Origin of the sequence: Citrobacter sp. B72 (assembly GCF_016894305.1) — a bacterium.
GTDB classification, from domain to species: domain Bacteria; phylum Pseudomonadota; class Gammaproteobacteria; order Enterobacterales; family Enterobacteriaceae; genus Citrobacter; species Citrobacter portucalensis.
Genome location: NZ_CP069801.1, coordinates 4598512 through 4829197 on the forward strand (window position 1 = coordinate 4598512; position 230686 = coordinate 4829197).

Sequence of the window (230686 nt, forward strand, 5' to 3'; positions counted from 1 at the left end):
AAGCAGTCGGCTCCCAGTTTGGGATGAGTATATATTTATCAGAAGGGTGAATATAGGTTCCCGAGAAAATCCTGAAGGAAGCAAATCTTCCATCAATTAACTCTTTGTGAATATTTTTTTTACCATCGTGATACCAAAGTGCGCCCTCACAATTATAACCTTTTAACTCCAGATAACGATTATCGTCATAACGATAAATAACCTGTGAGGGTGTTTTTTTTGTACAGCCAGAGATAGCACATAGCGAAATAGTTCCGATTATTATTTTTAACGCACTTCCCTTATTCATAATTCATCCTTAAACATTAAGCGGCTTAGGCATATCCCATTGCAGATTATTTCCCTGCATCCATATCGCAGTGCATCCGGGTCCAGCCCTTATAGCCCACCACCTCCGGCTCTTTGTCCGGCAGGTTTTGATAGTTGGCCTTATAACCTTCCGTTAAATGGGCTAAAGATGCTTTCATAAATACCACCGTTCCCCAGGCATCACCTGGAGATTCAGGTCTTATATGGCCGTTCACATACTCGCCACCGGATTTATGCCTGCCAGGTCTGTAGAGATAATAGGTGTCATCAAAGTATTGATAGTCTATACCTGGACCACCCGGCGCCAGACGCGGGTCGTCAAAAGGGTATGAGCTCAGATATAAATGCCCCTTCGCCGTGGTAATAAATGCCTGATTATTAACTACCACCACTCTTTTTATTTCTTTTCCTTCAGGTCTATCTACCATATTCCCATCAGAATTTTTCTCTTGCCCCTGAGATGGGGACATATACGTTGCGACCTGCCACGTTTGTCCATAGTCTTTAGATATTGTGTATGCACCTGGCTCCCATCGCGGTATCAGAATATACTTATCTGACGAATGAATATATACTCCGGAAAATATCCGATACGTTGAATAAATGCCATTTACTAATTCTTTATGTATATTCCGCCTGATATCATGATACCAAAGCGCTCCCTCACAATTATAGCCTTTTAATTCCAGATATCGGTTATCATCATAGCGATAAATAATCTGTGAGGGTGTTTTTTTCGTACAGCCAGCGATAGCACATAGCGAAATAGTTCCGATTATTATTTTTAACGCACTTCCCTTATTCATAATTCATCCTTAAACATTAAGCGGTTTTGGCATATCCCATTGCAGATTGGGTGTCTCGGTATTATATATTTCATTATGTCTGGCAGGTTTAACCGTTGTTGAATGGCAATATTCGTTAACCACGCCAAACGCTCCTGTTGGTAAAATATCATCTGGCCTATTCATGAAATTTTTAGTATGGTCTTCGTTCAACTTTCCAGTACTATAATAATCAATAGCTTCCTGAAAACCATTACGCTTCATACGCCAGTCTCCGCGCAGGAGTAGCTCGGTCCAGAATTCTCCACAGCGGTGATCAAATGCCCTGCATATTCCCACCGCCAGATCGAAGGCCATCGCTTTCGCGGGGGCATCTCTCGACATAACAATAGAGGAATGCTGGCTGTAACCAATCCGCTCTGATTGCAGCCATTCTTTTTGCAGCTCATCCGGCGTTTTTTCATAAATCAACTGAACGGTCTTATTGTATCCCCCGCCCAGAACAACGCCTTTGGTATAAGGCTTACCATATTTTTTGGAGAACATCGCAAGTTCAGTTGGCGTTAATTCCTGGCCCGGCTGTAAAGAATCAAAACCGGCCCCGCTCAGCGTTCTGGTGTCGGTTTCAGTGCGCGCAATAACCGTGGCTTTTGCAGAAAATGAGATGTCCTGATCGGGTGAACCCGGCGCTATCGAATATTTATACTGACTTCCCGCGCCCTGTAACTGGTGTCTGAAGGTGACGGGGAGCTGCTCACCATTCACAACAACATCCGCAAATGTATATTGTCTGGTCGCCAGCGTATCCTGATCAAAACAACCTTTTTTTAACGCCGGCATTTCAAAAGGCACGCTCAGTGGGCTGCCGCCTATTTCCGGACCATTTTCACAGAAAACCCTCTGGCGCAGATTATCTATGCCGCTGGCAATGTTATGGGGGACTCCCCGCCAGCCCAATCCCTGGACGTTAAGTAATGAAACTACACTGTCATTGGGGCAAAAATAGTTATATACCTTGCCAAAGTTATTACGGGTATAAAGTTTATTCTTGCGCCATTGAGAATTGGTTTTACTCAGGCACAGCGCGCCTTCTAATTCATCGATCTCGGTTTGCGTGTGATATTCCCCTTTTCCATATCTGGCGTTGGTCGCCATCAACTGGCAGAAATTGCGGAACGTCTGCTGCCGGGCGCGATCCGTCTGGTGGTGTCCGGGCGTCATACCTTCAGCAGCCGTTTTTTCCAGTGCGTAGGGAGAATGGTTGAGAATCACGCAATCGGCGGGATCGGCACCAGTTGCTTTTACCAGCATATTGGCCAGCATGGTAATTATCGTTCCCTGGGAGTGCGCAATGATATTAATGGGGTCGTTTTCAGTAGGTTTATTATTTCGAATCATCAGGATTAAATCAGCCAGCCGCTGCGCGGCAAAAAACTGATAAATACGGTGCGGGTTATCATAAATAGGGTGCGTAAAATCCCCACCATTCAGATGAAATGAAGCAAATCCTGCCGTAGCGTTCGCTGGACCACCGGAGCCAGGGCCTAACATATCCGGAATAGTGGTTGTCGCATTGGCAAAGGTACCCCCGCCTTTGGCATACACATCGTCCAGCACGTTGCCGAAATTATCATTCTGATATTTCAAGGTGGTTTGGGGAATATGCCCCAGCTTTTCCAGCTTTGTGTTGTCATCTTCCTGATAGGCGTTGTAAGGCAGTTTTGCGGCGTCTCCTGATTTAGCCCGTTCTTCGCGATAACGCCGCTGGTCTTCTATATACGTCGCATGATCGACGGGTTTATATCCCCAATAAAATGGAATTACCGGGCTGCGTCCGGGCATTTTTACATTCTGCTGCTCGCCATCGCCCATATCCATTTTGTACTGCTGCCATTCATGCGGATACATATCCGTGCGGCCCATACGTTCATTCAGGCCAGCGATAATACCCTGCTCCTGATTCTGATAGGCCTCGCCCACATCGTTGACGCCGTGCACAAGGATCACAATGCAGGGCATGGAATACTTAACGGGCACGTCGCAGACAGCCATTTTTCCGCCCGTTGATTTAGGCACGCCCTGTACACCTGTCGCCACCACCCGTGGATTAAAGGGACTGTTACTCATTTGGCAAAATCTCCATTTTCATTTCGTCCATTTCAGTCATATCCAATAACGGCGTCATTCCTTCATCGTCAGTGACGCCTTCAATGGTTTCGCCTGATGCCTTAGTCAGTCTGAATTTTGTATTCTTCAGAACATCGTCTGGGTTGCCAGAGCCATGTAATTTAATGCGGCGATGAAACTGCTCCTCCTGAAAGACAGGGGTTTTATCTTTCGCCGACTCCGGTCCGCTCCAGTCAAGAGAGGTGCCTTTCAACTGCACTTTTGCGGGAGAGAATATTTTTACAGAGCCGTCTTCATTTATTCTGATACCGCCACCACCGCACAAAAGCTGGATATTCTTCCTGGCGCTGATGGTTACGTTGCCGTTCATACTCTGAATATGAAAATGCTTATCAGAAAGCAGGCCCATTTCGCCGCGCTGCGCCTGGACGGAAATATCATCTTTTGCGGCGATGATTTTGATTCCGATAGCTCTGCTGAAAAGTGACAGGCCCTGTCCAACGGCCATTGAGAGTTTTTTAAAGACGTTAAAACTGCCGTTGCTGGCGGCGTTTAGCGACAAATCTTTGTCTGCTGATAATGCCATCGTTTGTGGTGTCAGCAGGGCCATACCGTGATCGGCGTAGGCCACCAGTCCCGAACGGGTAAGCTGTTCAAGCGCAGCGTTAAGCTGCTGCTGCGGCCCCAATTCGACATTTAACGCCTGCGCCGTCAGCGCGCTTTGCTGAAGTGACGTTGCCAGCGTAAGCGCGTCCTGAAGCTGCTGAACCACTGCGCTCATATCAAGCTGCTTGCCCTGGGCTTTTGGCTGCGCCTCGGTCGTGAGTAATATCCCCTTTGCCGCCCTCAGGACCGCGCGGTCATCGGTGCGCAGTTCTGCGCCTTCGCCGCGCGGTTTACCGCCAGCATCAACCAGATGGCCCATGTTCAATTGCGTTTTGCCGTACTCGGTACTCAGTTTGACGTGTTCCTGCCCGCGCCGATCCTCCATTCGCAGCTTATTCAGACCCGCAGTACGGATGACGTTGCGGGTATTGTTGCGGCTGGTGACGGGGTCTGGCTTTGGAGCATGATGCAGGGCATGCGCAATGAAAGGTCTTTCCGGATCGCCGCCTTCAAACGCAATGGCAACCTCTGTGCCCTGGATGAGCGGAAAGTGATGACCATAAGTATCGCCGGCATAAACCCGCGCCAGACGAACGGGCATGCTTTCATAACCTTGCCTGTGCTGGTCGAGGTCAAAATCAAACTTCACCCAATATCGACCCTGCACATCGATATGAGCATATTTGTCATTGTCTATTGATGATGAAACGATCGCGGGAACAGTACCCGCAATACGTGGCCGGGGTAGCGGCTGAGGTCGAAAACAAACGTTCTGGTTGTAGGGAATACCGATAAGCCGGGACTGGAGCGCTGCATCTCGCCTCCCCGTCACCCGCATTGCCGTTACCACAAATCCAGAGTCGAAAGCATGTGGAATGGTACCGTCGATTTCCAGCACCATCCCCGGCACGATCGACGGACTGGTGGTCACACCGTTTAAAATGGACTGATTATTAAGAATAATTTCGTGATGCAGTTTGGCATAGAACCAGCTGGATTCACCTGGCTGCACCTCGGCAAATTGCGATCCCGGCTGATGATGGATATCCGCATAGCGATACTCTGTGCCATATGTCGTAGCCCTTTCCGCAGACACATCGGCGTCAGCATTTAGCATCAGCGAGTTTGCCAGCCTGTAATCAAAGTTCTTCGCCCTAACGTCTGCCGAGACAACATTGTGCTTTGATACCAGCTTATCGATCGAATAATCATTTGATGTCAGCCCAGCGTGGGATGAGTGCATAATCTTTTGATCAAAAATGTACTGGCATTGTGAATCACTGAAGATAACCACCATAATGTGCGAAACAGCATGATGATTTGCGATCCTGAACCAGATCCCAACTTCTGACAGGATGCGGCTGATAAACGCTAAATCCGACTCCTCCCACTGGACGATCATTTCCCGGTTGGGATAGATACAAACAAGATTATCAAAGTCGATTTCATAATCGGCAAAAGCATGTTCTTTGAGGATCTGCGTGACCAGTTTCGGCACATTTATGTTCAGGTAAATAGCCGAACGCTTGCGTCGTGAGAGTAATGCCAGCTTATGCTCCAGCCTGATTTCATACAGTGATTCATCCGCTGATGTACTAATAAGCGAAAATGACGTAATGACGCCTTCAATTTGCCGTTCATATAGCCACATCTCAGAACCTTGAATATATTTATTCCAGCTATGATTAGGTGCTCTGATTTTCAGCGAGCCTTCAATGTTAAGAAGTGAGTCAGGAGGGATGCTTTTTTGTTTTGATGTGAATGTAATTTTATAACTGTATGGTTTACTTAACTTTTCATGACCTTCAATTGTTTCAACATCCAGCAACCCTAACTTACTCTCGCCCCTTACGGAGAATAAATACTTATTGATACTCTCCTCTGAAACTATACCTTCAAGATTATAGAAACCCGAACCCTTTTTCATTATCGCATCCCTTGCAAAAAGAAAGTAATACATAAGAAATAAAGTCCAGTCAGCATATCAACAATAATAAAAAAAGGTTGTTTTTTTACTGAAAAAATCTGGAAAGTAAATTAATTATTATTAGTCAAACACGTAATATAATTACGACATATAAATAAACGATTAACTGACGCGATTTTAGATTCAATGAAATAATTTTTTAACAAAACGATTTATATAACGCCGCATTCGTTTTTCACCGTGAGGCAACGATCAAGCAGTCACATCCAAATGGTTCCAAAAACTGAGAGGGAACTAAAAAAACAAAACATTAACCCAATGATTTACAATAAAATTTATAGAAGCATTCTTTTTATTTATTTTTTTATTGAATAAATCACATCCTCCCATAAAAAAACACAATAAAATATAACTATTCCCTATTCTGCTGTGAGGGGAGAGGTAACTGGATTATGCCCATGTGTTCCTAAGGAAAGATTTTGGTTTTCTCCCTCTCCCTTTGAGAGAGGGCCGCATAAAGGTCATCTTATCAGCCACAGGAGAATCAATGAAACGCTCCGCAATAAACGAGATCCTTGGCCACACGCGCCAGTTTTTCTCTCAGCACGACGTGCATCTCCCCCCTTTTGCCAGCTTCCCCCCGACCCAATGGCGCAAGCTTGATGCCACAGCCTGGAGCGAAGTGTTCGACCTTAAGCTCGGTTGGGATGTCACCGCATTTGGCGGCAACAATTTCGCCGCGCAAGGGTTAACGCTGTTCACTCTGCGTAATGGCTCGCCGAAAGGAATGCCTTACGAGAAATGCTACGCCGAGAAAATCATGCATGTTCGCGATGCGCAGGTCACGCCGATGCATTTTCACTGGCGCAAACGCGAAGACATTATCAATCGCGGCGGCGGCAATTTAATTGTGGAACTGTGGAATGCGGGGATCCGGGAACAAACGGAGGAGACCGACGTGAGCGTAGTGATTGACGGCTGTCGGCAAACCCATGCAGCGGGCAGTCAGTTACGCCTGACGCCGGGTGAAAGCATCTGCCTGCCGCCGGGCCTGTATCACAGCTTCTGGGCGGAAGAAGGTTTTGGCGACGTGTTGGTCGGCGAGGTTTCTTCTGTTAATGACGACGACCACGATAACCACTTTCTGCAACCGATCGCCCGCTATAACGACATTGAAGAAGACGAGCCGGCGCAGCTGGTGCTGTGTAACGAATATCGCCTGTTCCGCTAACCAAGGAGCGCATTATGCCGTTGATATCTCTCGCTGATGGCCTTGCACATGCCCGTGAGCATCGCTATGCCTTAGGGGCATTTAATGTTCTGGATTCACACTTCCTGCGCGCGCTGTTTGCCGCGGCAAAGCAGGAACGTTCGCCGTTTATCATCAATATCGCCGAAGTACATTTTAAATATATCTCGCTGGATTCTCTGGTCGAGGCGGTCAAGTTCGAAGCCGCGCGGCATGACATTCCGGTGGTGCTAAACCTTGACCACGGCCTGCACTTTGAGTCGGTAGTTCGGGCACTACGCTTAGGGTTCAGTTCAGTGATGTTCGATGGCTCCACGCTGGAGTATGAAGAAAATATCCGCCAGACCCGCGAAGTGGTGAAAATGTGCCATGCCGTCGGCGTGTCGGTGGAAGCCGAACTGGGTGCGGTGGGCGGTGATGAGGGCGGCGCGCTGTACGGTCATGCCGACGAGTCGCTGTTTACCGACCCAATGATGGCGCGTGATTTCGTCGACAGAACCGGGATTGACGCGCTGGCGGTCGCCATTGGCAATGCCCACGGCAAATACAAAGGCGAACCGCTGCTCGACTTCCCGCGTCTGGACGCCATTCGCCAGCAGGCGGCAATCCCGCTGGTACTGCACGGCGGCTCCGGCATCAGCGACGACGATTTCAAGCGCGCGATTGAACTCGGCATTCACAAAATCAACTTCTATACCGGCATGTCGCAGGCGGCGCTGTCGGCGGTAGAAACACGGATGGCGAATCGCCAGCCGCTGTACGACGAATTCGCCGAACTGCTGCTCGGCATTGAAGAGGCCATTACCGATACCGTTTCGGAACAGATGCGCATTTTTGGCAGCGCGGGACGGGTCTGATGGAACGCAAAGGCGTTATCGCCGCAGGCAACATGCTGGTCGATCACGTGCATCAAATTGTGCAGTGGCCGGAACGTGGCTGGCTGGCGGAAATCACCCGTAGCGAACGCGCCACGGGCGGTGCGCCGCTTAATGTGCTGCTGACGCTGGCAAAAATGCACACTGGGCTGCCGTTGCAGGCGGTGGGGTTAATCGGTCAGGACAGCGACGGCGACTACATCATGGCGATGCTGGAGCAGTATCACGTTAATCGCCAACACGTGCAGCGCACCACATTCGCCCCCACGTCGATGTCGCAGGTGATGACCGATCCCAGCGGTCAGCGCACCTTTTTCCACTCGCCCGGTGCCAATCGGCTACTCGATCTGCCTGCGTTTGAGCAACTGGATACCTCGATGAAAATCTTCCATCTGGGATATCTGCTGCTGCTCGACAGTCTGGACATGCCGGATGAGGAGTTCGGGACGCGTAGCGCACGGCTGCTGGCGCAAATGCGCGACAACGGCTTTGAAACGTCGCTGGATCTGGTCTCACGCAAGGGCGACCCGCGCTATCAACCGCTGGTGATGCCAGCCCTGCGCCATCTAGACTATCTGGTGATTAACGAGCTGGAAGCCGGGGAGTTCAGCGGGCTGGAGATCCGCCAGCCCAACGGCGAACTGCATATTGCGCACATCGCCACCGCCGCACGCGAATTATTGGATGCAGGTGTACGCCAGCGGGTGGTGATCCACTGTCCGGAAGGTGCCTGGGGTGAAGCGCCGGATCTGCCGGGCGTCTGGATCCCGTCGCAGTACCTGGCGCAGGAGGAGATCGTTGGCAGCGTCGGGGCGGGAGATGCGTTTTGCGCTGGATTTTTGTATGGCTGTCATGAGCGCTGGTCGCTGACGGACAGCGTCAGGTTGGCACACGCCTGTGCGCGGGCAAGCTTGCTGTGCGCGAATGCGATAGATGGCGCGAAGACGCTGGCAGAGTTGAAAGCAGAAATGGCTGACGCCTGATGCGCTACGCTTATCAGGCCTACGGAGTTGTTATCGCTTTTGTAGGCCGGATAAGGCGTTTACGCCGCATCCGGCAACTGCACACGTTCACGCCGCCTTATCGTGATGTTGCACGTCGGCGGCAAACACATAACCCAGCCCGCGCAGGGTTTTGATCAACATTGGCTGGTGCGGGTTGTTCTCTATTTTTCGCCGCAGCCGCATGATTAACACGTCAATAGTGCGGTCAAACACCTCAACGCTGTCGCTGCGCGTCAGCTCCAGCAGTTGTTCCCGGCTCAGCACCCGCCGGGCATTTTGGGCCAGCGCCAACAGCAGGCTGTATTCCCCTTGCGTCAACTCCACCTTCAACTGCTGGGGATTATGTAACTGGCAACCGGCGGTATCGAGATGCCAGCCATTAAAAGAAAGCCCCGTGGTCTGTGGGCCGCCGCTTTCTGCCGTTAACACGCCAACGCGTCTGAGCACCGCCTTTACCCGCGCCACCAGCACCCGCGCATTGAACGGCTTACCGATATAGTCGTCAGCCCCCATTTCCAGCCCGACAACCACATCCGACTCGCTGCCTAAGCCCGTCAGCATGACTACCGGTAATCCGGGCCTCATCTTCTGCACCTGTTGTAGCACCATCAGACCGTTAATATCGGGCAACATCATATCCAGTAATACCAGAGCGATATCCGGCTGAGTCTCAATGCAGCGCAGCGCCTCCTGCCCGGTGTGACAGGCGGTCACCGTAAAGACGTGTTCGCTCAGCACATCCTGTAAAAGCGTGCAGACAGCGATGTCATCATCCACAACCAGTATGGCTGGCTTCATTGTTTTTCCCCATTTCTGGCCAACTTAAATGAGTGTGATTGATTCTGCACAGAGTGACAGCGATAAGGCACAAGGATGTGCGGGAAACATAACCTCGGTCACACTGCCGGGGCGTCACGTATTGGAGATTCGTCACGTCAAATATGACGACAGCCTGTTTTTCGTCAGGGTTTTGCGCAAAATTCGCCCGTAATATCGACTAATGCCCCTGATAAAAACATGGCATAAAAGATGCATAACAAAAACGACAAGCGCGTATGCGCGATTTGATTAACTGGAGCGAGACCGATGAAAAAAGTCGTCACGGTTTGCCCATATTGCGCATCAGGTTGCAAAATCAACCTGGTGGTCGATAACGGCAAAATCGTCCGGGCTGAAGCGGCGCAGGGGAAAACCAACCAGGGTACCCTGTGTCTGAAGGGCTACTATGGCTGGGATTTTATCAATGATACCCAGATCCTGACCCCTCGTCTGAAAACCCCTATGATCCGTCGCCAGCGTGGCGGCAAACTGGAATCTGTTTCCTGGGATGAAGCGCTGAATTACGTCGCCGATCGCCTGAGCGCCATCAAAGCGAAGTACGGCCCGGACGCTATTCAGACGACCGGTTCATCTCGCGGTACAGGTAACGAAACCAACTATGTAATGCAAAAATTCGCGCGCGCCGTTATTGGTACCAATAACGTTGACTGCTGCGCTCGCGTCTGACACGGCCCATCGGTTGCAGGTCTGCACCAATCGGTCGGTAACGGCGCAATGAGTAATGCTATCAATGAAATTGATAACACGGATTTAGTGTTCATCTTCGGGTATAACCCGGCGGATTCCCACCCGATCGTGGCGAATCACGTGATTAATGCTAAACGTAACGGGGCGAAAATCATCGTCTGCGATCCGCGCAAAATTGAAACCGCGCGTATTGCCGACATGCACATCGCGTTGAAAAACGGCTCGAACATCGCGCTGCTCAACGCCATGGGGCATGTCATCATCGAAGAAAAACTGTACGACCAGGCGTTCGTCGCCTCCCGTACGGAAGGATTCGAAGAGTACAGCAAGATCGTCGAAGGCTATACGCCGGAGTCTGTCGAAGATATCACGGGCGTTAGCGCGCAGGATATTCGTCAGGCTGCACGTATGTATGCCACGGCGAAAAGCGCGGCAATCCTGTGGGGCATGGGTGTTACCCAGTTCTATCAGGGCGTGGAAACCGTGCGTTCACTGACCAGCCTCGCAATGCTGACCGGCAACCTCGGTAAGCCGAGCGTGGGCGTTAACCCGGTTCGTGGGCAGAACAACGTTCAGGGCGCATGTGACATGGGCGCGCTGCCGGATACCTATCCGGGCTATCAGTATGTGAAAGATCCGGCTAACCGCGAGAAGTTCGCTAAAGCCTGGGGCGTGGAAAGTCTGCCTGCTCATACCGGTTATCGCATCAGCGAACTGCCGCACCGTGCAGCGCATGGCGAAGTCCGCGCGGCGTACATCATGGGTGAAGATCCATTACAAACCGATGCTGAACTCTCCGCAGTGCGCAAAGGCTTTGAGGATCTGGAACTGGTTATCGTGCAGGATATCTTCATGACCAAAACTGCCGCTGCCGCAGACGTTATTTTACCGTCTACGTCATGGGGTGAGCATGAAGGCGTATTCTCCGCAGCTGACCGTGGCTTCCAGCGCTTCTTTAAAGCCGTTGAGCCGAAGTGGGATCTGAAAACGGACTGGCAGATTATCAGTGAAATCGCCACCCGTATGGGCTATCCGATGCACTACAACAACACCCAGGAAATCTGGGACGAGTTGCGTCATCTGTGCCCGGATTTCTATGGTGCCACTTACGAGAAAATGGGCGAACTGGGTTATATCCAGTGGCCTTGCCGCGAGACCTCAGAAGCCGACCAGGGTACGTCTTATCTCTTCAAAGAGAAGTTCGACACCCCGAACGGCCTGGCGCAGTTCTTCACCTGCGACTGGGTAGCGCCAATCGACAAACTCACTGAGGAGTACCCGATGGTACTGTCTACAGTGCGTGAAGTCGGCCACTACTCTTGCCGTTCGATGACCGGTAACTGTGCGGCGTTGGCCGCGCTGGCGGATGAACCGGGCTATGCCCAGATCAACACCGCCGACGCAGAACGCCTGGGCATCCAGGATGAAGAGCTGGTGTGGGTGAACTCGCGTAAAGGCCGGGTCATTACCCGTGCGGCAGTCAGCGATCGTCCAAACAAAGGCGCGATTTACATGACCTACCAGTGGTGGATTGGTGCATGTAATGAACTGGTAACCGAGAACTTAAGTCCGATTACCAAAACGCCGGAGTACAAGTACTGTGCTGTAAACGTTGAACGCATTGCCGATCAGCGCGCTGCCGAGCAGTATGTCATTGATGAGTACACCAAGCTGAAAGCCAGCCTGCGCGAAAGCGCGATGGGTTAAGCTTCCCCTGACGGCCTCCATTCGGAGGCCGTTTTTTTATGCACATAATCTCTCTATACTGTTCATTCCCTACACTAAATCTAAATATAAGATGAAACGACTTTTCGCCTTGATGGTGTTAATGACATGCTTTGTCCATGCCGAAGAGCCCGGTAGTCAGTTTTTGAAAGCCGCCGAGTCCGGGGACCGACGTGCACAATATTTCCTCGCTGATACCTGGTTTAGCTCAGGCGATTTGGGTAAAGCGGAATATTGGGCGCAAAAAGCCGCCGACAATGGTGATGCCGATGCTTACGCATTGCTGGCACAGATTAAGATTACCAATCCGGTCAGTCTGGATTACCCCCAGGCCAAAACGCTGGCGGAAAAAGCGACCCAGGCAGGCAGTAAAACCGGGGAAATTACGCTGGCGCGTATTCTGGTCAACACTCAGGCTGGACACACCGATTACCCCAAAGCCATTACCTTGCTGCAAAACGCCTCCGAGGACCTGGAAAACGACTCCGCCGTCGACGCGCAAATGCTGCTTGGGCTGATTTACGCCAACGGCGTGGGTATTCCCGCAGACGATGAGAAAGCGACGTGGTATTTCAAACGTAGCTCAGCCATCTCCCGCACCGGTTATTCCGAATACTGGGCCGGGATGATGTTCTTAAACGGTGAGCAGGGTTTTATCGTGAAGAATAAACAGAAGGCATTGCACTGGCTGAATCTGAGCTGTACGGAAGGATTCGATACCGGCTGCGAAGAGTTTGAAAAGTTAACCAACGGGTAGTCGTTGTAGGCCTGATAAGCGTAGCGCCATCAGGCAACCCGGAGCAGGTTGCCGGATGGCGGCGTTGCCTTATCTGGCCTACAAGGCGGTTTTATCAAATTTACCTAATACTTCGCGCTCATAGGCCAGCGCTTTTTTGCGGTCAAATTTGTGCTCCCACTTGGAGATAACCAGCACCGCCAGTGCGTTACCCACCACGTTCAGCGCGGTACGCGCCATGTCGAGGATACGGTCAACACCAGCAATAAACGCCAGGCCTTCCAGCGGGATCCCCACGCTGCCCAGCGTTGCCAGCAGCACCACGAATGATACGCCCGGCACGCCCGCAATCCCTTTCGAGGTCACCATCAACGTCAACACCAGCACGATTTCCTGCCACAGCGACAGGTCGATACCGTACAGCTGTGCAATAAAGATCGCAGCAATACTCTGGTACAGCGTTGAACCATCAAGGTTGAATGAGTAGCCGGTCGGCACCACAAAGCTGGTGATTGAAGCTGGCGCGCCATAGGCTTCCATCTTCTCGATAATACGCGGCAGTACGCTCTCGGAGCTGGCGGTAGAGTAAGCCAGAATCAACTCGTCTTTCAGAATGCGGATCAGGATCCAGATGCTCAAACCGCAGATACGCGCGACAATCCCCAGCACCACCAGCGCGAAGAACAGGATGGCAAAGTGCACCAACAGCACCAGCTTCGCCAGCGGCCACAGAGAGGCAAAACCGAAGTTCGCGACGGTAACGGCAATCAGCGCGAAAACGCCGACTGGCGCATAGCGCATAACCATGTGGGTCACTTTAAACATGGTTTCGGAAATAGAGCGGAACACGGTAACCAGCGGCTCGCGGTGAGTTGCCGGCAGGGAAGACAAGCCTAAACCGAACAGCACCGAGAAGAAGATAATCGGCAGCATATCGCCTTTTGCCATTGAGGCGACGATATTGGTCGGCACCAGTGACAAAATTGTCCCCATCAAACCATGCGCGTGGCTCTGTACTTCTGCAGTCGTGCTTTGATATTTCGAAATATCCACGGTCGCCAGTTGCGACATATCAATCCCGGAACCCGGCTGGAACACATTAGCCAGCGTGATCCCAAGGATAATCGCCACGGTGGTGATCACTTCGAAATAGAGAATAGTTTTGGCGCCAATGCGGCCCAGCTGTTTTGCATCACCGACTCCGGCAATACCGACAACCAGCGTAGAGATGACAATGGGCACAACGATCATTTTGATCAGATGGATAAAGATATCGCCCGCCGGTGACAGCAGGTTTACAACCAGCCATTCACGGCTGTCGCTATGGTAATGCAGGTAACTCCCTAGCAGAATGCCCAGCACCATGGCGATTAGAATCTGCCATGCCAGGCTGACTTTCAAATTTTTCATAACAACGGACTTCCTCGATGGAGCGCTATTCCACATGCGGTGCGTGGGAATAGTACATACTGAAAGGGTATGAATTGTGTTGCGTTCGTTTATGGAGTTTTTTAACGCTTATTATCATTATCATCTGCATGGCATTCCGCGCAACCCTCTAAGAACAGGGCTTTTGGCTGATTTTATGCATAAAAATGCAATTTTATCGCGGTATTGATGAATAACTTTTTGTTATAAAAGAATTTTAATATGTTCAAAAATGAAGAAGTCATGGTGTGAGTTTTTTTCGCCCATTTGTTCGTTTGCCTGTTTTTTAAACAGGCCAAATGATACAAATCACAAAAAAAACAAATTTATTTTTGCCGATTCTGCAATAACTTCGCCATATTAATAGAGTCAACGAGCTGTGCCCGGTTCACCCTAGGCGAATTTAAATCCATAACCTTTTGCCACACTGAAATAGCCTGGGCGTAGTCTGCCTGCATAAACGCATCTGAGGCTAACAGCATCAGCGCGGTGACCTCTGCCGGGTCCAGCGCCAGAGCCTTATCAATCATCTCGCGAGTGGGCGGCGTCATATGTTGTCCGGCCTGGTAATACAATACCGTTGCCATCGCTGAATAGATCTCAGCATTTTCACCGCCGACACGCAGCGCCTGTTCGTAGGCCAGCAGCGCATTATGATACGCATTTTGCCAAAGATAGTACTCCCCGAGTTGCGCCCATTTCACGCCGTCCTGGGGATTAGCGCGAATCTGCGATTGCAGCAAAAGCAACTGTTTTTCCTGAACATTTTCATCGGAGAAAGCATGTAAAGGGTCTGCCAGTCTCGTTTGCTCCTGACGAACCGCCTGCCATTTTGGCGTCAACAAGTAGCCTCCAATGCAGGCCACAACCATCAGCACCGCCGCAGCGGTCAGCCGCTTCACAGGCATTGGGCGTAACAGCGGTTCGGACTGGTTCATTGTTCACCTTCCTCCGTATGCTGACGTCTTCTCACTCGCCAGACCACCACGCCTACCAGCAATAACAACAGGCACGGTAACGCCCACAGCAGCAGCGTTTGCTCATTCAGCGGCGGATTATAACGAACGAAGTCACCGTAACGCTCGGTCATCCATGTCGTGATCTCGGCTTCGCTTTTCCCCTCCGCCACCATGCTATAAACCTGATGGCGCATACTGACCGCTACCGGCGCATTGGATTCCAGTAGGTTTTGGTTCTGACACTGTGGGCAGCGAAGCTGGCTGGCAATGGACAGCGCTTGTTCCTGCTGTTGCGGATTTTCAAAGCGCCAGGTATCCACAACCTGGGCATGTGTAGCGAAAGTGATGAAAAACAGGACGAGCGTTAAGAGTAAAAACTTTTTGCCGGATGGCGCTGCGCTTATCCGGCCTACGGTTCGCGCTACCTGTAGGCCGGATAAGGCGTTTACGCCGCCATCCGGCAACGTTGTAATTAATTTACGCATCGCGCTTTCTCCCTCGCCATCCGCTCAGCAGCGCGCCAAAGACCATTAATAGTCCCCCACCCCAAATCCAGCGCACGCCGGTCTGCACGTACAAACGCATGGCATAGCGGTCAGGTCCGGTTTTTTCACCCATTACCGCATACCAGTCATGCATCAGGTTCCAGCGGATCCCCGGCTCCATCATCTGTTGACGGCGCGCGGCATAGAAGCGCCTTTCAGGTTGCAGGCTGCCAATACGTTTCTCATTGTGCCACAGCGTGATCTGCGCTTTTTCACTGGTGTAGTTACCTTTGGCTTCCAGGTCGAGACGCTCAAAACGGAATCTATGGTCACTCCCGTTTTTGCAACACCGATTTTGACGACAAGTTGGCTTGCTTGAATCTATCCGGCGTCTGAATGGGATTTTATTCCCGCGCCTTGATGAGTTCCGCGCCTGATGAACCTCCAGAAAATATACGGCTTCAATGAGCCTTTCCGTTTTACAGGTTCCTCAACAGGCCGGTGGGCCGTTAGTATCATCAATATCAGTATTCGCAAAACCAGATCAGTAATTCTTTAAACCGGTGTATTTCTGCCGTTATGCTACATAAGTTTGCTGTCGTGCCGTTAGGGCCCAGGCTATTCTGGCCAGCTTGTTTGCCAGAGCACAAGTGACGACAAAGTTGCTTTTCCGGCACAGTAAATCCCTGACCCAATCGGCCAATTTGCCAGACTGGTGTTCCAGTTTTTGTATGAATACCCTGGCACATTGAACCAACAAAGTTCGGATCTTTTTATTACCTCGCTTACTAATTCCCAGCAATGTCGTCCTACCTCCCGTGCTGTACTGCCGAGGTACAAGCCCTGTTGCCGCCGCAAAGTCACGGCTGCTGGCGTACTGCTTCCCGTCGCCAATCTCAGTTGAAATAGTACTCGCTGTCAGTGTTCCGACGCAGGGAATGCTCAGCAAGCGCTGTCCAACCTCATCTTCGTCCAACTTTCGTTTCAACTGGGATTCCAAATCTTTAATCTGCTCAACAAGATAGTGATAATGCTGTTGTAATTTCAGCAATAACTGGCTGAGGTAAAGAGGCAAACTATTATCCTCAAGAATGGTACTCAGTCGGCTAATAACGGCAGCTCCTCGGGGAACGCTAATGCCAAATTCCAGCAGAAAAGCATGCATTTGATTGGTTGTTTTTACCTTATCCTGAACCAGGGATTCACGGACACGATGCAGAGCCCGCATTGCCTGCTGAGATTCCGTTCTGGGCTGCACAAAACGCATAGACGGACGCGATGCAGCTTCACAAATAGCTTCGGCGTCGACAAAGTCGTTTTTATTGCTTTTAACGAACGGGCGGACAAATTGTGGTGATATCAGCTTTGGGGAATGCCCCAACTCTTCCAACTTGCGTGCCATAAAGTGAGAACCGCCACAGGCTTCCATTGCGATGGTTGTAGCGGGGCATGTCGCCAAAAATTCGATCAACTTTGGCCGGGTAAATTTTTTACGGTAAACAGCCTTCCCGCGACGATCCTGGCAATGAATATGGAAAGAGTTTTTACCCAGATCGATACCAATGAGCGCAATGTTTTCCATGATAGTTCTCCGAATGAAAGCCTGTCCTCAGCATAGTACCGGGAAGGAGGGAGTGACCATCTCATTAAATGTAACCCGCCAGTTCAACCTGCTGCCCAGGGCTCAGGTTCAGGCTTATCTCCTGACGGCTACCGCTGGAAAAGACGATCCCCGCCGCAAACACCAGCACCCCGGCATGCGCCAGCAGTGCCGGAAGCTGGATGCGGAAAGACACGTTGCGGCTTCTGACCGTTGCCAGCACGATAACCAGCAGCATCAGCAGGCCAAAGGGCAGCGTAGCGCGGTTAAAGTACGGTGCGCCTACGGAGAGCCGTCCCCAGCCGAACAGCCCGTAAATCATCGGGTAGAGCGTGCCAATCAACACAATCAGCAGCACCGCATTAAAGAGCAGCAGCGCAACCAGAATCAGCATCTCGCGTGACCAACCGCCAAAACGCGCATTCTGCCGGACTTGCTGGCCCCGCCAGGCGTACAGCCCGAGCGACGCCAGACTCAACACGGTAAACAGCGCAAACAGCGGCGCGGCGCGGACGTTATCCAACGCGAAAGCATGCACCGAAACGAGAATGCCGGAACGTACAATCAGCGTCCCAAGCAGCGATAAAATCAGCGTGACGATCGCCAGTAGCAGGGACCAGTGGCGGAAGATTCCGCGCTGGCGCGTGATATACAGGCTATGCAGCAGCGCGCTGGCGGAAAGCCAGGGCAATAAGGAGGCATTTTCAACCGGGTCCCAGAACCACCAGCCGCCCCAGCCCAGCTCGCAATAGGCCCACCAGGAGCCGAGGATAATCCCCAGCGTCAGCGCGCACCAGCCGGGCAGCGCCCAGCGCCAGCACACCCAGGCGCTCTGCGCATTAAAGTCACCACGTAGCAGCGAGGCCAGCGCCACGCCTGCCGCCACCATCAAACCACCGTAACCCAGATACAGCAGAGGTGGATGGAGGATTAACCCGAGATGTTGCAGCATCGGGTTAAGGTCGCGCCCTTCAATGGCTGGCGGGAAGATGCGCACGAACGGATCGGACCATACCACCACAAACAGCAGCAGCAGGGCCGTTATCATTGAAAGGACGCTGAGCGTCAGCGGAAACAGCGCGTCGGTATCACGCCGATAGCGTAAAGCGAACAGCGCGCTCCAGCCGGAAAGAAACAGCACCCACAGCAGCAGCGATCCTTCATGACCGCCCCACACCGCCGCCAGTTTTAATCCCCACGGCAGCAGGCTGTAGCTGTGCTGAGCAACGTAGACCACCGAAAAGTCGCTGGTCAAAAAGCAGAATACCAGAATGGCAAAAGCCAGCAGTAGCAGGGTAAATTGCGCCCACACGCCCACCGTTGCAAGCCGCATCACCCCTTGCCAGCGCTGGCGGACACCCACCAGCACGGCAAGCGGGGTCAACACGTTGACCCCAAGGCTTAATAACAGCGCCAGAAAACCGGCTTCAGGAAGGAGAACGTCCAGATATCACCTTACGCAACGGTTAGCTGACCCGCATAGAGTATAAAAAATCGCAGCAGCAGTACGCCGGTCAGGCTGGCGCCGCAGACTGCCAGCACGCCATGAAATGTCGAACTGCGGTTGGCCCAGGGTTTTAGCAGCATCGGCAGTATCAGCCCAAGCCCAGCCACGCCAAACCAGAACCACCAGGTCCAGAATCCACCGCCCAGTGCCGCCGCCAGCGCGCGCATTTTGCCGTCATCGCCCAGCGCCAGACCAACAAAGAACGCCGCCAGCAGGAAGATCTCCAGCCATACCACCGGGACTTCCATACGATGCACAAAGTGCGCTTCGGTGTTGTGCGGGTTGCTACGATGGCGTAACGCCATGGCGATCAGCGCCACCGCGGCGCCGGAGGAGATCCCAGAGAACAGGAACAGCACCGGCAGGATCGGGTTATTCAGGAACGGGTAAGATTTCAGCGCCGACAGCAGAAAGCCGGTGTACGCCCCGAGCAGGACCGCCAGCACCAGCATTAACGTCTCAAGCGCACGATGGAAAGGCCCGATCAGCGTCAATACTTTCTGCACGATCCCTAACCGCGGCAGCCAACGCTGTTGCAGGGCAATCACTTCTTTTTCAAAGATTTTTGCCAGCCACAGCACTAACACCACCATGTACAACTGGAACAGCATGACCCCCATCGACATCACCGAAGTGAAGCTGTAGTGGAACATCAGTTTCCAGAAAGTCCATGGCCGCGTCAGGTGGAACACCAGAATCAACAGACCGAGGATAATCGCCCCCGGCCCTAACACCAGCGTAGTGCGCAGCAGCGTGCTGTCCGAACCGCCCGCCTCCGGATGGAAGCGACGCAGCAGAATCGCCAGCGTGACCAGTCCGGCAGAGATACCTATCAGGAACAGATAGATGGCAATGGGCCAGTCCCACACCAGTGATTCAAAATGAAATGCAGAAGCGGATGTCATTGGCTCACCTCCCCAAATTTAAAGGGAACGCGGTAGACCTTCGGTTTTGTACCCAACGCCAGCTTGTAACGGTAGGTCGTTTTCTGCTGCAACAAACGGGAGATATCGCTGTTGGGATCGTCCAGATTACCAAACGTCAGCGCCTTCGTCGGACATGACTCAACGCAGGCGGGCTGTTTGCCCGCTTTCAGGTTGGTTTTCCGACAGAAATCGCATTTATCCGCCGTTTTGCTCACCGGATGGATAAAGCGCACGCGATAAGGACACGCGGCAATGCAGTACTGGCAGCCAACGCAAAGGTCCGGGTTCACATCCACAATGCCGCTGGCGGCATCGCGATACGATGCCCCCGTCGGGCAGACGTCAACGCAGGGAGCGTGGTCGCAGTGCTGGCACGAATGACGGAAGAAGCGATACTTCACATCAGGAAACGTTCCTTGCGGCTCACTGCGAATAATCGTCAGACGCGATACGCCTTCCGGCACGTTGTTGACTTCGCGACAAGCATCCATACAGGCCGTACAGCCGATGCATAATGACTCATCATGTACCATACCGTAACGCACGCCGTTGATGTTCAGCGTCTTCGCCACAACGCGCCCCGCCGTCCCGCTCACTGCCACCAGCGCGCCGACGCCGGTGATAAACTGGCGACGAGAGCAACTCATGGATGCTCCTTAAGCAACGGAATCGACGCCGGGTTAAAGTTCGGATTGTTACGCTGATCGCTGTGGCAATCGACGCAAATCTTGATCCGTCCTTTATCGCTCAGCGTTTGCATCGTGTCTTGCTTCGGATGCAGTGAGTGACAGCTGGCACACGCCACTTTGGTTACGTGGACATCGTGCGGCCAGAACGCTTTTTGCAGCTGCTCAGGCAGGTGACAGGACATACAGACGCTGTTCTGCTGCTCCACGTTGTACATCGGCTCATTAAAGCGCATCACATCTTTCACCCCTTCACGGTGGTTCGGTGATGGCTGGCCGTGACAGTTAGTGCAGGTGACCGGCAGTTTGTTATTCGGGTTGATGACTTCCGCATGCTTACCATGCATGCCTTCGGTATCCGGCTTGTGACAGTCCAGACAGGCAGCATCCGGATTACGCTGTTGGGTAACCGTCCAGCGTTGATCCGACTCCTGCGGCGTTGGCGTGGCAGTGATTCCACTCAGGCTCCATAACAAGCCTGACGCCAGCACCCCAGCAGTTAATAACGAACGTAATACGCTCATATTCACTCCGTTGAGTTATCCGCCCCTTGCGGGGCGAAATGGGGTTATTGGCTTAACAGACCGTTTTTACGCGCCTGATCTTCCCACTGCGGAATCACCGTTTTGATGAAGTCCTGCTTCTCAGCATTGATTTGCTGCATGTTCAGACCAATCGCCGCCTGGGCTTTCTCTTTGGTCGAGATATCCGGCAACGGAATTTCATGCGTGATGCCTTTGGTCGCCAGCAGACGGACCAGTTTGGTACGCGCGTCGGCGGCTTTATCCATTGCGCTACCCAGCATCCGCAGACCTTCTTCCGGGGCGTGCATATGAATACCGTGTGAGGCGATAGACAGGTCCCAGCGCCATTGTGCGTGACGGATATCTTCCAGAATCGGCTTCATTTCCGCTTCAGTCGCGCCCGCATCCCATGCGGCTTTCGCTTCGAAGTGCGCACGAACCAGCTGATCTTCAACTTTGATTTTCAGGTCATGAATGGCCTGTTTACGCTCGGCGACCACTTTTTGCAGGGACGCTTTGTCCTGGGTGTGGCAGTTCGCGCAGGTCTGAGGGAAGTTATCGAACGGGTTACCAATCTTATGGTCGGTGTAGATCTTGCCTTCCGCGTTTTGCACTTTCGGCATGTGGCAGTCGATACAGGTCACGTTGTTCTTGCCGTGAATGCCCGCGCTCCAGGTTTCATACTCCGGGTGCTGCGCTTTCAGCATCGGCGTTTTAGACAGAGAGTTGGTCCAGTCAGAGAAAGCAATGTTGTCGTAGTATTTCTCCATGTTCTCGACTTTCATGCCGTCGTCCCACGGGAACTTAACGGCTTTGTTTTTACCGTCGAAGTAGTATTCCACGTGGCACTGGCCGCAGACCATGGATTGCTGGTCAAAGCGACCGGCTTTCTCAAACGGTTTACCGATGGCTTCCATCGCGCGTTCTGCATAAGGACGCGACAGGGTCAGTTCTGGCTTGCCTTTGGCGAAGTCTGGTGACGCGGTATTATGGCAATCCGCACAACCGAGGTTGTTAACAATTTCCGGACCGCCGCGCGCCCATTTACCGTGGAAGTAGCCATCTTCACCGTCTTTCTGGATAAGACGCGCTACGTCCGGGCTTTTACAGCTCCAGCAGGCCATCGGCAACGGACCATCTTCTGCCGTTTTTGGTGCGCCGGTACGTAAGGTTTCACGGACATCGGTCACGGCATACGCGTGTCCCCGCGGTTTGTTGTAATCGCGCGAGAATGGGTATCCCGCCCACAGGATCACCAGACGCGGATCTTCTGCCAGTGCATCTTCACGGGCTGATTGCTCAGACGTGGCTTTCCAGGAGAGATATTGATCGGGATGCTGAGGTGCGAAGGTTTCATTCTTCGCTTCAACGGTGACGGTTTTTGCAGGTACAGAAGTTTGTTCAGCGTGAACAGCAGAAATAAATAATAAAGGTAATAACAGGCTGAAGAAACGGCGTACGCGTGATTTTATCCTTGCCATAGGGGTCTCATCCAGATGACGCCATTATCTGCAATGGCGGTTCTTTTATTGTTTTCCACAACAGCAACCACACGAATACTGTCATGACATTGCTCCACCCTATTTGTAACAAGAAACCACACTGAAAATGTTGTTTTTAATCAATTGTAAGTGTATGTAAAATACCACTTTAGAGTTATAACACCCCTCTAATCTCTCACTCTTTTGTCTAATTCAGAGACAGATCACCTTTTCAACAATCCTTTAGATAACTGCATGTTATCGCGAGATTTAATCAATTTTTGCTAGTTCCCTTCAAAATTCAGTTTGTCGCTAATTTGCACAATTCGTTTATTGCGTGATCTGCCGCGCAAATACTAAACAAAACTCTCAAAGCCCCTACATTTAACGTTTATGAGACATATTATTAACATCCTACAAGGAGAACAAAAGCCATGAGCCAAATACATAAACACGCTATTCCCGCAAACATTGCGGATCGTTGCCTGATAAATCCGGAGCAGTACGCAGAGAAATACCAGCAATCCGTTAACGAACCCGACACATTTTGGGGCGAGCAGGGAAAGATTCTTGATTGGATCAAGCCGTACAGCCAGGTGAAGAACACCTCCTTCGCACCAGGCAACGTGTCTATTAAATGGTACGAAGACGGCACCCTGAACCTGGCCGCAAACTGCCTTGACCGTCATCTGCAGGCAAACGGCGATCGTACCGCCATTATCTGGGAGGGCGATGACGCTACCCAAAGCAAAAACATTACCTATCGCGAGTTGCATCGCGATGTCTGCCGTTTCGCCAATACGCTACTGGATTTAGGCATTAAAAAAGGTGACGTGGTGGCCATTTATATGCCGATGGTGCCAGAGGCTGCGGTTGCCATGCTGGCCTGTGCCCGCATAGGGGCCGTGCATTCTGTCATCTTCGGTGGTTTCTCACCGGAAGCCGTCGCCGGACGTATCATCGACTCTAATTCACGCCTGGTGATCACCGCCGATGAAGGCGTACGCGCCGGACGCGCTATCCCGTTGAAAAAGAACGTCGATGATGCGCTGAAAAACCCGAACGTGAAAACCGTTGAACATGTGGTCGTCCTCAAACGTACCGGTGGTAAAACGGAGTGGCAGGAAGGCCGTGACCTGTGGTGGTCCGATCTTATCGAGAAAGCCAGCTCAGAACACCAACCGGAAGAGATGAACGCGGAAGATCCGCTGTTTATCCTGTATACCTCCGGTTCAACCGGCAAGCCGAAAGGCGTGCTGCACACTACCGGCGGGTATCTGGTCTACGCTGCAACCACCTTTAAGTACGTGTTTGATTACCATCAAGGCGATATCTATTGGTGCACCGCTGACGTGGGTTGGGTAACCGGACACAGCTACCTGCTGTACGGTCCGCTGGCCTGCGGCGCAACCACGCTGATGTTCGAAGGCGTACCAAACTGGCCAACGCCTGCGCGTATGTCACAGGTTGTGGACAAGCACCAGGTCAATATTCTGTATACCGCACCGACCGCCATTCGCGCACTGATGGCAGAAGGCGACAAAGCGATTGAAGGTACTGACCGTTCGTCGCTGCGTATCCTGGGTTCCGTTGGCGAGCCGATCAACCCGGAAGCGTGGGAGTGGTACTGGAAGAAGATCGGCAACGAAAAATGTCCGGTCGTCGATACCTGGTGGCAGACCGAAACCGGGGGATTCATGATCACCCCACTGCCGGGCGCTACCGAGCTGAAAGCCGGTTCTGCAACCCGTCCATTCTTTGGCGTACAGCCTGCGATTGTCGATAACGAAGGTAATCCACTGGAAGGCGCGACGGAAGGTAACCTGGTGATTACCGACTCGTGGCCAGGCCAGGCGAGAACGCTGTTTGGCGATCACGAACGCTTTGAGCAAACCTACTTCTCTACCTTCAAGAATATGTACTTCAGCGGCGACGGCGCGCGCCGTGACGAAGATGGCTATTACTGGATTACCGGACGTGTGGACGATGTGCTGAACGTCTCTGGCCACCGTCTGGGAACGGCTGAAATCGAATCGGCGCTGGTGTCGCATCCGAAGATTGCCGAAGCCGCGGTGGTGGGAATTCCGCATAATATTAAAGGCCAGGCGATCTACGCCTACGTCACGCTGAATCACGGTGAAGAGCCGTCACCTGAGTTGTACGCCGAGGTTCGCAACTGGGTGCGTAAAGAAATTGGTCCGTTGGCAACGCCAGACGTGCTGCACTGGACCGACTCACTGCCGAAAACCCGCTCCGGCAAAATCATGCGCCGCATCCTGCGCAAAATCGCGGCGGGCGATACCAGCAATCTGGGCGATACCTCGACCCTCGCCGATCCTGGCGTCGTGGAGAAACTGCTCGAAGAGAAGCAGGCCATCGCGATGCCATCATAACAAAGTCCTGAAAATGCCGGATGGCGACGCGAAAGCGTCTTATCCGGCCTACAAATCTGACCCTACCCTCTCTTCACCGGGAGGGAAATATAAAAAACCTCCCCCAAAGGATTTCGTGTTACAGGAAGGCGGCAAGCGAGCACATCCCCAAGAGCATAGTTCACTATGTGACTGGGGTGGGCGAGTGCGGCCAACGAACCTGTAGCACGAAAGACGCAGGGGGACCTCTGGAGAGCTCTGTGATGAATGACCAAATTTATCAGCGGATAGAAGACAGTGCGCGTTTCAGGGAGTTAGTAGAAAAACGGCAACGGTTTGCCACCATTCTGTCCATCATCATGCTGGCAGTTTATATCAGCTTTATATTATTGATTGCCTTTGCGCCGGGCTGGCTGGGTACTCCGCTACACGCGGGAACCAGCGTCACCCGCGGTATTCCGATTGGGGTCGGTGTGATCCTTATCTCCTTCATCCTGACCGGGATCTACATCTGGCGGGCAAACGGTGAATTCGATCGCCTGAACAATGCGGTTTTGCACGAGGTTAAAGCATCATGAAGAGAGTCCTGACGGCGCTTGCCGCCACGCTGCCCTTCGCCGCAAACGCGGCGGATGCTATTAGCGGTGCAGTCCAACGCCAGCCAACCAACTGGCAGGCGATTATTATGTTCCTGATTTTCGTCATCTTTACGCTCGGCATTACCTACTGGGCGTCAAAGCGCGTACGTTCGCGCAATGACTATTACACCGCTGGCGGTAACATCACCGGTTTCCAGAACGGGCTGGCGATTGCGGGCGACTATATGTCGGCGGCATCGTTCCTCGGGATTTCCGCGCTGGTCTTTACCTCCGGTTATGACGGGCTGATCTATTCACTCGGCTTCCTGGTCGGCTGGCCAATTATCCTGTTCCTGATTGCTGAGCGTTTGCGTAACCTGGGTCGTTACACCTTTGCAGACGTTGCGTCTTATCGTCTGAAGCAAGGGCCAATCCGTATTCTGTCCGCCTGTGGTTCCCTGGTGGTGGTTGCGCTGTATCTGATCGCGCAGATGGTTGGTGCAGGTAAGCTGATTGAGCTGCTGTTTGGTCTGAACTATCACATCGCTGTCGTACTGGTTGGCGTGCTGATGATGATGTACGTTTTGTTTGGCGGCATGTTGGCGACCACCTGGGTACAGATCATCAAAGCCGTACTGTTGCTGTTCGGTGCCAGCTTTATGGCCTTTATGGTGATGAAGCACGTCGGCTTTAGCTTCAATAATCTGTTCACCGAAGCGATGGCGGTACACCCGAAAGGTTCAGCCATTATGAGCCCGGGCGGGTTGGTAAAAGACCCAATCTCCGCACTGTCGTTAGGTCTCGGCCTGATGTTTGGTACGGCGGGCTTGCCGCACATCCTGATGCGCTTCTTCACGGTTAGCGATGCCCGTGAAGCACGTAAGAGCGTGTTCTACGCCACCGGTTTTATGGGTTATTTCTATATCCTGACCTTTATCATCGGCTTTGGCGCAATCATGCTGGTAGGTGCAAATCCGGCGTACAAAGATGCTGCGGGCGCGCTGATTGGCGGTAATAACATGGCGGCGGTTCACCTGGCGAATGCGGTGGGCGGTAACCTGTTCCTCGGCTTCATCTCAGCCGTGGCGTTTGCCACCATTCTGGCGGTGGTTGCCGGTCTGACGCTGGCGGGCGCATCGGCAGTGTCTCACGACCTGTACGCCAACGTGTTCCGCAAAGGCGCCACCGAACGTGAAGAGCTGCGGGTTTCGAAAATCACCGTGCTGGTGCTGGGCGTGATTGCCATCGTGCTCGGCGTGCTGTTCGAAAACCAGAACATCGCCTTCATGGTCGGCCTGGCGTTCGCCATCGCGGCGAGCTGTAACTTCCCCATCATTCTGCTCTCTATGTACTGGTCGAAACTGACCACGCGTGGCGCAATGTTGGGTGGCTGGTTAGGCCTGCTGACGGCAGTGGTGCTGATGATTCTTGGTCCAACGATTTGGGTCCAGATCCTCGGTCACGAAAAAGCCATTTTCCCGTATGAGTATCCGGCGCTGTTCTCCATCAGCGTAGCATTCCTCGGGATCTGGTTCTTCTCTGCCACCGACAACTCAGAAGAAGGCAACCGCGAACGCGAGCAGTTCCGTGCTCAGTTCATCCGTTCCCAGACCGGGTACGGCGTAGAACAAGGTCGCGCGCACTAACTTCCCTTCTCCTCCGGCTTTCGGGCCGGAGGATTACATCCTTTCTCAGAACATCAGCCTCGCCACCAGCGGTGCCACCAGCACCATTACCACGCCGGAAAGCATCATCACCAGGCTGGCAACGACCCCTTCCTGCTGACCGAGTTCATAAGAGCGTGCCGTGCCTGCGCCGTGCGATGCTGCGCCAAATCCTGCGCCTTTCGCCATCCCTTCACGAATGGAAAGCCGTAAAAACAGCACATCGCCGACCGCCATACCAAATACGCCGGTCACCACCACGAACAATGCCACCAGGTCCGGCTGCCCGCCCAACGGTTCTGCCGCCGCCAGCGCAAACGGTGTGGTGACGGAGCGCACCGCCAGACTGCGTTGGATCTCATCAGGCAACATAAACAGGCGCGCCAGCCATACGGAACTGGTGACGGCCACCAGCGTTGCCGTTACCACGCCCGCCGTCAGCGACATCCAGTGACGCTTAATCACGGCAAGGTTGTCATACACCGGAACGGCAAAGGCGATGGTCGCCGGGCCTAACAGCCACAACAACCAGTGCGATTCACCAATATAGTTTTGCCATGAGATATGGCCGAAAACCAACATCAGCACCAGCAGGGCCGGGGTGAGAACTAATGGCATCAGGGGTAATTTACGAAAACGGCGATACAGGCGCTTATTGGCAAAGTAGATACCCAGCGTAATCACCAGACACAACACGCTTAACTGGAAATTACTCACGGTTTAGCCTGCGCATTTCATAGCGATACACTTTATCCACCACCCACGCCGTTGCGCCGAGCACCATCAGCGTACTGATCGCAATCACGGCAAATATACGCCAGCCATCAACCAGCAACAGCTGCGTGTAGTTCACAACGGCGACCACCGCCGGGACAAAAAACAGCAGCATTTCAGCCAGTAACCAGCGAGCACCTGCGCGAATCCAGTTCAGCGGGATAACCCGACAGACAATTAACGCCAGCATCAGCACCATCCCGACCAGGTTGGCGGGAAGCGGCAGATGCAGCCAGGAGACAAGATATTGAGCAAATACAAAAAGACCTGCGTACAACAGAACCTGAACAGGAATCTGGAGTCGATGAATAACGGCAGGCGTCACGCGGCTTATCGCCACAGCCATGAGGGTATGTCCTTAAAAAATAGAGAGCGCCAGTATAGAGAGCCCCCTTCCAGGACTGAAATGAATTAAACTCATTGCAGGCATAGTCTTAAGGAATAATCATGGATATCAGAACGCTGCGATATTTTGTTGAAGTGGTTCGTCAGCAGAGCTTTACCCGCGCAGCGGAGAAGCTTTTTGTCACCCAGCCCACCATCAGCAAGATGTTGAAGAACCTTGAAGACGAGCTTAACTGCACGCTGTTAATCCGCGATGGTCGGCGACTGCTGTTAACCGACACCGGGCAGGTCGTTTTCGAACGCGGCCTGGCGATCCTTGCCGAGTTTCGCCAGCTTGAAGCGGAACTCAGTGACATAAATCACCTCAACAAGGGCGTGCTGCGCCTCGGTATCCCGCCCATGGTGGGGATGTTAATGGCTGGGCCGATCGGCCTGTTTCGCCAGCGCTATCCCGGCGTTGAGCTGAAGGTCTCTGAATTTGGCGGCTTAACCGTTCAGCAGGCGGTAATGAACGGTGACCTGGATGTCGCGATGACTGCGCTGCCAGTTGAAGAAGAGAGCGGTCTGGCAACCTTACCGCTTTTTAGCCATCCACTCTGTGTGTTGGTTCCTCGCTCCGGTCAGTGGACAACGTGCGAATCCATTTCCCCCGAGGCGCTGGCGGAACATCCGCTGCTTATCTACAACGAAGATTTCGCGTTGAGCCGCCAATTGCTTGAGCTGTTTAGCCAACACAACGTCAAACCCCGCATCGCGGTGCGCAGCGGGCAGTGGGATTTTCTGGCGGCAATGGTACAAGCCGGGGTCGGGATTGCCATTTTACCGGAGCCGATTTGCCAGCGGCTGGATAAGCAAACGTTGCGCTGGATCCCTCTGGAGAGTGACTTACGCTGGCAGTTGGGCATGATTTGGCGCGAAGGCGTGTATCTGTCGCACAGCGCCCAGGCGTGGCTCAAATGCTGTGAAGGGTTTTGGCTACCGCAAGCGTCGTAAAATGCCGGATGCGGCTAACGCCTTATCCGGCCTACATCGGTATGCCGGTGTTGTAGGCCTGATAAGCGTAGCGCATCAGGCACGTTCACCCGCATTAAAATCCATGATTTCACCTGCCCAATCTTGCGGGTACAAACCGTGCCTCACATCACGATGAAATGTTGAAAAAGGCCAAGCCTGTACCTGCTTTACCCAACCGTGCTTCACTGGGTTAATGTAAATATAATCAACATGCTGGCGATAATCATGTTCATCACGGATGGTGTGCTCCCAAAAGCGAGATTGCCAGATATGTCGGGAAGACAATGAGTGGGTGAAATGCTTCTTAATTTCCCGCCAGCGAGAGGAATAATCCGCATCATTGCCAGGTAACGTCCATATACAATGCATATGCTCGGGTAAAACGACCCACGCATTGATGCGAAAAGGCCTAACCTTTTTGACCGCAGCGATTGCACACCGAAGCGCGTGAATGTTGGCAGTCAGAAGATGGCTTCGACGGTCCTGCAGATTTACCGTAAAAAACCAGGTTCCCCCATTGATGTAATTTCGTCGATAGTTGGACATGTTTCCCCCTTTTCTCAACCGTATGGAGAAAAGAGGGAATCGACAAGACAAGCAGATCAGTTCAGGAAAGCGGCTCGCAAATTACATGATGGATAATTTTTTGTAGGCCTGATAAGCGCAGCGCCATCAGGCACATCTTTCGCCGGATGCGGCGCGAACGCCTTATCCGGCCTACATCGTGCTACCGTTTATTGGTTCTCAATCAACAGCGCTTCCAGCAAATCCAGGTCGTGCAGTAGTTTTTGCAGCGTTTCATTGCTGATTTCACGCGTGGCGCGCAGGTGATAAAGCTCCGCGCGTTCTGAACGCAGCGCTGCCAGGCGGAAACGTCGCTCGAGGTTTTCTTCCTGCATCGAGCTTTCCACATCGTTGCGCCCGTCGGCGCGTCGGCGCAGGTTACCAATCACGCGTGAACTCACCTCGGTGAGCAACTGGTTATCGATGTTCTCTTCGGTGTCTGCGGCCAGTCGCTCCTCCATTTTCTGGATCGCGACAATCGCCACTTCTGCCGTGGCGGCGCGGGCAATACGTTCCTCTTTCTGCTGCTGCGAGTGGTCTGCCACTTCCAGATGTTGTAGCAGAATCGGCAGCATCACCACGCCGACAAACAGCGAAAACAGGATCACGCCTGCGGCAAGGAAGATCAGCTCATATCGCGCCGGGAAGCCGCTACCATCCGGTAACAACAGTGGAATGGAGAGCACACCGGCGAGGGTAATTGCCCCGCGTACACCGGCAAAAGAGGCGATCATGATTTCACGCGTCGTCCAGGATCCAAACTCCATCGGTTTTTTCTTCAGGAAGCGCAGACTGAACTTTTTCATGGTCCACAGCCAGCCAAAACGTACCAGCATTAGCGCCACGTAAATCAGCACGACATCGGTAAACAGCATCCAGATTTCAACATTCGGATCGGCCTCGGCCGCCGCCAAAGAAGACTCCAGAATTCCCGGTAACTGTAGCCCTAACAGCAAGAAGACCATGCCGTTAAACACAAACTCCAGCATCGCCCAGGTACTGTTAGCACGTAAACGCATCGCCAGCGGCGCGCGGCGCATCACCCCGGAACGGGTGATCGTCATCCCGGCAGCGACCGCCGCGAGGATACCGGAAACGCCGATATGTTCCGCAATCAGGTAAGACGCAAACGGCAGCAGGAACAGCAGGACGATTTGCGTTGCCGGCTCGTCACCGCCCCAGCGGCTGAGGAAGCGCAGGGAGCGGCCGTACAGCCAACTGACGACAAAACCAGCCAGGATGCCGCCAATCGCCACTTTGAAGAACTCAAGCGTTGCGCCACCAACGGTAAACACCATCGTCCCCATCGCCACGGCGACGGCAAACTTCAGAGAGACCAGACCGGAGGCGTCGTTCATCAACGCTTCGCCCTGCAGGATACCCATGATTTTCTTCGGTATACGTCCCTCTCCCACAATGCCGGAAAGTGCGACGGCATCGGTTGGCGATAGCACAGCAGCCAGAGCAAAGGCTGGGATGAGAGGGATCCCCGGCACCAGCCAGTAAATCATAAATCCAATGCCGACCACCGTGACCAGCACCAGCGCCAACGCCAGGCCGAAAATCTCTCGCCCGTGCTCGAGAAACTCACGCGTTGGCGTCTTCCAGCCATCGGCAAAGAGCAGCGGCGGGATGAACAGAACCAGGAACAGCTCAGGATCGAATTCCACATGCAAACCAAACGTCGGCCACGCCAGCAAGGCGCCGATGGCGATCTGCATAAGGGGTAAAGGAAGTTGGAAGGGCAATACGCGAGTAAATACCCCCGACAGCGAGACCACAAGGGTCATGATAAGTATGGTGAAAAAGATTTCCATGCGTTCCCTGTTTGCGATGTTTCTTATGATTGCTAATGAGAGGCGTCGTGCCTCAATTCTATCTAATTGAGAGTAACGCAAAAGACAACGAGTGTGTTCTGAAAATGAAAACGGGCGGCCAAAGCCACCCGTTTTTAGGATCTTCAGGAAATCAGAATCAGATAGCCCAACCGCCGGCGTAGAAGGCCACCAGCGCGATGGCGATCACCACGGTGCCGATGTTCAGTTTGCGCCATTCACCAGAAACGATGCGGCCAATTACCAGGGTAGCAAAGCCAATCATGATGCCGGTAACGATGTTACAGGTCAGCACGATAAATACGGCCGTAACCAGTCCTGCCATTGCGTCGACAAAGTCAGCGAAATCGATTTTCGCAACATTGCTCAGCATCAACAGACCCACATACATCAGCGCAGGTGCCGTTGCGTACACAGGTACAAGATAAGAGAGCGGAGAGAGGAACAGAATCAGAAGGAACAACACGCCAACGGTGATCGCTGTCAGGCCAGTTTTACCGCCTGCCGCCGTACCCGCTGCGGATTCAATGTAAACCGCCGCCGGAGCTGCACCCACCAGACCAGAGAACACACTGCTCAGGGAGTCAGTGGTCAGCGCCTTGCCACCGTCGATAATCTGTCCGTCTTTATCCAGCAGATTCGCCTGTCCGGCTACCGCGCGGATGGTTCCGGTTGCATCGAAGACAGCGGTCATGACCAGCGCCAACACGCTCGGCAGGACAATCGGGTTCAGTGCCCCCATGATATCCAGGCTGCCGATCAGCGAATTGCCGTTTTCATCACTCAGAGACGGCATGGCAAAAATGCCGGAGAAATGCACGGCCGGGTCGAAAATCAGACCAACCACGGAAATACCGATAATGGTCAGCAGAATGCCACCCGGTACTTTCAGTTTTTCGAGGCCAATAATCACCGCCAGACCAATCAACGACATAATGACCGGGAAGGTATCGAAGTCACCCAGCGCAACCGGCAGGCCGTCCAGCGGGTTCTTAATTACCAGACCGACACCGTTTGCCGCAATCAGCAGCAGGAACAGGCCGATACCAATCCCCGTACCATGCGCAACGCCCTGCGGCAGATTGCGCAGGATCCAGCTACGGATACCGGTCGCGGAAATGATGGTAAACAGGACACCCATCAGGAACACCGCACCCAGCGCAACGGGCACGCTAATATGTTGGCCCAGCACCAGGCTGAATGCGGTAAATGCGGTCAGAGAAATGGCGCAACCAATTGCCAGCGGCAGGTTTGCCCACAGGCCCATCACAATAGAACCGACGCCCGCGACCAGACAGGTCGCCACAAATACAGCAGCAGGTGGGAACCCGGCTTTACCCAGCATCCCCGGAACCACGATAACGGAGTAGACCATGGCCAGGAAGGTCGTTAATCCGGCAACGACTTCCTGACGAACGGTACTGCCGCGGAGCGAAATTTTAAACCAGGCGTCGAGTGAACCGCCGGTACGCGCTGAAGGCGTAGACATAGAAAACATCCCCTGAGAGTTTATTTTTTCGTCATTATGCGTGCTGGACAATCCACTGCCTGCTAAACGTTTTCTCCATGTGCCAGGTTTGCGTCAATAGGGGTGTCGCAAAAAAGCAAACGTTTAGCTCCGCGCATAAAAAACGGGTGGTAAAAAAAAGCAAACGATTATCCAGCGATCATACGCTGGTTTTCAACTGAACTTTGCCGCTTTTTACTCATTTCTTCTTATAACGCGCAAGAAATAACCAGTCGATGCGCAAACGTTATCGTCAATGCGCAATTTGGCAACAAATTTCGCGGAGTTATTACAACATCGGCGTGTTTATTTCACGCAACTCGCGCAAGAAAACAGGTGAAGATGCGTAAAATTTTTTGGCTAAAAAATCACCATTTCACTGGCAAATGGAGGGAGGTGGCTTACACTTACATTATCAACACAGGCCGGAACCTCCCCTAATGTGCTCGACTGAGGGGTGTTGATGTCGGGGGAAACCCTCCCGTGAACCAGCGGGATAGAGTGAAAGACAAAGACCGGAACCAAACTAAAGCGCCCTCTGTGGCGCTTTAGTTTTATATCCTTCATACCCGTCACATATTTTAAACCAATTAATCATCTTCCAGCAGGCGCGCTCCGGTCCCCTGCTCGCCAAGCTGATCGCCAGGGTTACGCAACGGGCAATCGCTACGTGACAAGCATCCGCAACCAATACACCCATCCAGCTCATCGCGTAGCGCCACCAAAGTATGGATGCGTCGGTCCAGTTCTTCACGCCATTGCGAAGAGAGCTGCTTCCACTCTTTGGCACTAAGCGAATGCCCCTCAGGTAATACCCCTAACGCGTCACCGATCGTGGCCAGCGGGATCCCGATGCGTTGAGCAATCTTGATTATCGCGACGTAACGCAACACATCACGTTTGTATCGGCGCTGATTGCCGCTGTTGCGCATGCTACTGATTAACCCTTTGCTTTCATAGAAATGCAGGGTCGATACCGCCACGCCGCTACGTTTGGCGACTTCACCTGGTGTGAGCAGCGCTTTTATCCGGGGTAATTTCTTTTCCATAAATCGCTTTACCTCAAGTTAACTTGAGGAATTATACTCGCCCACAGACAAAACGACGAATCGAATACTGAGAAAGAGGCAGCCCTATGTCCCATCAGCAGATTATTCAGACCCTTATTGAATGGATTGATGAACATATCGATCAACCGCTGAACATTGAGGCGGTGGCGAAAAAATCAGGTTACTCGAAGTGGTATTTACAAAGAATGTTCCGCACGGTGACGCGCCAGACCTTGGGTGACTACATCCGCCAGCGTCGGCTTTTGCTGGCCGCCGTTGAACTGCGGACAACTGAGCGACCTATTTTTGATATCGCGATGGATCTTGGTTATGTGTCGCAACAAACCTTCTCGCGTGTGTTTCGCCGCGAATTTGATCGTACTCCCAGCGACTACCGCCATCGTCTGTAAGATTATTGCCCGCTCTGCGTCAGTATGGCGGGCGACCGTTGTATCCAGTGCATGAACTCCTGCGGCGGCAGCGCCTTCGCAAAATACCAGCCCTGACAATACTGTACGCCGCGTTCAAGCAGCCATTCGATTTGCTCCTTCGTTTCCACCCCTTCCGCAATCGTCTTCAGGTGTAAGCTTTGTGCCATCTCAATAATATGTTCGGCAATCAAGTGACTGGTGCTGTTAGTGGACAACGTGCTAATAAACGATTTGTCGATCTTCAGGATATCGACATTCAGCGCTGACAAATTATGCAGATTGGAATATCCCGTGCCAAAATCATCAAATGCCACTTCATAACCCGCTTTGCGGAACGCCTGGATTACGGGGGTCATTTTATGTACATCTATGAACCCACGCTCGGTCACTTCGACTTTAATTTGCTGGGCCGCCACGGAGTACTCACGATTTTTGTCGTTAATCAGAGCAATCAATCGGGATGAATGAAAGTCAGAAGCGGAAAGGTTAATCGATATAGAAAGCTGAGGATGCGCCGAAAGAAAATACCCCAAATCGTTGAACACCTCTTCAACGACATAATCCGTGATCCGCTCAATCATTCCCTCTTTTTCAGCCAGCGGAATAAACTCCGTCGGGCTCATCACCTCACCTTTACAGCCCGGCCAGCGCAGCAGAGCTTCAGCACCAACACATTGCCCATTCTTAATATCAATAATCGGCTGGTAATGCAGGCAAAGCTGACGTTTTTTGATCGCGCGTTTTAGCAAACGCCGAGGGGATAAGTATTCCTGGCGCGTGCGCCACCACATTAGCAATATCAGGATGCTGCAGATAATCCCGAAGGGGATGGTTAATACCGCCTCGTGATAGAAAATCTGACTTACGCGGTTGTCTGAGGTCGACACAATAATCGCAATTGGACGTTTTTCTGAATGCACGATGGTGTAGAAGCGATCGTCTTGTTGAAAGGTCGAGGCTTCACCGCGTATGAGCGGCGCGAATTGCGCAATATTTGCCGCTTCGCTGGCAGAGAAAAACGTATCTGTTACTGTGTCATACACGCCCCAGGAGAGATCCGGATCATCTGACATGACTTCGCTGTAGGACAATGGATTGATGACTGCGACGTAGTTCCCGCGTTGCATGTACGTCATTCTGTAGCCAGCGAAAAAAGGGGTATCGCGGTAGTAATAGATGGCGATATCCGGCGTACGTTTATAGTCAGGTGTCGGCATAATATAAGTAACAGGCGGCGCCATAGACGTAGAGCACAAAAAATGATCGCCCTGCGCATAAATTAGCTCACTGATATATAAACGACCGCGAATAATATTTAGCATACTTTTCTGATGTGCCGGGGTACACATCTTACCCTGATACAACTGGGCCATATCACGCGCCAAATCAGCTTGTAGGATCACCAATTCTGTTTTATTTAACACCAGTTGAGCAAAAGAGCGGAGTTGGCTATGTGTTTCGGTCATCGCCCGGATGTGCGCAAACCATATCGCCAGCACCACGGGGAACAATACCACCATGAATGTTCCCAGGAACTTCAGCATCTTGCGTCGCGCACTGTGATTCATGTCAGCCCTATTTCCCTGTTTCGTATATGCCAGAACCCATCAAGGCAGGATGCTATAAACACCGACTGATTAAGTTGCATGAATCTATCAGTATTAGCAACAGACTTCTCTATGTAAAAGTCTGATAATAGTTGATGATGATATTATTTTTCCGTAAGGCAAACTTAAAGTTATGCTTATTTCATAACGTTATTATCCCCACGGAGTAATTTTTTATGAGCATTATCCTGGCTGCATTTAAGAAATTCATTAAATTTTTTTAACGTTTAATTTAGGATAAATATAACAAGTAGATTAAATGTATGTTTAAAAGATGGTTATTTATTATCAACTCTTCATTAAACAAAACCACACATTTAGAGTGGTTATAAGCCTACAAAAATAACGGCCAATACTGGTGAACAAACGACCAGATGTGATATAGTTCACAAAAATCATGTAACAGAAACAATGTTTCATTCATGTTATTGCCCGTCGATAGCCAGAGTATCACACCCTCGGTGAACACCCCCGCGCTGTCCTGGGCATCCAGACTTTCTGAGGACGTTTTTCATGGCGACAATAACAACTGGCGTGGTTCTTCTGCGGTGGCAACTACTCAGCGCGGTGCTGATGTTTTTAGCCAGTACGCTCAATATCCGTTTTCGTAAATCAGATTATATTGGCCTGGCCGTCATTAGCAGCGGTTTGGGGCTGGTTTTTGCCTGCTGGTTTGCGACTGGATTGCTCGGCATAACCCTGGTGGATATGTCCGCTATCTGGAAGAACATTGAAACCGTAATGGTTGACGTGATGAGCCACACACCGCCAGATTGGCCTATGGTGTTGAACTGATAACAAAATTGCATATGGCTACCCCAGTCTTGAGGTAGCCATTATTTTCAGCGTAGCGCAGTGGGATTAGAACGGAATATCGTCGTCGAAATCCATCGGCGGCTCATTAGACGGTGCTGCCGGCGCTGACTGTTGCGGGCGAGACTGTGCGCCGCCGCTGAACTGGTTGCCACCCTGCGGCTGCTGAGGTTGACCCCAACCGCCCTGCTGCTGACCGCCACCTGCCGGAGCACCACCACCCTGACGACCACCCAGCATTTGCATGGTGCCGCCAACGTTAACCACAACTTCTGTGGTGTACTTTTCTACGCCGGACTGATCGGTCCATTTGCGGGTACGCAGCTGACCTTCGATATAGACCTGAGAACCTTTACGCAGATATTCGCTGGCCACTTCCGCCAGTTTGCCGAACAACACAACACGGTGCCATTCAGTCTGCTCTTTCATTTCACCGGTCGCTTTATCACGCCAGGATTCGGAAGTAGCCAGCGTAATGTTGGCAACTGCGCCACCATTCGGCATATAGCGTACTTCCGGGTCCTGGCCCAGATTACCGACGAGAATCACCTTGTTTACGCCTCTGCTGGCCATGATCGTGTCTCCTGAAAAACGTTACTGAATAAGTGTAAGCGCGGGATTGTAGCATTTCCAATAGCGCTTTTACTACGTTGCGAAGTTGATTCCAGTAAACAACCCCAGCCAGACATTGTTGCACAGACGTCTGCGTTTTGCATTCCAATACTGTATATCCATTCAGGTCAGGTTGTGTCATAATTAACCGTTTGTGATCGCCGGTAGCACCATGCAGCCAGGCAAAAAAGCGTTTAATCCGGGAAAGATGAATGGATAAGATCGAAGTTCGGGGCGCCCGCACCCATAATCTCAAAAACATCAACCTCGTCATCCCGCGCGACAAGCTGATTGTCGTCACCGGGCTTTCGGGCTCAGGCAAATCTTCGCTCGCTTTCGACACCTTATATGCCGAAGGGCAGCGTCGTTACGTTGAATCCCTTTCCGCGTACGCGCGTCAATTTCTGTCGCTGATGGAAAAACCGGACGTCGACCACATTGAGGGGCTCTCTCCTGCCATCTCAATTGAACAAAAATCGACGTCCCATAACCCGCGATCCACGGTAGGTACAATTACCGAAATTCACGACTATCTGCGTCTGCTGTTTGCCCGCGTTGGCGAGCCGCGCTGTCCGGATCACGACGTCCCCCTGGCAGCGCAGACCGTAAGCCAGATGGTGGATAACGTCCTGTCGCAGCCGGAAGGTAAGCGTCTGATGCTGCTGGCGCCGGTGATCAAAGAGCGTAAAGGCGAGCACACCAAAACGCTGGAAAACCTGGCAGGCCAGGGCTATATCCGCGCCCGTATCGACGGTGAAGTCTGTGACCTTTCCGATCCGCCCAAGCTTGAGCTGCAAAAGAAACACACCATTGAAGTGGTGATTGACCGCTTTAAAGTCCGTGACGATCTCACCCAACGACTGGCGGAATCCTTTGAAACCGCGCTGGAACTGTCCGGCGGTACGGCGGTCGTTGCCGATATGGACGACCCGAAAGCGGAGGAGCTGCTGTTCTCCGCCAACTTCGCCTGCCCTATCTGCGGCTATAGCATGCGCGAACTGGAACCGCGGCTGTTCTCGTTTAACAACCCGGCGGGCGCGTGTCCAACCTGTGACGGTCTCGGCGTGCAGCAATATTTCGATCCTGATCGGGTGATACAAAACCCGGAACTGTCGCTGGCCGGTGGTGCTATCCGCGGTTGGGATCGCCGTAACTTCTATTACTTCCAGATGCTTAAGTCTCTGGCGGAACACTATAAATTCGACGTTGAAGCCCCGTGGGCCAGCCTGAACCCTGCTGTGCATAAAGTGGTACTGTACGGTTCCGGTAAAGAGAATATCGAATTTAAATACATGAACGATCGCGGTGATACGTCCGTACGTCGCCATCCGTTCGAAGGCGTATTGCACAATATGGAGCGCCGCTATAAAGAGACGGAATCCAGCGCAGTACGTGAAGAATTAGCCAAGTTCATCAGTAACCGTCCTTGCGCCAGCTGTGAAGGGACGCGTTTACGCCGGGAAGCCCGTCACGTATTTGTTGAAAATACGCCGCTGCCTGCGATTTCTGACATGAGCATCGGTCATGCAATGGATTTCTTCAACAATCTGAAGCTCGCAGGTCAGCGGGCGAAGATTGCCGAGAAAATTCTTAAAGAGATTGGCGATCGTCTGAAGTTCCTGGTCAACGTCGGCCTCAACTACCTGACGCTATCGCGGTCGGCGGAAACACTCTCCGGCGGTGAGGCCCAGCGTATTCGCCTGGCAAGCCAGATCGGCGCGGGTCTGGTCGGTGTAATGTACGTACTGGATGAGCCGTCTATTGGCCTGCACCAGCGCGATAACGAACGTCTGCTGGGTACGCTTATCCACCTGCGTAATCTGGGTAATACCGTTATTGTGGTCGAGCACGATGAAGACGCGATTCGCGCCGCTGACCACGTTATCGATATCGGCCCGGGCGCGGGAGTTCACGGCGGTCAGGTCGTCGCCGAAGGGACGCTTGACGACATCATGGCAGTGCCTGAGTCGCTGACCGGCCAGTACATGAGCGGTAAACGCAAGATTGAAGTGCCTAAACAGCGCGTTGCGGCTGACCCAGAGAAAGTGCTGAAACTCACCGGCGCACGCGGTAACAACCTGAAAGATGTCACCCTGACGCTGCCGGTAGGTTTATTTACCTGCATTACCGGTGTTTCCGGTTCGGGTAAATCGACACTGATTAACGACACACTGTTCCCGATTGCACAGACGGCGCTGAACGGTGCGACGCTGGCTGAACCTGCGCCGTATCGCGACGTTCAGGGCCTGGAGCATTTCGACAAAGTGATCGACATTGACCAAAGCCCGATTGGCCGTACGCCGCGCTCTAACCCGGCAACCTACACCGGCGTATTTACGCCAGTGCGCGAACTGTTTGCCGGTGTACCGGAGTCACGCGCACGCGGTTACACGCCGGGGCGTTTCAGCTTTAACGTCCGTGGCGGACGCTGTGAAGCCTGTCAGGGCGACGGCGTGATCAAAGTCGAAATGCACTTCCTGCCGGATATCTACGTTCCGTGCGATCAGTGCAAAGGCAAGCGCTATAACCGCGAAACGTTAGAAATTAAGTACAAAGGCAAGACTATCCACGAAGTGCTGGATATGACGATTGAAGAAGCACGTGAGTTCTTCGATGCCGTTCCGGCGCTGGCGCGTAAGCTGCAAACGCTGATGGACGTTGGCCTGACGTACATTCGACTGGGCCAGTCCGCTACCACGCTCTCGGGCGGTGAAGCACAGCGCGTGAAGCTGGCGCGCGAACTGTCCAAACGCGGTACCGGGCAAACGCTGTATATTCTCGATGAGCCGACCACCGGTTTGCATTTTGCGGATATTCAGCAACTGTTGGACGTGCTGCATCAACTCCGGGATCAGGGCAACACCATCGTAGTGATTGAGCACAATCTGGACGTGATTAAGACCGCAGACTGGATTGTCGATCTCGGTCCGGAAGGCGGCAGCGGCGGCGGCGAAATCCTTGTCTCCGGCACACCAGAAACGGTCGCTGAGTGTGAAGCCTCACACACGGCCCGCTTCCTCAAACCGCTGTTGTAATTACGCAACACTTGTCTGGCCTACAGAATATGCATAAAGCTTGTAGGCCGGATAAGGCGCTTGCGCCGCATCCGGCAACCGTTGTGCCTGATGGCGCTGCGCTTATCAGGCCTACGAAACTACAGACCAGGTATAAAGCTTGTAGGCCGGATAAGGCGCTTACACCGCATCCGGCTACGGTTGTGCCTGATGGCGCTACGCTTATCAGGCCTACGAAACTACAGACCAGGCATAAAGCTTGTCGGCCGGATAAGGCACTTGCGCCGCATCCGGCAACCGTTGTGCCTGATGGCGCTACGCTTATCAGGCCTACGAAACTACAGATCAGGTATAAAGCTTGTAGGCCGGATAAGGTGCTTGCGCCGCATCCGGCAACCGTTGTGTCTGATGGCGCTACGCTTATCAGGCCTACGAAACTACAGATCAGGTATAAAGCTTGTAGGCCGGATAAGGCGCTTGCGCCGCATCCGGCAACCGTTGTGCCTGATGGCGCTGCGCTTATCAGGCCTACGAAACTACAGACCGGGTATAAAGCCTGTAGGCCGGATAAGGCGCTTGCGCCGCATCCGGCAACAGTTGTGCCTGATGGCGCTACGCTTATCAGGCCTACGAAACTACAGACCGGGCATAAAGCCTGTAGGCCGGATAAGGCGCTTGCGCCGCATCCGGCAACAGTTGTGCCTGATGGCGCTGCGCTTATCAGGCCTACGAAACTACAGAATACGCATAAAGTCTGTAGGCCGGATAAGGCGCTTGCGCCGCATCCGGCAACCGTTGTGCCTGATGGCGCTGCGCTTATCAGCGCCTACGAAACTACAGAATATGCATAAAAGCTGTAGGCCGGATAAGGCGCTTGCGCCGCATCCGGCAACCGTTGTGCCTGATGGCGCTGCGCTTATCAGGCCTACGAAACTACAGAATATGCATAAAACCTGTAGGCCGGATAAGGCGCTTGCGCCGCATCCGGCAACCGTTGTGCCTGATGGCGCTACGCTTATCAGGCCTACGAAACTACAGACCGGGCATAAAGCCTGTAGGCCGGATAAGGCGCTTGCGCCGCATCCGGCTACGGTTATGCCTGATGGCGCTGCGCTTATCAGGCCTACGAAACTACAGACCAGGCATAAAGCCTGTAGGGCGGATAAAGCACTTGCGCCGCATCCGGCAAGCGTTGTGCCTGATGGCGCTACGCTTATCAGGCCTACGAAACTACAGACCAGGTATAAAGCCTGTAGGCCGGATAAGGCGCTTGCGCCGCATCCGGCGAAACGGATCAGGGCTGCGTCAGTATCCGGCGTTTATCTTCCGGCAACGTATTCACAGCCTGCTGATAAGAGGCGTCGACCAGATAATAAATCTGTGAATCCGGCAGCGAGCCGTCCAGATACACCGTACTCCAGTGCGCCTTATTGAGATGCCTGCTTGGCCGAACATCGCTATGCTGCTGGCGCAACAGTTCTGCCAGTTCAGGGCTGGTTTTCAGAGACACCGCCGGGCGTTCTTCCACCTCTTTTACCATGGCAAAAAGCACATCTTCGACTTTGATTTGCGTGGCCTTCCAGTCACTGTGAACGCTCTGCTCCGCGCCCGTTTTTGCCATGCAGTATTGCAGCAACTCCGAATTCGTCATCTTTATTCCCCTTACCAGCATATTGCCTCATGAGAACATCTTTTATTCAGTGTGCAGCAAGTCCGCAAAAGGTAAAAGCCAGCAATGTAAATTTGTTTAAAAAAACAGCAATCCGCAGCCAGCGTCCTCAATATTCCGAGTTGACGATCACCTCTTCACCAAACGCACCGGCCTGTGGCAGCGGCTTATAAGTGGAGTTAGAGGCGCGCAAAATGCGAATACCGCGAATACCCACGTCGCGAGCGGCAGTGATGTCATTATCGGAGTCACCGTAGAACATGCGGATATTTTTATCCTGCAGCCACTGCGTTTTGGTGTTCTGACCCGGCTTGTCGCCGGCAAAAATGACCGGATTCATATTTCCAGCTGGGATGTGAAAGTTATCAGACAACGTTTTCGACACCGTTTCAGTCTTCGTCTGGCTACGCCCGGTCACGAAAAAGATGCTGTCACCGCGACGCACGTGCATATCAATCAGTTGGCGCGCGACTTCTTTTGGAATACTGAACTCGTCCCAGCCATTGTTCATTTTTTCCCAGAAGGCCGGATTCTTCAGGTAATCCTCACTGTCCGGAGAATACGTTTTTTTACCGCGCCAGAAGCCTGGGCTGGAAAAGAGGACAGTGTCATCGATATCAAACCCGACGGCCATCGGCGGACGTCCGGTCAGGCTGTTTTCAATTTGTGCCACGGAGACCCAGTGAATGGGAGCCTGCTCAGCGAGCTTTGCAACGTTAGTGCCTGGATTGAGCTGAGAGGGAGAAGAAACGAGTGCCTGGGCTGGCTGATTTAGCGTGAACAATAAACAAACGGCACTCAGTGCCAACGTAAACTTGCGCATATTTTTCCCTAAGTAGTCAGTTAGTTATCATTTTTTTATTAACAACTGGTCAAAAAACTATCTGACCTTACCCCTTAGGGGGAGGGAAAGGAAGGATTTTCTCTGGTTTTGTCCTGGAAAAGGAGCACGATCACATTGGAAAACAGGCCTGATGGCGCGACGCTTATCAGGCCTGCAAAGTCGGTTACATGACGGCGGCAAAGGCCTTCGCCACGCGCTGCACGTTACCGTGATTCAACCCGGCCACGCACATGCGACCGCTGGCGATCAGGTATACACCGAACTCATCGCGCAGACGATCAACCTGGGCTGCGCTAAGCCCGGTATAGCTGAACATCCCGCGCTGTTGCAGCAGGTAGTCAAAGTTACGGCCTGGGATCTCCGTATTCAATACGTTAACCAACTCCTGGCGCATCGCCAGAATGCGGGTACGCATCTCTTCAACTTCCGCCAGCCAATTGGCTTTCAGCGCGTCATCACCCAGTACCGCGGCAACTACCTGCGCACCAAAGTTTGGCGGGCTGGAGTAGTTTCGACGCACCGTCGCTTTTAGCTGCCCCAGCACGCGGCTGGCGGTATCAGCGTCTTCACATACCACTGACAGTCCGCCGACACGCTCGCCGTACAAGGAGAAAATCTTCGAGAATGAGTTGCTGACAAGAGCGGGCAATCCGGCGCTGGCAATGGCGCGAATCGCATAGGCGTCATCTTCCATTCCACCACCAAAGCCCTGGTAAGCAATATCCAGGAACGGGATCAGATCGCGTGCTTTCAGGATCTCAATAACGCTATCCCACTGCGTAGGCCTTAAATCCGCCCCTGTCGGGTTATGGCAGCACGGATGTAGCAGCACGATGCTGCGCGCCGGTAGGGTATTCAGCGTTGCCAGCAGGTCGTTGAAACGCACGCCGTTGGTCGTGTCGTCATACCATGGGTAAGTGCTTACTTCGAATCCGGCACCTTCAAAAATCGCGATATGGTTTTCCCAGGTCGGATCGCTGACCCACACGCCAGAATCAGGGAAATAACGTTTCAGGAAGTCTGCGCCAACCTTTAACGCACCGGAGCCGCCCAGCGTCTGAATGGTTGCGACGCGCTGCTGCTGGAGAACCGGATGTTCTGCGCCAAACAGCAGCGGCGCAATAGTATGGCGATACGTGTTCAGACCTTCCATCGGCAGATACAGCGAAGCGCCATGCGGTTTGGCATTGAGGCGGGCTTCCGCTTCCGCCACAGCTTTAAGCTGAGGAATAATGCCGTCTTCGTTGTAATACAGGCCGATGCTGAGATTCACTTTGTCGCTACGTGAATCTTCTTTGAAGCGCTCCATGAGCGATAAAATCGGGTCGCCGGCGTAGGCGTCAACTTTTTGAAACACGTGTGGTTCTCCGGGTTTACAGGCAGGGGTTAAGAACACAATAAACCGGAAGTGGGAGAAGATCGAGAGGATGTTGAGAGGAATATTGCCGGAAGGCGGCGTAACCACCTGTCCGGCACATCATGCTGCTAATCGATATACTTCATCGCTACCCTTGAGGTCAGGCGCGTAATAAGTTCGTAAGCACTTACCTTCGTCATTTCAGCAATGCGTTCAACGGGCAAGCCCTCGCCCCACAGAATCACCGAATCGCCGGCTTTATCCTGCGCTTCGGGGCCTAAATCGACGCAAATCATATCCATCGCGACGCGACCGACGATCGGCACTTCACGGCCGTTGACCAGAACCGGCGTCCCCGAAGGCGCTGCGCGCGGATAACCATCGCCATAGCCCATCGCCACCACGCCAAGACGCGTGTCGCGCTCGCTCAGCCAGGTTCCTCCATAACCAACCGGCTCGCCCGCTTTGTGCTCACGCACCGCAATCAGACTTGAGGTCAGCGACATTACCGGCTGGCAGCCAAAATCAGCGCCGATGGAGTGATTTTCCAGTGGCGATACGCCATACAGAATCAGCCCCGGACGCGCCCAGTCGAAGTGAGACTGCGGCCACAGCAAAATACCACCCGATGCGGCAATCGAACGCTGCCCCGGTTTGCCTTCACAAAAACTGTTGAAGATATCGAGCTGTTTTTCGGTCGCGCCACACTCAGGCTCATCCGCACGAGCAAAGTGGCTGACGATATTGACCGGCTGGCGCACGTTTTCACACTGTGTTAAGCGCTGATAAAACGCCTCGGCCTGCTCAGGGCGTACGCCCAGGCGATGCATACCGGTATCGAGCTTCATCCAGACGGTAACGGGTTCAGCCAGTTTAGCGGCTTCCAGAGCTTCGAGCTGCTCCTGGTTGTGGACGGCAGTATGCAGGCGCTGCGCGGAAATAGTCGGCAGATCGGAGGCATCAAAAAATCCCTCCAGCAGCAGGATGGGCTGCGTGATCCCTCCCGCTCGCAAGCGCAGGGCTTCTTCAAGACGAGCGACACCAAAAGCGTCCGCATCGGGGAGCGTTCGCGCGGTCTCTAACAGACCATGGCCGTAGGCGTTCGCTTTCACGACCGCAACCAGTTTGCTGGCTGGAGCCAGTTCACGCAGACGTTGCAGGTTGTGTCGCAGAGCGCGGCGGTTAATGACTACAGTTGCCGCTTGCATTTGTATTCCTTAATAAAAGAATTTCCTAAATCATTCGTGTTGCAGGACAAAAACGCTTTGGCGTTTTTGAACAGCGCCTGCGCTGGCCCCGAAGGGGCGAGGACGCAGTCCGAGTCACGCGACAAGCCAGAGAATCCCCGGGAGCTTAGTAAACTAAGTGACTGGGGTGAACGGGCGTAGTCAACGCATCTGCAGCATGAAGGATGACGGAGATTTATTCGTCGTCGTATTGTGGGCCCGCATAGTTATCGAAGCGCGACCACTGACCGTTAAACGTCAGGCGCACCGTACCGATCGGGCCGTTACGTTGCTTACCAATAATGATTTCTGCGATCCCTTTCAGGTCGCTGTTTTCGTGATAAACCTCATCACGATAGATAAACATGATTAAGTCGGCATCCTGCTCGATGGAGCCAGACTCACGCAGATCCGAGTTGACCGGACGCTTGTCGGCACGTTGTTCCAGAGAGCGGTTAAGCTGCGACAGCGCCACCACCGGTACATGCAGTTCTTTCGCTAACGCTTTCAGCGAGCGGGAAATTTCAGCAATTTCCAGCGTACGGTTGTCGGAAAGCGACGGCACGCGCATCAGCTGCAGGTAGTCGATCATGATAAGTCCGATACCGCCGTGTTCACGGGCGATACGACGGGCACGCGAACGCACTTCCGTTGGCGTCAGGCCGGAAGAGTCATCAATATAGATGTTTCGTTTCTCCAGCAAAATACCCATTGTTCCGGAAATTCGCGCCCAGTCCTCATCATCCAGTTGACCGGTACGGATTTTAGTTTGGTCTACGCGTGAGAGCGAGGCCAGGGAACGCATCATGATCTGTTCTGATGGCATTTCAAGACTAAAGATAAGAACCGGCTTATCCTGCAGCATCGCCGCATTTTCGACGAGGTTCATTGCAAATGTCGTTTTACCCATCGACGGACGCGCGGCGACAATAATTAAGTCTGACGGCTGCAAACCAGCCGTCTTTTTATTGAGGTCGTCATAACCGGTGTTCACCCCGGTGACGCCGTCGTGCGGTTGCTGGAACAGCTGCTCGATACGCGCAACGGTGGCGTCGAGCACATCGGTGATGTTTTTCGGGCCTTCGTCTTTATTGGCACGGCTTTCAGCGATTTTAAAGACGCGGGATTCCGCGAGATCCAGCAGGTCTTCACTGGAACGTCCCTGCGGATCAAACCCGGCTTCCGCGATTTCGTTAGCCACCGAAATCATGTCACGGACAACGGCACGTTCGCGGACGATATCCGCATAGGCGCTAATGTTGGCCGCACTTGGCGTGTTTTTAGACAACTCAGCCAGGTAAGCAAAACCGCCGACGCTGTCCAGTTGTCCCTGAACTTCCAGCGACTCTGCCAGCGTGATCAGATCGATGGGTTTTCCCATCTCCTGCAGGCGATGCATTTCCGTGAAGATATGCCGGTGCGGACGGGTATAAAAATCTTCCGCCACCACACGCTCGGCGACATCGTCCCAGCGTTCGTTATCCAGCATTAAACCGCCCAACACCGACTGTTCCGCTTCAATCGAGTGCGGCGGTACTTTCAGCCCGGCGACCTGGGGATCGCGCTCACGAGCATCAGTCTGTTGTTTGTTGAAGGGTTTATTTCCTGCCATAGTGAATGGAGTTACCGAGATAATGATTGGGTCGAAAGATTACCACATTTCTTTTGGAGGAAGCATGGCAACACGTATTGAATTTCACAAGCATGGTGGCCCTGATGTACTCAAGGCGGTGGAGTTTACGCCCGTAGACCCGGCGGAAAACGAAATCCAGGTCGAGAACAAAGCGATTGGGATCAACTATATCGACACCTACATCCGCAGTGGTCTTTATCCGCCGCCATCTCTGCCCAGCGGTCTGGGTACCGAAGCTGCCGGCGTAGTCAGCAAAGTTGGCAGCAAAGTAACACACATTAAAGCTGGCGATCGCGTGGTGTACGCCCAGTCTGCTCTTGGCGCCTACAGTTCAGTGCATAACGTTCCGGCCGATAAAGCCGCCATCCTGCCTAACGCTATCTCGTTTGAACAAGCTGCCGCCTCGTTTCTTAAAGGGCTAACCGTTTTTTATCTGTTACGTAAAACCTATGAAATTCAACCTGATGAGCCGTTTTTGTTCCATGCGGCTGCGGGGGGCGTCGGCATGATTGCCTGCCAGTGGGCAAAAGCATTGGGTGCGAAGCTGATTGGTACCGTCGGCAGTGCGCAAAAAGCGCAAATTGCGCTGCAGGCTGGCGCATGGCAGGTCATCAACTATCGTGAAGAGAGCATTGTTGAGCGAGTGAAAGAGGTAACTGGCGGTAAAAAAGTGCGGGTGGTGTATGACTCGGTGGGGAAAGATACATGGGAAGCCTCGCTGGATTGTTTGCAGCGCCGGGGACTAATGGTCAGCTTTGGTAATGCTTCCGGGCCGGTTACTGGCGTGAACTTAGGCATTCTGAACCAGAAAGGTTCGCTCTACGTGACCCGTCCTTCTCTACAGGGTTACATCACCAACCACCGCGAATTAACCGAAGCCAGCAATGAGCTTTTCTCGCTGATTGCCAGCGGAGTGATCAAAGTGGATGTCGCGCCTGGTCAAACGTTCGCACTGCACGATGCACAGCGTGCTCATGAAGTACTGGAAAGCCGTGCCACGCAGGGATCGAGTTTGCTAATTCCTTAAGATGACGGGGAAAGAAAGAATTAGGGCTTCCCGCAGGAAGCCCTTTCTTTTTTTAGTTCGGCTGTATGTAGGGTACAGCTCGATGAATTCGTTAACCTGGCAATAGTGACAGATTTGATAATCAATTCCTATTTGGTTCTAAAGGCAATGTTGCAGGTTGTGACGTACCGCTCAATACCTTAGTAAAACCGGCGGTTATTGCGCTGATACTGTGGGACTTTTGGCGCTTTTATCGTCTTGATCACCCACACCACGGCAACAGCCAGTAGCAGCCAGGGCAACAGTTTAATCATCAAGGCAAATAGTCCGCCCAGAAACATCACGGCGGTGGCTACGACCAATGCGGCCAGAACGCCCAGCAAAGATACGCCGGTGACCATCAGCATGATAAAAAATCCAATCACAAAAAGTAGTTCCAGCATGGCTCTCTCCCGAAATGAAATTCTCTCCATTGCTTTACAAGAAACATGCCAAAAATAATGCGTTGATTTATAAAGAAAACGCCCCGCGACAAAGCGCAGGGCGTGGTGAAATTAACTAACTTTTGGTGAAAACTTAACGTTTGTCTGCCACCAGCTTCAGCGCGTGCTCCAGAACGTTAATATCTGCCCCGGCTTTATGTGCATTCTCGCTCAGGTAACGACGCCACTGGCGCGCACCGGGAATACCCTGAAACAGCCCCAACATATGGCGTGTCACATGTCCCAAATAGGTTCCCTTACTCAGTTCACGCTCAATATACGGGTACATGGCACGCACCACGGCGACTGGATCGGAATCTTTGGTGGTAGCTGCAAAAATCTCGCGGTCAACGGACGCCAGAATGCCTGGGTTTTGATACGCCTCACGCCCCACCATCACGCCATCCATATGTTGCAGATGAATTTTCGCTTCTTCCAACGATTTAATGCCGCCGTTGATCGACATCGTCAGATGCGGAAAATCGCGCTTTAACTGATAAACACGGTCATAATCCAGCGGTGGAATTTCGCGGTTTTCTTTCGGGCTTAACCCGGACAGCCAGGCCTTGCGGGCGTGAATGATAAACATCTCACATTCGCCTTTGCCAGATACCGTGTTGATGAAATCGCAGAGGAATTCGTAGCTGTCCTGGTCATCAATGCCGATACGAGTTTTCACCGTAACCGGAATCGACACCACGTCGCGCATTGCTTTGACGCAATCGGCGACCAGCTGCGCATTCCCCATCAGGCAGGCGCCAAACATGCCGTTCTGTACGCGGTCGGAAGGACAACCCACGTTGAGGTTAATTTCGTCGTAGCCCCGCTGTTCAGCGAGCTTAGCACACTGCGCCAGCGCCGCAGGATCGCTCCCGCCCAGTTGCAATGCGACCGGATGTTCTTCTTCGCTATACGCCAGATAATCGCCTTTACCATGAATGATTGCCCCAGTGGTTACCATCTCCGTATAGAGCAGCGTCTGGCTGGACAGTAAGCGCAAAAAGTAGCGGCAGTGTCTGTCCGTCCAGTCGAGCATCGGCGCGATAGAAAAACGATGAGCGGGAAAAGCGGTAGACTGAGATTCAGGCAGCATGGCGAATATTCAAGCATCCGGTTAAAAAAGGGGCGCTACTATAGCATAGACCGTTACGATAGTGAGCCACATCCTCGCGGCTCACTCCCCCTGACCCTAAACAAAAGCTATTTACGCCCCGGTTTTCCGTCGTGAGATCCAAAAAACTGTGGCGGATGGTCGACCCAGCGATCCTCACGTGTAGCGGCGTAGACCGGGTTAAGCGGATAATAAATGCGGTTGTATTTTTTGTTCGCCTCACCCACGACTAACAGGCGCACCTCTTCACTGGTGTTATTGATAAAGGTATGGCACACGCCTGTACCTGCCGGGAAACCGACGCTGTCGCCCGGTTCCAGCTTCCATAAATACCCGTTAATCCAGGCCTCAGGATAACCTTCCAGCACGTAGATAAATTCTTCTTCATCGCTTTCAGCGTGCGGGTACGACGTGCGCCGACCCGGCGGCAGGCGTTCATGATGAATACCGAGTCGTCCTAACCCCAACTTGCGGGCAAGCGGCGCACCAATAGCAAATAGCTCATCGCTGTCAGGATAAGTGGAGTCATCAGCCCCCTCAACCTCACGCCAGTGGCGAATACAATCGGGTCTTTTCATGGTTATTTTCCAGTATTGCGATGCGTCAGGTATAGCACACCACGGTGGATCTCGGCGTTTTAAGCAGAACATGTTAAAGTAAGGGATTAACCTTCCACGCAAATCGAGGCGCCAAATGGACAAAACCACTACGCAAGAGTTATTGGCTCAAGCTGAAAAACTCTGCGCGCAACGCAACGTGCGGCTTACGCCACAACGCCTCGAAGTACTGCGCCTGATGAGCCTGCAGGAAGGTGCGATCAGCGCCTATGACCTGCTCGACCTGTTGCGGGAAACTGAGCCACAGGCTAAACCACCTACCGTATATCGTGCGCTCGATTTTCTGCTGGAACAAGGTTTCGTGCACAAGGTGGAATCCACCAACAGCTATGTACTTTGTCATCTGTTCGATCAGCCAACCCACAGTTCCGCAATGTTCATTTGCGACCGCTGTGGCGTGGTAAAAGAAGAGTGTGCGGAAGGCGTGGAAGACATTATGCATACGCTGGCGGCAAAAATGGGCTTTGCACTGCGGCATAACGTTATTGAAGCCCACGGGCTGTGTCCGGCCTGTGTGGAAGTTGAATCTTGCCGCCATCCTGGCGAGTGCCAGCATGACCATACGATTCAGGTGAAGAAGAAAGTTGGGCGCTAGGTAAGCGGGAGAGCGTACATCCTTGTACTCTCAGGAGGGAAGGGTTAATTACCAGCGGTAATCATTACGTTTTTCCCAATCGTTAACTTCTTTCTCCGCCTGATCTTTCGCGTAACCGTAACGCTCCTGGACTTTACCGACCAGTTGGTCACGTTTACCTTCAATGACCGTCATATCATCATCGGTCAGTTTGCCCCATTGCTCTTTCACTTTACCTTTAAACTGCTTCCAGTTGCCGCCGACTTCGTCTTTATTCATCATCAAGTCCTCATCGTTAGGTTGTGAATAGCGAGAGTGCCATGTCCAGACACATGCTGTTTTTGCTGGACGTGAGAATAAGTGTAGTCAGTGATTCTGGGTTTTATTTACTATTCGGAATTTTTAACCATCCCGCTCAGGCAAACCAGGTTCCATTACGCCAGTGACGTCGCCAGATAAAGGCCAGTGAAAGCCCGCGCAACGCCAGGAAAACGGTTAACGCCAACCACAAGCCATGGTTTCCCAGCCACGGCAAAGTCAGTAGCGTTAATGCGAATCCTGTGGCAGCAACGGCCATACTGTTGCGCATTTCTGCCGCGCGCGTCGCGCCAATAAACATTCCGTCGAGCAGATAACACCAGACACCCACCAGCGGTAACACCACCTGCCAGAAAAGATAGCGATCGGCCAGCTGTTGGATCTGCGGCAGCGAGGTCAGCAGCGCAACAATCTGCTCGCCAAACAGGGCATAAACCAGCGAAAACAAAATAGCCACAATACCGGACTGTCGGCAGGCCGCCCGCCAGACGTCCAGCAACTGGCTACCGTCTCGCGCCCCATAGGCCTGGCCCGAATGCGCTTCCACGGCATAGGCAAATCCATCCAGCGCGTAGGCGGTAAAGGTTAACAGGGTCATCAGAACGGCATTAACCGCAATGATATCGCCTCCCAGACGCGCACCCAGCACCGTGATTGCGCCAAAACAGAGCTGCAGCAGTAGCGAGCGCAACATGATGTCACGGTTAAGCGCCAGCAAACGGCGGAAGTTGCCACGCCACGCCTGCTTCAGCATTGCCAGCGAAATTCCGCGCATATGCAGGACTTTGCGCACCATCATCAGGCCGATCAGCAAGGTGGCATATTCAGCAATCACCGTTGCCAGTGCCGCACCCTGCACGTTCATATGCAGGCCCATCACCAGCCATATATCGAGCACAATGTTGAGAATATTACCGACAATCAACAAGATAACCGGCGCACGCGCATACTGAACGCCAAGCAGCCAGCCGAGCAGCACCAGATTCGCCAGCGAGGCGGGTGCGCTTAACCAGCGAATTTCGAGGAAACGTCGGGCCTGCTCCAGTACCGCTTCACTTCCGCCAACAATGTGCAGAGCCAGATCGATAATCGGCGTACGAAAAAGTGCGATAAGCAACCCTGCTCCCAGCGCCAGCATGAGCGGCTGCACCAGTGCGCGCGCCAGCGCCTGCGGATTTTTCGCACCAAATGCCTGGGCGGTAAGACCGGTGGTGCTCATGCGCAAAAAAAGCAGCAGCATAAAAAGAAAACTGGTTGCCGTAGCACCAACCGCAACACCGCCAAGATAGACCGGACTATCCAGATGACCAATCACCGCGGTATCCACCAGTCCCAGCAGGGGAACGGTGATATTGGAAAAGATCATGGGTAAGGCGAGGTGCCAGAGTGCTTTATCAGAAGAGGTAAAGAAAGGCATACAGGAGGGCCTGAGAAGAAGTTAGACGTACTGGATAATGTGATGCAGGCCCGGCAAGCGCAGCGCTACCGGGCACGTTGCCGGATGGCGACGTCATCGTCTTATCCGGCCTACAGGGATTCAACAGAAAATTACAGCCATTCACCGTTACGGATGACGCCTACTGCCAGCCCTTCAATAGTGAAGTTTTGTTCGCGCAGGTCGACAACGATAGGTTTGAATTCGCTGTTTTCTGGCAGGAGTTCAACCTTGTTTCCCTGCTTTTTCAGGCGCTTAACCGTAACTTCGTCATCAATACGAGCAACAACAACCTGGCCGTTACGCACGTCCTGGGTTTTATGCACAGCGAGTAAATCACCGTCCATAATCCCGATATCTTTCATCGACATACCGCTAACGCGCAGAAGAAAATCGGCGTTCGGTTTGAACAGTGAAGGATCGACTTGATAGTGGCCTTCGATGTGCTGCTGCGCCAGAAGTGGCTCACCGGCTGCCACGCGCCCCACAAGCGGTAACCCTTCTTCTTCTTCCTGCAACAGTCGAATACCGCGCGATGCGCCGGATACAATTTCCAGCACACCTTTACGCGCCAGCGCTTTCAGGTGTTCTTCAGCTGCGTTTGGGGAACGGAACCCCAAACGCTGCGCGATCTCCGCACGCGTCGGTGGCATACCTGTCTGGCTGATGTGATCTCTAATGAGATCAAACACCTCTTGTTGCCTGGCCGTTAACGCTTTCATTCCGCCCCCTGGGTGTATATACAGTTATGCTGTGAGTATATACAGCTAAAGGCGATTTTGGAACCGCAAACTGCACAAAAAACAGGAGATTTATGCAGTTGTGGAAGCCTTATCGCAAATGCGACCACAACAGGATGCCCCAGGTGATTAGAGCGACAAAAATAGACAGCAATACCGCCGCCGACCCCATATCTTTCGCCCGACCGGAAAGTTCGTGGTACTCAGAACCAATACGATCAACCACCGCTTCAATCGCACTGTTGAGGATTTCAACGATCATCACCAGCATCACAGAACCAATCAACAACACGCGGGTAATTGCATCAACATCCAGCCAGCAGGCGATGGCGACGCCCAGCAGGACAGCAACACTTTCCTGACGGAATGCCGCCTCATTAATCCATGCGGCGCGAAAACCTTTCCAGGAATAACCTGCAGCTTTGATAATTCGGGTGAATCCAGTGGTATTATTGGCCATCAAAAAGAACCTTTTTACATTATTAGCGTCAATGTCATTGTAACGTTACCCCGTTTGTTCAGGGTGTGGCAAAGCAGCGCGAAGTATGACCGGATACCACAGAAATTCACTAAACTTTCTGATATCCTTGCAGCGCATTTGCATTATTAACCAGAGGCTTTACATCGTTTATGTCCGGCTGGCCACGAATTTACTACAAATTACTGAATTTACCATTAAGCGTCCTGGTAAAAAGCAAGTCTATTCCAGCAGAACCTGCTCCGGAATTGGGACTCGATACTTCGCGTCCCATTATGTACGTCCTACCGTACAATTCGAAAGCTGACTTGCTGACGCTGCGTGCCCAATGTCTGGTGCACGACCTCCCCGATCCCCTGGAACCACTAGAGATAGACGGAACGCTGTTACCGCGCTACGTGTTTATTCACGGCGGTCCGCGTGTATTCACCTATTACACGCCGAAAGAAGAGTCCATCAAGCTGTTCCACAACTATCTCGACTTGCATCGCAGCAATCCAGATCTGGATGTGCAGATGGTGCCGGTTTCGGTGATGTTTGGCCGTGCGCCGGGGCGTGAAAAAGGCGAGGTCAATCCGCCGTTACGTATGCTAAACGGCGTACAGAAATTCTTTGCGGTGTCCTGGCTGGGTCGCGACAGTTTTGTCCGCTTCTCTCCGTCGGTCTCTCTGCGCCGTATGGCGGATGAACATGGTACGGATAAGATCATCGCTCAGAAGCTGGCACGCGTGGCGCGTATGCACTTTGCTCGCCAGCGCCTGGCCGCTGTCGGCCCGCGCCTCCCTGCCCGCCAGGATCTGTTTAATAAGCTGTTAGCTTCAAAAGCGATCGCTCGTGCGGTAGAAGATGAAGCGCGCAGTAAAAAAATCTCCCACGAAAAAGCGCAGCAAAATGCCATTGCGCTGATGGAAGAGATTGCCGCCAACTTCTCCTACGAAATGATTCGTTTGACGGACCGTATTCTGGGCTTTACCTGGAACCGTCTGTATCAGGGGATTAACGTTCACAATGCTGAACGTGTACGCCAGTTGGCGCACGATGGGCATGAAATCGTGTACGTTCCGTGCCACCGCAGCCATATGGACTATATGCTGCTGTCGTACGTTCTGTACCACCAGGGTCTGGTGCCGCCGCACATCGCAGCCGGTATCAACCTGAACTTCTGGCCAGCGGGTCCGATTTTCCGCCGTCTGGGCGCGTTCTTTATTCGTCGTACCTTCAAGGGCAACAAGCTCTATTCCACCGTATTCCGTGAATACCTGGGCGAGCTGTTCAGCCGCGGTTACTCGGTTGAGTACTTTGTCGAAGGGGGCCGTTCACGTACCGGTCGTCTGCTCGACCCGAAAACCGGCACGCTGTCGATGACTATTCAGGCGATGCTGCGCGGCGGTACGCGCCCGATTACCCTCGTTCCTATTTACATCGGCTATGAGCACGTTATGGAAGTGGGCACCTACGCGAAAGAGCTGCGTGGCGCGACGAAAGAGAAAGAAAGCCTGCCGCAAATGCTGCGTGGCTTAAGCAAGCTGCGTAACCTGGGTCAGGGCTACGTCAACTTTGGTGAACCAATGCCATTGATGACTTACCTCAACCAGCATGTGCCGGAGTGGCGTGAATCTATCGACCCTATCGAGTCTATCCGCCCGGCCTGGCTGACGCCGACGGTGAATAACATTGCCGCCGATTTGATGGTGCGCATTAACAACGCAGGCGCGGCCAACGCCATGAACCTGTGCTGTACTGCTTTACTGGCCTCCCGCCAGCGCTCTCTGACCCGTGAACAGCTGACTGAACAACTCGACTGCTACCTGAGCCTGCTGCGCAACGTGCCGTATGCTGCGGATTCGACGGTGCCGGCACAGAGCGCCAGTGAACTGATCGACCACGCCTTGCAGATGAACAAGTTTGAGGTCGAGAAAGACACTATCGGTGACATCATTATTCTGCCGCGCGAGCAGGCGGTATTGATGACCTACTACCGCAATAACATTGCGCATATGCTGGTTCTGCCTTCGTTGATGGCAGCCATTGTGACTCAGCATCGTCGTATTTCACGCGCCGCGTTGCAGCAGCATATTGATGCGCTGTACCCGATGTTAAAAGCGGAGCTGTTCTTACGCTGGGAGCGTGATGAGCTTGCCGGGGTGATTGACGAACTGGCCAGCGAAATGCAGCGCCAGGGACTCATCACCCTGACCGATGACGAACTGCATATCAATCCAGCCCGCTCCCGCACGCTACAGCTGCTGGCCGCAGGTGCTCGCGAGACGTTGCAGCGCTACGCCATTACCTTCTGGCTGCTGAGCGCGAACCCGTCCATCAACCGTGGCACGCTGGAGAAAGAAAGCCGCACCGTGGCGCAACGCCTCTCAGTGCTGCACGGCATTAACGCGCCGGAATTCTTCGATAAAGCCGTGTTCAGCTCTCTGGTGCTGACGCTGCGTGACGAGGGATTCATCAGCGATACCGGAGATGCCGAACCGGAAGAGACGATGAAGATCTATCAGATGCTGGCCGAACTGGTCACGTCAGATGTGCGTCTGACCATCGAGAGCGCCACTCAGGGCGAGTAAGCATAAAAAAACCGGTCGGAATGACCGGTTTTTTATTTTGCAGGCTAAGCCAAAATCAAAAATGCCAGTAGCTCATTGCCAGGCCTAAGAACAGCACCAGACCGACGTAGTTATTGTTCATAAACGCTTTAAAGCAGGCATCACGTTCACGGTTGACGATCAGTTTCTGCTGATAGACAAACAGTGCGCCCGCCACCAGCAGAGACCAGTAATAGCCCAGTCCCAACCCGTTTAGCCAGCCCACCAGCGCCATCAGCACCAGCACGCCTACCTGCAAAATACCAATAATCAGCTTGTCGTTCTGACCGAACAGGATCGCGGTCGATTTAATGCCGATCTTCAGGTCATCATCCCGGTCAACCATGGCATACTGCGTATCATAAGCCACCGCCCAGAGAATATTCGCAAGGAACATCAGCCAGCAGCTCAGCGGTACGGATTCACTCACGGCGGCGAACGCCATCGGGATCGACCAGCCAAACGCCGCCCCCAGCACCACCTGCGGCAGATGCGTATAGCGCTTCATAAACGGGTAAACCCACGCTAATGCTAATGCCGCAACGGACAACAAAATGGTCATCGTGTTGAGGGTCAAAACCAGCAGGAAGGCCAGCAGCACCAGTACCACAAACAGCGTTCGGGCTTCTTTCTCGGTGACAGCCCCACTCGGCAGCGGTCGATTCGCGGTGCGTTTGACGTGCCCGTCAAATTTCCTGTCGGCATAATCATTCACCACGCATCCGGCGGCGCGCATTAACCAAACGCCAGCGACAAAAACCGCCAGAATCCACAGTTGCGGCATGCCTGGGGTCGCCACCCACAGAGCCCACAGCGTAGGCCAGAGCAGCAGTAAGGCGCCGATTGGCTTATCCGTACGCATCAAGCGGTGAAACGCCAGCAGCTTATTCTGCGTCAGACTCCACTCCATCTTTATTTTCCTCTCAGTACAACGGCGACGCAGGCAGAAAAAGCTCGGTAAGCATCAGTGGCTTACCGCTCAGCCGCAGGCGGGAACGACGCCCCCACAGCGCTGCATCGCGGCCAATCTCAATAAAATCTCGGGTCAATGTCGATGACGTAAACAGGTAGCGTCCGAGCGGGGTTTTCCCCAGGTTCTGTAAGGCCAGTTCAGGGCCGCACAAGGTTGATTCAGGCACCACGGTACGCCCGGCAAGCCAGGGTTCACCATCCGCGCATAACAGGATTTCGCGTAACCAATAGCGGGACTCTTTGGGCAGCAGAGTCAGTTCTTCAGCCACCTCATTTTGCCCAACGAACGCTTCGCGAATCAACGTGACGGTGACTTCTTTGCCCTGCTGCTCAAAACGTTTGGTCATGGAATCTTCCAGTAACAACCAGTCGAGCAGTTGGGCGTCCAGCGCCGGAATCGCATCAAAATAACGCAGCGCACGCAGTTGCGTTAACGCAGGGTGTGGCATGCCTTACTCTCCGATTTATAACCTAAAGGCATTGTATCGCAGAAAAGGCATTACGGGGTGAGCAAACACGATTAAGTGATCGGTAGGGCAACATAAGTGTAACAATTCGCACCGAAGGATAAAAAAAGGTGCGCCAGGAGACGCACCAGTTGTTGCAAAATCAACAATGTGGGGAGATGTTTACCCCTTGCCTTTTACACTGCTGATAAAGGTGGATCGGGCAGATTTGGATCCCAGACGTTCCGCTTCATCAAGCAGCTTCAGCGCTTTATCAACATCGCCTTTTGCAACTGCATCCTTAATCGCCTGATTAAAATAGCTTTCCGTGTCGTTCAGCATTGGCTCGCTTTTCTTCACCGGCTGCGGCGCTGGAGCGGCAACGGCTGCCGCCGGAGCCGCATAAGTCACTGCAGGCGCGGCGGTATTACCAACCGTAACAGGGCCAGGGCCGGAAGAACCGAACAGCGGCCCGACCAGCACGCTGGAGGAGGAGCTGGTTTTGACTTTCAGTTTCAGCAGACCATCGGTGGTGTGGCGGGCAATCGGGTCCGGAATATCCGGAACAGCGTTACCGACGCCCTTGGCATAAGCTTTCGCCGGGTCGAGCAGGGTCGTGGTCTGCTGGAGATCTTTATCTGTGGTAAAGACCAGAACATACAGTTTTTGCTGGCCCAGCGCTGGCGTCAGACGCATTACGCCTTCCAGACGATCGGCACTCATCACGCCGGGCTCCTGGTAGGTGAAATAGCTGCTGGGGAAGAACGCAGATGGCGTCATGTTTTGGTCAAGAATTAAGACGTTTGGCGCAAATACGCTGGTTTGTTTGTTGACTTCACTGGACAGCGTCAGGGTCAGTTCGCCAATGTTCGCCGGTACGCTATAGGCCGCGACCGGGCCAGTAATACCAGCAACATCTAAAGGCTGACCTGCATTGGCAAGCTGTGTGGACTGAGTTTTAGATTGATCAACCGGCGTCCAGGTTAACTGTTGCAGCGCAGCAGTGGGGATTGTTGGGGCCGCGGTGGTGTTCTGCGGAACAATATTTACATCGGCCAGGCTGATGCCAGGCGCGCTGGCAAATAACCCTGCAGATAAACAAAGTGCAACGAGACTTTTCTTCATTTTCATTGTTATCACCTCAGATAGCATGGGTTCAGCGGTGGCCAGGCAATAGCGCGCTAAACCGTAATCAAGAGGGGCTTGCGCCCCTCTTTCGGTCTTTACGTCAGGTTAGTGCTGAATTACCACCAGATCTCCATCTGAGCACCGAAGGACCACTCATCGCTGTCGCCACGGCTGGTTGTGCTGATACCAGAGTTCGTTGCAGCTGCGTATTTAGATACGTTGTTACCATTTTTGATGTAACCCCACTCTTCATCCCATTTTGCATAGGTTGCGAAGACACGGATTGCCGGACGAGACCAGATGCTGTCGCCAGCCTGCCATTGTTGCGCCAGGGTGATTTTGTATTGGCTGTTGCGATCGCCAGTCTGTTGAGATTTGACGTTGTCGTAGCCGACTTCCATCAGGGTGCTCATGATTGGTGTCCATTTGTACATCGGACGAATACCCACGGTGTACCATTCAGTACCCAGGTCGTTATCCATGTCGATATTCTGATACATACCGACGTACATCAGGTCCCACTTGTCGCCCAGAGAGATAGCACCGTGGTCAAGTACGCGCACCAGGCTACCGTTGTTATTGATGTTGTTGTTTACATGATGGATAACGGGATCATTTGGTGTTGCCTGGGTATCGAAGGTTGAACCGTAAGTACCCTGCGAGCCACCTTTACCCTGCGTGGTCATCGCATCAGTTGCATACTGAACCACGAACTTGTTATAGCCCTTCAGCATGCTCTGAGTATGTTCTGCAGTGAACATCCAGCCATCTTTAGAAGCGCTATCCGCGTAGCTATAACCGTCAGTTTTATTCGCACGACCGTAGTCAACACCCAGTTCCAGCATGCCGTCCGGGTTAATGGCCATCTGCGCTAAACGCATGTCGAATACGTCGTTCGCAGTATCTTTGGATGTGTCGTAGATATTCTGGCTACTGAAGGTGTAAGAACCACCCGCTTCCTGAGAACGGGTTGCGGCCAGAGACAGTTTACCGAAGCCCAGATCGATGTTTTCAATACCGGCACCAGGACCTGAAATATCCCAGTAGTAGAAGTCGATCATGTGGACGTCATGACGCTGATAGAAACGTTTACCGGCCCAGATGGTGGAACCCGGCAGCCATTCAATCAGGTTTTTACCCTGCACGTTGGCTTCGCGGAAAGCAGGATCGGTCGCTTCCCAGTCATTTTGCTGTGCAACGGAGTAGGCAACGTTAGTGTCGAAGTAGAAGCTCTTATCGCCCTCTTTCCACACTTCCTGACCTAATTTAATTTCCGCATAGGTTTCACATTCGTTACCAAGACGGTATTTACTTTGTGCACCTGTTGCCTGGAAACATTGTTGTTCACCGCCGCTACCTGTCCAGCCAATGCCGGAACGAGCATAACCATGGAAATCCACAGCCATTGCCTGAACAGACATAATGCCTGCTGCTACAGCAACCGCCAGAGGGAGTTTGCGCAGAGTAATCATCGTTCTATCTCCTGAGATCATTGCTTTTCTTTGAACGCTTCACCTTGACGGATTTGCGTTTTTTTTAATGGGACACCTTAAACGCCCGGCTCTTGGTGCAACCGACGACATGCAGTGCCATCCTCACGGAACAGATGGCAACGCTCTGGCGGCAGGCCGATAGCGAATGTGGCACCCTCTTCTACCAACACCACGTCGTTCTGGCGGTAAACCAGGTTTTGACGGATGGCGGGGATCTGGATATGAATTTGTGTTTCGTGACCAAGCTGCTCGACCACCTGCACTTCACCTTCGAGGGTGACATCGGCGATATCGCTGGGCAGCAGATGTTCCGGGCGGATACCTAAAGACATGTTGGCACCAACCTGTACCGCATGGCTGTCTACCGGGAGCCAGACTTGCTGGCGGTTTGGTAATTCAACCTGCACCTGATCAATCGCCGTTGCGGTAACTTTCACCGGCAGGAAGTTCATTTTTGGCGAACCGATAAAGCCCGCGACAAAGCGGTCAGCCGGGTAGTGATACAGTTCCAGAGGCTTACCAACCTGCGCGACGCGACCGGCATCCAGCACCACAATTTTGTCGGCCAGCGTCATCGCTTCGACCTGATCGTGGGTGACGTAAATCATCGTGCGGCCGAGACGTTTATGCAGGCGGGATATTTCAATACGCATCTGCACGCGCAGAGCAGCGTCGAGGTTCGACAGTGGTTCGTCCAGCAGGAATACGCGCGGTTCGGCGACCAGCGTACGGCCAATCGCCACACGCTGACGTTGTCCGCCGGAAAGCGCTTTCGGTTTACGCTCCAGCAGGTGCGCCAGTTGCAGAACTTCCGCAACCTGATTCACGCGCTGGTTCATCACCTCTTTTTTCGCCCCGGCCAGTTTGAGGCCGAACGACATGTTCTCCGCGACAGACAAATGGGGATACAACGCGTAGGACTGAAAGACCATGCCCACGCCGCGTTCGGCGGGCGGAATGTCGTTCATCCGGGTCTCCCCGATAAACAGGTCACCACTGGTGATGGTTTCAAGTCCGGCGATCATACGCAGCAAGGTCGACTTACCGCAGCCTGACGGTCCGACAAACACCACGAATTCCCCTTCGTGAATGTCGAGATTGATATCTTTCGATACCACCACGTCACCCCAGGCTTTCGTTACATTTCGTAGCTGTACGCTCGCCATGCCCTTCTCCCTTCGTTACAACCTGTCATCGACAGCAACATTCATGATGGGCTGACTATGCGCGATCCCTTGACTGCGTGAATCCTCCACCCCCCGGCTTTTTTATGGGGGAGGAGGCGGGAGGATGAGAGAGCAGCGTCTGAGACCCGGGCCACCAGCCTCAGAGGAATTTCGTGATGCAGCCTGCAAAAATCGGTGGGTTTTTATGTGCGCCAGTACGCAATACTCACATTTATGTAACACAGATCACATAAAGAGCGGGTGGGGCGTAGGGGTAAGGAGGATGGAAAGAGGTTGTCGTATAAAGAAACTAGTAACCGTTAAGCCACCTCTGCAAAATCACCAAACAGGATGGGAACTATGAAAATCAAAACTGGCGCACGCATCCTCGCATTGTCTGCATTAACGACGATGATGTTTTCCGCCTCGGCTCTCGCCAAGATTGAAGAAGGTAAGCTGGTTATCTGGATTAACGGCGACAAAGGCTATAACGGCCTCGCTGAAGTGGGCAAAAAATTCGAGAAAGACACCGGGATCAAAGTCACTATTGAGCACCCTGACAAACTGGAAGAGAAATTCCCGCAGGTTGCCGCGACTGGCGACGGTCCGGACATCATCTTCTGGGCACATGACCGTTTTGGAGGCTACGCTCAGTCTGGCCTGCTGGCTGAAATCACGCCTGACAAAGCGTTCCAGGACAAGCTCTATCCGTTCACCTGGGATGCCGTACGCTATAACGGCAAACTGATTGCCTACCCGATCGCCGTGGAAGCGCTGTCGCTGATTTACAACAAAGACCTCGTTCCAAATCCACCGAAAACCTGGGAAGAAATTCCTGCACTGAATAAAGAGCTGAAGGCGAAAGGTAAATCCGCGCTGATGTTCAACCTGCAAGAACCGTACTTCACCTGGCCGCTGATTGCCGCCGACGGCGGTTACGCGTTCAAGTTTGAAAACGGCAAGTACGACGTGAAAGATGTTGGCGTGGATAGCGCTGGCGCGAAAGCGGGTCTGACCTTCCTGGTTGATCTGATCAAGAACAAACACATGAACGCGGATACCGATTACTCCATCGCCGAAGCGGCCTTTAACAAAGGCGATACCGCGATGACCATCAACGGTCCGTGGGCGTGGTCCAACATCGATAAGAGCAAAATCAACTACGGCGTCACGCTACTGCCAACCTTCAAAGGCAAAGCGTCTAAACCGTTTGTTGGCGTTCTGAGCGCCGGTATCAACGCCGCCAGCCCGAACAAAGAACTGGCGAAAGAGTTCCTCGAAAACTACCTGCTGACCGATCAAGGTCTGGATGAAGTGAACAAGGACAAACCGCTGGGCGCCGTTGCGCTGAAATCCTTCCAGGATCAGTTAGCGAAAGACCCACGTATCGCCGCCACCATGGATAACGCCCAGAAAGGCGAAATCATGCCGAACATCCCACAGATGTCCGCATTCTGGTATGCCGTTCGTACCGCAGTGATCAACGCAGCCAGCGGCCGTCAGACCGTCGATGCCGCACTGAAGGACGCGCAGGGTCGTATCACCAAGTAATGCAGTTGTGAACGTGCCGGATGGCGGCATAAATGCCTTATCCGGCCTACAGGGTATGTAGGCCTGATAAGCGCAGCGCCATCAGGCACGCTGACCAACAGGTTTTCATTGTTGTTGAGGATTGAACCCCATGGATGTCATTAAAAAGAAACACTGGTGGCAAAGCGACACGCTGAAATGGTCAGTGATGGGTCTGCTTGGGCTGCTGGTCGGTTACCTTGTTGTTTTGATGTACGCTCAGGGGGAGTACCTGTTTGCCATCATGACGCTGATTTTAAGCTCTGCTGGCCTGTATATTTTCGCTAACCGTAAAGCCTATGCCTGGCGCTATGTTTACCCGGGCGTTGCCGGTATGGGGCTGTTTGTCCTGTTTCCGCTGGTTTGTACGATCGCCATTGCTTTTACCAACTACAGCAGTACCAACCAGCTGACATTTGAACGTGCTCAGGAAGTCCTGATGGATCGTTCGTACCAGGCTGGCAAAACCTACAACTTTGGCCTGTATCCGGCGGGTGATGAGTGGCAACTGGCCCTCACCGACGGTGAAACCGGCAAGAATTACCTTTCTGACGCCTTTAAATTTGGCGGCGAGCAGAAACTGCAACTGAAAGAAGCCGAGGCGCTACCGGCAGGCGAACGTGCAACGCTGCGTATCATCACGCAGAATCGCCAGGCGCTTACCCAATTGACCGCCATCCTGCCGGATGAAAGCAAAGTTACCATGAGTTCGCTGCGCCAGTTTTCCGGCACGCAGCCACTTTATACACTCACTGAAGACGGCACTCTCACCAACAGCCAGAGCGGCGTAAAATACCGCGCCAACAACGATATTGGTTATTATCAGGCGATTAACGCTGACGGTAGCTGGGGTAGCGAAAAACTCAGCCCGGGCTACACCGTTGCCATCGGCTGGGATAACTTCACCCGCGTGTTTACCGACGAAGGCATCCAGAAACCATTCTTCGCCATCTTCGTCTGGACGGTGGTCTTCTCGGTACTGACCGTTATTTTGACCGTTGCCGTGGGCATGGTGCTGGCCTGTCTCGTACAGTGGGAGTCTCTCAAAGGCAAAGCGATTTACCGCGTCCTGCTGATTCTTCCGTATGCCGTACCGTCGTTTATCTCGATTCTGATTTTCAAGGGCTTATTCAACCAGAGCTTTGGTGAAATCAACATGATGCTGAGCGCGCTGTTTGGCATCAAACCGGCCTGGTTCAGCGACCCAACCACCGCGCGTTCGATGATTATTATCGTCAACACCTGGCTCGGTTATCCATACATGATGATCCTGTGCATGGGTCTGCTGAAAGCGATTCCTGACGACCTATATGAAGCCTCGGCGATGGATGGCGCAGGTCCGTTCCAGAACTTCTTTAAGATTACGCTACCGCTGCTGATTAAGCCGCTGACGCCGCTGATGATCGCCAGCTTCGCCTTTAACTTTAACAACTTCGTGCTGATTCAGCTGTTGACCAACGGTGGTCCGGACCGTCTTGGTACCACCACACCAGCCGGTTATACCGACCTGCTCGTGAGCTACACCTACCGTATCGCCTTTGAAGGCGGCGGTGGTCAGGACTTCGGTCTGGCGGCGGCGATTGCCACGCTGATCTTCCTGCTGGTTGGTGCGCTGGCGATTGTGAACCTGAAAGCCACACGTATGAAGTTTGATTAAGGGAGATAACGACAATGGCTATGGTCCAACCGAAATCACAAAAGTTACGTTTATTCGCAACGCACTTAGGGCTGCTGATTTTTATCGCGGCGATCATGTTCCCGCTGCTGATGGTTATCGCTATCTCGCTGCGCGAAGGTAACTTTGCCACCGGCAGCCTGATCCCGGAAAACATCTCCTGGGAACACTGGAAACTGGCGCTGGGCTTTAGCGTTGAACACGCGGATGGCCGCGTGACGCCACCGCCGTTCCCGGTACTGTTATGGCTGTGGAACTCGGTGAAAGTGGCCAGCATTACCGCGATCGGTATCGTGACGCTTTCCACTACCTGTGCTTACGCCTTTGCTCGTATGCGTTTCCCGGGCAAAGCAACCCTGCTGAAAGGGATGCTGATTTTCCAGATGTTCCCGGCGGTGCTGTCTCTGGTCGCGTTGTATGCTTTGTTTGATCGCCTGGGCCAGTACATTCCGTTTATCGGCCTGAACACGCACGGCGGCGTGATCTTCGCCTACCTCGGCGGTATTGCGCTGCATGTATGGACGATAAAGGGCTATTTCGAAACTATCGATGGTTCACTGGAAGAAGCGGCCGCGCTGGATGGCGCTACGCCATGGCAGGCATTCCGCCTGGTGCTGCTGCCGCTTTCCGTTCCGATTCTGGCGGTCGTGTTTATTCTGTCTTTCATTGCCGCTATTACCGAAGTACCGGTCGCGTCACTGCTGCTGCGTGATGTGAACAGCTACACCCTTGCGGTAGGTATGCAGCAGTACCTCAATCCACAGAACTATTTGTGGGGCGACTTTGCCGCCGCGGCTGTACTTTCCGCTATTCCGATCACTCTGGTGTTCTTGCTGGCGCAGCGCTGGCTAGTCAACGGTCTGACCGCGGGTGGTGTGAAAGGTTAAGTTTTACCGAAGTACCTGCCCGGCAACGGGCAATGCCACTGCAACCCTCAACTTATGTTATCCCAACCTGTGACTGTTATTCGGCGCTCTACGGAGCGCCCTTTTTTTATGTTATTTTGCATCACTGTTACGATTATTTCCTTTCGTGCTCTCCATCACTGCAATTCTATTTCCTGTCTGAATATAGATAAATTAAACAGAATTAAGATCACAGAAAAGACAAAACGTAATTGCAATGTAAAAAATGATAATTGTCTTCCCTGCCTGTTAAATTCACCATCACGACACTGATCAAAAGAGCTGTATCCTCTAAGGCAGGTCTGAATGAACTCTCAATATAATTCCAGTTATATTTTTTCGATTACATTAGTGGCAACGTTAGGAGGGCTATTATTCGGCTACGACACTGCGGTCATATCCGGAACGGTAGAATCCCTGAATACTGTGTTTGTCGCGCCACAACATTTAAGTGAATCCGCCGCCAACTCGCTGTTGGGCTTTTGCGTCGCCAGTGCGTTGATAGGCTGCATCATCGGCGGTGCACTGGGCGGCTATTGCAGTAACCGGTTTGGCCGCCGGGACTCGCTGAAAATTGCGGCTCTGCTGTTCTTTATTTCCGGTATTGGTTCCGCCTGGCCGGAATTAGGCTTTACGACGATTAATCCTGATAATTCCGTACCTGTTTATTTGGCCGGATACGTTCCCGAATTTGTTATTTATCGTATCATTGGTGGTATTGGCGTAGGTTTAGCCTCAATGCTCTCACCAATGTATATTGCTGAACTGGCACCCGCACATATTCGTGGAAAACTGGTGTCATTTAACCAATTCGCCATTATTTTTGGTCAACTGTTGGTGTATTGCGTTAACTATTTTATCGCCCGTTCTGGCGACGCTAACTGGTTGAATACCGATGGCTGGCGCTATATGTTTGCGTCCGAAAGTATTCCCGCCCTGCTGTTTTTACTGCTGCTGTACACCGTGCCAGAAAGCCCGCGCTGGCTAATGGCGCGTGGCAGACACGAGCAGGCGGAAGGTATTCTGCGCAAAATTATGGGCAGCACCCTCGCCACCCAGGCCATGCAGGAGATCAATCAGTCTCTGGACCATGGTCGTAAAACCGGTGGTCGCCTGCTGATGTTTGGCGCAGGCGTTATCGTCATCGGCGTAATGCTGTCTATCTTCCAGCAATTCGTCGGTATTAACGTCGTGCTCTACTACGCCCCAGAGGTGTTTAAAACGCTGGGAGCCAGCACCGATGTGGCGCTGTTACAGACCATCATTGTTGGCGTGATCAACCTGAGCTTTACCGTGCTGGCGATTATGACGGTGGATAAATTTGGTCGCAAACCGCTGCAGATTATTGGCGCTCTGGGCATGGCCATCGGTATGTTCAGCCTCGGTACCGCGTTTTATACCCAGGCTTCCGGGCTGGTTGCACTGCTGTCGATGCTGTTTTACGTCGCCGCATTCGCCATGTCCTGGGGACCGGTTTGCTGGGTGCTGCTGGCAGAAATCTTCCCCAATGCGATTCGCGGCAAAGCGCTCGCCATTGCGGTGGCCGCACAATGGCTGGCGAACTATTTCGTCTCCTGGACCTTCCCGATGATGGACAAAAATTCGTGGCTGGTTTCCCATTTTCACAACGGTTTCTCCTACTGGATTTACGGTTGTATGGGTATTCTGGCGGCGCTGTTTATGTGGAAGTTTGTACCGGAAACCAAAGGCAAAACGCTGGAAGAACTTGAAGAACTGTGGGAACCCGCCGCAGAGAAAACCCAGCCTGCCTCTGCGCAGTAATCCTGACCTGCAACACGCCGCAGCCCGATTGCGGCGTGTTGTCTTTTACTCTCGCTTCAGCCGTTTTGAATTACACAGCCACAAGGTGATCACCAGCAGCAGGATCGCCGCGGAATAGATCAGCACATCCATCGGTGCTTTATGATCGACAATGATCAACCGCACAATCGCGGTGATCCCGATATAAACAAAATAGCGCAACGGAAAGTGAAACCCCGACTGAAAGTACTTCACAATCAGCGCGATAAATTCAAAATAGAGGAAGTAAACCACCAGCCCTTCCACCAGCTCATACTTGCTGGTTTGTTCCGGCGCGAACAGCACATCCGCCAGATGCAGCGTTTCTTTCCCGAGGAATACAACCAGGATCAGGCCCAGACTCAGCAGTCCCAGATTCAACACGGTCTGTAAGATGGTGGAGATAAACTCCACTCGCGGACGAGATAGCGACGTCATAACAGCACCTCTTACTCAGTGGCGAGGTTCATGTATAACGCAAAAATGTGACAGAGATCTACATTTTTTGTTTATGTTTTGTGCAAGAAAGGTCAGCGGGGAATGATGAATGTCACGACACATTTCACAGGATGAAGTATGCAGCTAAGACAATCCGCTGTCCGCAACGTGACCTACGGTGAGAACGTGGTAATTTATGAACCCGCAAATCTCTACAATTGCACATTGGGTGACAACGTTTTTGTCGGGCCATTTGTTGAAATCCAGGGTAATACGCAAATTGGCGCAGACAGCAAAATTCAGTCGCACACCTTCATCTGCGAATATGTCACCCTGGGTGCCCGCTGTTTTATCGGTCATGGCGTGATGTTCGCCAACGATATGTTTCGCGAAGGAAAACCCAACGCCGACCGCAACAGTTGGGGAAGAATTTCGATTGGCAACGATGTCTCAATCGGCAGTGGAGCGACCATTCTGGCGGTCACCATCTGCGATGGCGCGGTCATCGGTGCGGGGAGCGTGGTGACCAAATCGATCACCGAGAAAGGCGTGTATGCAGGAAACCCGGCAAAATTATTGCGTCGCCTGTAACTTGCCAGTTGACGGCGTAAACGCCTTATCCGGCCTGCAGTACAGGCAGGATAAGCGTAGCGTCATCCGGCTGGCAAACGGCTCGATTAACGGAAGTTCTCACTTCTGTCGCTGGTCATGTCGTACAGACCAAACTTACGTCCAAGCTGCTGGCCGCCATCACGCGTTAACGGCGTCCAGCCAATCGCCGCACGGCTGCGGGTCGGACCTGACGAGAACAGATCCAGCGGCACGGATACGTACACCCCTTTGGTAAAATCACCCTCTCCGTACTCATCCGGCGAGGCGTCGGTGATGGTCGCATAGCCGCCTACCACAACGCCGCTGTCAAAGCGCTTCGCCACTTCCAGCGTTCCGCCCTTATCTCCCGCCAGATACTGGCCCACGCTGGCTTTCACCAGTACATCCTGAGCGAATGACGGATTCCAGTACGCCGTCAAATGCCCGGTCTTCACGCTGTAGTCGGTGAATTTCATCATGTCCTGCGCGCTACGCCAGTCACGCTGTTTCACGTAGTTGGCATCAACACCAAACGCCCAGTTGCTGTCTAACGGACGATACAACACTTCTGCCCCCGCTCCGCCGTACATGGTTTCCAGATAACCAGCGTAAACCTGTCCGTAGAACCCGTTTCCGAGTGACTGGAAGTAGTTGGCCTGTAGGTTATTCACGTAGACATCGTTTTGCACATACTCGCGCACATGGGTACGCACTCGTGGCAAATGCGAATCCTGCGGCGGGTTGGTGTAGTTAAATTTGTCATAGTTATTGGCGAGGTTGGCGAACAAACTCCCGGTGGTCAGCAGGTGATCGGTAACCCACCAATCCGCCGTTCCCATCACGCCCAACTGATACATATAGAAGTTTTCCGGGCCGCCCACCGACTGGTTAAGCACCGGATCGATGTGGAAATCGAAGCGTGACTTATCGATATACCAGCCCTGCTCGGTCTTTTTCGGCACCACGGGCTCAACACGTTTTTGCGCCAGCTGGGTTTCATGGCCCAACGGTTCACCTTCCAGATGACGCTTGAGGCTGGAAACCTCCGTTTCGGTCGTCACCTGCGGCAAGTTAAGACGATTTTCCGTAATACGGATCGTGCGGATCCCGTCGGGAAGATCGTTCATCACGATCCGGTTGGCACGTTCGATCCCTTCGCGCGAATCACGGTATTTCACCTGTTCACCGGTCACATACAGCGTATCGCCCTGCACCTGAATTTTAGGATCGGCCAGTCCGGCGTTATATTTCAGCAGCGTTAGCTGATTCGCCACCACCGAATGTTGCAGGATGGCATCCTGCGGCTGTGGCTGATATTTCGGGCGGGCGTTGTCGTTATAGTTTGGTCGCAGATCGTTGAAGTTAGTCCGCAGCGTGACCCCAAACATAAAGGTGTTCCCGCGCTCATAGCTGAGGTTAACGTCGGCCCAATCGGTGACGCGATAAATAGCGCCGACGTTAAACTTGCTCTTCTGATCCAGCTTGCCCGCAAAATCCTGCTGGTAATTGTTTCCCTCATACTCCAGTTTCAGACGCAACGGCTGCCAGGGCGTCTGATACTCGACGCCGCCAAACAGTGATGCCGGGCCGTGGAACATCTGGCTGCCGTCAATAGAACCGGCCTGCTTGTAGCTGTTATCGCGATAGCAGAATTTATCGCTGTATGAGCAAAACGGATTGCTGACGTTACCGCTGGTCCCGAGATATCCCCAGCCCAGGCCAAGCGAGAAATCAAACGGCCCCCAGGCTTTATTCGCCACAATATACTCCGCATCGAACAGGCCAGTTCCGCCAATATCTCGCGCGCCAACCGCCACCTGCGGCATCCAGTAGCTCTCTTCCCACAGCCGTAGTTTGAGATCAAAAGCTTTATCCTTGTAAGTCTGATCGCCAGAAAACGACTCCACGCTACTGTATTTTTTGGTACGCACATCGGTGTAGCGCAGCGTGGTTTCCAACCACGGGAAGAGCTGCACCGACGCAGAGTAGTAGCGGTACTGATCGTTATCGCGGTAATTGAGGCTCATTTCGCCCTCACGTGCCATGCGTGCGGTTGGGGTTTGCAGCAGCCCCACGCCGCCAAAATCGGACTGCGAAGGTCCAATGGGCGCGGGCCAGGTTTCACCGTGGCAGGCAACGCTTACGCCCAGCGCCAGTAAGCTGAGCAGGTTAGTTTTTCTCATTATTCGGGTATCCGCTGGGTCAGGGTGCGAAGAATGTCGGCATTAATTTCATCCGGGGTGCTGCTCCAGACAGCATCAGAGAGTCCGACATAAATGATGCTGCCGGGCATCGGCTCAACGTGACGTTTGTTCCAGTAAGCGACCGGTACTTTTTGCGTGCGCCCGTCAGGATAGATAACCCAGGCGAAGCTACGATCCGCGCCGCTGAGCCGACTTTGCCCATCGAGATAACTGGCAACATCACGCCCGGGCATAAACGGTTGTTTACCCGGATGGCTTAGCATGCCAAACAGCGTGATATGCGTTGGCTGCGCTCCGACCCACAGCGTGTAATTGCCCTGCAACGGCGGGTTGCCTCGCTCGCTGACGCGCACCACATCCGGGTCAAGGTTAATTTTCTGTCTGCCGGTCACCTTCAGCGCCTGAATTTGCTGGCGTAAGGTGTTGATAGCCTCGGCATCGTCACCGCTTTCTTCAGCACTCAGCGCTGCCAGACGAGCCAGTAATGCCTGCTGCTGACGTCCCGCCTCCATCGTTGCCCGCTCTTCGCTGATAACCGCGCCTGGCCACCAGCTATTGCTCAACCGCGGCTGTCCAACCAGGTCGAGCAGATGTTCGGCCCCGGTCAGCGTTTTTGGCTCTTCGCTGGCGGAGGTAAAGACCTTAACGCTGCCCGCAGCAAAAACAGACGCTGCGCTCAGGCTCAACAGCAGCGCCATAACGACTCGTTTGATCATGATTTTGCCGCCTTAATCAGCGTGGTTTTCACCGGGAAGTAATGCGCGCCAAGATACTGTTCCGACTGGCGAATCTGCCCTTCACTGTCGATCCAGTAGCGGTTATGCCAGCGCGTTTGATCGGTAGTTATCTCTTCATCGAGGATCCGTACCGGGGTGTCATCGCTGCCGACCTTGATGGTGTCTGCGCCATCCCATTTGAAAACCGATCGCGCGGTGGCATAGCGTACCTGCTGATGTTCAGTCCAGCCCATTGTGCGGGTCCACGTTGCGCCATCGACTATCTGATTGGGTTTGATGAGTGGGTCTTCCGCCAGATTATTCACCTCAATTAGGTTGTCCCCGCCGAGATGCGTTTTCACAATGCGCCCATGCTGCGTGACGAGAATAGCCCGATCCTGAGTCACCCATTTCTGCTGTCCGTTTTCCGCAAATGCGAGTACCACAAACAGTTGGGGACCGCCGTTTAGCTGCATATACTGGCTGGCGTAGGGCATATTTTGGATTTCATCGTCCGTCATCTGTACGCCGGGAGTACCAAACACGCTATCCCACAGCGAATGCCCCAACCCTTCGGTGGTGGCTGAGCACGCCTGCAGTAACAGGCAAACCATTATGAGCGCTGGTCGCTTCACGACGTTTCTCCGCATTATTGCCGGGTGGCGCAACGCTTATCCGGCCTACAAATCCCACATACTTTTAGCAATTCAAAATAACCACACCGAAGTGTGGTTAGAATTAAACGTACCTTTATTACTGGGTACTGGTGGTTGTGGTGGTTGTGGTTCCGGTATTAGAACCATCGCCGCCACCGGTCGCCGCCAGGGCGACCCCCACTGCAGAACTTACGGTGCTCACGCTGGTTGCGGAGGAACTTCCTGCCGAAACCGACGCGGCAGCCGACCCTGCTGCCTCACCCACCTGAACGGGGGCGGCATAGACAGAAGTCGCCGCAAGCGCAGATATAGCCCACAGGCCATACAGAACTTTTTTCATCACAAATTCCCTTCATTGTATGAATGGAGATTTACCCAAAAGAATTTCGGGCGAGATCGAGTATACACAAGCCAAAGTGTGCAAATTACGCCACGCGGGAATTTAGGATAATTAGATAACGAAAGGAAAAATGATTAAAAAATACAACAAAAACAATTAAATCAATAAATTAAAATATAAAAATTAAAATGCAATATCCGGTAAATCCGAAAACATCAGAAATTGAATAACATTAATAAAATTATTTTAGGATTAAGCTCAATTAAGGTATGAAGTTAGAACGTAGATATCCTGGAGCATTCTTATAAAAAAGCCGATATTAATATCGGCTTTTTATTTCATTAATGCCGGATGCGGCTAAACGCCTTATCCGGCCTACAAGTGTGTGCTATCAGGCACGCCAGGACTTATAACGGTTAATCAAACCGTTGGTAGAACTGTCGTGGCTGCTCACTTCGGAACCATCTTTCAGCTCTGGCAGAATGCGGTTCGCCAGCTGTTTGCCCAGCTCAACGCCCCACTGGTCAAAGGTGAAGATGTTCAGGATAGCGCCCTGAGTGAAGATTTTGTGTTCGTACAGTGCAATCAGCGCACCCAGGCTGAACGGCGTGATTTCGCGCAGCAGGATGGAGTTCGTTGGGCGGTTACCTTCGAACACTTTGAACGGCACAACGTGGTCCAACGTTGCCGGATCTTTACCCTGGTCGCGGTATTCCTGCTCAACCACTTCACGAGATTTACCGAATGCCAGTGCTTCGGTTTGCGCGAAGAAGTTAGACAGCAGTTTCGGATGGTGATCCGACAGCGGGTTGTGGGTGATGGCCGGCGCGATGAAATCGCATGGAACCATTTTGGTGCCCTGGTGGATCAGCTGGTAGAACGCATGCTGGCCGTTAGTACCCGGCTCACCCCAGATGATTGGGCCAGTCTGGTAATCCACCGCATTGCCGTTACGGTCAACGTATTTACCGTTGGATTCCATGTTACCCTGCTGGAAGTAAGCCGCGAAACGGTGCATATACTGGTCATACGGCAGAATCGCTTCGGTTTCGGCACCGAAGAAGTTGTTGTACCAGATACCGATCAGCGCCAGCAGCACCGGCAGGTTTTTCTCAGCCGGAGTGGTGGAGAAGTGTTTGTCCATCGCATGCGCGCCGGAGAGCAGCTCAACAAAGTTGTCGAAGCCTACGGACAGGATGATGGACAGACCGATTGCAGACCACAGGGAGTAACGACCGCCAACCCAGTCCCAGAACTCGAACATATTGGCAGTATCAATTCCGAACTCGCCAACCGCTTTACCGTTAGTGGAGAGCGCAGCGAAGTGTTTGGCAACGTGCTTGTTGTCGCCTGCGGTCGCCAGGAACCAATCACGCGCGCTGTGGGCGTTGGTCATGGTTTCCTGGGTGGTGAAGGTTTTGGAAGCGACCAGGAACAGCGTGGTTTCCGGGTTCACTTTCTTCAGCACTTCGGCAATGTGCGTACCATCGACGTTAGACACAAAGTGCATGTTCAGGTGATTTTTGTAAGGACGCAGCGCTTCAGTCACCATGAACGGGCCGAGGTCAGAACCGCCGATACCGATGTTTACTACATCAGTGATGGCTTTACCGGTATAGCCTTTCCAGCTTCCGGAGATGATCGCTTCAGAGAAGGATTTCATCTTCTCCAGCACAGCATTCACTTCCGGCATGACATCTTTGCCGTCAACGATGATAGGCGTATTGCTACGGTTGCGTAGCGCCACGTGCAGCACGGCACGGTCTTCAGTGCGGTTGATTTTCTCACCGGAGAACATGGACTTGATGGCACCCGCCAAATCGGTTTCTTTCGCCAGATCCTGCAGTTTAGCCAGCGTCTCTTCAGTGATGCGGTTTTTGGAGAAATCCACCAGCATCAAATCGTCAAACGTCGCGGAAAACTTAGTGAAACGATCGCTATCTTTCGCGAAAAGATCCGCGATAGTAACGTCTTTCATTTCTTCAAAGTGTTTTTGTAGTGCCTGCCAGGCTGAGGTCTGCGTTGGATTGATGTTTTTCATTAGCAATACTCTTCTGATTTTGAGAATTGTGACTGAGATCGATTGTAACGCCAGTCACAGAAAAGTGTGATTGTTTTAATGCCATTGCCAGGGCATCCGCCAAACGTGGCTAAAAAGTATAGCGGTTATCAGCGTTGTTATTAGTACCGTTACTCAACGCAGTTGCAGCATGAAAAATCCGCATAATCCCAGCGTTGACAGTGCAAGCTACACATTTTATTTATAAATACGGTATTTGCATTTGCGCCTGCACCGGTTTCTGTTCTGCCTTATGTGCCATGGTCGCTCTATTCATTCCCTGACACGAGGTAGTTATGACTGATGTAGTTGTCTCCAAATTTGGCGGTACCAGCGTGGCGGATTTTGATGCCATGAATCGCAGCGCTGATGTAGTACTTTCTGATGCTAACGTCCGTGTAGTGGTACTTTCCGCTTCTGCGGGAATCACCAACCTGCTGGTCGCACTGGCTGAAGGGCTGGAGCCAACCGCGCGCTTCGAAAAACTCGATGCCATTCGTCAAATTCAGTTCAATATTCTGGAACGCCTGCGTTATCCAAACGTGATACGTGAAGAGATCGACCGTCTGCTGGAAAACATCACCACGCTGGCAGAAGCAGCGTCACTGGCGACCTCAACCGCGCTGACCGACGAACTGGTTAGCCACGGTGAACTGATGTCTACCCTGCTGTTCGTCGAGATCCTGCGTGAACGCAACGTGCAGGCGCAGTGGTTTGACGTACGTAAAGTGATGCGCACCAACGATCGTTTTGGCCGCGCAGAACCTGACGTCGCGGCGCTGGCCGAACTGGCAACGCTCCAGTTGGCCCCGCGTCTGAGCGAAGGTCTGGTGATTACTCAGGGCTTTATCGGCAGTGAAGGTAAAGGCCGCACCACCACGTTGGGGCGCGGCGGGAGCGATTATACGGCTGCCCTGCTGGCCGAAGCGCTGCACGCCACGCGCGTCGATATCTGGACCGATGTTCCTGGCATTTACACGACCGATCCCCGCGTTGTTCCGGCGGCGCAGCGTATTGATGAAATCGCCTTTGAAGAGGCCGCAGAAATGGCGACCTTTGGCGCGAAAGTGCTGCACCCGGCAACGTTGTTACCTGCCGTACGTAGCGACATCCCGGTGTTTGTTGGCTCCAGTAAGGATCCAAAAGCAGGCGGTACGCTGGTATGCAATAAAACCGCGAATCCACCGCTGTTCCGGGCGCTGGCACTGCGTCGTAAGCAAACGCTGCTGACGCTGCATAGCCTGAATATGCTGCACTCTCGCGGCTTTTTGGCGGAAGTGTTCGGCATCCTGGCGCGCCACAACATCTCGGTAGATTTAATTACCACATCCGAAGTCAGCGTGGCGCTGACGCTGGATACCACCGGTTCGACCTCCACCGGCGATACACTGTTAACACAGTCTCTGCTGATGGAACTGTCTGCCCTGTGTCGGGTTGAAGTGGAAGAAGGCCTGGCGCTGGTGGCACTGATTGGCAACGACCTGTCCAAAGCCTGTGGCGTGGGTAAAGAGGTGTTCGGCGTACTGGAGCCATTCAACATCCGCATGATTTGCTACGGCGCGTCCAGCCATAACCTGTGCTTCCTGGTGCCCGGTACTGAAGCCGAACAGGTGGTACAGAAGCTGCACCATAATTTGTTTGAATAAAATTTCATCACGCAATAAACAATAACGATAGCCGGGCTCGAACCCGGCTTTTTTATAACAACACATTTCAATCGCAAGGAATATAACATGCTCGCTACTCTCACGCGGCTGTTCCCGTTATGGGCACTGCTGCTCTCTGTTGTTGCGTATTACACGCCCACCACCTTTACGCCTGTCGGGCCATTCGTGCCGTCGTTACTGATGCTGATCATGTTCGGTATGGGCGTTCACCTGAAGGTAGACGACTTTAAACGCGTACTCTCACGTCCTGCACCAGTCGCGGCGGGTATTTTCCTGCACTATCTGGTAATGCCGCTCGCCGCATGGATTTTAGCGCTGGCATTTAATATGCCGCCGGAATTGTCCGCAGGGATGGTGCTGGTCGGTAGCGTCGCCAGCGGAACAGCATCAAACGTAATGATCTATCTGGCAAAAGGCGATGTGGCGCTCTCTGTGACTATTTCATCGGTTTCAACGTTGGTCGGCGTTGTCGCCACACCGCTGCTGACACGGCTGTATGTCGACGCGCATATCCAGGTGGATGTGATGGGTATGCTGCTGAGTATCCTGCAGATCGTGGTCATTCCAATTGCGTTGGGGTTGGTCATTCACCACCTGTTCCCACGCGTCGTAAAAGTCGTGGAACCGTATCTGCCCGCATTTTCAATGGTGTGCATTCTGGCAATCATCAGCGCCGTCGTGGCGGGTTCTGCCTCGCACATTGCATCCGTCGGCTTTGTGGTGATTATCGCCGTAATCCTACATAACACCATTGGCCTGCTCAGCGGCTACTGGGGCGGAAAATTGTTTGGTTTCGACGAGTCAACCTGCCGTACGTTGGCAATTGAAGTGGGCATGCAGAATTCAGGACTTGCCGCTGCGCTGGGCAAGATCTACTTTGGCCCGCTTGCCGCCCTGCCTGGCGCGTTATTCTCCGTCTGGCACAACCTTTCCGGTTCGCTGTTGGCAGGCTACTGGTCCGGTAAGTCGATTGAAGAGAAACCACACTCAGTAAAACAACACTAATCTTCATAAATGGAGGAGGCATCCTCCATTTCTCCCTACCCGCATTTGAACCCCATCACAAAACAACAAACATCAACATAAAACAAAATAATTATTTAATTGTTATTTTTCAAAAAAATACACAAACAAACCTGTTTTTAATTCAAATTTAATCATTTTTCTAATGTTGATTTAGTTTGTTTTAATTGGGAATATGATTTCACTACAACACAGATAAACCCTTACCCTATCTTCGAGGCCGCTATGAAAAAAATTGCGATTATTGGAAGCAGTGGAGGCAACCTCTACAACCTGGGTGGTGCTGAACCAGAAAAGCTACTCCAGGAAATTTACCAGCAGTGCGAAGCCGCAGGATTGGAAGTTGCCGCTGTGCAGTTCATTGCGGCAGAAGCCTCAATGGACGTTGCCAAAGCTCACACGCCAGCGTCGGTATTTGCACTAACCACAGAAAACCAACAAAAACCACAAAGGATATTTCAGGGCAAACTTTCAGATGTGAACGACTCGGTAGTTGAGAGCGATTGCAGGATTGCTGAAATGATCCGTAACGGTGAGATCGACGGGATCATCGTGATGAGCGCCGATCCGGTGAAGGCCAACCAGGCGGTCTTTGCCGCAGCTGTTGAAATGAAAACACCGATTGTTGGCACCGGCGGAACCTCAATGGCGCTAGTGGCGGCAAAAGGGGCAAATGTCGTCGCAACCTCGGGCACGACGGGTACCACCAGCCGAACCCGCGCAGTCTCCTTCATCGCATCACTGTGTAAGCACTGGGGCGTTAAATACAAACCACAGTTGGGCAGTGCCTCTCCTTCACAGGGCGGTTCTGGAAAAAGTCTGCTTAAGCGCTTCAATATTCGCAGCATAATGATCCCTGCGCTGCCGGGCTTTATTGCTATGGCAATCGTGCTCGCACTCAGTCACATTCCAGGCCTGGAAAAACTCAACGATATCTTTGAAATTCTACTGAAGGGCCTACCGGTTTTAGTTGCGGTTCTCGCAGCAAAACAGATTTCGGAACTGGATGAAGTCTCAATTGTTGCCGGGGTGGTCGCCGGAGTACTTTCCGTCGAAGGCGGTCTGATTGGAGGGATCATCGGTGGTTTGATGGCCGGGATTTTCGTTCGTTGGCTGTTCGAATTATGCCTGAATTGGCGCTTTCCGATGACCACCGTCAACATTGTAGCGGGTGGGATCTCAGGCCTGGCCGCTGGGTTAATCATGCACTATCTGCTGAGTCCGCTGGCGCTGTCAGCAGGTAATTACATCAAACTGGCTATCGAAAGCACGCTGGCCTTCAGCCCTATTCTTGCCGGCCTGCTGGCTGGGTTGGTTATCTGGCCAGCTATTCTGGGGGGAGTCTATCACGCAGTCATTCTGCCGCTGGTGCTCCTGGAAATGGAAAAATCCGGAGTCAGCTTCCTCGGCGCTGTCGATATGGTAGGCCTGGTGATGGTTGCTGCAGGAATCAACCTGGCTAACGTCATCGCACCACGAGAAAAAAGCGAAGCAGCCGTCGCGACGCCCGGCCTGCTTATCAACCTCGGCTTTGGGACCTTCGTTGAATCGGCCTATCCGTTCATGTTTGCCAACAAAATTGTCTTTGGTTCAGCGATCGTTTGGGCCGGTCTGGGCGGCATGATGCTAGGTTTCTTTAACGTCAAAGGCGTAGCTTATGTCCCCGCATTTGCCTCTCCGTTCTTATCCAGCAATGCGCTGCAAATGGCGATTGTGATGGTTACCGTCATGGGCCTGACCTGTATTTCCACCATTATTGCCAACCGTTTTAAGGCTGTCGCACAGAAAGAATCTACCGCGTCAGCCCATTAATTAATGCACCAACACCAGAGGTACACCATGTTTAAAGGCGATATGAATAAAAAACGAGCTAAAGCGTTACAGAAAGTGAAAGATGCCATCACGCTGCACGGCGGGCAGACCATCCTCAGCACAGGGATAACCGGCGACGATGCGCGTCTGGCAAAAGCAGTATGTGAGGCGGGCGTTAAGCTGCTCGAACCGAACCATCCCGCACTGGCGCTGGCGCGTGGGCATAAGGGGGTGAATAACATGCACGCGGCAGAACAAATCCGCCACGAAATCACCAACAGCCAGATGGCCGAAGCAGTACATGGCGTACGTAATGTGGTTCCTGACGATATCTTCATTACCGTCGGTATCGCAGGTGGCTTTACCGAAACGTTACCGGTCCCGCTCACGGAAACAGAGATACTGGAGATTGCTCGTGCTGGTGCCGATGGCTTACACACTCATAAATCCGACTGGGACGATCTACAGGACATCGTTAATCTCGCCCATCAGTATGGCCTGACCGTTGATGCTTATATTGGTCACCCGGATGACCTGCATACCTTCGGTATTCCTGCGCGCACTCCAGAAGAGGTCGCCAGCGTAGCAAAACGGATGCAGGAGATTGGCGTCGACATGATTGGTTTAATGACCGGTATGAGCTACGAAGGCGTAGCCGCAGGTGATATTCCGCAAGCCATTAAAGATCGCCTGTGGGCGCTGGTCGGCGCGGTAAGCGTGCCGACGCTGGCGGAAGGCGGAATTAACCTCGCCAATGCCAAAGCGTTTAAGGATACCGGGGTCAATATTCTGGTCGTCGGTACGGCAATCGACAATATGGTCTGCAACGCCGCCAAAGAGGCTGTCACACCGTTTATTGCGCATTGATATTAAGGGAAAAAAAGCATGTTACTGGTCACCGATCTGGATGGAACACTACTGACTTCGCAAAAGACAATCAGTCCACGCACTCGTCAAGCACTCGTAGAATTCCACCAGCGCGGTGGCCTGTTGGCCGCCTGTTCCGCCAGACCGGTCTCCTCTATGATGCGCCTGCTACAGCAGCAGCAGGTTAATGCGCTGTTTGGCTGGTGCGCAGGCTTTAACGGAGGTCAGATCCTCGAGATGGCGCAGCAGCGCAATATTCATACTGCAGCGCTCTCTTGTATGAATCTTCGGGATATTGACCGACATATTGCACTTTCCCTCTGCCCTCATCACTTTTTTAGCGCCGATGCTATTTATCATCGTTGCGACCTACAGGTAGCGCCATGGACAACTTATGAAGCCCGTTTATTTGAATTACCACTTATTCCTGCAGCACCCGGTAATATTTTAAACCGACAAGATATTTATAAAATCACACTCGTTACTGAGCAGTTAAAAATAAATGCGCTGTGTACAGACGTGAATAATAAATTGCCTTATGGTTATACAGCGACTATCACAGGGGAGAATTACATTGATATCCAACGTAGCGAAATAAATAAAGGTTATGCTATTAGCATGTTAATGCACCAGCTAAATATAACAGCCGATAAAGTTGCGGCGATTGGCGACCAGCAAAACGATATCAGTATGTTTTCCGCCGCCGGCATTGGTATTGCAATGGGGAATGCGCCTGAGGTAGTAAAACGACAAGCCAGCTATGTGACGGCCTCTAATGATGATGAGGGTATTGTCTGTGCGCTGGAGTGGTTGCGTTGCTCTGCACATCCAGTTACCATGCGCCAAAGCACGACGTTGGCGGAAAATAATGAACCCGATTAAAAGAAGAAAACATATCCTCGATGAATTAAATAAATTCGGTGAAGTGACGGTTATCAAATTATCGGAAACGCTAAAAGTCACATCAGAGACCATTCGCCGCGATCTCTCCATCCTGGAGTCTGAAGGGCAAATTACCAAGATTCACGGCGGAGCCGTCAAAAAGCAGGTTGTTCAGGAAGATGAATTTGGCGCGCGGATTGATATACACCGCGAAGAAAAAATGGCAATTGGTAAACTTGCCGCCGGGATGGTCAGCGAGCACGACACTCTATTCATTGACTCCTGTACAACAAATCTTATTCTGGCCGAACAATTACCTCCTCTGGCCTACTCCGTTATTACTAACTCAGCCTTAATTGCCGATAAAATAAAAGAACATAATCTTAAAGCGCGCGTTTATGTATTAGGTGGTGAATATGACTACCATTTCCGTGCCAATCTCGGCGTCTCCGTTTGTCAGCAAATAAACACTATTCACGCAGATATCTGCTTCATCGGCGCGGGTGGTATTTCACCTCAACATGGTGTCCTGGTGAAAAGCTTCGATGAAGCCTATGTTGCCAAATCAATGATTGCTATGAGTAAAAAGTCGGTAATTCTTGCCGACCATACAAAATTTGGCCAGGACGGAGTGATGTGTATCGCCACATTAAAAGAGATCGATAACATCATCACAGACAAACGATTCAGAACAACGGGCTATACACAGCAGGACTTCGCCGGAAAATTACGTATTGCTGAATAATACAATACATGACGCTATCAGCAGGTTCTGGATTACCGTACACTGAGGATATCGGCTAACAGAGGGCACCCATATGGCACTCCCCCGCATTACCCAAAAAGAGATGACCGAGCGCGAACAGCGTGAACTGAAAACGCTGCTCGACCGCGCGCGCATTGCGCATGGTCGTCTGCTGACCAACGCAGAGACCAACAGCATCAAGAAAGAGTACATCGATAAACTGATGGCCTTGCGCGAAGCAGAAGCTAAAAAAGCCCGCCAGTTGAAGAAAAAGCAGGCCTATAAACCGGATGCTGAAGCATCGTTTTCCTGGTCAGCAAATACGCCGACGCGCGGCAGACGTTAACGTCCCTTCTTCTTACGTCCCGGCGAAGTAAAACGCTTACCGTTTGCCGCCGGGCGCGATTTCTCTTTCTCCGCTGATTTTTCGATTTTCACCACCGGACGCTTAATGCCTGCGGTTTTTGGCTTCGCTTTCGCCTTCGGTTTGGCTTCTGAGGACGAGTTCTCAATCAGCTTGAACAGATCGATCAGTTCGTCATCTGTCAGGTCGCGCCATTCACCAAGCGGCAGACCAGACAAACCAACGTTCATGATACGCGTACGCTCAAGCTTGGTAACTTCATAGCCAAAGTGTTCGCACATACGACGGATCTGACGGTTAAGCCCCTGAATCAGCGTAATACGAAACACAAACGGCGCTTCTTTCTTCACCTTACATTTTTTGGTGACGGTACCGAGAATGGGCACACCGGCCCCCATACCACGGATAAAGTCATCAGTGACCGGCTTATCGACCGTCACCAGATATTCTTTTTCGTGATCGTTACCGGCACGCAGGATTTTATTCACCAGGTCGCCGTGGTTGGTCAGAAAGATAAGTCCCTGAGAATCTTTGTCCAGACGACCAATTGGAAACACGCGCTTGCTGTGATTCACGAAATCAACAATGTTGTCGCGTTCGCTGTCTTCGGTGGTGCTGACAATCCCTACCGGCTTATTCAGCGCGATAAAAACCAGATCTTCCGCTTCACGCGGCTCAATCAACCGACCATTTACTTTTACGACGTCGCCAGGCATCACCTGATCGCCGATGGTGGCGCGTTTACCATTCAGGAAGACATTCCCTTGTTCGATAAAGCGATCCGCCTCGCGACGCGAGCAGATTCCGCTTTCACTGATGTATTTATTTAATCGGATAGATGAGTCGGGCAGCATAGTTTCTCCTTTGACAGCGAAATATACCCTACCTTGCGGACGATAAAAAATAATCGTGTTCGACTGTCCACGCGCTATTTGTGATCCGTCACACCTTTTGACACAAAAGTGTCAGCGATCCATCCCTGCAATTTTGTTGAGTGAAAACAAGCAGAATCAATACATTAGAGAGGCATGCACATCTGTGCCGACAACGCGCCATCACCACATCAAATGTGCAACACAATCGGTCATTTCAGGGCGCTGAAATAAGTGAAAATAGCTTTGAGATGGAGAACAGATGGGGTTATATCAGATCAAGAAGGCAATTTCGTGATTTGCACAAATGTGCAGGAGTCCAAAAATGGCGACGGAAAACAGCGATGATATCCGCCTGATCGTAAAAATAGCGCAGCTGTATTACGAACAGGATATGACACAAGCGCAAATCGCCCGCGAGCTGGGTATTTATCGCACCACGATCAGCCGGTTACTAAAACGTGGACGTGAGCAGGGTATCGTCACCATCGCCATTAATTACGACTACAACGAAAATCTGTGGCTGGAACAGCAGCTAAAACAGAAATTTGGCCTGAAAGAGGCGGTCGTAGTCTCCTGCGATAGCGAGCAGGAAGATGAACAACTTAATATGATGGGCGTACATGGCGCACAGTTGCTGGAACGCTTACTGGAACCTGGGGACATTATCGGGTTCTCATGGGGCCGCGCGGTACGGGGACTGGTGGAAGGATTATCTCCTGCCAGCCAGTCGCGCCAGCTGATCTGTGTGCCGATTATCGGCGGACCATCCGGCAAGCTTGAAAGCCGCTACCATGTCAATACGCTGACCTACGGCGCTGCGGCAAAGCTCAAAGGGGAATCACACCTGGCAGATTTCCCGGCACTGCTGGAAAACCCGCTGATCCGTAACGGGATCATGCAGTCACGACATTTTAAATCGATTTCTGCGTACTGGGATAATCTGGACATCGCGCTGGTCGGGATTGGATCTCCGGCGATACGTGATGGCGCCAACTGGCACGCCTTTTACGGCAGTGAAGAGAGTGATGACCTGCATGCCCGACAGGTCGCCGGAGACATTTGCTCGCGCTTTTACGATATCAACGGTGTAACCGTAGAGACCAATATGAGTGAAAAGACGCTCTCCATCGAAACCAATAAATTAAAACAGGCGCGTTACTCCATTGGCATTGCAATGGGTGAAGAAAAATACAGTGGGATATTAGGCGCATTACGTGGGAATTATATTAACTGTTTAGTCACCAACAGTCATACCGCTGAATTATTGTTGAAGTAAATAAATTCTAATTGGTCCTGCCATAATTAATTTTATGTGGGATCCCCTTATCTGAATCGGGAGTTTATTATGCAAACGTGGTTAAACTTGCAGGGCAAAGTCATTATTGTTACCGGTGGCGCATCCGGAATTGGTCTGGCGATTGTCGAAGAGTTATTAGCGCAAGGCGCTAATGTACAAATGGCAGATATTCATGGCGGAGAAGGTAAATACGATAGCCATGACAGGTATCATTTCTGGCCAACGGATATTTCCAGTGCCAAAGAGGTTAATCATACTGTCGCTGAAATTATCCAACGCTACGGACGTATTGATGGGCTGGTAAATAATGCTGGCGTTAATTTTCCGCGTCTGCTGGTCGATGAAAAAGCACCCGCCGGGCAATACGAACTCAACGAAGCTGCTTTCGAAAAAATGGTTAATATCAACCAGAAAGGTGTGTTCTTAATGTCGCAGGCAGCGGCACGCCAAATGGTAAAACAGCGTAACGGCGTGATTGTGAATGTCTCTTCCGAAAGCGGACTGGAAGGTTCTGAAGGTCAAAGCTGTTACGCCGCGACCAAAGCCGCATTGAATAGTTTTACCCGTTCCTGGTCGAAAGAGTTGGGCAAACACGGCATCCGCGTGGTTGGTATTGCACCTGGCATTCTGGAAAAAACCGGACTGCGGACCCCCGAGTATGAAGAAGCGCTGGCCTGGACCCGCAACATCACCGTCGAACAGCTGCGCGAGGGCTACACCAAGAACGCGATCCCGATTGGTCGATCAGGGCGCTTAAGCGAAGTCGCTGATTTTGTTTGTTATCTTTTATCTGAGCGCGCCAGTTACATCACCGGAGTAACCACTAACATTGCGGGCGGAAAAACGCGCGGCTAAGGAGGTTTTATGGTCAATGCAATCTTCTGTGCTCACGGCAAACTGGCCTGCGCCATGCTGGAATCGGTACAGATGGTCTACGGTGATGCCAACGTTGAAGCCGTGGCATTTGTTCCCGGAGAGAACGCCAGCGACATTATGGAAAAGCTAAAAAAGTTAGTAAGTATTCACACTGGCGATGAATGGCTGATTGCCGTCGATTTACAGTGTGGCAGTCCCTGGAATGCTGCCGCGACGCTGGCGATGCACAATCCGGCGATACGGGTCATTAGCGGGTTATCACTGCCGTTGGCGCTGGAGCTGGTAGACAACCAAAGCAGTATGAATGTAGATGAACTGTGCGAACACCTGAAGACCATTGCTCAACAAACCTGTGTCGTCTGGAAGCATCTGGAAACGGCCGAAGAGGATTTCTGATGAACATTACCCTTGCTCGTATTGATGACCGCCTGATCCACGGTCAGGTCACCACCGTCTGGTCGAAGGTGGCGAATGCCCAACGGATTATTATCTGTAATGACGACGTTTATAACGATGAAGTACGTCGCACATTATTACGTCAGGCTGCCCCACCGGGAATGAAAGTGAACGTCGTTAATATCGAAAAGGCGGTCGCGGTTTACCATAATCCGCAATACCAGAACGAAACCGTTTTTTATCTATTTACCCGCCCACAGGATGCATTAGCAATGGTAAAACAAGGCGTGAAAATCGCCACGTTAAATATTGGTGGCATGGCCTGGCGGCCTGGTAAAAAACAATTAACCAAAGCCGTTTCTTTAGACAGCGACGACATTAATGCGTTTCGTGAGTTAGATAAACTGGGTGTTACGCTGGATTTACGCGTTGTCGCATCCGATCCATCTATTAATATTCTCGAAAAAATAGAAGAATAATCGTTCGCTGAATAAATAAAAATGCCTGTGTACTTATGCTTTAACAGGCAGGGATGTTCACATTCACAAGGTGACATATTATGGAAATAAGTACCCTACAAATTATCGCCATATTCCTATTTTCCTGTATTGCCGGAATGGGCAGCGTGCTGGATGAGTTCCAGACCCACCGTCCGCTAATTGCTTGTACCGTTATCGGCCTAATCCTTGGTGATTTAAAAACCGGGATTATGCTCGGCGGCACGCTGGAGTTAATCGCTCTTGGCTGGATGAACGTCGGCGCAGCGCAGTCTCCCGATTCGGCGCTCGCCAGTATTATCTCCGCCATTCTGGTTATCGTCGGTCAGCAAAGCATTGCTACCGGTATCGCCATCGCCCTGCCCGTCGCGGCGGCAGGTCAGGTGCTGACGGTATTCGCCCGTACCATCACCGTGGTGTTCCAGCACGCGGCGGATAAAGCAGCCGAAGACGCCCGCTTTCGCACCATCGACATGCTGCACGTTTCCGCTCTCGGCGTACAGGCGCTGCGCGTTGCCATCCCTGCATTAATCGTCTCGCTGTTTGTCAGCGCCGATATGGTCAGCAATATGCTCAACGCCATTCCGGAATTCGTCACCCGCGGATTGCAGATTGCCGGTGGCTTTATCGTGGTGGTCGGCTACGCCATGGTGCTGCGCATGATGGGCGTGAAGTACCTGATGCCCTTCTTCTTCCTCGGGTTTATCGCTGGGGGTTATCTCGATTTGAGCCTGCTGGCTTTCGGTGGGGTTGGCGTGATTATCGCGCTGGTCTACATCCAGTTGAACCCACAGTGGCGTAAAGCCGAACCGCAGGCGCAACCCGCCTCTTCTCAAGCTCTCGATCAGCTTGATGACTAATGGAGCCAGCCATGGAACAGAAAAAACTGACCAAATCTGACCTGTTTAGCATGTTTGTTCGCTCCAACCTGCAACAGGCGTCATTCAACTTTGAACGCATTCATGGACTGGGCTTTTGCTACGACATGATCCCTGCCATCAAGCGCCTGTATCCGCTGAAAGAGGACCAGGTTGCAGCACTCAAACGCCACCTGGTGTTTTTCAACACCACGCCTGCCGTGTGCGGCCCGGTGATTGGCGTGACCGCCGCGATGGAAGAAGCTCGCGCTAATGGTGCGGAAATTGACGACGGGGCCATCAACGGCATCAAAGTTGGGCTGATGGGCCCGCTGGCCGGTGTTGGCGACCCGTTGGTCTGGGGAACATTGCGCCCGATTACCGCCGCGCTCGGCGCATCGCTGGCGCTGTCCGGAAACATTCTCGGCCCACTATTGTTCTTCTTTATTTTCAATGCAGTACGTCTTGCCATGAAGTGGTACGGCTTACAGCTTGGCTTTCGTAAAGGGGTCAATATCGTCAGCGACATGGGCGGCAACCTGCTGCAGAAACTGACCGAAGGCGCATCGATTCTCGGCCTGTTTGTCATGGGGGTGTTGGTCACCAAATGGACCAGCATCAACGTGCCGCTGGTGGTATCGCAAACGCCTGGCGCAGACGGCACCACCGTCACCATGACCGTGCAGAACATTCTCGACCAACTCTGCCCCGGCCTGCTGGCGCTGGGTCTGACGCTGCTGATGGTGCGTCTGCTCAACAGGAAAATTAATCCGGTATGGCTGATCTTCGCCCTGTTTGCGCTGGGAATTATCGGTAACGCGCTGGGCTTCCTGTCCTGATTTTTTCGCCCCGGCGATGCCGGGGCAACTTCAACAAATAGTCCTCGAAAGAGGAAGAGGTGGTAACAATGCAAACAACAACAGCTTTACGTCTTTATGGTAAACGCGATCTGCGCCTGGAAACCTTCGATCTTCCTGAAATGCAGGACGATGAAATTCTGGCCTCAGTCGTAACCGACAGCCTGTGCCTTTCTTCCTGGAAAGAGGCTAACCAGGGCGAGAACCACAAAAAGGTGCCGGACGATGTGGCTACCAACCCGATCATCATCGGTCACGAGTTTTGCGGCGATATTATTGCCGTAGGCAAAAAATGGCAGCATAAGTTTCAGCCCGGCCAGCGCTATGTCATTCAGGCTAACCTGCAACTGCCGGATCGCCCGGACTGCCCCGGCTACTCCTTCCCGTGGGTAGGCGGTGAAGCCACTCACGTTATCATTCCTGATGAAGTCATGGAGCAGGACTGCCTGTTAGCCTACGAAGGTGAAACCTATTTTGAAGGCTCGTTGGTTGAGCCGCTGTCCTGCGTGATTGGCGCATTCAACGCCAACTATCACCTACAGGAAGGCACTTATAACCATAAGATGGGCATTCGTCCGCAGGGGCGTACACTGATACTCGGCGGCACCGGGCCGATGGGACTACTGGCGATCGACTACGCGCTGCATGGACCGGTTAACCCGGCGCTGCTGGTGGTGACCGACACCAATAACGACAAGTTGAACTACGCCCGCAAGCACTATCCATCAGAACCACAAACGTTGATCCATTATCTCCACGCCCAGGATGCGGGTTATGACACCTTGATGGCGCTGAGCGGCGGACACGGGTTTGATGACATCTTTGTTTTTGTGCCCAACGAACAGCTGGTTACGCTGGCCTCTTCTTTGCTGGCTGCTGATGGTTGCATGAACTTCTTTGCCGGTCCGCAGGATAAGCAGTTTAGCGCGCCGATTAACTTCTACGACGTGCACTATGCCTTCACCCATTATGTTGGGACATCTGGCGGCAATACCGACGACATGCGCACGGCGGTAAAACTGATCGAAGAGAAGAAAGTTCAGGCGGCAAAAGTGGTGACACACATTCTGGGATTGAATGCGGCAGGTGAAACAACGCTGGAACTGCCGCAAGTCGGTGGGGGTAAAAAACTGGTTTACACCGGAAAAGCATTGCCGTTAACTGCGCTCACCCAGATTGACGATCCGGCCTTGCGCGATATCCTGGAGCGTCATCAGGGGATCTGGTCGCAGGAAGCCGAACAGTACATATTGTCTCACGCCGAGGAAATTTAACATGATTAACCGCGACACCCAGTTGTGCATGTCGCTTGCCGGTCGCCCCGGCAACTTTGGCACACGCTTTCATAACTATCTATATGAAAAGTTAGGGTTAAATTTTATCTACAAAGCCTTTACTACGCAGGATATTGAGGCCGCAGTGAAAGGCGTTCGCGCACTCGGGATTCGCGGCTGTGCGGTCTCTATGCCGTTTAAAGAGAGTTGCATGCCGTTTCTGGATGCCATCGATCCTTCCGCAAAAGTCATTGATTCCGTTAACACCATTGTCAATGACAACGGTACGCTGACAGGATTTAACACCGACTACATTGCGGTAAAAAGCCTGATTACCAGCCACCAGCTTGATAACCACGCACGCGTCATGATCCGCGGCAGCGGTGGAATGGGTAAAGCGGTCATTGCTGCATTTCGCGATGCCGGTTTTCGCGATGTGATCGTCGCCGCCCGTAACCGGGAGAGCGGTCCGCCGCTGGCAAAACAGTACGGTTTCCAGTGGCAACCGCAGCCGGAAGGGATTACCTGCGATATTCTGGTCAACGTGACGCCAGTCGGCATGGCTGGCGGTAAAGAGAGCGATGAACTGGCCTACAGCGAAGCAATGGTCGCTGCCGCCAGCGTGGTGTTTGACGTCGTCGCCCTGCCGCCGGAAACACCGGTGATCAAACTGGCACAGCAATTAGGTAAAAAGACCATCAGCGGTGCAGAGGTGATTGCCTTACAGGCCGTAGAGCAGTTCGCCATGTACACCGGCGTACGCCCGGATGACGCGCTAATCGCCGAAGCGGCAGAATTTGCACGGGCGGGGTAAGAGAGCAGGAACAGAGCGCCAGGGGTGGGCGCTCTGTCTATTTTAGGTACTATGCAACAGCGAACAGTTGCTGGTCAGCTTTCGCTTCTAACTGCACCAGTGCGGGAATCAACTGGCTGATGTTGACCAGACTGTGTCCTAACTGGCATATGCTCTCATACGCAAAATGTTCCTGACCTTCACCCACCATGGTCAGCAGGCTTTCGCCCATAAAATTCAGCGTCTGGATCCGGAACTGCGCAAAGCGATGGAAGAAGCCACAGCGGCAGGATGGTGATGAATCGTTGGCAGCCTGGAACAAGCGCATGGTTAAAAAAGAACTGAAACAGAAGGGGATTGCAGTCTAGTGGTCGGCATTTTGTATCGTTTTCTGAAAGTCTGCTTAGAACGAGGAGCAGACATTAATAATGATGACATAATAGGACTTGTTACAAGTGTATTTTGAAAATATTAATCATTGCACATCGCTGTTTTTGCGTACTCTTTTAGTTCCTCTTTCGCTTTGTCAAAAACCATTTTGGCCTGGATATCATCACTGTGCACTTTCATGTATTCTTCAAGATATTTAACTTTGAGATGTACAAGACTAATTCGTAATTGTTTTAGCAAATTTGGCAACCCAATATTATGCAACTCCCAGTTTTTATTATAAAATGGATTTTTAAAATAAGGTATATCATTAAATATTTCTACATTTACATCCTTTAGACACAGCAAAGACTCAAAATCAGACATTAGAGACTCATCACTTTTATGAAGTAACTCAAGAATATTTTCTATATTACTCACAAATTCATTAGCATTTTTTGAAATTTCAAAGAAATCATCATTTCCTTCTATCTTCATTGCTAATCCACTATCGATAAAAACATGGTCAACTTTATTTAGACGTTCAATATCCAACCAATACTGTTCCATTTCACAAGAAATTTTATATAACTCAGTTTCATCAATTTTAAAATCAGACTTAAGAAATTGTTGCTCATGATCTCTCTTTATTTGAGAAAGCCGTTCAACTGGGTATTTATTAACATCATCTGTTTTAATGTGATGTGGGTAACAAAAAATCACTAAATTTTCATAGCTTCTTCTTTGCTCATCACTCATATTCGGGTTATATCGCTCACCACCTGTCAATGCAGCTTCAATATGACAAACTTGTGCTATAAATTGATTATCTTCATCTATCAGTATGTGAGTACATCCAGGAAAAGCACATTGGTTTCCTGATCTAGCAAAAAGCGCCCTCAATACATCAGTTTTTGGTGTTAATCGTGCCATATTTTACCTAATGAAAGTTTCCTAAAGTTGTTCATACCTATCAACTACAGATACTAATTAATCTATGACAATCCATTAAATAATGAAACTGAAATAGATATGTCTTTAAGAATAGGAGTTGATCACATACCGTACCTTTTCTTTACTGTTGTTTACAGAATATTGTAACTCTTCATCAGTAATGGAGCAGCCTACATTTTTACGAAGGTAGGAAAACATCTTATCTACGTCCCCTCCTGGCACAAAGCCGCCCCTATCATCGATTCTCGTATCAACCGCAGCATCCTGAAAAACTACGTATTATTGCGAGACACTTTCCTGTTTCCTCCAGCAAGCATTTCCCCTTACTCCCCATTTTTTTACTCTCTAGTCTCAACTTGTCAATTCATAATGTAGTTTATAAAATACATGGAACGTCATCATGGAAATTCTTCAGACAATGGTTTTCCGGCGTTGGGAGCAAAACCTACGGGACAGGAGAGCTAAAACGCTCATTGCCACACGCCTTTTTCGTCTGGCTAATGGTTTAGCTGGTGATGTTAAACCTGTTGGGGAAGGCGTCAGCGAAATGCGCATTTCTTACGGTCCTGGCTACAGGATTTACTTTAAACAGCAAGGTTGCCGCATCATCATTTTGTTATGTGGGGGCGATAAAAGCTCACAAGCCAACGATATTACTCTTGCAAAAATGCTCGCCCGTACACTGGATTCACAGGAGATCTTCTGCCATGAATAAACTTACTCACTACGATCCCGCGACTGCGCTGGTTGATGATGAAGAAATTGCCGTGTTTATGGCCGATGCCCTCGAAACAGGCGATGCAGCATACATTGCAAAAGCACTGGGCGTGGTAGCTCGCGCTAAGGGAATGGCGAACATTGCGGCAGAAACGGGATTATCCCGCGAGCAGCTTTATCGCTCTTTTAGTGAGAAAGGTAACCCGACGCTGAAAACCACCCTTGCAGTGATGAAGGTACTCGGCATTGAATTGACACTTAAAAAATAGCCTCAGCTTCTATCTCCCCCTTCCAACATCGTGAGCCATATCAGTAAGGCGTTAACCTGATAGTGGTAGCATTAGCGCGGTTTGTAATTTTCTGATTACATGGAGAAATGATGGAACTGCTTTTATTGAGTAACTCGACGCTGCCGGGCAAAGGCTGGATGGAACATGCGCTGCCGCTGATTGCTGAACAACTGAATGGTCGCCGTACGGCGGTGTTTATTCCGTTCGCTGGCGTGACGCAAACCTGGGATGAGTACACAGCGAAAACGGCAGCCATCTTTGCGCCAATGGGTGTCAACGTTACGGGTATTCATACCGTTGCCGATCCGATTGCCGCTATTGAAAACGCAGAGCTGGTGATTGTCGGCGGGGGTAATACCTTCCAGTTACTGAAAGAAAGCCGCGAACGCGGACTGCTGGCGCCGATTGTGGATGTCGTCAAACGCGGTGCGCTGTACATCGGCTGGAGCGCAGGTTCCAACCTTGCCTGCCAGACCATCCGCACTACCAACGACATGCCGATTGTCGATCCAAAAGGTTTTGATGCGCTGGGTCTGTTCCCGCTGCAGATTAACCCACACTTCACCAACGCGCTGCCGGAAGGCCATAAAGGCGAAACGCGTGAACAGCGTATCCGCGAGCTGCTGGTTGTGGCACCGGAGCTGACGGTGATTGGCCTGCCGGAAGGGAACTGGATTAAGGTAAGTAACGGTCAATCCGTGCTCGGCGGCCCGAACACCACGTATATCTTTAAAGCGGGTGAAGAAGCGGTTGCCGTTGAAGCAGGCCACTGCTTTTAGTTGATTTGTTGTCTGATGCCGGATGGCGGCTTCGCTTTATCCGGGCTACAACTGTAGGCCTGATAAGCGCAGCGCCATCAGGCAGTTCAGCGCACATTGCCGGATGCGGCTTCGCCTTATCCGGCCTACCGGACTGCGCCATCGGGCAATATTTCACCTGTCCTCATTAGTAATCATCCCGCCCATCGTCTTCATCCGGCTGTTCCAGCACGCTGTAAGCCACGGAACAAAACAGCGAGTTCAGACGCTGCATATCGCCCAACAGCGCCAGGTGCAAGGAGCTGGTCTCGATGCTCTGCACGTTCTGCTGATGCAGACGGTCAACGTGCGCATGCGAATAACGACGATTGAGAATACGGAAGCGGTGCTTGCTGCGACGCAGACGACGGGCACTGGTCACATCTCCTGAGAAGAACACTGACATCGCCAGCTGCAGATTGCTGAGCAACTGATCGTAGAGCGCATCCAGTTCTTTCAGCCCTTCGACAGAGAATGCCCGGCGGGCGGCCAGCGACTTATCGGCTATCTCGCTGCCCATACGTTCGACAATATCGGAAGCCTGCTCAAGGTTGAGCGACATTTCGATAATCTCCGCCCAACGGCGCGATTCCTCTTCCGCCAGCTCATCCTTTGGCATCCGCGCCAGATAGAGCTTAATTGCCGTGTACAGCACGTTAATGTCGTCCGCCATCCTGCGCAGCTCTTTCTCTTCACGCGGTTCGCCGTGCATTACTTTCTTCAGCCCGTCCATCATCTGCTCCATCGCGTCGCCGATACGCAGGGCTTCACGGGCGGCATTGGCCAGCGCGAGCGTCGGCGTATCCAGCGCGCTGACGTCCAGATGCTTGGGTTTCAGATGTGCATCCAACTCCGGCTCATCGCGGATGATGCGCTTACAAAAACGCGCCATCGGTTCGGCGAACGGCACCATCGCCACACAGCGCACCAGGTTGTAGAAGACGTGGAAGTAGATAACCAGTTCAGATTTCGGCAGCGGCAGTTCATCCATCAGATTGGCCAGCGGATGAACAAACGGCAGGATAATCAGACTGCCCACCAGCTTAAACAGCAGGCTGCCGAGCGCCACGCGACGGGCAGCAGCATTCGCAGCACTGTTGTTGAGCATCGCCAACAGGCCGGAGCCGAGGTTGGCACCAATCACCAGACACAACGCCACCGGGAACGAGATAATGCCTGCCGCGGTCAGCGTGGCCGTCAGCAGCACCGCCGCCAGACTGGAGTAACTGATAATCGCAAACATAGCGCCAATCAGCGCATCCAGCATAATATCGCCGGTCAGCGAGGCGAAAATAACCTGTACGCCGTTAGCCTGAGTTATCGGCGTGACCGCCTGCACAATCAGCTCCAGCGCCAGCAAAATCAACCCCAGCCCGATGCCAACCCGCCCCAGTTGCCCCACGCGGGACTGCTTACGCCCGAGAAAGAAGATCACGCCGATGAAAATCAGCAGTGGGGATAGCCATGAGAGATCGAAGGTCAGGATACGCGCCATCAGCGCGGTCCCCACGTCGGCACCCAGCACAATGACCAGCGCCGGGGTAAGCGCCACGAGATCTTGGGCGACAAACGAGGTCACCAGCATGGTGGTGGCGTTGCTGCTTTGCACCAGCGCCGTCACGCCGATACCCGCACAAAAGGCGAGCGGCTTCTTTTCAACACTACGGCTGAGGACGGTACGCAAGCGGGCGCCAAAGACACGCATCACGCCGGTACGCACAATATGCGTACCCCAAACCAGCATAGATACAGCAGAAAGCAGGTGTAACAGAGTTAACACGGAATCAGGTTCTCCTTATTTTTATGGTTTTTTGAGGCTCATTTGCCTGATGGCGCTGCGCTTATCAGGCCTACAAATCATCCCTATGTAGGCCGGATAAGGCGTTTACGCCGCCATCCGGCAACGGCCCCCTTTCAGTATAAGGGTTTAAACGTAATAAAGAGACAGGGCACTCATTGAGCGCCCTGTTTGTTGTAAAGAAAGATGACAGTTTTGTGAATCAGTCGGCGTCGTAGCCGAGGTTCGGCGCTAACCAGCGCTCCACTTCCGCCACGCTCATCCCTTTACGGAAGGCATAATCTTCAACCTGATCGCGCTGGATTTGCGCCACGGCGTAGTACTTGCTGTCCGGATGACTGAAATACCAGCCGGAAACCGACGCGCCTGGCCACATGGCGAAGGATTCGGTGAGCTTCATCCCGGTGTGCGCTTCCACATCCAGCAGTTCCCAGATGGTGGCCTTTTCAGTGTGTTCCGGGCACGCCGGATAGCCCGGCGCCGGGCGAATCCCCTGGTAGTTTTCGCGGATAAGCTCCTCGTTACTGAGGTTCTCATTCGCCGCATAGCCCCAGTAAACTTTACGCACGCGCTCATGCAGATACTCCGCGAATGCTTCCGCCAGACGGTCAGCGATCGCTTTCACCATGATCTTGTTGTAGTCGTCATGCTGGGCTTCGAAGGCATCCGCCAGCGCATCTTCCTCCAGACCGCCGGTAACCGCGAAAGCACCGATGTAATCCGCTTTGCCGCTCAGTTTCGGCGCGACAAAGTCAGACAGGCAATAGTTGGCGAAACCGACTTTTTCCGTCTGCTGGCGCAGGTGATGACTCACGTTGATGACGTGCGTACGCGTCTCGTCACGGTAAATCTCGATGTCGTCACCCACGCGGTTGGCCGGGAATAACCCCACCACGCCGCGCGGATTCAGGGTCTTCTCAGCGCTGAGTTTATCCAGCATGTCGTTAGCGTCTTTGAACAGGCGCTTCGCCTCTTCTCCTACTACCTCATCTTCGAGAATGCGCGGGTATTTCCCGGCCAGCGACCAGGTCATAAAGAACGGCGTCCAGTCGATGTAATTGCGCAGAGTTTCGATGCTGGCTTCCACTTCCTGCACGCCCAGACGGTGCGCCACCGGCGGGGTGTAGTTTTCCCAGTCGAAGGCCAGATCGTTGTCGCGGGCAGCCTGTAACGTTACTGGCGGGGTACGCGGTTTCTTACGCGCATGCTGGATACGCACGGTTTCGTACTCTTTACGCGTACGGGCGACAAAGTCATCACGCTGGGTGTCAGAGAGCAGCGCAGCCACCACGCCAACGGTACGCGAGGCGTTCTGCACGTACACCGTCGGGCCGCTGTAGTTCTGCTCGATTTTCACCGCCGTGTGCGCTTTTGAGGTGGTCGCGCCGCCAATCAGCAGCGGAATAGTGAATCCCTGACGCTCCATCTCTTTCGCCACGTTGACCATTTCGTCCAGCGATGGGGTAATCAGCCCGGAAAGGCCAATCAGATCGGCATTCACTTCACGCGCCGTTCTGAGGATTTTCTCCGCGGGCACCATCACGCCAAGATCGACGATTTCGTAGTTGTTACATTGCAGCACCACGCCGACAATGTTTTTGCCGATATCGTGCACATCGCCCTTCACGGTCGCGATGACCATTTTGCCGTTGCTGGAGCCTTTCTCTTTGCTGGCCTCAATGTACGGTTCGAGGTACGCCACCGCCTGCTTCATCACGCGGGCGGATTTCACTACCTGCGGCAGGAACATTTTTCCTTCGCCGAACAGATCGCCAACGACGTTCATGCCGTCCATCAGCGGTCCTTCAATAACTTCGATCGGACGCGCAGCCTGCTGGCGCGCTTCCTCGGTATCCAGCTCAATAAACTCGGTAATGCCTTTCACCAGCGAGTATTCGAGGCGCTTTTTCACCTCCCAGGTGCGCCATTCCGCCATCTGGGCATTCGCCGTGTCGTCGGTTTTACTGCCGCGATATTTCTCTGCCAGCTCCAGCAGTCGTTCGGTGCCATCGTCACGACGGTTGAGGATCACATCTTCAACCGCATCGCGCAGCTCGGCGGGCAGGTCGTCGTAAATTGCCAGCTGCCCGGCATTGACGATCCCCATGTCCATGCCGTTGCGAATGGCGTAGTAGAGGAATACCGCGTGAATGGCTTCACGTACCGGGTCGTTGCCACGGAACGAGAATGAAACGTTAGAAACGCCGCCGGAGATCAGTGCGTGCGGCAGTTCGCGTTTGATGTCTTCACACGCACCGATAAAGTCCTGCGCGTAGTTGTTGTGCTCATCAATACCGGTCGCGACAGCAAAGATGTTCGGGTCGAAGATGATGTCTTCCGGCGGGAAGCCCACCTCTTCGGTAAGAATCTTGTACGCCCGACGACAGATTTCGATTTTACGTGCGCGGGTGTCGGCCTGCCCTTGCTCGTCAAAGGCCATCACCACCACCGCGGCACCGTAGCGACGCAGCAGCTTCGCGTGATGGATAAAGGTCTCAACCCCCTCTTTCATCGAGATGGAGTTAACGATGCCTTTACCCTGAATGCACTTCAGCCCTTTCTCGATAACGTCCCATTTCGAGGAGTCGATCATAATCGGCACGCGGGCGATATCCGGCTCACCGGCGATCAGGTTGAGGAAACGCACCATTGCCGCTTCGGCGTCGAGCATCCCCTCATCCATGTTGATATCGATGATCTGCGCGCCGCTTTCCACCTGCTGACGGGCGACGTCCAGCGCTTCGCTGTATTTCTCTTCTTTGATCAGGCGTTTAAACTTGGCCGAACCGGTGACGTTGGTACGCTCGCCGACGTTCACAAACAGGCTGTCGTCGCCGATGTTCAGCGGCTCAAGGCCGGAAAGGCGGCAGGCAACCGGGATTTCCGGCAAGCGGCGCGGCGGTAAGCCATCCACTGCGCGGCTCATGGCGGCGATATGTTCCGGCGTGGTGCCGCAGCAGCCGCCGACGATATTCAGGAAACCGGCCTCAGCCCACTCGCGAATCTGCGCCGCCATGGTGTCGGCGTCGAGATCGTATTCACCAAAGGCGTTCGGCAGACCGGCGTTCGGGTGCGCGGTCACGTAGCATTCGGCTATGCGCGACAGTTCCTGCACGTACTGGCGCAATTCGTCCGGACCTAAGGCACAGTTCAGACCGAAGGTCAGCGCATCGGCGTGGCGCAGGGAGTTGTAGAATGCTTCGGTAGTCTGGCCGGAGAGCGTACGCCCGGAAGCATCGGTGATGGTGCCGGAGAGCATAATCGGCAGCTCAACGCCCAGCGCTTCAAATTCGGTTTTAACCGCGAAAATAGCGGCTTTGGCGTTCAGAGTATCGAAGACGGTTTCAATCAGGATCAGGTCACTGCCGCCTTCCACCAGCGCTTTGGTGGATTCACGGTAGGCGGCCACCAGCTGATCAAAGGTAATGTTGCGGTAAGCCGGGTCGTTAACATCAGGCGAGATAGACGCCGTACGGTTCGTTGGGCCGAGCACGCCCGCGACGTAGCGCGGTTTTTCCGGCGTGCGCGCCGTCCATTCGTCAGCCGCCGCACGCGCCAGTTTGGCTGCCGCAAAGTTGATTTCCGCCGACAGGGATTCCATCTGGTAATCCGCCATGGCGATAGTCGTCGAGTTAAAGGTGTTGGTTTCGATGATATCCGCGCCCGCCTCAAAGTAGGCGTTATGGATGGCGGCGATGACCTCCGGTTTGCTGAGCACCAACAAGTCGTTGTTACCTTTCAGATCGCACGGCCAGTCGGCAAAGCGTTCGCCGCGGAAATCCTCTTCGCTCAGACGATATCCCTGGATCATGGTGCCCATACCGCCGTCCAGCACCAGAATACGTTCATTTAACTGCTGACGTAATTGTTCTACTTTGCTGCTCACACTCGCTCCCGACAACGCTCAACCAGACCGAAAAAAACTCAACAGGTCATACTGGCACAAACCTGAGAGGCGGAAAAGAGAACAACGGCCAACATGAGACATGTTCAGCTTCACTCATCCGATCAGTACAGGAATTCTTGCATTATAATTGAATAAAACGAAAATGATTTCCACGATACAGAAAAGGAGTCTGCCATGGTAGCCACTGTCCCCGCGAAACGCGGTAGAAAACCCGCCGCCGCTACTGCGCCTGCAACCGGGCAGGTTCAGTCTCTGACCCGCGGCCTGAAGCTGCTGGAGTGGATTGCGGAATCCAACGGCAGCGTGGCGCTGACCGAGCTGGCTCAGCAGGCCGGCCTGCCAAACTCCACGACTCACCGTTTGCTGACCACCATGCAGCAGCAGGGTTTTGTCCGTCAGGTGGGTGAATTAGGCCACTGGGCCGTAGGTGCGCATGCGTTCATCGTAGGCAGCAGCTTTTTGCAAAGCCGTAATCTGCTGGCAATTGTGCATCCGATCCTGCGCAAGCTGATGGAAGATTCCGGTGAGACGGTAAACCTGGCCGTGCTGGATCAAAGCGACCATCAGGCCATTATTATCGACCAGGTGCAGTGCACCCAACTGATGCGCATGTCCGCGCCTATCGGCGGCAAGCTGCCGATGCACGCCTCCGGTGCGGGTAAGGCGTTTTTATCCCAACTGAGCGAAGAACAAGTGACTGGCCTGCTGCACCGCAAAGGCCTGCATGCTTATACACACGCAACGCTGGTGTCGCCAGTGCATCTGAAAGAGGATTTGGCCCAGACGCGCAAGCGCGGCTATTCCTTTGATGATGAGGAACATGCGCTGGGTCTGCGCTGCGTGGCGTCGTGCATTTATGACGAGCACCGCGAGCCGTTCGCTGCGATTTCCATCTCCGGACCCATTTCGCGTATTACCGACGATCGCGTGACCGAGTTTGGCGCCATGGCGATCAAAGCGGCGAAAGAAGTAACGCTGGCGTACGGCGGATTTCGCTAAGATGGGGTTGCCGGGTGGCGGCTACGCCTTACCCGGCCGGCTATCCAAGGTTAGGGCAGATTTGTAAGCCTGATAAGCGTAACGCATCAGGCACGGCGCACATTGCCGGATGGCGGCGCAAGTGCTTTATCCGGCCTACGGTCGGTTTCATAACGCACGCTGAACCGCTGACGACGTCGGTAGGCGTAAACATCTTCCACGTGACCGTGTTTGATGCGCGTCTGTAGGCCGCGCCAGTAGTCAGCGCTGAACAGGTCAGCGTGCATCTCTTCAAATAGCGGCCCTATACGCGGGTCGGCACATAGCCAGTGACGAAACTCTTCCGGGAAGACATCTCCCGGCGATACGCTGTACCACGGCTCAGCGCTCATCTCATCTTCCGGGTAGCGTGGCGGCGGGATATGACGGAAATTCACCTCCGTCATGTAGCAGATTTCATCGTAATCGTAGAACACCACACGCCCGTGACGGGTCACGCCGAAGTTCTTAAATAGCATATCGCCGGGGAAAATATTGGCGGCGGCCAGCTGACGAATGGCGTTGCCGTACTCTTCAATGGCATCGCGCAGTTGCTGACCTTCGACCTGCTCCAGCCAGATATTCAGCGGCACCATCCGTCGTTCAATATACAGATGGCGAATGACGATCTGATCGCCGAGATCGGTAATTTTTTCCGGGGCTTCCTGCAATAACAGCGCCATCAGCGCCGGATCGATTTGCCGTTTCTCCAGCACAAAATTCTCGAATTCCTGGGTGTCAGCCATCCGCCCAACACGATCGTGTTCTTTGACCAGTTGATAGCAGGCGCGGACGTGGGCGGCAGACATCTCTTTTTGCGGGGCAAATTTGTCTTTGATGATTTTAAACACTCGGTCAAAACCCGGCAGCGTAAACACCAACATCACCATGCCGCGGATCCCTGGTGCTTCAATAAATTGCTCATCGCAATGGGCAAGATAGAGCAGATATTCGCGGTAACTTTCGGTCTTCGCGTGTTTCTGACAGCCAATCGCCATGTACAGTTCGGCGGTGGTTTTACCGGGCAGGATCTCGCGCAGCCACTCCACCAGCGCCGCGGGCAAAGGAGCGTAAACCATAAAATAGGAGCGGGCGAAGCCAAACACAATGCTTGCCTCCGCCGTCGTGGTCAGACAGGTATCGACAAACAATTCGCCTTCATCAGTCCGGTGGATTGGCAGTAAAAACGGTAGCGTCCCAGAAGGAGTAATCAACTTACCGACCAGCCAGGCGGCCTTGTTGCGATAAAACAGTTCGTTCGCCACCTGTAAATGGCAACCTGACAACACATCCGCTCCCAGGGTTTCGGTCAGGTGTTCGATGATGTAGTGGATATCACGATGTTTGTTCTGCCACGGCAGACGCAGGGGCAGATCGCTAAGGACGCGTGTCAGCAGCCACTCCCAGCCGGTATCAGGAAAAAAGTCTTTCGCCAGCGGGCGGGGGATCGTGCGAAAACGGCGCTCTGGCTGAGAACTGAAAATAAACAGCCGCTCGGGAGTCAGCGAGCGGTGGTCAAATAACCGACAGTAAACGGAGTTAAAGAAACTCTCCGCAATCTCGAAGCGCGGGTAATCCGGCAGTAGCCGGGTGTAATGCTCTTTCACGCGAAGTAAAAAATCCGCGTCGGTACTTTTGCCGTCAGTAATGCAGCGCAACTGCTCCACCACCAGACCTACGTGATGATCGTAAAGGTGAATACGGCTTTTCATCGCCTGCTGAACCGCATGCCAGTCGGCATGTTCAAAACGCTGCTGCGCGCCGGAGGTGACTTCCAGAAAACGCCCGTACTGGGCGTCGAAACCTTGCAAGATAGTCTGAGCAATCAGTAATTCCAGGCCACGCGTCATCAATGTCTCCCATCCGGCACAACGTCATGCCGGATGGCGCGTTCGCTTATCCGGCCTACATCCCTTCGTAGGCCCGGTAAGCGCAGCGCCACCGGGCATTAATCAAAACTGCGATTCTTCGGTCGAGCCAGTCAGCGCGGTCACCGAGGAAGCTCCGCCCTGAATGATGGTGGTGACTTTGTCGAAGTAACCTGTGCCCACTTCCTGCTGATGGGAGACGAAGGTGTAACCGTCTTTAGCTGCCGCAAATTCTGGCTGCTGAACCTTCTCAACATAGTGGCGCATGCCTTCACCCTGCGCATAGGAGTGCGCGAGGTCGAACATGTTGAACCACATGCTGTGGATACCCGCCAGGGTAATGAACTGGTATTTGTAACCCATATCCGACAGCTGCTGCTGGAAGCTGGCGATAGTTTTGTCATCCAGGTTTTTCTGCCAGTTAAACGACGGCGAACAGTTGTAAGCCAGCAGTTTGCCAGGGTATTTCGCGTGGATCGCATCGGCAAAGCGCTTCGCCAGCTCAAGGTCCGGCGTGGAGGTTTCACACCACACCAGATCCGCATACGGTGCGTAGGCCAGACCACGGCTGATCGCCTGCTCAATACCCGCATGCGTACGGTAGAACCCTTCGCTGGTACGTTCGCCAGTGATGAACTCGCTGTCGTATGGGTCGCAATCAGACGTAATCAGATCGGCTGCGTCGGCATCGGTACGTGCAATCACCAGCGTCGGCACACCCATGACGTCGGCTGCCAGACGGGCGGCCACCAGTTTCTGGATAGCTTCCTGAGTCGGAACCAGCACTTTGCCGCCCATGTGACCACATTTTTTCACCGATGCGAGCTGATCTTCGAAGTGAACGGCCGCTGCACCAGCCTCAATCATCGATTTCATTAGTTCAAACGCGTTCAGTACGCCGCCAAACCCTGCTTCCGCATCGGCAACGATCGGCAGGAAGTAATCGACATAGCGAGGATCGTTCGGCTCAATACCGGTTGACCATTGGATCTGATCGGCGCGACGGAATGTGTTGTTGATCCGATCCACCACCGCCGGGACGGAGTTCGCCGGATACAGCGATTGGTCCGGGTACATGCTGGATGCCAGGTTGGCATCTGCCGCCACCTGCCAGCCTGAAAGGTAGACCGCTTCAATACCGGCTTTCGCCTGCTGCAGCGCCTGACCGCCGGTCAGCGCGCCGAGGCTGTTGATATAACCTTTCTTCGATTCGCCGTGCAGCAGACGCCACATTTTCGCCGCGCCAAGCTGCGCCAGCGTGCATTCCGGGTTGACCGAGCCACGTAATTTCACCACTTCCTCCGCGCTATATGGACGGGTGATGCCTTCCCAGCGCGGTTGAGTCCATTCTTTCTGTAATTCTTCGATTTGTTGAGTACGGGTTTTCATGTGCAGATGCTCCATATTGTTATGCGGTGAATTACGCCAGCAGGCGGTAGCCTGGCAGGGTCAAGAAATCGATCAGTTCATCAGAGGTAGTGATTTGCTCCATCAGGCGCGCGGCATCGTCAAAACGCCCGCTGCTGTAGCGGTGTTCGCCCAGCTCGTCCTGAATCACCAGCATCTCTTCGGCCAGCATCTGACGGAACAGCGGTTTGGTAACCGGCTTGCCGTTGCTGAGCGTCTTCTCGTGGTGGATCCACTGCCAGATGGAGGTACGGGAGATTTCGGCGGTGGCCGCGTCTTCCATCAGACCGTAAATCGGTACGCAGCCGTTACCGGAGATCCACGCTTCGATGTACTGCACCGCGACACGGATATTGGCGCGCATGCCTTCTTCAGTACGCTCACCTTCACAAGGTGCCAGCAGTTGCTCTGCGGTAATCGGGGCATCTTCTTCACGGGTCACGAACAGCTGATTTTTGTTTTCACCGAGTACGTCGTTGAACACCGCCATGGCGGTATCTGCCAGTCCCGGATGGGCAATCCATGTGCCGTCATGACCGTTATTTGCTTCCAGTGCTTTGTCCGCTTTTACCTTGGTCAGAACCTGGTTGTTACGTTCCGCATCTTTGCTGGGAATGAACGCTGCCATGCCGCCCATCGCGAATGCGCCACGTTTATGACAGGTTTTAATCAGCAGACGCGAATAGGCGCTGAGGAATGGTTTATCCATCGTCACCACCTGACGGTCCGGCAGCACGCGATCCGGGTGGTTCTTCAGTGTTTTGATATAGCTAAAAATGTAGTCCCAACGACCGCAGTTCAGACCCACAATGTGGTCACGCAGGGCGTGCAGAATTTCGTCCATCTGGAAGACGGCAGGCAGCGTTTCAATCAGCAGGGTCGCTTTAATGGTGCCGCGCGGCAGGTTAAAGCGGTCCTCTGCATAGCTGAACACTTCGCTCCACCATGCCGCTTCTTGCCAGGCCTGCGTTTTTGGCAGATAGAAATAAGGGCCGCTGCCTTTCGCCAGCAACGTTTTGTAGTTGTGGAAGAAATAGAGGGCAAAGTCGAACAGGCTGCCCGGGATAGATTCGCCACGCCAGGTGACGTGTTTTTCCGGCAGGTGCAGACCACGAACGCGACATACCAACAGAGCCGGATTAGGTTTGAGCTGATAAATTTTACCCGCTTCGTTGGTGTAGCTAATGGTGCCATTGACCGCATCGCGCAGGTTGATCTGCCCGTCGATAACTTTGCTCCACTCAGGAGCCAGTGAATCTTCGAAGTCAGCCATAAAGACTTTGACGTTCGCGTTCAGCGCGTTGATGACCATCTTGCGCTCAACGGGTCCGGTGATCTCTACGCGGCGATCCAGTAAATCATCAGGAATTCCGCGAATTTTCCAGTTACCTTCACGAATGGAAGCTGTTTCCGAAATAAAATCAGGCAACTTACCGTCATCAATATCCTGCTGCTGCTGGATACGTGCAGCCAGAAGTTTATTCCGCTTTGGCGTAAATCTTGTCACCAGTTCAGTCAGAAACTCCACTGCTTCAGCGGTCAGAATTTGCTGTTCCTGTTCGCCACACGGCCTGGTGAAGACCAGTTCATCGGTTGTCGTTGCCTGTTGATTCATTGCGTAGTTCCTCGTCATTGATCCAAACACATCCCCAATGCGAACGAAGGATCGTTGTGCGCTTTTCGTTCAGCACAACTAAGACTACTCATTTAAATTTCAAAATCAAAAACAATTTCCATTTTTAATTTAATTATTAATTAACCTATTGATAACAATATAAATAAAATTTAATTACACGATGAGGTGCGTTTCGGAAATAAAAAAGGCACCCGAAGGTGCCTGATTCAATATGCTGAAACGCTTAAGGATCGTCTGCTACAGTAGATTAATCCAGCGTTGGATTCATGTGACGCAGATCATATGGCGTGATCTGGTAGACGTAATAGTTGAGCCAGTTGGTAAACAACAGATTACCGTGGCTACGCCAGGTTGCCCGCGGTTTGTTTTGCGGGTCATCTTTCGGGAAATAGTTATAGGGTACTTCCGGCGATAAGCCCGCTTCGACGTCACGAAAATATTCGCTGCCGAGTGTATGGTCGTCATACTCAGGATGACCCGTCACGAAGGCGATACGTTTGTCTTTGCTGGCAAACAGGTAGGCATCTCCCTCTTCGGTTTCAGCAAAGATCTCGAGATCGGTGTAGTCGCGGATAAGCGCTGCAGGGAAATCAGCATAGCGGGAATGCGGGGCCAGGAACGCATCATCGAATCCACGCGTCAGTAGCGCATGAGGGTGCAGAATATGGTGCTCATAGACGCCTGAGAGTTTGTCCGTGCGGGTTTGCTTGGGAATTCCGTACAGGATATTCAACGCGGCCTGCACCGCCCAACAGACAAATAGCGTCGAGGTAACGTGATCTTTGGCCCATTCAAGCACTTGTTTAATCTGCGGCCAGTAAGCCACATCATTAAATTCAACCAGGCCCAACGGCGCGCCGGTCACGATCAATCCGTCAAAGTTCTGATCGCAGATATCCTCGAAATTACAGTAGAAGTTATTCAGATGCTCCGTTGGGGTGTTGCGTGACTCGCGGGCATCGATGCGCAATAGCTGAACATCTACCTGCAGCGGTGAGTTAGACAGTAAGCGCAGGAACTGGTTTTCCGTTTCAATCTTCTTGGGCATCAGGTTGAGGATGAGCACCTTCAGTGGACGAATTTCCTGACCGGAAGCGCGGGATGTCGTCATCACGAAGACGTTTTCCTCACGCAAAAAATTGACGGCGGGTAGCTCGTCCTGCACGCGAATTGGCATAACCTGATAACCTCACAACATACGTTTAAACGTTTAGACATCCAGATAGCTGAAGATACCCAGGAATCATGCGAATGTCGAGCTTGCATCCTCAAGTTGAGAAAGTTTCACGGCTCCTTGCTGTAGAATAGTGCAGTAAAGAAAAAAAGGAGAATGCTATGAACCTTACCATTCGTCGTTCGCGTCAGGACGAAGGAGATAAGTTAGTTTCTATTTGGTGTCGCTCAGTAGATGCCACGCACCATTTCCTCTCTGCGGATTATCGGATTGAGCTGGAGGAGCTGGTACGTTCATTTTTACCAGAAGCCCCTCTGTGGGTTGCAGTGACAGAACAGGATGAGCCCGTCGCTTTTATGCTCCTGACCGACCAGCATATTGATGCTTTGTTTGTCGATCCGGATGTGCGTGGTAGTGGTGTTGGTAAACTGCTGATTGAACATGCTTTATCAATGAGTTCAACGCTAACAACCAACGTTAACGAGCAGAATGAGCAGGCGGTTGGATTCTATAAGAAGATGGGATTTAGCGTGACGGGACGTACAGAGGTGGACGATCTCGGACGACCGTACCCGTTACTCAACCTCGTACGCGGGTAGCAGGACTAGCTTTTGTAGGCCGGATAAGGCGATATGCCGTATCCGGTAGTGTGCAGACGTGTTGCCTGATGCGCTGCGCTTATCAGGCCTACAAAATACGTTCAGCCCGGCCCCTGCAGGCGGATAAGGCGGTACGCCGCATCCGGCGGTTTTCATCCCGCACAGACGCAAAAAAGCCCATCCGGCAGGATGGGCTTCTTCACTTTAATTAATGCCTGGCAGTTCCCTACTCTCGCATGGGGAGACCCCACACTACCATCGGCGCTACGGCGTTTCACTTCTGAGTTCGGCATGGGGTCAGGTGGGACCACCGCGCTACAGCCGCCAGGCAAATTCTGTTTATCAACACACCTCCTGGGCATGTCGATGTTATCTGTATCAGGCTGAAAATATCTCTCTTCGCCAAAACATCTTCGGCGTTGTAAGGTTAAGCCTCACGGTTCATTAGTATCGGTTAGCTCAATGTATCGCTACACTTACACACCCGACCTATCAACGTCGTCGTCTTCAACGTTCCTTCAGGACCCTTAAAGGGTCAGGGAGAACTCATCTCGGGGCAAGTTTCGTGCTTAGATGCTTTCAGCACTTATCTCTTCCGCATTTAGCTACCGGGCAATGCCATTGGCATGACAACCCGAACACCAGTGATGCGTCCACTCCGGTCCTCTCGTACTAGGAGCAGCCCCCCTCAATTCTCCAGCGCCCACGGCAGATAGGGACCGAACTGTCTCACGACGTTCTAAACCCAGCTCGCGTACCACTTTAAATGGCGAACAGCCATACCCTTGGGACCTACTTCAGCCCCAGGATGTGATGAGCCGACATCGAGGTGCCAAACACCGCCGTCGATATGAACTCTTGGGCGGTATCAGCCTGTTATCCCCGGAGTACCTTTTATCCGTTGAGCGATGGCCCTTCCATTCAGAACCACCGGATCACTAAGACCTGCTTTCGCACCTGCTCGAGCCGTCACTCTCGCAGTCAAGCTAGCTTATGCCTTTGCACTAACCTCCTGATGTCCGACCAGGATTAGCTAACCTTCGTGCTCCTCCGTTACTCTTTAGGAGGAGACCGCCCCAGTCAAACTACCCACCAGACACTGTCCGCAACCCGGATTACGGGTCTACGTTAGAACACCAGCCATTAAAGGGTGGTATTTCAAGGATGGCTCCATGCAGACTGGCGTCCACACTTCAAAGCCTCCCACCTATCCTACACATCAAGGACCAGTGTTCAGTGTCAAGCTATAGTAAAGGTTCACGGGGTCTTTCCGTCTTGCCGCGGGTACACTGCATCTTCACAGCGAGTTCAATTTCACTGAGTCTCGGGTGGAGACAGCCTGGCCATCATTACGCCATTCGTGCAGGTCGGAACTTACCCGACAAGGAATTTCGCTACCTTAGGACCGTTATAGTTACGGCCGCCGTTTACCGGGGCTTCGATCAAGAGCTTCTCCTTACGGATAACCCCATCAATTAACCTTCCGGCACCGGGCAGGCGTCACACCGTATACGTCCACTTTCGTGTTTGCACAGTGCTGTGTTTTTAATAAACAGTTGCAGCCAGCTGGTATCTTCGACTGATTTCAGCTCCATGGGTAAACCACTTCACCTACATATCAGCGTGCCTTCTCCCGAAGTTACGGCACCATTTTGCCTAGTTCCTTCACCCGAGTTCTCTCAAGCGCCTTGGTATTCTCTACCTGACCACCTGTGTCGGTTTGGGGTACGATTTCGTGTTACCTGATGCTTAGAGGCTTTTCCTGGAAGCAGGGCATTTGTTACTTCAGCACCGTAGTGCCTCGTCATCACACCTCAGCGTTAATAAGGTACCGGATTTACCTGGAACCTCCGCCTACATGCTTAAACCGGGACAACCGTCGCCCGGCTAACATAGCCTTCTCCGTCCCCCCTTCGCAGTAACACCAAGTACAGGAATATTAACCTGTTTCCCATCGACTACGCCTTTCGGCCTCGCCTTAGGGGTCGACTCACCCTGCCCCGATTAACGTTGGACAGGAACCCTTGGTCTTCCGGCGTGCGGGTTTTTCACCCGCATTATCGTTACTTATGTCAGCATTCGCACTTCTGATACCTCCAGCATGCCTCACGACACACCTTCAACGGCTTACAGAACGCTCCCCTACCCAACAACACATAGTGTCGCTGCCGCAGCTTCGGTGCATGGTTTAGCCCCGTTACATCTTCCGCGCAGGCCGACTCGACCAGTGAGCTATTACGCTTTCTTTAAATGATGGCTGCTTCTAAGCCAACATCCTGGCTGTCTGTGCCTTCCCACATCGTTTCCCACTTAACCATGACTTTGGGACCTTAGCTGGCGGTCTGGGTTGTTTCCCTCTTCACGACGGACGTTAGCACCCGCCGTGTGTCTCCCGTGATAACATTCTTCGGTATTCGCAGTTTGCATCGGGTTGGTAAGTCGGGATGACCCCCTAGCCGAAACAGTGCTCTACCCCCGAAGATGAATTCACGAGGCGCTACCTAAATAGCTTTCGGGGAGAACCAGCTATCTCCCGGTTTGATTGGCCTTTCACCCCCAGCCACAAGTCATCCGCTAATTTTTCAACATTAGTCGGTTCGGTCCTCCAGTTAGTGTTACCCAACCTTCAACCTGCCCATGGCTAGATCACCGGGTTTCGGGTCTATACCCTGCAACTTAACGCCCAGTTAAGACTCGGTTTCCCTTCGGCTCCCCTATTCGGTTAACCTTGCTACAGAATATAAGTCGCTGACCCATTATACAAAAGGTACGCAGTCACACCCCAAAGGGTGCTCCCACTGCTTGTACGTACACGGTTTCAGGTTCTTTTTCACTCCCCTCGCCGGGGTTCTTTTCGCCTTTCCCTCACGGTACTGGTTCACTATCGGTCAGTCAGGAGTATTTAGCCTTGGAGGATGGTCCCCCCATATTCAGACAGGATACCACGTGTCCCGCCCTACTCTTCGAGTTCACAACACATGCACTTTTGTGTACGGGACTTTCACCCTGTATCGTGCGACTTTCCAGACGCTTCCACTAACACACATGCTGATTCAGACTCTGGGCTGCTCCCCGTTCGCTCGCCGCTACTGGGGGAATCTCGGTTGATTTCTTTTCCTCGGGGTACTTAGATGTTTCAGTTCCCCCGGTTCGCTTCATTACGCTATGTATTCACGTAATGATAGTGTGTCGAAACACACTGGGTTTCCCCATTCGGAAATCGCCGGTTATAACGGTTCATATCACCTTACCGACGCTTATCGCAGATTAGCACGTCCTTCATCGCCTCTGACTGCCAGGGCATCCACCGTGTACGCTTAGTCGCTTAACCTCACAACCCGAAGATGTTTCTTTCGATTCATCATCGACTTGCAAAAATTTGAGAGACTCGAACACACCGCTTTTCATTTCTTATTACGGAGAAATGAAACAGTGTGTCGTTTCAATTTTCAGCTTGATCCAGATTTTTAAAGAGCAAAACTTCTTAATGCACTCGAAAGTACATTCAGAAGTTCATCATTCATCAGACAATCTGTGTGAGCACTACAAAGAACGTTTCTTTAAGGTAAGGAGGTGATCCAACCGCAGGTTCCCCTACGGTTACCTTGTTACGACTTCACCCCAGTCATGAATCACAAAGTGGTAAGCGCCCTCCCGAAGGTTAAGCTACCTACTTCTTTTGCAACCCACTCCCATGGTGTGACGGGCGGTGTGTACAAGGCCCGGGAACGTATTCACCGTGGCATTCTGATCCACGATTACTAGCGATTCCGACTTCATGGAGTCGAGTTGCAGACTCCAATCCGGACTACGACATACTTTATGAGGTCCGCTTGCTCTCGCGAGGTCGCTTCTCTTTGTATATGCCATTGTAGCACGTGTGTAGCCCTACTCGTAAGGGCCATGATGACTTGACGTCATCCCCACCTTCCTCCAGTTTATCACTGGCAGTCTCCTTTGAGTTCCCGGCCTAACCGCTGGCAACAAAGGATAAGGGTTGCGCTCGTTGCGGGACTTAACCCAACATTTCACAACACGAGCTGACGACAGCCATGCAGCACCTGTCTCAGAGTTCCCGAAGGCACCAAAGCATCTCTGCTAAGTTCTCTGGATGTCAAGAGTAGGTAAGGTTCTTCGCGTTGCATCGAATTAAACCACATGCTCCACCGCTTGTGCGGGCCCCCGTCAATTCATTTGAGTTTTAACCTTGCGGCCGTACTCCCCAGGCGGTCGACTTAACGCGTTAGCTCCGGAAGCCACGCCTCAAGGGCACAACCTCCAAGTCGACATCGTTTACGGCGTGGACTACCAGGGTATCTAATCCTGTTTGCTCCCCACGCTTTCGCACCTGAGCGTCAGTCTTTGTCCAGGGGGCCGCCTTCGCCACCGGTATTCCTCCAGATCTCTACGCATTTCACCGCTACACCTGGAATTCTACCCCCCTCTACAAGACTCTAGCCTGCCAGTTTCGGATGCAGTTCCCAGGTTGAGCCCGGGGATTTCACATCCGACTTGACAGACCGCCTGCGTGCGCTTTACGCCCAGTAATTCCGATTAACGCTTGCACCCTCCGTATTACCGCGGCTGCTGGCACGGAGTTAGCCGGTGCTTCTTCTGCGAGTAACGTCAATCGCTGCGGTTATTAACCACAACGCCTTCCTCCTCGCTGAAAGTACTTTACAACCCGAAGGCCTTCTTCATACACGCGGCATGGCTGCATCAGGCTTGCGCCCATTGTGCAATATTCCCCACTGCTGCCTCCCGTAGGAGTCTGGACCGTGTCTCAGTTCCAGTGTGGCTGGTCATCCTCTCAGACCAGCTAGGGATCGTCGCCTAGGTGAGCCGTTACCCCACCTACTAGCTAATCCCATCTGGGCACATCCGATGGCAAGAGGCCCGAAGGTCCCCCTCTTTGGTCTTGCGACGTTATGCGGTATTAGCTACCGTTTCCAGTAGTTATCCCCCTCCATCGGGCAGTTTCCCAGACATTACTCACCCGTCCGCCACTCGTCACCCAAGGAGCAAGCTCCTCTGTGCTACCGTTCGACTTGCATGTGTTAGGCCTGCCGCCAGCGTTCAATCTGAGCCATGATCAAACTCTTCAATTTAAAAGTTTGATGCTCAATGAATTAAACTTCGTAATGAATTACGTGTTCACTCGTTGAGACTTGGTATTCATTTTTCGTCTTGCGACGTTAAGAATCCGTATCTTCGAGTGCCCACACAGATTGTCTGATAAATTGTTAAAGAGCAGTTGCGACGCGCTTTAGCGCTCTGTCGCGAGGTGGCGTATATTACGCTTTCCTCTTTCAGAGTCAACCCTCATTTTCAGGTTTTTCTCTTCAACCGAACCGGCTGTTTGTGTGAAGTGATTCACATCCGCCGTGTCGATGGAGGCGCATTATAGGGAGTTTCCTGCGGCCCGCAACCCTTAAATGACAGAAAAATGACTGACTGCTGCATTCCACAGCGAAACCCCGCTTTATACCCATTTACACACAGAGTTATCCACAAACCATACGATCGTTTCTACGATCCTCTCGTTATATCAGCCTCCTTCAACAGAAAAAGAAGAGGTCAAAATCGAAAATTAAAAATTCGCGAGCGTTGCGCAAACGTTTTCGTTACAATGCCCCCGCAAAACAAGGATGCCCCGTAAGGGGCGTTAGCTGAGTTTTTAGCCAAGAATTCACCTAACGCTCTCTGTAATAGTCAAATCCAGGGGATTTACCATGCAACAACGTCGTCCAGTCCACCGCGCTCTGCTCAGTGTTTCTGACAAGGCCGGTATCATCGAATTCGCTCAGGCACTTTCCGCACGTGGTGTGGAGTTGCTGTCTACAGGTGGCACTGCGCGCCTGTTAGCGGAGAAAGGTCTGCCAGTGACCGAAGTTTCCGATTACACCGGCTTCCCGGAAATGATGGATGGACGCGTGAAGACCCTGCATCCGAAAGTCCACGGCGGCATTCTTGGTCGTCGCGGTCAGGATGACGGAATTATGGAACAGCACGGTATCGCCCCTATCGATATGGTGGTTGTAAACCTGTATCCGTTCGCCGAGACAGTGGCACGCGAAGGCTGCTCGCTGGAAGATGCGGTAGAGAACATTGATATCGGCGGCCCGACCATGGTGCGTTCCGCTGCCAAGAACCATAAAGACGTAGCGATCGTTGTGAAGAGCAGCGACTACGATGCCATTATTAAAGAGATGGATGCCAACGAAGGCTCCCTGACTCTGGAAACCCGCTTTGACCTCGCGATTAAAGCCTTCGAACACACCGCCGCCTACGACAGCATGATTGCCAACTACTTTGGCAGCATGGTTCCGGCTTACCACGGTGAGAGCAAAGAGGCCGCCGGTCGTTTCCCACGTACGCTGAACCTGAACTTCATTAAGAAGCAGGATATGCGCTACGGCGAGAACAGCCACCAGCAGGCTGCCTTCTATATAGAAGAGAATGTTAAAGAAGCGTCCGTTGCCACCGCGCAGCAGGTACAGGGCAAAGCGCTTTCCTACAACAATATCGCCGATACCGATGCGGCGCTGGAGTGCGTGAAAGAGTTCAGCGAGCCAGCCTGTGTGATCGTTAAGCACGCTAACCCGTGCGGCGTGGCGGTAAGTACCTCTATTCTCGACGCTTACGACCGCGCCTATAAAACCGACCCGACCTCCGCATTCGGCGGCATCATCGCTTTCAACCGCGAACTGGATGCCGAAACCGCGCAGGCAATTATCTCCCGTCAGTTCGTGGAAGTGATCATCGCCCCGTCCGCAACCGAAGACGCACTGAAAATCACCGCCGCCAAACAGAACGTTCGCGTTCTGACCTGCGGTCAGTGGGCACAGCGTGTACCGGGCCTCGACTTCAAACGCGTTAACGGCGGTTTGCTGGTTCAGGACAGGGATCTGGGGATGGTGAGCGAAGGCGAACTGCGCGTGGTGTCCAAACGTCAGCCGACCGAGCAAGAGCTGCGCGATGCACTGTTCTGCTGGAAAGTCGCCAAGTTCGTGAAATCCAACGCCATTGTTTATGCCAAAGAGAACATGACTATCGGCATAGGCGCAGGCCAGATGAGCCGCGTGTACTCCGCAAAAATCGCCGGGATTAAAGCGGCTGACGAAGGTCTGGAAGTGAAAGGCTCTGCAATGGCCTCTGACGCCTTCTTCCCGTTCCGCGATGGTATTGATGCTGCCGCCGCCGTTGGCGTGAGCTGCGTTATCCAGCCAGGTGGTTCTATCCGTGATGATGAAGTCATTGCCGCTGCCGATGAACACGGTATCGCGATGATCTTTACCGACATGCGCCACTTCCGCCATTAATCCACGGAGCAGACGATGAAAGTATTAGTGATTGGCAACGGCGGGCGCGAGCACGCCCTGGCCTGGAAAGCCGCACAGTCCCCGCTGGTTGATACCGTTTTTGTTGCACCAGGTAACGCGGGCACCGCACTGGAACCAGCACTGCAGAACGTGGCTATCGGCGTCACCGATATTCCAGCTCTGCTGAGCTTTGCCCAGAACGAGAAAATTGACCTGACCATCGTCGGCCCGGAAGCGCCGCTGGTGATTGGCGTGGTCGATGCGTTCCGCGCCGCTGGCCTGAAGATCTTCGGGCCAACCGAAGGTGCTGCACAGCTGGAAGGCTCCAAAGCCTTCACCAAAGATTTCCTCGCCCGTCACCAGATCCCGACGGCGGAATATCAGAACTTCACTGAGATTGAGCCAGCGTTGGCCTATCTGCGTGAGAAAGGCGCGCCGATCGTCATCAAAGCTGACGGCCTGGCTGCTGGTAAAGGCGTTATCGTGGCGATGACGCTGGAGGAAGCAGAAGCCGCCGTTCATGACATGCTGGCAGGTAACGCTTTTGGCGATGCGGGCCACCGTATCGTGATCGAAGAGTTCCTCGACGGCGAAGAAGCGAGCTTTATCGTAATGGTCGACGGCGAGCACGTGCTGCCGATGGCCACCAGCCAGGACCACAAACGCGTAGGCAACGGCGACACTGGCCCGAACACCGGCGGTATGGGTGCTTACTCACCAGCACCGGTGGTAACTGATGAAGTGCATCAGCGCACCATGGAACGCATTATTTGGCCAACCGTAAAAGGTATGGCGGCGGAAGGGAATACCTACACCGGTTTCCTGTACGCGGGTCTGATGATCGACAAACAGGGCAATCCGAAGGTTATCGAGTTCAACTGCCGCTTCGGCGATCCGGAAACCCAGCCGATCATGCTACGCATGAAATCGGACCTGGTGGAGCTTTGCCTGGCCGCCTGCGACGGCAAGCTGGATGAGAAAACCTCCGAGTGGGACGAACGCGCCTCGCTGGGTGTCGTCATTGCTGCCGGAGGTTATCCGGGCAACTACAACACCGGAGATGAGATCCACGGTCTGCCGCTGGAAGAAGTAGAAGACGGAAAAGTGTTCCATGCGGGCACTAAACTCGCCGAAGACGATCGCGTGCTGACCAGCGGCGGTCGCGTGCTGTGCGCCACCGCCCTGGGTCATACTGTGGCTGAAGCGCAGAAACGCGCTTACGCCCTGATGACCGACATCCGCTGGGATGGCAGCTTCAGCCGTAACGACATCGGCTGGCGCGCCATTGAACGCGAGCAACGCTAACGCGAAATTTTCGCCAGCAGCGTTTTACGCGTAATGCCTAACTGACGGGCGGCTTCCGTTTTATTGCCGCCCGTTTTTTCCAGCGCCGCCAGAATCACCTCTTTTTCGACATCCACCAGCGGTTGGATCTCGCCACTGAATTCCGTTTTTATCGGCGTCGCGGCAATCGCCATCGGCAGCTCGCGTTCGGAAATATATTCTCCCGTCAGCAGCACCACCGAGCGCTCAATCGCATTTTCCAGCTCACGAATATTGCCCGGCCAGTCGTAGTGGATCAGCAGATCCATCGCCTGCGGAGTAAAGCCTTTCACCGCTTTACGGTTACGCGCGGCAAAACGCTGGAGAAAATGTTCGGCTAACAGCGGAATATCTTCCCGGCGCTGGCACAGCGCTGGCATTTCAATGGTGACGACGTTCAGGCGATAGTAGAGATCCTGACGAAAGCGCCCGGCACTGACTTCCTCGGCCAGATTACGATGCGTGGCGGCGATCAGCCGGACATCAACCGCAATAGTCTGATTGCTACCAACACGCTGCACTTCTCGCTCCTGGATAGCCCGCAGCAGACGCACCTGCATCAGCGGTGAAATATCACCGATTTCATCAAGAAATAACGTGCCGCCATCGGCTTCCACAAAGCGACCTTCCCGCCGTTTATCCGCCCCGGTAAACGCCCCTTTCTCGTGACCAAAAAGTTCGGACTCCAGCAGCGATTCATTAAGCGCCGCGCAGTTGAGCGTCACCAGCGGTTTATCGCGACGGGCGCTGCTGGCATGCAGCGCCCGGGCCACCAATTCTTTCCCCGTACCGGAGTCTCCGTGAATAAGCACCGTAGCATCCGAGGGCGCAACCATCGCGATTTCATTGAGCAACTTCTGCATCGCCGGACTGCTGCCAATCATGCCAAACTGCGCAGCCGACGCCGATGGCAGTTCAGCGCCCGTTTCCCGCGTATGCGCCAGCGCCTTTTCCAGCGTCTCCTGCAGACGGTCAAAATCCAGCGGCTTGATTAAGTAGTCCAGCGCCCCGGTTTTAAGCGCCTCAACGGCGGTCTCCACACTGGAGAACGCCGTCATGATCAAGACCGGAATCGCCGGATTCAGCGCTTTAATCTCTTTCAGCGTTGCGATGCCGTCCATCTCCGCCATGCGTACATCACACAGTACTAAATCAAATACGCGTTCGCGCACCTGTTCCAGCGCCGCTCGCCCGCTATAGGCCAGCGCGACCTCATAACCCCAGCCGCGCAGCAGCGCCTGTAAAATGGTGCAGTGGCTGATATCGTCATCTACCACCAGAATATTGATTTTTCCGCGCGTCATCCTTGTTAATCCTGTTGTTTCGCTTTGGTCGGCAGCCAAAGGGTAAAGGTCGCGCCTTTGCCCTCAACGCTTGCCACCTGAATGGTGCCACCGTGCTGTTCGATAATGTTCTGCACTACCGCCAACCCGAGGCCGGTTCCGTCAGCTTTGGTCGTATAGTAAGGCGTAAAAATGGCCTCCAGCTGTTCCGCCGCAATCCCCTTCCCACTATCGGTAACCACAATTTTAACGCGATCGCCGCTGCTTTCATTCGCTTCAACCGTGATCGTGCCCTGACGACCAATCGCATGAATGGCGTTCAGATACAGATTCAACAAAACCTGAGTCAGTCGGTCAGGATCGGCCTGGATAGCGGGCAGCGTAGAATTGGCCGAAAAGCGGAGCTGGATTTCCCGGCTTGCCGCATCCTGACTCACCAGGTGTAATGAGTGGGTGATAACCTCATTGAGATCCACCTTTTGCAGCGTCAGATGCGCAGGTTTCACCAGCTCCAGCAACTCACTCACCACCCGATTTAAACGATCCGCCTCTTTCGCCATCACCTGTGCCAGCTCGTGCGACTCGCCTCCTGCCGGGGTTCGCTCGGCAAAATACTTCGCTAACCCTTTGATCGATGAAAGCGGGTTACGAATTTCATGCGCCACCCCAGCCGCAAGATGACCAAGCGCTAACAGTTTTTCTTTACGCTTCATCGCATCCTGGAGTTCTTTGTACGAGCGCTGATAGCGCTGATACCAGAAGAACGTCAGCACGGTGGCCAGCAACACAGCCGCCAGCGCAGAGAGGACTATCAGTGTGTTACGCCACTCCCTTGCCTGAGTCGCTGTCAGATCGCTGGCATCAAAGGCGATAAATATGGTTTGTGCTGGGGAGATAAGCTGCCCGTCATTGCTGGCACAGCGCGCCATGCCGTGGCGTCCTGGACCATACATCGGCTGAAACTGGCGATAAATTTCCAGTGCTGGCGTTTTTTCACCATCCCTCGCTGGAATTTCAATATTCCGCCAGCTTTCTTGCTCCCCAGGACTAAGCTGTCGCAGGACATCCGATGAATAGAGCGTTTTGCCGACCATCGCGGAATTGCTGTGGGTAATAATGACACCATGCTCATCGACGACAGCAAACCATAGCACGCCAGGCTGTACAGCCATTTCCTCCAGTAGCGTCTGCTGTTGTGCATGATGCATGCGCATCCCCATGCCTACGCGCGTACCAGACTCCAGAGCGCGAATGAGCACACTGCCTTTTTCCAGTAGCGTTTGCCGCGCGGCGCCACTTTCCCGCCCATAGTCCCGAATGGTCATAATCGAAAACCAGCCGACCAAAACCAGGATTGCCGCCAGCAAGAGTCGGCTCAACCACTTTGCCACCGTATCCTTATAAAGACGCATACGCTCTCCCTTCACCCCGCTTGTTCCTTTCATCGTTGCAGGTATACAGCAGAAATCATGCCATTTTTTCCCCCTGATAACCCTGCCCTCAGACACAAACAGCTGAAAGTAACGAGTAAAAATGACTCGCTGGCGCGTTCTGGCGAGTCATTTTTACTCGTTTCCCTGCAAAGACGGCGGGTACAACGCCCCGCAGGACTCGGATTGCCGCTTTGGCACGGAAGATGCAAAAGGGAATGTAAGCTAACCAACAGGAGAACGAACGATGAAACGGAACAACAAACTGGCACTGATTGCACTTTCTCTTATCGCACTTGGCTCCACCCCGGTACTGGCACAGAATCACTGGGGATATGGTGATGGAATGCAGCAACGGGGCGGTACACCAATGACCGCTGATCAGCAGGCTGCCGCACAGAAAATCTATGATGATTATTATTCCCAGACCAGCGCGTTGCGCCAACAGCTGACCTCCAAACGTTATGAGTACAATGCTCTATTAACGGCCAGCTCGCCGGACACGGCAAAAATTAACGCCGTTGCAAAAGAGATGGAAGCGTTGAATCAGTCTCTGGACGAGCAGCGCGTTAAACGTGATGTCGCAATGGCGCAGGCTGGCGTGCCACGTGGCGCGGGAATGGGCTACGGCGGATGCGGCGGTGGCGGTAACCATCGCGGCGGCGGTCATATGGGAATGGGCCACTGGTAAAAGACTTAATGCCTGATGACGCTATACGGATCAGGCCTGCTGATTTCCTGTATTCAGGTTTTCAGAAAATTTTGGCTGTAGGCTGCCAGTGACAAAAATCTTCATTGGCGACCAGCAGTAGCTGCGACCCTTCGGGCGCTTCCAGCCATGCCACACTCACCTCTACGGATGAATGTCTCTGGCGGCGCTCGATATGGTTTATCGCCCACGACTCCAGGTCTGGCTTCAGCGTTTCACCTTCACAGGTTGTGACCGTGTTATCCGCATGCCAACGTCCCTGACGCAATATCACCCGTCCCTGACGCAGCGCATCGCTGGTCTGGCGAATTTGATCGGCACGATAGCGGTAAAGCGCGATTTGATCGCTGGAAAGCTGCTGCTTTTGCCCGTCGACTTCACGCTGCATGAAGCTCAGTTCGCCCCGGTCATCGAAGCGTATACGGACATGTTCAGCCGGTTTACTGTAAACGTTGAGTTCTATCAGAGAGAGCGAATCACCCTGCCAGCGGTATTCACTGGTAGTGGTTTCGCCTTTACGCCACGGACTAAATACCGAGAGCAAGTGAACATCGTCACCGGAGTCTTTACGCCAAATGCGTACCGCCCCCTGATCGCCAACATAGCCGCTGGCCGTGAACGGAGGAAGCTCAGAATGGCTACCGCAGGCTGACAGTAACAGAACACCTGAAAGCCAAAGCGAATGACGCCAGATGGACAAAAGGGGCGAAACCGCCCCTTCGTTAAAACTGTTCACTGCCACGCGAATTACTTAACCGCGTCTTTCAGTGCTTTACCAGAAACAAATGCCGGTACGTTAGCTGCGGCGATTTTGATTTCTTTACCGGTCTGCGGGTTGCGGCCAGTGCGCTCAGCACGGTGGTTCACTTTGAAGGTACCGAAACCAACCAGTTGTACAGCATCGCCTTCTTTCAGAGACTCAGTAATAGCAGCCAGAGTGGATTCCAGAGCAGCTTTAGCCTGTGTTTTAGACAGTTCTGCTTTGTCTGCAATTACATCAATCAGTTGAGTCTTGTTCATAAGTTATCCTTACAATGTGTTTATCGCTTGCTAAGCATCGAGTGCGACGGAAATGCCAGAAAAGCACTCTCCTGCATACACGCACCGATAGCCACTTTTTTTCGCCCCCCAAATGTAGACCAGACCGGGGGCGGATGGGAAGCCTTCAGGCACGACAAATCAGGCGTTAAATCACGTTTTGTGGTGTCATTGCTGAAAATTTATACCAATATTGCTCTCGCCAGCCTCGCGCAGGTCTGCACGCAGCCCTTTTATCAGCTCAATATCGCGTTCTTCACAGTCGGCTAAAAGTCGGAAAATTTCCCACTGAATATCCCATTCTTGCTCAACGGCAGGGTTCTCTTTGAGCTCTTCATCGGTCATTTCGCGACCAGCCTGAGTCATTTCCAGCATCGCAACCGTCGTAATCGAAGCCTTACTCACTTCGATTGCATGCTCCAGCGTTTCACCGCTAAGACGCGAATGCATCAGCTCGCTTAATGCCACACAGGCATCAATCGCCGGATAAACACCGTACAGATCGTAATCGTCTGCAGAAGGAATGGCCTCTTCAAATTTTTCCAGCTGGCTGTCGAAATTGATTTTCGCGTCTTTAACCGTCAGCGCTTCCCAAATCAGATCCAGAATTCGGCGGTAAATCTGTCCATCGCCAAATTCAGTTTGCTTGCAGAACATGGCGTAGTTTGGGTACATGCGTTCGCACAGACAGGCCATAAACGTGACGTGCTGCCAGCTTTCCAGCTTCTCCAGACGCAGGTGAATCGGATTTTGTAACATGATGAGTTCTCAAATACGGAAATTAGCCGCAGTTTACCCGATATAGGGCGTTTTTGCTGCAAGCCGAGTAAAAGCCGGGCGTTCGGATGCTACCGCATCTGCCCAGCGTGTTGGTTCCGGCAAACGATAGCCGTTCATACAGCGTTGAACCCACGCCAGTGCGCTGTCCATACTCACGCGGTGACCCGTAGAAATAAACAACGGGTTACAGCGCGCTTTGCTGCGCCAGACCCATGCCAGTTGTTCGCCTTTATCCAGCAACGGCGCTAGCGCACCAGGTTCAGCAGCGAGCGGTTCAAACTTGCCGCACAGCCGCTTTTTCGCCACGCCGATCGTCGGGACATCCACCAGCAGACCAAAATGGCTGGCCACGCCCAGACGACGCGGGTGAGAAATGCCATGCCCGTCAACGAACAGCAGATCTGGCTTGTGCGAGAGCAGTTGCCAGGCGGCCATCAGCGCGGGAGTTTCACGAAAGGAGAGAAAACCGGGAATGTAGGGCATGGTGGTGGCGATACGCGCCACCTTGTATTCGACCAGTTCAAGCGTGGGATACTTCAGCAAAACCATTGCGGCTCGCGTCACTTCGCCACCCTGCTCAAACCCAACGTCCGCCCCGCCAATCAGATCCGGCGGATCGTTCTTCAGACGATCCTCGCGGATCACTGAAGAAGCCAGTTCAAGCTGCTGCGCGCGTAATGACGCGAGATCCATGATAACTCCTTAGCGGTGGTACTGTTCGGACAACCGATGTACCGCCTCCACAAAGACACCCGCATGTTCTGGCGGGACGTCCTGATGAATGCCGTGGCCCAGGTTAAAGACATGCCCTTCACCCTGACCGAATCCGGCCAGAATTGTCGCCACCTCTTCTTCGATGCGGGCTGGCGGCGCATACAGCATGGACGGATCCATATTGCCCTGGAGCGCCACTTTATGACCTACACGACGACGCGCATCGGCAATGTCAGTGGTCCAGTCGAGACCTAACGCATCACAGCCGGTTTCCGCCATCGCTTCCAGCCACTGACCACCGCCTTTGGTAAACAGCGTCACCGGTACGCGACGACCTTCGTTCTCGCGCAGCAGGCCATCAACGATTTTGTGCATGTAGTACAAAGAGAACTGCTGATAGTCGCGACCGGTCAGCACGCCACCCCAGGTGTCGAAAATCATCACCGACTGCGCACCCGCTTTGATCTGCGCGTTCAGGTACAGCGTGACGCTCTTCGCCAGCTTATCAAGCAGCAGATGCAGCGCTTTAGGATCGGCGTACATCATCTTTTTAATCACGGTGAAGGCTTTGCTGCTGCCGCCTTCAACCATGTAGGTCGCCAGCGTCCACGGACTACCGGAGAAGCCGATCAGCGGCACTTCGCCTTTCAGTTCACGGCGGATAGTACGCACCGCGTTCATCACGTACCCCAACCCATCTTCCGGATCCGGGATCGGCAGTTTGTCGACGTCAGCCTTGCTGGTAATCGGAGAGGTAAAGCGTGGACCTTCTCCTGCTTCAAAATACAGCCCGAGTCCCATCGCATCCGGGATCGTCAGGATATCCGAGAAGAGGATCGCGGCATCAAGTTTATAGCGACGCAGCGGCTGCAACGTGACTTCGCAGGCCAGCTCGGCATTTTTGCACAGCGCCATAAAATCGCCCGCTTCGGCACGGGTAGCTTTGTATTCCGGTAAATAGCGGCCTGCCTGGCGCATCATCCATACCGGAGTGACATCAACGGGCTGGCGCAGCAGCGCACGCAGATAACGATCGTTCTTCAGTTCGGTCATTTTTGCAGTTCCTTATTGCGTCAGTCCATCAGTGTATCACCACTCGCTCTTTACTCGTACTCAGCCCGACACATTGCCACAGTATCTTCAATCAATCGACGCGCGACAGTACCCGGCGGGGGTAAGAGCGGTAAGTCGTCATAGCGATACCAGTTCGCTTCCAGCAGCTCTTTCGGGTCGATGACGATTTCGCCGCTATCATACTCCGCCATAAATGCGGTCATCAAAGACTGTGGGAATGGCCACGGCTGAGAAGTGACATAGCGCAGATTTTTCACCTTAATCCCGCTTTCTTCCATAACTTCACGCGCCACCGCCTGTTCTAAGGTCTCACCTACTTCGACAAAACCCGCCAGTACGGTATGCACGCCGTTACGATGGCGAACATGTTGGGCAAGCAGGATGGAATCATCTCGGCGAATAGCGACGATTATGCACGGGGCAATTTGCGGGTAATAACGTTCACGGCAGTGGCTACAGAGCATCGCCCACTCCGTTTTACTCGGGTGCATGGGATGGCCGCAGTAGCCGCAGAATTTATGCGAGCGATAGAACTCCGCCAGCTGTACGCCGCGTCCGGCCAGTTGAAACAGGCCAACATCCTGGTCAATGACCTGGCGCACCGACCCCATATCGTGTCGACGCTGCTGCTGCACCAGCCAGACAGTCTCCCCTTCCCACTCGCCTATTGGCAGCGCGCGCTGCCCGGTCAGATCAAAACGGGCTGCGTCGCCATAAGGTAGCTCGCCATGAGGTAACCATAACTTTTGCTCATGACTGACGATCCACCAGCCGCTATCTAATTTTTCAATTATACGATCCATATCTCTTGCGCAACCTTTGCTTCACAGGCATGTTGTTTACATTATTTTTACATTTACGGGTGAGCAGTTCCTAAACACCATCTTGCGGAGTCAATCATGCTAAACCAGCTGGAAAGCCTGACGGAGCACGTCGGAGGAAGTAATAAACTGGTTGATCGCTGGCTACATGTACGTAAGCACCTGCTCGTGGCTTACTACAATCTGGTTGGCATTAAGCCTGGCAAAGAATCGTACATGCGACTCAATGAAAAAGCGCTGGATGATTTTTGTCAGAGCCTGGTCGATTACCTCTCCACCGGACACTTCAGTATTTATGAACGTATTCTCCATAAATTGGAAGGGAACGGGCAGCTTTTAAAAGCCACAAAAATTTGGCCGCTGCTGGAAGCCAATACGCAGCTGATCATGGACTACTATGACTCCAGCCTGGAAACTGCGATTGATCATGATAACTTCCTTGAATTTCAACAGGTTTTATCGGATCTTGGCGAGGCACTGGAAGCCCGATTCGTGCTGGAAGATAAGCTGATCATGCTGGTATTTGACGCAATGCACGAGAGTAGCACTCTCAAACGTCATGCTTGAGATTTACGGCATTAACGCGTAGTTTACATTCATTACCTCTTTACTGAGGTTACTTCTTGTCGGAGTGCTTATTTTCCACAGCAGCATGAGTGGAAAAGGCTGAGACCGTTAATTCGGGATCCGCGGAACCTGATCAGGTTAAAACCTGCGAAGGGAACAAGAGTCAATCTGCAATAGCATCGCCCCCGGGCGAGCTTCTCTCTTGCTTCATCCGTCGTCTGACAAGCCATATCCTTACTTTTATTTGGAATGAGCTATGTCTGCCACTACTAAACCATCACGCCGCGAACAGCGCGCTCAAGCCCAACAGTTTATCGATACCCTGGAAGGGACCGCCTTCCCTAACTCAAAACGCATTTATATTACCGGTTCGCAGCCGGATATCCGCATTCCGATGCGCGAAATTCAGCTCAGCCCAACACTGACTGGCGGTAGCAAAGACAACCCGCAGTTCGAAGAGAACGAAGCCGTTCCGGTATACGACACCTCCGGACCGTATGGCGATCCTGACGTGGCGATTAACGTCCAGCAGGGTCTGGCAAAGCTGCGCCAGCCGTGGATTGCGGCGCGTAACGATAGCGAAGAATTAGACGACCGGAGTTCCGCTTATACCAAAGAACGTCTGGCCGACGATGGCCTGGACGAGCTGCGTTTCACCGGCCTGCTGACGCCAAAGCGCGCCAAAGCGGGTAAGCGAGTCACCCAACTGCACTACGCCCGCCAGGGAATAGTGACCCCGGAGATGGAGTTCATCGCCATTCGTGAAAACATGGGTCGCGAGCGCATTCGCAGTGAAGTGCTTCGCCACCAGCATCCGGGGATGAACTTTGGTGCACGCCTGCCGGAAAACATCACGCCGGAATTCGTGCGTGATGAAGTGGCCGCGGGCCGCGCGATTATTCCTGCCAACATCAACCACCCGGAATCCGAGCCGATGATTATCGGTCGCAACTTCCTGGTGAAGGTTAACGCCAACATCGGTAACTCTGCCGTCACCTCCTCCATTGAAGAAGAGGTAGAGAAGCTGGTGTGGTCGACGCGCTGGGGCGCGGACACGGTGATGGATCTCTCCACCGGTCGCTATATCCACGAAACCCGTGAGTGGATCCTGCGTAACAGTCCGGTACCGATCGGTACTGTGCCGATCTACCAGGCGCTGGAGAAGGTCAACGGGATCGCCGAAGATCTCACCTGGGAAGCCTTCCGCGACACGTTGCTGGAGCAGGCTGAACAGGGCGTCGACTACTTCACCATTCACGCGGGCGTGCTGCTGCGCTACGTGCCGATGACTGCCAAACGCCTGACCGGCATTGTCTCACGCGGCGGTTCAATTATGGCGAAATGGTGCCTTTCTCATCACAAAGAGAACTTCCTGTACGAACATTTCCGCGAGATTTGCGAAATCTGCGCCGCCTACGACGTCTCTTTGTCGCTGGGTGACGGCCTGCGCCCGGGTTCAATTCAGGATGCGAACGACGAAGCGCAGTTCTCCGAGCTGCATACGCTGGGCGAGCTGACCAAAATCGCCTGGGAATACGACGTGCAGGTGATGATAGAAGGCCCGGGTCATGTGCCCATGCATATGATCCAGCGCAACATGACCGAAGAGCTGGAGCACTGCCATGAAGCACCGTTTTACACCTTAGGACCGTTGACCACCGATATCGCACCGGGCTACGACCACTTCACTTCCGGGATCGGTGCGGCGATGATCGGCTGGTTTGGCTGCGCGATGCTGTGCTACGTCACGCCAAAAGAGCACCTCGGCCTGCCGAACAAAGAAGATGTTAAGCAAGGGTTGATTACCTACAAGATTGCCGCCCACGCAGCTGACTTAGCAAAAGGTCATCCAGGCGCGCAGATCCGCGATAACGCCATGTCGAAAGCGCGCTTCGAATTCCGCTGGGAAGACCAGTTTAACCTCGCGCTCGACCCGTTCACCGCTCGTGCCTACCACGATGAAACCCTGCCACAGGAATCCGGTAAGGTCGCCCACTTCTGCTCCATGTGCGGGCCGAAGTTCTGCTCGATGAAAATCAGCCAGGAGGTTCGCGACTACGCTGCCGCACAAACGATTGAAGTCGGCATGGCGGATATGTCGGAGAACTTCCGCGCCAAAGGCGGCGAAATCTACCTCAAAAAAGAGGAGGCGTAATGTACCAGCCTGATTTCCCGACCGTGCCGTTTCGCCTCGGGCTTTACCCGGTGGTGGACAGCGTGCCATGGATTGAACGCTTGCTGCAGGCGGGCGTACGCACGATCCAACTGCGCATTAAAGATAAGCGTGATGAAGAGGTCGAAGCCGACGTTATGGCCGCCATTGAACTGGGGCGTTGCTATGACGCCCGTCTGTTTATCAACGACTACTGGCGTCTGGCAATTAAGCACCGCGCTTACGGCGTACATCTGGGCCAGGAAGACCTTGAAACCACCGACCTGAAGGCGATTCAGGCGGCGGGGCTGCGCCTGGGGGTCTCCACTCACGATGATATGGAGATCGACGTCGCGCTCGCCGCTAAGCCTTCTTATATCGCGCTGGGTCATGTTTTTCCCACGCAAACCAAACAGATGCCTTCCGCCCCGCAGGGACTCACGCAACTGGCAAACCATATTGAACGATTAGCGGATTACCCGACCGTCGCCATTGGCGGTATCAGCCTTGAGCGCGCCCCGGCGGTACTGGCGACCGGCGTCGGCAGCATTGCCGTGGTCAGCGCCATTACCCAGGCGGCTGACTGGCAGGTCGCCACGGCCCAACTACTGGATATCGCGGGAGTGGGCGATGAATGACCGCGACTTTATGCGTTACAGCCGACAGATCCTGCTCGGCGATATCGCCATTGAAGGCCAGCAAAAGCTACTCGATAGCCATGTGCTGATTGTCGGTTTAGGCGGGTTAGGTTCGCCTGCCGCGCTGTATCTGGCGGGAGCAGGCATCGGAAAATTGACGCTGGTAGACGATGACGACATTCATCTGAGCAACCTGCAGCGCCAGATCCTGTTTACCACTGATGATATCGCACGTTCAAAATCGCAGGTTGCCCAGCAGCGCCTGACGCGGCTCAACCCGGATATCGAACTGGTATCGCTCCAGCAGCGACTGAAAGGCGATGCGCTTCGGCATGCGGTAGCGCGTGCCGATGTGGTGCTCGACTGTACCGATAACATGGCCACGCGCCAGGAAATTAACGCCGCCTGCGTAACGCTCAACACCCCGCTCGTCACCGCCAGCGCCGTCGGCTTTGGCGGCCAACTGATGGTGCTGACGCCCCCGTGGGAACAAGGATGTTACCGCTGCCTGTGGCCGGACGATGTAGAGCCCGAACGCAACTGCCGTACCGCCGGTATCGTCGGACCGGTTGTGGGCGTGATGGGCACCTTGCAGGCGTTGGAAGCGATTAAATTGCTCAGCGGTATTGAGACGCCCAGCGGAGAGCTACGCCTGTTTGACGGTAAAACCAGCCAGTGGCGCAGCTTCGCACTACGACGCGCCAGCGGTTGCCCGGTATGCGGAGGGCAACATGCAGATTCAGTTCAATGATGAGCCGATGCAGTGCGCCGAAGGACAAACCGTCAGTGGGCTGCTCACTGCGCTTAATCAGCTTAAACCGGGCGCGGCGCTGGCGCTCAATCAGCAGATCCTCCCGCGCGAGCAGTGGGAGCAGCAAATCGTGCAGGAAGGCGACCAGATCCTGCTTTTTCAGGTTATTGCAGGGGGTTGATATGTTACGTATTGCCGACAAAACGTTTGATTCGCATCTGTTCACCGGCACCGGAAAATTTGCTTCATCGCAGCTGATGGTCGAGGCGATTCGCGCCTCCGGCAGCCAACTGGTAACGCTGGCCATGAAGCGCGTGGATTTACGTCAGCACAACGATGCCATTCTGGCGCCGCTGGTAGAAGCTGGTGTGACGCTGTTGCCCAACACTTCGGGGGCAAAAACTGCTGAAGAGGCGATTTTTGCTGCCCAGTTAGCGCGTGAAGCGCTGGGCACAAACTGGCTGAAATTAGAAATCCACCCGGACGCCCGCTGGCTGTTACCCGATCCAATCGAAACATTGAAAGCCGCAGAAGCACTGGTGAAAAAGGGCTTCGTGGTACTGCCTTACTGTGGCGCAGATCCGGTGCTGTGCAAACGGCTGGAAGAAGTAGGCTGTTCTGCAGTCATGCCGCTCGGCGCGCCCATCGGTTCTAATCAGGGGCTGGAAACCAAAGCGATGCTGGAGATTATTATCCAACAGGCGACCGTGCCGGTGGTGGTTGATGCAGGCATCGGCGTCCCCAGCCACGCCACGCAGGCGCTGGAAATGGGCGCCGACGCGGTGTTGGTCAATACGGCAATCGCGGTAGCCGACAGCCCGGTGATGATGGCAACCGCCTTCCGTCTGGCCGTTGAAGCTGGCTTGCTGGCACGCCAGGCGGTACCAGGAAGCAAAAGTTCGCAGGCAAGTCCCACCAGCCCGTTAACCGGATTCCTGGAGGCCTTCGCATGAAAACGTTCAGCGACCGCTGGCGACAGATGGACTGGGACGACATCCGCCTGCGTATCAACGGTAAAACCGCCGCTGACGTGGAGCGCGCCCTCAACGCTTCGCATCTTAGTCGCGACGATCTGATGGCATTGCTCTCTCCTGCCGCCGCCGATTATCTGGAACCGCTAGCGCAGCGGGCGCAGAAGCTCACCCGTCAGCGTTTTGGTAACACGGTGAGCTTTTACGTGCCGTTGTATCTCTCCAACCTTTGCGCCAACGACTGCACCTACTGCGGTTTTTCGATGAGCAACCGTATCAAACGCAAAACGCTGGACGAAGATGAGATAATACGGGAGTGTGCGGCTATCCGTGAGCTGGGCTTTGAGCATCTGCTGCTGGTCACCGGTGAACATCAGGCAAAAGTGGGGATGGATTACTTTCGTCGCCATTTGCCCGCCATTCGCCGCCAGTTCGCCTCTTTACAGATGGAGGTACAGCCGTTGTCAGAGGCTGAATATGCAGAGCTGAAGACGCTGGGGCTGGATGGCGTGATGGTGTATCAGGAGAGTTATCATGAGGCAACTTACGCTCGTCACCATTTAAAAGGGAAAAAGCAGGATTTCTTCTGGCGCCTGGAAACGCCGGACAGGCTGGGCCGCGCAGGGATCGACAAAATCGGTCTTGGCGCGTTGATTGGTTTGTCCGACAGCTGGCGGGTTGATTGCTATATGGTGGCTGAACATCTGCTATGGATGCAGCAGCATTACTGGCAGAGCCGTTACTCTATCTCCTTCCCTCGCCTGCGCCCATGCACCGGAGGCGTTGAGCCTGCATCGATCATGGATGAGCGACAGTTGGTCCAGACCATTTGCGCGTTTCGTTTACTGGCGCCAGAAATTGAGCTGTCGCTCTCCACCCGCGAATCGCCATGGTTTCGTGACCATGTGATCCCGTTGGCGATCAACAACGTCAGCGCCTTCTCAAAAACCCAGCCCGGTGGTTATGCCGATAACCAGCCCGAACTGGAACAGTTCTCCCCGCACGACGATCGTCGCCCAGAAGCCGTTGCTGAAGCACTCATGGCCCAGGGTTTACAGCCCGTGTGGAAAGACTGGGACAGCTATCTGGGGCGCGCTTCACAGGTACCGTAGGTCAGGAGCAATCGCATAAACAAAAAAACCCGCTTTCGCGGGTTTTTTCTTCACTGGCACTTAACTGCTCGGGCTCTGGCCTTCATCGCTATCGTAAGCGCTCGTGAAATTATCGGCGATTACAGCGCGACAACGTTAACAGCAGACGGGCCTTTAGCGCCATTCTCCACGGAGAACTCCACCTTTTGACCTTCATCTAACGTTTTAAAATCGTTACTCTGGATAGCGGAGAAATGCACAAACACATCCTTGCTACCGTCCTGAGGAGTGATAAAGCCGAAGCCTTTATCAGAGTTAAACCATTTTACTAAACCAGTCATTTTGTTAGACATAGATACTTCCTTTCATGTTTTTGAGCCGCTTATGCAGCGAAGATGGCCTGTTTTGCAGAAATTAACTTATGGGGCACTTAGGGAGGAGGCTCATGAAGAAGAGTATCTGAGGATAACGCTTGAACTGAGAACTGCTTTACTAAAACTGCTTGCATAAGGTCTGTGTTCCAAACCGATGCCGCTATAGTAGACCTACTTCTAATCATTAAGCAAGCATTAATTTTTTTAATACCCACTGAGTGCTGCAATGTTGAACCATCGCGGCTAAGCATCCTGGATAACAGCTTGATCTACAATGAACAAAAGCCCCGACTATTGCAGTCAGGGCTTTACGTTACTACACACTTCAAATTTAACATTAATAAACTTAACGATTTAATACTGCTGATGGTACTACTTTAAAATGTACACGTTTACTACAGATAATATTGGATATTGATACTAACTAAAGCTTTCCTCTATTTACCGTTAAACACATTCCACCCGCTTGATAATAGAACTCAAGGCTGGTGACCTAAACAAGTACACTTCCCCTCGCGACATATACTCTTTGATGCGTTGCCTTATTTCCCTTGTGATAACCAGAAAAGCAGAAATCACAAACATTTACTATAAAATCATGGCGTTACATCGTCGCGCTTTACTGACTTTTTGCGATTAGATATATCAACTACGTGGCCTGAAAGCATTGTCGAAGTGAAAAAATAGCGTTTTCAGCATCGACTATCCCATACAAAAAATACTTCGTGGCCTTTATCGCAAACCCCAATCAAGCTCTACTAACACTTACTACGTTAACAGCAAACTACAATTTCTCCGCTGTTAAGTGTTAACATACGGGTTTAAAAAACGCTGTCAATACTGTTTTTTATAACATGTATTTATTGACAGTAATTATATATTCCAGCATGTGATAAGCGAGTCAAAAAGCCGCTGGCCCTGGTCCAGATCGCAGGGTTCCGCCTCTTTTTGTAACCGGTTTCAGAAAAAGCAGCTTTCTTTGTGATGCCTTGCACACAATCGTTGCAAAGCAGTTGTTGCTATGGCTGGCTCGCGATAATTATCAACTCACACATGTTGATCGAGACTGCTTATGAAAAACATCGTTTTATGCTGTGCCGCCGGAATGTCCACCAGCATGCTGGTGCAAAGGATGAAAGATGCCGCCCAGAAAAAAGGCGTCGACGTCACTATCAAAGCCGTCCCGGTGGCCGAGTTTGAAGAGAATATCGCTACAGCGGATATCGTTTTGCTCGGTCCACAGGTTAAGTATGAACAGGCCAAGCTACAGGCGATCGCCGACCCACTAGGCAAAAAGGTTGCCGTTATCGACATGATGGATTACGGCATGATGAAAGGCGATGCGGTACTGGATAAGGCGCTGAAACTACTGGAGTGATGGTATGGAAGAGATAGAAACGATCATCATGGAGTTATTGGTAAACGCTGGCGCTGCACGCAGCCAGGCCCTGACGGCATTGCAACTGGCGCGTAAAGGTGATTTCTCCGGTGCAGAACAAGCGATGACGGAATCACGCGAGTACGTCAAACAAGCACATAAAATCCAGACCCAGCTGATCGGTATTGACGAGGGCACCGGCAAACTACCGGTTAATCTCATCACCGTCCATTCGCAGGACCACCTGATGAATGCCATGGTGATTCAGGATCTGGCCGGCGATATGATTGAGCTTTATCGGCGGTTACCACCGGTAAATTAATGACACTGCCTGATGGCTTCGTAGACCTGATAAGCGCCATCAGAAATAACATAGACATAAAAAAACCCGCCGAAGCGGGTTTTTTATTATGGTCGGCAACGATTAATCGTTGTCAGAACCGCCCAGGCCTGCGTTCAGCAGTTCTGCCAGGCTAGCAGACGCATCTTCAGCAGTTACCTGCGGTGCAGCTGGCAGTTCGCCCGCTGCGCGACGGCGCATACGATCCTGGTGGTACGCATAACCAGTACCTGCCGGGATCAGACGACCTACGATGACGTTCTCTTTCAGACCGCGCAGTTCATCACGTTTACCTGCAACAGCTGCTTCGGTCAGGACACGCGTGGTTTCCTGGAACGATGCTGCAGAGATGAAGGACTCGGTTGCCAGAGACGCTTTGGTGATACCCAGCAGATCGCGGGAGAACGTTGCACCCACTTTGCCGTTCGCTTCCAGCTCGCGGTTTGCGATCTTGACGCGGGAGTATTCAACCTGCTCGCCTTCCAGGAAATCGGAGCTACCAGCGCTTTCGATGGTGGCTTTACGCAGCATCTGACGAACGATAACTTCGATGTGTTTATCGTTAATCTTAACACCCTGCAGACGGTATACGTCCTGAACTTCGTTAACGATGTAACGAGTTACAGCATGCACACCACGCAGACGCAGGATGTCGTGCGGCGCTTCCGGACCGTCGGAAACCACGTCACCACGTTCTACACGTTCACCTTCGAACACGTTGAGCTGACGCCATTTCGGAATCATCTCTTCGTACGGTTCGCTACCGTCTACCGGGGTGATAACCAGACGACGTTTACCTTTGGTTTCTTTACCGAAGGAAATGATGCCGCTGATTTCAGCCAGGATTGCCGGCTCTTTCGGACGACGTGCTTCGAACAGGTCCGCAACGCGCGGCAGACCACCGGTGATATCCTTGGTACCGCCGGATTCCTGCGGAACACGCGCCAGGGTGTCACCAGAGCTGATCTGTACGCCATCTTCCAACTGAACAATCGCTTTACCCGGCAGGAAGTACTGAGCAGGCATATCGGTGCCTGGGATCAGAACGTCGTTGCCCTGAGCATCAACAATTTTCAGTGCCGGACGCAGGTCTTTACCACCCGCAGTACGCTCTGCAGAATCCAGAACCACCAGAGAAGACAGACCGGTCAGCTCGTCGGTCTGACGAGTAATGGTCTGGCCGTCGATCATGTCAGTGAAGCGGACAAAACCACTCACTTCGGTGATAACCGGCATGGTATGCGGATCCCAGTTTGCTACGGTTTCGCCGCCAGCAACCTGTTCGCCATCACCTTTCGCCATAACGGAGCCGTAAGGCACTTTATAGCTTTCTTTGGTACGGCCGAATTCGTCGATCAGTTTCAGTTCGGTGTTACGTGAGGTGATAACCAGTTTACCGCTGGAGTTCACAACCGACTTCGCGTTGCTCAGACGGATGCTACCTTTGTTTTTCACCTGGATGCTGGATTCAGCAGCCGCACGAGATGCCGCACCACCGATGTGGAACGTACGCATCGTCAGCTGTGTACCCGGTTCACCGATGGACTGTGCCGCGATAACGCCGATTGCTTCACCTTTGTTGATGATGTGGCCACGCGCCAGGTCACGACCGTAGCAGTGCGCACATACACCAAAGTCGGTGTCACAAGATACAACGGAACGGACTTTAACGGAGTCAACGGAGTTCTCTTCCAGCAGATCACACCACTGTTCGTGCAGCAGCGTGTTGCGTGGAACCAGAATATCCGCCGTACCCGGCTTCAGAACGTCTTCAGCAGTTACACGACCCAGAACGCGATCGCGCAGCGGCTCTTTAACATCACCACCCTCGATAACCGGGGTCATGGTGATGCCTTCCAGAGTGCCGCAATCGTCTTCAGTAACAACCAGGTCCTGCGCGACGTCAACCAGACGACGAGTCAGATAACCGGAGTTCGCTGTTTTCAGTGCGGTATCCGCCAGACCTTTACGAGCACCGTGAGTAGAGATGAAGTACTGGAGTACGTTCAGACCTTCACGGAAGTTCGCGGTGATTGGCGTTTCGATGATGGAGCCATCTGGCTTCGCCATCAGACCACGCATACCGGCCAGCTGACGAATCTGTGCTGCAGAACCACGCGCACCGGAGTCGGCCATCATGTAGATGCTGTTGAAGGAAACCTGCTGCTCTTCTACGCCGTCACGGTTAATAACGGTTTCGGTTTGCAGGTTATCCATCATCGCTTTGGATACACGATCGTTCGCCGCAGCCCAGATATCGATAACTTTGTTATAGCGTTCGCCTGCGGTTACCAGACCAGACTGGAACTGCTCCTGGATCTCAGCAACTTCAGCTTCCGCTTCAGAGATGATCTCGTGTTTCTTCTCTGGGATGACCATGTCATCAATACCAACAGATGCACCTGAACGCGCTGCATATGCAAAGCCGGTGTACATTGTCTGGTCAGCGAAGATAACGGTCGGCTTCAGGCCCAGAATGCGGTAACAGGTGTTCAGCATTTTGGAGATAGCTTTCTTGCCCAGCGCCTGGTTGACGATGGAGAAAGGCAGACCTTTCGGTACGATCATCCACAGAATGGCACGGCCAACGGTCGTGTCTTTCAGGCTGGTTTTCGCAACGAATTCGCCGTTTTCATCTTTTTCATATTCGGTGATACGCACTTTAACGCGCGCATGCAGAGAGGCCAGACCTGCGCGATAGATACGCTCAGCTTCTTTCGGGCCAGTCAGCACCATGCCTTCGCCTTTGGCGTTAACACAGTCACGGGTCATGTAGTACAGACCCAATACAACGTCCTGAGACGGAACGATGATAGGTTCGCCGTTCGCCGGAGACAGGATGTTGTTGGTAGACATCATCAGCGCACGCGCTTCGAGCTGGGCTTCCAGCGTCAGCGGTACGTGAACAGCCATCTGGTCACCATCGAAGTCGGCGTTATATGCCGCACAAACCAGCGGGTGCAGCTGGATAGCTTTACCTTCGATCAGTACCGGTTCAAATGCCTGGATACCCAGACGGTGCAGTGTTGGTGCACGGTTCAGCAGTACCGGGTGTTCGCGGATAACTTCGTCCAGGATATCCCAAACGACAGCTTCTTCACGCTCAACCATTTTCTTAGCGGCTTTGATGGTGGTGGCCAGGCCACGCAGTTCCAGCTTGCCGTAGATGAACGGTTTGAACAGTTCCAGTGCCATTTTCTTCGGCAGACCGCACTGATGCAGACGCAGGTATGGACCTACGGTGATTACAGAACGACCGGAGTAGTCAACACGCTTACCGAGCAGGTTCTGACGGAAACGACCCTGCTTACCTTTGATCATGTCGGCCAAAGATTTCAGAGGACGTTTGTTAGAACCGGTGATCGCACGACCGCGACGACCGTTATCCAGCAGGGCGTCAACCGCTTCCTGCAGCATACGTTTTTCGTTGCGTACGATGATGTCCGGCGCAGCCAGATCCAGCAGACGCTTCAGACGGTTGTTACGGTTGATAACGCGACGATACAGATCGTTCAGATCCGATGTTGCGAAACGACCACCATCCAGCGGAACCAGCGGACGCAGATCTGGCGGCAGAACCGGCAGAACGGTCAGGATCATCCACTCTGGCTTGTTGCCAGACTGTACGAAGGCTTCCAGCAGTTTGATACGCTTGGTCAGCTTCTTACGCTTGGTTTCGGAGTTGGTTTCGTTCAGCTCTTCGCGCAGAGTTTCACACTCTTGCTCCAGATCCATGCTCTTCAGCAGGGCCTGAATAGCTTCCGCACCCATCTTCGCGTCGAATTCGTCACCGAACTCTTCCAGCGCGTCCAGATACTGCTCTTCAGTCAGAATCTGTTGACGTTCCAGGTTAGTCATACCGCCTTCGATAACAACATAGGATTCGAAGTACAGTACACGTTCGATATCGCGCAGCGGCATATCGAGCAGCAAACCGATACGGGACGGCAGAGATTTCAGGAACCAGATGTGAGCGGTCGGAGACGCCAGCTCGATGTGGCCCATACGCTCACGGCGTACTTTGGTCTGGGTCACTTCAACGCCGCACTTCTCACAGATCACACCACGGTGTTTCAGGCGCTTGTACTTACCGCACAGGCACTCATAGTCTTTTACCGGCCCAAAGATACGGGCGCAGAAAAGGCCGTCACGTTCAGGTTTGAACGTACGGTAGTTAATGGTTTCCGGCTTCTTAACTTCACCGAAAGACCATGAACGGATCATGTCTGGCGAGGCCAGAGCAATTTTGATCGCATCAAACTCTTCGGTTTTAGTCTGCGCTTTCAGAAACTTTAATAAATCTTTCACGGATTTGCTCCCGTCGGAGTTAGCACAATCTGGCGCTGGCTGTTACGCCAGCACCAGTGACCTGTTTGATCGAGAGTTACTCGTCTTCCAGCTCGATGTTGATACCCAGCGAACGAATCTCTTTCAACAGTACGTTGAAGGATTCCGGCATGCCTGGTTCCATCTGATGGTTGCCGTCCACGATGTTTTTATACATCTTAGTACGACCGTTCACGTCATCAGACTTAACGGTGAGCATTTCCTGCAGGGTGTATGCTGCGCCATATGCTTCCAGCGCCCACACTTCCATCTCCCCGAAGCGCTGACCACCGAACTGCGCCTTACCACCCAGCGGCTGCTGAGTAACCAGGCTGTAAGAACCGGTAGAACGCGCATGCATCTTGTCATCAACCAGGTGGTTCAGTTTCAGCATGTACATGTAGCCAACGGTAACCTGGCGCTCGAACTGCTCACCGGTACGACCGTCGAACAGTGTGATCTGACCGGAAGTCGGCAGGCCACCCAGCTGTAACAGTTCCTTGATTTCAGACTCTTTCGCACCGTCGAATACCGGCGTTGCGATCGGCATACCTTTTTTCAGGTTTTCAGCCAGACGCAGAACTTCTTCATCGCTGAAGGTATTCAGGTCAACTTTCTGACGAACATCTGAACCCAGATCGTAAGCACGCTGGATGAATTCGCGCAGTTTCGCGACTTCTTGCTGCTGTTTCAGCATGGCGTTGATCTTATCGCCGATACCTTTTGCAGCCATACCCAGGTGGGTTTCAAGGATCTGACCGATGTTCATACGCGATGGTACGCCCAGCGGGTTCAGTACGATATCTACCGGCGTACCGTTAGCATCGTGTGGCATATCTTCGATCGGGTTGATCTTAGAGATTACACCCTTGTTACCGTGACGACCTGCCATCTTATCACCAGGCTGGATCCGACGTTTAACCGCCAGATACACCTTAACAATCTTCAGCACGCCCGGTGCCAGATCGTCGCCCTGAGTGATTTTACGGCGTTTCGCTTCGAGTTTTTTCTCGAATTCGTGTTTCAGTTCGTCGTACTGCTCAGCCAGTTGTTCCAGCTGATTCTGTTTCTCTTCGTCGGTCAGGCCGAGTTCTAACCAGCGGTCACGCGGCAGTTTGTCGAGCTTCTCAGCTTCAACACCACCGGAAACCAGCACTGCGTAGATACGGCTGAACAGGCCAGCTTCGAGGATCTGCAGTTCTTCAGACAGGTCTTTTTTCGCCTGCTTCAGCTGCATCTCTTCGATTTCCAGCGCACGTTTGTCTTTTTCTACGCCATCGCGAGTAAAGACCTGAACGTCGATAATCGTACCGGAAACACCGTTTGGCACGCGCAGAGAAGAGTCTTTAACGTCAGACGCTTTCTCACCGAAGATCGCACGCAGCAGCTTCTCTTCTGGCGTCAGTTGGGTTTCACCTTTCGGCGTTACCTTACCAACCAGAATGTCGCCACCGGTCACTTCCGCACCGATATAAACGATACCGGATTCATCCAGTTTGGAGAGCGCAGCTTCACCCACGTTCGGGATGTCAGCGGTGATCTCTTCTGGCCCCAGCTTGGTGTCACGGGACACACATGCCAGTTCCTGAATGTGGATGGTGGTGAAACGGTCTTCCTGGACAACACGCTCGGATACGAGGATGGAGTCTTCGAAGTTGTAACCATTCCATGGCATGAATGCCACGCGCATGTTCTGACCCAGCGCCAGTTCACCGAGGTCGGTGGACGGACCGTCTGCCAGCACATCACCACGTTCAACCGGCTCGCCCAGAGATACGCAAGGCATCTGGTTGATACAGGTGTTCTGGTTAGAACGGGTGTATTTGGTCAGGTTATAAATGTCGATACCTGCTTCGCCCGGGTACATCTCGTCTTCGTTAACTTTGATAACGATACGGGAAGCATCCACGTACTGAACAGTACCGCCACGTTTAGCAACTGCAGTAACACCGGAGTCAACGGCAACAGCACGTTCCATACCGGTACCAACCAGCGGCTTATCAGCGCGCAGAGTCGGAACCGCCTGACGTTGCATGTTCGCACCCATCAATGCACGGTTGGCGTCATCGTGTTCCAGGAACGGGATCAGGGACGCACCGACGGATACCACCTGCTGGGTGGATACGTCCATGTAGTCAACCTGGTCGCGGCTGAACAAGCTGGATTCGCCTTTGCTACGGCAGGTAACCAGATCTTCTACAAAGTGGCCTTCGTCATCCAGGTTGGAGTTCGCCTGAGCGATAACGTAGTTGCCTTCTTCGATAGCAGATAGGTAATGAATTTCGTCAGTTACAACACCGTCGGTCACTTTACGATACGGAGTCTCGAGGAAGCCGTATTCGTTAGTCTGTGCATACACGGACAGGGAGTTGATCAGACCGATGTTCGGACCTTCAGGCGTTTCGATTGGACATACGCGACCGTAGTGAGTCGGGTGTACGTCTCGAACTTCGAAGCCTGCGCGTTCACGGGTCAGACCGCCTGGGCCGAGTGCGGAGATACGACGTTTGTGCGTAATCTCAGACAGCGGGTTGTTCTGGTCCATAAACTGAGACAGCTGGCTGGAACCAAAGAACTCTTTCACTGCTGCAGAAATCGGCTTGGCGTTGATCATATCCTGAGGCATCAGGGTATCCAGATCGCCCAGAGACAGACGCTCTTTCACCGCACGCTCAACACGTACCAGGCCAACGCGGAACTGGTTTTCCGCCATTTCGCCTACGGAACGGATACGACGGTTGCCGAGGTGGTCGATATCATCGACTTCGCCTTTACCGTTACGGATATCGATGAGCTTCTTCATCACTTCGATGATGTCGTCTTTGCTCAGGATACCGGAACCTTCGATTTCGTCGCGCAGCAGAGAACGGTTGAACTTCATACGACCAACCGCAGACAGGTCATAGCGGTCTTCGGAGAAGAACAGGTTCTCGAACAGGCTTTCAGCAGCTTCACGAGTCGGCGGCTCACCAGGACGCATCATGCGGTAGATTTCTACCAGTGCGCTCAGACGATCGTTGGTTGGGTCAACACGTACAGTTTCAGAAATGTACGGACCGTGATCCAGATCGTTAGTGAACAGCGTTTCGATACGCTTGTGACCAGACTGGCTCAGCTTAGCCAGCAGATCCAGGCTCAGCTCCATGTTAGCTGCGCAGATCAGCTCGCCAGTAGATTCGTCAACGTAGTCTTTAGCCGCAACTTTACCAGCAATGTATTCAACCGGAACTTCGATATGTTTGATATCGTCTTTTTCCAGTTGGCGAATGTGGCGCGCAGTGATGCGACGGCCTTTTTCGACGTAGACTTTGCCGTTAGCTTCAATGTCAAAGGAAGCGGTTTCACCACGCAGGCGTTCCGGCACCAGTTCCATCTGCAGCTTGTTGTCGCGAATTTCGAAAACAACTTTTTCAAAGAACAGGTCAAGGATCTGCTCAGTGGTGTAGTTCAGTGCACGCAGAATAATGGTCGCAGGCAGTTTACGGCGACGGTCAATACGTACGAACAGGTTGTCCTTCGGATCGAATTCGAAGTCCAGCCAGGAACCACGGTAAGGGATGATGCGCGCGTTATACAGCACTTTACCCGAAGAGTGGGTTTTACCTTTGTCGGAGTCAAAGAAGACGCCAGGACTACGGTGCAGCTGAGAAACGATAACACGCTCAGTACCATTGATTACAAAAGTACCGTTGTCAGTCATGAGCGGAATTTCGCCCATGTAGACTTCTTGTTCTTTAATGTCTTTTACGGTGCCTTCCGGCGCTTCGCGCTCGTAGATCACCAGACGCAGTTTTACGCGCAGCGGTGCGGAATAGGTCACGCCACGGATCTGACATTCCTGAACGTCAAACACCGGTTCGCCAAGGCGGTAGCTGACGTATTGCAGCTCGGAATTACCGCTGTAGCTCTGAATCGGGAAAACGGAACGGAAAGCTGCTTCCAGACCATACTGCCCTTCAGGATCTTGCTCGATGAACTTCTGAAACGAGTCAAGCTGGATAGAAAGGAGATAAGGTATGTCCAACACTTGTGGACGTTTACCAAAATCCTTACGAATACGTTTTTTCTCGGTATAGGAGTAAACCATTAGGGTTCCTCAGCTCGCTGACAAGTCGACCCATCTGTCCGACGAAGGGACAGTTTGTGCAACACTATTTTGTTGACCGGAAAATCGAATACTTTCCGCAATGCCTGTTGCTATCACGCTTAAACCATTTCATTGCGATTTACACAGAACTGATGCTCTGTCGCAGTATATTAAGACGTCGATAGAAACAAGCATTGAAAGGCACAGCAGTAGTCAAACAGTGTGAAATGCTACTGGCGCCTTACAGCGCAAAAAGGCTGGTGACTAAAAAGTCACCAGCCATCAGCCTAATTTCTTAGGCTGCAACCAGAAAAGTTGGCTTATTTAACTTCAACTTCAGCGCCAGCTTCTTCCAGAGATTTTTTCAGTGCTTCTGCGTCGTCTTTGCTGATGCCTTCTTTCAGGGCAGCCGGAGCAGATTCTACCAGGTCTTTAGCTTCTTTCAGACCCAGGCCAGTTGCGCCACGTACTGCTTTGATTACAGCAACTTTGTTAGCGCCAGCAGCTTTCAGAATTACGTCGAATTCAGTTTTTTCTTCAGCAGCTTCAGCCGGGCCAGCAGCTACAGCTACAGCAGCAGCAGCGGAAACACCGAATTTTTCTTCCATTGCAGAGATCAGTTCTACAACGTCCATTACGGACATAGCGGATACTGCTTCAATGATTTGATCTTTAGTGATAGACATTTAAATTGTTCCTGAAAATCAGAATAAGTTTATACGTAAGCAGATGCTTGAGAAAGATAACTGCGATTAAGCAGCTTCTTTCGCATCGCGTACAGCAGCCAGAGTACGAACCAGTTTGCCAGCCGAAGCTTCTTTCATGGTTGCCATCAGGCGTGCAATTGCTTCTTCGTAGGTCGGCAGAGTTGCCAGGCGATCGATTTGCGATGCCGGGATCAATTCACCTTCAAAGGCTGCGGCTTTGACCTCAAATTTTGCATTCGCTTTCGCGAACTCTTTGAACAGACGAGCAGCAGCGCCCGGGTGTTCCATAGAGTATGCAATCAGGGTCGGACCAACAAACGTGTCTTTCAGGCACTCGAACTGAGTACCTTCAACGACGCGGCGCAGCAGGGTGTTACGAACAACACGCATGTATACGCCAGCTTCACGACCTGCTTTACGCAGTTCAGTCATTTTATCTACAGTTACGCCACGGGAATCCGCAACTACTGCAGACAGCGCGCCTTTGGCTACTTCGCTGACTTCAGCAACAATCGCTTGTTTGTCTTGAAGATTTAAAGCCATTAGCTTTGCTCCTGGATGTTTGCCGGAACTCATGTTCCGGAACTCACTTCACTCTCCCCAACGGAAAGAGCGTCTAAATACGGTGAGCAGAAACAAGCCAGAGTATCAGAAATAATCTTAGCGTTCTGTCACCGTCTACGCAGGGCATTAAGTTTCTTACGAAACACCTGCGGTCTTCGACGGAGGCCTGGATAGGCCAGGCTCCAACGAACAAATCTTGTCTATGACTTCGCCCTTTGAACTGTAACCGCGTTAGCTGCTCTCGTTCACACCGGTCATGTAGTTAACTACACTCCCGGCGATTCACTCAATTGCTGCCTTGCTACAATTCAAATGACTCGCATAGAGTTCTGTTTATTTAAACAGAAACGTGGGGGTAAGATTGTAGACAAAATCACCGCCCACGTAAAGGCGAATATTAGTTCGCCACAGTCGCAGTCAGACCGGACTGATCAACGGCAACACCAGCACCCATGGTGGTGGAGATGCTAACTTTCTTGATGTACACGCCTTTAGCCTGAGTCGGTTTCGCTTTTTTCAGCGCAACCAGCAGAGATTCCAGGTTTTCTTTCAGTTTGTCAGCGTCAAAATCCACTTTACCGATGGTGGTGTGGATGATGCCGTTTTTGTCGTTACGGTAACGAACCTGACCTGCTTTAGCGTTCTTAACTGCTTCAGCAACGTTAGGGGTTACAGTACCAACTTTCGGGTTTGGCATCAGGCCGCGCGGGCCCAGAACCTGACCCAGCTGGCCAACAACGCGCATTGCATCCGGGGAAGCAATAACAACGTCAAAGTTCATTTCGCCTTTCTTGATCTGGTCAGCCAGATCTTCCATACCTACCAGCTCAGCGCCTGCAGCTTTAGCAGCTTCAGCGTTTGCGCCCTGGGCAAATACGGCTACGCGAACGGAACGGCCAGTACCGTGCGGCAGTACAGTTGCACCACGTACGTTCTGGTCAGATTTACGAGCGTCGATGCCGAGGTTAACGGCAACGTCTACGCTTTCTACGAATTTAGCAGTGGCCAGCTCTTTCAGCAGAGCAATAGCTTCGTTGATGTCGTACTGTTTAGTTGCATCAACTTTGTCACGGATCACGCGCATACGCTTGGTCAGTTTAGCCATTTCTTAGTCCTCCACTACCAGGCCCATGGAACGTGCAGTACCTTCAATGGAGCGAGTCATCGCTTCAATGTCGGAACCAGTCATGTCGGCAGCTTTGGTCTGCGCGATTTCCTGCAGCTGAGCGCGGGAAATTTTACCCACTTTGTCTTTGTTCGGCTTGCCGGAACCAGACTTGATACCAGCCGCTTTCTTCAGCAGAACTGCTGCCGGAGGCGTTTTGGTAACGAAAGTGAAAGAACGGTCAGCGTAAACGGTGATAACAACCGGGATCGGCAGACCTTTTTCCATGGAATCAGTTTTTGCGTTGAACGCTTTGCAGAATTCCATGATGTTCACGCCTTGTTGACCCAGTGCTGGACCTACCGGCGGACTCGGGTTAGCCATACCAGCTGCAACCTGCAGCTTGACGTAGGCCTGGACTTTCTTAGCCATTCTAAATTCCTCTAGTTGGGTTATAGCGCCTCAAGGAGGCTCCCCGTGATTAAATTCGTTTTACGGACAGGGCCCATAAAAACAAAAGGCGCGAAATTGTATTCCAATCTCGCGCCTTGTGCAACGATTAAATCGCCGCTTTTTTGATCGCTGTTTAGGCTTTTTCTACCTGGGCAAAGTCCAGTTCTACCGGGGTCGCACGACCGAAGATAGAAACAGAGACTTTCAGGCGGGACTTCTCGTAGTCCACTTCTTCAACCACGCCGTTAAAGTCAGCAAATGGACCGTCACTAACGCGAACCATTTCACCTGGCTCAAACATCGTTTTCGGACGCGGTTTATCGCCAACCTGCTGCAGACGGTTCATGATCGCATCAACTTCTTTGTCGCTGATCGGCGCCGGACGGTCAGATGTACCGCCGATAAAGCCCATCACACGCGGCACGCTGCGCACCAGGTGCCAGCTTGCGTCATTCATCACCATCTGGACCAGTACATAGCCCGGGAAGAATTTACGTTCGCTCTTGCGACGCTGGCCACCACGGATTTCGACCACTTCTTCGGTCGGCACCATGACTTCGCCAAACAGCTCTTCCATATTTTGTAACTTGATATATTCGCGCAGCGACGTGGCTACGCGGCCTTCAAAACCGGAAAACGCCTGAACGACGTACCAGCGCTTTTTAGGGGCTTCAGACATCTTAGAACCTCAGGCCAGTGATAAAGGATACCAGGCGAACCAGAATACCATCCAGTCCCCACAGGATCAGTGACATTACTGCGGTAACCGCAGCCACAATTAATGTGGTGTGCAATGTTTCCTGGCGAGTTGGCCAAATGACCTTACGGACTTCGGTTCTCGCTTCACGGGCAAAAGCAACGGTCGCTTTACCTTTTGTTGTCAACAGCGCGACACCACCCGCTGCGGCAATCAGAATCACTACGGCCAGCGCACGCAGCGGCAGCATCATGTCACGATAGAGGTAGTTGCCAACGATAGCTACAAGCAGCAATACAGCGACAACAACCCACTTCATCGCTTCCAGGCCGCGCCCGCTTCCTTGAGCTTCGGTATTCGCACTCATAAACCAACCTGTCAGAAGTATTCTACAAACATTTTCACCCCGCGTAAGCGAGGCGATCCAAACCGAAATGCTCTGGTGCGTTTCGGACTAAACGCCCTCTTCAGAGCCTGTCTCAGCAATGATTATGACAAAAAAAATCACTGATGAGCCAGGTTCTGGTGTGAAAGCGTGCAAAAAGGGCATCAAATGATGCCCTTTTATTGCGCATTGCGTCAAATGTTATTCGGCAATTAGCTCATTACTTTGGCAACAACGCCCGCACCAACAGTACGGCCGCCTTCACGGATTGCGAAACGCAGACCGTCGTCCATCGCGATTGGGTGGATCAGGGTAACAACCATTTTGATGTTGTCGCCCGGCATTACCATCTCTACGCCTTCTGGCAGTTCGATGGTACCAGTCACGTCAGTAGTACGGAAGTAGAACTGCGGACGGTAGCCTTTGAAGAACGGAGTATGACGGCCGCCTTCGTCTTTGGACAGAATGTACACTTCAGATTCGAACTTGGTGTGCGGCTTGATAGAGCCCGGCTTAGCCAGTACCTGACCACGTTCGATTTCTTCACGTTTGATACCACGCAGCAGAACACCAACGTTCTCACCAGCACGGCCTTCGTCCAGCAGTTTGCGGAACATTTCAACGCCAGTACAGGTAGACTTAGCAGTCTCTTTGATACCAACGATTTCAACTTCTTCACCAACTTTGATGATACCGCGCTCTACACGACCGGTAACAACGGTACCACGACCGGAGATGGAGAATACGTCTTCGATAGGCAGCAGGAACGGCTTGTCAATCGCACGCTCTGGTTCTGGGATGTAAGAATCCAGGAAGCCAGCCAGTTCGATGATTTTCGCTTCCCACTCTGCTTCGCCTTCCAGCGCTTTCAGAGCAGAACCACGAACGATCGGAGTGTCGTCGCCCGGGAAATCGTACTGAGACAGAAGTTCACGAACTTCCATTTCTACCAGTTCCAGCAGCTCTTCGTCATCAACCATGTCGCATTTGTTCAGGAACACGATGATGTACGGAACGCCTACCTGACGACCCAGCAGGATGTGCTCACGAGTCTGCGGCATCGGGCCGTCAGTCGCAGCAACAACCAGGATCGCGCCGTCCATCTGCGCAGCACCGGTGATCATGTTTTTAACATAGTCGGCGTGGCCCGGGCAGTCTACGTGTGCGTAGTGGCGAGTCGGGGTGTCATATTCAACGTGAGAAGTGTTGATGGTGATACCACGAGCTTTTTCTTCCGGCGCGTTATCGATCTGGTCGAATGCACGAGCAGCACCGCCGTAGGTTTTAGCCAGTACGGTAGTGATTGCAGCGGTCAGCGTTGTTTTACCATGGTCAACGTGGCCGATAGTACCGACGTTAACGTGCGGTTTAGTACGTTCAAATTTTTCTTTAGACATCGATTGTCCCTCTAAGACACGGATAAATCGGTGATATCACCACATCAACCAGGCAATATACCTGAGCTGTTGAATGCTTTTAAAAGTAAACAGAGAGAAACGGGAAGGAGAAGTGAAGTGGTGCTGATACCCAGAGTCGAACTGGGGACCTCACCCTTACCAAGGGTGCGCTCTACCAACTGAGCCATATCAGCACGTCTGGAGCGGGCAGCGGGAATCGAACCCGCATCATCAGCTTGGAAGGCTGAGGTAATAGCCATTATACGATGCCCGCATCCTGAAACTCGGCTACCCAGTTCTTTCTGCAACAAAAAAGAGATTTCTCTCTTTTCTGTTCGAGCTGATTAATTTTTTAATCAACTCAGGCGGCGATAACGCTGCCAGAAAGTGGTGGTGGGGGAAGGATTCGAACCTTCGAAGTCTGTGACGGCAGATTTACAGTCTGCTCCCTTTGGCCGCTCGGGAACCCCACCGGACTTGATGGTGCCGACTACCGGAATCGAACTGGTGACCTACTGATTACAAGTCAGTTGCTCTACCTACTGAGCTAAGTCGGCATCAAGTAGCGCGCATTTTATGGAGACACGCGCACTCATGCAACTAAAAAATTGCATAAAATGTTCTATCGCTCACATTTTGCACTATACGACCGATAAATAATCTATTTCCTCTTTGGATTGGACAAATTTCCAACGTCACGTGCCTCCTCTGGGAGGAATTTTGCTCCGGCAGGTACGCTTTGATAGAGAGAAAGCACATCTTTATACATCTGGAATACCCGTCACATTGCATTTCAGAGGATGATTTTTTCTTATTATTCCCCCCCATCTGGTGTTACCCTCCTGCCCATTGTCCAAATTAACTGAAATGTGCGTGCCATTGCGTACCGGGATGATTTCGTTTTTTACCGCAGACCTGATATAGCAATGACAGCCAGACCATGCGTATGAGTATAAAAGAGCAAGCGTTAACGTCGCCTTACCTACAGTTTGATCGCAACCAGTGGGCTGCGCTTCGTGATTCCGTGCCGATGACCCTGACCGAGGAAGAGATTGCTCGTCTTAAAGGCATTAACGAAGACTTATCGCTGGAAGAAGTTGCCGAGATTTATTTGCCTCTCTCGCGTTTGCTAAACTTTTACATCAGTTCGAACCTGCGACGTCAGGCCGTGCTGGAGCAATTTTTAGGCACGAATGGCGAGCGTATTCCTTATATTATTAGCATTGCTGGCAGCGTCGCCGTCGGTAAAAGTACGACTGCGCGTGTTTTGCAGGCTTTGCTCAGTCGCTGGCCCGAGCATCGCAAGGTTGAGTTGATTACTACCGATGGCTTTCTCCACCCTAACCAGGTATTGAAAGATCGTGGACTGATGAAGAAGAAAGGCTTCCCCCAGTCCTATGATATGCATCGCTTGGTTAAATTCGTTTCCGATCTGAAATCAGGCGTACCTAACGTCACGGCGCCGGTCTATTCCCATCTCATCTATGATGTGATCCCTGATGGCGACAAAACCGTTGCCCAGCCCGACATATTAATACTCGAAGGGCTAAATGTATTACAAAGCGGGATGGACTATCCTCACGATCCGCATCATGTATTTGTTTCTGACTTTGTCGACTTTTCTATTTATGTTGATGCGCCAGAAGAATTACTCCAGACGTGGTATATCAACCGTTTCCTGAAATTCCGTGAAGGGGCGTTTACCAACCCGGACTCTTATTTCCATAACTATGCAAAATTATCAGAAGATGAGGCTATCAACACCGCCACATCGTTATGGAAAGAGATTAACTGGCTGAATTTAAAACAAAATATATTACCAACGCGTGAGCGAGCAAGCTTAATCATGACGAAAAGTGCCAATCATGCCGTTGAGCAAGTCAGGTTGAGAAAATAAATAAAAAAGGGGAGCAACAGCTCCCCTTCTTATTACTCAGCGCTTCTTAGCGATATTTCTCCACCCATCCAGGGTTTGATCTCGCCATTTTGTTCAAGCAATAATGCACCTTGCGCGTCTATTCCACGAGAGATGCCAAATATTTCTTTATCGCCAATAATAAGTTTGACCGGGCGGTCGATAAAGTTATCCAGTCTCTTCCAGCGAGACAGATACGGCGCTAAACCTTCGTGCTCAAAGAGCACTAACGCAGCACGCAACTCACGTATCAGTCGGGCAGCAAGGGTATTGCGATCAATGTTAATGCCCGCTTCCTGCAAGTTAATCCAGCCTTGATTCACCACATTTTCTTCAACCCGGCGCATGGACATATTAATACCCGCACCGATAACAATCTGCGCGGCATCTCCTGTCTTACCGGTCAGTTCAACTAGGATCCCTGCCAGCTTACGGTCGAGCAAATAGAGGTCGTTGGGCCATTTTACACGTACCTTCTCTGCGCCCAGATCGCGTAAAACCTCAGCCATGACGATACCAATAACCAGACTCAGGCCAATCGCGGCAGCCGGTCCTTGTTCCAGCCGCCAGAACATGGAAAGGTACAGGTTGGCACCAAACGGTGAAAACCATTTGCGACCACGGCGGCCGCGCCCGGCCTGCTGATATTCAGCGACGCAGGCATCCCCTGACTCCAGTTGACCTATTCGATCCATCAGGTACTGATTGGTTGAGTCGATAACCGGCAGAACAGTGATATTACCGCCATCTAGTTGAGAATGAATAAGAGAGGCATCTAATAGTTGGATAGGCTCCGGTAAGCTGTATCCTTTACCTGGAACAGTAAAGACATCAACCCCCCAGTCGCGTAACGTCTGGACATGCTTATTGATTGCGGCACGGCTCATTCCCAACTTTTCACCGAGCTGCTCACCGGAATGGAATTCGCCGTCAGCGAGTAATGAAATAAGCGTCAGAGGGACGGTATTATCCTTCATGCAATGATCTCCACAGCATTCAATTCACCCTGCGGGCCAATAAACCGGACCTCTGGTTCGAGCCAGACATTAAATTTCTCACCGACTTTTTGGCGCACATGGTGTGCAAGTTGCACCACATCCTGACTCGTCGCATTGTCTGCATTGATCAGCACCAGAGCCTGCTGTTGATGTACCGCTGCGCCACCAATGCGCATGCCTTTTAGCTGACACTGATCGATAAGCCAGCCGGCTGCCAGTTTCACAGAACCATCAGCCTGCGGGTAATGAGGTGCTGTTGGGAATTTTGCCAGGAGCTCCTGCGCAATCTCTGCGGTGACAACCGGGTTTTTAAAGAAGCTTCCTGCATTACCGTTTACTTTCGGATCGGGCAGTTTTGTCGTGCGCATATGGCAGACAGAATCAAAAACCTGCTGAGGCGTCACCGTTGTAGGATCCAGGCGCGTCAGATCGCCATAGGTCAGTACCGGATGCCACTGTTTAGACAAGCGTAAACCAACAGCAATAATTGCGAAGCGATCCTGGTATTCATGTTTGAAGATGCTGTCACGATAACCAAAGCGACATTCTGCCGCACCAACGCGCAGATGTTTGCCAGTCGACAGCTCAACGCAGTCTACGTATTCGCAGACGCGCTGTAGCTCTACGCCATAGGCACCAATATTCTGGATTGGCGATGAACCCACGCAGCCTGGGATAAGCGCCAGATTTTCCAGGCCAGGCATACCAAGCTGCAACGTATGCTGGACCAGATGATGCCAGTTTTCACCCGCACCTACGTGCAAATGCCACGCATCAGGTTGTTCTGTAATCTCAATACCCTTAATACGGTTGACGATCACCGTACCCTGGAAGGTATCAAGAAACAGGACGTTGCTCCCTTCGCCCAGAATCAGTACTGGATGATGCGATGCATTGGCTGATTGCCAGGCATTCAGTAATTGTTGTTCATTTTCGGCGCAGACAAGTTCATTCGTTTGCTGATCGATACCGAAGGTGTTCCAGGCTTTAAGGGAGTGATTCATAGACGCTTTCCTGATGCAAAATCGCGCCTAGTTTACCGCATATACCGCTGGATGGCTTGTGTTATGGAGGTTTTGGATATTGCTTTGCACCCGATGGTGCGGTGTTGTGATGTGCCTGATGCGCTGCGCTTATCAGGCCTACAAAATACATTCAGCCCTGCCTCTGTAGGCCGGATAAGGCGGTACGCCGCATCCGGCGGTTTTCATCCCGCACAGACGCAAAAAAGCCCATCCGTCAGGATGGGCTTCTTCACTTTAATTAATGCCTGGCAGTTCCCTACTCTCGCATGGGGAGACCCCACACTACCATCGGCGCTACGGCGTTTCACTTCTGAGTTCGGCATGGGGTCAGGTGGGACCACCGCGCTACAGCCGCCAGGCAAATTCTGTTTATCAACACACCTCCTGGGCATGTCGATGTTATCTGTATCAGGCTGAAAATATCTCTCTTCGCCAAAACATCTTCGGCGTTGTAAGGTTAAGCCTCACGGTTCATTAGTATCGGTTAGCTCAATGTATCGCTACACTTACACACCCGACCTATCAACGTCGTCGTCTTCAACGTTCCTTCAGGACCCTTAAAGGGTCAGGGAGAACTCATCTCGGGGCAAGTTTCGTGCTTAGATGCTTTCAGCACTTATCTCTTCCGCATTTAGCTACCGGGCAATGCCATTGGCATGACAACCCGAACACCAGTGATGCGTCCACTCCGGTCCTCTCGTACTAGGAGCAGCCCCCCTCAATTCTCCAGCGCCCACGGCAGATAGGGACCGAACTGTCTCACGACGTTCTAAACCCAGCTCGCGTACCACTTTAAATGGCGAACAGCCATACCCTTGGGACCTACTTCAGCCCCAGGATGTGATGAGCCGACATCGAGGTGCCAAACACCGCCGTCGATATGAACTCTTGGGCGGTATCAGCCTGTTATCCCCGGAGTACCTTTTATCCGTTGAGCGATGGCCCTTCCATTCAGAACCACCGGATCACTAAGACCTGCTTTCGCACCTGCTCGAGCCGTCACTCTCGCAGTCAAGCTAGCTTATGCCTTTGCACTAACCTCCTGATGTCCGACCAGGATTAGCTAACCTTCGTGCTCCTCCGTTACTCTTTAGGAGGAGACCGCCCCAGTCAAACTACCCACCAGACACTGTCCGCAACCCGGATTACGGGTCTACGTTAGAACACCAGCCATTAAAGGGTGGTATTTCAAGGATGGCTCCATGCAGACTGGCGTCCACACTTCAAAGCCTCCCACCTATCCTACACATCAAGGACCAGTGTTCAGTGTCAAGCTATAGTAAAGGTTCACGGGGTCTTTCCGTCTTGCCGCGGGTACACTGCATCTTCACAGCGAGTTCAATTTCACTGAGTCTCGGGTGGAGACAGCCTGGCCATCATTACGCCATTCGTGCAGGTCGGAACTTACCCGACAAGGAATTTCGCTACCTTAGGACCGTTATAGTTACGGCCGCCGTTTACCGGGGCTTCGATCAAGAGCTTCTCCTTACGGATAACCCCATCAATTAACCTTCCGGCACCGGGCAGGCGTCACACCGTATACGTCCACTTTCGTGTTTGCACAGTGCTGTGTTTTTAATAAACAGTTGCAGCCAGCTGGTATCTTCGACTGATTTCAGCTCCATGGGTAAACCACTTCACCTACATATCAGCGTGCCTTCTCCCGAAGTTACGGCACCATTTTGCCTAGTTCCTTCACCCGAGTTCTCTCAAGCGCCTTGGTATTCTCTACCTGACCACCTGTGTCGGTTTGGGGTACGATTTCGTGTTACCTGATGCTTAGAGGCTTTTCCTGGAAGCAGGGCATTTGTTACTTCAGCACCGTAGTGCCTCGTCATCACACCTCAGCGTTAATAAGGTACCGGATTTACCTGGAACCTCCGCCTACATGCTTAAACCGGGACAACCGTCGCCCGGCTAACATAGCCTTCTCCGTCCCCCCTTCGCAGTAACACCAAGTACAGGAATATTAACCTGTTTCCCATCGACTACGCCTTTCGGCCTCGCCTTAGGGGTCGACTCACCCTGCCCCGATTAACGTTGGACAGGAACCCTTGGTCTTCCGGCGTGCGGGTTTTTCACCCGCATTATCGTTACTTATGTCAGCATTCGCACTTCTGATACCTCCAGCATACCTCACGATACACCTTCAACGGCTTACAGAACGCTCCCCTACCCAACAACACATAGTGTCGCTGCCGCAGCTTCGGTGCATGGTTTAGCCCCGTTACATCTTCCGCGCAGGCCGACTCGACCAGTGAGCTATTACGCTTTCTTTAAATGATGGCTGCTTCTAAGCCAACATCCTGGCTGTCTGTGCCTTCCCACATCGTTTCCCACTTAACCATGACTTTGGGACCTTAGCTGGCGGTCTGGGTTGTTTCCCTCTTCACGACGGACGTTAGCACCCGCCGTGTGTCTCCCGTGATAACATTCTTCGGTATTCGCAGTTTGCATCGGGTTGGTAAGTCGGGATGACCCCCTAGCCGAAACAGTGCTCTACCCCCGAAGATGAATTCACGAGGCGCTACCTAAATAGCTTTCGGGGAGAACCAGCTATCTCCCGGTTTGATTGGCCTTTCACCCCCAGCCACAAGTCATCCGCTAATTTTTCAACATTAGTCGGTTCGGTCCTCCAGTTAGTGTTACCCAACCTTCAACCTGCCCATGGCTAGATCACCGGGTTTCGGGTCTATACCCTGCAACTTAACGCCCAGTTAAGACTCGGTTTCCCTTCGGCTCCCCTATTCGGTTAACCTTGCTACAGAATATAAGTCGCTGACCCATTATACAAAAGGTACGCAGTCACACCCCAAAGGGTGCTCCCACTGCTTGTACGTACACGGTTTCAGGTTCTTTTTCACTCCCCTCGCCGGGGTTCTTTTCGCCTTTCCCTCACGGTACTGGTTCACTATCGGTCAGTCAGGAGTATTTAGCCTTGGAGGATGGTCCCCCCATATTCAGACAGGATACCACGTGTCCCGCCCTACTCTTCGAGTTCACAACACATGCACTTTTGTGTACGGGACTTTCACCCTGTATCGTGCGACTTTCCAGACGCTTCCACTAACACACATGCTGATTCAGACTCTGGGCTGCTCCCCGTTCGCTCGCCGCTACTGGGGGAATCTCGGTTGATTTCTTTTCCTCGGGGTACTTAGATGTTTCAGTTCCCCCGGTTCGCTTCATTACGCTATGTATTCACGTAATGATAGTGTGTCGAAACACACTGGGTTTCCCCATTCGGAAATCGCCGGTTATAACGGTTCATATCACCTTACCGACGCTTATCGCAGATTAGCACGTCCTTCATCGCCTCTGACTGCCAGGGCATCCACCGTGTACGCTTAGTCGCTTAACCTCACAACCCGAAGATGTTTCTTTCGATTCATCATCGACTTGCAAAAATTTGAGAGACTCGAACACACCATTTTTCATTTCTTATTACGGAGAAATGAAACAGTGTGTCGTTTCAATTTTCAGCTTGATCCAGATTTTTAAAGAGCAAAACTTCGCAGTGAACCTTTTCAGGTACACTCTGAAGTTTTCTTGTGTTTTTGCAGTAAGAGATGGTGGAGCTATGCGGGATCGAACCGCAGACCTCCTGCGTGCAAGGCAGGCGCTCTCCCAGCTGAGCTATAACCCCATCGTAGAATGCTAATCTCTGTACCCTAATTCGTTTCCGGGCAAGGCGCGGTGGTGCGAAGCATACTGAAGTATGCGAGCATCGCCGTAACACAGCACGGAGGCGAATTTGGTAGGCCTGAGTGGACTTGAACCACCGACCTCACCCTTATCAGGGGTGCGCTCTAACCACCTGAGCTACAAGCCTGCAGAGATTTTCTTACTGCTAATTTTCATCAGACAATCTGTGTGAGCACTGCAAAGGTCGGTTCTTTAAGGTAAGGAGGTGATCCAACCGCAGGTTCCCCTACGGTTACCTTGTTACGACTTCACCCCAGTCATGAATCACAAAGTGGTAAGCGCCCTCCCGAAGGTTAAGCTACCTACTTCTTTTGCAACCCACTCCCATGGTGTGACGGGCGGTGTGTACAAGGCCCGGGAACGTATTCACCGTGGCATTCTGATCCACGATTACTAGCGATTCCGACTTCATGGAGTCGAGTTGCAGACTCCAATCCGGACTACGACATACTTTATGAGGTCCGCTTGCTCTCGCGAGGTCGCTTCTCTTTGTATATGCCATTGTAGCACGTGTGTAGCCCTACTCGTAAGGGCCATGATGACTTGACGTCATCCCCACCTTCCTCCAGTTTATCACTGGCAGTCTCCTTTGAGTTCCCGGCCTAACCGCTGGCAACAAAGGATAAGGGTTGCGCTCGTTGCGGGACTTAACCCAACATTTCACAACACGAGCTGACGACAGCCATGCAGCACCTGTCTCAGAGTTCCCGAAGGCACCAAAGCATCTCTGCTAAGTTCTCTGGATGTCAAGAGTAGGTAAGGTTCTTCGCGTTGCATCGAATTAAACCACATGCTCCACCGCTTGTGCGGGCCCCCGTCAATTCATTTGAGTTTTAACCTTGCGGCCGTACTCCCCAGGCGGTCGACTTAACGCGTTAGCTCCGGAAGCCACGCCTCAAGGGCACAACCTCCAAGTCGACATCGTTTACGGCGTGGACTACCAGGGTATCTAATCCTGTTTGCTCCCCACGCTTTCGCACCTGAGCGTCAGTCTTTGTCCAGGGGGCCGCCTTCGCCACCGGTATTCCTCCAGATCTCTACGCATTTCACCGCTACACCTGGAATTCTACCCCCCTCTACAAGACTCTAGCCTGCCAGTTTCGGATGCAGTTCCCAGGTTGAGCCCGGGGATTTCACATCCGACTTGACAGACCGCCTGCGTGCGCTTTACGCCCAGTAATTCCGATTAACGCTTGCACCCTCCGTATTACCGCGGCTGCTGGCACGGAGTTAGCCGGTGCTTCTTCTGCGAGTAACGTCAATCGCTGCGGTTATTAACCACAACGCCTTCCTCCTCGCTGAAAGTACTTTACAACCCGAAGGCCTTCTTCATACACGCGGCATGGCTGCATCAGGCTTGCGCCCATTGTGCAATATTCCCCACTGCTGCCTCCCGTAGGAGTCTGGACCGTGTCTCAGTTCCAGTGTGGCTGGTCATCCTCTCAGACCAGCTAGGGATCGTCGCCTAGGTGAGCCGTTACCCCACCTACTAGCTAATCCCATCTGGGCACATCCGATGGCAAGAGGCCCGAAGGTCCCCCTCTTTGGTCTTGCGACGTTATGCGGTATTAGCTACCGTTTCCAGTAGTTATCCCCCTCCATCGGGCAGTTTCCCAGACATTACTCACCCGTCCGCCACTCGTCACCCAAGGAGCAAGCTCCTCTGTGCTACCGTTCGACTTGCATGTGTTAGGCCTGCCGCCAGCGTTCAATCTGAGCCATGATCAAACTCTTCAATTTAAAAGTTTGATGCTCAATGAATTAAACTTCGTAATGAATTACGTGTTCACTCGTTGAGACTTGGTATTCATTTTTCGTCTTGCGACGTTAAGAATCCGTATCTTCGAGTGCCCACACAGATTGTCTGATAAATTGTTAAAGAGCAGTTGCGACGCGCTTTAGCGCTCTGTCGCGAGGTCCCGTATATTACGTTTTCCTCATTCAGAGTCAAGCATTTATTTTTGCTTTTCTCTACGAGATTCTCAGTGGAACCCCGCTGACCCGGCGGCTTGTAATCCGTTGTTCCGTGTCAGTGGAGGCGCATTATAGGGAGTTATTTCAGGCTGACAAGGGGAAATTTAAAATAATCTTCCGAGTGCGTATTTTTTCATCAAAACCACTTAAACTGACAGTTTTTCGAGCGTTTTAAAGCCATAGCGCTGTAGCACAGGCAATAATTGTTCAGCTTCTGTCGTCATTGCCATACAAAATGCGACGTTCTCATCGGTTGATTTCGCATCTGGCGCTTCATGCTCTAACAACCAGGCCGTGCGGCGCGCTATCGCGGCACCAGAATCCACCAGTCTCGTCCCCTCGGGCAGGACCTGTAAAAGCTCTTCCTGTAATAGAGGGAAATGAGTGCAACCGAGCACTACTGTGTCAGGTGGTTCAGACATCCGCAGCCATGGACGCAGAATACGCCGCAGTTCTTCCAGAGAAACTGTTTCACCGTGCAGCTTCGCTTCCGCCAGTTCCACCAGCTCAGCAGAACCCAACATTGCAATTTGGCATTCGTTAGCGAATCGCGCAATCAGCTCATGGGTATACGAGCGCTTCACCGTTGCACGTGTAGCCAGTAGCCCCACAACACCGTTCGCCGTGAGTCGCGCTGCCGGTTTAATCGCAGGCACCACGCCCACAACCGGGAAAGCAAATTTCTCACGTAACGCAGGGAGCGACACCGTGCTTGCTGTATTACACGCGATGACCGCAAGAGAGAGGGGATAGCGCTGCTGGACCGCAGTCACTATCTCAACAACACGCTCGACGATAAACTCCTCGCTCTTCTCTCCATAAGGAAAGGCGACGTTGTCGAAAGCGTAGATATAGTGGAGATCCGGCAGAAGACGCCGGATCTCGTCATAGACCGACAACCCACCGACGCCGGAATCAAACACCAGCACGGTGGGACGGGGATCAGAAGGTGTAGCTGCCAGACAAGGTGTATTCCCGTCCTGCAGTTGCGTAGCCATAAACTGTCTCGTAATCTTTATCGAACAGGTTGGCGATTTTACCACGAACTGTCAGCTGTGAGGTGATTGGATATGACACTCCGATATCCCACAAGCTGACGCCGCCCAATTTAACATCACGATTATTGTCGTAATCATTATCGTAACGTTCACCTATATATTGATAAGCAACGTTCCACCCCAAGTCCTGAACCTGCCCAGTTAACTCATACTTAACCTGCTGTTTTGCTCGGCGATAGAGTACCTTATTCGTATCATCATCCCGCGGGTCAACATACTGTAGCGTCAGGTGATGATCTACCGGGCCAGTCGTAACATTCCCAGTCCATTCCAGCCCTTTAATCGTGGCTGACTTAACGTTGACGTACTGGTTATTCTTGTAATCGATCAGGTTTTGAATTTCATAATGATATGCAGAAAGACGCCAATCAAGCGGCCCTGTCAATCCATCAATCCCTGCTTCCCACTGTTTAGATTCTTCCGGTTTCAAATTCGGGTTGGCTGCAATACCCGGCCCATAGGAAGAGGCAAAACGCGTAGCCCCGTATTGCTGACCAAGTGAAGGAGCCAGGAAACCTGTGCCATAAGAGAGCGTTGCACGGTAGCCATCAACAAACTCCCAGCCTGCAGCAGTCTGCCAGGTGCCATGCCAGCCGAATTGTTCATCATGATCTTCACGGCCTGAGGCTTCCAGCGTGACGCTATCAATTTGTTGTTGCCCAGTTAGATAAAGTCCGGTCGTATCACGTTTATAAGCGTCCGATTTCGTGGTACTACTGGAAGTCAGCTTTTCTTGTTTCCAGTCGACACCACCGCTAATCGCTCCATGCCCAACCTCAACGTTATTTCCCCACTGAATATAGCGCTGTTCCATATTATCCAGCGTAGCATCCCCCGCATAACGACCGAGTTGATTGCTATAGTTGTAATCTTTGAGATGCTGGTAGTTAGCAATCAGTTGGGCGGAATAGATACCTGAGCTGTAACGAAGGCCGGAATCCCAGGACTGAGTGTAATTCTGAGCTTCGTCATTACCGCCAGCATAGCCATAAGAGCCCTGATCGTAATCGCTATTCGCCGTGTAGCCGTAACCACGGAAGAAACCGGAGAAGTTATCGTTAAACTTGTGCTGCAAGCCGCCCCAGAACAGTTTGTTGCGATAACCATCGCGATCGCTGTCGCCGCTGTAAGGGGAGTCAGGTTGAATGTTAAAACCTTTGGTCGTCTGGTAAGCGCCAGCCGCCGTCACCATCGTGTCACCAAATCGTTTATTTATCGTTCCGTCGTAGGTCTGATAACCATCAGTCCCCATACCTGCGTTGATCTGTGATTTCTCTTCATTACTCATCGTAATGATGTTCATCACACCACCGATCGCACCAGATCCGTACACAGCTGAACGCGGCCCGCGAATATATTCAACACGTTGCACCAACGATACCGGAATCTGACCAATATCAATCGCATTACCGATGCCTGCACGCGCCATCGGCACGCCATCAATCAATACCAGGACATGCCGGGACTCAGTACCGCGAACATACAGCGAGGAGCTTTTCCCCATACCGCCGCTTTGCGAAATATCTACGCCCGGCAATCGGCGCATGACATCATTGAGATCTTTTGACTGCCAGCGCTGAATATCTTCACGCGTCACCACATCAGTGGGGGCAAGGACAGTATTAACAGGCTGCTGAAAACGGTTGGCAGTAACGACGAGAGTATCTGGGCTAGTATCCTGTGCCCAACCAGAAAATGCCGTGACGGAAAGTGCCGTGCACAGCAACGATTTTTTAATCATTGTAAAGCATCCACAATATAAGAAGGATGCCGCAGGTCCCACCGATAGTACGCGATGATGAAAGCCAGATGCGACGTTAGCCGGCAGGTCTTCGGGCTTGGAGGCAACTTAAAGAGACGATAACTTCCCACGGCATGCCGCAGTGTCTGCACCAGGTGCGCTCATCCCCTACCTTCCTTACCGCTGCGCGTCAGCTCCAGATTCACACTGGATTCCCTTTTAACTCACAGGACCGGAAAACGGATGCTACAGTTTGTTACAACCCACTGTCCAGACTGCGTATCACAATATCGGAAATCATCAATGACTGGACATCTGATGAGCAATCCCTACAATCCCCGCGTACTTTTATTTTTCAGGACGCATCATGACCCCCGAACACCTTCCGACAGAACAGTACGACGCACAGTTAGCTGAAAAAGTGGTGCGTCTGCAGAGCTTAATGACGCCATTTTATGCACAGGCTCCGGAAGTGTTTCGCTCACCGGTCAGCCACTACCGTATGCGCGCGGAATTCCGTGTGTGGCATGACGGTGATGATCTGTACCACATCATGTTCGACAGCCAGACCAAAAACCGTATCCGTGTCGACAGCTTCCCGGCAGCCAGTGAGCTTATCAACACGCTGATGACGGCAATGATCGAAGGCGTTCGCAACAACCACGTCCTGCGTCACAAACTGTTTCAGATTGATTACCTAACTACCCTGAGCGATCAGGCGGTGGTATCGATGCTGTACCATAAAAAGCTGGATGATGAATGGCGTCAGGAAGCTGAAACGCTGCGGGATGCGCTACGGGCGAAAAACCTGAATGTGCATCTGATTGGCCGGGCAACCAAAACCAAAATCGAGCTGGATCAGGACTACATTGACGAACGCCTACCGGTTGCGGGTAAAGAGATTATCTATCGCCAGGTTGAGAACAGCTTCACCCAGCCGAACGCCGCCATGAATATTCAGATGTTGGAGTGGGCGATTGATGTCACCAGGGGCTCAAAAGGCGACCTGCTGGAGCTGTATTGCGGCAATGGCAATTTCTCGTTAGCCCTGGCACAAAACTTCAACCGCGTACTGGCGACGGAAATCGCCAAGCCGTCCGTTGCTGCTGCACAGTACAACATTGCGGCTAACCAGATTGAAAACGTACAAATAATCCGCATGGCGGCCGAAGAGTTTACTCAGGCGATGAACGGCGTTCGCGAGTTCAACCGTTTGCAGGGAATCGATCTGAAGAGTTACCAGTGTGAAACTATCTTCGTTGACCCACCGCGCAGCGGTCTGGACAGCGAAACGGAGAAAATGGTGCAGGCGTATCCGCGCATTCTGTACATCTCCTGCAATCCGGAGACGCTGTGTAAAAACCTGGAAACGTTAAGCCAGACGCACAATGTTTCACGTCTGGCGCTATTCGATCAGTTCCCGTATACGCACCATATGGAGTGCGGCGTACTGTTAACCAAGAAGTAAGACAGAATGTAGGCTGGATAAGCACTACCTGTTCAGATTGCCGGATAGCGGCTTTGCCTTATCCGGCCTACCGCTACAACTGTTACTCCGCAATTTCCTGTTTACGGTTACGGACTTTAAAGCCGATCCAGAACACCAGAATCACAGACAGTACCGCCGGGAAGAAGTTAGAGCCGATATCCGGATATTCAGCGCGTACCACGGTGCTGTACAGCAAAACGCCGAGGATAAAGCAGGCGGCAGCCAGGCCCGGCAATCCCACAGGCATGGTGCGGTTCTGATAGCGTTGATGCAGACAATACACCGTCAGCACCAGCGAAATGATCGGGAATACTGAGAATGGCACAATGGAGCTAAACAGCGCCGCAAATGTACCATTGATCGATAAGCCAGCAACCAGCGCCAGCAGCAGCGTACCTTTATCTTGACCTGACTGTTTCATTGCTTGTCCTTCTCGTTACTCGGAGTGGTGCGTCATCTTCTCTTGTTCACGGCGGTACCAATAAAATGCGCCTTTCGCGATCATGCGTAGTTGCAATACCAGCCGCTCTTCCAGCTGTCGGCGCTGCTCAGCGCCAACATCCAGTGCTTCTGCCCCGGCGCTGAACACAATGGTTACCATGGCTTCGGCTTGTGCTTCAGTAAACGCACGAGGCATATGGTTTTCGAGTTCCAGATAGTCCGCAAGTTCCGCAATGAAGTGCTGAATTTCACGAGCGACCGCTGCACGAAACGCTGCGGATGTCCCCGAACGCTCGCGCAATAATAAACGGAAGGCGTTGGGATTGTTGCCGATGAACTCCATAAATGTTGAGACCGAGGTGCGGATCACACTCCCGCCCTTCGCGATACGCTGGCGCGCCTGGCGCATCAACTGACGCAGCATCAGACCGCTCTCGTCCACCATCGTCAGGCCGAGTTCATCCACATCGCGGAAATGGCGATAAAACGAGGTTGGCGCAATGCCCGCTTCACGAGCGACTTCGCGTAAACTGAGGCTGGCAAAACTACGCTCAGCGCTGAGTTGACTAAATGCGGCTTCTACCAGCGAACGCCGGGTTTTCTCTTTTTGTTGCGCTCTAACGCCCATCACGATGTCTGAATCCTTCCACATACCTTGCTGGCACTATACCAGAGATTAGGCGGTTGGCATGGCTTTGTGAATGATTGTTTACGCGCAGTTTGTGCTTCGACTTCGCAAAAAAGCACAACGATAATTGGGTTATCTCAACAACGATGTTACTATTCTGTTGCTTTTATGTATAAGAACAGGTAAGCCTGACCATGTCACATTCTTACGATTACGATGCAATAGTAATAGGTTCCGGTCCCGGCGGCGAAGGCGCGGCAATGGGTCTGGTTAAGCAAGGAGCGCGCGTCGCGGTGATTGAGCGCTATCATAATGTCGGCGGAGGTTGTACCCACTGGGGCACCATCCCGTCGAAAGCTCTCCGCCACGCCGTCAGCCGCATTATTGAATTCAATCAGAACCCACTGTACAGCGACCACTCCCGACTCCTTCGTTCTTCTTTCGCTGATATTCTCAACCACGCTGATAACGTTATTAATCAGCAAACGCGTATGCGGCAAGGATTTTACGAGCGCAACCACTGCGAAATTTTGCAGGGAAATGCCCGTTTTGTTGATGAACACACGATCGCCCTGGAATGTCACGACGGTACGGTGGAAACGCTGACTGCGGATAAGTTTGTTATTGCCTGCGGTTCGCGTCCTTATCGCCCTGTTGATGTCGACTTTTCGCATCCCCGGGTTTACGACAGTGACTCTATCCTGAGCCTGCACCACGAACCCCGTCATGTGCTGATTTATGGCGCGGGGGTCATTGGATGTGAATATGCGTCGATCTTCCGTGGAATGGACGTCAAAGTTGATTTAATCAACACCCGCGATCGTCTGCTGGCATTCCTCGATCAGGAGATGTCCGACTCGCTCTCTTACCACTTCTGGAACAGCGGTGTGGTCATTCGCCACAACGAAGAGTATGAGAAGATTGAAGGTTGCGATGACGGCGTCATCATGCACCTGAAGTCCGGTAAGAAACTGAAGGCCGACTGCCTGCTGTACGCCAATGGCCGTACCGGTAATACCGATTCGCTGGCGCTGGAAAACATTGGTCTGAAAACCGACAGCCGCGGGCAGCTCAAAGTGAATAGCATGTACCAGACGGCGCTGCCGCATGTGTACGCCGTAGGGGATGTGATTGGTTATCCGAGCCTGGCATCGGCGGCCTACGACCAGGGACGCATTGCCGCCCAGGCACTGGTAAAAGGCGAGGCCACCGCGCATCTGATCGAAGATATCCCAACCGGGATTTACACCATTCCGGAAATCAGCTCCGTTGGTAAAACCGAACAGCAGCTCACAGCAATGAAAGTTCCATACGAGGTTGGCCGCGCCCAGTTTAAGCATCTGGCACGTGCACAAATCGTGGGTATGAGTGTCGGAACGCTGAAGATCCTGTTCCATCGCGAAACCAAGGAGATTTTGGGGATCCACTGCTTTGGGGAGCGCGCGGCCGAAATTATTCACATCGGACAAGCGATAATGGAGCAAAAAGGTGGTGGTAACACTATCGAGTACTTCGTTAACACCACCTTTAACTACCCAACCATGGCAGAAGCCTATCGGGTAGCGGCGCTAAATGGCTTAAACCGCCTGTTTTAACGCACTGTCGAAATGGCCATCCATTGATCCACGGATGGCCTCTGCCAGCTGTTCATAACGGCTGCGCAGCGGCGAACCAGGACGGTACACCAGACCAATCGTACGACGCGGTTCGGGTTTAATGCATGGCAGATAAACGACACCATCACGCTTACGCTCCGGCGGAACGGCCAGCGCAGGCAGTAAGGTAATACCACTGCCTGCCGCCACCATGTTACGCAGCGTTTCCAGACTGGTTGCCCGAAAATGGGTATCTTCATCAGCACCCGCTTCAAAGCAGAAACCCATCGCCTGATCGCGCAGACAGTGGCCATCTTCCAGCATCAGCAGTTTTTCACCCGCCAGATCGGACATCGGTACACAGTCACGGTTTGCCCATGGGTGATCTTCATAGATCGCCAGCATCATAGGCTCATCAAATAACGGTACTTCGATGAACGCCTCACTCTCTTTGACCAGCGCCAGAATGACGCAGTCGAGCTTGCCGCTATCCAGTTGCGCCAACAGCTGATGTGTCTGCGCTTCATGGAGATACATCTCCAGTTTTGGGAAGGTCTGGTGCAACATCGGAATAATATGCGGCAGCAGGTATGGCCCCACCGTTGGGATCAAACCAATATGCAGCGGGCCAGACATTGTCTCGCCTTGTTGGCTTGCCATCTCCTTGAGCACTTTGACCTCGCGCAGCACGGTGCGCGCCTGATCCACCAGCAGCAAACCGGCCTGGGTGAACAGCACCTTGCGACTCGTACGCTCCAGCAACATGACGCCAAGCTCATCTTCCAGCTTGCGGATCTGCCCGCTCAGCGTGGGTTGGCTAACGTGACAGGAGTCTGCCGCTCGTCGGAAGTGACGATGTTCGGCTAGCGCCACCAGGTATTCAAGATCACGAATATTCATTATTCATCCTCCATCGCCACGATAGTTCGTAGCGATAGGTAGCATAGCAACGAACGATTATCCCTATCAAGCTTTCTGTTTAATAATGCACCACAGAAACGGAACGGTACCCCTTTAACCCTTGAAGCTACTGTCCGTTTTGAGAGTTTCTCTCATACTCGAAATAACTAAAGCCAACGTGAACTTTTGCGGACCTTGCGTCCGCATTTTTTTTGCATAAAAAAGCCCGGCGTCGCAAAGCTCGGCCGGGTTATGGTTTGGTAGGCCTGATAAGCGTAGCGCCATCAGGCAGAACGGCGCACAGTGCCGGATGGCGGCTTTGCCTTACGGACCTAGAGGCGTGCCTTCGCGTAGTCGATCGCCTGCGCAACCTGCTGCGGCGACACGCCACCTTTCGCTGCACGTTTATCCAGACACGATTGCAACGAGAGGATCGGGTAAACGTCATCACCAATCACCTGGCTAAACTTTTGTAAGTCGACAAGCGACAGCGCTTCCAGCGGTTTGCCCTGACGAATCGCCTCGACCACCGTTTCCCCCACAATATGGTGCGCTTCGCGGAACGGGACGCCTTTCGCCACCAGATAATCCGCCAGCTCAGTGGCGTTAGCATAACCCTGCTGCGCCGCTTCCTGACAACGCGGACGTTTCACCTGAATGCCATCCAGCACCAGCGCGGCCATATGCAGGCAGTCCAGCCAGGTGTCGAGCGCGTCGAACAGCCCTTCTTTGTCTTCCTGCATATCTTTGTTGTATGCCAGTGGAAGGCCTTTTAACGTCATCATCATGCCGGTCAGCGCACCCTGCACGCGACCGCATTTGCCACGGATCAGCTCCAGCGCATCCGGGTTTTTCTTCTGCGGCATCAGAGATGAACCGGAAGTCACACGGTCGGAGAGTTCAACAAAGCCCGCTTCGCCGGTGTTAAAGAAAATCAGATCTTCAGCAAAACGCGACAGGTGTACCATGCCGATAGAGGCATCGGAGAGTAACTCCAGCACGTGGTCACGGTCAGAAACGCTGTCCAGGCTGTTGCGCGTTGCCGAGGCAAAGCCCAACCAACCCGCCAACTGCTCGCGATCGATTTCATACGCCGTACCCGCCAGCGCGCCGCAGCCTAACGGACTGACGTCCAGGCGTTTGAGCGCATCCTGCAAACGGCTCTCGTCACGCGCCAACATTTCAACATAGGCCAGACACCAGTGAGCAAACGTCACCGGCTGCGCACGTTGCAGGTGGGTGTAACCCGGCATGACGGCGTCCTGGTTATTCTCCGCCGTCACCACCAGCGCAGTTTGCAACTGACGATTGGCCGACAGTAATTCGATAACCGTGTCTTTGCACCACAGCTTGAGATCGGTCGCGACCTGGTCATTACGGCTACGCCCGGTATGCAGTTTTTTACCAAGCTGGCCGACTTTATCAATCAGCTTACCTTCCACCCAACTGTGAATATCTTCGGCATCGCTTTGCAAAATCTGCTGAGGATTTGCGCGAACCTCTTCCAGCAGGTTATTCAGCGCCTCTTCCAACTGCAGCTGTTCATCGGCAGTCAGTACACCGACCGTTACTAACGCTTTGGACCAGGCCACAGAGCCAACAATATCCTGTTCTGCCAGGCGGTAGTCAAAACGCAACGAGTCGTTGAACTGTTTGAACCGCTGATCTGCTGCCTGTGTAAAACGCCCACCCCAAAGTGCCATAACGAATTTCCTTAATATGATATTTTTGCCCGGTGGCGCTGCGCTTACCGGGCCTACAAAACCCACGTAGGCCGGATAAGGCGAAGCCACCATCCGGCACATTAATAGTTAAGCCAGAATACGCGTACCAATTGGCGTGCCGTTAAACAGCGCCGGAAGCTGCTCTGCATGACGCCAGGAGGCGATATCCACCGGACGGCCCAGCGTACGCGCGGCATCCAGCGCCGCATTCACCTTCACGATCATGCCATCGGTAATAATGCCCTGTTCAATCAGCTGTTCCGCTTTCGCTGCGGTCATTTCGGCAATGCGCTGGCCTTTGCCATCCAGAATACCGCTCACATCAGAGAGCAGGATCAGATCCGCACCCAGCGTTGCCGCCAGCGCCATTGCAGCCTGATCGGCATTCACGTTCATCAGCAGACCATCATCAGTGACACCAATAGAGCTCACTACCGGCAGAAAACCGCTTTCCAGCAGCGTGTTAATCAGCTTAGGCGAACCCGGCTGCGCCAGTCCAACATGACCCAGTTCTTTATCGAGCGGCGTCACTTTTACGCTGTCGCCATCGCCAAGATACAGACCCACAGACGCGATGTGATGCTTTTTCGCCCAGGCCAGCAAGGTTTTATTCGCCGTTCCCGCCAGGGCACCGGTAATAATGTCAATTTGATCGGCAGGCGTGACGCGCAGACCATTTTTCTTTTTCACCGGCAGATTCAGCTGCTTCATCAGCTCGTCGACCACGCAGCCGCCACCGTGCACAATGACCAGCGGACGCTGGTGCGACTCACGATAATTCACCAGTGCGGTAAACAAGCGCTCCAGCGCCTCTTCACTATCCAGTAAAACGCCGCCCAGCTTGATAATTAATGGATTCATTGTTGCACCCTTAAATAAGAGACTGCGTTTGGGCAAAGCCAAAACGAATATTTGCGCACTGCATCGCCTGTGCCGCCGCGCCTTTCAATAAGTTGTCTTCCGTCGCCACAACGATCAGATGCTCACCCTGCACAGCAAACCCGATATCGCAGAATGGTAATCCAACCACATTCTTCAACGCTGGAACCCCTTTGTCATACAGACGCACCAGCGGTTTATCGCCATACGCCTGTTGCAGCGTCTGAGCCACCTGAGCATGAGTTACGCCCGCTTTAAGGCGGCAAGTGATAGTTTCCAGAATTCCGCGCGGGAAGTTGCCCAGATGCGGGGTGAAAATCACTTCAGCCCCCAGATGAGTAGCGATTTCCGGCTGATGACGATGGGTAAACACGCCATACGGTTGCAGGCTTACTTCGCAAAAACTATTAGAGATAGCCGCTTTACGGCCCGCGCCGCTTACGCCGCTGGTCGCATTAATTACCGGCCACTGGCTGAGATCCAACAACCCGGCGTCAATCAGTGGTTTCAGCGAAAGCTGCGCCGCCGTCGGGTAACAACCCGGCACAGCAATCAGATTCGCTTCTTTCAGTTGGTCTTCTTTCCATTCCGCCAGCCCGTAAACTGCCTGCTCCAGCAGGTCGGGATGCTGATGGGTAAAACCATAATATTTTTCATAGAACGCGCCGTCATTTACGCGAAACGCGCCAGAGAGGTCAAACACCACGCAACCGGCCTGCAAAAACTGCGGAGCCAGGTCATGACTTACCTCATGAGCCGTTGCGAGGAACACAACATCCACCCCTGCGCTAAACTCGCTGATATCTGACATTGGCTGCAACGGTAAATCGACAATGCCTTTCAACTGCGGATGCAAATCGGAGATTAATTTTCCTGCATCATTGCTTTGCGCTGAGACGGTCAAAGCGGTTATGGTCATATCAGGATGGCGATTTACATAGGTCACAAGCTCTGCGCCGGCATAGCCACTGGCGCCCACAATCAGCGTATTCAACATCGGGGCTGCTCACCTTCTTAGATTCTGTTGCCAGGTATAAGCCTTTATCACCTCACCTTACACTTGGTGGGTTTTATTACGCTCAACGTTAATGTATTTTTATTCATAAATACTGCATGAATATTGATACTATCATGACCCGAGGTGTGTCAACAATGAAAAACAATTTACCGCCATTTATCGAGATTTACCGCGCTCTGATTGCCACGCCATCGATTAGCGCTACCGAAGAAGCGCTCGATCAAAGCAATGAAGGTTTAATCACTCTGTTGGCGGGCTGGTTTAAAGATTTAGGCTTCAATGTGGAGGTCCAGCCGGTTCCCGATACGCGGAATAAATTCAATATGCTGGCGAGCATTGGACAGGGCTCTGGTGGTCTGTTGTTGGCGGGCCATACCGATACCGTACCCTTTGACGACGGACGCTGGACGCGCGATCCGTTCACCCTGACCGAGCATGACAATAAGCTCTATGGTTTGGGTACGGCGGACATGAAAGGCTTCTTCGCCTTTATCCTCGACGCGTTGCGTGATGTCGACGTCACGAAGCTGAAAAAGCCCCTCTACATTCTGGCCACTGCTGACGAAGAGACCAGCATGGCGGGAGCTCGCTACTTCTCTGAAACCACTGCTCTGCGCCCAGACTGCGCGATTATTGGCGAACCCACTTCACTGCAACCGGTTCGCGCACACAAAGGTCATATCTCTAATGCGATACGCATTCTGGGACAATCGGGTCATTCAAGCGATCCGGCGCGTGGCGTTAATGCGATTGAACTGATGCATGATGCCATCGGCCATATCATGCATCTGCGCGATGACCTGAAAGCGCGCTATCACCATGATGCCTTTACCGTTCCGTATCCAACGTTAAATTTGGGCCACATCCACGGCGGCGACGCCGCCAACCGAATCTGCGCCTGCTGCGAACTGCATATGGATATTCGCCCGCTACCGGGTATGACGCTAAACGATCTCAATGGGTTACTTAACGAAGCGCTGGCCCCTGTCAGCGAACGCTGGCCGGGTCGCCTGACCATATCGGAACTGCATCCACCGATTCCAGGCTATGAGTGTCCACCTGACCATCAACTGGTAGAGGTGGTTGAGAAACTGCTGGGCGCACAGACTGAAGTGGTGAACTACTGCACCGAAGCGCCATTTATCCAGACGCTTTGCCCGACGCTGGTATTGGGTCCTGGTTCTATTAATCAGGCGCATCAGCCGGATGAATATCTGGAAACACGCTTTATTAAGCCAACTCGCGAATTAATCACCCAGGTTGTGCATCATTTCTGCTGGCATTAACTGCTTGTCACCCCGCTAATCCTTTAGTGGTAAGCGGGGTGATTTTTTAACATTTCCATAAGCAACGCTTATTTGATTGGATGTGAATTAAATAACGTAAATTCACGGCATTTATTCGTTTGCTGAACCGATTTCGCAGCAATTGACGTCACGTGTTTTACGTGGCTTTATAAAAGACGGCTAAAAAGTTAAGTCCGCAAGATTTCGCGTGATAGTCAGGCGTGAAAGATACAGGACATATTCAAAATAGATGGGGTGTCTGGGTTAATATGAACGAACAATATTCCGCGTTGCGTAGTAATGTCAGTATGCTCGGCAAAGTGCTGGGAGAGACCATCAAGGATGCGCTGGGAGAGAACATTCTTGATCGCGTAGAAACAATTCGTAAGCTGTCCAAATCATCTCGCGCTGGCAATGAAGTTAATCGCCAGGAATTGCTCACCACACTGCAAAATCTGTCTAACGACGAGCTGCTGCCGGTTGCCCGCGCATTTAGCCAGTTCCTGAACCTGGCCAACACCGCCGAGCAATACCACAGCATTTCGCCAAAAGGCGAAGCAGCCAGCAACCCGGAAGTGATTGCTCGCACTCTGCGTAAACTGAAAGAGCAGCCCAACCTCAATGACGCCACCATCAAGAAAGCCGTAGAATCACTCTCTCTGGAGCTGGTACTCACCGCCCACCCGACCGAGATCACTCGTCGTACGCTGATCCATAAAATGGGTGAAGTGAACGCCTGCCTCAAGCAGCTTGATAACAAAGACCTCGTCGATTATGAACGCAACCAACTGATGCGCCGTCTGCGTCAGCTCATTGCCCAGTCCTGGCATACGGATGAGATCCGCAAGCTGCGCCCAAGCCCGGTTGATGAAGCTAAATGGGGTTTCGCGGTAGTTGAAAACAGCCTGTGGGAAGGTGTACCGAACTACCTGCGTGAGCTGAATGAACAACTGGAAGAGCATCTGGGTTATAAGCTGCCGGTTGATTTTGTCCCGGTTCGATTTACTTCCTGGATGGGCGGCGACCGTGATGGTAACCCGAACGTAACGGCAGATATCACCCGTCACGTGCTATTACTCAGCCGCTGGAAAGCGACAGACCTGTTCCTGAAAGACATCCAGTTTCTGATTTCTGAGCTGTCGATGGTGGATGCCACGCCAGAGCTGATGGCGCTGGTAGGCGAAGAAGGTGCAGCTGAACCTTATCGCTATCTGATGAAAACCCTGCGTTCTCGTCTGATGGCAACCCAGGCCTGGCTTGAAGCCCGTCTGAAAGGCGAGAAATTGCCGAAACCTGCGGGACTTCTCACCCAAAACGAACAGCTCTGGGACCCGCTATACGCGTGCTACCAGTCTCTGCAGGCCTGTGGCATGGGCATTATCGCCAATGGCGAATTGCTCGACACCCTTAGGCGCGTGAAGTGTTTCGGTGTGCCGCTGGTGCGTATTGATATTCGCCAGGAAAGCACCCGTCATACTGAAGCCCTGGGCGAACTGACCCGTTATCTGGGTATTGGCGACTACGAAAACTGGTCGGAAGCGGATAAACAGGCTTTCCTGATCCGCGAACTAAATTCCAAGCGTCCGCTCCTGCCGCGTAACTGGGAACCGAGCAACGACACCCGCGAAGTGCTCGACACCTGTCGGGTCATTGCCGAAGCCCCATATGGCTCCATTGCCGCCTATGTTATCTCGATGGCGAAAACTCCGTCGGATGTGCTGGCCGTGCATCTGCTGCTGAAAGAAGCCGGAATTGGTTTTGCTATGCCGGTCGCTCCGCTATTTGAAACGCTGGACGACCTCAACAATGCCGATGACGTCATGTCTCAACTTTTAAATATCGACTGGTACCGCGGCTTTATTCAGGGCAAACAGATGGTCATGATTGGCTACTCTGATTCTGCAAAAGACGCGGGCGTGATGGCGGCCTCCTGGGCGCAATACCAGGCTCAGGACGCGCTAATCAAAACCTGCGAAAAAGCCGGTATCGAACTGACGCTTTTCCACGGTCGCGGTGGTTCCATTGGTCGCGGCGGCGCGCCTGCACATGCGGCGCTACTCTCTCAACCGCCGGGCAGCCTGAAAGGCGGTCTGCGCGTGACAGAACAAGGGGAGATGATCCGCTTTAAATACGGCCTGCCGGAAGTGACCATCAGCAGCCTGTCGCTGTACACCGGAGCAATTCTGGAGGCCAACCTGTTACCACCGCCAGAACCGAAAGATAGCTGGCGTCATATCATGGATGAGCTTTCCGATATTTCCTGCGAGCTCTATCGTGGATATGTGCGTGAAAACAAAGACTTCGTCCCTTATTTCCGCTCGGCAACACCTGAGCAGGAACTGGGTAAACTCCCGCTCGGTTCACGTCCGGCAAAACGCCGTCCGACCGGCGGGGTAGAGTCTCTGCGCGCCATTCCGTGGATCTTCGCCTGGACGCAGAACCGCCTGATGCTCCCGGCCTGGCTGGGTGCAGGTACCGCGCTGCAAAAAGTGGTTGAAGACGGCAAGCAAAGCGAACTTGAAGCCATGTGCCGCGACTGGCCATTCTTCTCCACACGCCTTGGCATGCTGGAAATGGTTTTCGCGAAAGCAGACCTGTGGCTGGCAGAGTATTACGATCAGCGCCTGGTCAAAAAAGATCTGTGGCCGTTGGGTGCAGAGCTACGCCAACGCCTGGCAGCAGATATCGATGTCGTACTGGCGATTGCCAACGACTCACATTTGATGGCCGACCTGCCGTGGATTGCCGAGTCCATTCAGTTAAGAAATATTTATACTGACCCGCTGAACGTATTACAGGCAGAGCTGTTACACCGCTCACGCCTGGCGGAAGAGCAAGGCAATGCACCGGACCCACGCGTGGAACAAGCATTGATGGTCACAATCGCTGGTGTCGCCGCTGGTATGCGTAATACTGGCTAACGACCCCTCTCGTCGCCTTCGTGCTATTGTATGAAGGCGACGGCAAAAACTGCTGTCCTAACCGCTTCTTTTTCAATATATTCCCGCCTGAATATATTCACTCCATGAATATATCAACAACAAAACACGATCCTAAGATCGTGATGCTTCAGTTCCTCTTAATGTTTAGTCGCTACTCTTGGCGCTACGATTAAAGACAGGCTCACATTATGCAATCCTTACAACTCCAGTCTAAACCCGCCTTTAGCTGGAAAGCCCTGGGTTGGGCGCTCCTCTATTTTTGGTTTTTTTCCTCATTACTGCAGGCCGTTATCTATTTTAGTGGCTACAGCGGATCTACCGGTTTACGCGACTCCTTGCTGTTTAGTTCGCTGTGGTTGATTCCGGTATTCTTATTTCCAAACCGTATCCGCATTATTGCTGCAGTGATAGGCGTGGTGTTATGGGCGGCCTCGCTGGCTGCTCTGAGCTATTACGTCATCTACGGGCAAGAGTTCTCGCAAAGCGTTCTGTACGTAATGTTTGAAACCAATGCGAACGAAGCCAGCGAATATCTGAGCCAATATTTCAGCCTGAAGATTGTCTTAATTGCGCTGGCCTATACAGCTGTGGCAATTCTGCTATGGACACGTCTGCGTCCTGTGCATATTCCATCACCCTGGCGCTATCTGGTGTCGTTTGCACTGTTATACGGATTGATTCTGCATCCGATGACAGTGAACACATTTATCAAACATAAGCCGTTTGAAAAAACGTTGGATGGTCTCGCTTCACGCATGGAGCCTGCCGCACCGTGGCAGTTCATCTCCGGGTATTATCAGTATCGTCAGCAGTTGACCGCGCTGAATAGCCTGCTGAATGAGAACAATGCCCTGCCGCCGCTGGCCAACTTTAAAGACAACTCCGGTGATGCGCCGCGTACGCTGGTACTGGTGATTGGCGAGTCAACGCAACGTGGCCGCATGAGCCTGTACGGTTACCCACGCGAAACAACGCCTGAACTGGATGCGCTGCATAAATCCGATCCTAACTTCACCGTGTTCAATAATGTCGTGACCTCACGTCCGTACACCATTGAAATCCTGCAGCAGGCGCTGACCTTTGCCAACGAGAAGAACCCGGATCTGTATCTGACTCAGCCGTCCCTGATGAACATGATGAAACAGGCAGGTTATAAAACCTTCTGGATCACCAATCAGCAGACGATGACCGCCCGCAACACCATGCTGACGGTGTTCTCTAAGCAGACGGATAAACAGTTCTATATGAACCAGCAGCGTACCCAAAGTGCGCGCGAATATGACAGCAACGTGCTGGCGCCGTTTAAAGAAGTACTGGCTGACCCTGCACCGAAAAAGTTCATCATCGTTCACCTGCTGGGTACGCACATTAAGTACAAATTCCGTTACCCGGATGGTCAGGGTAAGTTCGACAATAATATCGACAATGTGCCCGCTGGCCTGAGTAACGATGAGCTGGAAGCTTACAACGATTACGACAGCGCGAATGTTTACAATGACCATATCATTGCCAGTCTGATCAAAGACTATAAAGCGACCGATCCGAACGGCTTCCTGCTGTACTTCTCCGATCATGGGGAAGAGGTATACGATACGCCGCCGCATAAAACGCAGGGTCGTAATGAAGACAACCCAACGCGCCATATGTATACGGTGCCGTTCCTGCTGTGGACCTCGGAAAAATGGCAGGCCGCACACCCGCGTGACTTCTCACAGGATGTTAATCGTAAATACAGCAGCTCAGAGCTTATCCACACCTGGTCTGATTTAGCGGGCTTCACCTATGATGGTTTCGATCCAACTCGTGCCATTACCAGCCCGCAGTTCAAAGAGACTACCCGCTGGATTGGCAACCCGTACAAAAAGAATGCCCTGATTGATTACGATACCCTGCCTTACGGCGATCAAATCGGTAATCAGTAACAGTCTGCCGGATGCGCTACGCTTATCCGGCCTACAGCTCGCAAAGACTTGTAGGCCGGATAAGCGTAGCGCATCCGGCAATAATCACTTGAGGGCGATTGTTTTCAACGTTACTGTTTCCCTGTCTGCTGCCTGCAAGGGATTAACATGTATCACGACATCAGCCACCTGCTCTCTCGCCTGATCAACGGCCCCACACCGCTGCGGCAGATTTACTTTGCCAGCACCAGTAGCTCAACGCCGGAACTGGCGTATCAGGTCGATTTTCCCCGACTGGAGATTGTGCTGGAAGGTGAATTCACCGATAACGGTGTTGCTGGCGCATCCGCGACGTTACAGCCTTGCGATGCCTTGTTCGTTCCGGCTGGTGGCTGGAACTTTCCACAGTGGCTCACACCGGTGACCACGCTCAGTATCTTATTTGGCAAACAGCAACTGGGTTTTAGCATCGTTCAGTGGGACGGTAAGCAATATCAAAACCTTACCCGCCAGCACGTTGCGCGGCGTGGACCGCGTGTTGGCTCATTCCTGCTGCAAACGCTCAATGAAATGCAGATGCAGCCGCAGGAGCAGCAAACCGCCAGGCTAATCGTTGCAAGCTTACTGAGCCACTGCCGCGATCTGCTCGGCAGCCAGATCCAAACCGCATCACGCAGCCAGGCGCTTTTCGAAGCCATTCGCAACTATATTGACGAACGCTACGCTTCACCGCTCACCCGAGAATCCGTCGCGCAGGCGTTCTACATCTCACCCAATTATCTTTCCCACCTTTTTCAAAAAACGGGCGCTATCGGGTTTAACGAATACCTGAACCACACGCGACTGGAACACGCAAAAACGCTGTTGAAGGGTTACGAATTGAAGATTAAAGAGGTGGCGCACATTTGTGGGTTTGTTGACAGCAACTACTTCTGCCGCCTGTTTCGCAAAAATACCGAACGTTCACCATCAGAATACCGTCGGCAGTACCACAGCCAATTGACGGAGAAAGAAGCTAATCCAGAGTAAGATGTGTGTGCTGTGGCGCTGAAAGCAGCTTTCGTACGGCGCTCATCACCCGCTGCGGCTCACGCAGAAATGCGCTAATGCCCGACTGAACGTATCGGCTCTGCGTAAAACGCTCTGCCCCTGCCAGTTCAATATCAGTAATGAGCAACACCACATCAGCGCGGTTAATATCCTCTTCCATCAGGCGATTTTCGGTTCCCAATGCCCCTTGAGTTTCGATCTTGATGCTCCATTTTTCCTGCTGGCAGAGTTTCTCCAGCCGCTCAGCTGCCATATAGGTATGGGCCACGCCGCTTACGCACGCGGTGACAGCAACCAGATATCGTACAGGTGCGATGGTCATACTATCCTCCTACTGTTACCTGAAATCCGGCGCATTCTGCCATCTTACGTATAATATCCACCTCTTGCGCCGTCGGTACGGGCACTTCTTTCATCAACCAGGGCAAACCGAGCAGGCTGTATTTGGGCTCGCCATATTGATGAAACGGTAGCAGGTGTACCTGTTTTATGCCTAGTGATGACAACATCGTCAACACATGCTGCGTGTTATCTGAATTCATCGTAAAGCCCGGAATCAGCGGCAGGCGAGGTATGACATTAACCCCTTCCTCCACCAATAGCCGTAAATTCGCCAGTACACGCGGTAGGTTCATGTTGATGACCTCACGAGCCAGATCTCCATCCATTATTTTGAGGTCGAACAACACCTCATCACACTCTTTTGCCAGCGATAACAAGCGACCGGCCGGCGCATCGCCAGCCGTTTCAATTGCACAGCGCACATCCCAGCGCCGCAGACGTTGCAGGAACCGTGTGGCAAAGGGCGCTTGCATCAGCACTTCACCGCCGGAAAGCGTTACCCCCCCACCAGAAGAGCGAAAGAAAATATCATCTTTCATCACTTCACGTTCCAGATCGTCCAACGTGATATCACGACCAATACGTTCAAATGCCCCAGAGGGACACTCGTCGGCATCACGCAGACAGGGTGTACAGTGCAGACATTTACTCTCCCGCCGTACCGTTTCAATACGTGGCGAGAGTGATTCCGGGTTAGCACACCAAGGGCAGGTATGCGGACAGCCTTTAAAAAAGACGACCGTACGAATACCCTGCCCATCATTCAGTGAGTAACGCTGAATGTTGAATATACGCGCGACTTCCTCGCCTCGTGGGTCAATTACCTCACAGTTGATGCGCGGTGCGTCGAATAATGTCATCCTGGATCTCCTTCGACAACTCGACAAAGAAGGCGCTGTAACCCGCCACGCGCACCACCAGCCCGGTGAAATCCTGCGGGCGCTGCTGCGCTTCGCGCAATGTGTCGGCATTCACCACGTTAAACTGGATATGCTGGAGTTTGAGCTGGGTAAATGCCCGCAGAAAATCCGCCAGCTTGCGTAAACCGGCCTCACCTTCCAGTGTGGCTGGCGTAAACTTCACGTTCAGCAACGTCCCATTGGAAAGCAGTGTGTTATCCAGCTTGCTGACCGACTTCAATACCGCCGTCGGTCCTTGCATATCCTGTCCCAGCATCGGCGACAGCCCCCCATCTGCCAGTTGCTCCCCGGCTAAGCGGCCATCCGGTGTTGCCCCAACGACCGAACCTAGCGGCACGTGTGCAGAGACGGTATACGAACCCGGCGTAAATTGCCCGCCGCGCGGATTCTGGTATTTCTCTACCTCTTTGCAGTAATGACGTAGCAGTTCGGCGCTAATGTTATCTACATCATCGATATCGTTGCCGTATTTTTCGAAGCGATTGATCAGCCTGGCGCGAACTTTCTCGCCTTCCGGGGTAGCAAAGTTATCTTTTAGCACCGACAAAAGTTCATCAAAAGATAAGCGCTGTTGTTCGAATACCAGCCCATTGAGCGCATGCAGCGAATCGCTCAGGTTTGCAATACCGATCCCCTGTACGCCGGAGAAGTTATAACGCGCACCGCCGTCGGTAATATCGCACCCTTTATCCAGACAGTCGCTAATAAACGAGGAGAGCAGCGGCACCGGCGCCCAGTCGCGGTGACCGATATCGCAGATATTACTGCCCTCCACCATCAACGTGATGTAGTGGCTGATTTTGGCACGAATATGCGCCAGGAGATCGTCGTACGTCAGAGTGCGGTTGCCTTCGTTCTCATGCAGACAAATTTCCATCACTTTCAGCAGATTAAACATAGCGATATCGTGCAAACCGTATGTTCTGCCTGGAATAGACAGCTCGACACAGCCTACTACCGCGTAATCCCGCGCATCTTCCAGCGAAACACCGCGATTAAGAAACGCGGGCACCACCACTTCATCGTTAAAGATTTGCGGGATGCCGGTACCAAGACGAATGGTCTGTGCTGTTTTCATCAGGAACGGTGTATCGATCAACGCATTCGTGCGCACACCGAGGTTTGGTTGTGGTAGCTGTACGTTCTGATACGCATCAAGACAGAGGAAAGACAATACATTTACCGCACTACGACCATTCTCCGTCAATCCCCCCAGTAGCGCGGTGTAGCCTGTTGGGAAGCCAGCGAAATAGCGCGCACTACTGGTGGATCGCAGCAGTACGATGTCATTACATTTCACCCACAGGGATTCGAGGATCTCTTGTAAGAATGCTGGGTCTTCCCCCTGCGTCAGCGAAGCCTGATAAAACGGCAGCATATACTGGTCGAAGCGTCCAAGTGAAAGAGAACTGGCGTTGGATTCATATTGCAAAATAATGTTCATGTACCAGAACAGCTGACATGCCTGCCAGAAGGTTTGCGGCTTGCTTTGGGCGTTATGCCGAGAGTTTTCAGCAATCGTCAGTAATTCCTGGCGTCGCTGCGCATCCGGGCAGCTTTCCGCCATCTTCTCTGCCAGCATAGCGTAACGCAGAATATGGTTTTGCGAAGCCTCAAGCAGCAGCAGCGCAGCCTGATAAAAGTGATTCTCCGGCTGCTGCAGACAATGCGCTCGCATCTGCGCTACCAGTTCGCCAAGCCCATGATTCAACAGGCGTGGATAATCAATAATGATATGTCCCTGACCTTTGTCAGTCTGGTTAATGCTAAAAATCTGGGTACTGACGGCAGCTTTAACCTCATCGGTCATCTGACCGTTGATGAAATCTTTCATCGACCGCTTTTCCCAGTACGGATACAGCACATCGCGATAGAGATGTTTATCCTCTTCGCTGATGTCAAAACGGTCCTGCGGACGGGTTGGAAACTGCTCCAGCTCTTTAAGCAGCCAGTAAGGATCCATTTCCGGTGACATAATGCCCGCACGTGGTTTAACAGTACGGTTTCCGGCAATCAGTTCCTCATCACGAATCGAAATCTCAACGTGCTCAAGAATATATGCGGTGGCTTTCGCCCGACGCAGAATAACCGGCTCTCCCTCCGTCTGCTGGTGGCTGGCGGTATATAACAGCGCACGTTCAAGCGAAATTTCACGGTTGTTCTGAAACAGAGCGGTTTTTAAACGTTGGATACGGTTCGTCATGAGGAACTCCTGCGGGAATAGTTGCCTGATGGCGCTACGCTTATCAGGCCTACGCATCTGTAGGCCGGATAAGGCGAAGCCGCCATCCGGCAAACAAACGGTTAAGCGGTTTGCGCCAGATGCGCGCCAATCTTGTTCATGATGGCGTCGGCACGTTTCACTGCATCGCTGATATTGACGCGAACGATAGTTTTGCCCGCAAAACGTTCTTCAAATTTAATACCAATGTCCTTGGTCAGAATGACCATGTCGGCTTCCGCCACATCCGCCGCGGTCAGTTCGTTTTCCAGACCGATCGAACCCTGAGTCTCAACCTTTACTTGCCAACCTTTAGCTTTAGCGGCGCTTTCCAGCGCTTCGGCTGCCATATAGGTGTGGGCAACGCCAGAAGGACATGCGGTTACTGCGATAATCTTGGTCATGACTCATTCCTCACTTAATTCATTTCAAAATCTAAATCCAGGTCATCTTCTTTCTGATCGACCTGAGACACTTTTTTCCGCGCCAGACTTTTCAGTACGTTAACGCACACGGCGGTCACTACAGCACCAACGGCAACCGCCGCGATATAACCCAGTTTTCCTTCCACTACAGGCAGAACAATCAGTCCGCCCCAGCCGGCATAACACTGCGCACCAAACAGGGCGGCGGTTACCGTGCCACAGGCGGAACCCACCATAATCGATGGAATGACACGCAGCGGATCGGCTGCAGCAAACGGAATCGCGCCTTCCGTTACGCCAACGCAGCCCATTACCAGCGCAGCTTTACCGGCTTCGCGTTCTTCAGAAGAGAAATTCTTACGACCAATCAGCGTCGCTAAACCTAAACCCAGCGGCGGTACGCAGATCCCTACTGCGGCGATTGCCACGACGGTATAAACCCCCTGCGCCACGCAAATCAGCATGAAGGCGTAGGCAACTTTGTTAATTGGCCCTCCCATATCGAAGGCCAACATCAGTCCCATAATTACCGCCAGCAGCACAATGCTGCCCTGCTGCATACCCTGCAGCCACTCGGTCAGGCTAGTAGTTAACGCGCCAACAGGCTCCCCCAGCCCCCACATCATGATACCTGCGGTGATAAAAGTGCCGACGATGGGAATAACGAAGATAGGCATTACCGAACGCAACACCTTATGTACGGGGATCTTCTTCAGATAATGGACAACGATACCGCCAATAATCCCAGCAATTAATGCGCCAAAGAAACCTGCACCGAAGCTGTTTCCCACCCATGCGCCAATCGCACAAGGGGCCAGAGCAGAACGTTCAGCGATGGAATAGCCGATATAAGCAGCAAGAAATGGCACCATCAAAGTCAACCCGGCGACGCCAATATCAAACAGCTTTTTAAGATTAGGATCGGTCGCAGCATCCGGTACCGCGCCTTTGCCATACAGCATGACGGAGACAGCCAGCAAAATACCGCCCGCTACGACGAAGGGGATCATATGCGAAACACCGGTCATCAGGTGCTGACGAGTATTTTTCAGGATTTGTACCAACTCTTTCATAAGTCGCTCCCGGGCTGCCTAAAGCCCATATCCATAAACTTGTTGCGGAAAACAATAGGCAATCTGACGCGACGCAAACAGTGGATAAAAAGGCCATTTGCTGGACTTTTGTAATATCAGTACAAAAATGCGATCCGCCTCATAACTTGCAGTTTCTCGGAATTTATAGTGGATACGCTGACTTGTGAGGGATATCTCACTTTGATAGTTACATTACATTTATCCAGTTTTTGGCAGATTTGTCACATGGCAGGCTCAGGCGTTGCCCTTTTATCCTGTAGCGAGAAATCGTTATGGGAGATGAGGCTATGGCCCTGATTGTGGAATTTACCTGTGAGCTACCCAATGGCGTACATGCACGCCCGGCAAGCCACATAGAAACGCAGTGCAACACCTTTACCTCACACATTGAGTGGCACAACCTGCGTACCGAACGTAAGGGCAACGCTAAGAGCGCACTATCGTTGATTGGCACCGATACTCTGGCGGGTGATAGCTGCCAGTTGCTGATTTCCGGTACAGATGAACAGGCAGCCCACCAGCATCTGAGCCAATGGTTACGAAATGAATTTCCGCACTGCGATGCACCGCTAGCGGAAGCCAAAAACAACGAGCTGGAGCCACTTCCGGCATCGCTCACCCATTTAAATCCACAGCTTTTCCGCGCTCGCACCGTCTGCAGCGGCAGCGCAGGAGGCGTTCTGAGTCTGCTTTCTTCGCTGGATCTTAACGCGCTCAGTAACCTTCCATCCGCTCAAGATATTGAAACCGAGCAAGCGGCACTGGATAACGGTTTAACGCTGTTGATGAAAAATATTGAGTTTCGATTACTCGACAGCGACGGCGCTACCAGTGCGATTCTGGAAGCACACCGCTCGCTGGCAAGCGACCTCTCACTGCGCCAGCACCTGCTCGCTGGCGTATCACGCGGGTTAAGCTGCGCCCAGGCGGTTGTCGAAAGTGCCGGACATTTTTGTGATGAATTCGCCCGTTCAAGCAGCAGTTATTTACAGGAGCGTGCACTGGATGTACGCGATGTTTGCTTCCAGCTTCTGCAGCAAATTTATGGGGAACAGCGCTTCCCTGCACCGGGAAAACTGACCCAGCCTACGGTTTGCATGGCGGATGAGCTAACACCGAGCCAGTTCCTCGAACTGGACAAAACATTGCTGAAAGGCTTGCTGTTAAAAAGCGGTGGTACTACGTCACACACGGTGATTCTCGCCCGGTCATTCAACATCCCTACGCTGGTTGGCGTAGATATTGAATCTTTGATGCCATGGCTACAGCAAACGGTTTATATTGATGGTAACGCAGGAGCAGTCGTCGTTGCCCCTGATGAATCCATCGTACGTTATTATCAGCAAGAAGCCCGTATCCAGGATGCCATTCGGGAACAGCAACGTATCTGGCTGACCCAGGAGGCACGCACGGCTGATGGCATCCGTATGGAAGTCGCCGCCAACATCGCCCACTCCGTGGAAGCACAAGCAGCTTTTAGTAACGGTGCGGAAGCGGTTGGCCTGTTCCGTACGGAAATGCTGTATATGGACCGTACCTGCGCCCCGGATGAGAACGAGCTATACAACATTTTCTGCCAGGCGCTGGAACCCGCAAAGGGACGCAGCATTATTGTACGCACCATGGATATCGGCGGTGATAAACCCGTTGATTATCTGAATATTCCTGCTGAGACCAACCCATTTCTCGGTTATCGCGCGGTGCGTATTTATGAAGAATATGCCACGTTGTTTACTACGCAACTGCGATCGATCCTGCGCGCCTCAGCGCACGGTAGCCTGAAAATCATGATCCCAATGATCTCCTCGATGGAAGAGATCCTGTGGGTCAAAGAGAAACTGGCAGAAGCCAAGCAGCAACTGCGAAGTGAACACATTCCGTTTGATGAGAAGATCCAGCTCGGTATTATGCTGGAGGTTCCGTCTGTGATGTTCATCATTGACCAATGCTGTGAAGAGATTGATTTCTTTAGTATTGGTAGCAATGACCTGACGCAATACCTGCTGGCGGTCGACCGCGACAACGCCAAAGTTACCCGCCACTACAACAGCCTGAATCCGGCTTTCCTGCGCGCGCTGGATTACGCCGTACAGGCAGTACATCGGCAGGGGAAATGGATTGGCCTGTGCGGCGAACTGGGTGCCAAAGGTTCGGTGCTGCCATTGCTGGTGGGACTGGGTCTGGACGAGATCAGTATGAGCGCTCCCTCCATTCCCGCCGCCAAAGCGCGGATGGCGCAACTCGACAGCCGTGCCTGCCGTCAATTGCTGAATCAAGCGATGGCTTGTCGAACCTCGCTGGAGGTCGAACATCTGCTGGCCCAGTTCCGCATGACCCAACAGGATACGCCTCTGGTTACCGCCGAATGCATCACACTGGACAGCGACTGGCGCAGTAAAGAAGAGGTCATCAAAGGGATGACCGACAACCTCCTGCTGGCAGGCCGTTGTCGCTATCCACGTAAACTGGAAGCAGACCTGTGGGCACGCGAAGCCGTCTTCTCTACCGGATTAGGTTTTAGCTTCGCCATTCCACACAGCAAATCCGAACATATTGAGCAGTCCACCATCAGCGTAGCTCACCTGCAAGCGCCGGTACGTTGGGGTGATGATGATGCACAGTTCATTATTATGCTGACGCTCAACAAACATGCCGCAGGCGATCAGCATATGCGTATTTTCTCGCGTCTGGCGCGCCGCATTATGCATGAAGAATTCCGTAACGCGCTGGTTAGTGCCGCCTCAGCCGACGCTATCGCCAGCCTGTTGCAACATGAACTTGAACTTTAAAGAGGATGTTTTTGTATGGAACTTTACCTTGATACCGCCAACGTCGCGGAAGTTGAACGTCTGGCACGCATCTTCCCTATCGCGGGTGTTACCACCAACCCAAGCATTGTGGCGGCAAGCAAAGAATCTATCTGGGATGTACTGCCACGCCTGCAAAACGCCATCGGCGAAGAGGGTATTTTGTTTGCCCAAACCATGAGCCGAGACGCACAGGGCATGGTGGAAGAAGCCAAACGCCTGAGCAACGCGGTGCCTGGTCTGGTAGTGAAAATCCCGGTGACATCCGAAGGTCTGGCCGCGATTAAGATGCTGAAAAAAGAGGGTATCACCACGCTGGGAACCGCCGTATACAGTGCATCTCAGGGGCTACTGGCTGCGCTGGCAGGAGCTAAATATATCGCGCCTTACGTTAACCGTATCGACGCACAGGGCGGCGACGGGATTCGCACAGTACAGGAACTGCAAACGTTACTGGAGCTGCATGCGCCAAACAGCATGGTACTGGCAGCCAGCTTTAAAACCCCGCGTCAGGCGCTGGATTGCTTACTGGCAGGATGTGAAGCTATCACCCTGCCATTAGACGTAGCGCAACAAATGCTCAATACCCCTGCGGTAGAGTCAGCAATAGAGAAGTTTGAGCAGGACTGGAACAACGCATTTGGTCACATCAACCTGTGAGGGAAATAAAGTATGGATCGCATTATTCAATCACCTGGTAAGTACATCCAGGGTGCCGATGTTATTACCCGTCTTGGCAGCTACCTCAAACCACTGGCAGAACGCTGGCTGGTCGTTGGGGACAAGTTTGTCTTAGGCTTTGCCCAGGACGCACTGGAAAAAAGCTTTCAGGATGCCGGACTGGCGCTGGAAATTGCACCGTTTGGCGGCGAATGTTCACAAAACGAAATCGACCGTCTGCGCGGCGTAGCGGAAAAAGCGCAGTGTGGCGCAGTACTTGGTATTGGCGGCGGGAAAACGCTGGATACTGCCAAAGCGCTGGCGCACTTTATGGCCGTGCCTGTCGCCATTGCCCCAACCATCGCCTCTACCGATGCGCCGTGCAGCGCGCTGTCCGTCATTTACACCGATGCGGGTGAATTCGATCGCTATCTGCTGCTGCCCAATAACCCGGACAGGGTCATTGTGGATACCAAAATTGTTGCGGGTGCACCGGCGCGTCTGTTAGCTGCGGGTATTGGCGATGCGCTGGCAACCTGGTTCGAAGCGCGTGCCTGTTCACGCAGCGGCGCAACCACCATGGCGGGTGGTCAGTGTACTCAGGCGGCGCTGGCGCTCGCTGAGCTGTGCTTTAATACGCTGATCGAAGAAGGTGAAAAAGCGATGCTGGCAGCAGAGCAGCACGTGGTTACACCAGCACTGGAGCGCGTTATTGAAGCCAACACCTATCTGAGCGGTGTCGGTTTTGAAAGCGGTGGTCTGGCAGCTGCTCACGCCATTCATAACGGTCTGACCGCAATCCCGGATGCGCATCACTACTACCACGGCGAGAAAGTGGCTTTCGGTACGCTGACGCAGCTGGTGCTGGAAAACGCGCCAGTTGATGAAATTGAAACCGTTGCCGCGCTGTGTCATTCCGTTGGCCTGCCGATTACCCTGGCGCAACTGGACATCAAACAGGATATCCCGGCGAAAATGCGCATTGTGGCTGAGGCAGCCTGTGCAGAAGGCGAAACCATCCACAACATGCCTGGCGGCGCAACTCCGGACCAGGTGTATGCCGCCCTGCTGGTGGCTGACCAGTACGGTCAACGTTACCTGCAAGAGTGGGAATAACCTGCCAATAAAAAATCCCCGCAATCGCGGGGATTTTTTTATTCATACTATGCCGGATACGCACAAGCGACATCCGGCATTATCTGTTACAGCAGATCGAAACGATCCAGGTTCATCACTTTCACCCATGCGGCAACGAAATCTCTCACGAACTTCTCGTGAGCATCGCTGCAGGCATAAACTTCAGCCACTGCGCGCAGTACGGAGTTAGAACCGAACACCAGATCGGCGCGGGTTGCCGTGTATTTCACTTCACCGCTCAGACGGTCACGACCTTCGAACAGCTCTTTTGACTCATCAACCGCCTTCCACTCATGGCGCATATCCAGCAGATTGACGAAGAAGTCAGTGCTGAGCACGCCAGGACGATCGGTAAAGACGCCATGCTGGCTGCCGTCGAAGTTGGTGCCCAGTACGCGCATACCGCCCACCAGCACGGTCATTTCCGGTGCGGTCAGCGTCAGCTGCTGCGCTTTATCAATCAGCAACGACTCGGTGGTCGATACGTCAGGACGGGAGCGGTAGTTACGGAAGCCATCGGCGATCGGCTCAAGCAGTTCAAACATCTCAATATCCGTTTGGTCCTGACGCGCATCCACGCGGCCCGGCGCAAAAGGTACTTTAATGCTGACACCCGCAGCGCTAGCCGCCTGCTCTATACCGACAACACCGGCCAGCACGATAATATCGGCTAACGAAGCGGTATGGGCTGACTTATAAATGCCTTCCAGCACAGGCAGTACGCGTGCCGCGGTAGCATTCACATCCCAGCCACGCTGTGGGTCCAGCGCCAGACGCGCACCGTTAGCGCCGCCACGTTTATCCCCACCGCGGAACGTTGATGCAGAAGCCCACGCCACTGACACCAGCTCGCCCACGGACAACCCGGAAGCAGCAATGGTCGCCTTCAGTTTCAGGATATCTTCTTCGCTTGGGTTAAAGAACGCATGCGGCAGCGGGTCTTGCCAAATCAGATCTTCTTTTGGCACTTCCGGTCCGATGTAACGTGCTTTTGGCCCCATATCACGGTGCGTCAGCTTAAACCATGCGCGGGCAAATGCTTCGTTGAAGGCCTGCGGATCGTTCAGGAAACGACGGGAGATCTTCTCGAACTCCGGATCGAAACGCAGCGTCAGGTCGGTAACCAACATTGTTGGCTTACGTTTTTTCGACGGATCGAACGGATCGGGGATAATTTCCGGTGCGTCAACCGCTTCAAATTGAATAGCACCTGCCGGACTGCGGGTTTGTACCCATTCATATTTGAACAGGTTCTCGAAGAAATAGTTGCTCCATTGGGTCGGCGTCTGCGTCCAGACCACTTCCAGACCGGAAGTAATTGCGTCTGCACCCGCGCCACTGCCGTAGCTGCTGGCCCAGCCCAGACCCTGCGCTTCAATTGGTGCGGATTCTGGATCGGCCCCAACGTGCGAAGCCGGCGCTGCACCGTGAGTTTTGCCCAACGTATGACCGCCGCCAATCAGCGCTACGGTTTCTTCGTCGTCCATGCCCATGTTACCGAAGGTCGCGCGAATAGCCGCTGCCGCAGAGAGCGGTTCGCCGCTATGGTCCGGCCCTTCCGGGTTCACATAGATAAGGCCCATTTCGGTTGCGCCCAGCGGCGCTTTTGCCAGTTCTTCCGGATGACGGTGGGTCAGCCAGGCTTTTTCATCACCCCAGTTTACGTCGAGATCCGGTTCCCAGACGTCTTCACGACCGGCACCAAAGCCGAAGGTACGGAAGCCTGAGTTTTCCAGCGCCACGTTACCCGCAAGGATAAACAGGTCGGCCCAGGAAATTTTCTGGCCATATTTCTGCTTGATTGGCCACAGCAGACGACGCGCTTTATCCAGGCTGACGTTGTCCGGCCAGGAGTTCAGTGGTGCAAAACGCTGCTGTCCGCGACCCGCGCCACCGCGTCCATCGATGGAGCGATAGGTCCCTGCACCGTGCCATGCCATGCGGATAAATAATCCGGCATAGGTTCCCCAGTCAGCGGGCCACCACGGTTGAGATTCGGACAGAAGGGCTCTGAGATCCCCTTTCAGGGCAGAGTAGTCGAGTTTGCTAAATTCTTTGCGGTAGTCGAAGTCCTCACCCAGCGGGTTAGAACGGTTGGAATGTTGGTTTAAAAGATCTACACGGAGTTGATTGGGCCACCAGTCGCGGTTGTTCGTTCCTGCTCCCGCGCTGTGATCCGGCCCGCCCTGATGAAAAGGACACTTACCGGCAGTTGATGCGTTCTGGCTATCGTCGGACATGCTCATCTATATGCTCCCTTTACAGTGTTCTGACTACGATATACACCACCAGAGATAAGATATAGTCGAAAAAACCCACAGATTCGATAGCTCATTCCTTTTATATTTAAAGTTACAGAGATGTAGATCAAAATGATCAATAAAAAACCCTCCGAAGAGGGCTGAGGCACTAATTATGCTGGTCTTACTCCCAGCGTGTGACAAATTGCGTAGCTCATCTCGGCACGGTTAAGGGTATAGAAGTGAAAATCTTTCACCCCTTCGCGACTGAGGATTTTCACCATGTCCATAGCGATGTTTGCACCTACCAGCTTGCGGGTTTCCGCATCATCATCCAGACCATCAAACATGGTCGACATCCAGGAAGGGATACGAACATTGGTCATATCGGCAAATTTTTTCGCCTGCTTAAAGTTAGAGACTGGCAGGATACCCGGAATAATTTCCACATCGATTCCCGCAGACACACAGCGATCGCGAAAGCGCAGATAGCTTTCTACATCGAAGAAGAACTGAGTAATGGCGCGGTTTGCACCGGCATCAACCTTACGCTTCAGGTTCAGCAAATCGGCCTGAGCGCTCTTCGCTTCTGGGTGTACTTCCGGGTAAGCCGCAACGGAGATATCAAAGTCCGCAACGTCTTTCAGCAGAGTCACCAGGTCAGAGGCATACATATCCGGTTTACCGCTTCCCGGCGGCAGGTCACCGCGCAGAGCAACAATATGACGAATACCGTTATTCCAGTAGTCCTGAGCAATGGTGCGCAGCTCATCGCGGGTTGCATCAATACAGGTCAGGTGCGGAGCCGCTTCAAGGCCAGTGCGATCCTTAATGCCTTTAATAATGCTGTGCGTGCGGTCGCGCTCACCAGAGTTTGCACCGTAGGTGACTGAAACAAACTTCGGCTTCAGGCTGCTCAGGCGATCGATAGAGTTCCACAGGGTTTGCTCCATTTCACTGGTGCGCGGCGGGAAAAATTCGAAAGAAACGTTAATCTGCCCCTGTACTTCGGCCAGACTCTGATTCAGCGCTTCCCGCTGGTTGGCGTGAAAAAAGCTCATACCTTACCTCATCAATCTTTTGTCGTTATATGTTGTGTTGTGAACTGCTATACGTTTAGACGTCTAGATGTAAAAATGACGGAAAAGCATGCTGGCGTCAACACAAAAATCATCGTTAAAGGTGAGGAATACTCAGCCAACGTGAAAAAAATTCACATCAGCCTGAAATGATGAGGGATTGCGTCACAACCGTCTGCAGCCATGCTAATTTTGTTACGTTCTCAGGCAGCATCAGCAACCCCGTACTAATACGTAATTCGGTATCGGTAAGCGGAAGAAAGGTCACGCCCTGACGCTGGATAGCCGAAAAGGAGGCCGGAATCAGGCTCAGACCGTCACCCTGCGCGATCCGCGCCAGCAGCACGTCATGTTCCAGCGGCTCTTCAATACAGGCAGGCGAGTAACCCGCACGACGAAAAATGTGTCGAGTGTAATCAAAAAAGGCAGGGTTCCGTTCGCGTTTAAACCAGAACAGTGGCCGGTGGTTCAGCGCGGTTAATGAGAGTGACGACAGCGTCGCTTCTGCCCACTGCGCGGGTAAGGCGGCAATCATCGATTCTTGCCAGCCAAGCGGCGTGACGCTAAGCCCCGAAGTTTCAAGCGGTAGTGCCACCAGAGCGGCATCCAGTTTTCCCCGACGCACCTGGCGCGCCAGTTCAGGCGAACCATGCCGGACAATATGTAGCTTCTGTACGCGCATATTAAGCCGGGACTCAAGCGCCGTAAAGACACCCTGCTCAAACGCCGTACTTAGCCCTAAGCGCAGAGATTGCTCCCCCGTTTTCGCTAACTGACCCAGCGCCGCCCAGGTTTTATCCTGTAGCGCCAATAGCGGGCGTACGATTTCAAGTACGCGCAGACCATCTTCCGTCAGCGTCAAACCACGGGTATGACGGACAAAAAGCGTCACTCCCAGGCGTTCTTCAAGCTGGCGAATGTGGCGACTCAGCGGCGGCTGCGACATAAACAAGCGCTGCGCCGCCCGGCTCATATTGTTCTCTTCCGCTACTACGGAAAAGTAACGCAGCAGGCGAATGTCCAGAGAGTGCAAAGACGATGTTGTCATACCGAAAAGGTATCACGGAAACGGTATTATCCCAATCATTCCGCACGCCCTATCCTCACACTACAAACCACACGAAAGAGGAAGGAATGATGCCTTCAGAACGCTTTATTACCGGTCAGGAGATGTTGCAAAAAGTGGATGGTAAAGGGGGCGATGCGGTCGTCGAAAGTCTGCAGGATATTGCGCCAGACTTCGCCCAATACCTGATTGAATTTCCTTTTGGCGACATCTATTCAAGGCCGGAGCTGGATTTACGCAGTAGAGAAATCGCTACCGTCGCGGCATTAACTGCGCTGGGTAACGCCGCACCGCAGTTGAAAGTGCATATTGGCGCGGCATTACACGTGGGTTTAACGCAGGATGAGATCATTGAAGTGATTATGCAGATGGCCGTATATGCTGGCTTCCCCGCGGCACTCAACGGCTTGTTCGCCGCAAAAGAGGTGTTTGCCTCCCACAAAGGCTAAAAAAACAGGCCAGCGGAATATCTGCTGGCCTGACCTCACTACGGTTTCACATCTTCCACACGCATGCCTTTGAGTTGCTCATCCGTCAGCGTATTTCCCGCTTTGAAATAATCAACGACAGCATTAGAGACATAGTAACCGCCGGATGTGTTACGCGCTTTACCTGCGGTGAATGCCGTAAAACCATCACCGCCGTCTGCCAGGAAGCTATTGGTGGCAATGTGATAAACCACAGCGTCCTCAATTGGCTTACCGTTAAGCGTCAATACGGTGACCCGCTGACCAACCGGTTTGCTGCTGTCATACTTCATCTCCAGTCCTTTGGACACCTGCAATACGCCGTTGCTTAAACCCGCGCCGTGCTCCATCAGGCTACGTAACTGCTTCCCGGTGAGATCCATGGTTGCCAGCTCGTTCGGGAACGGGAAGGTGCTAATGACGGCACCCATCGTGATAGCACCTGCCGGGATTTCATTCCGGATGCCGCCCGAGTTAGTGAGTGCTAACTGGGTATCTTTACCCGCCGCAGCCAGCAATGCATCTGCCGCCAGATTTCCCAGGGAAGAAGATTCACCGTAAGCACGCGTCAGCTCAACCGGAGAGTTGGCTACCGTTTGTTGTACCACTTTATCGAGCTTTTTATTCCAGCCATCAATGACCTGTTTCGTTTGCGGGTCTGGCTGCCATTCATCAGCAAAAATGGTCTTCAGTTCGAAGTTCTTAACGGTAAATTGATGCGGTTTTTGCTGGTAATCCAACACCAGTTTACCCACATCAATACCGCCGCTGTCGGTAGACAGAACCAGGGTGTTACCGACTTTAATCGGCTCCGGCGTGCCCACATGCGCATGACCGGTGATCAGGATATCCAGCCCCTGCACCTGGCCTGCGGTCTGGATATCTTTATCCAGCGCACGGCGCACATCGGTGCCCCCCAGACTGGACTGACGTGCTGGCGTGCCTTCGTGGATGAGTGCCACGGTGAGATCAACTTTGCCTTTAAGCTCATCGATATAGCGTTGCAACCACTTCACTTCATCCCGCGCCTCAATGCCAATGCGCGTCGCAGCGGAAACCGTATCATCAAAAGCAAACACACCGTGCAGACCAATCACGCCAATCTTCACACCGTCTTTTTCAATAATGGTGTAAGGCTTATCCCAGAACATTTTGCTGCTGTTCTGATAAAAGATGTTGCCCTGCACAATGGGGAAATTCGCCTGGCTTAACTGGAGCAGCGTGTTATCCCAGCCGTGGTCGAACTCATGATTACCCATGGTGACAGCATCAAAATTCATGGTGTTCATGATATCGATAATCGCCTTACCCTTGGTCAGGCTGCTGATATACGGCCCGGTAAAATAATCACCGGCATCAAAAAACCAGGTGGCGCTATTTTTCGCTTTCTCCTGCTTCACCATCGTCGTGATATTAGCCCAACCGCCAATGTCACGTGAGCCATTAGCAATCCATGGGACTTTATAAGGTTCGACATGGGCATGGAGATCGTTGGTATAGATAATCGTAACGTCTTTGGCACTCGCCCAGAGCGGCAAAGATACCAGAACACCGACAGCAAGCATTTTTAACTTCATAATCAATCCCTTTCAGTTATATAAAGAATCGCTACGTTACGTTCTGAAAGGTTTTTTTATGTGAGAAGACTCACATCCATCGGTGATAGTTGCGGGCCAAAATCAACGACTATTAAAAATCGTTGGTAATACGATGACCTCACTGTTCACCATCAATTGCTGCAAGTCCTATGGCTGCCAAAATCTGGGGCTGGCGAGCTCAGCAGATTACAGCTGGCCAGAATATCGGCTGGGTTATGCCGCACTGCATTGTCGGGCATGCGGCAGCTATCCCCCGCTGTTTAATGAGGAACAGTTCCGTAGCTGGTTGTCGGCATATTTAACGGATTTTGCAGCCCAAAGCGGTCATTTTTGCCCACGTTGTTATCAGCAGGAAACCATCCGCTATGGACATAATCCCCAGGGCAGCCAACGCGTTCAGTGCCGGAGCTGCAAAAAGGTCTGGACACCAAAGCACCCGCAGCCCACTTCCGCCAGAACAAATAGCGACAGTCCCCCTGACCGTCCCTTTTCAGGGTGTGAGTGCAGGCCAGCAACTCTATGTATTACTCTCTTTTGACGCTATTCGCGGCATTGTCCTGCATATTTCCAGCAACTACACGCCGCACACTGCCGACGCATCATTGCTTTACCGCTGGCGCGGCAGCGCTGAGCCAACAGTCATTCATGACGATATCGTTGAGCGAGTCAGCCAGCGGGAAACACAGTTTTTACGCCGCAGCCAGTTTGACGAAATTCAGTACGGCAGCGCCATACTCAAACGGAACGCCAGCGGCGCGATTTTACGCCCGGTCATTACTGCCCATGGGCATTTCCGCCTGCTGAGCCATCTGTGGCCAGAGGTAAAAAACCATATTATTGCCCACGAATGCTTCCTGCGCGGCGCAGCGATTACCGCATGGTCGGAACAGTTTCGCCATCATCGCGCCTCGCTGTGGTTTATTGATGAAGAAATGAATAACGATAAGCGCACGCTGCCCTGGCAATTGCTGGGTAAAACCTATCAGGGATGGTGGCAAAATGAGTGGCAAATCTGGCAACGAGGCGATACGCGTAAAATGGTGTGTTTGTTAACGCAGGGGCGTGTTGAAGAAGGCGCGTCAAAAACTCTGGCGGCAAGCCATCATTTTCTCGCCTGGTTGCGGCAGCAGACGGAATTTCAGCAAAGCCCCCGCTACTCCGCCCATTCGGTATTTCAGACGATAAGGACGCTGGTAGATCAATACAACGCCCTGATCACCCAGCACGATTTGCCCGGTGGCGCTGCCGCTTACCGGGCCTACGATTCATGAAATATGTAGGCCGGATAAGCGTAAGCGTCATCAGGCAACGCAAACTACAGCAGCTGCGCCAAACGGTTGATGTCTGACTGAATAGCGCCGGCGGTAACGTCACGACCTGCGCCCGGTCCACGGATCACCAGCGGGTTATCGCGATACCAGCGGCTTTCAATGGCGAATACGTTATCGCACGGCAACAGCGCCGCCAGCGGGTGTTCAGGACGAACCGCTTCAACACCAACGCGCGCTTTACCGTTAGCATCAAAACGCGCCACATAGCGTAGCACCAGCCCCATTTCACGCGCCGCTTCCAGACGCTGCACCATCTGCTCGTTAAGCTCATCACCATTCTCAAAGAAATGGTCAATAGAGCCTTCTTCACAGTGCGCAGGCACCAGCGATTCCACGCGAACCTGGTCCGGTTCGATGTCGTAACCTGCTTCACGCGCCAGAATCACCAGCTTACGCATCACATCTTTGCCGGAAAGATCTACGCGCGGATCGGGTTCAGTCAGCCCCTGTTGCCACGCCTGATCCACCAGATCGGTGAACGGGACCGTGCCATCAAATTGCAGGAACAACCACGACAACGTACCGGAGAAGATCCCGCTGATCGACAGAATGGTATCTCCGCTATCAATCAGATCGCGCACGGTATGATTGATCGGCAAGCCTGCGCCTACGGTAGCGTTATACAGCCAGTGGCGACCGGTTTTTTCAAAAGCATCATGAATTTGGCGATAATTATGACTGCTGCTTGCCCCCGCCAGTTTGTTGGCGCTGATAACGTGGAAACCATGGCTGGCAAAATCCAGATACTGATCCGCAAGTTGCTCGCTGGCAGTAACGTCCAGCACCACTAAATCATCATACGGGTGAGCACGCATCCACAGGAATAGAGACTCTTCATCCTGCTCTACTGCCTCGTCATCAAAGAAAGCTAACGCGCGGCTGGCATCCAGCCCTTCGTAATTCAGCAGGCTACGACGGCTATCAACCACACCCGCCAGCACAAACTCTAATCCGGTGCGCGCCGAGAGCGTGCTCTGCTCGCGAGCGAACAGCTCCAGCCAGCGTGAGCCGATGTTGCCTTTGCCGAAAAGCACCAGACCAATGCGTTTTTCCGCGCGGAAAATAGACTGATGCAGACCCTGAATCAGGCTCTCTGTTGGCCCAGTACGCAGTACCGCGACCAGGCTGATACCCTCTTCCGATTGCCAGGTGAATTCAACCGGCTGACCTTTCAACTGTTGCCAAAAACGGTGGCAATGCAGCGGATTACGGGTGACGCCCGCCCCGACCATCGCCACCAGCGCCAGCCCCTGGCGCAGACGCAGCTCGCCTGGCAGACCAGCTTCATCAAGAATTTTCAGTGCGCCGTCAGCAACTTCGGAGGTATAGCAAAATTGCAGCAGTTGGCGGTCAGGATGCACACCCACTGCCAGCGGACGCACCTGGGTACGTTTTAAAACCTGATCAATCTCTTTATAAGCCAGCTTAAAGTCCTGACCAGTCGGAACCAAAAACTCAATCAGGCAGACGTCATCATGACTGGTCACAATACGCGCCCCGGTACCGGAGGCCAGTACGCGTTCAATGCGCGTTGAACCCTGCTCCGGCGTATAGCTACAACGCAGTTGGAGATCGATATCGCTACCGGAAACCGGCTGTAAGGTACGGGCATGGAGAACCGGTGCCGCCAGACGCGCCAGCTCGCTGGCTTCATCCAGACGCAGCAGCGGCAGCAAACAGGCGTCTTTTACTTTACGCGGGTCCGCGCTGTAAACCCCGGCGACATCGCTCCAGATAGTTACGCGAGAAACGCCCGCCAGCGCGCCAACCTGCGTCGCCGAGTAGTCGGAGCCGTTACGCCCCAGCAGGACCGTTTCACCGGCATTGCTGCGGCTAATAAAGCCGGTAACCACCAGCCGTTTACCCGGATGCTGCGCCAGCAGTTGCTGTAGCAGCGGGTAAGAAAGACCTTCATCTACCTGCGGCTGGGCACCGCGTTCAGCACGTAAAAAATCACGCGCATCCAGCCAGGCTGACTCCAGCCCCTGTTGGTTAAGGACCGCAGACATCAAACGCGCGGACCATACCTCACCATGCCCAACAACCTCAGCATAGACGGCATCGTTCACGCCGCTGTCGAGTAATCCAGCCAGACGCTCCAGATCGTGAATAAACGCGCCAATTAGTCCATCCGCTATATCAGGCGGTAACAAACCACTGATAAGCTCGCTCTGATAGCGACGTAACGCCTGTTGAACCTGATGCGCAGAAAGGCGATCGGTCTGGCTTAATTTCAGCCAGCTAATCAACTGGTTAGTGGTACTGCCTGCGGCTGAAACAACCATCATGTCATCAGGCTGCGAGTACTCCGCCATAATGCCTGCGACACGCAGATAACATTTCACATCAGCCAGACTACTACCACCAAATTTGTGCAGTTGACGACCCTTCGCCCCTGCCTGCGCAATCACACTCATGTTTACCCCTTGTTTGCAGCCCGGAAGCCATTTTCCAGGTCGGCAATTAAATCTTCGCCATCTTCAATACCGGTGGAGATACGCAGCAGCGTTTCGGAAATTCCGGCAGCAGCACGCGCTTCTGGCGCCATGCCCGCGTGTGTCATGGTTGCGGCGTGGGAGATCAGACTTTCAACGCCCCCTAACGATTCCGCCAGCGTAAACAATGACAACCCTCCGAGGAAGCGGCGCAGCGTTTGCTCATCACCATCCAGTTCAAAACTTAACATCGCGCCAAAGCCTTTTTGCTGACGCGCGGCAATCTCATGGCCCTGATTATCCGGCAATGACGGGTGATACAATTTTTTCACCAGCGGCTGAGTTTGCAGATAATCGACTATCGCCTGAGCATTACGTTGCGCCACCTCCATTCGAGGAGACAGAGTACGCAGGCCGCGCAACAGCAGATAACTATCAAACGCGCCGCCGGTCACACCAATATTATTCGCCCACCATGCCAGTTCAGTGACCGTTTCCGGATCTTTCGCTATCACAACACCAGCCACCACATCTGAGTGACCGTTTAAATATTTCGTGCATGAATGCAACACCAGATCGGCGCCCAATGCCAGTGGATTTTGCAGTGCCGGGCTTAAAAAAGTGTTGTCGACCACGCTGACCGCGCCAGCTTCACGCGCCAGCTGGCAGATTTTCGCAATATCCACCACGCGCAGCAGCGGGTTGCTTGGGCTTTCTACCAGCACCAGCTTCGGTTTTTCCGCCAATGCGGCCTGTAATGCCTGCTCATCTCCTTGATCGACAAACAGGACCCGGTAACAGCCACGCTTTGCCAGACTGTCAAACAGTCGGTAGCTCCCGCCGTAGCAGTCATGCGGTGCGACCAGCAGATCGCCTGGCTTGAGGAAGACCGTGGTCACCAAATGAATCGCCGACATGCCAGTATTGGTCAGCACAGCACCTGCACCGCCTTCCAGTTCCGCCAGCGCACGCTGAACAACATCGCGTGTTGGGTTGCCGCGACGCGAATAGTCATGGGCGCGAGGTTCATTAAATCCGGTAAAGTTATAGGTGCTGGAGAGGTGAATCGGCGGGACAACGCAACCGTACTGTTCGTCGTCATTTAACCCGCTACGCACTGCGATGGTGGCCTGTTTACGCGTCATATTGAGGAGATCCTGGCTGAGTCGGTGAAAAGTCAGACACCAGAGTAATCATAGTTACGATAGCCGTCAATACATCTGGACATCTAAACTTCTTTGCGTATAGATTGAGCAAACTGGAAATAGCCGTTAAAATTATATGCATTAGCGTACATCTGCGTCGGCTTACTTCGTGTCAGGGCCACGCCACTACGATAAACTACGCGCAATTATGGTCCGGGCTCAGGTTCTGGCCTCAATATTAATGACGAAGAGGATTAGGTATCTCATGGCTGAATGGAGCGGCGAATATATCAGCCCATACGCTGAGCACGGTAAGAAGAGTGAGCAAGTCAAAAAAATTACGGTTTCCATTCCTCTGAAGGTGTTAAAAATCCTTACCGATGAACGCACGCGTCGTCAGGTGAACAACCTGCGCCACGCCACCAACAGCGAACTGCTGTGTGAAGCGTTTCTGCATGCTTTTACTGGGCAACCCTTACCCAACGATGACGACCTGCGTAAAGAACGCAGTGATGAAATCCCGGAAGAAGCAAAGGTAATCATGCGTGAACTGGGTATCAACCCGGAAACGTGGGAATACTGATAGTTAGAACGGCAATGGGCGTGTAGAGGCGGGAATGCTCCCGCCTTTTCTCACAGTGTTACTTACTAATACCATTGAGTTTATTCAATGTTTCTTCCATTTTGAGCGTTTCCGTACGGTTCAATGGATAGAAATAAATCAGAATGACCGCCGCCAAAAACAGGCATAGCGCCGGCAAGAGATTCGCCATCGTATAAATATTTTCCTGCACAATGCTGGTTTGCACTGCACCACCTGTTGACGATGATTGATAGCCAATGATAGCCAACATAAAGCCACCAATCGCTCCTGCGCATGCCTGACCAACCTTGCGCGCAAAGAAGTTCACACCATAAACCGTGCCATCCTCGCGATCGCCAGTGACATACTGATGGTAGTCACAAACATCAGTCATAAACGCCCAAATCATCAGGTTGAATAACCCTGCACCCAGCGTCGCCAGGAACAAGAAAACCAGATAGACCTTTGCATCCGTAATGTGGACAAAGTACATAATCACATACATGACCACGGCAAAAAGCAACGCGCCTACGCTGGCTTCTTTTTTACCAAACCGCTTCGTGAGCCAGGATGCCGATGGCGCCAGCAAAACCAGGGAACCAAAGGTAAACAGCAACGCGACTGACATCGCCTCTTTATTGTGGAAATAGTCATTAAACAGGTAAGTCATGTTGGTACCGGACAACCCCTGATTAATTACAATCAGCAAATCTACAACCACTAAAACAATCAGCGCCTTATTGCGTGCCAGTCCCTTCAGCAACACCGAAACGGGCATGCTCTCTTTTCTCTCCACGCGCACGCGCTCCGTCGTTAAATGACAGGTCAAGGATAAAAAGATCAAGCCCAGCACTGCGCAACCAATGGAAATCCAGAAGAAGTGTTGCCCGGAAATCACCTGGCTTCCATCCACCAGGGTGGTGTACATCAGGATTGGAATGAAAAAGCCAGTTGCCCCACCGCCAATTGCTGACCCAACGCTACGCCAGGTTGAAAGCGATACACGATCTTCAGGATTCGAGCTAATCGCCGCAGACATAGCACCGTACGGAATACTCACGGTCGATAACAGCGAACCGTAAATGAAATAGGAGCAGCAGATGTAGATGATTTTCGCCGTATAAGAAAAATCATTCACAAACGGCAGGAACAGGACAACCGCAATGATGCAAAATGGATACTTCATGCGACGCACCCACGGGTTGAAACGTCCATGTACCGTCAGTTTAGAGGTATCGCATAAGCGCCCTACACCAACATCAACGAACGCATCAAAGAGTTTGGTCACAAAATAGAGTGAGCCAACAATAACGCCGGAAATACCGAGGACGTTAGTGTAATAAATCATTAAAAAACTATTAACTAAGCCAAGAATAAAACAGGTTCCGAGGTCACCACATAAATAACCAATTTTATCTCTAATTCCGAAAGGCCTGACGGCAGTGGTTTCATTATTTCCGATAATAGTTCCATCATTAGACATGATGTCAACTCCTTAGACATATTATTCACACAAACTATGCTTATCGACGTAATCAGCCGATACGAAAACTATTACCGATTAAAAGTTATAACCAAGACCGACACGATAACGGGTCTGACGATCGTCTGTCGTTGTTGTGTTATAACCCGAGGAAACGTTGCCAACCTCAACAAATGGAACCCAGGAGCCTAATTTGTACGCCACGCGGAAGTTATATTCATAATCATCTTTCCGGTTGTTATATAAATCTTCGCTATCGGCAATTTTATAAATACCATTTAACTCAAACATCCAGTCATTGACGTTATAACCAAGCCAGGCTTCCGGACGATAGACCATGCGGTCATCTTTGCCGTCAGTGTTTCTGCGCATGTACTCTTGACGATAGCGGAACGCGGTCCACCAGTTGTCGTTGATGTTGTACTGCACGCGGATATAAGGCTTATAAATCGCGATATTATCGCCCGTTTCGATCGCAATGCCGGGCTGCCAGACAAGACCCTGCCAGGTGAACTGGTAGCTTGCGGTATACTCGTTACCATTACTTTCCATATTATTCCACGCATCATTTGACTGCGTGTTTTCGGAACGAGAAATGGCTTCTACTGCCACACCAAAACCCGTGGCAAAACGGTGAGACATATACACACGATCGTAATTACGTCCATCGTCATAATATTCATGCCGGTAATCAACATAACCCGCTTGTGCGGCCGCAGAGAATAATGGAATCAGTAATAACGCAGATTTAAATTTCATGACAATCCCTCTTCACACTCAACAACGGAAATAATCCATCTCGTTTGTCCATAAAATGGGAAAACAAAAAGGCTTTTAGATTAATTTTATATTTCCACGAAAGTGTATTTTAGAAAGAAAGCAGAAACCTTTGGTATTTTGCCAGGAACTGGTAAAAGTGGCAAAAGACAGAAGATAAAAAGGATGCAGATCACCAGTTGTAATATTTTACCGAAAAAATAAAACGCCGTTTTACTTATTAAATAAAATAGATTATTCAATGCATCAATATATATTTCAGTTCTGAAACGCAGAAACAAAAAAAGCGCCGTAAGGCGCTTTTTTCTGACAGCTGAAACTTACTTGCTGCCTGGGATGCTGAAACGCTTGTTGAAGCGATCAACACGGCCACCGGTAGCAACATCACGCTGCTTGCCAGTATAGAACGGGTGGCACTGACCGCACACGTCCAGGTTCAGATCGTGACCGACGGTAGAGCGGATTTTCATGACGTTACCGCAAGAGCAGTTTGCAGTAATTTCTTCGTATTTCGGGTGAATATCTTTTTTCATGGGAAAACCTCGGTTTAAGGCCGCGTCGCTCTTCCAGCCCTAACGCCAGACACCACGCGATGTTAATTATTCCCCGTCACCTTTCACGCTGCATCAACAGCCTGAAACTCTCGGGTAATGGTCATTGTTTGACGCAATCAATTTGCATCAAAGGCGGCGAATCATACAGAAATTAACCTGCTCATGCAAACTGATCCGCATTCTACCCTCCACTAATGTGTATACTAACCCGCCAGATTTCAAGTCAGGATGATTCAATGCCCGTTGCGCACGTTGCCTTACCTGTTCCGCTACCTCGCACCTTTGACTACCTCCTGCCGGAAGGCTTGAGTGCCAAAGCCGGGTGTCGTGTACGCGTGCCCTTTGGCAAGCAGCAGGAGCGCGTGGGTATTGTCCTTTCCGTCAGCGAGCACAGTGAACTGCCGCGGAGCGAATTGAAAGCCGTTCTCGAAGTGCTGGACAGCGAACCGGTCTACTCGACCTCCGTCTGGCGTCTGCTGTTGTGGGCGGCTGATTATTATCATCATCCCATCGGTGACGTACTGTTTCACGCTCTGCCAATTTTACTGCGCCAGGGACGCCCGGCGACAAACGCGCCCATGTGGTACTGGTTTGCTACTGAAGAAGGCCAGGTTATTGACCTCAACAGCCTGAAGCGTTCTCCCAAGCAGCAACAGGCGCTGGCTGCGCTACGCCAGGGGAAAATCTGGCGCGACCAGGTGGCTGAACTGGAATTTAATGATGCCGCATTACAGGCACTGCGGAAAAAAGGGCTGTGCGATCTGGCGAGCGAAACACCAGGCTTTAGCGACTGGCGTACGCACTACGCGGTTTCTGGTGAGCGTCTGCGGCTGAACACCGAGCAGGCCACCGCCGTCGGGGCGATTCACAGCGCCTCAGACAGTTTTAGCGCCTGGCTATTAGCGGGCGTAACGGGATCAGGCAAAACAGAGGTCTATCTCAGCGTTCTGGAAAACGTCCTTGCCCAGGGCAAGCAGGCGCTGGTGATGGTGCCGGAGATTGGCCTGACGCCGCAAACTATTGCCCGTTTTCGCGAACGTTTTAATGCGCCGGTCGAAGTCCTGCACTCCGGTTTAAACGACAGTGAACGTCTTTCAGCCTGGCTGAAAGCAAAAAATGGCGAGGCGGCGATTGTTATCGGCACGCGTTCTTCGCTGTTTACGCCGTTTAAAAATCTCGGCGTGATTGTCATCGACGAAGAACACGACAGCTCTTATAAACAGCAGGAAGGCTGGCGCTATCATGCGCGCGACCTCGCGGTTTACCGCGCCCATAGCGAGCAAATCCCGATTATTCTCGGCTCAGCCACCCCGGCACTGGAAACGCTGTGTAACGTGCGGCAGAACAAATACCGCATGCTGCGCCTGACGCGCCGCGCCGGAAATGCGCGCCCAGCCACTCAGCACGTGCTGGATCTCAAAGGTCAGCAAGTGCAGGCCGGACTCGCCCCTGCGCTGATCGCCCGTATGCGTCAGCACCTGCAGGCGGATAACCAGGTGATCCTGTTTTTGAACCGTCGCGGTTTTGCGCCTGCGCTGCTGTGCCACGACTGTGGTTGGATTGCAGAATGTCCGCGTTGCGATCACTACTACACGCTACATCAGGCGCAGCACCACCTGCGTTGCCACCACTGTGACAGCCAGCGCCCAATACCGCGTCAGTGCCCCTCCTGCGGTTCGACGCATATGGTTCCGGTAGGACTCGGCACCGAACAGCTTGAGCAGGCTCTGGCACCTTTTTTCCCCGGTGTGCCAATTTCACGTATCGATCGCGACACCACCAGCCGTAAAGGGTCGCTGGAGCAGCATCTGGCGGAAGTGCATCGCGGCGGCGCACGAATTCTTATAGGCACGCAAATGCTGGCCAAAGGCCACCACTTCCCGGACGTCACTCTGGTGGCGCTGCTGGACGTTGACGGCGCGCTATTCTCCGCAGATTTCCGGTCAGCAGAACGCTTCGCCCAGCTCTATACGCAGGTCTCTGGCCGTGCCGGACGCGCCGGGAAGCAAGGCGAAGTGGTGCTGCAAACGCACCATCCTGAACATCCGCTGCTGCAAACCTTGCTGTATAAAGGCTATGACGCGTTTGCCGAACAGGCGCTGGCCGAGCGACAAACGCTCCAGCTTCCACCGTGGACCAGCCATGTGATCGTGCGGGCAGAAGATCATAACAACCAGCATGCACCAATGTTCTTGCAGCAACTACGGAATCTCATTCAAGCCAGCCCGTTGGCCGATGACAAACTCTGGGTGCTCGGCCCGGTTCCCGCACTGGCGCCCAAACGCGGTGGTCGTTATCGTTGGCAAATATTGTTGCAACATCCATCACGAATTCGTCTGCAACATATCGTCAGCGGCACGCTGGCACTGATCAATACGCTACCCGATGCACGCAAGGTTAAATGGGTGCTGGATGTCGATCCCATCGAGGGATAACCCCTCACGTTGCGAGGCGGATCGTAAAATTAAAGATCCATCACACTTTTTATGAAAATTCTGTAACCGCTTCCATTCACTATCTGATAAAAATGTTTCAGATGAAGGTTATCCAGGGACGAGTCTGTGCCAGCAGCTCTCTGGCGAGGAGAAAGAGTGAAACCGAATAAGCAGGTTGCCGCCGCTACGATGAAAGATGTTGCTCTGAAGGCGAAAGTCTCAACGGCAACCGTATCCCGCGCATTAATGAACCCGGACAAAGTCTCGCAGTCAACCCGTAACAAGGTTGAGCAGGCAGCGCTGGAAGTGGGATATCTACCCCAATCAATGGGACGTAACGTTAAGCGTAATGAGTCACGTACCATTCTGGTGATTGTGCCGGATATCTGCGATCCGTTTTTTAGCGAAGTGATTCGTGGCATCGAAGTGACTGCCGCAGAACAGGGATACCTGGTGCTTATTGGCGACTGCGCGCACCAGAACCAGCAGGAAAAGACGTTTCTTAACCTCATTATCACCAAGCAGATCGATGGCATGGTACTGCTCAGCTCGCGCCTGCCGTTTGATGCCAGCGTGGAAGAACAGCGCAATTTACCGCCGATGGTCATGTCGAACGAGTTCGCGCCAGAGCTGGAACTCCCTACCGTGCACATTGATAACCTCACCGCCGCCTTTAACGCGATGAATTATCTGCTGGAACTAGGGCATAAACGCATTGGCTGTATCGCCGGACCCGAAGATATGCCGCTGTGCCATTACCGTCTGCAAGGCTACGTTCAGGCATTACGTCGCAGCGGAATTACGGTCGATCCGCATTTCATCGCGCGCGGTGACTTTACCTATGAAGCGGGAGCCAATGCGTTGAAGCAGCTCCTTGAACTACCGCAGCCGCCGACCGCTGTCTTTTGTCACAGCGACGTCATGGCGCTGGGCGCACTCTCTTACGCCAAACGTCAGGGTCTGAAAGTCCCTGATGATTTATCCATTATTGGCTTTGATAACATTTCGCTCACGGAATTTTGTGATCCACCCCTGACAACCGTCGCACAGCCGCGTTTCGATATCGGACGTGAAGCTATGCTGTTACTGCTCGATCAATTACAAGGGCAGAGCGTCAGCAGTGGCTCACGTTTACTGGACTGCGAGCTTATTATTCGGGGTACTACCCGGGCACTGACGTAAAGTAAAGTGCTTTCGGACTCCCCTGTCTGGTCAAAGGCCCGTCGCTTAAGTAACATGGCGGGCTGACGAACGAATAAATACAGCGAAACGATAGTGGCACAACGAGATTATGTACGTCGCGGCCAACCGGCACCTTCGCGGCGCAAGAAGAGCACATCACGGAAAAAACAACGCAATACGCCTGCGGTATCGCCCGCAATGGTTGCTATTGCTGCAGCCGTACTCGTGACCTTTATCGGTGGTCTGTACTTCATTACGCATCACAAGAAAGAAGAGTCCGAAACGCTGCAAAACCAGAAAGTCACCGGTAATGGCATTCCGCCAAAACCGGAAGAGCGCTGGCGATACATCAAAGAGCTGGAAAGCCGTCAGCCTGGCGTACGTGCGCCTACCGAACCGTCTGCGGGCGGCGAGGTGCTGAATGCCGATCAGCTAACCAATGAGCAGCGCCAGCTATTGGCGCAAATGCAGGCTGATATGCGTCAACAGCCGACACAGCTCAACGAAGTACCGTGGAACGAGCAAACGCCTGAACAGCGCCAACAAACGCTGCAGCGTCAGCGTCAGGTGCAACAGCAGCAGTGGAATAACGCACAGCAGCAGGTTCAGCAGCCGCGTCCACGGGCAACAGAACAGCCGTATCAGCAGCAGCAAACGCGTACAGCACAAGCCGCGCCGGTACAGCAGCCGAAAGCGCAGCCAAAACCGGCGGCGCAACAGCCGTATCAGGATCTGCTGCAAACGCCAGCGCATACCACCGCTGCTCAGCCAAAAACGCAACCGGCCGCGCCAATAACGAATGAAACGCAACCGCCAAAACAGACTGCGGAGAAAAAAGATGAACGCCGCTGGATGGTTCAGTGCGGATCATTTAAAGGCGCTGAGCAGGCAGAAACTGTGCGTGCACAACTGGCCTTTGAAGGCTTTAACTCCCGTATAACCACCAATAACGGCTGGAATCGTGTGGTCATTGGTCCGGTCAATGGCAAAGAGAATGCCGACAACACCATCAGCCGCCTGAAGGTTGCTGGTCACACAAACTGCATTCGACTCGCCACTGGGGGTTGAAACCCCCAAAATCCCCCCCATCTATACTTGCATTACGCCCCGTACACTGTGCGGGGCCTGTACATTGCATTTGTAACCAAGGGGTCTGCTCGTGACAACAATAGTAAGCGTACGCCGTAACGGCCATGTGGTAATCGCCGGTGATGGTCAGGCCACACTGGGTAACACCGTAATGAAAGGCAACGTGAAGAAAGTCCGCCGTCTGTATAACGACAAAGTCATTGCGGGCTTTGCGGGCGGTACTGCGGATGCATTCACGCTGTTCGAACTGTTCGAACGCAAGCTGGAAATGCACCAGGGTCACCTGGTGAAAGCGGCCGTTGAACTGGCAAAAGACTGGCGTACCGACCGTATGCTGCGCAAACTCGAAGCGCTGCTGGCCGTCGCAGATGAAACGGCATCACTCATCATCACCGGTAACGGCGACGTCATCCAGCCAGAAAACGATCTGATTGCTATCGGCTCCGGCGGTCCCTACGCCCAGGCTGCTGCACGCGCTCTGCTTGAAAATACCGAGCTTGGCGCACGCGAGATTGCTGAGAAAGCGTTGGATATTGCAGGGGATATCTGCATTTATACCAACCACTTCCATACCATCGAAGAATTGAACTCCAAAGCGTAAGGATCCCCCATGTCTGAAATGACCCCACGCGAAATTGTCAGCGAACTGAACAAACACATCATCGGCCAGGATAACGCTAAGCGTTCCGTGGCGATCGCCCTGCGTAACCGCTGGCGTCGTATGCAGCTCAACGAAGAGTTGCGTCATGAAGTCACGCCGAAAAACATTCTGATGATTGGCCCGACCGGCGTCGGTAAAACCGAAATTGCCCGTCGTCTGGCAAAACTGGCCAACGCGCCGTTCATCAAAGTTGAAGCAACAAAATTCACCGAAGTCGGCTATGTTGGTAAAGAAGTAGATTCCATCATCCGCGATCTGACCGATGCTGCCATCAAAATGGTCCGCGTGCAGGCAATCGAGAAAAACCGCTTCCGTGCCGAAGAGATGGCGGAAGAGCGCATTCTCGACGTGCTGATCCCACCTGCTAAAAATAACTGGGGACAGTCAGAGCAGCCGCAGGAACCTTCTGCAGCGCGTCAGGCATTCCGTAAAAAACTGCGTGAAGGCCAGCTGGATGATAAAGAGATCGAAATCGATCTCGCCGCCGCACCGATGGGCGTTGAAATTATGGCGCCTCCAGGAATGGAAGAGATGACCAGCCAGCTGCAGTCCATGTTCCAGAACCTGGGCGGTCAGAAGCAAAAACCGCGTAAGCTGAAAATCAAAGACGCGATGAAGCTGCTGATTGAAGAAGAAGCGGCCAAACTGGTGAACCCGGAAGAGCTGAAACAAGAAGCTATCGACGCCGTTGAGCAGCACGGGATCGTGTTTATCGACGAAATCGACAAAATCTGTAAGCGCGGCGAATCCTCCGGCCCGGACGTGTCCCGTGAAGGCGTACAGCGCGACCTGCTGCCGCTGGTTGAAGGCTGCACGGTCTCCACCAAGCACGGCATGGTGAAAACAGATCACATTCTGTTTATCGCTTCTGGTGCATTCCAGGTAGCCAAACCGTCCGACCTGATCCCAGAACTGCAGGGTCGTCTGCCGATTCGTGTCGAGCTGCAGGCGCTGACCACCAGCGATTTTGAGCGTATCCTTACCGAACCGAATGCCTCCATCACCGTCCAGTACAAAGCGCTGATGGCGACTGAAGGTGTGGACATCAACTTCACTGAATCCGGTATTAAACGCATTGCCGAAGCGGCCTGGCAGGTTAACGAAACCACCGAAAACATCGGTGCACGTCGTCTGCATACCGTCCTGGAACGTCTGATGGAAGATATTTCCTATGATGCGAGCGATTTGAACGGCCAAAGCATCACAATTGATGCCGAATATGTGAGCAAACATCTGGATGCGCTGGTCGCAGATGAAGATCTGAGCCGTTTTATCCTATAATCGCGTTCAATGCATTTTCATCACTGTTGATGGGGCTGATAAAGCCCCATTTTTATTGGCGCTAAATATGACTGAACAACAACAAATTAGCCGCTCACAAGCCTGGCTGGAAAGTTTACGACCTAAGACCTTACCGCTCGCCTTCGCGGCGATCATCGTCGGTACGGCATTAGCATGGTGGCAAGGATACTTCGATCCGCTGGTTGCTCTGCTGGCATTGATTACGGCAGGACTGCTGCAAATTCTGTCCAATCTCGCTAACGACTATGGCGATGCCGTTAAAGGCAGCGACAAACCCGACCGTATTGGACCGCTGCGCGGTATGCAAAAAGGGGTCATCACCCAACAGCAGATGAAGCGCGCGCTGATCGTCACCGTGGTGCTGATCTGTCTGTCCGGGCTGGCTCTGGTTGCTGTAGCCTGTCACACGCTGGCGGATTTTGTCGGTTTCCTGGTGCTCGGCGGTCTGTCGATTATCGCCGCGATCACCTACACCGTGGGTAATCGCCCTTACGGATATATCGGCCTGGGCGATATTTCTGTGCTGGTATTCTTCGGCTGGCTCAGCGTAATGGGAAGTTGGTATCTGCAGGCGCATACGTTGATTCCAGCGCTGATTCTGCCTGCCACCGCCTGCGGCCTGCTGGCAACCGCCGTGCTCAACGTCAACAACCTGCGCGATATCAACAGCGACAGAGAGAACGGCAAGAACACGCTGGTCGTGCGTTTAGGCGCTGTCAATGCCCGCCGCTACCACGCCTGTCTACTGATGGGCACGCTGGTCTGTCTGGCACTGTTCAACCTGTTTTCACTGCAAAGCCTGTGGGGATGGCTGTTTATCCTCGCCGCTCCGCTGCTGATCAAACAGGCTCGTTATGTAATGCGCGAGATGGACCCGGCTGCAATGCGTCCGATGCTGGAACGCACCGTAAAAGCGGCATTGTTAACTAACCTGCTGTTTGTCGTTGGAATTTTCTTAAGTCAGTGGTCTCTTTAACTGACAAATATCAATTAACAATTGATGATTTTGCCAACAGTACACATAGCGCGATATACTAAAAATTCTCGCAGCAACTGAACGTTAAGCCTATGAAATACGATACATCCGAGCTTTGTGACATCTATCAGGAAGATGTCAACGTCGTGGAACCGCTGTTCTCTAACTTTGGGGGACGGTCGTCGTTTGGCGGACAAATCATCACGGTAAAATGTTTCGAGGACAACGGGTTGCTGTACGATCTGCTCGAACAAAACGGCCGTGGTCGCATTCTGCTGGTCGATGGCGGCGGTTCTGTCCGTCGTGCGCTGGTCGATGCCGAACTGGCGCGGCTGGCCGTACAGAATGAATGGGAAGGTCTGGTCATCTACGGCTCAGTACGCCAGGTAGACGATCTGGAAGAACTGGATATCGGCATTCAGGCGATTGCCGCTATTCCGGTAGGTGCCTCAGGTGAAGGCATTGGGGAAAGCGATGTACGCGTCAACTTCGGTGGCGTGACGTTCTTCTCCGGCGACCACCTGTACGCCGATAACACCGGGATAATCCTCTCCGAAGACCCGCTCGATATCGAGTAAGCGAAAAAGGCCATCAGCAAATTTGATGGCCTTTTTTTCATTCATTTGATTCGTAATGAATGACTTTAATATCATACTTTTTATATTTTTCTTCGACAACGATACTCATCGTCTCACGACTGACAGGATAAGTTTCGATATAAGCATTTAATTTATCCTCAGCTATCTGAATGCCACTCTTTTGTATCCCGGTAAAAATTATCTCACTGCGTTGAAGATGACTACCATCATCTGCATAGCTTACAAAAAACCAGTCGTTAGATATCCTTGGAGCCTGTTTAAGAGGTTTCGGTGTTAGCAGATGATAAAATAATAAATTCTGCTGAGTGTAGATTTTTTCTGTATAGATGCTCACCATAAAATGACAATAAAATAGCGCAATAAAAAGCATAAACACAATAATAAATCCTGATCTCCTGGATTTCATATGTGAAGTTCCCGAACATAATCAGGATTAGCAATAGGTCTTATTACATCCATAAATAAAGGTAATTCACCCTAATAGGGTTCATGTCTCTTATCTTTATTGATAGGGTCAGGAAACAGTAACGGAATAACACTTTTATTCTTAAACTCACCAACTGGGCCATAGAAGTCCCAGATTCGATAAGCCTTTTCTTTCGAGCATATCTGAAGGTAAGAGGTGTAATCTGCATAATTTACCGCTTGGTAAAAACCAAATAGATTTGAGACCAAATCTTCAGCACTATAACCACTATCCGTTAAATAAACATAAGGCCAAAAGTCCTGTAAGGACTCAAAGCGATGTGACGTACCTAAGAATATTGATAAAGCAATACCTTGTAAGGTTCGCTCCTGCAATCCTCGGCGCACCATAAATCTACGATATATACCAGTATTGATATTTATGCCATGAATGTTTTTGGACATACTTTGATGATAATTCACTTCATAAAACTCACTATCACCACCACGAGGCCTTGTCATTTCAAACCATAATTTTTCAGCCCCTGCCGGATTAGCATGGCCTAAATCAATCCATCCTAAATTATCTGTATAGATAAGACCATATCTAATATCTCTGGTGATAAGTCGATCCGAATCATCAATAATATCGTTTCTTTTTGTCATATCGTATTCTTTGATATTTAAAAAATACGATATCCTAATCTCTACATAACAAAAAGGCATCCATTATGGATGCCTTTTTCAAGAAATCAGAATTAGACTTCTTCCATACGACCCAGCAGGGCATGCAGACGATCCTGCCAGCCGTTCTGCTGTTCTTTCAGGTTGTTGTTCTCACGCTCCAGTTCTTCACGCTGCTGCTGTGCAGTCTGAACTTCCTGCGACAGTGAGTTGTTCTTTTCTTTCAGCTCTTCGATTTCCATCTGCAACAGCGTGATGGTATCAATCGCCTGCTGTACTTTTGCTTCCAGTTTCTCAAACACTTCTAATGACATCGTCATACCTCTCCTGAATTGCAAGGCGTTGATGGATAAAAATCCTCGTCCCGATAACCGGCGACGCCTTAATAAAAACGAGCGCACTCTACTTAACACCGATTGTATGAAGCCGCGTCATCCCTGTCCAGCGGCATCCCGCGCAGATTGCGGTTTGCAACACTTTTAGTCTTTCTCCTGGTGACATTACTGTCATAACTCTTAAGTGTTAACAGGTTGATCAGTGAAATGATTCAGCTCACACTATTTTTGTATAACAAATACCTCACAATGGCGCGAAAACGCTCATTTTGTTGATGCAGTACACACATTTTAATTTCGATATTTCTCGTTTTTGCGCGTTAACGATAAATTAACAGTGTGCCTACCGGCTCCGGGGATGTCAGTGACCTTCTCGCACACAATAAACATTAAACTCTCTTCAGGATCCGATTATGAGTCAAACATCAACCTTAAAAGGCCAGTGCATTGCTGAATTCCTCGGTACCGGGTTGTTGATTTTCTTCGGTGTGGGCTGTGTCGCTGCACTTAAAGTGGCTGGGGCTACTTTCGGTCAGTGGGAAATCAGTGTCATCTGGGGTCTGGGGGTAGCGATGGCTATCTATCTGACCGCAGGCGTTTCTGGTGCACACCTGAATCCCGCGGTAACCATCGCACTCTGGCTGTTCGCCTGTTTTGATAAACGCAAAGTTGTTCCTTTTATTATTTCGCAAATTGCCGGCGCCTTTTGCGCAGCGGCACTGGTTTACGGGCTTTATTACAATCTTTTCCTCGATTTCGAACAAACTAACCATATCGTACGCGGCAGTACCGAGAGCCTGGGTCTGGCAGGTACTTTCTCCACCTATCCAAACCCGCATATCAATTTTGTGCAGGCCTTCGCGGTTGAAATGGTCATTACCGCTATTCTAATGGGGCTGATTCTGGCTCTGACCGACGATGGTAACGGTGTACCTCGTGGTCCGCTGGCACCACTGCTGATCGGCTTGTTGATTGCCGTTATTGGTGCTTCCATGGGTCCGCTGACAGGTTTTGCGATGAACCCGGCACGTGACTTCGGACCGAAACTCTTCGCCTGGATGGCCGGATGGGGTGAGATTGCCTTCACGGGTGGTCGCGATATCCCTTACTTCCTGGTTCCGGTGTTTGGCCCGATTACCGGCGCGATTTTGGGCGCATGGGCATATCGCAAACTGATTGGTCGTCATTTACCGTGCGATGTCTGCGCGATTGAAGAAAAAGACGTTGCGGCCAACACTCAACAAAAAGCTTCGCAGTAATGTGACTACGGGACAAAAAATTATGACTGAAAAAAAATATATCGTTGCGCTCGACCAGGGCACCACCAGCTCCCGCGCGGTCGTAATGGACCACGATGCGAATATCGTTGCCGTTTCACAGCGCGAATTCGAACAAATTTACCCGAAAGCAGGTTGGGTAGAACATGACCCGATGGAAATTTGGGCGACCCAAAGCTCCACGCTGGTAGAAGTTCTGGCGAAAGCCGATATCAGTTCCGATGAAATTGCAGCGATCGGTATTACGAACCAGCGTGAAACCACCATTGTCTGGGAACGCGAAACCGGTAAACCTATCTATAACGCGATTGTGTGGCAGTGTCGTCGTACCGCGGATATCTGCGAAAAGCTCAAGCGCGACGGTATGGAAGAGTACATCCGTAATAATACAGGTCTGGTCATTGACCCGTACTTCTCCGGCACCAAAGTGAAGTGGATCCTCGACCACGTAGAAGGCTCACGTGAGCGCGCTCGTCGCGGCGAACTGCTGTTCGGTACCGTAGATACCTGGCTTATCTGGAAAATGACGCAGGGACGTGTACACGTCACGGATTACACCAACGCCTCACGTACCATGCTGTTCAACATCCACTCCCTGGACTGGGATGACACGATGCTGGATGCGCTGGATATTCCGCGTGCAATGCTGCCGGAAGTACGTCGTTCTTCTGAAGTGTACGGCCAAACCAACATCGGTGGTAAAGGCGGCATTCGTATTCCTATCTCCGGTATCGCTGGTGACCAGCAGGCGGCGCTGTTTGGCCAGCTGTGCGTGAAGGAAGGGATGGCGAAAAATACTTACGGTACCGGCTGCTTCATGCTGATGAACACCGGCGAGAAAGCCGTTAAGTCCGAAAACGGACTGCTGACCACCATCGCCTGCGGACCGACCGGGGAAGTGAACTACGCGCTGGAAGGTGCGGTATTTATGGCTGGCGCATCTATCCAGTGGCTGCGTGATGAAATGAAACTCATCAGCGATGCGTTCGACTCCGAATATTTCGCCACCAAAGTGAAAGACACCAACGGCGTGTACGTCGTTCCGGCATTTACTGGCCTGGGCGCACCGTACTGGGACCCGTATGCTCGCGGTGCCATCTTTGGTCTGACCCGTGGGGTAAACTCCAACCACATCATCCGTGCCACGCTTGAGTCTATTGCATACCAGACTCGTGATGTTCTGGAAGCAATGCAGGCTGACTCCGGTATTCGCCTGCACGCCCTGCGCGTCGATGGCGGTGCGGTCGCCAACAACTTCCTGATGCAGTTCCAGTCCGACATTCTCGGCACGCGCGTTGAGCGCCCGGAAGTCCGCGAAGTCACCGCATTGGGTGCGGCATACCTGGCCGGTCTGGCAGTAGGCTTCTGGCAGAATCTGGATGAGCTGCAGGAAAAAGCGGTCATCGAGCGTGAATTCCGCCCAGGCATCGAAACCACCGAACGTAACTTCCGTTACAGCGGCTGGAAAAAAGCGGTCAAACGCGCCATGGCATGGGAAGATCACGACGAGTAATACGTCATAGCCGGATGGCAACTGTGCCTTATCCGGCAATATCTTCGTGCGGGGGCAACCCCGCACACACATCAATAATCTCGCCCCCTCCCCTGTGCTACACTTCGCGCCATTCCTTTCAGCTACGAGTTTGCAATGAGACGAGAACTTGCCATTGAATTTTCACGCGTGACCGAAGCGGCCGCGCTGGCTGGCTATAAATGGCTGGGCCGCGGCGACAAAAATACCGCTGACGGCGCGGCGGTAAACGCCATGCGTATTATGCTCAACCAGGTCAATATCGACGGCACCATCGTGATTGGCGAGGGTGAGATCGATGAAGCACCGATGCTGTTTATCGGTGAGAAAGTCGGGACCGGTCTTGGTGATGCGGTCGACATCGCCGTCGATCCTATCGAAGGCACACGCATGACGGCAATGGGTCAGGCAAACGCGCTGGCCGTACTGGCTGTTGGCGATAAAGGCTGCTTCCTGAACGCGCCAGACATGTACATGGAAAAGCTGATTGTCGGCCCAGGCGCAAAAGGGTCTATCGACCTGAACCTGTCGCTGGAAGCCAACCTGCAGAACGTTGCCGCTGCACTCAATAAGCCGCTGAGTGAACTGACCGTCACCATTCTGGCCAAGCCACGCCATGATGAAACGATCGCCGAAATGCAAAAATTGGGCGTGCGCGTCTTTGCTATTCCAGACGGTGACGTTGCTGCCTCCATTCTGACATGCATGCCAGACAGTGAAGTTGACGTGCTGTACGGCATTGGCGGCGCACCGGAAGGCGTCGTTTCGGCCGCCGTTATCCGCGCGCTGGACGGTGACATGCAGGGCCGTTTGCTGGCACGTCATGACGTCAAAGGCGACAGCGAAGAAAACCGTCGCATTGGCGAACAGGAACTGGCTCGTTGCGCCGCCATGGGCATTGAAGCGGGCAAAGCGCTGCGCCTCGATGAAATGGCGCGTAGCGACAACGTCATTTTCTCTGCCACCGGCATCACCAAAGGCGATTTGCTGGAAGGGATTAGCCGCAAAGGCAATATCGCAACCACCGAAACGCTGCTGATCCGCGGTAAATCACGTACGATCCGCCGCATTCAGTCGATTCACTACCTCGATCGCAAAGATCCCGATGTGCAGGCGCACATCCTGTAATTGATTTGATCAATAGAGCCTTCCAGCCCATATGGGCTGGAAATCTTTCGTCCAACGAACGAAGATAAGGCAATCAAAGCAGACAGGAGAGAACCATGGCAGATTGGGTAACAGGCAAAGTCACGAAGGTACAGAACTGGACCGATGCCCTGTTTAGTTTGACCGTGCGAGCTCCGGTTCTTCCTTTCACTGCAGGTCAATTCACCAAGCTTGGCCTTGAGATCGAGGGCGAGCGCGTCCAGCGCGCCTATTCTTACGTCAATGCCCCTGATAACCCCGATTTAGAGTTTTATCTGGTGACGGTTCCCGACGGCAAACTCAGCCCTCGTCTGGCAGCACTGAAGCCTGGCGATGAAGTCCAGGTGGTGAGTGAAGCTGCTGGTTTCTTCGTGCTGGATGAAGTCCCCGATTGCGACACGCTGTGGATGCTGGCAACCGGCACGGCTATCGGCCCATACTTGTCGATTCTACAATTAGGCAACGACCTGGATCGCTTCAAAAATCTGGTGCTGGTCCACGCCGCGCGCTATGCCGCCGATTTGAGCTATCTGCCGTTGATGCAGGCGCTGGAAAAGCGCTACGAAGGTAAATTACGCATCCAGACGGTAGTCAGCCGTGAAACCGTGGCAGATTCGCTGACCGGGCGTGTACCGGCGCTAATTGAAAGCGGTGAACTGGAAAAAGCGGTCGGGCTGCCAATGGATAAAGAAACCTGTCATGTGATGCTGTGCGGAAACCCGCAGATGGTACGCGACACGCAGCAGTTGCTGAAGGACACCCGGCAGATGACCAAACACCTGCGCCGCCGACCAGGCCATATGACCGCAGAGCACTACTGGTAAGAACGTTTCAATGCCCGGTTAACTCCCGGGCATTTTGCCGGATGGCGCTTACACTTATCCGGCCTACGAGTCAGCTCTGTACTTTACGTCCTGCGTATCCTTACCATATTTATTTGCGTCCTGGGTGCCAATGAACGCCCCCAGATCGATAAGCATGCCGACCAGAATCAACGTTGGAACAAAGCGGCCTACCGCCCATTGCCAGACGCCGGGTAACATCGCCCAATTTCCGGCCAGCAGCATCCACGCCAGAATCATCAACAGCGCCCACGCTCCAGAACGCCCACGGTCATGCAGACGTTTTACCGTCACTGCCGCCGTTGGCCATAGCAGACACACCAGACAAAAAGCCGCGGTCTGAATATCGAGTAATTGTTTGCTCGCCAGCGAAAACAAAACCAGCATGCCGACGATCCATAGGCCAATCCAAATCCAGAAATCACGGCGCCCGATGCGCCCTTTAAATGAGAATAACCACTGCTGTATGGTCATGTAAGTTCCTTTATTATTACCTTCCAGAACAGTTTACCCTTTTGACAAGCTCGACGGTTACCGTTTTAATCGTGAGCAGTGAGAATGAAAGGTACGATTGATGAAGCACGGATTTACACTGTTTTTATTATTGTTTTCAGCCTTAACCGCCAGCACTGCGGCATTGGCGGAAGAGCCATCGACGGCAACCACAGCCCCCTATTTACTGGCGGGCGCGCCGACCTTTGACCTGTCGATTAGCCAGTTTCGCGAAAACTTTAATACACAGAATCCGAAGCTTATCCTGAATGAGTTCCGCGCCATCGACAGCAGTCGCGATCGGGCAAATCTCACCCGCGCGGCCAGCAAAATCAATGAAAACCTGTATGCGTCTTCCGCCCTTGAGCGCGGTACCCTGAAAATCAAAAGCATGCAGATAACCTGGTTACCAATTCAGGGACCAGAGCAAAAGGCAGCTAAAGCGAAAGCGCTGGAATACATGACCGCCGTCATCCGCACCGTCGCACCGCTACTGACGAAGGAACAGAGCCAGAAAAAGCTACAAAAACTGCTCGCCGCAGGCAAAGGTAAGCACTATTACGCCGAAACAGAAGGCGCAATTCGCTATGTCGTAGCAGATAACGGTGAAAAGGGGCTGACCTTCGCTGTTGAACCGATTAAGCTGGCTCTATCTGAAAACCTCGAAGGGTCGAATTCCCCCTAAATTATTCACGTTTCAGGAAGGCGGCGACGCAACGAATCCCCAGGAGCTTACATCAGTAAGTGACTGGGGTGAGAGAGTACAGCCAACGCACCTGCAACGTGGAGAATGACGGGGAAATGACAAAAAGCAAAGCCTTTCGGGGGATGAATCTCTATACTGTTTCACAGACCATGCTGCCCTGAGGGGCGGCCATATTCCTTAATTCGCTGACAAGCGTGGAGAAATGAAATGCGACATCCTTTAGTGATGGGTAACTGGAAACTGAACGGCAGCCGCCACATGGTAAACGAACTGGTTGCTAATCTGCGTAAAGAACTGGCTGGCGTTGCTGGCTGTGCAGTAGCGATTGCTCCGCCGGAAATGTATATCGACCTGGCGAAACACGCCGCTGCCGGTAGCCACATCATTCTGGGCGCGCAGAACGTTGACCTGAACCTGTCTGGCGCATTCACTGGTGAAACAAGTGCTGAAATGCTGAAAGACATCGGCGCACAGTACATCATTATCGGTCACTCTGAGCGTCGTACTTACCACAAAGAATCTGACGAGCTGATCGCTAAAAAATTCGCCGTGCTGAAAGAGCAGGGTCTGACTCCAGTTCTGTGCATCGGTGAAACCGAAGCAGAAAACGAAGCGGGCAAAACTGAAGAAGTTTGTGCACGTCAGATCGACGCGGTTCTGAAAACTCAGGGCGCGGCAGCATTCGAAGGCGTCGTTATCGCTTACGAACCAGTATGGGCTATCGGTACCGGTAAATCTGCAACTCCTGCTCAGGCTCAGGCTGTTCACAAATTTATTCGTGACCACATTGCTAAAGCTGACGCGAAAATCGCTGAGCAAGTAATCATCCAATACGGCGGTTCTGTAAACGCAGCTAACGCGGCAGAACTGTTTGCTCAGCCGGACATCGACGGCGCGCTGGTTGGTGGTGCTTCTCTGAAAGCAGACGCCTTCGCCGTCATCGTTAAAGCAGCAGAAGCCGCTAAACAGGCTTAAGTTGTTAAGGCGGGAGGAGCACTCCTCCCGCTGTATTAACTACCAGTATCCCAACCAGTGCCACCAGAAGGCGCCGGTCACCCCCCAAATGGTCAGGTTGACCACACTCATCACCAGGCCCGTTTTCCACCACTCCGCCAGCGTGACATAGCCCGAACCAAAGATGATCGGCGCAGTACCCGTGCCATAGTGCGTGAGCGACATCATCAGGGAGGAGGAGAAACCGAGCATTAAACCAAGCAATGCTGGCGGCGCGCCGAGGCCTAATCCTGCGGCGAAGAACGCAGCGAACATAGCCGTAATATGCGCAGTAGTGCTGGCGAAAAAGTAGTGCGAGTAGACGTAAAGCAGAATCAACAGCAGCGTTGCAACACTCCAGTGCACGCCAAGATGGTCGATTGCGCTACCAACGCTGGTTGCCAGCCATCCCACCAACCCCAGTTTGCTGAGAAAATCCGCCATCATCACCAGCGCGGCAAACCAGACTATCGTATCCCATGCCCCGCGGCATTTAAGAATGTCATCCCAGCTCAATACGCCCGCCATCAATAGAATCGACAAACCAATTAACGCGGCGCTAGTGGGGTTTACGCTCCAGGCACTGCCCATCAGCATCGCTGGAACACCCGCCCACAGGCAGAGCAGCAAAATGAACACTGCCAGGGTGATTTTTTCTGCCAGTGATAGTGGACCCAGCGCATCCAGTTTTTGCCGCGCGAACTGCGGCGCATTTGGCGTGCGCGTGATAGCTGGCGGATAGAGCCACCAGATTACAATCGGCATGACAACCAGTGATACCAGAGCGGGAAGAAGCGCCGCAATAGCCCACATTCCCCAGGTCATGTTCAGCACGCCATCCGTCCCCTTCGTCAAAAAGCTGACGATTAACGGGTTAGGTGCGGTCGCGGTGATGAACATTGCCGAGCTGATCGGGTTAATGTTGTAGTTCACCAGCGCGAGATAACGGCCCGTTGAGCCATTCTCGGCATGGCCTGGCTGCGAGCCGAGGCTTTCCGCAATCGCCCGCATTACCGGGTGGATAATGCCGCCTCCACGCGCGGTATTGCTTGGCGTTACGGGTGCAATTAGCGTTTCCGCAAGGGTTAATGCCCACGCAATACCCAGCGTTCTTTTACCAAATAGCGCAATAAACCCGTAGCCAATACGCGCTCCCAGGCCAGTCTTTAACAGACTTTGCGACAGCATAATGGATAAACCAATCAGCCAGATTAACTGGTTCGAAAAGCCACTCAACGCATCGTTCAACGCCGCGGAGGGTTTGCCGGGGTTAGTAACGCCAGTCATCGCCACCAGCATAATCGCCACAATCGCAATTGCGCCAATGGGCATAGCTTTACCGATAATCGCAGCGATCGTACCAATAAACAGTGCCAGCAGGTGCCACGCTTGCGGGGTTACGTCAGGAGGACACGGGATAACAAACCAGATGGTCAGCGTAATCACGAGCGAGATGATGGCAGGCCAACAGCGGATAGGGGTCAAACTGTCCATGAATCAATCCTTGAGTTTCCAGTGCGCAAATCTGCGCTCAGGCATTAACCGATATTGCCGCGCATAATACAATTCACTCACTCACAAAACATAAAATTAACATTTTGATACAGCTACAGTTTTCCTAACACCGTAAACCAGGCGTAATCCAGCGGCAGAAGAATCAAATACGTTGCCGCCGCCAGTGCGATACACAGCAGCATCCCCGCCCTTGCAGGTACTTTCCCGAGCGCCATCGCCACTACGATCGGTGAAGCCTGGTACGGCAACAGTGGCGTGGAATAACCCAGCACCTGGATCATAATCACCGACAGCAGCGGGAATCCCGTCGCATCGGCAAAACTTTGCGCCAACGTGGTATACAGCGCCGGAACACCGTTCGCCGTCATAATAAAATTAAGCGCTGTGGTAATACCGGTCAGCGCGAGGAAACTGGTAAACGGCTTTTCCGCATCCAGCGGCATCACCTGTAACAGCGCTTCGCCAACAGCGCTACCAATACCGGTCTGCGTGACGGTGATCGCCAGCCCCAGAATACCCGCCACATAAATACAGGTACGAATGTTGACCCCAGTTGAAAACTCGTCGCCATTGATAAAGCCAACCCGTGGTAGCAATGTGATAACTGCCGCCGCCAGCCCGGTCCACGCGGGGCCAATGCCGTGCCAGCTTTCGCTTACCCACAAGAACAGCACCACCGCTAACATCCAGGCCAGACGTTTTTCATCCCGGCTCATCGGCTCCGGCGGCGTGAGATCGCGCGGCGCATGCGGCTTGCCAGGGAACAACCAGCAGATAAGCACAATGAGCACCGCGCCTTTAAGCCAACCCAGAACCGGCGTATGCAGCAGCAAATAGGGAAGATAATTGAGGTGGATGCCGTAAGAGCCTTCCGCCGCGCCGCTCATCACCAGATTCGGTACGTTAGCGGGTAAAATCGTCGCAGAAAGCTGGAACGTCCCAAACCCGACGGCCAGTGCCAGACCATACCAGGCGCGCGTGCCGTCGTTAATTCCAGCCCGTTTCGCCATCGCCGCGACAATCGGCATCAGCAGCGCAATGCGGCCCATGTTGGATGGCATCACAAATGCCAGCGCGTAACTCAGCAGCACTACGCTCGCCACCATTAACGGCCAGGAATCAGTCAACCTCGATGACAGCGCCCTCGCCGCCCTGTCCGCCAGCCCCGTTTTACGAATCGCAATACCCAGTACAAAACCGCTAAACACCAGCCAGAATGCGGAGGACGCAAAGCCGCCAAAAATCACATCCGGTGGCGCGATTTTGGCGACCATCGCCACGGCAAAGAACAGCAGCGCCGTTATAAACTCCGGCAGCAGCGACGTAGCCCAGAGCAGAATGGTGATACCAACCACCAGAGAGGGGATAAACAGAGGGTGTGTAAGCCAGAGCGACATGCCTGTCTCCTGTTGTTTTTTTCAACAAGAATACGGGGACAGGCATGCGGAGTAAACGCCAGATTAGGTGGGGTTAACGCAGAATATCACATTGATGATCCTGAATTTCCTCAGCGGAGGCGAGATTCAGAGCCAGCAGATTGCGCTGAGTAGCCAGCAGGACAAAGGATTCGTCGTTCTGGCGCACCATCGCCAACGCATAGCTGCCCATATGCTCACGCGCATCCGGCACCTCTTCCGCCAGCATCATAAACGGGCTGCGTTGTGCCAGTTCATTTTCCGTGACGCGACGCGCCAGATATTCATGACCGCGCAGCCCACCCGGTAATGGTAGCCAGCGGGTGCTGATTTTCGCCAGGTTGTCATCCAGCTGCTTTCTGACATCGGTTCGCAGGCAGGAGATATGAATATGCAGGTGATTTTGCGTACGCCCGCTACGTGAATTAATGGTCAGAGAGACTGCTTTGTCAGGGATTTCCTGGCCGTATTTTTGGCTCATAAAGCTACGCGCCTGCCAGGCCAGCCAGAAAAAGTTCGGCGTGCCTGATTTCAACAGCAGCGGACTTTCCGTACCGTTGATCCGCCAGGTAGGCATCAACAGATATTGCAGTGGGCCGTTACGGTCTTTGAACACCACATATCCGGCATCCGGCTTTACTTCAGCGCATGGGGCGGGGTCCTGCTGCTGCAACTGGTGCGGCAGGCATTGCTGAAGAACGATCTGGCGTAATGCGTCCGGGTTGCCGGTGAATTTCCAGTACCCGATACCTGCAGCGGCGGCGACCACAATCACCGCCAGTAAAAGATAGCCTGCTTTTTTCATTACGCGTTTCCTGTATCCCATTGAAGGGCAAGAGTAACGCAAAACCATGACAAATAAAAAACCCGGTCGCGTTAGGCCACCGGGTCGGTAAATCACAGACTTATTTATCGTTTACTGATTTGGTCGAACGTACCGCCGTTAGAGAAGTGCTCTTTCTGCGCTTTCGTCCAGCCGCCAAACTCTTCGTCGATAGTGAACAGCTTCAGCTTCGGAAATGCGTTTTCGTATTTCTTCGCGACTTCTGCATCACGTGGACGGTAGAAGTTTTTCGCTGCTATCTCCTGACCTTCCGGCGAGTAGAGATACTTCAGGTAAGCTTCCGCCACCGCTTTGGTATCTTTCTTTTCCACCACTTTATCAACCACGGATACGGTCGGCTCCGCGAGAATAGATTCACTCGGGGTCACTATCTCGAATTTATCTTTGCCCAGCTCGTTCGTTGCCAACAGCGCTTCGTTTTCCCAGGCAATCAGCACATCACCGATACCACGTTCAACGAAGGTATTGGTTGAGCCACGTGCGCCAGAATCGAGTACCTCAACGTTTTTATACAGGACCTTCACAAAGTCTTGTGCCTTGGCCTGATCGTTGTTGTTGTGGTGCAGGGCATAGCCCCATGCCGCCAGATAGTTCCAGCGAGCTCCGCCGGAGCTTTTCGGGTTTGGCGTAATGACCGACACGCCCGGTTTGATTAAATCGTTCCAGTCATGAATTTGTTTGGGATTGCCTTTGCGGACCAGGAACACGATGGTGGAGGTGTAAGGCGCAGAATTATCCGGTAGGCGTTTAATCCAGTTTTTATCGATACGGCCACGTTCAGCAATGGCATCCACGTCGTAAGCAAGTGCCAGCGTCACAACATCGGCTTCAATGCCGTTGATGACGGAAGTCGCCTGTTTACCCGAACCGCCGTGCGACTGGCGGATCACAACGTTGTCGCCCGTTTCCTGCTTCCAGTACGCACTGAAGGCCTTATTGTACTGCTCGTACAATTCACGCGTTGGATCGTACGATACGTTAAGTAACTGAATATCCTTTGCCAGAACGCTGGTCGATGCCAGCAATAATGTTAACCCTACGCCCCATTTGTTCATCGCCCAGCTCTCTTAGGTAGTGTTGTGATGAGCAAAGCGTGCCAGAAAGGCATCCAAACATTAAAGAATAAAAAAAGATTTGCTATAACTTGGGGGAATATATGGAGTCGAGTTTTTGCCTGATGGCGCTACGCTTATCAGGCCTACGATTTGCATCATGTAGGCCGGATAAGGCGCAAGCCGCCATCCGGCAATTGCAATTAGTACAGTTTTTTCGCGCAGTCCAGCCAGTCACCTTTGAACGGACGCTTCATGTTTTCGATAGCGTCGATGATGTCGTGGTGAACCAGCTGCTCGTTCTGAATACCTACGCAGCGACCGCCGTGACCTTCCAGCAGAAGTTCAATGGCATAGGCGCCCATACGGGATGCCAGGATACGGTCGTAAGGAACCGGGGAACCACCACGCTGAATGTGACCCAGTACGGTTGCACGCGTTTCACGACCCGTTTCTTTCTCAATGTAATGTGCCAGTTCGTCAACGTCACACATGTGTTCAGTGATCGCTACGATTGCGTGTTTTTTACCTTTCGCGATGCCCGCTTTGATTTCAGTAACCAAATCGTCACGGCTGAATTCCACTTCCGGAACCACCACGAACTCACAGCCACCGGCAATCGCTGCTGCCAGGGTCAGGTCACCACAGTAGCGGCCCATCACTTCAACGATAGAAATACGCTGGTGAGAAGAAGAGGTATCACGCAGGCGGTCAATCGCTTCGACAACGGTACCCAGAGCGGTGAAGTAACCGATGGTGTAGTCGGTACCTTTGATATCGTTATCGATAGTGCCCGGCAGACCGATGCATGGGAAGCCCATTTCGGTCAGGCGTTTTGCACCCATGTAAGAACCGTCACCCCCGATAACAACCAGGGCGTCGATGCCACGCTTCTTCAGGTTTTCGATCGCCACCGCACGTACGTTTTCATCACGGAATTCCGGGAAGCGAGCAGAACCGAGGAAAGTACCGCCACGGTTGATCATGTCGGACACGCTGTAGCGGTCAAGCTGGACCATACGGTCTTCATACAAACCCAGGTAGCCATCATGGATCCCCATGACTTCCAGCCCTTCCGTCAACGCTGCACGTACAACACCACGGATTGCTGCGTTCATGCCCGGCGCATCACCGCCGCTTGTCAACACACCGATTTTCTTAATCATGACTACCTCTGAACTTTGGAATGCAAAATGAAATCTGCTGCCGGAAGTCGATTCCGCATATCGAAACGATCCAACGAATATGCAGATAGTATAACAATCACTTCCTGCTGAATTGATTCAGGTCAGGCCAAATGGTGGTAATTTATACACAAAATGCTGGCCCGGTTCACTTTTTTTACAACGAATTATGAAAGCTCAAACATCTTGCCTTCCTTGGGTACGACTGAACAGGGATCCTGATGAATGATGACATCCGATCCCGGGAAACGCCGTAAAATTGCCTGCTCAACCTGTTCAGCCACTAAATGCGCCTGAACGAGCGGCAGATTATCTTCCATTTCCAAATGAATCTGAATAAAGCGGGTCGGCCCTGACTGCCGCGTGCGAAGATCGTGAGCGCCGCTGACTCCAGGCCATGACGTCACGATATCAATAATTTCCTGACGTTCCTCATCGGGTAAAGCGCGATCCAGCAAAGATTGCACTGCCTCATACCCCATGCGTAATGCGCTATATAAAATATAGATGCCAATCCCGAGCGCAAACAAGGCATCTGCACGATGCCAGCCATACCATGCCAGCCCGAGCGCAATGAGAATCGCACCGTTCATCATAACATCAGACTGATAATGAAGCATATCTGCCCGAACGGCCTGACTTTGCGTGCGCTTCACTACCCAGCGCTGAAACGAGACCAGAATGATTGTACACACTAACGCAATGATGGTGACAACCACCCCAACGCCAGGATCTTTCATCGGCGTGGGTTGGATGAGATGCTGAATCCCGGTCAGGAATAAAAACAGCGCCGAACCAGAAATAAACATGCTTTGCGCCAACGCCGCCAGCGATTCCGCTTTTCCGTGTCCGAACGTATGCTCATCATCGGCCGGTTGCAGCGAATAGCGCACCACCAACAGGTTGGTTAACGACGCCGCGATGTCCACCAGAGAATCCACCAGTGCAGCCAGAATACTGACCGATCCGGTGTACCACCACGCAAAAATTTTGATCAAAAGTAACAGCGATGCCATCACGGTTGCCGCGATTGCCGCCCGGCTCACTAGCCGCCCATAGGTTTGATTCATAAACACTCCTGCCAGGATATGCCGCTAGTATAACGGATGAAGTAAAACAGTCAGGCAATAACCGAGGGACAAATTTTGGGCAAAAAAAACCCCCACATCATGTGGGGGAAGACAGGGATGGTGTCTATGGCAAGGAAAACAGGGTTACTACTGGGAACGTGAGTTGCTACTACTCAATAAATTCAACGATGAGCTTTTTTTCCAGTGCGCTACATCGCGCAGTTGCTCCATTCGTTGTTCATGTTTCTCATTTAAAACCGCTTGCTGCTCTGGCGTTAACAGGCGATACATCTGGTTGCGGATCCTGGCTATTTCAACCTGGCGGGCAACCTGTTCTTGCGCCATTCTTTCTGCCTGAGCGCGCACTGCGCTTTCATCAAATTTCTCTGCGGTGACAAGGCGATGCATTGTCTCCATTTCGCTAACATTAACAGGAGGCTGTTCGTGTCTTGCCTGCTGCATTAAATCTCGCATCTGTTGACGTTGATGTTCGGTTAAACTGATACCGTCAAACATGTGGCTCTGAACGCTGCGTTGCGATGAGCCTTCACCCAGGTGCCAGTGATCGCCTGTGACGACTTCAGCTGCATGGCTAAATGTACTGAGTGCCAGCGTTGAGGCCATGACGGCAGCGGTAACTTTGCCCATCACTTGCTCCCAAAATCTTTTCTGTCGCGATTCAACGAGAGACAGTTTACGATTCGGGCTGCAAACATGCGTCAGGGGGTGTAAAACAACGTAAAGTCATAGATTAGCGACGCCTGATGACGTAATTTCTGCCTCGGAGGTACGTAAACAATGAATAAAATCCTGTTAGTTGATGATGACCGAGAGCTGACTTCCCTGTTAAAGGAGTTGCTCGAAATGGAAGGTTTCGATGTGCTGGTTGCCTATGATGGGGAACAGGCGCTTGAGCTTCTGGATGACAGCATCGATTTACTTTTGCTCGACGTCATGATGCCGAAGAAAAACGGCATTGATACGCTGAAAGCACTTCGTCAGACACACCAGACACCCGTAATCATGCTGACCGCTCGCGGCAGCGAATTGGATCGCGTACTTGGCCTTGAGCTGGGCGCGGACGACTATTTACCTAAACCGTTTAACGACCGTGAACTGGTCGCGCGCATCCGCGCTATTCTGCGTCGCTCACACTGGAGCGAACAGCAGCAGAACAGCGATAACGGTTCGCCGACGCTGGAAGTTGATGCGTTAAGCCTTAATCCGGGTCGCCAGGAAGCCAGCTTTGACGGGCAAATTCTGGAGTTAACCGGCACCGAATTCACCCTGCTCTATTTGCTGGCTCAGCATCTCGGTCAGGTGGTTTCGCGTGAGCACCTGAGCCAAGAAGTGCTGGGCAAACGCCTGACGCCTTTCGATCGCGCGATCGACATGCATATCTCGAACCTGCGTCGTAAGCTGCCAGAGCGTAAAGACGGACACCCGTGGTTTAAAACCCTGCGTGGTCGCGGCTACCTGATGGTCTCCGCTTCATGATAGGGAGCTTAACCGCACGCATCTTTGCCATCTTCTGGTTGACGCTGGCGCTGGTGTTGATGTTGGTACTGATGTTACCCAAGCTCGACTCACGCCAGATGACCGAGCTACTGGACAGCGAGCAGCGCCAGGGGTTAATGATTGAGCAACATGTTGAAGCTGAACTGGCGAACGATCCACCCAACGATTTGATGTGGTGGCGTCGCTTGTTTCGGGCGATAGACAAGTGGGCGCCGCCAGGACAGCGGCTATTACTTGTTACGACGGAAGGACGCGTGATCGGCGCAGAACGCAACGAAATGCAGATCATTCGTAACTTTATTGGTCAGGCCGATAACGCCGACCATCCGCAAAAGAAAAAATACGGTCGCGTTGAGATGGTCGGGCCTTTCTCCGTCAGAGACGGTGAAGATAACTACCAGCTGTATCTCATACGACCTGCCAGCAGCTCACAATCTGACTTTATCAACCTGCTGTTCGACCGACCGCTGTTGTTGCTGATCGTCACCATGTTAGTCAGCTCACCGCTATTGCTTTGGCTTGCCTGGAGTCTGGCGAAACCGGCGCGTAAGTTGAAAAACGCGGCGGATGAAGTAGCTCAGGGTAACCTACGTCAACATCCTGAGCTGGAAGCCGGTCCGCAGGAGTTCCTGGCGGCAGGCGCAAGCTTTAACCAGATGGTGACGGCATTGGAACGGATGATGACCACACAGCAACGCCTGCTGTCGGACATCTCCCACGAGCTGAGAACACCGCTAACGCGTCTGCAACTGGGCACCGCTCTGCTGCGCCGTCGTAGCGGTGAGAGCAAAGAGCTGGAGCGCATTGAAACAGAAGCTCACCGACTGGACAGCATGATCAACGACCTGCTGGTGATGTCACGTAATCAGCAGAAAAACGCGCTGGTCAGCGAAACAGTGAAAGCTAATCAGCTTTGGGGTGAAGTGTTGGATAACGCCGCCTTTGAAGCTGAGCAGATGGGTAAATCACTCACGGTGAATTTCCCGCCGGGTCCGTGGCCGCTGTACGGTAACCCAAATGCGTTGGAAAGTGCGCTGGAAAACATTGTGCGCAATGCCCTGCGCTATTCACATACGAAGATTGAAGTTGGCTTCGCGGTGGATATCGACGGGATTACCATCACCGTGGACGACGATGGCCCAGGCGTTAGCCCTGAAGACAGAGAACAGATTTTTCGTCCGTTCTATCGTACCGATGAGGCGCGCGATCGCGAGTCTGGCGGAACAGGTCTGGGTCTGGCGATTGTGGAAACCGCGATCCAGCAGCATCGTGGCTGGGTGAAGGCCGAAGACAGCCCGCTGGGTGGTTTACGGCTGGTGATTTGGTTACCGCTGTATAAACGCGCTTAACAGGCTTCCCCGGTCATTTATTGCCGGGGAAGCACTCACGTTATGCTGCCGCAGCCGCTAGCTTTTGCTTTTTAATCCGCTTCACCAGAATTGTCGAACAGATAAAGCCCATTAAGCTGAACGCAATCATCACGCTAAAGACATAGTTGTAGCCAGTGATGCCGCTATTGGTATCCAGCAAATAGCCGTACAACGTGTACGCAAACATCGCTGGCATATAACCGATGATGCAACCAAATGCCATTGCCGAGCCCGCATACTCACGTGGGGTACCGATCTCATCCATCGGCGCGAAGAAAATGGCGCGCTGTGAGAAGATAATCGCTCCGAACCCTAATGTCGCCGCCATACCGATATACACGTTCATTGTTTGATGCGGTAACTGCATGAACACAAGCATCGCCACAGCAGAGATCAGGAACGTCCACTTCAGATACACTGTCGGTGATTTAGCAACTTTATCTGCCAACATTCCACCAATCGGCCCGCCTACCATTTTTAACGCATACTGGTTGATGATGCCGTACGCACCGACGAGAGCTACCGGCAGCATATAGATATCTTTTAAGAACGGGATAAAGTAAGTCAGTCCACAGTACGCGGCATAAACGAAGAAAATACCTAAAGAAGCCAGCCAAACATTAGGGCAGGACAAAACATGTTTGATACCCTTTAACACTTCCATGTTGGCACTGGTTTTCTCGCCGCCTTTCACTTTGTCATCATCGACAATAAAGTACGTCACAATACCTGCCACAAGCGTAATTACCGTATAGAACAACAGGCCCGCCTGCATCCCCGCTTTACCTTCACCAAACTGGACGAAGACAAACAGAGCACCAGATGCAACGATAACATCCACCACGCCACGTCCGGCTTCTAAAAAGCCGAACATGCGTCCTTGTTCTTCTTTCGTTCCCAGCAAACGAACGGCTTTCAGCAATACCGGCCAATAAACCACATCGGCAAAGAAAGCCATCGCGGCAAAGCAAATGAGATAACCAGTAAATGACGGTAGCGTTGCCAGATATAAACCACATAACCCAACGCCAATCAGACCGAACGGTAATAATATTTTCTTGGAGTAACGATCTGCGATATAGAGAGAAAGAAAAAGTCCAGTTGTCTGAACAATCGTATAAACCGTAAAGCTCAACCCAATTTGCGTATTAGTTAAACCCCAGTCATTCTGCATTGGCACATAGAAAACATCTTTCATACTTGAAAGCTTGAATATCGTGCCGCCGCCTAAAATCAAAAAACAGAGCCTTGCCCATTTATTCATGAACATGATTAAACCCTCATTGCTTGTTGAGAGAAATATCTAAATTAAATTGTATAATTAATAAAGCCAGGGGATTACTTTCATAATCCTTTCCGCATTTAATAATATTTTAAGAAAACTAATTAATTGCCTATAAACTTGTCACATATATCACGAATGTATTTTATTTGGGCAAGAGCATGTTCTTTTTCCTGCGCCAGTCGCGCATCAACCATGTTGCTGTCAGGCAGCGGCGTATAACTTGCATCGCGCCATGGGATCCATGGATTATCACCCTCATCGTCGAAGCGAAATGCAGGGGCATAATATTCAACTTCTTCTTCCAGGCCAAAAGCATGTACTTGCGGTTTATCTTCACCTAAAAGTAATAATGCCTTAAGCATTTCTTCCATGGGTAAATCGCCGTGTCCTGAACGACAAGCCTCATGCCCCCAGCCTTTACCTTCTTTAATAATTTTTGCGTCTTTGATATGCACCTGAGTGATCAGAGGAGACATAACCTCTAACGCAGAAAGCGGCTGTTCATTAGCATTAATCATGTTGCCAAAATCAAACAGAATAGAGAGATTTTTCATCCCGCTATTGTTAACCAGCGTCACCAGCTCATGGCCTTGCAGATCTTCATGCTGTTCGATAGTAAAGCTTAGTCCGCAATCGTCATACTGAGACAGCCATGCAATATCATTGGCAATCTTCGCCATAACATCGTTGAGATGCCCTTCATAACGCGGGTAGAAACGCACTGAAGTTGCACCAGTAGCAACAGCAATACGGATGGCATCCGTCAATGTCGCCTTATCCGATGCGCTTGTTTCGATATGCACATCCAGATTATATTTTTTGGCCTTCTCTTTAAAATCGTGTAGCTGCTGATCGTTCAGTTTCTGCAGTGATTGGGACTCACCATCCTCAACATGTATTTTTACACCCTTCAATTTTTGCTGATGCGCAATATCCAGAAGATCCCCCGGCAGGACTCTCTCGTAGCGCATATTCAGATGAAAAGCATAAGCATGTAGGTACAGCGGTATATTTCTCGCGCGTTCCGCAAGAAGTTCTTGGTTACATTTTCCCATTATTTTTCTCATTCATCGCGAATAACAAGTTCCACTGATTCAAGTCGCCAGTATTCGAAATCAACCTGAACCACTTTTTTATCTCGGGTAGCCCGATGTTTTTCTACTAAAATTCCATACGTATTAGGCGCAACACCCAGCTCTTTGCAGGCCACTTCTGGCATATTGACCGGTTTAAAAATCATTTCTTTGATATTTAAAACATGGCCAAACGCATCTTCCCAGACGCTGGCAAAAGACTGATTGCCCAATTTATTAATGAATCCTGGCGCAACATCAGCATCAATATAGGATTCATGGTAAAACACTTTATGTGAATCAAGACCGCACCAGCCGGTAACTAAATAGCGGTCACCGGAGGAGAGAAAAACATCATCAACATGATGCGGAACTGTATCAATGGTTTCTTTGGTTAAATAATCCCAAAAAGGCTTACGTCCCTGAGCACAGGCTTCAGCATTGAAACTGGAAAGTGATTTAGGGTTATAAATAAATCGCTTCGACGAAATAAACCAACCACTGCGGTTCTTGCGGAAAATACGCGCATCGATCTCAAGCTCAATCAGAACCTGACGTAAGGTCATACGCTTTGCATCCAGCAGCTCACATAACTCCCTTTCCGAAGGCAATTTGGACCCCGCTGGTAAATTCTTCTCGTTTAACCAGCTTTCAAAGCGCTCCCTGAGCACATCAACATTGTTTTTCTTTTTCATTTCGCTCATCTGGTTTAAACCAATTTGAAGCTAAGATATTTGAGTGCAGGAAATACTCAAGTTTTTTTTCAACGCAGAGTTTCTTTTTGTGGACCAGGTATCAAGAATGGCTTTGAAGCAAACCGAGACCGTCAGGTTTTTGCCCGGTTTGGTACGCAGGGGATGAACCACGGGGGAGAGGTAAATCAGGTGTCGCCACCTGATTTAATTGCCAGATGAAGGTAGGTTTATTTTCCCCACAAACGGCGGGAATTGTCTTCGATCTTGCCGCTTAAACGGCGCTTTTGCATCGTTCTGGTCCAGCTTTTTGATAACCCAGCAGCCGACAGTAAACGGTGATATTGCGAATCATCAAACGGCATATGCCAGGCGATAGCAATGGCCTCCCGCACGCTGACGTCGCTCACGCGTGACGCCAGGATCAACGGCGCGTCTGCTGACACCTGACCAGGCGCGATGACGCTGCACAGCCAGCCTGTCTTACCCGCATCCTGCATCTGGCTGGCCATATCGCTGATGCCAAAATGGAAATTCAGCTTAAAGCATGGCGAGCGCGGCTGCGTGACCTGAATCAGCGCCTCTCCCCACTGGAAAATGTCGCCAATATACACATTCTCTTCAGTTAGCCCCTCAGTAGAGAGGTTCTCACCAAACGCAGGCGCGACAAATAGCTCCGCCTGCTCCGGAAATGCTTGTCTCCAGTGCTGGTAGTGCTCACGCGGATAGTGACACAGCGCGCGATCCGGCCCGCCGTGAATTTTCGTTTCCGCCTGTTCATCCCCCGTCAGCCCCAGTTCGGTCAGCATCAACTCACCGTCAATCTGGACTTTAGCAATCGCGCTGGGACGGCTTCCCGTGTAGTCCCGAACTTTGCCCGTAAAAACATCGACCGGATATCGCATCTGTTCCCTCTCCCGATAAATTTCCCCCATTACACCACATTTATTTTACCCCAGTCGCTCAAAATGAGAGCACGGTTCACATGAAACTTAGGGACACATGCTATCAATGTAATCTAGTTTTGAAACATCATTTCAAATAAGGAGTCGACAACGTGACTGGTCAATCGCAATTTGCTGGCGTCTGGTGTCCTTCCATTACGCCAATGGACAATGATGGCAAGATCGATCTCAACGGTCTAAGCCTGCATCTCAAACGCCTTACCGAGGCCAAAATCGACGTGATTTTGCTGATGGGCAGCATCGGGGAATTTGCCTCCTTTACGCTCGAAGAAAGGCTGCTGCTGATCCGCGAGGCCCGCACTATGAGCTCGCTAAAGATGGTCGCCAACGTCTCATCCACCTGCCAGAATGATGTTTTATTGATGGCGCAGGAAGCGTATCGCGCAGGTTACGATGCCGTGATGATCCTGCCGCCCTACTACTACGGACAAACGGCGAAACAGCTGCTGAGCTACTTCCGTCAGTTGGGGCAGAAACTCAGCGGCAAATGGTTTGCTTATAACTTCCCGGCACGCACCGGCTGCGATTTAACCCCCGAACTGGTAGCCACCCTCGCCGCCGAGTTCCCGAATTTCGCTGGCATTAAAGACACCGTCGACTGCCAGTCCCATACCCGCAGTATGATTCAGACCACCCGCGCCGTGCGGGAGGATTTTGCCGTGCTGTCCGGCTATGACGAATACTACATTCCCAACCTGTTAGCAGGTGGCGCGGGGATAATTTCAGGGTTGAACAACGTCATGCCGGAACTGTTTGTCAGCGCGCGGGAAGCGTTTAAACAGGGCGACCTGGCAGCGCTTCGCGATATTCAGGACCAGATTGGCTCCTACATGTCCATCTATGCTATCGGCGAAGATTTTGTCACCACCATCAAAACCGTGGTATCGCGTAAGTTTGGCTATTGTACCGGCGTGTCACGTAATGCCGGTGGAGAGTTGAACGAGAGTGAGTGTCGAACAATCGATGAGGTGTTTGTCGTCAAAGGGTAAATAATTAAGCCGGATGGTGCAGACCATCCGGCTTAAGAGACTTACTTCACGGTGCCACGAATATCAATTTCTGCCGCCCTTGCTTTGGCCCTTTTCGACCAGATAGACGTGATAATCGGCACCAGAATGGAGGTCACAATCACCGACGTGGCGACCAGGGAAGTTGCTGCCGGTGCCATCGGTTTAAATGCCGGAACCATTTCAGCAATCAGCACAGGCGTAGCAACCGCCGCCCCCGCAGAACTGGAAGCGGCAATCCCCGCCGTACCATCGCCACCACCAATCAGTTTATCGGCGATAATCAATGGAATACCAGTGATGATAATCACCGCCACGCCCAGCAGAATACCCAGCACGCCGGTCTGCGCAATCACGCTCAAATCAATGGTGTTACCTAATGCGAAGGCAAAGAACGGGATCAGCGTCTGCACCGCTTTGCTGAAGAACTCCCGCAGTTCAGGGTCCAGATTCCCCAGCGCAAAGCCAATCAGGAACGGCAATACCGCACCAACAAATACGTGTGGTTCAAACGACGCGATCCCGGCGGTTCCCAGAATCACCATGGTCATCAGCGGGCCAGACTCCAGCGACATCAGGACAAACGCCCCGGCCTCTTCTTTGGTGCCGTACTGCTGCATAATCGAGGCATACAGCCCGCCGTTGGTCATATCCATCGCGGCCACCAGCGCCAGCGTAGACAACCCAGCGAAGAATCCGACCTCTACACCATGTTCCGGCAGAATGCGTGAAGCAATCGCTGCAACCACCCACGCCACCAGAATCTTGGTGATGACTAACGTACCTGATTTACGCAGCACGGTGCCGGTGGCGCTTAGCTTGATCGACGCCCCCATGCAAAAGAACCAGACTGCCAGGATAGGCACCGTACCGGTGATCATACCGTTGGTAAAAGAGCCGAAATATTTGCCGGCGCCGGGGGAAAAGGTGTGACACAACGCGCCCAGGAAAAGCGGCACCAGCATCATACCGCCTGGGATTTTCTCTATCGTACGTTTGATCTGCATTTCCATCACCTGTAGACATAAAAATGGGGCAATTTTTATGGGCGATTGCATCTTGCTTTGAGATGCGCCCGTCTTGATGAAAAGAAGATAGACATTCATAGAGACTATAAAAGTGATCCCACTCGCATAATAAAACCTTGTTTCAATTTAAGTGGTTCATTGTTTTTATATTGAGTTTGATCACAAAAAAACCCCACAAGCATCGCTTGCAGGGCTTTGTTAAAGCGTAGAACTTATTTTTTTGCTGCGAAACGCGCGGCAGCTTCGTCCCAGTTCACGACGTTCCAGAACTCTTTGATGTAGTCCGGGCGACGGTTCTGGAATTTCAGGTAGTAAGCGTGTTCCCAAACGTCCAGGCCCACGATTGGGAAACCGGAAGCGCCAGAGATAGCTTCACCCATCAGCGGGGAATCCTGGTTGGCGGT

Annotated in this window: 191 protein-coding genes, 6 tRNA genes, 6 rRNA genes, 4 pseudogenes and 2 riboswitches (2 of these 209 running past the window's edge); of the genes and pseudogenes, 82 read left to right on the top strand and 125 right to left on the bottom strand. The window is 52.5% G+C overall.

Translation table 11 applies throughout. The annotated features are described in order from the left end of the window. The 4 genes in view from JQN59_RS22060 to JQN59_RS22075 are tightly spaced (at most 46 nt apart) and all read right to left on the bottom strand, a layout consistent with a single transcriptional unit that may run on beyond the window. A protein-coding gene (locus JQN59_RS22060) for a T6SS immunity protein Tli3 family protein (RefSeq protein ID WP_149607428.1) crosses the window boundary here: on the bottom strand, window positions 1-289 show its 5' portion. It extends 491 nt beyond the left edge of the window; only the first 289 of its 780 coding nucleotides appear in the window; the start codon lies at window positions 287-289; its stop codon lies beyond the left edge, outside the window. A 46-nt stretch (window positions 290-335) separates the two neighbouring features. After that, entirely contained in the window at window positions 336-1115 is a 780-nt protein-coding gene (locus JQN59_RS22065) for a T6SS immunity protein Tli3 family protein (protein WP_149607429.1), read from the bottom strand. A gap of 9 nt (window positions 1116-1124) precedes the next feature. Next, window positions 1125-3221, bottom strand: coding sequence for a T6SS effector phospholipase Tle3 domain-containing protein (locus tag JQN59_RS22070; RefSeq protein ID WP_149607430.1), 2097 nt, complete (start codon window positions 3219-3221; stop codon window positions 1125-1127). Next, window positions 3214-5787, bottom strand: a complete 2574-nt coding sequence (locus JQN59_RS22075) for a type VI secretion system Vgr family protein (protein WP_248281681.1) — start codon at window positions 5785-5787, stop codon at window positions 3214-3216. The genes JQN59_RS22070 and JQN59_RS22075 overlap by 8 nt, the downstream gene beginning before the upstream one ends. Window positions 5788-6301: 514 nt before the next feature. On the opposite strand from JQN59_RS22075, the gene JQN59_RS22080 reads away from it, so the two are divergent. From JQN59_RS22080 to JQN59_RS22090, 3 genes are read left to right on the top strand one after another with little or no spacing between them, the layout of a single operon-like run. Then, a complete protein-coding gene (locus tag JQN59_RS22080; RefSeq protein ID WP_008786945.1) occupies window positions 6302-6985 on the top strand; it encodes a D-lyxose/D-mannose isomerase in 684 nt (227 codons plus the stop codon). A 14-nt stretch (window positions 6986-6999) separates the two neighbouring features. After that, window positions 7000-7860: a ketose 1,6-bisphosphate aldolase gene (locus JQN59_RS22085; protein ID WP_003826670.1), complete on the top strand. Its 861-nt coding sequence runs from the start codon at window positions 7000-7002 to the stop codon at window positions 7858-7860. Beyond that, complete coding sequence (locus tag JQN59_RS22090) at window positions 7857-8861, top strand: carbohydrate kinase family protein (RefSeq protein ID WP_100247236.1); 1005 nt, start codon at window positions 7857-7859, stop codon at window positions 8859-8861. Before JQN59_RS22085 ends, JQN59_RS22090 begins: the two co-directional genes overlap by 4 nt. An 87-nt stretch (window positions 8862-8948) precedes the next feature. Here the strand turns inward: JQN59_RS22090 and JQN59_RS22095 are convergent, their stop codons facing one another. Further along, window positions 8949-9680, bottom strand: coding sequence for a response regulator transcription factor (locus tag JQN59_RS22095; RefSeq protein WP_008786942.1), 732 nt, complete (start codon window positions 9678-9680; stop codon window positions 8949-8951). 288 nt (window positions 9681-9968) lie between these two features. Here JQN59_RS22095 and fdhF point away from each other — a divergent pair, with 288 nt between their 5' ends. After that, on the top strand, window positions 9969-12116 hold the full coding sequence (gene fdhF / locus JQN59_RS22100; RefSeq protein WP_149607432.1) for a formate dehydrogenase subunit alpha: 2148 nt from the start codon (window positions 9969-9971) through the stop codon (window positions 12114-12116). Between the two features lie 91 nt (window positions 12117-12207). Next, on the top strand, window positions 12208-12891 hold the full coding sequence (gene yjcO, locus JQN59_RS22105; RefSeq protein ID WP_048215118.1) for a Sel1 family TPR-like repeat protein YjcO: 684 nt from the start codon (window positions 12208-12210) through the stop codon (window positions 12889-12891). A gap of 78 nt (window positions 12892-12969) precedes the next feature. Here the strand turns inward: yjcO and gltP are convergent, their stop codons facing one another. The 9 genes and pseudogenes from gltP to nrfA form a co-directional block, all read right to left on the bottom strand. Then, entirely contained in the window at window positions 12970-14280 is a 1311-nt protein-coding gene (gene gltP / locus JQN59_RS22110; RefSeq protein WP_020996087.1) for a glutamate/aspartate:proton symporter GltP, read from the bottom strand. 344 nt (window positions 14281-14624) lie between these two features. Beyond that, window positions 14625-15236 (bottom strand): heme lyase NrfEFG subunit NrfG, encoded by a 612-nt coding sequence (nrfG, locus tag JQN59_RS22115; protein ID WP_003826658.1) that lies wholly within the window; start codon window positions 15234-15236, stop codon window positions 14625-14627. Then, a pseudogene (nrfF, locus tag JQN59_RS27050) lies at window positions 15233-16070 on the bottom strand (heme lyase NrfEFG subunit NrfF); the annotation flags it as partial. The gene nrfG and the pseudogene nrfF, both read right to left, overlap by 4 nt. 249 nt (window positions 16071-16319) lie before the next feature. Beyond that, window positions 16320-17324, bottom strand: coding sequence for an IS110-like element IS4321 family transposase (locus JQN59_RS22130; protein ID WP_000427623.1), 1005 nt, complete (start codon window positions 17322-17324; stop codon window positions 16320-16322). Between the two features lie 70 nt (window positions 17325-17394). After that, window positions 17395-18789: pseudogene (locus JQN59_RS22135) on the bottom strand (heme lyase CcmF/NrfE family subunit); the annotation flags it as partial. 8 nt (window positions 18790-18797) lie between these two features. After that, window positions 18798-19754, bottom strand: coding sequence for a cytochrome c nitrite reductase subunit NrfD (nrfD, locus tag JQN59_RS22140; protein ID WP_149607434.1), 957 nt, complete (start codon window positions 19752-19754; stop codon window positions 18798-18800). Then, a complete protein-coding gene (gene nrfC, locus JQN59_RS22145) occupies window positions 19751-20422 on the bottom strand; it encodes a cytochrome c nitrite reductase Fe-S protein (protein ID WP_003031761.1) in 672 nt (223 codons plus the stop codon). The genes nrfD and nrfC overlap by 4 nt, the downstream gene beginning before the upstream one ends. Next, on the bottom strand, window positions 20419-20985 hold the full coding sequence (gene nrfB, locus JQN59_RS22150; RefSeq protein WP_003826649.1) for a cytochrome c nitrite reductase pentaheme subunit: 567 nt from the start codon (window positions 20983-20985) through the stop codon (window positions 20419-20421). The genes nrfC and nrfB overlap by 4 nt, the downstream gene beginning before the upstream one ends. Window positions 20986-21029: 44 nt before the next feature. Further along, window positions 21030-22466, bottom strand: coding sequence for an ammonia-forming nitrite reductase cytochrome c552 subunit (gene nrfA / locus JQN59_RS22155; RefSeq protein ID WP_003826647.1), 1437 nt, complete (start codon window positions 22464-22466; stop codon window positions 21030-21032). 434 nt (window positions 22467-22900) lie between these two features. On the opposite strand from nrfA, the gene acs reads away from it, so the two are divergent. The 3 genes from acs (at window position 22901) to actP (ending at window position 27062) form a co-directional block, all read left to right on the top strand. Beyond that, on the top strand, window positions 22901-24859 hold the full coding sequence (gene acs / locus JQN59_RS22160; RefSeq protein WP_003826645.1) for an acetate--CoA ligase: 1959 nt from the start codon (window positions 22901-22903) through the stop codon (window positions 24857-24859). Window positions 24860-25101: 242 nt separating this feature from the next. Continuing rightward, complete coding sequence (locus JQN59_RS22165; protein WP_003031750.1) at window positions 25102-25416, top strand: DUF485 domain-containing protein; 315 nt, start codon at window positions 25102-25104, stop codon at window positions 25414-25416. Next, on the top strand, window positions 25413-27062 hold the full coding sequence (gene actP / locus JQN59_RS22170; protein WP_008786931.1) for a cation/acetate symporter ActP: 1650 nt from the start codon (window positions 25413-25415) through the stop codon (window positions 27060-27062). The genes JQN59_RS22165 and actP overlap by 4 nt, the downstream gene beginning before the upstream one ends. A gap of 45 nt (window positions 27063-27107) precedes the next feature. Here actP and JQN59_RS22175 read toward each other — a convergent pair whose 3' ends face one another. Together JQN59_RS22175 and JQN59_RS22180 are read right to left on the bottom strand one after the other, a co-directional pair. Continuing rightward, complete coding sequence (locus JQN59_RS22175; protein WP_003031745.1) at window positions 27108-27797, bottom strand: LrgB family protein; 690 nt, start codon at window positions 27795-27797, stop codon at window positions 27108-27110. Further along, entirely contained in the window at window positions 27790-28200 is a 411-nt protein-coding gene (locus JQN59_RS22180) for a CidA/LrgA family protein (protein ID WP_003826638.1), read from the bottom strand. The genes JQN59_RS22175 and JQN59_RS22180 overlap by 8 nt, the downstream gene beginning before the upstream one ends. Window positions 28201-28301: 101 nt before the next feature. Here JQN59_RS22180 and JQN59_RS22185 point away from each other — a divergent pair, with 101 nt between their 5' ends. Then, on the top strand, window positions 28302-29192 hold the full coding sequence (locus JQN59_RS22185) for a LysR family transcriptional regulator (protein ID WP_032942105.1): 891 nt from the start codon (window positions 28302-28304) through the stop codon (window positions 29190-29192). A gap of 75 nt (window positions 29193-29267) precedes the next feature. Here JQN59_RS22185 and JQN59_RS22190 read toward each other — a convergent pair whose 3' ends face one another. From JQN59_RS22190 to soxR, 4 genes are all read right to left on the bottom strand, one after another. Then, window positions 29268-29759, bottom strand: coding sequence for an REP-associated tyrosine transposase (locus JQN59_RS22190; RefSeq protein WP_149607435.1), 492 nt, complete (start codon window positions 29757-29759; stop codon window positions 29268-29270). 188 nt (window positions 29760-29947) lie between these two features. Then, window positions 29948-31594: a Na+/H+ antiporter gene (locus JQN59_RS22195; protein ID WP_003826634.1), complete on the bottom strand. Its 1647-nt coding sequence runs from the start codon at window positions 31592-31594 to the stop codon at window positions 29948-29950. Between the two features lie 157 nt (window positions 31595-31751). Beyond that, a complete protein-coding gene (gene ghxP / locus JQN59_RS22200; RefSeq protein ID WP_003826632.1) occupies window positions 31752-33101 on the bottom strand; it encodes a guanine/hypoxanthine transporter GhxP in 1350 nt (449 codons plus the stop codon). Window positions 33102-33709: 608 nt separating this feature from the next. Next, the gene (soxR, locus tag JQN59_RS22205) at window positions 33710-34168 is read right to left on the bottom strand and encodes a redox-sensitive transcriptional activator SoxR (protein WP_003826630.1); all 459 of its coding nucleotides are present in this window, start codon (window positions 34166-34168) and stop codon (window positions 33710-33712) included. An 86-nt stretch (window positions 34169-34254) separates the two neighbouring features. On the opposite strand from soxR, the gene soxS reads away from it, so the two are divergent. Next, window positions 34255-34578: a superoxide response transcriptional regulator SoxS gene (soxS, locus tag JQN59_RS22210; protein WP_003031731.1), complete on the top strand. Its 324-nt coding sequence runs from the start codon at window positions 34255-34257 to the stop codon at window positions 34576-34578. Window positions 34579-34580: 2 nt separating this feature from the next. On the opposite strand, the gene JQN59_RS22215 is transcribed toward soxS, so the two are convergent. Beyond that, window positions 34581-36167 (bottom strand): EAL domain-containing protein, encoded by a 1587-nt coding sequence (locus JQN59_RS22215; RefSeq protein WP_149607436.1) that lies wholly within the window; start codon window positions 36165-36167, stop codon window positions 34581-34583. 552 nt (window positions 36168-36719) lie between these two features. Between JQN59_RS22215 and JQN59_RS22220 the strand changes: the two genes are divergently transcribed. After that, a complete protein-coding gene (locus JQN59_RS22220) occupies window positions 36720-37001 on the top strand; it encodes a YjcB family protein (RefSeq protein ID WP_003826625.1) in 282 nt (93 codons plus the stop codon). 66 nt (window positions 37002-37067) lie between these two features. Here the strand turns inward: JQN59_RS22220 and ssb1 are convergent, their stop codons facing one another. Then, window positions 37068-37592, bottom strand: a complete 525-nt coding sequence (gene ssb1 / locus JQN59_RS22225; protein ID WP_003826621.1) for a single-stranded DNA-binding protein SSB1 — start codon at window positions 37590-37592, stop codon at window positions 37068-37070. Window positions 37593-37843: 251 nt separating this feature from the next. Here ssb1 and uvrA point away from each other — a divergent pair, with 251 nt between their 5' ends. Further along, window positions 37844-40666, top strand: a complete 2823-nt coding sequence (uvrA, locus tag JQN59_RS22230; RefSeq protein WP_003826619.1) for an excinuclease ABC subunit UvrA — start codon at window positions 37844-37846, stop codon at window positions 40664-40666. A gap of 1273 nt (window positions 40667-41939) precedes the next feature. Here the strand turns inward: uvrA and JQN59_RS22235 are convergent. From JQN59_RS22235 to dnaB, 5 genes are all read right to left on the bottom strand, one after another. Continuing rightward, window positions 41940-42296 carry an MmcQ/YjbR family DNA-binding protein gene (locus JQN59_RS22235; RefSeq protein ID WP_008786927.1) on the bottom strand — a complete coding sequence of 119 codons (357 nt, stop codon included), beginning with the start codon at window positions 42294-42296 and terminating at the stop codon, window positions 41940-41942. Between the two features lie 127 nt (window positions 42297-42423). Next, complete coding sequence (aphA, locus tag JQN59_RS22240) at window positions 42424-43137, bottom strand: acid phosphatase AphA (protein WP_003826615.1); 714 nt, start codon at window positions 43135-43137, stop codon at window positions 42424-42426. 184 nt (window positions 43138-43321) lie between these two features. After that, window positions 43322-44515 (bottom strand): aromatic amino acid transaminase, encoded by a 1194-nt coding sequence (gene tyrB / locus JQN59_RS22245; RefSeq protein WP_048227486.1) that lies wholly within the window; start codon window positions 44513-44515, stop codon window positions 43322-43324. A 128-nt stretch (window positions 44516-44643) separates the two neighbouring features. Beyond that, window positions 44644-45723 (bottom strand): alanine racemase, encoded by a 1080-nt coding sequence (alr, locus tag JQN59_RS22250; protein ID WP_003826612.1) that lies wholly within the window; start codon window positions 45721-45723, stop codon window positions 44644-44646. 214 nt (window positions 45724-45937) lie between these two features. Next, a complete protein-coding gene (gene dnaB / locus JQN59_RS22255; protein WP_003826610.1) occupies window positions 45938-47353 on the bottom strand; it encodes a replicative DNA helicase in 1416 nt (471 codons plus the stop codon). Between the two features lie 64 nt (window positions 47354-47417). Here dnaB and JQN59_RS22260 point away from each other — a divergent pair, with 64 nt between their 5' ends. Beyond that, window positions 47418-48401 (top strand): quinone oxidoreductase, encoded by a 984-nt coding sequence (locus JQN59_RS22260; protein WP_008786924.1) that lies wholly within the window; start codon window positions 47418-47420, stop codon window positions 48399-48401. 179 nt (window positions 48402-48580) lie between these two features. On the opposite strand, the gene pspG is transcribed toward JQN59_RS22260, so the two are convergent. From pspG to JQN59_RS22275, 3 genes are all read right to left on the bottom strand, one after another. Then, window positions 48581-48823 (bottom strand): envelope stress response protein PspG, encoded by a 243-nt coding sequence (gene pspG / locus JQN59_RS22265; RefSeq protein ID WP_048227487.1) that lies wholly within the window; start codon window positions 48821-48823, stop codon window positions 48581-48583. A gap of 133 nt (window positions 48824-48956) precedes the next feature. Further along, window positions 48957-49955, bottom strand: a complete 999-nt coding sequence (dusA, locus tag JQN59_RS22270) for a tRNA dihydrouridine(20/20a) synthase DusA (protein WP_048215129.1) — start codon at window positions 49953-49955, stop codon at window positions 48957-48959. A gap of 107 nt (window positions 49956-50062) precedes the next feature. After that, window positions 50063-50551 carry a cupin domain-containing protein gene (locus JQN59_RS22275; protein ID WP_003031710.1) on the bottom strand — a complete coding sequence of 163 codons (489 nt, stop codon included), beginning with the start codon at window positions 50549-50551 and terminating at the stop codon, window positions 50063-50065. A gap of 115 nt (window positions 50552-50666) precedes the next feature. Here JQN59_RS22275 and zur point away from each other — a divergent pair, with 115 nt between their 5' ends. Beyond that, window positions 50667-51185: a zinc uptake transcriptional repressor Zur gene (gene zur / locus JQN59_RS22280; protein ID WP_003031709.1), complete on the top strand. Its 519-nt coding sequence runs from the start codon at window positions 50667-50669 to the stop codon at window positions 51183-51185. Window positions 51186-51233: 48 nt separating this feature from the next. Here zur and JQN59_RS22285 read toward each other — a convergent pair whose 3' ends face one another. The 4 genes from JQN59_RS22285 to JQN59_RS22300 all read right to left on the bottom strand — a co-directional run bounded on the left by JQN59_RS22285 (window position 51234) and on the right by JQN59_RS22300 (window position 54117). Beyond that, window positions 51234-51443: a CsbD family protein gene (locus tag JQN59_RS22285; protein WP_003031706.1), complete on the bottom strand. Its 210-nt coding sequence runs from the start codon at window positions 51441-51443 to the stop codon at window positions 51234-51236. 136 nt (window positions 51444-51579) lie between these two features. Further along, a complete protein-coding gene (gene dinF, locus JQN59_RS22290; protein WP_079935026.1) occupies window positions 51580-52899 on the bottom strand; it encodes an MATE family efflux transporter DinF in 1320 nt (439 codons plus the stop codon). A 131-nt stretch (window positions 52900-53030) separates the two neighbouring features. Continuing rightward, window positions 53031-53639: a transcriptional repressor LexA gene (lexA, locus tag JQN59_RS22295; protein WP_003826596.1), complete on the bottom strand. Its 609-nt coding sequence runs from the start codon at window positions 53637-53639 to the stop codon at window positions 53031-53033. A 109-nt stretch (window positions 53640-53748) separates the two neighbouring features. Then, complete coding sequence (locus tag JQN59_RS22300) at window positions 53749-54117, bottom strand: diacylglycerol kinase (RefSeq protein WP_003826594.1); 369 nt, start codon at window positions 54115-54117, stop codon at window positions 53749-53751. Window positions 54118-54287: 170 nt separating this feature from the next. Here JQN59_RS22300 and plsB point away from each other — a divergent pair, with 170 nt between their 5' ends. Next, a complete protein-coding gene (gene plsB, locus JQN59_RS22305) occupies window positions 54288-56708 on the top strand; it encodes a glycerol-3-phosphate 1-O-acyltransferase PlsB (RefSeq protein ID WP_008786919.1) in 2421 nt (806 codons plus the stop codon). Between the two features lie 55 nt (window positions 56709-56763). Here plsB and ubiA read toward each other — a convergent pair whose 3' ends face one another. The 5 genes from ubiA to malK form a co-directional block, all read right to left on the bottom strand. Beyond that, on the bottom strand, window positions 56764-57636 hold the full coding sequence (gene ubiA, locus JQN59_RS22310; RefSeq protein ID WP_003826589.1) for a 4-hydroxybenzoate octaprenyltransferase: 873 nt from the start codon (window positions 57634-57636) through the stop codon (window positions 56764-56766). 13 nt (window positions 57637-57649) lie between these two features. Then, on the bottom strand, window positions 57650-58147 hold the full coding sequence (ubiC, locus tag JQN59_RS22315; RefSeq protein WP_032942095.1) for a chorismate lyase: 498 nt from the start codon (window positions 58145-58147) through the stop codon (window positions 57650-57652). Window positions 58148-58327: 180 nt separating this feature from the next. Further along, window positions 58328-59275 carry a maltose operon protein MalM gene (gene malM / locus JQN59_RS22320; protein WP_149607437.1) on the bottom strand — a complete coding sequence of 316 codons (948 nt, stop codon included), beginning with the start codon at window positions 59273-59275 and terminating at the stop codon, window positions 58328-58330. Between the two features lie 113 nt (window positions 59276-59388). Next, window positions 59389-60744: a maltoporin gene (locus JQN59_RS22325; RefSeq protein ID WP_149607438.1), complete on the bottom strand. Its 1356-nt coding sequence runs from the start codon at window positions 60742-60744 to the stop codon at window positions 59389-59391. A gap of 77 nt (window positions 60745-60821) precedes the next feature. Then, window positions 60822-61931, bottom strand: coding sequence for a maltose/maltodextrin ABC transporter ATP-binding protein MalK (gene malK, locus JQN59_RS22330; RefSeq protein WP_008786916.1), 1110 nt, complete (start codon window positions 61929-61931; stop codon window positions 60822-60824). Between the two features lie 360 nt (window positions 61932-62291). Between malK and malE the strand changes: the two genes are divergently transcribed. The 4 genes from malE (at window position 62292) to xylE (ending at window position 67862) form a co-directional block, all read left to right on the top strand. After that, window positions 62292-63482 (top strand): maltose/maltodextrin ABC transporter substrate-binding protein MalE, encoded by a 1191-nt coding sequence (malE, locus tag JQN59_RS22335; RefSeq protein WP_149607439.1) that lies wholly within the window; start codon window positions 62292-62294, stop codon window positions 63480-63482. A gap of 130 nt (window positions 63483-63612) precedes the next feature. Continuing rightward, the gene (malF, locus tag JQN59_RS22340) at window positions 63613-65157 is read left to right on the top strand and encodes a maltose ABC transporter permease MalF (protein WP_048215136.1); all 1545 of its coding nucleotides are present in this window, start codon (window positions 63613-63615) and stop codon (window positions 65155-65157) included. Between the two features lie 14 nt (window positions 65158-65171). Continuing rightward, window positions 65172-66062, top strand: coding sequence for a maltose ABC transporter permease MalG (gene malG, locus JQN59_RS22345; RefSeq protein WP_003826575.1), 891 nt, complete (start codon window positions 65172-65174; stop codon window positions 66060-66062). Window positions 66063-66386: 324 nt separating this feature from the next. Next, the gene (xylE, locus tag JQN59_RS22350) at window positions 66387-67862 is read left to right on the top strand and encodes a D-xylose transporter XylE (RefSeq protein ID WP_032942091.1); all 1476 of its coding nucleotides are present in this window, start codon (window positions 66387-66389) and stop codon (window positions 67860-67862) included. Between the two features lie 45 nt (window positions 67863-67907). On the opposite strand, the gene psiE is transcribed toward xylE, so the two are convergent. Next, window positions 67908-68318 carry a phosphate-starvation-inducible protein PsiE gene (psiE, locus tag JQN59_RS22355; protein ID WP_003031674.1) on the bottom strand — a complete coding sequence of 137 codons (411 nt, stop codon included), beginning with the start codon at window positions 68316-68318 and terminating at the stop codon, window positions 67908-67910. Window positions 68319-68456: 138 nt separating this feature from the next. Here psiE and JQN59_RS22360 point away from each other — a divergent pair, with 138 nt between their 5' ends. Beyond that, on the top strand, window positions 68457-68909 hold the full coding sequence (locus JQN59_RS22360; RefSeq protein ID WP_149607440.1) for an acyltransferase: 453 nt from the start codon (window positions 68457-68459) through the stop codon (window positions 68907-68909). 86 nt (window positions 68910-68995) lie between these two features. Here JQN59_RS22360 and JQN59_RS22365 read toward each other — a convergent pair whose 3' ends face one another. From JQN59_RS22365 to pgi, 5 genes are all read right to left on the bottom strand, one after another. After that, window positions 68996-71092: a YjbH domain-containing protein gene (locus JQN59_RS22365; RefSeq protein WP_149607441.1), complete on the bottom strand. Its 2097-nt coding sequence runs from the start codon at window positions 71090-71092 to the stop codon at window positions 68996-68998. Continuing rightward, the gene (locus JQN59_RS22370; RefSeq protein ID WP_149607442.1) at window positions 71092-71829 is read right to left on the bottom strand and encodes a capsule biosynthesis GfcC family protein; all 738 of its coding nucleotides are present in this window, start codon (window positions 71827-71829) and stop codon (window positions 71092-71094) included. The genes JQN59_RS22365 and JQN59_RS22370 overlap by 1 nt, the downstream gene beginning before the upstream one ends. Continuing rightward, window positions 71826-72464, bottom strand: coding sequence for a YjbF family lipoprotein (locus tag JQN59_RS22375; RefSeq protein WP_020996091.1), 639 nt, complete (start codon window positions 72462-72464; stop codon window positions 71826-71828). The genes JQN59_RS22370 and JQN59_RS22375 overlap by 4 nt, the downstream gene beginning before the upstream one ends. 118 nt (window positions 72465-72582) lie before the next feature. Next, on the bottom strand, window positions 72583-72825 hold the full coding sequence (gene yjbE, locus JQN59_RS22380) for an exopolysaccharide production protein YjbE (protein ID WP_003826562.1): 243 nt from the start codon (window positions 72823-72825) through the stop codon (window positions 72583-72585). A gap of 391 nt (window positions 72826-73216) precedes the next feature. Continuing rightward, the gene (gene pgi, locus JQN59_RS22385; protein WP_003826559.1) at window positions 73217-74866 is read right to left on the bottom strand and encodes a glucose-6-phosphate isomerase; all 1650 of its coding nucleotides are present in this window, start codon (window positions 74864-74866) and stop codon (window positions 73217-73219) included. A 314-nt stretch (window positions 74867-75180) separates the two neighbouring features. On the opposite strand from pgi, the gene lysC reads away from it, so the two are divergent. The 7 genes from lysC (at window position 75181) to JQN59_RS22420 (ending at window position 82226) form a co-directional block, all read left to right on the top strand. Continuing rightward, on the top strand, window positions 75181-76530 hold the full coding sequence (gene lysC, locus JQN59_RS22390; protein WP_032942084.1) for a lysine-sensitive aspartokinase 3: 1350 nt from the start codon (window positions 75181-75183) through the stop codon (window positions 76528-76530). Window positions 76531-76617: 87 nt separating this feature from the next. Beyond that, on the top strand, window positions 76618-77556 hold the full coding sequence (gene panS / locus JQN59_RS22395) for a ketopantoate/pantoate/pantothenate transporter PanS (protein WP_032942083.1): 939 nt from the start codon (window positions 76618-76620) through the stop codon (window positions 77554-77556). Window positions 77557-77799: 243 nt separating this feature from the next. Further along, entirely contained in the window at window positions 77800-79386 is a 1587-nt protein-coding gene (locus JQN59_RS22400; RefSeq protein ID WP_170974254.1) for a PTS sugar transporter, read from the top strand. Between the two features lie 27 nt (window positions 79387-79413). Further along, window positions 79414-80253 carry a histidine biosynthesis protein gene (locus JQN59_RS22405; protein ID WP_149607443.1) on the top strand — a complete coding sequence of 280 codons (840 nt, stop codon included), beginning with the start codon at window positions 79414-79416 and terminating at the stop codon, window positions 80251-80253. An 18-nt stretch (window positions 80254-80271) separates the two neighbouring features. After that, window positions 80272-81135 carry a Cof-type HAD-IIB family hydrolase gene (locus JQN59_RS22410; RefSeq protein WP_103015252.1) on the top strand — a complete coding sequence of 288 codons (864 nt, stop codon included), beginning with the start codon at window positions 80272-80274 and terminating at the stop codon, window positions 81133-81135. Then, on the top strand, window positions 81122-81880 hold the full coding sequence (locus JQN59_RS22415; protein WP_032942078.1) for a DeoR/GlpR family DNA-binding transcription regulator: 759 nt from the start codon (window positions 81122-81124) through the stop codon (window positions 81878-81880). The genes JQN59_RS22410 and JQN59_RS22415 overlap by 14 nt, the downstream gene beginning before the upstream one ends. Window positions 81881-81953: 73 nt before the next feature. Next, complete coding sequence (locus tag JQN59_RS22420) at window positions 81954-82226, top strand: DUF3811 domain-containing protein (RefSeq protein ID WP_003826541.1); 273 nt, start codon at window positions 81954-81956, stop codon at window positions 82224-82226. Here the strand turns inward: JQN59_RS22420 and rluF are convergent. Then, complete coding sequence (rluF, locus tag JQN59_RS22425; protein WP_008786901.1) at window positions 82223-83098, bottom strand: 23S rRNA pseudouridine(2604) synthase RluF; 876 nt, start codon at window positions 83096-83098, stop codon at window positions 82223-82225. The genes JQN59_RS22420 and rluF overlap by 4 nt on opposite strands. Before the next feature lie 343 nt (window positions 83099-83441). Here rluF and JQN59_RS22430 point away from each other — a divergent pair, with 343 nt between their 5' ends. The 8 genes from JQN59_RS22430 (at window position 83442) to JQN59_RS22465 (ending at window position 89987) form a co-directional block, all read left to right on the top strand. Continuing rightward, window positions 83442-84395 (top strand): sugar-binding transcriptional regulator, encoded by a 954-nt coding sequence (locus JQN59_RS22430; RefSeq protein ID WP_032942077.1) that lies wholly within the window; start codon window positions 83442-83444, stop codon window positions 84393-84395. 69 nt (window positions 84396-84464) lie between these two features. Beyond that, the gene (locus JQN59_RS22435) at window positions 84465-85271 is read left to right on the top strand and encodes an SDR family oxidoreductase (protein WP_149607444.1); all 807 of its coding nucleotides are present in this window, start codon (window positions 84465-84467) and stop codon (window positions 85269-85271) included. Between the two features lie 9 nt (window positions 85272-85280). Further along, complete coding sequence (locus JQN59_RS22440; RefSeq protein WP_149607445.1) at window positions 85281-85688, top strand: mannose/fructose/sorbose PTS transporter subunit IIA; 408 nt, start codon at window positions 85281-85283, stop codon at window positions 85686-85688. Next, a complete protein-coding gene (locus JQN59_RS22445; protein ID WP_149607446.1) occupies window positions 85688-86167 on the top strand; it encodes a mannose/fructose/sorbose PTS transporter subunit IIB in 480 nt (159 codons plus the stop codon). Before JQN59_RS22440 ends, JQN59_RS22445 begins: the two co-directional genes overlap by 1 nt. A gap of 80 nt (window positions 86168-86247) precedes the next feature. After that, window positions 86248-87045 carry a PTS mannose/fructose/sorbose transporter subunit IIC gene (locus JQN59_RS22450; RefSeq protein ID WP_003826527.1) on the top strand — a complete coding sequence of 266 codons (798 nt, stop codon included), beginning with the start codon at window positions 86248-86250 and terminating at the stop codon, window positions 87043-87045. An 11-nt stretch (window positions 87046-87056) separates the two neighbouring features. Continuing rightward, window positions 87057-87881: a PTS system mannose/fructose/sorbose family transporter subunit IID gene (locus JQN59_RS22455; RefSeq protein WP_048215145.1), complete on the top strand. Its 825-nt coding sequence runs from the start codon at window positions 87057-87059 to the stop codon at window positions 87879-87881. Window positions 87882-87949: 68 nt separating this feature from the next. Beyond that, the gene (gene sorE, locus JQN59_RS22460) at window positions 87950-89173 is read left to right on the top strand and encodes an L-sorbose 1-phosphate reductase (protein ID WP_048215146.1); all 1224 of its coding nucleotides are present in this window, start codon (window positions 87950-87952) and stop codon (window positions 89171-89173) included. 1 nt (window position 89174) lies between these two features. Then, window positions 89175-89987, top strand: coding sequence for a shikimate 5-dehydrogenase (locus JQN59_RS22465; protein WP_149607447.1), 813 nt, complete (start codon window positions 89175-89177; stop codon window positions 89985-89987). 49 nt (window positions 89988-90036) lie between these two features. On the opposite strand, the gene JQN59_RS22470 is transcribed toward JQN59_RS22465, so the two are convergent. Together JQN59_RS22470 and JQN59_RS22475 are read right to left on the bottom strand one after the other, a co-directional pair. After that, window positions 90037-90294: a hypothetical protein gene (locus JQN59_RS22470; RefSeq protein ID WP_188110091.1), complete on the bottom strand. Its 258-nt coding sequence runs from the start codon at window positions 90292-90294 to the stop codon at window positions 90037-90039. Between the two features lie 143 nt (window positions 90295-90437). Beyond that, window positions 90438-91268 carry a hypothetical protein gene (locus JQN59_RS22475; RefSeq protein WP_149607448.1) on the bottom strand — a complete coding sequence of 277 codons (831 nt, stop codon included), beginning with the start codon at window positions 91266-91268 and terminating at the stop codon, window positions 90438-90440. 418 nt (window positions 91269-91686) lie between these two features. On the opposite strand from JQN59_RS22475, the gene JQN59_RS22480 reads away from it, so the two are divergent. From JQN59_RS22480 to pepE, 3 genes are all read left to right on the top strand, one after another. Further along, window positions 91687-92004, top strand: coding sequence for a type II toxin-antitoxin system RelE/ParE family toxin (locus JQN59_RS22480; RefSeq protein ID WP_032942059.1), 318 nt, complete (start codon window positions 91687-91689; stop codon window positions 92002-92004). Then, on the top strand, window positions 91997-92275 hold the full coding sequence (locus JQN59_RS22485; protein ID WP_032942057.1) for an addiction module antidote protein: 279 nt from the start codon (window positions 91997-91999) through the stop codon (window positions 92273-92275). Before JQN59_RS22480 ends, JQN59_RS22485 begins: the two co-directional genes overlap by 8 nt. A 110-nt stretch (window positions 92276-92385) precedes the next feature. Continuing rightward, window positions 92386-93075, top strand: a complete 690-nt coding sequence (gene pepE / locus JQN59_RS22490) for a dipeptidase PepE (RefSeq protein ID WP_032942056.1) — start codon at window positions 92386-92388, stop codon at window positions 93073-93075. A 166-nt stretch (window positions 93076-93241) separates the two neighbouring features. Here pepE and JQN59_RS22495 read toward each other — a convergent pair whose 3' ends face one another. Together JQN59_RS22495 and metH are read right to left on the bottom strand one after the other, a co-directional pair. Further along, window positions 93242-94873 (bottom strand): Na/Pi cotransporter family protein, encoded by a 1632-nt coding sequence (locus JQN59_RS22495; RefSeq protein WP_128612477.1) that lies wholly within the window; start codon window positions 94871-94873, stop codon window positions 93242-93244. A 220-nt stretch (window positions 94874-95093) separates the two neighbouring features. Continuing rightward, a complete protein-coding gene (gene metH, locus JQN59_RS22500) occupies window positions 95094-98777 on the bottom strand; it encodes a methionine synthase (protein WP_048215150.1) in 3684 nt (1227 codons plus the stop codon). A gap of 195 nt (window positions 98778-98972) precedes the next feature. Between metH and iclR the strand changes: the two genes are divergently transcribed. Next, complete coding sequence (gene iclR, locus JQN59_RS22505) at window positions 98973-99797, top strand: glyoxylate bypass operon transcriptional repressor IclR (protein WP_003826510.1); 825 nt, start codon at window positions 98973-98975, stop codon at window positions 99795-99797. An 86-nt stretch (window positions 99798-99883) separates the two neighbouring features. On the opposite strand, the gene aceK is transcribed toward iclR, so the two are convergent. From aceK to metA, 4 genes are all read right to left on the bottom strand, one after another. After that, entirely contained in the window at window positions 99884-101665 is a 1782-nt protein-coding gene (aceK, locus tag JQN59_RS22510; protein ID WP_048215152.1) for a bifunctional isocitrate dehydrogenase kinase/phosphatase, read from the bottom strand. 102 nt (window positions 101666-101767) lie between these two features. Continuing rightward, window positions 101768-103072 carry an isocitrate lyase gene (gene aceA / locus JQN59_RS22515; protein WP_003826506.1) on the bottom strand — a complete coding sequence of 435 codons (1305 nt, stop codon included), beginning with the start codon at window positions 103070-103072 and terminating at the stop codon, window positions 101768-101770. Window positions 103073-103103: 31 nt separating this feature from the next. Then, window positions 103104-104705 carry a malate synthase A gene (gene aceB, locus JQN59_RS22520; RefSeq protein WP_048215153.1) on the bottom strand — a complete coding sequence of 534 codons (1602 nt, stop codon included), beginning with the start codon at window positions 104703-104705 and terminating at the stop codon, window positions 103104-103106. A gap of 268 nt (window positions 104706-104973) precedes the next feature. Then, window positions 104974-105903, bottom strand: a complete 930-nt coding sequence (metA, locus tag JQN59_RS22525) for a homoserine O-acetyltransferase MetA (protein ID WP_003826503.1) — start codon at window positions 105901-105903, stop codon at window positions 104974-104976. Window positions 105904-106061: 158 nt separating this feature from the next. Between metA and JQN59_RS22530 the strand changes: the two genes are divergently transcribed. Beyond that, a complete protein-coding gene (locus JQN59_RS22530; protein WP_003826501.1) occupies window positions 106062-106499 on the top strand; it encodes an acetyltransferase in 438 nt (145 codons plus the stop codon). Between the two features lie 213 nt (window positions 106500-106712). Here the strand turns inward: JQN59_RS22530 and rrf (JQN59_RS22535) are convergent. The 3 genes from rrf (JQN59_RS22535) to JQN59_RS22545 all read right to left on the bottom strand — a co-directional run bounded on the left by rrf (JQN59_RS22535) (window position 106713) and on the right by JQN59_RS22545 (window position 111607). Beyond that, window positions 106713-106828: ribosomal RNA gene (gene rrf / locus JQN59_RS22535) — 5S ribosomal RNA — on the bottom strand. A 94-nt stretch (window positions 106829-106922) separates the two neighbouring features. Continuing rightward, window positions 106923-109830: ribosomal RNA gene (locus JQN59_RS22540) — 23S ribosomal RNA — on the bottom strand. 235 nt (window positions 109831-110065) lie between these two features. After that, window positions 110066-111607 (bottom strand): 16S ribosomal RNA (locus tag JQN59_RS22545). Together the 16S, 23S and 5S rRNA genes form the textbook arrangement of a ribosomal RNA operon. 624 nt (window positions 111608-112231) lie before the next feature. On the opposite strand from JQN59_RS22545, the gene purH reads away from it, so the two are divergent. Together purH and purD are read left to right on the top strand one after the other, a co-directional pair. Next, window positions 112232-113821 (top strand): bifunctional phosphoribosylaminoimidazolecarboxamide formyltransferase/IMP cyclohydrolase, encoded by a 1590-nt coding sequence (gene purH / locus JQN59_RS22550; RefSeq protein WP_103015398.1) that lies wholly within the window; start codon window positions 112232-112234, stop codon window positions 113819-113821. A 15-nt stretch (window positions 113822-113836) separates the two neighbouring features. Beyond that, window positions 113837-115126 (top strand): phosphoribosylamine--glycine ligase, encoded by a 1290-nt coding sequence (gene purD, locus JQN59_RS22555; protein ID WP_048227505.1) that lies wholly within the window; start codon window positions 113837-113839, stop codon window positions 115124-115126. On the opposite strand, the gene zraR is transcribed toward purD, so the two are convergent. Then, the gene (zraR, locus tag JQN59_RS22560) at window positions 115123-116448 is read right to left on the bottom strand and encodes a sigma-54-dependent response regulator transcription factor ZraR (protein WP_060683072.1); all 1326 of its coding nucleotides are present in this window, start codon (window positions 116446-116448) and stop codon (window positions 115123-115125) included. The two genes, purD and zraR, sit on opposite strands and share 4 nt — an antisense overlap. A gap of 5 nt (window positions 116449-116453) precedes the next feature. After that, a complete protein-coding gene (gene zraS, locus JQN59_RS22565) occupies window positions 116454-117839 on the bottom strand; it encodes a two-component system sensor histidine kinase ZraS (RefSeq protein WP_149608320.1) in 1386 nt (461 codons plus the stop codon). Between the two features lie 265 nt (window positions 117840-118104). On the opposite strand from zraS, the gene zraP reads away from it, so the two are divergent. Continuing rightward, entirely contained in the window at window positions 118105-118548 is a 444-nt protein-coding gene (gene zraP, locus JQN59_RS22570) for a zinc resistance sensor/chaperone ZraP (RefSeq protein WP_125363705.1), read from the top strand. Between the two features lie 61 nt (window positions 118549-118609). Here the strand turns inward: zraP and JQN59_RS22575 are convergent, their stop codons facing one another. From JQN59_RS22575 to nudC, 6 genes are all read right to left on the bottom strand, one after another. After that, window positions 118610-119302: a DUF1481 domain-containing protein gene (locus JQN59_RS22575; protein ID WP_149608325.1), complete on the bottom strand. Its 693-nt coding sequence runs from the start codon at window positions 119300-119302 to the stop codon at window positions 118610-118612. An 11-nt stretch (window positions 119303-119313) separates the two neighbouring features. After that, window positions 119314-119586, bottom strand: coding sequence for a nucleoid-associated protein HU-alpha (hupA, locus tag JQN59_RS22580; RefSeq protein WP_001044509.1), 273 nt, complete (start codon window positions 119584-119586; stop codon window positions 119314-119316). 186 nt (window positions 119587-119772) lie between these two features. Continuing rightward, complete coding sequence (locus JQN59_RS22585) at window positions 119773-120363, bottom strand: YjaG family protein (RefSeq protein WP_003842015.1); 591 nt, start codon at window positions 120361-120363, stop codon at window positions 119773-119775. A gap of 33 nt (window positions 120364-120396) precedes the next feature. After that, window positions 120397-121077 carry a deoxyribonuclease V gene (gene nfi, locus JQN59_RS22590; RefSeq protein ID WP_008787113.1) on the bottom strand — a complete coding sequence of 227 codons (681 nt, stop codon included), beginning with the start codon at window positions 121075-121077 and terminating at the stop codon, window positions 120397-120399. 9 nt (window positions 121078-121086) lie between these two features. Then, entirely contained in the window at window positions 121087-122151 is a 1065-nt protein-coding gene (gene hemE / locus JQN59_RS22595; protein WP_003826889.1) for a uroporphyrinogen decarboxylase, read from the bottom strand. A gap of 50 nt (window positions 122152-122201) precedes the next feature. Further along, complete coding sequence (gene nudC / locus JQN59_RS22600) at window positions 122202-122975, bottom strand: NAD(+) diphosphatase (protein ID WP_149608321.1); 774 nt, start codon at window positions 122973-122975, stop codon at window positions 122202-122204. 96 nt (window positions 122976-123071) lie between these two features. Here nudC and JQN59_RS22605 point away from each other — a divergent pair, with 96 nt between their 5' ends. From JQN59_RS22605 to thiH, 7 genes are all read left to right on the top strand, one after another. Then, entirely contained in the window at window positions 123072-123560 is a 489-nt protein-coding gene (locus JQN59_RS22605) for an Rsd/AlgQ family anti-sigma factor (RefSeq protein ID WP_003826892.1), read from the top strand. A gap of 50 nt (window positions 123561-123610) precedes the next feature. Next, window positions 123611-123733: riboswitch (TPP riboswitch) on the top strand. Window positions 123734-123816: 83 nt separating this feature from the next. Continuing rightward, on the top strand, window positions 123817-125715 hold the full coding sequence (gene thiC, locus JQN59_RS22610) for a phosphomethylpyrimidine synthase ThiC (RefSeq protein WP_149608322.1): 1899 nt from the start codon (window positions 123817-123819) through the stop codon (window positions 125713-125715). Then, complete coding sequence (gene thiE / locus JQN59_RS22615) at window positions 125715-126350, top strand: thiamine phosphate synthase (protein ID WP_149608323.1); 636 nt, start codon at window positions 125715-125717, stop codon at window positions 126348-126350. The genes thiC and thiE overlap by 1 nt, the downstream gene beginning before the upstream one ends. After that, window positions 126343-127101 carry a HesA/MoeB/ThiF family protein gene (locus tag JQN59_RS22620; protein ID WP_003826902.1) on the top strand — a complete coding sequence of 253 codons (759 nt, stop codon included), beginning with the start codon at window positions 126343-126345 and terminating at the stop codon, window positions 127099-127101. Before thiE ends, JQN59_RS22620 begins: the two co-directional genes overlap by 8 nt. Further along, the gene (gene thiS / locus JQN59_RS22625; protein WP_016155307.1) at window positions 127082-127282 is read left to right on the top strand and encodes a sulfur carrier protein ThiS; all 201 of its coding nucleotides are present in this window, start codon (window positions 127082-127084) and stop codon (window positions 127280-127282) included. The genes JQN59_RS22620 and thiS overlap by 20 nt, the downstream gene beginning before the upstream one ends. Window position 127283: 1 nt before the next feature. Continuing rightward, on the top strand, window positions 127284-128054 hold the full coding sequence (gene thiG / locus JQN59_RS22630; RefSeq protein ID WP_032945651.1) for a thiazole synthase: 771 nt from the start codon (window positions 127284-127286) through the stop codon (window positions 128052-128054). After that, on the top strand, window positions 128051-129184 hold the full coding sequence (gene thiH / locus JQN59_RS22635; protein WP_149608324.1) for a 2-iminoacetate synthase ThiH: 1134 nt from the start codon (window positions 128051-128053) through the stop codon (window positions 129182-129184). Before thiG ends, thiH begins: the two co-directional genes overlap by 4 nt. A gap of 119 nt (window positions 129185-129303) precedes the next feature. On the opposite strand, the gene cspG is transcribed toward thiH, so the two are convergent. Beyond that, window positions 129304-129516 (bottom strand): cold shock protein CspG, encoded by a 213-nt coding sequence (gene cspG, locus JQN59_RS22640; RefSeq protein ID WP_003033098.1) that lies wholly within the window; start codon window positions 129514-129516, stop codon window positions 129304-129306. A 1093-nt stretch (window positions 129517-130609) separates the two neighbouring features. On the opposite strand from cspG, the gene JQN59_RS22645 reads away from it, so the two are divergent. Then, the gene (locus JQN59_RS22645) at window positions 130610-130915 is read left to right on the top strand and encodes a PTS sugar transporter subunit IIB (protein ID WP_003033102.1); all 306 of its coding nucleotides are present in this window, start codon (window positions 130610-130612) and stop codon (window positions 130913-130915) included. Window positions 130916-130919: 4 nt separating this feature from the next. Next, window positions 130920-131237, top strand: a complete 318-nt coding sequence (locus tag JQN59_RS22650; RefSeq protein WP_048237126.1) for a PTS lactose/cellobiose transporter subunit IIA — start codon at window positions 130920-130922, stop codon at window positions 131235-131237. A 102-nt stretch (window positions 131238-131339) separates the two neighbouring features. Here the strand turns inward: JQN59_RS22650 and rpoC are convergent, their stop codons facing one another. The 13 genes from rpoC to JQN59_RS22715 all read right to left on the bottom strand — a co-directional run bounded on the left by rpoC (window position 131340) and on the right by JQN59_RS22715 (window position 145533). Beyond that, on the bottom strand, window positions 131340-135563 hold the full coding sequence (rpoC, locus tag JQN59_RS22655; protein WP_003826919.1) for a DNA-directed RNA polymerase subunit beta': 4224 nt from the start codon (window positions 135561-135563) through the stop codon (window positions 131340-131342). Window positions 135564-135639: 76 nt separating this feature from the next. Next, complete coding sequence (gene rpoB, locus JQN59_RS22660; protein ID WP_003033111.1) at window positions 135640-139668, bottom strand: DNA-directed RNA polymerase subunit beta; 4029 nt, start codon at window positions 139666-139668, stop codon at window positions 135640-135642. Window positions 139669-139988: 320 nt separating this feature from the next. Then, complete coding sequence (gene rplL / locus JQN59_RS22665) at window positions 139989-140354, bottom strand: 50S ribosomal protein L7/L12 (protein ID WP_003033114.1); 366 nt, start codon at window positions 140352-140354, stop codon at window positions 139989-139991. A gap of 66 nt (window positions 140355-140420) precedes the next feature. Further along, a complete protein-coding gene (rplJ, locus tag JQN59_RS22670; RefSeq protein ID WP_001207203.1) occupies window positions 140421-140918 on the bottom strand; it encodes a 50S ribosomal protein L10 in 498 nt (165 codons plus the stop codon). Between the two features lie 418 nt (window positions 140919-141336). Further along, on the bottom strand, window positions 141337-142044 hold the full coding sequence (rplA, locus tag JQN59_RS22675; protein WP_003033119.1) for a 50S ribosomal protein L1: 708 nt from the start codon (window positions 142042-142044) through the stop codon (window positions 141337-141339). A 3-nt stretch (window positions 142045-142047) separates the two neighbouring features. Beyond that, window positions 142048-142476, bottom strand: a complete 429-nt coding sequence (gene rplK, locus JQN59_RS22680; RefSeq protein ID WP_003033122.1) for a 50S ribosomal protein L11 — start codon at window positions 142474-142476, stop codon at window positions 142048-142050. A gap of 154 nt (window positions 142477-142630) precedes the next feature. Continuing rightward, window positions 142631-143176: a transcription termination/antitermination protein NusG gene (nusG, locus tag JQN59_RS22685; RefSeq protein ID WP_003033125.1), complete on the bottom strand. Its 546-nt coding sequence runs from the start codon at window positions 143174-143176 to the stop codon at window positions 142631-142633. Window position 143177: 1 nt separating this feature from the next. Further along, complete coding sequence (gene secE / locus JQN59_RS22690; protein WP_003033128.1) at window positions 143178-143561, bottom strand: preprotein translocase subunit SecE; 384 nt, start codon at window positions 143559-143561, stop codon at window positions 143178-143180. 230 nt (window positions 143562-143791) lie between these two features. Further along, on the bottom strand, window positions 143792-144976 hold the full coding sequence (tuf, locus tag JQN59_RS22695) for an elongation factor Tu (protein WP_003031109.1): 1185 nt from the start codon (window positions 144974-144976) through the stop codon (window positions 143792-143794). A 118-nt stretch (window positions 144977-145094) separates the two neighbouring features. Further along, window positions 145095-145170: transfer RNA gene (locus JQN59_RS22700), tRNA-Thr, on the bottom strand. A gap of 5 nt (window positions 145171-145175) precedes the next feature. After that, window positions 145176-145250, bottom strand: a tRNA-Gly gene (locus JQN59_RS22705). Between the two features lie 114 nt (window positions 145251-145364). Continuing rightward, window positions 145365-145449: transfer RNA gene (locus JQN59_RS22710), tRNA-Tyr, on the bottom strand. Window positions 145450-145457: 8 nt separating this feature from the next. After that, window positions 145458-145533, bottom strand: a tRNA-Thr gene (locus tag JQN59_RS22715). 19 nt (window positions 145534-145552) lie between these two features. Between JQN59_RS22715 and JQN59_RS27055 the strand changes: the two are divergent. Together JQN59_RS27055 and coaA are read left to right on the top strand one after the other, a co-directional pair. Next, a pseudogene (locus tag JQN59_RS27055) lies at window positions 145553-145633 on the top strand (hypothetical protein); the annotation flags it as partial. A 289-nt stretch (window positions 145634-145922) separates the two neighbouring features. Beyond that, window positions 145923-146873 carry a type I pantothenate kinase gene (coaA, locus tag JQN59_RS22720; RefSeq protein WP_003031107.1) on the top strand — a complete coding sequence of 317 codons (951 nt, stop codon included), beginning with the start codon at window positions 145923-145925 and terminating at the stop codon, window positions 146871-146873. A gap of 32 nt (window positions 146874-146905) precedes the next feature. Here coaA and birA read toward each other — a convergent pair whose 3' ends face one another. The 9 genes from birA to btuB form a co-directional block, all read right to left on the bottom strand. Next, a complete protein-coding gene (gene birA / locus JQN59_RS22725) occupies window positions 146906-147868 on the bottom strand; it encodes a bifunctional biotin--[acetyl-CoA-carboxylase] ligase/biotin operon repressor BirA (RefSeq protein ID WP_003826969.1) in 963 nt (320 codons plus the stop codon). Beyond that, a complete protein-coding gene (gene murB, locus JQN59_RS22730) occupies window positions 147865-148893 on the bottom strand; it encodes a UDP-N-acetylmuramate dehydrogenase (protein ID WP_126319588.1) in 1029 nt (342 codons plus the stop codon). The genes birA and murB overlap by 4 nt, the downstream gene beginning before the upstream one ends. Before the next feature lie 264 nt (window positions 148894-149157). After that, window positions 149158-149273, bottom strand: a 5S ribosomal RNA gene (gene rrf / locus JQN59_RS22735). Between the two features lie 94 nt (window positions 149274-149367). After that, window positions 149368-152275: ribosomal RNA gene (locus tag JQN59_RS22740) — 23S ribosomal RNA — on the bottom strand. Window positions 152276-152484: 209 nt separating this feature from the next. Further along, window positions 152485-152560: transfer RNA gene (locus JQN59_RS22745), tRNA-Ala, on the bottom strand. A gap of 109 nt (window positions 152561-152669) precedes the next feature. Further along, a tRNA-Ile gene (locus JQN59_RS22750) sits at window positions 152670-152746 on the bottom strand. A gap of 71 nt (window positions 152747-152817) precedes the next feature. After that, window positions 152818-154359, bottom strand: a 16S ribosomal RNA gene (locus JQN59_RS22755). 380 nt (window positions 154360-154739) lie between these two features. Continuing rightward, the gene (murI, locus tag JQN59_RS22760; protein ID WP_003847829.1) at window positions 154740-155591 is read right to left on the bottom strand and encodes a glutamate racemase; all 852 of its coding nucleotides are present in this window, start codon (window positions 155589-155591) and stop codon (window positions 154740-154742) included. Next, window positions 155536-157392 (bottom strand): TonB-dependent vitamin B12 receptor BtuB, encoded by a 1857-nt coding sequence (gene btuB, locus JQN59_RS22765; protein WP_032945649.1) that lies wholly within the window; start codon window positions 157390-157392, stop codon window positions 155536-155538. Before btuB ends, murI begins: the two co-directional genes overlap by 56 nt. A 65-nt stretch (window positions 157393-157457) precedes the next feature. Continuing rightward, window positions 157458-157644: riboswitch (cobalamin riboswitch) on the bottom strand. A gap of 115 nt (window positions 157645-157759) precedes the next feature. On the opposite strand from btuB, the gene trmA reads away from it, so the two are divergent. Further along, window positions 157760-158860, top strand: coding sequence for a tRNA (uridine(54)-C5)-methyltransferase TrmA (gene trmA / locus JQN59_RS22770; protein WP_149607392.1), 1101 nt, complete (start codon window positions 157760-157762; stop codon window positions 158858-158860). Between the two features lie 82 nt (window positions 158861-158942). Here the strand turns inward: trmA and JQN59_RS22775 are convergent, their stop codons facing one another. After that, entirely contained in the window at window positions 158943-159302 is a 360-nt protein-coding gene (locus JQN59_RS22775; protein ID WP_003825114.1) for a YijD family membrane protein, read from the bottom strand. A gap of 15 nt (window positions 159303-159317) precedes the next feature. Further along, window positions 159318-159953 carry an HTH-type transcriptional repressor FabR gene (gene fabR, locus JQN59_RS22780; RefSeq protein ID WP_003028862.1) on the bottom strand — a complete coding sequence of 212 codons (636 nt, stop codon included), beginning with the start codon at window positions 159951-159953 and terminating at the stop codon, window positions 159318-159320. 191 nt (window positions 159954-160144) lie between these two features. Here fabR and sthA point away from each other — a divergent pair, with 191 nt between their 5' ends. Next, on the top strand, window positions 160145-161545 hold the full coding sequence (gene sthA / locus JQN59_RS22785; protein WP_003028860.1) for a Si-specific NAD(P)(+) transhydrogenase: 1401 nt from the start codon (window positions 160145-160147) through the stop codon (window positions 161543-161545). Here sthA and oxyR read toward each other — a convergent pair. The 4 genes from oxyR to argC all read right to left on the bottom strand — a co-directional run bounded on the left by oxyR (window position 161528) and on the right by argC (window position 166045). Continuing rightward, window positions 161528-162445 (bottom strand): DNA-binding transcriptional regulator OxyR, encoded by a 918-nt coding sequence (oxyR, locus tag JQN59_RS22790; protein ID WP_008787060.1) that lies wholly within the window; start codon window positions 162443-162445, stop codon window positions 161528-161530. The genes sthA and oxyR overlap by 18 nt on opposite strands. 332 nt (window positions 162446-162777) lie before the next feature. After that, window positions 162778-164148 (bottom strand): argininosuccinate lyase, encoded by a 1371-nt coding sequence (gene argH, locus JQN59_RS22795; RefSeq protein WP_008787059.1) that lies wholly within the window; start codon window positions 164146-164148, stop codon window positions 162778-162780. Between the two features lie 108 nt (window positions 164149-164256). Next, window positions 164257-165030 (bottom strand): acetylglutamate kinase, encoded by a 774-nt coding sequence (argB, locus tag JQN59_RS22800; RefSeq protein ID WP_204528150.1) that lies wholly within the window; start codon window positions 165028-165030, stop codon window positions 164257-164259. A 10-nt stretch (window positions 165031-165040) separates the two neighbouring features. After that, the gene (gene argC / locus JQN59_RS22805; RefSeq protein ID WP_032945645.1) at window positions 165041-166045 is read right to left on the bottom strand and encodes an N-acetyl-gamma-glutamyl-phosphate reductase; all 1005 of its coding nucleotides are present in this window, start codon (window positions 166043-166045) and stop codon (window positions 165041-165043) included. A gap of 155 nt (window positions 166046-166200) precedes the next feature. Between argC and argE the strand changes: the two genes are divergently transcribed. From argE to JQN59_RS22825, 4 genes are all read left to right on the top strand, one after another. Further along, window positions 166201-167352, top strand: coding sequence for an acetylornithine deacetylase (gene argE / locus JQN59_RS22810; RefSeq protein WP_149607391.1), 1152 nt, complete (start codon window positions 166201-166203; stop codon window positions 167350-167352). Between the two features lie 269 nt (window positions 167353-167621). Next, entirely contained in the window at window positions 167622-170273 is a 2652-nt protein-coding gene (gene ppc / locus JQN59_RS22815) for a phosphoenolpyruvate carboxylase (protein ID WP_003825139.1), read from the top strand. Between the two features lie 209 nt (window positions 170274-170482). After that, on the top strand, window positions 170483-172216 hold the full coding sequence (locus tag JQN59_RS22820; RefSeq protein WP_079935055.1) for a phosphoethanolamine transferase CptA: 1734 nt from the start codon (window positions 170483-170485) through the stop codon (window positions 172214-172216). A gap of 147 nt (window positions 172217-172363) precedes the next feature. After that, window positions 172364-173224 (top strand): helix-turn-helix transcriptional regulator, encoded by an 861-nt coding sequence (locus JQN59_RS22825; RefSeq protein WP_048215170.1) that lies wholly within the window; start codon window positions 172364-172366, stop codon window positions 173222-173224. On the opposite strand, the gene JQN59_RS22830 is transcribed toward JQN59_RS22825, so the two are convergent. The 5 genes from JQN59_RS22830 to JQN59_RS22850 form a co-directional block, all read right to left on the bottom strand. Beyond that, a complete protein-coding gene (locus JQN59_RS22830; protein ID WP_048215171.1) occupies window positions 173211-173567 on the bottom strand; it encodes a PTS fructose-like transporter subunit IIB in 357 nt (118 codons plus the stop codon). The two genes, JQN59_RS22825 and JQN59_RS22830, sit on opposite strands and share 14 nt — an antisense overlap. Window position 173568: 1 nt before the next feature. Then, entirely contained in the window at window positions 173569-174447 is an 879-nt protein-coding gene (locus JQN59_RS22835; RefSeq protein WP_149607390.1) for a [formate-C-acetyltransferase]-activating enzyme, read from the bottom strand. After that, window positions 174413-176710 carry a formate C-acetyltransferase gene (locus tag JQN59_RS22840; RefSeq protein ID WP_032945638.1) on the bottom strand — a complete coding sequence of 766 codons (2298 nt, stop codon included), beginning with the start codon at window positions 176708-176710 and terminating at the stop codon, window positions 174413-174415. The genes JQN59_RS22835 and JQN59_RS22840 overlap by 35 nt, the downstream gene beginning before the upstream one ends. Before the next feature lie 101 nt (window positions 176711-176811). Continuing rightward, window positions 176812-177132: a PTS fructose-like transporter subunit IIB gene (locus JQN59_RS22845; RefSeq protein WP_003825151.1), complete on the bottom strand. Its 321-nt coding sequence runs from the start codon at window positions 177130-177132 to the stop codon at window positions 176812-176814. Window positions 177133-177146: 14 nt separating this feature from the next. After that, window positions 177147-178226 carry a PTS fructose transporter subunit EIIC gene (locus JQN59_RS22850; protein ID WP_003825153.1) on the bottom strand — a complete coding sequence of 360 codons (1080 nt, stop codon included), beginning with the start codon at window positions 178224-178226 and terminating at the stop codon, window positions 177147-177149. A gap of 308 nt (window positions 178227-178534) precedes the next feature. Here JQN59_RS22850 and ptsP point away from each other — a divergent pair, with 308 nt between their 5' ends. From ptsP to gldA, 3 genes are read left to right on the top strand one after another with little or no spacing between them, the layout of a single operon-like run. Next, window positions 178535-181036, top strand: coding sequence for a phosphoenolpyruvate--protein phosphotransferase (gene ptsP / locus JQN59_RS22855; RefSeq protein ID WP_149607394.1), 2502 nt, complete (start codon window positions 178535-178537; stop codon window positions 181034-181036). A gap of 15 nt (window positions 181037-181051) precedes the next feature. Continuing rightward, a complete protein-coding gene (gene fsa, locus JQN59_RS22860) occupies window positions 181052-181714 on the top strand; it encodes a fructose-6-phosphate aldolase (protein WP_003825157.1) in 663 nt (220 codons plus the stop codon). Window positions 181715-181726: 12 nt separating this feature from the next. Continuing rightward, window positions 181727-182830 carry a bifunctional L-1,2-propanediol dehydrogenase/glycerol dehydrogenase gene (gene gldA, locus JQN59_RS22865; RefSeq protein WP_149607389.1) on the top strand — a complete coding sequence of 368 codons (1104 nt, stop codon included), beginning with the start codon at window positions 181727-181729 and terminating at the stop codon, window positions 182828-182830. A gap of 86 nt (window positions 182831-182916) precedes the next feature. On the opposite strand, the gene katG is transcribed toward gldA, so the two are convergent. From katG to JQN59_RS22880, 3 genes are all read right to left on the bottom strand, one after another. Next, window positions 182917-185097: a catalase/peroxidase HPI gene (gene katG, locus JQN59_RS22870; protein ID WP_149607388.1), complete on the bottom strand. Its 2181-nt coding sequence runs from the start codon at window positions 185095-185097 to the stop codon at window positions 182917-182919. A 167-nt stretch (window positions 185098-185264) separates the two neighbouring features. Further along, window positions 185265-186152, bottom strand: a complete 888-nt coding sequence (gene metF / locus JQN59_RS22875) for a methylenetetrahydrofolate reductase (RefSeq protein ID WP_008787045.1) — start codon at window positions 186150-186152, stop codon at window positions 185265-185267. Window positions 186153-186309: 157 nt separating this feature from the next. Beyond that, window positions 186310-187218 (bottom strand): LysR family transcriptional regulator, encoded by a 909-nt coding sequence (locus JQN59_RS22880; protein ID WP_149607387.1) that lies wholly within the window; start codon window positions 187216-187218, stop codon window positions 186310-186312. An 89-nt stretch (window positions 187219-187307) separates the two neighbouring features. Between JQN59_RS22880 and JQN59_RS22885 the strand changes: the two genes are divergently transcribed. Then, complete coding sequence (locus tag JQN59_RS22885; RefSeq protein WP_071444517.1) at window positions 187308-187685, top strand: carboxymuconolactone decarboxylase family protein; 378 nt, start codon at window positions 187308-187310, stop codon at window positions 187683-187685. A 38-nt stretch (window positions 187686-187723) separates the two neighbouring features. Here the strand turns inward: JQN59_RS22885 and JQN59_RS22890 are convergent, their stop codons facing one another. Continuing rightward, the gene (locus tag JQN59_RS22890) at window positions 187724-189280 is read right to left on the bottom strand and encodes a bifunctional metallophosphatase/5'-nucleotidase (protein ID WP_149607386.1); all 1557 of its coding nucleotides are present in this window, start codon (window positions 189278-189280) and stop codon (window positions 187724-187726) included. 133 nt (window positions 189281-189413) lie between these two features. Between JQN59_RS22890 and JQN59_RS22895 the strand changes: the two are divergent. Beyond that, window positions 189414-190572, top strand: a pseudogene (locus tag JQN59_RS22895) (cytoplasmic protein). Window positions 190573-190616: 44 nt separating this feature from the next. Here JQN59_RS22895 and JQN59_RS22900 read toward each other — a convergent pair. After that, complete coding sequence (locus JQN59_RS22900; protein ID WP_048215182.1) at window positions 190617-193049, bottom strand: bifunctional aspartate kinase/homoserine dehydrogenase II; 2433 nt, start codon at window positions 193047-193049, stop codon at window positions 190617-190619. 2 nt (window positions 193050-193051) lie between these two features. Next, window positions 193052-194212: a cystathionine gamma-synthase gene (gene metB, locus JQN59_RS22905; protein ID WP_003028818.1), complete on the bottom strand. Its 1161-nt coding sequence runs from the start codon at window positions 194210-194212 to the stop codon at window positions 193052-193054. A 265-nt stretch (window positions 194213-194477) separates the two neighbouring features. Here metB and metJ point away from each other — a divergent pair, with 265 nt between their 5' ends. Continuing rightward, window positions 194478-194795 carry a met regulon transcriptional regulator MetJ gene (metJ, locus tag JQN59_RS22910; protein WP_003825168.1) on the top strand — a complete coding sequence of 106 codons (318 nt, stop codon included), beginning with the start codon at window positions 194478-194480 and terminating at the stop codon, window positions 194793-194795. A 58-nt stretch (window positions 194796-194853) separates the two neighbouring features. Here the strand turns inward: metJ and JQN59_RS22915 are convergent, their stop codons facing one another. From JQN59_RS22915 to rpmE, 3 genes are all read right to left on the bottom strand, one after another. Then, window positions 194854-196278, bottom strand: a complete 1425-nt coding sequence (locus JQN59_RS22915; protein WP_032945626.1) for an MFS transporter — start codon at window positions 196276-196278, stop codon at window positions 194854-194856. Between the two features lie 78 nt (window positions 196279-196356). Continuing rightward, window positions 196357-197037: an oligogalacturonate-specific porin KdgM family protein gene (locus tag JQN59_RS22920; RefSeq protein ID WP_003825173.1), complete on the bottom strand. Its 681-nt coding sequence runs from the start codon at window positions 197035-197037 to the stop codon at window positions 196357-196359. 338 nt (window positions 197038-197375) lie between these two features. Next, the gene (gene rpmE, locus JQN59_RS22925) at window positions 197376-197588 is read right to left on the bottom strand and encodes a 50S ribosomal protein L31 (RefSeq protein ID WP_008787040.1); all 213 of its coding nucleotides are present in this window, start codon (window positions 197586-197588) and stop codon (window positions 197376-197378) included. A gap of 257 nt (window positions 197589-197845) precedes the next feature. On the opposite strand from rpmE, the gene priA reads away from it, so the two are divergent. The 7 genes from priA to rraA all read left to right on the top strand — a co-directional run bounded on the left by priA (window position 197846) and on the right by rraA (window position 205832). After that, window positions 197846-200044: a primosomal protein N' gene (gene priA, locus JQN59_RS22930; RefSeq protein WP_048215183.1), complete on the top strand. Its 2199-nt coding sequence runs from the start codon at window positions 197846-197848 to the stop codon at window positions 200042-200044. 156 nt (window positions 200045-200200) lie between these two features. Further along, window positions 200201-201226 carry a DNA-binding transcriptional regulator CytR gene (gene cytR / locus JQN59_RS22935; RefSeq protein ID WP_003825179.1) on the top strand — a complete coding sequence of 342 codons (1026 nt, stop codon included), beginning with the start codon at window positions 200201-200203 and terminating at the stop codon, window positions 201224-201226. Window positions 201227-201319: 93 nt separating this feature from the next. After that, window positions 201320-202294 (top strand): cell division protein FtsN, encoded by a 975-nt coding sequence (gene ftsN, locus JQN59_RS22940; RefSeq protein WP_149607384.1) that lies wholly within the window; start codon window positions 201320-201322, stop codon window positions 202292-202294. A 91-nt stretch (window positions 202295-202385) separates the two neighbouring features. Then, window positions 202386-202916, top strand: coding sequence for an ATP-dependent protease subunit HslV (gene hslV, locus JQN59_RS22945; RefSeq protein ID WP_003028805.1), 531 nt, complete (start codon window positions 202386-202388; stop codon window positions 202914-202916). Window positions 202917-202925: 9 nt separating this feature from the next. Then, the gene (hslU, locus tag JQN59_RS22950) at window positions 202926-204257 is read left to right on the top strand and encodes an HslU--HslV peptidase ATPase subunit (RefSeq protein ID WP_003028803.1); all 1332 of its coding nucleotides are present in this window, start codon (window positions 202926-202928) and stop codon (window positions 204255-204257) included. Between the two features lie 67 nt (window positions 204258-204324). Continuing rightward, a complete protein-coding gene (gene menA / locus JQN59_RS22955; RefSeq protein ID WP_003825185.1) occupies window positions 204325-205254 on the top strand; it encodes a 1,4-dihydroxy-2-naphthoate polyprenyltransferase in 930 nt (309 codons plus the stop codon). A 92-nt stretch (window positions 205255-205346) separates the two neighbouring features. Continuing rightward, complete coding sequence (rraA, locus tag JQN59_RS22960; RefSeq protein ID WP_008787034.1) at window positions 205347-205832, top strand: ribonuclease E activity regulator RraA; 486 nt, start codon at window positions 205347-205349, stop codon at window positions 205830-205832. A 37-nt stretch (window positions 205833-205869) separates the two neighbouring features. Here the strand turns inward: rraA and JQN59_RS22965 are convergent, their stop codons facing one another. From JQN59_RS22965 to zapB, 3 genes are all read right to left on the bottom strand, one after another. Continuing rightward, the gene (locus JQN59_RS22965) at window positions 205870-206259 is read right to left on the bottom strand and encodes a hypothetical protein (RefSeq protein ID WP_003825190.1); all 390 of its coding nucleotides are present in this window, start codon (window positions 206257-206259) and stop codon (window positions 205870-205872) included. A gap of 71 nt (window positions 206260-206330) precedes the next feature. Continuing rightward, on the bottom strand, window positions 206331-206924 hold the full coding sequence (locus JQN59_RS22970) for a hypothetical protein (protein ID WP_239484208.1): 594 nt from the start codon (window positions 206922-206924) through the stop codon (window positions 206331-206333). Window positions 206925-207016: 92 nt separating this feature from the next. Continuing rightward, window positions 207017-207262, bottom strand: a complete 246-nt coding sequence (zapB, locus tag JQN59_RS22975; protein ID WP_088732415.1) for a septal ring assembly protein ZapB — start codon at window positions 207260-207262, stop codon at window positions 207017-207019. A gap of 428 nt (window positions 207263-207690) precedes the next feature. On the opposite strand from zapB, the gene JQN59_RS22980 reads away from it, so the two are divergent. The 4 genes from JQN59_RS22980 to fpr all read left to right on the top strand — a co-directional run bounded on the left by JQN59_RS22980 (window position 207691) and on the right by fpr (window position 212055). Continuing rightward, on the top strand, window positions 207691-208536 hold the full coding sequence (locus JQN59_RS22980) for an MIP/aquaporin family protein (protein WP_008787032.1): 846 nt from the start codon (window positions 207691-207693) through the stop codon (window positions 208534-208536). Window positions 208537-208558: 22 nt separating this feature from the next. Further along, complete coding sequence (gene glpK, locus JQN59_RS22985; RefSeq protein WP_003028792.1) at window positions 208559-210067, top strand: glycerol kinase GlpK; 1509 nt, start codon at window positions 208559-208561, stop codon at window positions 210065-210067. A gap of 135 nt (window positions 210068-210202) precedes the next feature. Then, window positions 210203-211213, top strand: a complete 1011-nt coding sequence (gene glpX, locus JQN59_RS22990) for a class II fructose-bisphosphatase (protein WP_008787030.1) — start codon at window positions 210203-210205, stop codon at window positions 211211-211213. A gap of 95 nt (window positions 211214-211308) precedes the next feature. After that, the gene (gene fpr / locus JQN59_RS22995) at window positions 211309-212055 is read left to right on the top strand and encodes a ferredoxin--NADP(+) reductase (RefSeq protein ID WP_048227737.1); all 747 of its coding nucleotides are present in this window, start codon (window positions 211309-211311) and stop codon (window positions 212053-212055) included. Between the two features lie 63 nt (window positions 212056-212118). Here fpr and JQN59_RS23000 read toward each other — a convergent pair whose 3' ends face one another. Further along, complete coding sequence (locus tag JQN59_RS23000) at window positions 212119-212547, bottom strand: DUF805 domain-containing protein (protein WP_008787028.1); 429 nt, start codon at window positions 212545-212547, stop codon at window positions 212119-212121. Window positions 212548-212647: 100 nt separating this feature from the next. On the opposite strand from JQN59_RS23000, the gene JQN59_RS23005 reads away from it, so the two are divergent. Both JQN59_RS23005 and tpiA read left to right on the top strand, forming a co-directional pair. Further along, complete coding sequence (locus JQN59_RS23005) at window positions 212648-213250, top strand: YiiQ family protein (RefSeq protein WP_103015326.1); 603 nt, start codon at window positions 212648-212650, stop codon at window positions 213248-213250. A gap of 228 nt (window positions 213251-213478) precedes the next feature. Then, window positions 213479-214246 carry a triose-phosphate isomerase gene (tpiA, locus tag JQN59_RS23010; RefSeq protein WP_003028783.1) on the top strand — a complete coding sequence of 256 codons (768 nt, stop codon included), beginning with the start codon at window positions 213479-213481 and terminating at the stop codon, window positions 214244-214246. A 39-nt stretch (window positions 214247-214285) separates the two neighbouring features. Here the strand turns inward: tpiA and JQN59_RS23015 are convergent, their stop codons facing one another. From JQN59_RS23015 to cpxP, 7 genes are all read right to left on the bottom strand, one after another. Next, window positions 214286-215758 carry a DASS family sodium-coupled anion symporter gene (locus JQN59_RS23015; protein ID WP_003825206.1) on the bottom strand — a complete coding sequence of 491 codons (1473 nt, stop codon included), beginning with the start codon at window positions 215756-215758 and terminating at the stop codon, window positions 214286-214288. 113 nt (window positions 215759-215871) lie between these two features. Next, window positions 215872-217176 carry an SLC13 family permease gene (locus JQN59_RS23020; RefSeq protein ID WP_008787026.1) on the bottom strand — a complete coding sequence of 435 codons (1305 nt, stop codon included), beginning with the start codon at window positions 217174-217176 and terminating at the stop codon, window positions 215872-215874. A gap of 73 nt (window positions 217177-217249) precedes the next feature. Then, window positions 217250-217999, bottom strand: a complete 750-nt coding sequence (locus tag JQN59_RS23025; RefSeq protein ID WP_204528151.1) for a CDP-diacylglycerol diphosphatase — start codon at window positions 217997-217999, stop codon at window positions 217250-217252. Window positions 218000-218103: 104 nt separating this feature from the next. Continuing rightward, a complete protein-coding gene (gene sbp, locus JQN59_RS23030; RefSeq protein WP_149607383.1) occupies window positions 218104-219093 on the bottom strand; it encodes a sulfate/thiosulfate ABC transporter substrate-binding protein Sbp in 990 nt (329 codons plus the stop codon). Window positions 219094-219293: 200 nt separating this feature from the next. Further along, window positions 219294-220256 (bottom strand): 6-phosphofructokinase, encoded by a 963-nt coding sequence (pfkA, locus tag JQN59_RS23035; RefSeq protein WP_003825214.1) that lies wholly within the window; start codon window positions 220254-220256, stop codon window positions 219294-219296. Window positions 220257-220441: 185 nt separating this feature from the next. After that, window positions 220442-221344: a CDF family cation-efflux transporter FieF gene (gene fieF, locus JQN59_RS23040; RefSeq protein WP_003825216.1), complete on the bottom strand. Its 903-nt coding sequence runs from the start codon at window positions 221342-221344 to the stop codon at window positions 220442-220444. A gap of 147 nt (window positions 221345-221491) precedes the next feature. Beyond that, a complete protein-coding gene (cpxP, locus tag JQN59_RS23045; protein ID WP_008787022.1) occupies window positions 221492-221992 on the bottom strand; it encodes a cell-envelope stress modulator CpxP in 501 nt (166 codons plus the stop codon). Window positions 221993-222142: 150 nt separating this feature from the next. Between cpxP and cpxR the strand changes: the two genes are divergently transcribed. Then, window positions 222143-222841: an envelope stress response regulator transcription factor CpxR gene (gene cpxR, locus JQN59_RS23050; RefSeq protein WP_003028763.1), complete on the top strand. Its 699-nt coding sequence runs from the start codon at window positions 222143-222145 to the stop codon at window positions 222839-222841. After that, entirely contained in the window at window positions 222838-224211 is a 1374-nt protein-coding gene (gene cpxA, locus JQN59_RS23055) for an envelope stress sensor histidine kinase CpxA (protein ID WP_003028758.1), read from the top strand. The genes cpxR and cpxA overlap by 4 nt, the downstream gene beginning before the upstream one ends. A gap of 40 nt (window positions 224212-224251) precedes the next feature. On the opposite strand, the gene JQN59_RS23060 is transcribed toward cpxA, so the two are convergent. From JQN59_RS23060 to yiiM, 4 genes are all read right to left on the bottom strand, one after another. Beyond that, window positions 224252-225496 (bottom strand): MFS transporter, encoded by a 1245-nt coding sequence (locus JQN59_RS23060; protein WP_103015331.1) that lies wholly within the window; start codon window positions 225494-225496, stop codon window positions 224252-224254. 122 nt (window positions 225497-225618) lie between these two features. Beyond that, window positions 225619-226572: a sugar phosphate isomerase/epimerase family protein gene (locus tag JQN59_RS23065; protein WP_048215188.1), complete on the bottom strand. Its 954-nt coding sequence runs from the start codon at window positions 226570-226572 to the stop codon at window positions 225619-225621. An 8-nt stretch (window positions 226573-226580) separates the two neighbouring features. After that, complete coding sequence (locus JQN59_RS23070) at window positions 226581-227285, bottom strand: GntR family transcriptional regulator (RefSeq protein WP_020996112.1); 705 nt, start codon at window positions 227283-227285, stop codon at window positions 226581-226583. Window positions 227286-227512: 227 nt separating this feature from the next. Continuing rightward, window positions 227513-228187 carry a 6-hydroxyaminopurine reductase gene (gene yiiM / locus JQN59_RS23075; protein ID WP_048215189.1) on the bottom strand — a complete coding sequence of 225 codons (675 nt, stop codon included), beginning with the start codon at window positions 228185-228187 and terminating at the stop codon, window positions 227513-227515. A 152-nt stretch (window positions 228188-228339) separates the two neighbouring features. Here yiiM and JQN59_RS23080 point away from each other — a divergent pair, with 152 nt between their 5' ends. Beyond that, window positions 228340-229236: a dihydrodipicolinate synthase family protein gene (locus JQN59_RS23080; RefSeq protein WP_149607382.1), complete on the top strand. Its 897-nt coding sequence runs from the start codon at window positions 228340-228342 to the stop codon at window positions 229234-229236. A gap of 41 nt (window positions 229237-229277) precedes the next feature. On the opposite strand, the gene kdgT is transcribed toward JQN59_RS23080, so the two are convergent. Both kdgT and sodA read right to left on the bottom strand, forming a co-directional pair. Then, the gene (kdgT, locus tag JQN59_RS23085) at window positions 229278-230261 is read right to left on the bottom strand and encodes a 2-keto-3-deoxygluconate transporter (RefSeq protein WP_020996114.1); all 984 of its coding nucleotides are present in this window, start codon (window positions 230259-230261) and stop codon (window positions 229278-229280) included. Between the two features lie 233 nt (window positions 230262-230494). Then, window positions 230495-230686, bottom strand: partial view of a superoxide dismutase [Mn] gene (gene sodA / locus JQN59_RS23090; RefSeq protein WP_003825239.1) — the end only. The gene runs 429 nt beyond the window's last position; only the last 192 of its 621 coding nucleotides appear in the window; the start codon falls outside the window, past its right edge; it ends in the stop codon at window positions 230495-230497.

Coding starts and splice junctions, on each gene's coding strand:
- JQN59_RS22185 (WP_032942105.1), top strand. CDS start 28,302: ATGGATATCAGAACGCTGCGATATTTTGTTGAAGTGGTTCGTCAGCAG.
- thiH (WP_149608324.1), top strand. CDS start 128,051: ATGAAAACGTTCAGCGACCGCTGGCGACAGATGGACTGGGACGACATC.
- JQN59_RS22845 (WP_003825151.1), bottom strand. CDS start 177,132: ATGACCAAGATTATCGCAGTAACCGCATGTCCTTCTGGCGTTGCCCAC.
- JQN59_RS23020 (WP_008787026.1), bottom strand. CDS start 217,176: ATGTCGCTCTGGCTTACACACCCTCTGTTTATCCCCTCTCTGGTGGTT.
- dnaB (WP_003826610.1), bottom strand. CDS start 47,353: ATGGCAGGAAATAAACCCTTCAACAAACAACAGACTGATGCTCGTGAG.
- birA (WP_003826969.1), bottom strand. CDS start 147,868: ATGAAGGATAATACCGTCCCTCTGACGCTTATTTCATTACTCGCTGAC.
- cspG (WP_003033098.1), bottom strand. CDS start 129,516: ATGTCTAACAAAATGACTGGTTTAGTAAAATGGTTTAACTCTGATAAA.
- JQN59_RS22915 (WP_032945626.1), bottom strand. CDS start 196,278: ATGTCTAATGATGGAACTATTATCGGAAATAATGAAACCACTGCCGTC.
- nrfB (WP_003826649.1), bottom strand. CDS start 20,985: ATGAGCGTATTACGTTCGTTATTAACTGCTGGGGTGCTGGCGTCAGGC.
- JQN59_RS23000 (WP_008787028.1), bottom strand. CDS start 212,547: ATGACCATACAGCAGTGGTTATTCTCATTTAAAGGGCGCATCGGGCGC.
- ssb1 (WP_003826621.1), bottom strand. CDS start 37,592: ATGGCCAGCAGAGGCGTAAACAAGGTGATTCTCGTCGGTAATCTGGGC.
- yiiM (WP_048215189.1), bottom strand. CDS start 228,187: ATGCGATATCCGGTCGATGTTTTTACGGGCAAAGTTCGGGACTACACG.
- JQN59_RS23005 (WP_103015326.1), top strand. CDS start 212,648: ATGAAGCACGGATTTACACTGTTTTTATTATTGTTTTCAGCCTTAACC.
- tuf (WP_003031109.1), bottom strand. CDS start 144,976: ATGTCTAAAGAAAAATTTGAACGTACTAAACCGCACGTTAACGTCGGT.
- JQN59_RS22445 (WP_149607446.1), top strand. CDS start 85,688: ATGAACATTACCCTTGCTCGTATTGATGACCGCCTGATCCACGGTCAG.
- uvrA (WP_003826619.1), top strand. CDS start 37,844: ATGGATAAGATCGAAGTTCGGGGCGCCCGCACCCATAATCTCAAAAAC.
- secE (WP_003033128.1), bottom strand. CDS start 143,561: ATGAGTGCGAATACCGAAGCTCAAGGAAGCGGGCGCGGCCTGGAAGCG.
- JQN59_RS22920 (WP_003825173.1), bottom strand. CDS start 197,037: ATGAAATTTAAATCTGCGTTATTACTGATTCCATTATTCTCTGCGGCC.
- rpoB (WP_003033111.1), bottom strand. CDS start 139,668: ATGGTTTACTCCTATACCGAGAAAAAACGTATTCGTAAGGATTTTGGT.
- JQN59_RS22130 (WP_000427623.1), bottom strand. CDS start 17,324: ATGGAAAACATTGCGCTCATTGGTATCGATCTGGGTAAAAACTCTTTC.
- nusG (WP_003033125.1), bottom strand. CDS start 143,176: ATGTCTGAAGCCCCTAAAAAGCGCTGGTACGTCGTTCAGGCGTTTTCC.
- pspG (WP_048227487.1), bottom strand. CDS start 48,823: ATGCTGGAACTACTTTTTGTGATTGGATTTTTTATCATGCTGATGGTC.
- JQN59_RS22430 (WP_032942077.1), top strand. CDS start 83,442: ATGGCGACGGAAAACAGCGATGATATCCGCCTGATCGTAAAAATAGCG.
- fieF (WP_003825216.1), bottom strand. CDS start 221,344: ATGAATCAAACCTATGGGCGGCTAGTGAGCCGGGCGGCAATCGCGGCA.
- kdgT (WP_020996114.1), bottom strand. CDS start 230,261: ATGCAGATCAAACGTACGATAGAGAAAATCCCAGGCGGTATGATGCTG.
- sorE (WP_048215146.1), top strand. CDS start 87,950: ATGCAAACAACAACAGCTTTACGTCTTTATGGTAAACGCGATCTGCGC.
- cpxA (WP_003028758.1), top strand. CDS start 222,838: ATGATAGGGAGCTTAACCGCACGCATCTTTGCCATCTTCTGGTTGACG.
- purH (WP_103015398.1), top strand. CDS start 112,232: ATGCAACAACGTCGTCCAGTCCACCGCGCTCTGCTCAGTGTTTCTGAC.
- nrfC (WP_003031761.1), bottom strand. CDS start 20,422: ATGAGTTGCTCTCGTCGCCAGTTTATCACCGGCGTCGGCGCGCTGGTG.
- metA (WP_003826503.1), bottom strand. CDS start 105,903: ATGCCAATTCGCGTGCAGGACGAGCTACCCGCCGTCAATTTTTTGCGT.
- iclR (WP_003826510.1), top strand. CDS start 98,973: ATGGTAGCCACTGTCCCCGCGAAACGCGGTAGAAAACCCGCCGCCGCT.
- metB (WP_003028818.1), bottom strand. CDS start 194,212: ATGACGCGTAAACAGGCCACCATCGCAGTGCGTAGCGGGTTAAATGAC.
- argB (WP_204528150.1), bottom strand. CDS start 165,030: ATGAATCCATTAATTATCAAGCTGGGCGGCGTTTTACTGGATAGTGAA.
- JQN59_RS22605 (WP_003826892.1), top strand. CDS start 123,072: ATGCTAAACCAGCTGGAAAGCCTGACGGAGCACGTCGGAGGAAGTAAT.
- sthA (WP_003028860.1), top strand. CDS start 160,145: ATGTCACATTCTTACGATTACGATGCAATAGTAATAGGTTCCGGTCCC.
- JQN59_RS22840 (WP_032945638.1), bottom strand. CDS start 176,710: ATGACGAACCGTATCCAACGTTTAAAAACCGCTCTGTTTCAGAACAAC.
- JQN59_RS22890 (WP_149607386.1), bottom strand. CDS start 189,280: ATGAAGTTAAAAATGCTTGCTGTCGGTGTTCTGGTATCTTTGCCGCTC.
- JQN59_RS22190 (WP_149607435.1), bottom strand. CDS start 29,759: ATGTCCAACTATCGACGAAATTACATCAATGGGGGAACCTGGTTTTTT.
- JQN59_RS22830 (WP_048215171.1), bottom strand. CDS start 173,567: ATGACCATCGCACCTGTACGATATCTGGTTGCTGTCACCGCGTGCGTA.
- JQN59_RS22300 (WP_003826594.1), bottom strand. CDS start 54,117: ATGGCCAATAATACCACTGGATTCACCCGAATTATCAAAGCTGCAGGT.
- glpX (WP_008787030.1), top strand. CDS start 210,203: ATGAGACGAGAACTTGCCATTGAATTTTCACGCGTGACCGAAGCGGCC.
- soxS (WP_003031731.1), top strand. CDS start 34,255: ATGTCCCATCAGCAGATTATTCAGACCCTTATTGAATGGATTGATGAA.
- JQN59_RS22470 (WP_188110091.1), bottom strand. CDS start 90,294: ATGCGCTTGTTCCAGGCTGCCAACGATTCATCACCATCCTGCCGCTGT.
- fpr (WP_048227737.1), top strand. CDS start 211,309: ATGGCAGATTGGGTAACAGGCAAAGTCACGAAGGTACAGAACTGGACC.
- JQN59_RS22370 (WP_149607442.1), bottom strand. CDS start 71,829: ATGATCAAACGAGTCGTTATGGCGCTGCTGTTGAGCCTGAGCGCAGCG.
- JQN59_RS22880 (WP_149607387.1), bottom strand. CDS start 187,218: ATGACAACATCGTCTTTGCACTCTCTGGACATTCGCCTGCTGCGTTAC.
- oxyR (WP_008787060.1), bottom strand. CDS start 162,445: ATGAATATTCGTGATCTTGAATACCTGGTGGCGCTAGCCGAACATCGT.
- JQN59_RS22650 (WP_048237126.1), top strand. CDS start 130,920: ATGGAAGAGATAGAAACGATCATCATGGAGTTATTGGTAAACGCTGGC.
- soxR (WP_003826630.1), bottom strand. CDS start 34,168: ATGGAAAAGAAATTACCCCGGATAAAAGCGCTGCTCACACCAGGTGAA.
- JQN59_RS22415 (WP_032942078.1), top strand. CDS start 81,122: ATGAACCCGATTAAAAGAAGAAAACATATCCTCGATGAATTAAATAAA.
- JQN59_RS22085 (WP_003826670.1), top strand. CDS start 7,000: ATGCCGTTGATATCTCTCGCTGATGGCCTTGCACATGCCCGTGAGCAT.
- sbp (WP_149607383.1), bottom strand. CDS start 219,093: ATGAACAAATGGGGCGTAGGGTTAACATTATTGCTGGCATCGACCAGC.
- JQN59_RS22585 (WP_003842015.1), bottom strand. CDS start 120,363: ATGTTACAAAATCCGATTCACCTGCGTCTGGAGAAGCTGGAAAGCTGG.
- JQN59_RS22820 (WP_079935055.1), top strand. CDS start 170,483: ATGCAATCCTTACAACTCCAGTCTAAACCCGCCTTTAGCTGGAAAGCC.
- trmA (WP_149607392.1), top strand. CDS start 157,760: ATGACCCCCGAACACCTTCCGACAGAACAGTACGACGCACAGTTAGCT.
- cpxR (WP_003028763.1), top strand. CDS start 222,143: ATGAATAAAATCCTGTTAGTTGATGATGACCGAGAGCTGACTTCCCTG.
- acs (WP_003826645.1), top strand. CDS start 22,901: ATGAGCCAAATACATAAACACGCTATTCCCGCAAACATTGCGGATCGT.
- ubiC (WP_032942095.1), bottom strand. CDS start 58,147: ATGCCACACCCTGCGTTAACGCAACTGCGTGCGCTGCGTTATTTTGAT.
- alr (WP_003826612.1), bottom strand. CDS start 45,723: ATGCAAGCGGCAACTGTAGTCATTAACCGCCGCGCTCTGCGACACAAC.
- JQN59_RS22965 (WP_003825190.1), bottom strand. CDS start 206,259: ATGAAATCCAGGAGATCAGGATTTATTATTGTGTTTATGCTTTTTATT.
- thiC (WP_149608322.1), top strand. CDS start 123,817: ATGTCTGCCACTACTAAACCATCACGCCGCGAACAGCGCGCTCAAGCC.
- fsa (WP_003825157.1), top strand. CDS start 181,052: ATGGAACTTTACCTTGATACCGCCAACGTCGCGGAAGTTGAACGTCTG.
- malE (WP_149607439.1), top strand. CDS start 62,292: ATGAAAATCAAAACTGGCGCACGCATCCTCGCATTGTCTGCATTAACG.
- pepE (WP_032942056.1), top strand. CDS start 92,386: ATGGAACTGCTTTTATTGAGTAACTCGACGCTGCCGGGCAAAGGCTGG.
- JQN59_RS22065 (WP_149607429.1), bottom strand. CDS start 1,115: ATGAATAAGGGAAGTGCGTTAAAAATAATAATCGGAACTATTTCGCTA.
- pgi (WP_003826559.1), bottom strand. CDS start 74,866: ATGAAAAACATCAATCCAACGCAGACCTCAGCCTGGCAGGCACTACAA.
- gldA (WP_149607389.1), top strand. CDS start 181,727: ATGGATCGCATTATTCAATCACCTGGTAAGTACATCCAGGGTGCCGAT.
- rplL (WP_003033114.1), bottom strand. CDS start 140,354: ATGTCTATCACTAAAGATCAAATCATTGAAGCAGTATCCGCTATGTCC.
- JQN59_RS22365 (WP_149607441.1), bottom strand. CDS start 71,092: ATGAGAAAAACTAACCTGCTCAGCTTACTGGCGCTGGGCGTAAGCGTT.
- JQN59_RS22620 (WP_003826902.1), top strand. CDS start 126,343: ATGAATGACCGCGACTTTATGCGTTACAGCCGACAGATCCTGCTCGGC.
- rplJ (WP_001207203.1), bottom strand. CDS start 140,918: ATGGCTTTAAATCTTCAAGACAAACAAGCGATTGTTGCTGAAGTCAGC.
- aceK (WP_048215152.1), bottom strand. CDS start 101,665: ATGACGCGTGGCCTGGAATTACTGATTGCTCAGACTATCTTGCAAGGT.
- psiE (WP_003031674.1), bottom strand. CDS start 68,318: ATGACGTCGCTATCTCGTCCGCGAGTGGAGTTTATCTCCACCATCTTA.
- rplK (WP_003033122.1), bottom strand. CDS start 142,476: ATGGCTAAGAAAGTCCAGGCCTACGTCAAGCTGCAGGTTGCAGCTGGT.
- JQN59_RS23070 (WP_020996112.1), bottom strand. CDS start 227,285: ATGAAAAAGAAAAACAATGTTGATGTGCTCAGGGAGCGCTTTGAAAGC.
- lysC (WP_032942084.1), top strand. CDS start 75,181: ATGACTGATGTAGTTGTCTCCAAATTTGGCGGTACCAGCGTGGCGGAT.
- JQN59_RS22070 (WP_149607430.1), bottom strand. CDS start 3,221: ATGAGTAACAGTCCCTTTAATCCACGGGTGGTGGCGACAGGTGTACAG.
- hslU (WP_003028803.1), top strand. CDS start 202,926: ATGTCTGAAATGACCCCACGCGAAATTGTCAGCGAACTGAACAAACAC.
- zapB (WP_088732415.1), bottom strand. CDS start 207,262: ATGACGATGTCATTAGAAGTGTTTGAGAAACTGGAAGCAAAAGTACAG.
- rpmE (WP_008787040.1), bottom strand. CDS start 197,588: ATGAAAAAAGATATTCACCCGAAATACGAAGAAATTACTGCAAACTGC.
- nudC (WP_149608321.1), bottom strand. CDS start 122,975: ATGGATCGTATAATTGAAAAATTAGATAGCGGCTGGTGGATCGTCAGT.
- JQN59_RS23065 (WP_048215188.1), bottom strand. CDS start 226,572: ATGGGAAAATGTAACCAAGAACTTCTTGCGGAACGCGCGAGAAATATA.
- rplA (WP_003033119.1), bottom strand. CDS start 142,044: ATGGCTAAACTGACCAAGCGTATGCGCGTGATCCGTGACAAAGTTGAT.
- coaA (WP_003031107.1), top strand. CDS start 145,923: ATGAGTATAAAAGAGCAAGCGTTAACGTCGCCTTACCTACAGTTTGAT.
- JQN59_RS22645 (WP_003033102.1), top strand. CDS start 130,610: ATGAAAAACATCGTTTTATGCTGTGCCGCCGGAATGTCCACCAGCATG.
- btuB (WP_032945649.1), bottom strand. CDS start 157,392: ATGATTAAAAAATCGTTGCTGTGCACGGCACTTTCCGTCACGGCATTT.
- JQN59_RS22885 (WP_071444517.1), top strand. CDS start 187,308: ATGCCTTCAGAACGCTTTATTACCGGTCAGGAGATGTTGCAAAAAGTG.
- thiG (WP_032945651.1), top strand. CDS start 127,284: ATGTTACGTATTGCCGACAAAACGTTTGATTCGCATCTGTTCACCGGC.
- murI (WP_003847829.1), bottom strand. CDS start 155,591: ATGGCTACGCAACTGCAGGACGGGAATACACCTTGTCTGGCAGCTACA.
- hemE (WP_003826889.1), bottom strand. CDS start 122,151: ATGACCGAACTGAAGAACGATCGTTATCTGCGTGCGCTGCTGCGCCAG.
- ubiA (WP_003826589.1), bottom strand. CDS start 57,636: ATGGAGTGGAGTCTGACGCAGAATAAGCTGCTGGCGTTTCACCGCTTG.
- thiE (WP_149608323.1), top strand. CDS start 125,715: ATGTACCAGCCTGATTTCCCGACCGTGCCGTTTCGCCTCGGGCTTTAC.
- thiS (WP_016155307.1), top strand. CDS start 127,082: ATGCAGATTCAGTTCAATGATGAGCCGATGCAGTGCGCCGAAGGACAA.
- panS (WP_032942083.1), top strand. CDS start 76,618: ATGCTCGCTACTCTCACGCGGCTGTTCCCGTTATGGGCACTGCTGCTC.
- JQN59_RS22165 (WP_003031750.1), top strand. CDS start 25,102: ATGAATGACCAAATTTATCAGCGGATAGAAGACAGTGCGCGTTTCAGG.
- JQN59_RS22220 (WP_003826625.1), top strand. CDS start 36,720: ATGGCGACAATAACAACTGGCGTGGTTCTTCTGCGGTGGCAACTACTC.
- dusA (WP_048215129.1), bottom strand. CDS start 49,955: ATGCTGCCTGAATCTCAGTCTACCGCTTTTCCCGCTCATCGTTTTTCT.
- JQN59_RS22195 (WP_003826634.1), bottom strand. CDS start 31,594: ATGGAAATCTTTTTCACCATACTTATCATGACCCTTGTGGTCTCGCTG.
- actP (WP_008786931.1), top strand. CDS start 25,413: ATGAAGAGAGTCCTGACGGCGCTTGCCGCCACGCTGCCCTTCGCCGCA.
- yjbE (WP_003826562.1), bottom strand. CDS start 72,825: ATGAAAAAAGTTCTGTATGGCCTGTGGGCTATATCTGCGCTTGCGGCG.
- JQN59_RS22485 (WP_032942057.1), top strand. CDS start 91,997: ATGAATAAACTTACTCACTACGATCCCGCGACTGCGCTGGTTGATGAT.
- menA (WP_003825185.1), top strand. CDS start 204,325: ATGACTGAACAACAACAAATTAGCCGCTCACAAGCCTGGCTGGAAAGT.
- murB (WP_126319588.1), bottom strand. CDS start 148,893: ATGAATCACTCCCTTAAAGCCTGGAACACCTTCGGTATCGATCAGCAA.
- JQN59_RS22440 (WP_149607445.1), top strand. CDS start 85,281: ATGGTCAATGCAATCTTCTGTGCTCACGGCAAACTGGCCTGCGCCATG.
- zraS (WP_149608320.1), bottom strand. CDS start 117,839: ATGCGTCTTTATAAGGATACGGTGGCAAAGTGGTTGAGCCGACTCTTG.
- JQN59_RS22405 (WP_149607443.1), top strand. CDS start 79,414: ATGTTTAAAGGCGATATGAATAAAAAACGAGCTAAAGCGTTACAGAAA.
- JQN59_RS22410 (WP_103015252.1), top strand. CDS start 80,272: ATGTTACTGGTCACCGATCTGGATGGAACACTACTGACTTCGCAAAAG.
- tpiA (WP_003028783.1), top strand. CDS start 213,479: ATGCGACATCCTTTAGTGATGGGTAACTGGAAACTGAACGGCAGCCGC.
- nrfA (WP_003826647.1), bottom strand. CDS start 22,466: ATGGCAAGGATAAAATCACGCGTACGCCGTTTCTTCAGCCTGTTATTA.
- JQN59_RS22450 (WP_003826527.1), top strand. CDS start 86,248: ATGGAAATAAGTACCCTACAAATTATCGCCATATTCCTATTTTCCTGT.
- lexA (WP_003826596.1), bottom strand. CDS start 53,639: ATGAAAGCGTTAACGGCCAGGCAACAAGAGGTGTTTGATCTCATTAGA.
- aceB (WP_048215153.1), bottom strand. CDS start 104,705: ATGAATCAACAGGCAACGACAACCGATGAACTGGTCTTCACCAGGCCG.
- JQN59_RS23015 (WP_003825206.1), bottom strand. CDS start 215,758: ATGGACAGTTTGACCCCTATCCGCTGTTGGCCTGCCATCATCTCGCTC.
- malF (WP_048215136.1), top strand. CDS start 63,613: ATGGATGTCATTAAAAAGAAACACTGGTGGCAAAGCGACACGCTGAAA.
- JQN59_RS22775 (WP_003825114.1), bottom strand. CDS start 159,302: ATGAAACAGTCAGGTCAAGATAAAGGTACGCTGCTGCTGGCGCTGGTT.
- JQN59_RS22075 (WP_248281681.1), bottom strand. CDS start 5,787: ATGTATTACTTTCTTTTTGCAAGGGATGCGATAATGAAAAAGGGTTCG.
- purD (WP_048227505.1), top strand. CDS start 113,837: ATGAAAGTATTAGTGATTGGCAACGGCGGGCGCGAGCACGCCCTGGCC.
- JQN59_RS22260 (WP_008786924.1), top strand. CDS start 47,418: ATGGCAACACGTATTGAATTTCACAAGCATGGTGGCCCTGATGTACTC.
- aphA (WP_003826615.1), bottom strand. CDS start 43,137: ATGCGCAAGTTTACGTTGGCACTGAGTGCCGTTTGTTTATTGTTCACG.
- nfi (WP_008787113.1), bottom strand. CDS start 121,077: ATGGATCTCGCGTCATTACGCGCGCAGCAGCTTGAACTGGCTTCTTCA.
- zur (WP_003031709.1), top strand. CDS start 50,667: ATGGACAAAACCACTACGCAAGAGTTATTGGCTCAAGCTGAAAAACTC.
- JQN59_RS22080 (WP_008786945.1), top strand. CDS start 6,302: ATGAAACGCTCCGCAATAAACGAGATCCTTGGCCACACGCGCCAGTTT.
- argC (WP_032945645.1), bottom strand. CDS start 166,045: ATGTTGAATACGCTGATTGTGGGCGCCAGTGGCTATGCCGGCGCAGAG.
- rraA (WP_008787034.1), top strand. CDS start 205,347: ATGAAATACGATACATCCGAGCTTTGTGACATCTATCAGGAAGATGTC.
- zraR (WP_060683072.1), bottom strand. CDS start 116,448: ATGACGCGCGGAAAAATCAATATTCTGGTGGTAGATGACGATATCAGC.
- aceA (WP_003826506.1), bottom strand. CDS start 103,072: ATGAAAACCCGTACTCAACAAATCGAAGAATTACAGAAAGAATGGACT.
- JQN59_RS22325 (WP_149607438.1), bottom strand. CDS start 60,744: ATGATTACTCTGCGCAAACTCCCTCTGGCGGTTGCTGTAGCAGCAGGC.
- pfkA (WP_003825214.1), bottom strand. CDS start 220,256: ATGATTAAGAAAATCGGTGTGTTGACAAGCGGCGGTGATGCGCCGGGC.
- JQN59_RS22275 (WP_003031710.1), bottom strand. CDS start 50,551: ATGAAAAGACCCGATTGTATTCGCCACTGGCGTGAGGTTGAGGGGGCT.
- JQN59_RS22435 (WP_149607444.1), top strand. CDS start 84,465: ATGCAAACGTGGTTAAACTTGCAGGGCAAAGTCATTATTGTTACCGGT.
- malK (WP_008786916.1), bottom strand. CDS start 61,931: ATGGCGAGCGTACAGCTACGAAATGTAACGAAAGCCTGGGGTGACGTG.
- cpxP (WP_008787022.1), bottom strand. CDS start 221,992: ATGGGCAAAGTTACCGCTGCCGTCATGGCCTCAACGCTGGCACTCAGT.
- JQN59_RS22475 (WP_149607448.1), bottom strand. CDS start 91,268: ATGGCACGATTAACACCAAAAACTGATGTATTGAGGGCGCTTTTTGCT.
- yjcO (WP_048215118.1), top strand. CDS start 12,208: ATGAAACGACTTTTCGCCTTGATGGTGTTAATGACATGCTTTGTCCAT.
- dinF (WP_079935026.1), bottom strand. CDS start 52,899: ATGCCTTTCTTTACCTCTTCTGATAAAGCACTCTGGCACCTCGCCTTA.
- plsB (WP_008786919.1), top strand. CDS start 54,288: ATGTCCGGCTGGCCACGAATTTACTACAAATTACTGAATTTACCATTA.
- hupA (WP_001044509.1), bottom strand. CDS start 119,586: ATGAACAAGACTCAACTGATTGATGTAATTGCAGACAAAGCAGAACTG.
- argE (WP_149607391.1), top strand. CDS start 166,201: ATGAAAAACAATTTACCGCCATTTATCGAGATTTACCGCGCTCTGATT.
- malG (WP_003826575.1), top strand. CDS start 65,172: ATGGCTATGGTCCAACCGAAATCACAAAAGTTACGTTTATTCGCAACG.
- JQN59_RS22180 (WP_003826638.1), bottom strand. CDS start 28,200: ATGGCTGTGGCGATAAGCCGCGTGACGCCTGCCGTTATTCATCGACTC.
- ptsP (WP_149607394.1), top strand. CDS start 178,535: ATGGCCCTGATTGTGGAATTTACCTGTGAGCTACCCAATGGCGTACAT.
- JQN59_RS22825 (WP_048215170.1), top strand. CDS start 172,364: ATGTATCACGACATCAGCCACCTGCTCTCTCGCCTGATCAACGGCCCC.
- rluF (WP_008786901.1), bottom strand. CDS start 83,098: ATGCTGCCCGACTCATCTATCCGATTAAATAAATACATCAGTGAAAGC.
- JQN59_RS22455 (WP_048215145.1), top strand. CDS start 87,057: ATGGAACAGAAAAAACTGACCAAATCTGACCTGTTTAGCATGTTTGTT.
- JQN59_RS22970 (WP_239484208.1), bottom strand. CDS start 206,924: ATGACAAAAAGAAACGATATTATTGATGATTCGGATCGACTTATCACC.
- JQN59_RS22235 (WP_008786927.1), bottom strand. CDS start 42,296: ATGACGAATTCGGAGTTGCTGCAATACTGCATGGCAAAAACGGGCGCG.
- JQN59_RS22900 (WP_048215182.1), bottom strand. CDS start 193,049: ATGAGTGTGATTGCGCAGGCAGGGGCGAAGGGTCGTCAACTGCACAAA.
- gltP (WP_020996087.1), bottom strand. CDS start 14,280: ATGAAAAATTTGAAAGTCAGCCTGGCATGGCAGATTCTAATCGCCATG.
- malM (WP_149607437.1), bottom strand. CDS start 59,275: ATGAAAATGAAGAAAAGTCTCGTTGCACTTTGTTTATCTGCAGGGTTA.
- JQN59_RS22850 (WP_003825153.1), bottom strand. CDS start 178,226: ATGAAAGAGTTGGTACAAATCCTGAAAAATACTCGTCAGCACCTGATG.
- JQN59_RS22420 (WP_003826541.1), top strand. CDS start 81,954: ATGGCACTCCCCCGCATTACCCAAAAAGAGATGACCGAGCGCGAACAG.
- JQN59_RS22835 (WP_149607390.1), bottom strand. CDS start 174,447: ATGACATTATTCGACGCACCGCGCATCAACTGTGAGGTAATTGACCCA.
- metJ (WP_003825168.1), top strand. CDS start 194,478: ATGGCTGAATGGAGCGGCGAATATATCAGCCCATACGCTGAGCACGGT.
- JQN59_RS22360 (WP_149607440.1), top strand. CDS start 68,457: ATGCAGCTAAGACAATCCGCTGTCCGCAACGTGACCTACGGTGAGAAC.
- metF (WP_008787045.1), bottom strand. CDS start 186,152: ATGAGCTTTTTTCACGCCAACCAGCGGGAAGCGCTGAATCAGAGTCTG.
- JQN59_RS23060 (WP_103015331.1), bottom strand. CDS start 225,496: ATGAATAAATGGGCAAGGCTCTGTTTTTTGATTTTAGGCGGCGGCACG.
- JQN59_RS22530 (WP_003826501.1), top strand. CDS start 106,062: ATGAACCTTACCATTCGTCGTTCGCGTCAGGACGAAGGAGATAAGTTA.
- argH (WP_008787059.1), bottom strand. CDS start 164,148: ATGGCACTTTGGGGTGGGCGTTTTACACAGGCAGCAGATCAGCGGTTC.
- ghxP (WP_003826632.1), bottom strand. CDS start 33,101: ATGTCTACGCCTTCAGCGCGTACCGGCGGTTCACTCGACGCCTGGTTT.
- JQN59_RS22465 (WP_149607447.1), top strand. CDS start 89,175: ATGATTAACCGCGACACCCAGTTGTGCATGTCGCTTGCCGGTCGCCCC.
- nrfG (WP_003826658.1), bottom strand. CDS start 15,236: ATGAACCAGTCCGAACCGCTGTTACGCCCAATGCCTGTGAAGCGGCTG.
- xylE (WP_032942091.1), top strand. CDS start 66,387: ATGAACTCTCAATATAATTCCAGTTATATTTTTTCGATTACATTAGTG.
- katG (WP_149607388.1), bottom strand. CDS start 185,097: ATGAGCATGTCCGACGATAGCCAGAACGCATCAACTGCCGGTAAGTGT.
- JQN59_RS22980 (WP_008787032.1), top strand. CDS start 207,691: ATGAGTCAAACATCAACCTTAAAAGGCCAGTGCATTGCTGAATTCCTC.
- JQN59_RS22285 (WP_003031706.1), bottom strand. CDS start 51,443: ATGAATAAAGACGAAGTCGGCGGCAACTGGAAGCAGTTTAAAGGTAAA.
- priA (WP_048215183.1), top strand. CDS start 197,846: ATGCCCGTTGCGCACGTTGCCTTACCTGTTCCGCTACCTCGCACCTTT.
- glpK (WP_003028792.1), top strand. CDS start 208,559: ATGACTGAAAAAAAATATATCGTTGCGCTCGACCAGGGCACCACCAGC.
- JQN59_RS22215 (WP_149607436.1), bottom strand. CDS start 36,167: ATGAATCACAGTGCGCGACGCAAGATGCTGAAGTTCCTGGGAACATTC.
- ppc (WP_003825139.1), top strand. CDS start 167,622: ATGAACGAACAATATTCCGCGTTGCGTAGTAATGTCAGTATGCTCGGC.
- zraP (WP_125363705.1), top strand. CDS start 118,105: ATGAAACGGAACAACAAACTGGCACTGATTGCACTTTCTCTTATCGCA.
- nrfD (WP_149607434.1), bottom strand. CDS start 19,754: ATGACATCCGCTTCTGCATTTCATTTTGAATCACTGGTGTGGGACTGG.
- JQN59_RS23025 (WP_204528151.1), bottom strand. CDS start 217,999: ATGAAAAAAGCAGGCTATCTTTTACTGGCGGTGATTGTGGTCGCCGCC.
- JQN59_RS22400 (WP_170974254.1), top strand. CDS start 77,800: ATGAAAAAAATTGCGATTATTGGAAGCAGTGGAGGCAACCTCTACAAC.
- JQN59_RS22095 (WP_008786942.1), bottom strand. CDS start 9,680: ATGAAGCCAGCCATACTGGTTGTGGATGATGACATCGCTGTCTGCACG.